Origin of the sequence: Aminobacterium mobile DSM 12262 (assembly GCF_000526395.1) — a bacterium.
Taxonomy (GTDB): Bacteria; Synergistota; Synergistia; order Synergistales; family Aminobacteriaceae; genus Aminobacterium; species Aminobacterium mobile.
Genome location: NZ_JAFZ01000003.1, coordinates 1 through 173,770, shown reverse-complemented (window position 1 = coordinate 173,770; position 173,770 = coordinate 1). Strand labels below are relative to the sequence as shown.

Below are 173,770 nucleotides of genomic sequence, written 5' to 3'. Positions count from 1 at the left end.
AGTTTCAACCGCATCCATGAGTTGAGCCCATGACTTTAACAGCTGACTTAAATATCCGCCTGCGCGCCCTTTACGCCCAGTAATTCCGGACAACGCTCGTCCCCTACGTATTACCGCGGCTGCTGGCACGTAGTTAGCCGGGACTTCCTCGTATGGTACCGTCACGTCCTTCTTCCCATACAACAGAGGTTTACGACCCAAGGGCCTTCTTCCCTCACGCGGCGTCGCTGGGTCAGGCTTGCGCCCATTGCCCAATATTCCCCACTGCTGCCTCCCGTAGGAGTCTGGACCGTATCTCAGTTCCAGTGTGGCCGATCGCCCTCTCAGGCCGGCTACCCGTCTTCGCCTTGGTAAGCCGTTACCTTACCAACTAGCTGATAGGACATGAGCCCCTCCCTCAGCGGATTACTCCTTTTACCTCTCGGCTTATGGGGTATTAGCAACCGTTTCCAGCTGTTGTCCCCCTCTGAAGGGCAGGTTCTCATGCATTACTCACCCGTCCGCTACTAAACATATATCTTCTAAACTCCGAAAAGTTTGTCAAATATATGCCCCGTCCAACTTGCATGTGTTAAGCACGCCGCCAGCGTTCGTCCTGAGCCAGGATCAAACTCTCCATAAATTTCTCTTTACGAATTGACTGGCTTGATTTCTTTGTCTCACCTATTCACTTCTCAAGGTTCTTTCGCTCCGCCTCTCGGGCGGCGCGAAGGGTATAATACCATTTTTCAGGAAGAAGTCAACTCTCAAAAACAAGAAAAAGCAAAAAAACACTAAAAAACATGATCTATTTCTATGCCTCCTTTTGATTTGATAAAAGGAAGCATTCACGAATAATTTTTAAAGAGCAACCCCAACAGAGTGTGCCGTTCAAATGAGGCTTGTCTTCTCTCTTGACCTTTTTTTATAAGAGTATCTACAATAGAATCCACAGTAAAAGACAAGGGGGGTATAGTTTTGGACTTTGAGGAGCTTGTTCAAAAAAGATACAGTGTGAGAAAATACAGTCCACAGCCAGTGTCTGTACCTATTATAGAGAAGTGCTTAGAAGCAGCTCGTTTAGCGCCTTCCGCCTGTAACTCTCAGCCGTGGACCTTTTTGGTAGCTCATACTCCTGATAAAGTAGCTTCTTTAGCTCATGCCGCTTTTGGAGGAGCATATTCAATGAACTCTTTTGCCGCCTCCGCTCCTGTGCTATTGGTTGTTATTACAGAACGTTCTCGATACTCTTCTGCTCTTGGAGGATTATTCCGAGGGGTCCAATTTAGCCTTATGGATGTAGCAATTGCTTGCGAGCACATAGTTCTACAAGCAACAGACTTCGGTTTAGGGACATGTATGCTTGGCTGGTTAAATGAAAGAGCTGTAAAAAAGGAACTCAATCTTCCCCGTTCGACAAAAATTGATATCATGATCTCTATGGGGTACCCCAGCGAAAATAAAAGGACTTTATCAAAACCTCGAAAGACTATGGAAGAGATTCGCCACTTCCTTTGATATTGTTATATTGCTCTTTTCATATACCTGATGAAAGATCCTTTTCAGCGCCGGTATCTTTTTGTTTCTCTCCCAAAATCTGTTTCAATCGTTCCCCTGTCGCTATAAAATACGTTTTTTCTGCCACATTTGAGGCGTGGTCCCCCACGCGCTCTAAGTGGCGTCCGACCCACATGAGGGCTGCAGCACATTGCACTGTAACACAATCTCCTTTTGGCCGAGCAGCTATGATCTGTATCAGTTCTTCAAAAATATTGTAGTAAAGAACATCGAGATCCTGATCCTTTAGAAAAACTTTTTTTGCGAGCTCTGCATCATTAGTTTCAAAAGCCTTCAATGCGTCACGCAACATGTTTGTGGAAATATTCATCATTTTGGGAATATCTATCAATGGTTTCAGCAATGGATACTGATTAAGGAAACAGGCCCTCTCTGCTATATTTACAGCCTCATCTCCAATCCGTTCTAGATCGGTAATAATCTTCGCAACGGCAAATACAAAACGAAGGTTCTCTCTTACTGGTTGTCTCATCGCTATAGAACCAAGACACTCCTGCTCTATATCTACTTCCAAAATATCGATAGAATCATCATTATCTATAACGTGTCGGGCAAGATCGCTGTCACACTCTATAAGGGAACGTACCGCTTCCGATACGGCATTGGTAGCCTCTTCTCCCATTTGATGAACCATTTCGAGAATGCGCTTCTTGTCTCCAGAGTAAAGAATCATCTCCGGCGTTAACTTAGATTTCTCCTGCTTCTTTTTGAAGAACAATACCGTCACTTCCTTCTAAATGAAGTTTCATTCCCCGGAATCGGCTCCCCCAGGCCACTTCGAGAGCAGCACTTACAGCCACCCTCAATACCGTAAGTAACCTCCAATCCAGAGAATCTTTACGATCCACGAAAAGCCGACCCTGAACAATTAAAGTTTGTCGTATCTGTTGATCATAATTTTTAAAAATCTTCTCTACACTTAGAGCCTTATGAACGCTCTCTTCATCGTCAAGAGCAAAAGCTCGCATACTATATCGGACTACACCCATAAACGATTGGACGTACTCTTCCCACATTTTTTCTTCTATATTTCTGGCACTACCTTCTCCAGCCCCGTTTCTCCATAACTTATACAATCTACCCGTAGTAATTTCTACTAGGTCAGCCATTGCTATAAGAGAATACGAAATTGCGGAATACGATGTCTTTTGTTCTGGATCATCAAGAGGAACTGGTATTGCAAACATGTAATCTGAGCACTGTTGCAACAACGCTGGTATTCCTCGCTGAAGTTTAAGAATCTGATCTTTATAATGAGGTGCAAAAAAAAGCATATAAATAAATGTTTCCACATAATTAGCAAGACGAGTCATTTCTTTCGCAAGAAGCGGCACCGCTAACGAAGGGAAATCTGTAAGAGAATCATCCAAATACATGGCCTCCTCTGGATCCCAGGCCTCTTCTTCCGAAAACCACCTTCCACTTACAAGTGCTGACTGCCTTACAAAGGGGGAAAAAATGAGAACGTTAAGAATACTCACTCCTATCTGATATACAGCCAGTTTCATCTCTGGAACTGGAATAAAGAAACTCGTTCCCTGAAGGATCAAAGGCATACAAAGGTATCCCGCCGCAACACCGAGGCAACGATAAACAAAAGAGAGCCAGGCAAGACGCCGGGCATTGGGACGGGTTCCCACGCTAAAAAATAAAACTATAATGCTGGAGCCAAGGCGTGCCCCTAATACGAGGGGGAAGAAGGCCTCCGCCGATGCCACTCCTGCCGATATAAGAGCGATGCCAATAGCCATTACACCAGACGCTCCTTGTGTTATGGCTGAAAGGAAAAAAGCCGTTACGCCCAGCCAAAAAGGTCTTGCAACAAGACGAGCAATAAAGAAGCCGATAGGAGAGCCTTCCAAAGCAATAGAAGAACCCAATTTAAGAAGAAACATCCCTGTAAGGATCAGAGCAATACCTCTCACTACCCACCCTATTTTACGAAAATCCTCTTTCTTCAGATGACAGAGGACAAAACCTCCCATCAAAAAAATAGGAGCCATCACATCTATGTCAATAGCGAGAAGAGGAACCAAAAGGGTAGACCCCACACTTGCCCCCATCATGACGAGGATAGCACCCTCATAAGGCAATGCATGGATATCGACCAATCCAACAGCAAAAGCTGTTGCGGCAGAACCACTCTGAGCTATTGCCGATAGAATAACCCCAAGAGAAAAGGCAGAAGACTTTCTATTGCCTAAACGAGACAATAGCCCTCGTCCACGGCTTCCTAAACTTCTTCGAAAGGCCCAATTACTTTCTTCTAGGCCATACAGAAGAATTGTTATTCCTGCTAATATTAAAGCGTAAGAAATTCCTACGGGAAACATTCTTATCTCTCCTCAGCAATCTTCTTAAAGGCGTTTCCCTTTACTCTATCTACCTATCTACGAAAAATGGCCCCCCTGAAGGATATGTAATGCCACTCCATGCCTCAATCCTCTATGGCTTACCACGAATTTTTCTTCTCGGGCTATATTCAATATTTCCGCTACAATACAAGCTCCGGCAAGAATAATATCAGCGCGCCCTGGGGATAAACCTGGAATGAGACAGCGTTCCTCCAGTGTTTTTGAAGAATAAAGAAAAATTTGCCGTTTAATCTCTCCCAGAGAAAGAGAAATTCCATGTACACTCTCTGGAGTATAAGAGTAAAGACCTAGCTTTACAGCAACCATAGCAGTAACTGTCCCTCCCACTCCAACAAGAGTACCTACTTGCGAAAGAAAATCCCAGCGGTTTGACAGTATCTTTCTGATCTCCAACCTAACTTTATGAACATATTCAGAAGAAACTGGCGTTTTTTGTAAAAATTTTTCAGTCAAAACCACAGAACCTATGGGAAGGCTCCATCGATGTATAATGTTTTCCCCTTTCCCCTGAACAAGCTCTGTGCTCCCTCCTCCAATATCAAAAACAGTCACATTTTGAGAAAGATATTTATCTTCCCATATCCCTGAAAGTGCACCACGAAAAGCAAATTCCGACTCTTCATCGCCTGAAAGGATTTTCATAGAAACTCCAGTTCTATCAAGAAGCGTTTCAACAAAAGAAGAGCTATTAGAGGCTGACCTGAAGGCCATTGTACCTATTACAACAATCTGAGAAACACCTGCCTCTCTGGCTACCCAAACAAATCGTTCCACCCCTTCTATGGTTCGACGCATGGGCTCAGGTAGCAGCAAGCCCTCTTTAGCAAGCCCTTCGCTTAAACGGGTAATCTCTATACGTTCATCTAGAGAGACTAATTCCTCTCCCTGCAAAATAGCTATAAGAAGTTTAATGGAGTTAGACCCTATATCGATAACTGCTAAAGTTCGTCTATCTTCCACATTAACCATCCCCCATAAATAAAAATCAAAGCGGATCCCTTCCTTATGAGGAACCCGCTTCCAATACTGCTTTTTCGTTATATCCAAATAAAAGATCTAATATGCCTTAGCAAAAATAGTCTTTCTAGCATTAGAAGCACCTGTCAAGAAACAGTTCCCCGTCTCAGCATCCCCCAGCGGAATACACCGAGGAGTAGCGCCTGTTTCTTCCTTGATCTTCTTCTCATCCTCCGGGGTTCCGGCAAAAAACGTCTCTATAAAACCTCCTTCTTCCTCCAACCGAATCTTAAACTCATCGAAGGAAGAAGCAAAAGAGGTGTGCTCTTTTCTAAAAGAAAGAGCTTTATTGAAGAGAGAGTGCTGAATATCTTCAAGGATTTCGGGAACTTTTATTACCACATCGTTTAAAGGAATATCTTTTCGATCTCCAGTATCTCTTCGAACCACACGAACAGTACCTGCAGAAAAATCTTTTTCCCCAAGTTCTAAGCGCAAAGGAACTCCTTTCTGAAGATGAGAGAAGAAACGATCCCCAGGACGCATATGGAACTGTTTATCTACAACAACATATCGTCCGCCTAAGGCTGTATTAAGTTTGTCCGCCAACTCCAGAGCTTTAGGCAACAACGTTTTTTCAATAACATCATCATTCGTACTAATAGGAAGGATAGCAACCTTATTAGGAGCTATGCGAGGAGGAATAATAAGCCCATCATCGTCGGAATGAGTCATGATTAAAGCCCCTATTAATCGCGTTGAAACACCCCAGCTTGTAGTCCAAGCATATTCCTGCTCTCCATCCTGATTTTGAAACTGTATATTAAAAGCCTTGGAGAAATTTTGCCCAAGGAAATGGCTTGTACCTGCCTGAAGAGCCTTCGTATCACTCATCATAGCTTCACAGGTAAAGGTATTGAGAGCCCCTGGGAAACGTTCCCCTGCCGTTTTTTCCCCTGGAATAATAGGGAGAGCCAAGACCTCTTTCATTATTTTTTCGTAGACACGCAACATCTTAAGAGTTTCTTCCATGGCTTCCTCTTTCGTTGCATGGGCAGTATGCCCTTCCTGCCAAAGGAATTCTGATGTTCGCAAAAAGAGTCGAGGCCGTTTTTCCCATCGCATAACATTGGCCCACTGGTTGATCAATATGGGAAGATCACGCCATGATTGAATCCATTTACTGTACATATAACCAATCACTGTTTCTGAAGTGGGACGAATAACAAAGGGTTCCTCAAGTGGCTCTCCTCCGGCATGAGTAACAACTGCACACTCTGGAGAAAACCCCTCAACATGTTCTGCCTCTTTCTCTAAAAAAGAATTGGGTATAAGAAGAGGGAAATAGGCATTTACATGGCCTGTTTCTTTAAAAGCTTCATCAAAATAACGCTGTATCGATTCCCAAAGAGCATATCCAGTGGGACGAATAACCATACACCCTCTTACGGGGGCATAATCTGCAAGCTCCGCTGCCTTAATGACATCAAGATACCATTGGGAATAATCTTTCCCCCTAGGGGTTATGTTCCGTGCCATGTTTTTCTTCAACCTCCATCATGAGTTCCGCCGAAAGATCGTCAGCTTTAGTTGTAAAATGTTACCCCTCCACTAGGGCAGGGGATAATGGCTCCATATAGGCTTCCCAATAAAGAAACCTACTTTAAAATCACTCTGGTCATTATACAGGAACATGAGGCGACCATCGAAAAAGTGCCCCGGAGCCGATAGAGAAAGGCCTGTTTCCCAAACACTGTCAAGGCGGGAACCTCCATTATCGTAAGTCCACCCAGCTCCTCCAAAAAGCTCTGCAGTAAGATTTCCCCACCAACTGCGGAGGAAAACTCTTCGAAGGCCAGCATTGACCCATATCATGCGCTCCGCTTCAATAGGCTTATCGGCATAACTATAGAGTTCTTCAGCAGCGCCAAGATAGACAGCATGACCAGCCTCTGTCATATCTCCCTCTGCAAAACCACCTCTTAAGTAGAGACGCCAATTTTCAGAGAAAGATGTTACAAAGAACAAGTTCATTCTATATAACAACTCGTCATAATCAGGCCACCAAAAAGCGACTCTCATCATGCTGCCTTTCGTAGGATCCATCATGTCATCTAGGGTATTATACGTTAGATAAAACGTAGGTCCCCAAGAATCTTCATCTTTACCTTTATAATGGACCCTCTCCCCGCCTAAACCAGCGCCAGCTAAAACATTTCCCATAGTGAAATGGCGTGTAACTCCCAAACCGTATCGATCCCATTCCCGCTCTTCAGAAACATTACGAGGCGTAAGTTCCCAACGCTGAGCAGAAAGATTGACTTCCCAGGCTTTAGAGAGCTCTGAAGAGGAGAGATAGCCCACATCTGCAGCCCACTGCGTTCCAATTTTAAGATTAAGCTTCAATGCGTCTCCATCTTTATAAATATCCCTATGAATACTGTTCACATAAAGCCACCGGTACGGATGAAGATTCGTAGTGTATCCCCCTATTCGAACTTCCGATTGCGGGCGGCGCTGAACAGAAAAAACCACAACAGCTCCGCCATGATCTTCTTCCAAGTGATAATCCACTGCCAGAACATCCATACGCCGGGATATCTCTTTATTAACTCTTAATATCCATTGAGGATCTATCGGTTTTCCTATTTCAGAAAAATACTTCGTTCGAAGCCCTTTGCACTCCCTATCTGGCAGGCCACGAACACAAATATCCATTAAAACCTGTGAAGGTTGTTTCCAACGAGGAGGAATTTCAGGAGCCGTTTGTGCTAAACTCACTATTGCCTTGAGGTGGGTTAATGTCTCCTTCCGACCTGCTGCAATAACAAGATCCGCTTGAGTAGCATCAAAAAGAGGGAGCTTCCCCACTGCTGGTGTTAAAACTAAATCCGCTTCTCGAATTTCTCTCTCTACATTCTGTTGCGTTAAAACGGTAATTGATTGATCCACCACGTCCACAAGAGTACGCAACTCCGAGCGAGACTTTTTTTCACTCGTTACATTTACAGCTATGACAGGACAACCAGGAAAAAGTTCTTTGGCTGTCAACACAGGAAGATTCGATACAAGCCCACCATCGACAAGGAGGCGCCCACCAACAGGCCATGGCTCAAAAAGAGCAGGGATAGCCATAGACGCTCTCATCGCTGAAGCCAAGCTACCACTCTGAAGAACAACTTTCTCTCCTGTCTCTAAGTCCGTAGCAACTGCAGCAAAAGGTATAGGAAGTTCTGAAAAACGAATAACTTGTACGCGAGCAGCCATCTGACTAAATTTTTCTAGAAGCTTGACCCCGGAAAACCCGCCAAGAGCTCCTCCTATCCCCCTGCGGCTACCCAGGGAAAACCAAGGAATCGCACTGTTCTCAGAAGTTCTCTCTCCCAACGGCAGAACCATGGAGGCGTCTTTTTCCGCAAGCAAGCTCCCTAAATCAATATTATCCACAACTTCTTCCAACTCTATGCCCGTGTAACCACTTGCAGCTAATCCTCCAATAATAGCCCCCATACTTGTCCCCACAATTCCAGCGATAGGAATATTGTTTTCTTCTAAAACCTGAAGCACACCTATGTGGGCAAGCCCTTTTGTTCCGCCACCAGATAGAGCGAGGACTATTCCCCCGCGAGAAAAAGCTGAACAGGGGGAATTGTTTCCAAGGAAACAGATTAACAGTATAAAGCCGACACACATACGTTTTATATATGACATTTGCCAGCCTCCTCGTTTATACACCAACACCTGAATAAATTTTAACGTACTCAGAGCTATGAAACAACTCTTTTAAGCATTCAACTCCTTGTGCTGACCCGTAAAAGAATGTACAATTTAGATATTTATCAATAGTCTACTATCAAAACATTACTAAATAGATACTCAATATAAAATAAAATGGAGGTGGGGAAAAGGATGGGGAATGAGAAGAAAGGAATGTTTGATTGGTATTTCAAAAGTAACTTGTTACTCCGGATTCTCATCGGTCTTGTTCTTGGCGCAATTGCAGGGATGGTGGCTGGAGATTCCATCTTATGGGTCAAACCATTAGGGGACATCTTTGTACGGCTTTTGAAAATGATCGTTACGCCCATTATTTTAACAACTCTTGTTGTTGGTTCTGCAAGTATTAGCCCTGCTGAGCTCGGTAAGGTAGGGGTCAAAATCGTCGTCTATTATCTTATTACATCTGCAGTTGCAGTTGCAGTAGGCTTACTTATGGGAAATCTTTTTCATCCCGGCCTGGGATTAGACCTTGGGGCCATAGGAGAAGCAGCTGGACGCGCTCTTGAAAAACCATCTCTTGCAAATACTTTCCTCAATATTATTCCAACTAATCCTTTTGGTGCTCTTTCCAGTGGCGATGTGCTTCCTATAATTTTTTTCGCCATTATGTTTGGTCTCGCCATAAGCTATCTTAAGATCAGTAAAGATACACGAATTCAAGAAACAGGAAATTTGCTGTTTAAGTTTTTTGACGGAGCAGCAGAAGCAATGTACAAAATTGTAGGATGGGTTTTGCAGTACGCACCAATAGGCGTCTTTTCCCTCCTTGCCGTCGTATTCGCACAGCAAGGAGCTAAAGCAATTGGGCCTCTTGGAACTGTAACTTTTGCATGCTTCCTCGGTTATATTATCCATCTTATTGTGGTGTACGGAGGCTTTCTTGCTCTGAACAACCTCAGCTTTTTTACTTTCTTAAAAGGTGCCAAAGAAGCAATGATCACTGCCTTTGTGACAAGAAGCAGTGGCGGGACTCTCCCTATAACAATGCGTAATGCTGATGAAAATTTGGGCATTGCTAAAAACGTTTACTCCTTCACACTCCCTTTGGGTGCTACTATCAACATGGACGGAACTGCTATTTATCAGGGCGTTTGCGCCCTCTTTATCGGTTTTGCAGTAGGACTCCCCCTTAATTTCAGCCAGCAAATGACCGTTATTTTAACAGCCGTTCTTGCCTCAATCGGAACAGCTGGAGTTCCTGGTGCCGGTGCGATAATGCTTCTTCTCGTCCTTGATTCTGTGGGGCTTCCCATCGAACAAGGCTCTCCTGTCGCAGCAGCATACGCTATGATTTTAGGGATAGACGCTATTCTTGATATGGGGCGAACCTGCCTCAATATTACAGGAGACTTAGTTGGATCTGCGGTAGTAGCAAAGAGCGAAAATTTACTCGACTTATCAAAATGGGGTAAATAAAACTATATTGCAGAAAGGACAAGAGGCTGTTTCTTCAAACAGCCTCTTGTCGTTATCTAAAACCTCAGCAACGTTTCCAAAGTTGATAACTTTTAACAAGCAATCTCACTAAAGGAAGCCTTGTTAATGCAGGGTCTGAATCACACTCTCCGACTCGTTGATATTCACTACAAATATCAAAAGCCGGAGATTTCGGACATTTTATAATTTGATCTGGGTAAATACTTCGATAACCAGTGACTATAAAGGCAACAACAGATGCTAACGCTGCGAGACTTGCAACTTTGGATCCAAACAGCTCCGCCGCAAGAATAACTGCTGCAATAGGCGTGTTAGCAGCTCCTGAAAGAACTGCAACAAATCCAATACAACTAAAAAGGACGGGGTCTAACCCAAAGAAAGAAGCAAAAGCTGCCCCTGAAGTAGCACCGATATAGAGCGTTGGAGTAACAACTCCTCCACACCCTCCAGCCCCCATAGTAATGCCCGTAAACAACGACTTCCATAAAAAAGCTACTCGAGGGATGGGATTACCAGCAATAGCCTCTCGTATGAATTCTCCTCCTAAGCCTAAATACTGCGATCCCACAAAAAACGTGAGGATTACAAGCATTCCTCCTCCGACCAGAGCTTGTAACAACGGAGAGGAAGAGAACCTACGAAATATTTTTTGAGTAAAACGAAGAGTTTCTATAAAAAAAAGAGCTACTAACCCAAAAAAAACACCTGAAAAGACTACCCATGTAACCATATGAGGCTCAGCTATGCGTGGAACGTAAAGCAATGGCTGATATAGATAAGCCATGCCAAGACTTAAGGACACTTGATAGCTCACCATACCACTGACGATACACGGCAAAAGCACGTCGTAAAAAAGCTGTCCGACAAAGAGATTTTCCAATCCGAAAATAGCACCAGCAACAGGCGCTCCAAAAACAGAAGCCATACCAGCTGAAACGCCACAAATCACAAGTTTCCGACGATCTACTTTGTTGAGATGAAAACCATTGGCAAAAATATTCGATACTGCAGCTCCAATCTGGGCACTTGGCCCTTCTTTGCCGAGAGAGCCGCCTGTAGAAATAGTAACAATAGATCCTATAACTTTTACTATTACAGAAAGCACACTCACTTGACCATCATAATGGTGTACAGCTTCTACAACACTAAGGGTCCCTCTAGTACGATCCACGGGTTTTAAGAAAAGCACAAGCCACGCACTAACCGCAATACCTAGTGGGAGCAAAAATATCCTCCACGAAGGAAGCGCTCCTACAAATTGGGAACATCTCTCCAAAGCTATCATAAACGTAGAGGTAGCCGCCCCCACAAAAACTCCTATAATCACGGCCAACAGAAGCCATTTACTAATACTATAAAGAAGAGCAAATTCTTCTTTAAGAAGTTTAACCCACGAATCCTTCACTACAGTCACTCCAATAAACCTTAATGGAACACGGTTGGATGCCCTTATACTATTCTCTTAACAATGAAAAGAGAGAACAAGGTAAAGAGTTCCACCCTGAGCCACAGAAAAAGGCAAAGTAAAATTTTTAATGCCAGGAGATTCACTTGGCACAGTTCTGATACCTGCACCTGTAATAAGCTGAGGCGGTGTTACATCCACTCCCCCTAGAGAAGACTGAGTCAAAGCTCTCCCGCTCACCATATTAGAAAGCTCCCCAATGACACTGGTAGCTACTGGGTCTTCTATATCTGGCTTGATCATTCCGCCAGACATTGCTGTTACCACTGCACTGAACCCCGCATTATCCAACATAATAACCAGCGTTCCTTGCAACCCCTGTCCTAGTACTCCAACGAGTGCCGCAACACTGCTTCCTCCCACATGTACCCCCTGGGCTATTTCCGATCTCTGAAGAGCAACCTCTACTCCCATTTCCCGACTTACAGAAATAAGAGATGATCCAAAAGTGTTTACCAAGGTTGCTAGTTTTTCTACGCCCATCAACCAGTATCTCCCTTCTTATTGTGCTATTTCCCTTGCCCTGCAGTAAGAAAACGACGAACAATGACAAAAGCAGCGAGATCATCGATGTCACGGTACGGAGTTCTGAGAGAAACCGGAATCAATCGCCACAACCCTTTTGGCGGGTACATATCCCAGAAAACATTTCTTGCCTCAAGAGTAGATCCTCGCTCTTCCACTATATGTATTTGATGAGATTGTATTCCAACCCCTTCAAGAAAATCGAGAATATCTCGACACATCGTCCCGTTTCCAACGACAACTACCAGCTCCCCACGGTCCTGGGAAATATCTTTACCCTGAACCTGAACCCATGGAGACATTCTACGCCACTCCCAACGCTTTAAAAACTCCCAAAAGAAAGGGAATTCTTCCTTTTTTGTTATTCCGGAAAGGAAAAGATCACCGCATGAATCTGTTAAAACCCAACCGATTTTATCTTTTCCCGGATCGATACCCAGAAGCATCACTTATCCCCTAACGTGGAAGCCCAGCGCGGATAAAGCCACATCCACTGGCCTGGATATTTAGTGATCCATGAACTTATGGAATTATTACATATTGCTACGGCCTTTTCCAGATCAGTACCAAAAAATTCTGAAGAGGGGTCCTCAAAAGGCGGCAAAAAATATAGATCGTGGTGAGTGCCATCTTCTCTTCTAATGATATAGACAGGAATCATGGGGCTCCCATACTTAAGGCTCATTTTTATTGGCCCATAAGGAGTGCTCGCTGGAAGGCCAAGAAAAGGGGCCACAACTCCCTTTTCCTTCGCATCTTGATCGATAAGAATCGCCAATATCTCTCCACGCTTCAAACAGGTCATAGCCGCTTTGAGGCTAAATCCTTTACTGACAGTGGTGACTCCCCAACGTTGGCGTGAATCGATAATGAGATCAGTTATCCTTTCATCACGCTGTTCCGCTCCAATAGCATTCATGGGATACCCTTTCGCTGCTACAGCCGCCGCAGCCATCTCCCAATTTCCAAGATGAGCGGTAATAGCAATAACCCCTTTCCCCAGATCGAAAGCTTTTTTAAGATGTTCTTCTCCATGTATTGTCACCAATTCATTGAGGTTCGATATCATGTCAGGAAGACAAATAAATTCTGTAACAGACCGTCCGAGATTCACATATGAAGCTCGGACAATCTGTCGAGCGGTGCTCACCCCTATACCAAGAGCTTTTACACATCGATATTCCGCACCATCTACTCGTTTTTTGCTCAAGGCCCAAAATACTGAGCCTAAAAAACTTCCCACCTTCATTGCCATTTTGTAGGGAATATTCTTTAGGATACTTTGAACAAACTGAATCAACTTCCACGTCATTTCCCGACCTAACCTCACCGATAGTTCCTCCCTCTCAAATTCGCCGATTATTATACCCCATCCAGATGTATATATATCCAATTTACGATATACTTATTAGATAATTTCGAAGCAATAATAGGAGGTGAGCTTTTCATGTTACGACGAATATTGTTTCCTATAGATATGACCGATTTTTCAAAAGAAGCTTTGCGCTGGCTCTCTCAGAGAGCGCTACTACACCAATCAGACATCTTGGTAGTTCACGTGGTAAGTCCTTCAGCTGGCATCCATACCCCACAGCTTGTACAAGAGATCGAAGCGGCTCTGAACGACTTTTGTCTTCAAAATATTCCTGGAGAACTATTTTACAAGGTAATGGTGGCAGCTGGAGATCCCCTTAAAATTATTCCAGAAATCGCCGTTTCAGAAAAATGCACCTTCGCTGTTCTTCCTGCCCAAAATGTGGCAGAAATAACTCCTCTTGTAAGACGTCTTGCCCTTCCACAACTTATCCTTCGGTCAAAAGACGGTTTTTTTCCTGGAGGAGACATTTATAAAAATATAGCCGTCGCTATAGATCTTTCTCCCGGTCGAACAGATGCGATGCTCAACGAACTTAGAGATATTATCTCCCAGAGCGGAAGCACACCTCATCTAACCTTGGTTCATGGGGTACCTCTTGATGACGCCGAAGATTCTCAGATCCTCATCAATGCTGCGGAAGGAGCTCTCGAAGTGGTGGCTCAAGATGTGTCTCAATGGAACCCGGACACATCTTTTCAAGTGGTAAGTGGGGAACCGGAAGTAGAACTTCCTCTATGGATTAAAAACACCGCTCCAAGTCTCCTCGTAGTAGGACTTTCAACACAACGTGAATTATGGCAGCTTATCGTTGGTTCTACGGCAGAACCCCTTATTGAAGGGACAACATGTCCCGTCTTAATTTTTCCTACAGCTTAAATGGAGAGAAACTCCTCCAAACGATCGATCCGAACAGAAAGAAGATATTGAATAAAGCTGCGTTTCGATAAGGGGTTTTCCTGAAACATAAAAATTGGTTTTCCATTGAAATGTTTTATAGTATCACATATACTACCGAGACCATTTGCAAGAATCGCTTCCAGATCTTGTCCGGTACGTACAGGGATACTCCGAATAGAATCGGCCATACTGAGGAAAGCCTTAAGAGAAGGGATCATATTCGGTCTACGCATATCGTTATAATCTACGTACTCAAGCCTCGGAGAAATGACAATGGCGTACTCTTTCCTCTTGTTAAACTGACAAAGGAGAAGGACATATCCAAAGGGGCTAGCTTCACTTGAAAGGACGTTCCAAAGAATGGGAATTTCTCGAGGTTTCCCGCAAAAAGAGAAATCCTCGTTCCATGGTATTTTAAAAGCCTTTACTTCAAAAGTCCCCTCTCCCTCGTCTATTTGAAACAACGCCTCAGCAAAATCGTAGTCCGTATGAAAATCTGGGATGAAAAACTCTGGGTCACCTGATTGTACTATAAAAATAACGCCTGTCTTCTTCCCTTTTGCCGCCAAGCCCTGAAGGTCTTTGACATGTTTAACGGCACGCAGAGAAGGGGCATCAGGAAACATGGCTATATGTCTGCCAAATAAAGAGCACGACTTTATTTCGAGGATCATCTCTGAAGAACCATCTGAGACAAGAAGATCGAATCGGCTCTTTCCCCAAGGAATCTCCCGTCTTATAACTCTATAATCCTCCATCCCCGGCACAAGACCGTGATCAAAAAGCCATTCTGCCAAATCATTAGTTTTATGGGTATGGAGCATGACTGGACCATGATCAGACTGTATTCCTATCACTGTAAATTTTGTCTTCCGGGCAGAATTGGACGATGCCTCTTTTTGTAGAAACAGTGTAGATCCTGGAAACAACAGCTCCCACAACCTTCCGGGATTTGGGAGGAAAGCCTGAATTTTTTCTCCATCAAGCAAACACTCCACGAGAAAACGATTGGGCCTAGAAAGAAAAGTTGCCACAAATAAAGGACGACGCCCTGATATTCGAAAGACTTCCGACATATAAAAACCTCCTTAACACTACAAAAACTAATGTCCGTGCCCTAAAAACAAAGCTATAAAGGGGATAGAAATAAGGACAACGGTAATGCGAATAACATGGAACAGAAGGGAAATAGGTGCATTCGCACCTGCCTCTACTGCCGCAAGCCCCAAACCTGAAAGTCCACCTGGAGCCGTAGAGTACACTGCTGTCATGAGGTCGATACCACATAGTTTAGAAACTCCCCGTGCAAAAAGAATACTTACTCCCAAAATGGCAAGGCTATATAAAATCGCCACTGGAATAAAACGCGGAATTTCTTTTACCGAAGCTATATCTGCCTGCGCCACAATCACGTAGGCGACTAAAAGTTGAGAAAGAAAAGAGAGAAGACGAAGAGGCTGTGCTCCCGTACCTAAAAAACTTTTAACGACGAGGCCTCCTACCATTCCTCCAACAAGAGCCCCTGAAGGAATTTTTAAAAAATAACCTGCTAATCCTCCCGCCAGAATGCCGGCACATAAAGCCCACATTGCAAAGTATCCTCCATTTTATTTATTTTCTATTAGACAAAAATAGGGGGCACAAGGCCCCCTGAAAATATTCATAAACTACATTGTTACCCGAGCAGAGTCAGCATCACAGCGGCAGCGACAGCGGTTCCAATGACGCCAGCCACGTTGGGGCCCATGGCATGCATGAGGAGGAAGTTTCCCGGGTTCTCCTGCTGACAGATTCGCTGCACCACTCTGGCGGCCATGGGTACTGCCGATACTCCTGCCGCCCCGATCATAGGGTTGACTTTTCCTCCGCTCATGACCTTCATGACCTGGCCGAAAAGCACTCCTCCGGCCGTACTGAAGATGAAGGCGACGAGGCCAAGGATAATGATTTTAATGGTCCCTATGGTGAGAAACTGCTGGGCGCTCATAGTGGCTCCCACTGACAGGCCCAGGAAGATGGTGGTGGCATTGAGAATCTCGTTTTGAGCTGCCTGGCTCAGCCGCTCTGTCACGCCGCACTCACGGATCAGGTTCCCGAACATAAGGGTCCCGATCAGGGGCACGGAGGAAGGCAGTAGGAGTCCTGAAGCCACAGTGCAGACGATGGGGAACAACACTCGTTCCAGCTTCGATACGGGACGAAGCTGATCCATGCGGATCGCCCGGTCCGCCTTGGTGGTGAGGAGACGGATCACCGGCGGCTGGATGAGCGGCACGAGAGACATGTAGCTATAGGCCGCCACTGCCACCGCCCCCAGGATCTGCGGCGCCAATTTCACGGTGAGGTAAATGCTTGTAGGACCGTCCGCTCCGCCGATAATAGCGATGGAGGCCGCTTCTTTCACGTTGAAACCCAACAGCAACGCTCCGAAAAGGGCTATGAAGACGCCCAGCTGAGCTGCCGCTCCCAGCAGGAAGGTGATGGGGTTGGCCAGAAGGGGGGCGAAGTCGGTGAGGGCTCCGATTCCCATAAAGATAATGACAGGGTAGATCTCATGTTCTGTCCCGAAAAAAACATACCTCAAAAAGCCTCCGTCATCCATAATGCCAGACAGGGGAAGGTTCACGAGCAGACAGCCAAAACCGATGGGGACCAGAAGCAGCGGCTCGAAACCTTTCACTATGGCCAGGTAGAGCATGATGAAAGACACGCAGAGCATGACGATATTGCCCCACGTGAGGCCAAAGAACCCCGAGGCATGAATGATTGTTGTTACTGAGTCTAAATAGATTCCCATAATGGGTCCTCTCACCCCGGCTTAGCCGAGGATCACCAAGGTATCTCCCGTATTCACGCTGTCCCCTTCCCGTGCCCGGATCTCCTGAACAGTTCCTGCCGATGATGCAATGATCTCATTTTCCATCTTCATGGCTTCCAGGATGAGGAGCACGTCTCCAGCCTGGACTGACGCTCCTGTCGCTACGTTGACCTTGAGGATCTTCCCAGGCATGGGAGCTGCGACGATAGTCCCTCCCGCCGGTGCTGGTGCCGGGGCTGGAGTTGCCGCTACTGGCGCTGGGGCTGGAGCTACCACTACTGGCGTCGGTGCGGGTGCTGGCAATGGAGCTGGTGTTGGCGTTGCTACCGGCGCTGCTGCCGAAACCGCGGTCTCGCCAAGATCTTCCACTTCCACTACATAACTCGTTCCATCTACTGTTACTCTATAGGTTTTGCTCATTGGTCTTTTTCCCCTCCACATGGTGTAATGTCATGTCTTCCATTCAGGCCTGCCGGATGCTACCGCCCAGACCAGGTCTGATTGTTGAGGCTGTCCAGCCCTTCCATGATGGCGCTGGTCCTCCACAAGCTCGGTGATGGACGCCGTATCCCTCGCTCTGCCCTGATGGATGTAATGCGGCACGCCCCTTCTCCTGACGCTAGCAATGCCCCTGTAATGGCCGCTATGAGGTGGCCGCGAGGATGCTCCGATACTGGCGCCGGAGCTGATGTCGGCGCTGGCGACGCCGCCACCGGCTGTGTCGGCCCTGGCGGCGGCGTGGGTGCTTTCGGCGACTTCTTCGCTCCACCCATATATTTTATGGCGTAGATGATGGCGGTCAAACCGCCAAGAACCAGAAATACCGCCGAAAAGGCGATGAGAGCCAAGGTGATGGGACCTTTGATCCCTGTCTCAAAATATGTATGCAGATCCACGTCTCTCCATCCTCCCGTCTTAGTGAGGCATTACGCCGTGTTTCCGTCTCGGACGAAGTTCTCGCTTGTTCGCCGTCCCCTGAAGAGCCAGGTAGATTTCTCGCCGCGTCTCTTCCGGCAGAATCACTCGGTCTACATAGCCACGCTCCGCCGCTACGTAGGGGTTCGCAAAGGCCTCGCGGTATTCCTCAATCTTACGGTTCCGCTCCGCCATCTGGTCTTCAGACCCTTCTATCTCTTTGCGGAAGACTATGTTCGCTGCCCCTTCTGCTCCCATAACCGCTATCTCAGCCTGAGGCCATGCTAGAACCATGTCGGCTCCCAAGGCTTTCGAGCACATGCCCAGGTAGGCGCCCCCATAGGCCTTCCGGAGAACTACTGTGACCATGGGAACCGTAGCTTCACTGTAGGCATACAGCAGTTTCGCACCGTGGCGAATGATGCCTCCCCATTCCTGTTCCGTTCCGGGAAGGTAGCCGGGGACATCGACAAAGGTGACCATGGGAATGTTGAAGGCGTCGCAGTGGCGAATGAACCGGCTCGCCTTGTCTGACGCGTTTATGTCGAGACAGCCTGCCATGTTGGCTGCCTGGTTCGCTATGATCCCTATCACCTGACCGCCAATTCGACCGTATCCCACGACCATGTTCGGAGCCCAAAGCGGCTGGACTTCAAAAAAATCGCCATCGTCAACAACCTGTCCGATCACGTCGTGGACCCGATACCCTTTGTTCGGGTTCGTGGGAACTACGGTGCGAAGGTCTGGAACCAGGCGAAGAGGATCGTCTCCCGTCTCTTTCCACGGCGCTTCCTCCACGTTGTTGCTCGGAAGGTAGCTCAGCAGCTTCCGAACCTGGGCAAAGCATTCCTCTTCGCTCGACGCCGTGAAGTGGGCATTCCCGCTCTTGGCGTTGTGGGCCAGTGAGCCGCCTAGCTCTTCGCTCGTCACTTCCTCGCCTGTGACAGCCTTGATGACAGCTGGCCCTGTGATGTGCATGATGCCTGTCTTCTCTACCATGAAAATATAGTCGGTCAGAGCGGGGCTGTAAACGGCTCCTCCGGCTGTGGGACCCATGATCACAGAAAGCTGGGGTATGACTCCGCTAGAGATGGTGTTCCGGTAAAAAATCTTCCCGTAGCCGTTCAGGGCATCTACTGCTTCCTGAATTCGAGCGCCGCCGCTGTCGTTGATCCCTATGCATGGAGATCCACTCTTCAATGCCAGGTCCATGACCTTGCAGATCTTTTCAGCATGCATTTCGCCAAGACTGCCACCTAGAACGGTGAAGTCCTGGCTGAACACGTAAACACGGCGCCCCTCTATCTCCCCATACCCTGTCACCACTCCGTCGCCGAGAGTCTGTTTCTCCTCAAGACCAAAACGATGGCAACGGTGTGTCACAAATTCGTCAAGCTCAACAAAGGTGCCCGGATCCAGAAGAGCCGAGAGACGCTCTCGCGCTATACCCTTCCCCTTCTCGCGCTGCTTCCCTATGGCTTTCGGACCGCCTCCTAGTGAGGCCTCCTTGCGCTTCGCTTCAAGTAATGAACACAATTCATCTATGCTGCGATTCGTCATCGCTCACTTCTCCTTTATCGTTCAGAAAGTTCGAGTAAAATGCCACCTGTAGCTTTAGGATGAACAAATGCTATTTTTGCTCCTCCTGCACCACACCTCGGTTTTTCATCAATAAGCCGAACGCCTTTTTCTTTCAATTCAGCCAAAGCTTCTTCTACGTTTTCTACTCTTAGAGCTATATGGTGAATTCCTTCGCCACGTTTTTCTATAAATTTAGCAATAGGGCTTTCATCTTCCGTCGGCTCTAAAAGTTCTATTTCCGTATCTTTAATAGGTAAAAAAGCCGTTTTAACCTTTTGATCTGTCACCTCTTCTATTCCTATACACTTAATTCCCAAGGTACTTTCCCATATCTTAAGCGACTCTTCAATACTTTTCACCGCAATACCAATGTGATCTACAACGGTGACTTTCATTGGACAGACCTCCTTTGTTAAACTTATAATTACTATAGATATTAATAATGTTTCAAATGACTTTATATATACTAATGCAATGTTACTAATCTTAACAAAGAAAACTCAAATTGCCACTTTCCTCTCTCTAAAATCAAGGTTTTAAGGTACAATTCTTATAAGATATTATTATGGGGACTTTTTAATAAAAAGAAAAGGGGGAAATCGTTCCGTGCATCTTATAACATGTAAGCTGTGTGGAAAGGTGTTCACTTCCAATAGCGGAAAAGTCTGCCCCCAGTGCCTTGAAGAGCTTGATGACCTCTATCCTCGCGTCAGGGAATTTTTGAGGGATCATGCCTCTCAAGAGTACAATGCTGAAGAACTTGCTGAAGAAGTTGGGGTAGATATTCGTTATATTCAAGCGCTCATCGATCTGAAATACATTGAACGTAATGTTAGCTCTGAGGAAGAAGAACAGAAAAAAAGAGAGCGACTTTTGAAAGAATTTCAAAAAAACCTAGACGAAGGGAAACGTCGCTCCACATCGACAGAGACAACACGAACATATGGTCAGGAACGATACGGAGAAAAGGGAAGGAAACCTTAGGAAAAGAAGAAGCGGGGGTACCCCCGCTTCTCTAGAAAATTTCAAGGCCAGGACGATAAATAAGCACGGAACAATGAGCATAGCGAGCCACATTGGCAGCCGTGCTTCCTACTACAAGCCTTTCGATGGTGCTTTGCCCTCGGTACCCTATCACAATTAAGTTGTAATCTCCCTGCTTTGCAAAGTCAATAATAACATCAGAAGGGCTCCCTTCTTTCACCACCATATCAAGATCAACATTTGCAAGTTCTGGAAGCTTCTCCTTTGCCTTCTTGAAATAATATTCAAGTTTTTTCTTGGCTATCTCTGAGATTTCCATATCAATTTCAGGAGGCAACCATGGTTCATATCCCTTCCATAAGGTAGGGTGAGGCATGACGTGAATAAATGTCGCATGAACACCAAGACGGAGGGCTAAAGAACAACCATAAGCAAAAACTTCCTCCGAAACCTTGCTTAAATCCACAGCAACAAGTATTTTTTTCATAGCTATCCCCCCTTTAGGGTCGATAATGATAATATTATAAACGATATATAGGCACTATTTCCAATTATTTAAAAAGAACTTATATGTGGAGGCAAAATGAATTTACTATTTATGATTCTTTTTCTTGTGTTCTCTTTTTCTTGTGGCGTTTTTCTTGAACATAAAGCTCAAAACATAACACAAAACGTGCGTCTTGAAGAAACTCTGGGAATTCAACATTTTTTTTCCCGGCCGTTGATTTCTGGAGGAATCTTTTTAATCATGATGACTGGGTTCTATTTAGTTTGGCATTTTTCTCTCTCTCTTTTATTGGCCTTTTTAATAGGATCATGCCTTTTTTTCACCGCTCTCACCGATCTATATAGCGGATATGTATTTGATGTTATTCCTTTCCTCATGGCTCTTTCAGCTTTTGCAATACGTATTCTAGGAGGCAAGACGGCCTTCATCGACGGCATATTGGGAGCAGGTATAGGTGTAGGTATAATGGGAGCAATCCGATTGTTCAGCAAAGGGGGCGTCGGGCAAGGGGATATTAAGCTCATGGGAGGAATTGGCATGGGATTAGGTACAAAGCTCACTCTCTGTTCTCTTTATATTGGATTTTTTTGCGGTGGACTCATTGCTTCGTTTTTACTTTTAGCCCGTAAAGTTCATAAAAAGCAACCGATCCCTTTTGTCCCCTTCCTTGCTCTGGGAGGAATCATTGCGCTTTTAGCCGCACCTACGTTAGAGCACATATTCGAACTTCATTTACCCTGGCCATGGGGAAATTGATATGGAGTTGAAAAGCGTTTGGCAATATGAGACGTCATCATCTGCAACGGTTTAATAGAAGGGATCCCATGAAGCTTTCTAAAAGAATGATCTGCCCCTGGAATAATAATGAACTCTTTATCCCGTACAGCAATAGCCCCGCAAAGGCGACGACATGCTCTCTCGCTGAAAGTCAAGTCTTCATCCCCATAGAAACAAACAGCCCATCCTCGGTCAATATGAGAAGCAGAATAAAGCAGTTTTTGCTGACTTCCTACTGTGTCCAAAATAGGAAGTTTAAATGCTTCTTTCGCTTTGTCGACTCTTATTCCGTCGCCACTTCCGGAAAGGATAAGGCCTGAAGGTTTCTTTTGTAAAAGAGGAGCATGCATATTCGAGCCTTGCAGCATCGATATGTACCCATCCCCTGCTATCATAATGGAATGAAGTCCCCCTAAGGAAAACCCCCAAAGATATATTTCTGCTTCAGGATGTCGCCTTTCCACAAATTGAAAAGCTGAACATGCATCGAAAAGATCCATTGCATATGTTTTTCCCGAAAAAGCTGCAATAGCCCATTGGTCTCTGTTTTCTCCGAAAGTCTCTCTATCGTGACGAATACGACTCGTTTCTGTCAAATAAATAGAAATATCCAATGAAGAGAGCATATTCGCAAGGACAGCATATTTATTTCCTTCTTGAAGAGAAGCACATCCATGAACCCCATGAAAAAGGATCAACACTTGGCGAGATGGGACCTTCGACGGAACATAATTTAGGGAAACTTTTTTATCACCAAAGCTTCCTTCTGCAAATAGAGTTTCTCTAGACATCACACACCTCTTTCGCCTCAATTAAAAGCAAGAGAAACATGCCTCATCACATTTGCTTTTTTACATCCTTTTAAGAAACTGGTATCAAAGCTCTCACCCTGAAAAATCTCTATCGTTTTTTTATTATATATTATATTGTTTTTCTCTTCCTGATTTGACAAAGCCACTTTCTAGGGTCAAAATGAAGATAATAAAGTACTGGGGGAGTCGGCGTAAACCGGCTGAGAGGAGACGAGAGGTCTCGACCCCTAGAACCTGATCCGGGTCATGCCGGCGAAGGGAAGTCTAGAGAAATATTCCGACAAGTTACTCCCTTCCTTCCTCCGGCAGACACACAAGGAGGAAAAGTTCATGCGTACTAAAACTCGAGTATTGGTTGAAGGAGCCTTGGCAGTAGCCATGACTGTAGCTTTTTCTCATTTAAAGCTATGGCGAATGCCTCAAGGGGGATCGGTGACACTGGAAAATATCCCGTTGTTGCTTTTTGCGCTTCGTCACGGCGTTAAATGGGGAGTAGGAGCAGGTTTTGTAGCTGGATTAGTTCAACTTCTGCTTGGTGGATATGTGGTGCATCCAATTCAAGCTCTTCTTGACTATCCATTAGCTTTTGGGGTATTAGGTATTGCCGCACTTATACGTAAACCGCTGTGGGCTGGTTTAACGTTAGGAAGTTGTGGTCGCCTTATCTGTCACGTGCTTTCGGGAGTCGTTTTTTTCGGGAGTTATGCCCCTGAAGGGACAAATGTCTGGCTCTATTCAATCGTTTATAACAGCAGTTATATGGTACCTAATTTGGCGTTGAGCATTCTCGTAACTTATATGGTTTGGAAAAGGCTCTCGCATATTAACCAGTGACAAATGCTTCGCATACAAAACCTGAATAAACGCTTTAACAACCTTTCTGTTATAGAAGGGTTCAATATGGTTTTGCCTCAAAAGAGTTTCTCAGTCCTCATCGGGCCATCAGGGTGCGGGAAAACTACTCTTTTTGACATATTGACAGGGATACTTCCTCGCGACAGTGGCTCTATAGAGTGGGAAGGGGAACAGCTTACTCATCTTGGCACTAAAGCAGCCTATATGCAACAAAAAGACCTACTCCTTCCCTGGCTCTCCCTCTTGGAAAATGCTCTGCTTCCCTCTTTGCTCGCTGGCAAAAAGGGTCCTACTGAACATCAAAGAGCCCATGAGCTTTTCTCGCACTTTGGGTTAGGGGGTTTTGAATTGTATCTTCCTCAATCTGTATCAGGAGGGATGAGACAAAGATGCGCTCTTATTCGAACCCTTATGTTCGAAAGGGAAATAGTTCTTTTAGACGAGCCTCTTTCTGCTCTGGATGCTATCACAAGACGTGGTCTCCAAACTTATTTAGCCATGCTCAAGAATCAATATGGGAAAACAGTATTGATGATATCTCACGATATAGATGAAGCTCTTGCTCTCGCCGATGACATTATTGTTCTCACTGCCAGCCCCATGAGAGTTCAAGATACTATTCACATATGTCGTCCTACTCTCTGTGATTCGATGGCCCCATCTATAGAGACATTGAGATGTCGCATTCTCAATGAGTTGGAAGCAGGAGGAATACAATGAAAGGTCGAATCGCTTCATGTGTATTACTCTTCCTGCTAATAGGAATATGGGAGGTTCTCTGCAGAACTATCCAGATTCCTGCCTTTATACTTCCAGCCCCGTCGCGTATTGTCTCCGTAGCTATTTTTCAGGCTCCACTTTTAGCTCATCACGCACTAATCACGTGTTTCGAAATCCTTTTAGGAGTTGCCCTCTCAGTCATCGTGGCTATTCCCATGTCCATACTCATGTTTGCCTCACCTTTGGTGGAACAAGCTCTCTCCCCCCTCTTGATAGCTTCTCAAGCTATACCTGTCTTCGCTTTAGCGCCTCTACTGATAATTTGGCTAGGATACGGAATCTGGAGCAAAGTCTGTATGGCAGCCCTCATTATCTTCTTTCCTATAACTGTCAACTTGCTGGAAGGGTTTAAGAGTTGCGACTCAGACTACGATAAACTCTTTACCCTTATGGGAGCATCTTTTCCCAAAAGGCTTCGTTATCTCTACTGGCCCTGGGCTTTACCCTACTTTTTTGCCGGCCTTAAAGTAGGAGTTTCCGTTGCCACTATTGGCGCCGTTATTGGGGAATGGGTAGGGGCCCAAAGTGGGCTTGGCTATCTTATGATCCAATGGAATGCTCGCCTTCGGGTCGATATGGTTTTTGCTGCCATACTCTGGCTTACTATTATAGGGATATCCCTCTGGAGCATTGTTAGCTTTTTAAATAAAAAAGTTATTACGTGGAATCGATAAATTTTAAGAAAGAAGGGACACATATGAAAAGGCAGATAACACCTATTTTTATTGTTTGTGCATGTCTTATGACTATAGTTTCTCCGCTATGGGGAGCAGAAAAGCTTTCCCTTATGCTTGATTGGTTCCCTAATATTGATCATCTCCCCCTTTTTGTTGCCCAAGAAAAAGGCATTTTTGATAAATACGGGCTCGATATATCCATCCTTTCTCCTGCAGAAACTGCAGATCCTCTTAAACTAGCTGCCTCTGGTCACGTAGATTTAGCTATAGCTTATGAACCTCAGGCTATCATGGCAGCATCAGAAGGAATACCTATAAAGGTTGTTGGACGACTTATTGGCCACCCTCTGTCTACTCTTCTTTTTATAGATGATAAAGATATAAGGGAACCATCAGATCTTGAAGGGAAGAATATCGGTTATACCGTCCCAGGAATGATGGATTTTCTTACAGATGGATTTGCCCGGAAAAACAACGTAAAAAACTACAAGCTCATCAATGTGGGGTTTTCCATATTGCCTTCTCTCACCACAGGGAAAGTAGATGCCGTTATGGGGCCATATAAGAATTATGAAGTCGTAGAACTGGAACAACATGGATACAAAGCAGGCTACTTCGAACTTGAAAAATACGGTATACCTGACTATGACGAACTCGTTTTCATCTCTGGAGAAAAAAACCTTCAAAATCGAGAAAAAGCTATTGCCACTTTTTGCCAGGCTCTTCAGGAAGCAATAGAGGAAACACGCAGAACTCCCCAAGAATCGTTGGACCTGTATTTAAAGGCTGTACCTGAAGCTGAAGAGAAACTAGAATCCGCTGCTCTAGAGAAAACTCTCCACCTCTTTGCGGAAAACCAATCTTTTGACAAAGAGAAGTGGCAAGAATTTGCTAATTTCGCCTTGTCTATTGGAATGATCGGAAAGGAAGTGAACGTGTATGACATCCTGTGGAACAGGAAATAGTGCCCCCCTTACAACAACAGAAAGGCATATAAAAAAGCTCACTGTAGCAGGTCTTCTTGCTGCAGCAGGAGTACTGCTCTCTGGAGTATATATTCCCTTCGGACCCACTAAATGTTTTCCTTTTCAACATACTATTAACGCTTTTTCTGGCATATTGCTTGGTCCTTGGTGGGCTGCTTCCATTGCTTTTGTAACGAGCTTCATTCGAAATATGATGGGGACAGGAAGCCTTTTTGCCTTTCCCGGAAGCATTCCAGGCGCTCTAATGGTGGGTTTTACCTATCGCCTCTTCAAAAAAGATTGGGCAGCTTTAGCAGAGCCCTTGGGGACAGGACCTATAGGAGCCACTCTTTCGGCACTGGTCATAGGCCCTGCTATAGAAAAAACTCCAGCTCTGGGAGGACTCCAGATGGCCTTTCTCGCTAGCAGTATCCCTGGCGCTTTGTTGGGATATGGGCTTGTGGTTTTAACAAAACGAATGGGGCTATTTAAAAATTTCTATCTATAGGGAGAAACAACAGCAGAAAATGAAGTCTAACAAACAGTTAAGAAAACGTCTCTGTCTGTTAGGGGAAAATGAATTAAAATTGAAAGAGAGAGGGTGTTTTGAAACACCCTCTCTCTTCATTTCTTTTCTATTAAAGACATTATCTTTTGAGCCTCAGCCTGAATATTTGGGGCTCCTATTACTGCTGAAATAAGGGCCACCCCCTGAACTCCAGTCGTCATTATTTCGGGAATTTTATCTATAGTAATGCCTCCAATGGCTACCGCCGGAATGGGAACCTTTCTCATAATCTCTCGAATACGGGAGGGACCCACCACCTTCGCATCCACTTTACTTCCTGTAGGATAGGCCGCGCCTATGCCAATGTAGGAAGCACCCAGGGCCAGAGCCTGTTCCGCCTCTTCCACTGTATGAGCTGAAACTCCCACTATAAAGGAGTCGGGAACAAAGGTTTTTACCGCTTCAAGGGGAAGATCGTCCTGACCGAGGTGAACCCCATCTGCCCCAACTGCTAAAGCCACATCAACACGGTCATTAATAATGAGAGGGGCACCATAACAATGACATATTTTTCTAAGAGACTGCGCCTCTTCAAAAAGACAACGTCCTTCCATTTCTTTATCTCGCAGTTGAATTAAGGTGGCACCTCCACGAAGAGCTGCTTCTGTCTGTTCTTCCAGAGAAAAAGGGGCTCCAATCTTTCTATCTGGAATGACATAAAGCTTCAGCATTTCCATTATGTTTTTCATAAACACCTCTCCTTCCTCTCTTCCCATCGACTCTCTGCGTTGAAGAAATCAGGAGGAGATAGACGGTATATCTCATCTATAAAAGCACAGCCAAAGGAACCGGGGCCTCGTACCCACTCCACTTTTTCTGCACGTTCCGAGGCTATGGAAACAGCTATAAGTCCAGTCAAACTGGCAAGAAGAGGATCTTGCGTTACAGCAGCACACCCAGCAATGATCGTTCCTACAGAACAACCACTGCCCGTTATCTCTGGCAACCAATGGCTCCCGCCCTTAACCGAAAAAGTGTTTTCCCCATAAACGATAACATCTATCTCACCAGTAGCTACGGCAACTACATTATATTGTTCAGATATGCGAGAGAGCGCTTTTTTCACATCCCCTTGAGCTGCCCCATCTATTCCTCGAACAACGCCCTTTTCCCCACCTAAAAGACACATTTCTCCACTATTGCCCTTCACTATAGAGACATGCCCACTCTCTAAAATACGATGGACAAAATCCCTTCGCACGTCAGTAGCCCCATAACCTACTGGATCGAGGATCAAAGCCTTATGCTCGGGAGTTTGAGATAAGGCCACAAGGACTGCTTCTGCCGCCATAAGGCTTTCTGATGTGGGCGTTCCCACGTTCATAAGAATGCTATCAGCTTGAGCTGCAAAGATGCCTGCTTCATCTCTGCATAAAGACATGACTGAAGAAGCTCCGGAAGCCAAACAAACGTTAGCCTGAAGAGATGCTGCTACCATATTGCTCAGCTGGTAGACTAATGGTTTTTTCTTTTTTAGATCCGACCAGACAGACATCAGTTCTGAAATCGAATACCTAGAATCACTCCGTATCATGCGAATCGACAACCCAAGAAGGCCTTACAGCGTGACCTAAAGGTCCCCACCCATGACCTGGTTTAAAACTATGGCTTAAAGCCAGACGTAAATACTGTCGCCCTAAAGAAACAGCTTCGAGAAGGTCTCGTCCCGCAGCCAATTCAGCAGCAATAGCAGCGCTCAAAGTACAGCCTGTACCGTGCGTATTCTGGGTATTGATTCGAGAATCTTCAAAAACTGTAATCTTCCCTTCATTGAAAAGCACATCTACAACTGTCTCTCCTGCCTCATCTTCTTCCATATGACCACCCTTTACAAGCACTGCTTTCGGACCGAGTCCCGCGATAATCCTTGCAGCTCTTCCCATATCCTCTCTAGTATTGACGTCTATGCCGCTTAACTTGGCTGCTTCCGGCATATTGGGGGTTACAAGCAAAGCAAGAGGAAGAAGCTGTTCTTGCATAGCCGCAACTGCCTCTTCGGCAATAAGGGTCACCCCACTTTGAGAAATCATAACGGGATCAACTACAACGTTTGAAATTTGATAGTTTTTTAGAGCTTCACATGTTACACCAATAATCTCTTTTCGACTGAGCATCCCCGTCTTGAGAGCGTTTACAGTAAAGTCAGAAAGGACTGCCTTCAACTGCGCCTCTACATTTTCCTCTGGAAGATTGAAGATATCGGTAACCGTAAGGCTATTTTGCGCCGTTACCGCTGTGATAACAGACATGCCAAAAACATGGAGAGCTGCAAAAGTTTTCAAATCTGCCTGAATTCCAGCTCCACCCCCTGAGTCGCTACCTGCAATAGTAAGTGCGTTACCACGATACAATACCAAAAAGAGCACCTCCCAAAAAATAAAAGAGGAGCCCCGCCCGCAACGGCGAACTCCTCCTTATAAAAGCTCCCTGCGCCAGCATTATCCGGATCAGGTGGTAAGGGTCGAAAGCACGCCGGCTTTCCTCTCAGCTCCATGTGAGCTCCCCTGTAGAAAAAGCATACTTTTACGTCTGTTTTTACCCTTCGCCTATACTCTCTCCTTCAATGGATCTTCCTCCTGTAAAGAGAGCCACTTTCCCCAATCAAAATGAAGCAACCCGCTCACGACATAAATAGAAATAGCCGCCAGAGGGGCTGAGGTATGGAGAGTTACAATAAGAGCCAAAGCAACAAAACCTAAAAAGAAAAACTTTTTCTTATTGCTGTTCCCTTTACGAAGCCCCTTTAAATTCCCGTAAGGAACACTCGAAATCATAAGCACACCAGTAGTTACCGCCAAAGCCGCTGCCACATAAGAAGGAAGAGAAAAACCAGCAATCACAAAAGAAGCGAGAAAAAGTCCTCCCGCTGGAATGGGAAGTCCCTGAAAAGGGCCAGGAACATGAACCACATTAAAACGAGCGAGTCGAAGAGCTCCGCAGAGAGCAAAAAAGCAAACAGCAAGCCCCCCCGTGACGCCTGCAAAGCCCTGAAGAGACGTAACATACATCAGAAACGCAGGTGCTACTCCGAAGCTCACAACATCAGCCAAGCTATCAAATTCCATTCCAAACTGACTTCCGCCCCCAAGACTTCTGGCGACGCGTCCATCCATAAAATCGAAGAACACTGCAAAAAAAACCAACCACGCAGCTGGGACATATTTCCCGTGAAAAGAAAGAATCAGTGACAGCATGCCACAGAGTAAATTTCCACTCGTGACCATATTAGGGGCTATTTCGCGAAAAGAAAGATGCCGTTTTTTAATCATTTTCATTTTTCGCCGTCACTCCCAAAACAGATTTACCAGCCTTTACTTTCTGGCCGATATATACAGACGACTTTACACTCTTGGGCAGGTATACGTCAACTTTAGACCCTAACTTAATCATCCCGAAACGTTCTCCTCGAACTAAGTGCTGCCCTTTTTCAAGACGACAAACAATGCGACGTGCCAAAAAACCGGCGATTTGAACTAAAAGCACTGGCCCCCGGTCTGTATGGAGACCAATATACATGCGCTCATTTTCTTCTGAAGCCTTCGGAGCGAAAGCCATCCACTTTTTACCAGGAACATATTCTAAATAATCTACTGTTCCCTTTTGAGGTACTCTGTTTACATGTACATCTAAAGGGGACATAAAAATACCTATCTTTAAGACCGATCCCGTATAGGGATGAAAAGCCTCTTCTATCTCCACTACTTTGCCATCTGCCGGAGACACCCATCCCTCTTTTTCTTCTGGAAGAGTTCGTTCCGGGTCTCTATAAAACCACACCATCAAAGCCAGAACCCCTCCCATTATTCCAGCCATCCACGGAGATATCATAAAACTGGCTCCTGTTAAGAGAGCGGCAAAAGTTATAGTGGGCCAACCGTCACGAGCGATCATATAGAAGTATCCCCATCTTCCGTAGTAGAAACAACACTCGCATCTGCTACTGTATCTCCTTCGTCAAGTCTCACCATAATGCTTCCTCTCGCGGTTCGACCTAAAACCGGCGTCTCTGCCACAGCAAGACGAATCATCCGACCGCGGCTAGTAATAGCAATAATCTCATCCTCTTCAGCAACGCTCCAACATCCTACAATGAGCCCTGTCTTTTCAGAGAGATTCATAACCTTAACGCCAAGGCCGCCCCGATGTCGAAGCATAAACTCGTCGTAGTGCGTACGTTTTCCAACACCCTTTTCACTCAAAAGCAAGGGCCAGCGATTATCAAAAACCCTATCGCAACCAATGACATAATCGCCTTTCGCAAGTCGGATGCCTCTCACGCCCCGAGCAGCTCTTCCCATCGGGCGAAACTCACTCTCCTCAACTCGAAGTGCCTGACCCTGAGCCGTAACAATCAGCAAATGATCTTCGCCGGAAGTGAGGACTATCTGGGCTATCTCATCTCCCTCATCCAACCCCAACACTCTTCGTCCTGCCCGTGTCAAGTTTTTGAGTTCACTGAGATCCAGACGTTTTGCCGTGCCTTTTTTGGTGATAAAAAAGGCATACTGCGCTCCTTCCACCGCACGTCCATGCATGGCCACTACACGTTCTCCCTCTTCAAGAGCAATAAAGCGGTTTACCATCTTCCCGCGCCCACTCTTCGACTCGGGAATCATATAGCCTCGAAGGGCAAAAACCCTCCCCATGGAGGTAAAGAGATAAATATCTTGATGAGTTTCCGTTACGGCCACTAAGGCTATTTCATCTTCTTCCTGAAGAGTCGCTCCCTTTCTGCCTTTCCCTCCCCGCCCTTGGAGGGAGTATTCTTCAAGATCTTTCCTTTTCAGGTATCCATCCTGAGAAAGAACTACAACGATGTCACTTTCAGGAATTAGATCCTCTAAAGAAAGCTCCTCGAATGCTTCGATAATTTCAGTCTTTCTTTCATCTCCAAAGCGCTTCTTAAGATCAAGAAGCTCTTCTTTTATTACTGCGTCTAGGATTTTAGGGTTCCCTAAAATAGACTGGAATCTCTCTATATCAGAAAGAAGCTGCGCTAACTCCGTTTCAAGTTTCTCTCGCTCTAACCCTGTAAGCCTCTGAAGGCGCATATCAAGAATTGCCTGGGCCTGAAGCTCTGAAAAACCTAGCTTTTCTATAAGTCCCTTCCTCGCCTCATCTGTAGTTTTAGAGCCCCTTATGAGAGCAATAACTTCATCAATAATATCAAGGGCCTTCACTAGGCCTTCCACGATATGTGCCCTGGCCTGAGCCTTTTCGAGACGGAATTGAGTTCTTCTTCTAACGACGTTGCGTCTATGATTAAGGAAAATAGAGAGCATTTCTATAATCGGAAGCTCCCGAGGATGCCCGTCTACTAAGGCTAGATTAATTACTCCGAAAGTACTCTGAAGCTGAGTCCGACGATAGAGCTGCCGCAAGACCAAGTTCGGGTCAGTATCTTTGTTGATCTCCAAAACAATGCGAAGCCCTTCTCTGTCAGATTCATCCCGAATATCTGTTATCCCATCTATATGCTTATCCTGAACGTTTTTGGCGATAGTTTCGATGAGATTGGTCTTATTGACCATATAGGGGATCTCGGTAATTACTACAGATGTTTTTCCTCGTTTCCCCTCCTCCACCTCTGTTTTACCGCGCGTAATCAGCTTGCCGCGCCCAGTTTGATAGGCTTCAATAATGCCTTCTCTCCCCAGAATAACTCCACCCGTAGGGAAGTCAGGGCCTGGCATACGAAGCAAAATTTCTCCAAGATCTACATTTTCCGGATCTGTGTCGATAAGATACTCAAGGGCATCTATAACTTCACTCAGATTATGAGGAGGGATGTTCGTTGCCATACCTACTGCTATTCCCGAGCTACCATTAATAAGCAAGTTGGGGAGCATGGCCGGCAAATAGAGGGGTTCCTGTAGGGATTCATCGAAATTTGGTCCCCAGTCTACCGTGTTTTCATCGATGTCCGCAAGCATAAGCTCTCCGATTTCATAAAGCCGCGCTTCAGTATATCGCATAGCAGCTGCTGGATCTCCATCGATGGAACCAAAGTTACCCTGTCCATCCACAAGGCGATAGCGCATACTGAAATCCTGAGCCATACGCACCATGGTTTCATAAATAGCAGCATCTCCATGAGGATGATACTTACCCATGGTTTCTCCAACCACACGAGCAGATTTCTTATACGATGAGGAATGGCGAAGGCCGAGTTCCATCATTGCATAAAGGATCCTTCTTTGAACAGGTTTAAGCCCGTCCCGGGCGTCAGGAAGAGCCCTCCCCACTATGACACTCATGGCATAATCAAGATAGCTATGTTTAATTTCTTCCACTAAGGGGAGAGGGATTACTTTCCCAAATAGGGGCTCACCTTTTCTCTCATCCATATACTTCTTACCTCCAAATAAAGTTCCTTTTAAAAGAGCTTATAAACATAAATGACAAACTACAACATTTTAACACGTCTCAACAGCATGGCGAAAAATGAAAAAGAAGAAGCTCTGCTCCTCTTTAGGATTTGCATGCCGAAAATTTACTTTTCGCCTCCCCAGCAATCTTTATAAACTGCATTATTATCTATTCCGTAATGAGGTGCTTTTTCTTCTGCTGGATATCCGAGGGCTGCGATTCCGATCACTTTTATATGAGCGGGCACCTTCAAAATAGGACAAACTCGCTCTTCCCGGGGATGTCGTCCCATAATTTTTAACCAGACACCCTCAAGACCTAATGCTCTGGCTGCTAATAATATGTTCTCCAACGCTGCCGCTCCATCTTCTATCCAAGCTGTATCCCCTTCCGGATAGAGAGACGTATCGGCGCAAACTGCAATAGCAAGGGGTGCTTCTGCCAACATTTTCCCTGAATCATGAGCAATCGACAACTGGTCTAATATTTCCCTTCTCTGTATCACTATAAATCGACACGGTCTCCTGTTATGAGCACTTGGAGCCGCAAAAGCACACTCAAGAAGGATATGGACAACGTCAGGCTCTGTAGGAGTCAATGTAAACTTACGAATGCTCCGACGGCCTAAAATATTTTGAATAACGGGATGCTCTCTTCTCTCCATAGTCAACCAACTCCTTTATCGATGATAAAAATGTCTACCACCGTTCCATATGCAAAGCGCCCTGATCTATCCCTTGATGAGGTTCTTTTTTTTCTTTACCATACCCCAAAGCCGCAATACCTAACACGGCTATGTGATTGGGTATTGATAAAATTTTTCGAATAGATTCCTCCTTGCCAGGAGCATGACGAACACCAAGCCATACTCCATCAAGACCAATGGCATGGGCTGCAACGAGAATATTCTGCATGGCAGCGGAGCAATCCTCTTCCCAGTATCGATGAGCAAAATCACTTTTTTCGGGGTCTCCGCATACAACTATAGCCAAAGGAGCTTCAAAGAGCATTTTGCCGTAGGGATGATCCTCTGCCAGTCGATTAAGAAGCTCTCTGTCCGTTACTACCACGAAGTGACGAGCACGGCTATTAGCCGCACTGGGAGCCGCACATCCACATTCAACAAGAAGCTCTATTTTTTCTTTTTCTACCAGCCTCTCCTCAAAACGACGAATGCTTCGACGCCCTAAAATGGCACGAATCGCCTCGCTATCCCTGATTCTCATTCTATTTCACCACCCTCACTTCATCTACGCTTAAAAATCCCCCAATGCACCAAGCAAAAACTTCTCTCCCCACCAGTATACATCATGTTTTCTAAGATTATTTTTCAAAATTGTCATGCGCGATTTTCTCTCGCATAGGCTCATAATCACTGCGTAATGGATGGTATCGGCCACACCTTCTACGTCGTAAGGATTCACCAGAAGAGCTCCTTTTCTCATCTGACAAGCCGCCCCCGCAAATTCACTTAATATAAGGGATCCTCCATTACTGGAATGGCAAGCACAATATTCTTTACACACGAGATTCATGCCGTCTTTCAAAGAAGTAACGAGAGCCGTATCTGTAGCATGATATAAAGCTGCTAACTCCTCTTGGGAAACGGATGTATACTGATACGTAATGGGGGTCCATATATCTGTAGAAAAACGCCTATTAACAACGCGAACCAGTTCTTCTATTTCTTCTCGGAGGCTCCGATATTCGTATATGCCTTCTCGGCTAGGGACCAACACCTGTAAAAGCATAATTTTATCCTGCAACGTACTATATTTCTCAAGAGCCCGGGAAAATGCCCGAAGTTTTTCTGGAACACCTTTTGTGTAATCTAATCTATCGACGCCAAGAAAGAGGTGCCTTCCCCCTGCGGCCTGCCGAACTTTCAGAGCTCTATCTACAACTTTTTTTCTTTTACTTAAGTCGCAAAAAGCCTTATAGTCGATACTTGCTGGTAGATTACCTATTTTCATTTGATGTATACCTGTATTAAGGGAAACAAGCATACCACGACCTTCTATATGACTCGACGGATAGAGAATCTTCATAGAGTTGATAAAGTTCTTACGATCCCGGTGAGTTTGAAAACAAAGGAAAGTATATTGTTGTAATTCTTCCATTATCGCTACTCGCCATGGGAGTTTCATAAATACATCCGGAGGAGGGAACGGAATATGTAAAAAGAAAACACATTGCCGTTTAACCCCTATTTTCTTGAAACTTTCAGCTAAAGGAATAAGCTGATAATCATTGACCCATATAAGATCTTCAGGTCGAGTATTTTCAGCAACAATTTTAGCAAATTTATGATTAACTTGGAGGTACAACTCCCAAAAATGGGGGGAAAAAGAACATTTTGTCTCTAAATCATGGAAAAGGGGCCATAACACCGAATTGGAAAAACCGTGGTAATATCCTTCTATTTCCAATTCTTCAAGCTGTACCCCTATTATCTGAAAACCAGATCGACGAGAGACTGGCTCTAAAATATGCCGCAACTTCTCAGATCCGATCTCTTCTTTACAACCTGTCCAACCTATCCATAGACCCCCTTGGCTTCTCAATACTGGAGAAAGGGCTGTTACAAGCCCTCCAGCGCCAGGATCTACTACCCACTCTTCTCTGTTTTTCCTCAAAACAACGGGCAAACGGTTTGAAACTACAACTACGCGTTTCCCCACCCATTTATCCATAGCTAGCCCCCCTTCTCCTTGCCAGACAAGCACACCATCTGTTAAGGAAGCTCGTTACTTCGCCAGGTGGAGATAGCTGTACAAGGGCTTCGGTTTCCCTCTCCTCTGCTGTTACAAGAACAGAAAGCCCCTTCCCTCTCATTGCGGCAAAAGCTTTTTCATCGGAAACATCGTCTCCAAGATAAGCGGAGACGGAGCTCGGATGCTCCTCTAAAAGAGCTTTCACCACCACTCCTTTGTGGATATCTGGACCAGTAACTTCTATTCCTCCACAAAAAGGAGAAATAACGAGACGAAAGCGTCGGCATATACTTTCCCAACCTAGACAAATATTTTCAATCTGCCTCGCATAAAACCGACAGTCCCTTCCTCGCCAATGAAGAGCTACAGACATTTCTTTCTTTTCGATCCAATGCAAGATACCCTCTTGTTCAACTATTTTAACGGCCGTCTCTAAACCCTCTTTTTGAGAAGGATCAAGGGGTATCTGAAATACTGTACCATCAGGGAATACACGCTCTCTGCCATAATTTCCCCATATTTCAACTTTCCCTACAAGGCCAGAAAGTCTCCCTACGTCCTTCGCATCTCGCCCAGATATCAAAACAACGATGCCACCAGCCTCCACTATGCGAGAAATACATGCTGTCATTCCAGGCCAAGGAAAGGCTTTCTCCCGTTCCATCACAAAAGGAGCTAAAGTACCATCATAGTCACTCATCAAAAGAGGAGGAGATGGACTTCTGCCCATGGAATCCCAAAATTGTTCAAAAATTTTTCCAATAGGTCCTTCCGGATGAGGATCAATGATCATTTTTACCCCATCACTCCTCTGAAGCGAAACGGTATAATAGATGTAAAAATTGTAACATATAGAAAAGAGGAAAGGAGAGAACAAAATTGGCCGGAAAAGGAGTAGTCATACTTGTAGAAGATGGTTTTAACGATCTAGAGTACTGGTACCCTTTTTATCGACTCGTAGAGGAAGGGTACGCTCCTATTGCCGTAGCGCCTGTAGCTCCTCATCGCTATACAGGGAAATATGGAACTACTGTTGATGTTACATACACAGCCCAAACAATTATGGACAATATGCCCAAAGCTCTTGTAATACCTGGCGGATGGGCCCCTGATAAGCTGAGGATGTCAGCAGACATTGTTGCTCTTGTTCATGAAATTTATAAGGCTGGTGGTATTATCGCAAGCATTTGCCATGGAGGGAGCTTGCTCGTTTCCGCAGGAATACTCCAAGGGAAAAAAGTTACATCTTTTCCAAGCATCAAAGATGACATGAAGGCCGCTGGGGCCCAGTGGGTAGACGAACAGGTTGTTATTTCTGATCGAATCATCACAAGTAGAAAACCAGCAGATCTGCCTTTTTTCACAAAAGCCCTTCTTGAAATTTTACATAAAGGATAGCAACCTGGACGGGATTTTCTGATGATTTTTATAGCTTGAAAAATTTTTAATAATAGATATACTTTTATTGTTGATATAGATCCAACTTAACAAGTTGTTTTTGGATTAGCCCTATCTCAGAAAATAAATAAGCTGCTTCGTCTATCGGCCTGACCGAAAAACACGGTCAGCATTGAAGATGAAATCCAGCAGGTGTTTCCCTCTTTGTAGTGGGAGATGCCTGCTTTTTTGTTCTTGAAAAAAGGGGGGGATGAGAATTGATATAAATAATATATAGGGAGTTTTCAATATGGGATAAAAACGTGTTAAAGGAATGCCACGACTCTATGTGGGGCTCGCAAAGAAGAATAATCTATTAAGAGAAAGATCGGAGCGAGATATATGAAAATCACGTCTATTCAAACAGGAATCATGTCTCTCACGCTTAAAAAACCTTTTAAAACCGCTGTTCGTACTGTAGATTCTATTGCTGATGTAGTGATAAAGATAGAAACAGATTCTGACGTAGTAGGTTTTGGAGAAGCACCTCCTACCGGAAAGATTACGGGAGATACTAGCGGTGCTATTTTAGGTGCTATCGAGGATCATATTCGTCCTTCTCTTATAGGAAGAGACGGGGATGATCTTGAAGGGAACTTAAAGGTTTTACAAGAATCTATCGTCGGGAACACGAGCGCAAAAGCAGCGTTGGATATGGCACTTTTCGATATATGGGGAAAAAGCCTCAAAGCTCCACTATACCGACTTCTGGGAGGTCACAGAGAGTATATCGAAACTGATATTACAATAAGCGTAAACGATCCCGATGAAATGGCAAAAGATGCTATTAATGCCGTGGATCTAGGGTATAGAGTTCTTAAAATTAAAGTAGGGAAAGAAACAGGAAAAGATTTCGAGCGCATACGAGCAATACGGGAAGCTGTAGGTTGTGAAGTTAAAGTACGTATTGATGCCAATCAAGGATGGCAGCCTTCAGAAGCAGTCCGCATCCTAAGAAGTATGGAAGATGCCGGTTTTGACATCGAACTTGTGGAACAACCTGTAAAAGCAGAAGATCTGGAGGGGATGGCTCATGTAACAGCGAATACGTGCATTCCTGTCGTAGCTGATGAAAGTATTTGGTCTCCCAAAGACGCTTTAGAAATATTCAGAAGCAAGGCTGCTGATATGGTTAATATTAAGCTGATGAAATGCGGCGGACTCGCCAATGCTATGAAAATTATCGCTATTTCGGAAATATTTGGTGCCGAAGTTATGCTGGGCAGTATGCTAGAAGGCCAGGTTAGCGCAAGTGCCGCAGTTCATCTCGCCCTTTCAAGATCAAATGTAACTCGTATAGATATAGACGGTCCACTTTTATGTTCTTCTTTACTGAATCTTGGCGGAGCACACTTTGTAGGGCCTGTAATTACACCTGGCGAAGGGTTTGGGATAGGAGTCACTACCATTCCTGACATTGCGTGGAATTAATCAGGAACGTATTGTTTTCACTCGTTGGATTAAAAGGAGGTTCTCATAATGGGAAATGGAAGTCTTTTAGGTCTTATTCCTCTTCTTGTATATATCGTATTGTGTTTCAGTCCTTTTGGTCAGATATTTGCCGTTTCGGCTGGTATTATTGTAGCAGCGATAATAGGACATCATGGGATTATGGACATTGCGCAAGGAATTCGAGGCGGACTCGGTTCCTTCCTAGGGTATATTGGACTCATAATTTTACTTGGCGGCGGATTGGGGCATGTTCTAAAAAGAACGGGGGTTGTGAAAGAACTTGTACATATGGTTACGCGAAGGATGAATGTCAACTCCCCCCGAAAAGCCTTTTTAGTCACCATGGTCTGTTCCGTTTTTATTGTCAGCCTTCTTGGAACTCTCGCAGGCGGAAACGCTATTTTAGCCCCTATCCTTATTCCTATCGCAGCTTCTGTTGGAGTTACACCTAGCGCTATGGCTGTTTTGCTTCATGGAGCAGGCGCTTCCGGGCTTTTTCTTGGACCTTTCACTCCACCGATGGTAGCTCTCATGGAGTTTACCGGGCTTTCTTACCCCCAGGTTCTCATAAATGCAGGCTTGCCAATTTCCATTATCATGTGGATTGTTACGTTCTTTTGGGCATCGAAAGTTCAAAAAAAGACCTTCGGGAAGGTTCGATACACAGAGGAAGACATGGAAAAAACTTCCTCTCATGATTTAGGATCAAATTCTCATGTAAAGCAGGCAACTGTCGCCTTCCTCGTTACAATGTTCTGTACAGTAGGATATGGAATTTATATAGAAGGAGGGTCTACTTTTGTAGTGGCTGTCATGATCCTCGCTTCTCTTTTAACAGGCATTGCTGGCCGTCTCAAAATAACAGAAATTATAGAATCTGTATGCGAAGGGGCCAGGGGCCTCATTTGGCTTTTCTTCTTCTTTGTTCTTTTGGACCCCTTTATCACTTTTATTTCAGACACTGGCGCCTTCCAAGCTCTTGCAACCATGTTGGAACCTTTGGTCAATCGAAGCGGCACTGTCGGTTTTATAACGTTGTCAACACTCGTAGGCATATTTGGCGTTCCTGGCGCGGCTGTAGCTCAGGCTGAGGTTATCAACAAAATGTTTGCTCCCTTAGTTCAATCGTTGAATATCCCCATGACATTGTGGGTAGTAGTCCTTCTCGTCGGCTCGCAAATGACATCTTTTGCCGTGCCGGAAGGAGATATGCAGGGACAGATGGGCCTTGCCAGATCCGATGATCTTAAATCCGTGCTTTGCAATGGATGGCTCATCGTTCTTTGTACCGTTATTTATGTCGTTATTCGAGCCATTATCGTGGCGATGTAAAATGACCTGGCAAGAGAAAGTACAGAAAACACTTGCGCCCGAATCCTTCAAGGGAACTGCCGGCGTTGTAATAAAAGACGTGCAGGGCAAAGTTAAAATGTCTGTAAATGGAGGCGAGGTATTCCCTTCAGCGAGTCTCATCAAGTTACCTGTGCTCTGGACCCTTTTTATGGAGGCTCATTCCGGAAAGTTATCTCTTGACGACACACTTGTGCTTAAAAACGAAGATAAAGTCGATGGGGGGATACTCCATAAATATAGAGAAGGAGCTCTGTTGCGACTTGAAGACCTCGCTCTCTTAATGATATCTGTAAGCGACAACACTGCTGCAAATCTTGTGATTGACCGACTGGGAAAAGACAGGATCAACAATGAGATAAAAGACCTCGGTCTGCATAAAACGATCTTAGGCAGAAAAATGCTTGATTTTGAAGCGAAAAAGGAAGGGAAAGACAACTACACAACCCCAGAAGACATGGCTTCTCTCTTGGAAATAATGCTGACATCCCCAAAACTTCCAGCGTCATTGAGGGAAAGAATGCTTGAACTCATGACCCTTCAGAAATTGAACTCCAAGCTTCCTTCATTAATTCCCTTCAACGATGTGGACGACATTGAAGGTTTCCTTGCTCATAAAACAGGAGAGCTTCCTGGATCTGAGCATGATGCAGGAATTTTTTTCCATGGAACAGAAACACCTGTCATCGTAACGATCCTCACTAAAGATCTCTCCAGCCGAATGATGGGGGTAGAGTTATGCTCCAAAATAGGACTTATTATTTTCGAGCATTTCGGGAAAGGGAATGGTACCTTCTCATACGTACAATAAAGCGTAGTTCAGACATTTTTCCACGAAAAATATTGAATATATCAATAGATTCACTAAAGTAACTACACAAAAAATCCAGCGAGAGGACTGTCTCGAAACGCTTCTCGCTGGATTTTTATATTCACAGTAGCTCCCTTGGCTAAGACTCAACCATGTTCTTATCAGAAATCCACCCCCATGGCTCGAATAAGCCATGGGTATGTGTCTTTCATCAAAGAAGGGTTGAAAGCAAAAATAACAAAAAGCCCCATAGCCATAGCAGAGTGAACAATAGATAGGAAGCCTCGATATTCCTCTCTTCTGGCAACCACACCTAAAGCTCCTTCACAAATAAGAAAGGCCAAAAGATAACAGATCCATTTTTTAATATCTGGTGATTGTACAAAGCGAAGAGTTCTCAATACCGAATAAGCAGACCATGTAGAGAGCACATACATTTGGACGAAGGTAAGAACAATCTTGATGGAAAAAACAATAACCTTTGGAAAAAGAGCAGAGTTCCCCCTTCCCTCTTCTAATCTCTCAAGGGAGGCATAGAGACTCGCCACTTGGGGAACAACATAACGAGCATACGTACTGGATAAAACCCAAGCCCAAAGAACAAAAGGTACGGCAAACTTCATATAGAGCACCTACACTCCACCCCCTCTAATAAAAAGCCTACACGTATTCTACATCTATTCAAGGGAATCTCCGATATATAAAAAGGCGGGATTTCCTTGGGAGGTGAATATAGATGGATATAGTCAACGCAGTACAAAGTGCAAAAGCCCAAGAAGTTTGTCAAAACATACTTATGGCTACCCAAACCTACACGCTTAAAAACGTAGCGGAGCTTCAGGAGAAAATGATGGCCCAGCTCTTTGAGAGCATGGGCCTCGGTCAAAACCTGAATGTGAAAGCCTAAAGGAATATTCCTGCCTCTCCGGCTCTTTGGTGTTTCCAAAGAGCCCTATCCCTATTTCTTTTTTTCTATAAGGAGGACTCTTCCGAACTTCTGTCCACAAGAGGGGTGGAATACGCCGTCTCTGCATCCCATGGAAAGAGGATCCATGTATCTTGGCTTACCTGAGTAATATAGGTATCTACATAAGAACACCCTTCCGGTTTCGCATATACCGTAGCAAAGTACGCTTTCGGAAGCATTTTCCGCACAACCTGAGCGGTTTTCCCCGTATCCACAAGATCATCGATAATAAGACAATTTTCTCCATCACCCTCGATCTTCTTCAGGATATGGGCCTCCCCTTGAGTCCGAAGGGTATAGCTTGATATACAAACTGTATCTACAACACGAATATTAAGCTCTCTCGCAATAATAGCTGCAGGAATAAGGCCGCCTCGAGCTATACCTATGATTTTGTCCCATTTTCTTGACAAAAGCCTCCACGCAAGAGCCTTACAATCGCGGTGAAGCTGATCCCACGAAACGGGAAATGTTTTATGATACCGATCTTCACTACCCATAACAGATGCCTCCCCGACACTAAGAAATCATAGATATATTACACGTTTTTATTCCAAAATGGATACCCATTCTTTCGTCTCTTCTTTTTAAACCCTTTCCTTTTATTCTTAAAACAGTATAATTGTAAGGGTCAAAGTCTTTTTAAACTAGTATTTCTATTATAAAAATTATGGAAAGAGAGGGCATCTAAATGAGAAGAAAGTTTGTGGTAGCATTACTGGCGCTCAGCATGGTCCTCTGCGGAACGGCATTTGCTATGGAGGCTATCCCCGCGGAAAAAACAAACCCTGGTTTTGTCTATATTGGTCCTGTAGGTGATGGCGGATGGACGTATATGCATGATCAGGGACGAAAAGAAATGGAAGGAGCCTTTTCTGGAGTAAAATCCAGTTTTGTCGAGTCAGTACCAGAAGGCCCTGATTCTGCCAGAGTTATGGAAACCTTTATAAGAAATGGATCAAAAGTTATCTTTGCCACTTCCTTTGGATATATGGATTTTGTACAAGAAGTAGCGAAAAAACATCCTGATGTTGTCTTTATGCATTGCTCCGGGTATAAAAGAGCTGATAATGTAGGTATTTATTTTGGTAGAATGTATCAAGCTCGATATCTTTCTGGTTTGGTGGCAGGAAAAATGACAAAGAGTAACGTTGTAGGCTTTGTTGCTGCTCATCCTATTCCGGAAGTAATTCGTGCCATTAATGCTTTTACTCTTGGCGTTCGGAAAGTGAATCCTGAAGCTGTGGTAAAAGTAGTTTGGCTGTTCTCTTGGTTTGACCCCGGTAAAGAAAAGGAAGCCACGAAGGCTCTTATCGACTCTGGGGCCGATGTTATTGGGATGCATGCAGATAGCGGAGCCGCTCCTCAAACAGCGGAAGAGGCCGGGGTTTATGTGGTAGGATACAACAATGACATGAGCCAATATGCCCCCACAAAACACCTTACAGCTCCTATTTGGGATTGGGGAATTGTGTATAAGCATGTGATGGAGCAGGTCACTACCGGCACATGGGAATCTGAGGACATTTGGTGGGGATTAAAAGAAGGCATGGTCAAGCTTGCTCCCTATGGGAAAGATGTTCCAGAAGAGGTTAAGGCCGTTGTAGAAGCAGAGAAAGAGAAAATAATTTCTGGCACATGGGATGTTTTTGATGGTCCTATTAAAGATCAGAGCGGTACAATAAAAGTTGAAGCTGGGCAATCGATTTCTGATGCAGACAAGCTCTCCATGAGCTGGTTCGTTGAAGGTGTAAAGGGAGATATTCCTAAATAAACACTTCAAAGATTAGGGGGGCGCTTTTGTGGCGCCCTCTTTTTTTTGAAAGAAAGGAAAGGGAGCTATGAACAAAGAAAAGGCTGTTCCTCCACTCGTAGAAATGCAAGGTATTACCAAAGCCTTTGCAGGGGTAACCGCCAACCGAGAGATTGATTTTGATGTATTGTCAGGGGAAGTCCATGCCCTCCTTGGAGAAAATGGGGCCGGGAAGTCTACATTGATGAATATCCTTTATGGGCTCTATCGGCCTGATGCTGGACATATTTTCATTAAAGGGACCCCTTACACTTTTATGTCTCCCAAAGATGCTATCGCAGCCGGTATTGGGATGGTTCATCAACACTTTATGCTTGTCCCAAGCCAAACTGTTTGGGAGAATATGATTCTCGGTTTGGAGGATCTTCCATATATTCTTCCTCGAAATGAAATCCGTGAAAAAATCCAGAACATCTCGTCTCAATATGGCTTGGAAGTAGATCCTGACGCTAAAATATGGCAACTTTCAATCGGGGAACAGCAACGAGTTGCCATATTACAAATGCTTTTCCGAAAAGCAAAGGTTTTGATTCTTGACGAACCTACAGCTGTATTGACGCCACAAGAATCTCTCAATCTTTTTAAAACTATTCAACAGATGACAGCGGAAGGTCATGGTATCGTTTTTATATCCCACAAACTCGACGAAGTCCTCTCTCTCTCTGACAGAATTACAATTCTCCGTAAAGGAGAAAAAACTGGAACTGTACAAACATCTCATACATCTAAGGAAGAGCTCGCAGAGTTCATGATGGGGCGAAAAATAGCATTTACTATAAATAAAAGAAGTCAGGCTCCTGGGGAATCCGTGCTAAAAGCCGAAAAAATCTCTATTCTAAACGATCGAGGAATTACTGCTGTCCGCAATCTTTCACTTTCTATTCGAGAACGGGAGATTTTAGGCCTTGCTGGCATCGCCGGAAATGGACAACATGAACTTTGCGAAGCACTGGTAGGGCTCCGTCCTGTGGAGTCAGGGCACATTATAATGAATAATAAGGAGCTGGAGAATCAAACTCCAAAATCTTTTATTTCCAGTGGGATGCGCTATATACCTGCCGACCGCAAAGGCACAGGACTCGTCCCCAATATGGATATTAAAGAGAATTCTATTCTCAAAAAATATTGGAAAAAACCTGTCGCACGAGGTCTTTTGATCAATTGGAAAGTGGTTTTTAAGCAAGCAATAGATCTTGTAAAAAAATACAGTGTCAGTACTCCATCTGTAGAGACACCGGTGAAAAATTTATCTGGTGGAAATTTGCAAAAACTCATGTTGGGAAGGGAACTAAGCGATGCGCCCAAAGCGCTGGTTGCCGTTCATCCTACATGGGGTCTCGACGTGGCTGCAACACATTTTGTCAGACAACAGATTTTACACGAACGCGATCGAGGAACTGCTATTCTCCTTGTATCAGAAGATCTTGAAGAACTTCTCTCTCTCAGTGATAGATTAGCAGTAATCTTTAAAGGTGAAATCATGGGCATTTTCGATAATCCAGGAGAGGCGACTCCCGAAAAGATAGGACTCATGATGGCTGGGACCCCTCTTCAATCCCTTTTGAAAGAGGTTTAGTTCCATGAAATATTTTAGAGTAGAAAAGAGACTCTCCACCCCCGGTTGGTTTGCTGTCGCTATTCCTCTGTTAGCAATATCTCTTGCACTTCTCTCTGGGGGTATTTTCCTTTATTTTCTTGGAGTATCTCCACTACAAGCCTATTCCTCCATGTTCAAGGCTTCATTAGGAGATGCATACGGCTTTACGGAAACCATAGTAAAGGCTATCCCCCTTTCCATAGCAGGAGTGGCTGTAACTCTCTCTTTTAAAATGCTTATTTGGAATATTGGGGCGGAAGGCCAGATTTTCATGGGGGCTCTTGCCACAGCAGCAGCAGTACGCTACGCCTTTGTAGATCAGCCTTTTATCATGTTTTGGATTATGTTTGCGGCAGCAGCTTGTGCTGGTGGAATATGGGCTGCATTTGCCGGATATCTCAAGGCTCGTTGGAATGTCAATGAGATCATTACAACTCTTATGCTCAACTACATCGCCATCCATTTGGTAGATTTCTTTGTGTATGGTCCCTGGCGAGATCCAGCCAGCCTCGGTTTTCCCATGACAGCCCCTTTCCCAGATGCTGCTCGTTTGCCCCTTTATGGGAATACTCGAGTACATCTCGGCTTCTTAATAGCGATTGTTTTTGCCATGCTCTTCTGGGCTATTCTGAAATGGACTCGATGGGGATATGAGATTCGCGTTATTGGAGAAAATCCCAGAGCAGCCAGTTTTGCTGGAATCAATTATCTTCAGAACGTATTAATTATTATGTTCATATCTGGTGCCCTGGCCGGGTTGGCAGGCATGTGTGAAATAGCTGGGCTCCAAGGGAGGCTTCAACATGGTTTCTCTGCTGGATTTGGGTATACTGCCATTATCGTAGCGTGGCTATCAAGATTGAATCCCTTGGCGGTTTTACTTGTTTCTTTCCTGATAGGAGCCATGCTTGTAGGGGGAGAAACCCTTCAAATAGTGATGAGACTCCCTCTGTCGAGCATACTCGTTTTACAGGGGTTACTTCTTTTCTTTGTTCTCGGCGGGGAATTTTTCAGAAAATATCGAGTGCGTCTTGTTTCGAGGGGAGACAATTAACATGGAGATTCTTATTCCTATTCTTACCGCAGCCGTGCGAAGTGGTACGCCTATTCTCTATGCCACTCTGGGAGAAATTGTTACAGAAAAGGCAGGAATTCTTAATCTAGGGTTAGAAGGCATTATGCTCGTAGGTGCTTATACGGGCTTTGCTGTCACATACCATTTGGGCAGCCCTTGGCTTGGAGTGGCCATGGCTTTTGTCGTAGGCGCATTGTTATCTCTCATCCATGCCTTCATTTCTATTACAATGAAGGGGAATCAGGTCGTAAGTGGTCTGGCTCTTACTATGTTTGGAACTGGCGCAAGCTCTCTTCTCGGCCGCTCATATATAGGGTTCACCATTGAAGGGCTTAATAAAATTCCCTTGCCCGGCCTATCCCAAATACCTGTTATTGGGCCCGTTCTCTTTAACAACGATGCTCTTATTTATGGTTCTTTCATATTAGTGTTTTTTCTTTATTGGTTTTTTCTTCGTACTCGCAACGGATTAAATCTAAGAGCGGTAGGAGATAACCCCCAGGCAGCTGATGCCATGGGTATTAGCGTAGATAAAACGCGGTATCTCTACACCCTTATTGGTGGCGGTATTGTCGCAGTAGGTGGAGCCTATATGTCTATAGCATACACAAAAATGTGGGCAGAACTCATGACTGCCGGCCGAGGATGGATCGCTGTGGCTCTTGTTATTTTTGCTATCTGGAACCCTATGAGAGCGGCTCTGGGAGCGTATCTCTTCGGGGGAGTGGAGGCCTTCCAGCTTCGTCTTCAAGCTGCTGGAACCAGTATCCCTACTCCATTGCTCATGATGCTTCCTTATATATTGACAATTGTGGTATTATTTTTTATCTCTGTAAGTCAAGGGAAGGGGATTCTGTTTGGAGCACCTTCCTCTCTGGGGCAACCATTCTTTAGAGAAGAAAGGGATTAATTTATTTTGAGCCTATTTTGGGGCAACATACCAGCTGCAGGAAGTATTATTAATAGCGTAGCCGTTATAGCTGGAAGTATTACCGGGCTTTTGCTTCGCTCTCGCCTGCCTAAGCGTTATATTGAAATGGCTTTTCAGGTTCTGGGTCTCTTTACCCTTTCCCTCGGTTTCTTTATGGCCCAGAAGACATCGAACTTTCTGATCCTTATTTTTAGCATGGTCGGAGGCGCCTTGATTGGAGAGGCAATCAATCTGGACAAGGCATTTAGCCGATTTTCAGAGAGGATCAGCGAGAAATTCCGAACAAGTGGCGAGAGTGTCGCTCAAGGTTTTCTCACGGCGAGTCTGCTCTTTTGCATGGGATCCATGGCGATTCTGGGGGCAATAGAAGAAGGGTTAGGACACTACCCCAACTTGCTTATCACTAAATCTCTTATGGATGGCATATCTTCTATCGCTCTTTCTGCATCTTTGGGAAGCGGAGTCCTTATAGCATCTATTCCTGTCCTTCTCTATCAAGGGGGAATAACTCTTCTTGCCGGGCATCTTCAGCCCTATCTATCAGAAGCAATTATTAACGAAGTAACGGCAGCTGGGGGACTCATGCTCATAGCTCTCGGCATTTCCATTCTGGACATTCGTCGTTTCAGAGTGGCCAATATGTTGCCTGCTCTCTTGGTAGCAGGAGTACTTGCCTCTGTATTTTGCAAGTAGTATCTGTATGGGAATGTTAAAGGGAAAATATCGTTAGTATCATTCCGAAATAATTTTCTATATTCATAAGAATATAAAATCCGTCGCATTCCTCTAAAAGGGACACGACGGATTTTTATTTTTCATGACAGTTCGAGAAGACGCGGGATAAGGGTCGTTATAGAAGGGAACGTAATGATGAGCAACAATACAAGCAATGCCACCCCTATAAAGGGCCATATATATTTGAAGACATCTCCCAATTCAACTCCACCAACAGCAGCCACTATATAATTACACGCCCCCATAGGAGGGGTGATAAGGGCAATAGTTACATTCAATGTCATCACCACACCAAAATGGAGAGGATCAATGCCAGCCTTCGCAGCAAGAGGCGCAAAGATAGGGGTGAGAAGCGTCAACGTCGAGACCTCTTCCATAAACATGCCGATAGGGAAAATAATAGCAGAAAGAACCATCATAAGGAGCCAGGGATTATCCATCAGACCCGATTGTATCACCATACCCGCAAAACGTTGGGGAACCTGCTCCCACTTCAATATCCAGCCAATCACCGTCGCCGCCCCCATAATCAAAAAGATGGAGCTCGTCATACGGACCGTTTCATAAATAGATTCCCCTATGTCTCTCCATGTCAATTTTCGAGTGTAAAGGGAACCAGCCACTATGCAATAAGCCACTCCTAAGGCTCCAGACTCTGTGGGTGTTACAATTCCTGTTACAATACCGCCAATAATAATGAGGGGAGCCACCAAACCAATACAGGAACGCCGTAAAATCTCTTTTCCTTGAGAACGAATCTCTCTAAAATCAGAAATAGGCATTCCATGTTTTATGGAATAAAAATAGTTCATAATCATAAAGGCACCACCGAGTACGATCCCCGGGAGAATGCCGGCGGCAAAAAGTCCTCCAATAGATGTATTTGTCATGGTGGCGTAAATAACCATAAAAATACTCGGGGGAATAATAGGACCTATTAAAGAACTACTTGCTGTCAGACCAGCCGAATAAGCAGGGGAAAAACCATCTTTAATCATGGCTGGAATAAGTATGGATCCTAGTGCCGAAGCATCTGCAGCAGCAGAACCATTAACACCTGCGAGAATAATGCCACCCACCACGTTCACGTAGCCAAGTCCTCCCCGTACTGACCCTACCAAAAGTCGACTTAAATCAAGAAGACGGTCAGTGAGACCAGAGCGGTTCATAAGAATCCCTGTCCAAATAAAGAACGGGATGGCCATGAGGGAAAAGACGTCCATACCGCCATAGAATTGCTGAGCAATAACGCGGCAAAGAGACCAATCCCCTAAAACAACGACACCCAGAAAGGCCGCCCCCAACAACGAAAGATAGAGAGGGAACCCGATCACCATCATAATGAAAAAAGCACAGAGCATAAAAAGGACCATTAGTTCTGACCACCATCCCTTATAGATCGGAAGAGAAAAAGCGATGTCTCTGCCAACAGAAGAGTACAACCTACTGGAACAGAGAGGAGAGGGACAGTTTTAGGGATATTAAGAGCCATAGTCCGCATTCCCCATATTTTAATAGCATTAATGCTGCCGAGATAGACCATGGCACCTAGCACTAAAAGAGTGATGATCCCTTGAAAAAACTTTATAATTCGCTGAATTTTTTGAGGCAACCGGGGAGTGACAAAATCAATAACCATATGATCGCCATGACAAAGAGCTCCTGTAGCTCCCACCATCACAAGCCATACCAGGGAAAAGCGGGCAACCTCTTCAGTCCATATAGCAGAGCTTTTCATGATATATCGCATGAAGATACCTAAGAGAACATCTCCCACATTTATAACAAGAAGAGCCCCCGCACTCCAAGCGCTAAAACGCTCTAATCGAAGGATCCATTTTTCAGAGAACGTATGAGTATCAGCAGTCATAACAGCAGCAACCCTATCTCTCTCTAATGCCCTGCAGCTTCAGTATTCGAATTTCTAGCACTTTCAAGAGCCAGATCTAACCATTCTTTAGAGAGCTTTGTTTTAAGCCATTCCAGATATGCCGGGATAGCCTTATCTCTAAAAACTTCCATCTCATCTTCTGTAGGGGTATAGACTTCCATCCCTCGCTCTTGAAGAAACTGAATATCCTTAAAGTCTTGAGCTTCCACTGCTTCTCTATTCATCATATTAGCTTGACGAGAAGCTTTCTGAATAATAGACCGCTGCTCTCCACTAAGCGACTCAAAAAGATCCCCGTTTATAACGAGAAACTGGTCTGAGTATTGAATATTGGCTAAAGTCAGGTATTTTTGTACTTCATATAAACTCCCCATTTTAATATACATGGCCGGGTTCATCTGACCATCTACTACGCCTGTCTTTAATGCCATGTAGAGCTCTGTCCATGGTATCGGGGTACCGCTGGCGCTAAAAGATTTATAGAGAGTAATCTGACCTTCATCCATGCCTCTAAATTTAAGGCCCTCGAAATCTTTCGGAGACTGAAGTGCTTTTTTCGAGTTTGTAAAGGCGAGAAACCCCCCTTCTTCCACTACTTCCAGCAATATAGCTCCTGTACGATTTTGAAACTCTTTGCGAGCCTTGTCCCAAAATAACCCTTTGTCAAAAAAAGAGTGTGCCGCCTGATAACTATTAAACATAAAAGGTACCGCCGTAGCATAAATTTCTGGAAAAAGAGGAGCAACCCCACCAAAAGACGCGATATTCATAATAGGTTGATTCATTCCATCTCGGGTCAGAAGCTCCATGCGCTCTTCCTCGTTCCCAAGCTGACTATCGGGGTATAACTGTATCGACAGAATTCCCTTGCTCTCCTCTTCCACCATAGATTTAAAATGAACTGCAAAAAGATGGACCGCATTGTTTTCTTCATCTGCCGGCCCGTTATAAGATAGTTTTATATTTTGAGCTGCTGCCGTAGCTGTCAGAGAAAAGAGAAACACGCATACAGCCACTCCTCGCAACAGACCTTTCATTCTATGGGACATGCCTGACACTCCTTCCTATATTCTTTATAACGAAACGATCACTCTCTGACCTGCCCGTTCCCATAGATAATGAACTTCGTTGATGTAAGCTGTTCCACTCCCATGGGCCCTCGTGCGTGAAGTTTTTGCGTGCTAATCCCCATCTCTGCTCCGAACCCAAAAACTCCACCATCTGTAAAACGAGTAGAGGCATTAACATATACTGCAGCAGCATCAATTCCGTTAAGAAATGCTTGAGCATTTGTATAGCTCTCTGTAAGGATCGCCTCGCTATGTCCTGTACCATAATTCGCGATATGATTCATAGCTTCTTCTATATTATCTACGATCTTTACCGCGAGAATGAGATCTAAATATTCAGTGCTCCAATCCTTCTCCGTAGCCGGTACGGCTTGAGAATATAAGCGACAAACCGCTTTGTCTCCTCGTATTTCCACCCCTTGCTCTCTAAGAACCGTCAATGCTTGGGGGATAAAAAGAGGGGCAATCTTTTTATGGACCAACATAGTTTCCATAGCATTACAAACTGAAGGACGCTGCACCTTAGCGTTCACCACAATGGGAATTGCCTTCTCTATATTTGCCGTTTCGTCAACAAAAATATGACAATTCCCCATGCCCGTCATAATAAAAGGAACCGTGGCATTTTCCAACACGGCCAGTTTCAGCCCTTTCCCTCCCCGGGGAATGAGGACATCTACATATTCGTTCATCTTCATGAGCATAGTGGTAGCCTGGCGATCAGGACTTTCAATAAGAGAAATCGCCCCTTGGGGAATGCCGGCAGAAAAGGCTGCTTGGGAAAGTATGGAAGCAATAGCAATATTAGAATGCAATGCTTCTTTACCTCCCCTTAGAATGACGGCATTACCCGCTTTCAAACAAAGTCCTGCCGCATCAGCTGTAACGTTAGGGCGAGACTCATAAATAATGCCTATAACCCCTAATGGAACTCGTACCCTCCCCACCCGGAGGCCTTTTTCCGCCGTCCACATTCCTAAAACTTCTCCAACCGGATCACGAAGGGCAGCAATCTCCTCCAATCCCAAGGCCATTGCCTCTACACGTTTCTCGTTCAATGTAAGGCGCTCGATAAGAGCTGACGTAAGTCCTGCTTCTCGCCCCGCCTCTATATCTTTATGATTGGCTAGGAGTATTTCTTTCTTATGATCTCGAAGAGCCTGAGCCATTAAAAATAAAGCCCGATTTTTCTGATCCCCTGTAGCTGTCGCCAGGAAACGAGCTGCACATCGAGCTGCTCGTCCCATTTCTAACAACGTATCTTTTATTTCCATTCGTCTCCCTCCTTAAATAAGGGCTAGATTATTGCGATGAACCACTTCATCATAATCAATGCTTCCAAGAAGTTCGCCTATCTCATCTGTATGATGTCCCGCTATAACAGAGATTTCATCGGCAGAAAAATTCACCATTCCCCTTGCTATTTCCGAACCTTCGGGACTAATAATAGAAACCACATCCCCTCGGGAAAAACCCCCTTCTACCTCCACCACTCCCGAAGGAAGCAAGCTTTTCCCTCTTTTAAGGATAGCCTCTACAGCCCCTTGATCAATGACAATAGAACCATGTGGCGAGCTACCAAAAGCAATCCACTGTTTTCTCCCCTGAACTGGCTCTCTTGAAGGGACAAAAAGAGTTCCAAGAGATTCTCCTGCAACAATACGGCGAAGCACATTTTGTTCTTTATTGTTTGCAATAACCATGGGGATGCCAGACGTCATGGCAATTTTTGCCGCAGTAAGCTTCGTAAACATCCCCCCGCTGGAAAGTTTGCTCCCACGAGATCGGGAATGAGCTATCATGTTATTGGTAATTTCCGATACTACTGGAAGAAGCTGAGCATCAGGGTTCGTTCGAGGATCATCACTATAAAGTCCGTCTATGTCAGATAGAATAATTAAGAGATCTGCGTCGATAAGGCAAGCTACTAAAGCCGAAAGAGTATCGTTATCCCCAAACTTTATTTCATCGACCGCTACCGTATCGTTCTCGTTAATAATAGGGATTACACCAAAATCAAGAAGGGTCAGAAGGGTATGTCTGGCATTAAGATAACGAAGCCGGTTAGCAAAAACATCTCTCGTGAGCAACACCTGAGCTACAGTCTTCCCGTATTCAGAAAAAAACTTCTCATACATATGCATCAATCGACCCTGCCCAATAGCAGCCAAAGCCTGTTTTTCCGGTATTGTTTTAGGACGATCAGGGAAATGTATCTTCCCTACCCCAGCGCCTACAGCCCCTGAACTTATAAGGCTGACATTCCTGTCGTCGCTGTGAAGGTCAGACATCTCCCTCGCCAGATTCTCCAACCTGAGGAGGTTAAGTTTTCCCGAATCATGAGTCACCGTGCTTGTGCCTACTTTTATTACAACTCGATGGCAATCTCGAAGTTTCTCCCGCTGTATCATTTCTCTTCACCCCACACTAAAACTTTTCCTTTAACAATTTAATAGTAACAGTTCTTTTAAAAAGAACGTCTCTCATAATACATCTCTCGATCGGGAATTCCCTAGGCCAAAACCAACACAAATATCAGGAGGGAAAGAAGACTTTGGAGGTAGCATTCTAGATAAAAATAATAATATAAGGGGAGACTCACGAAAATATGACAATATGTATCACAATCCTTCATCATTCTCTAACCCTTATATTTAAAAAATCACCTAACTGTCTATACTCAGAGCTTTCGATTTTTTGTTGTTCCGCTATAGCGACATAAAAATTTTGTACTTTCCATAAGTTTATATCCCACCTTCGACTTCGAACAAATCCAAGCATTTTGGTCATCCGGCGAAGGGATGCTTGCTTCTCGTCGTCTCCCCCTTCTACAAATTGCAACATTTCTCGCTCTAGCCGGTCCCGAATATGGTGCAGGAGACTGTTAAAGTCTAACACGACTCCCCATGTTTGGGCCTGATCAAGATAATCTGCTATACGATCTATATCTGGCTCCTCTTTCTTTATAGATCGTCTGAGTTCTCCATTAAGGACAACTTCTGCTACTCTAAGCAATGCTTCCGGAGGAGACATCCTAATAAGCCCCATAAAATCCAACAACCCCTCGTAATTTCGAACCACAGAGGCAAGATATGTTTCAATATTAGCTACGTCTCTCTCTATAATCTGGTGAATGATTCTTCTCTGTCCATCCCGGAAAAGATGGCGCAAAGAGTAGGTCCTATGCCCAAAGAGCTCTACAAAAACTTTATCTGCCTCCTCAGGGAACCCCCTTTGAATCTCAGCCATCCATTGTCTGTTCATATCTTCGTTTATAAAATTTCTTACCCCGCATAAAACTTTGTGCCCTCCTTTATAGTAGGACGCAAAAAATATGTCTTGCTTTTCGTCCGTTATAACGTATGTTAAGGAGGCTTGCCCCATACAAAGAGATTCCTCCCCCTTTTCAAGAGAAAAGAGTGTGGCCGGAAATATCCTGTAATCGTAGAGCGTTACAGCTAGAGAACGTTTCCGAATGGGCTCAAAGAGCGCTTGCACAGCATAATGGGCTCCAACCCGTAAAAAGTCAACATAAAGGGGGAAAACAAAAATTTCAAAGACCTTACGACCATTTCTAAACTCACGAATATTGCTTAAGGCTCCCTCCAGACGAGAAAGAAAGGGCTCCGAAATTTCTTCTCCCGAAAGTTCCTGATATAAGGAAAGAGCATGATACGCATAGAGAAGTACCTGCAAAGATTCAATACCAGAGATATCATCAAAAAACCAACCGCAACTAGTGTACATAAAAAGAGCGCTTCGCTCCATTTCTAAAAGCTTTACCGCCCTCACTTTTTCTTCCCTCGTAAGTTCCCGCCAAGCAAAGGATTTTAAAAGTTCCTCCCTTTTGGGAGTATTTGCCGATGAGAAAAAATCGCCACAAAGCTCTCGAATCTTCCAGGGATCTTTAAAAAAACGAGCTCCCTCCCTTTCAAAGTAAGCATCGATCTCCTTCCGGAGCCAATCCAAAGATTGCCGTAGAGGTTGTCTCCACTGCTGATGCCAATCCAGATGTGCACCGCTTTTGCATCCACAATCCCTTCTCCATCTCTCAACTCCATGCACGCAACTCCATGAAGTATTCTCTTGAATTTTTACTTCCCATTGAGGAGGGAGTTTTTTCAGATATTCACCATAAACTGTTAAGCGGACTTCATCATTTTTTTCGAAACGGTGAAGACACCAAGCGAGAGCCATATCTCCATATTTATGATGATGCCCAAAAGTCTCGCCGTCTGTGGCTATATGAGCTAACGCTCCTTCCCCTCTACTAGCAATAGAATTAACAAGTTTTTGAGCAAATGCTTCTCCGTTAGACAACAATGTGCCAAAAGCTATTTCATGTGCTAGGCTTCCATTGTAAAAAAATAATGCGATAGACCGTCCAGAAGGAAGCTCGCATTTATAGACGCGAGACGTATCCAGAGTTTTTTCAAGGGGATACTCCCACATAGCTCCTATACGTCTCCAGGCCTGAACCTGATGGGGAGCTAATATGGTAAAAAGAATCCCTTCCCCTGCCATGACTTCAAGAGTTTCTATATCTACCGCCGTTTCAGGAAGCCACATGCCCTCAGGGAAGCGACCAAAACGACGGGTGAAATCTTGAATTCCCCAGAGTACCTGCGTAATTTTGTCTCGCTTCGAAGCTAAAGGCATAATCATGTGATTGTAAACCTGTGCTATAGCTGGACCGTGCCCTGCATAGCGAACCTGTCCTCGTCGATCTGCATCCAAAATGGCTTGATATGTTTCAGGGTCATGGCGCTCCATCCAAGAGAGAAGTGTCGGACCAAAATTAAAACTCATTCGCTCGTAGTTCGACATAATTTTTACTATTTTCCCACCGTCACCTAAAATCCTAGCAGCCCTGTTAGGAGCATAACATTCGGCTGCTACTCGTTCATTCCAATCGTGCCAAGGCAACGCTGACTCCTGAATTTCCACATCTCCTAGCCAAGGATTTTCCCGAGGTGGCTGGTAAAAATGTCCATGAATACAAATGTATTTCATTTCATTCTCCCTCTTTTCTGAAGAAAAGAGCGCCAAAAGGAGGAAGGGTCAGAGAAAGGGAGTAGCGCATAGAATTCCCCGGCCGATCCAAAGCTCTCTGCCCACCTAAATTGCCCACTCCATCTCCTCCATAGACCTCTCCATCACTGTTCAGAAGTTCTAACCAATACCCTCCCTCTGAAACCTCCACATCATATTGAAACCTTGGGACTGGGGTAAAATTGAAAAGGGCTAAAATAGGAGGAATCCCCTTTGCCCTTCGTAAAAAGCCCAGGACACTGGCAGAACTGTCGGAACATCCTATCCACTCAACCCCTCCCCGGATAAAATCCCATCCATGAAGAGACTGTTCCTCTGTATAGAAGCGATTCAAATCTTGCACCCACCGCTGTAAGTTTTTATGAACCTTTTCACCGAGTAACCACCAATCTACAGCCCTTTGATGGTCCCATTCCCTGCATTGCCCAAATTCTCCTCCCATAAAAATTAATTTCTTTCCTGGATGGGCATACATATATCCAAATAAGAGTCGTAATTGAGCAAATTTTTGGTTCAGATCACCTGGCATCTTCCAAAGAAGAGATCGTTTCCCATAAACAACCTCATCGTGAGAAAAGGGGAGCACAAAATTTTCCGAAAATGCATACATAAAGCTGAACGTCAAATCATTCTGGTGGAATTGCCTGTAGAATGGATCAAGAGACATATAGTCTAAGATATCGTGCATCCATCCCATATTCCATTTAAGGCTAAAACCCAACCCCCCATCATAAGGAGGCTTCGTAACAAGAGGCCATGCTGTGGATTCTTCAGCAATAGTCTGAACGGAAGGGAAGCGATAAAAAATAGCCTGATTCAGCTTCTGGAGAAAGGAAACTGCCTGCAAGTTTTCCCTGCCACCATACTTGTTAGGAACCCATTCTCCATCTTTCCTTCCATAATCTAAATAAAGCATCGAAGCCACGCCATCGACACGAAGCCCATCTGCATGATAATAATCAAGCCAAAACAATGCGCTGTTTATTAAGATCTCTGCCACTTCTGTTCTTCCATAATTGAAAAGATAGCTCTTCCATTCTGGATGGATCCGTTGCTTCATATCCAGATGTTCATACAGAGCCGTTCCATCAAAAGAGGCTAAGCCATGACTATCAGAAGGGAAATGAGAAGGAACCCAATCGAGAAAAACAGCAATTCCTGCCTGATGAAGAGCATCGATAAGAAACATAAAATCCTGAGGGATACCGTATCGTCGTGTTGGAGCGAAAAAGCCTGTCACTTGGTATCCCCAAGATCCATAGAAAGGATGCTCCATAACAGGCATAATTTCTACAGCGGAGAACCCCATTTCTTTTACATAAGCAACTAAATGCGAAGCTATCTCTTTATAATTCAACCATCTTTCATCGGAAGACCTCATCCACGATCCAAGATGCACTTCATAAAAAGTAAGAGGATATTGTGCCCAATCTATGTTTTTTCTTTTGTCAAGCCACTCATTATCTCCCCACAAATAATCCAGAGTCGTAATAACTGAAGCTGTTTTAGGAGGCTCTTCCCATAAGAAAGCAAAAGGATCTCCCTTATCAAAAAACTCTCCGAAAAAAGTCTCTACGTGGAACTTGTATCGATCCCCTAGTTGAGTCCTAGGAATAAAGCCCTCCCATATGCCACTTCCATCCGCTCGTTGATTCAAAAAATGAAGGGATGGATTCCACTCGTTAAAATCGCCAATTACGGATACGTGGCGTGCGCTAGGAGCCCAGAGAGCAAAATATGTTCCTTCTACGCCCTCAACGGATAAGGAATGAGCTCCCATTTTCTCATAAAGAGCATAATGAGTTCCTTCCTTAAATAGATAAACGTCAAATTCCGAGAAGAGAGAGAATTTTTCCTGTTTTTCCATTCGCTACGCCCCTCACTTCCGAAACAAAATATAATTTTTTTAAATTATACCAATCTTCCAAGTTGTTGGTGTAAAATGATCGTGCTCCCATGTTACATTTGGAGGTGAGAGCATGAGCCACAGGGGAGCTGGAATTCTATTGCCAATCTTTTCTCTACCATCTCGTTGGGCTATAGGAGATTTTGGGGAAAGTGCCAGAAACTTTGTAGATTGGTTGGCACAAGCTGGACAATCTTATTGGCAAATTTTGCCTTTAACACCTACTGAAGTGGGGCTCGGAAATTCTCCCTATAGCAGTATCTCTACATTCGCTTGTTCTCCGCTCCTCATCTCTCTGGATGATCTTGCTAATGAAAGATTTCTAGAGGGAAAAGACCTATCCCCTCCTATTTCGCATTCTCAGCTTTCTGTGAATTATGAGCAAGCCCAAGAGGGAAAACTACCTCTTCTCAAAAAAGCTTTTTATTCTTTTTTAAGGCAGAAAGGCTCTGATCCTCTTCTCTACTTTCTGGAAGAACAGGAAATGTGGCTCAAAGACTTCGCTCTCTTTGTCACCCTTCGCCGTCTCCATAACAATCTTTCTTGGAATTGCTGGCCTGAACCTTTTCGTTTCCGATCCCCTCAAGCTCTAAAAAAGATTTGGAATGAATATGAAGAGGAAATTTTCCTAACCATCTTCATTCAATTTATCGCCTATTCCCAAATGAATGGGTTAAAAAATTATTGTCAGAAACATAATATCTGTCTCATTGGTGATCTCCCTATTTATGTAAGTTATGACAGCGCCGATGTATGGAGCCACCCTGAATTTTTTCAACTTGATTCTCAACTTAAGCCCGAGTTTATTGCTGGAGTTCCCCCAGACTACTTCAGTTCTACAGGGCAACGATGGGGGAATCCTCTCTATAAGTGGGTTTTATTAAAAGAAGATAACTTTCAATGGTGGATGAAACGCATTTCCTACGCCCTGAATTTTTTCCATATCTTAAGAATCGATCATTTTCGAGGACTTATCGCATATTGGTCTATTCCCTCTCATGAAAAAACCGCTGTACATGGCCATTGGGAACAAGGGGAAGGGGAGAGTTTTTTATCGTGCCTTAAAAAAAACTTTCCCTCTATGCCTTTCGTAGCAGAAAATCTAGGGATTATTACACCTGACGTGACAGCAATGATGAAAAAATACGAGCTCCCGGGGATGCTTGTTCTCCTGTTTGCTTTCGACAGTTCTATGCCACAGAACCCCTATATTCTCCATAATCACCGCCCCAAGAATATCGTATATACGGGAACACATGACAATAATACAGCTCGCGGGTGGTTTGAGGAAGAGGCTCTATTAGAAGAGAAAAAGCGACTTATAACGTATACCGGTCAGGAAGTTACCTCATTTAATGTGGCTTCAGTCTTCATTCGAATGGCTCTCATGTCTGTAGCCTCTGTGGCCATAATTCCAATGCAAGATATTCTTAACCTTGGAAGTTCCAGTCGCATAAACACTCCTTCGCTATCGAAAGGAAATTGGGAATGGAGAGTTCCCAATATAGCCTTTACAGAACAACTTTCTTCTTCTCTATTCCTTCTTTCACAAACATATGGAAGAACCTAACAAAAAGAAGGTGAGTCGTAATGTCTTCCTATTCTCGGGCAACTTTGGGACGGGCTATTCAAGATTTTACGGGACAGGACCCTTCGTTCCGCACAGTAGCCTATTTTTCAATGGAAATAGGAATTAAATCTTCTATCCCTACGTATGCAGGCGGCCTTGGTCTTCTTGCTGGAGATATGTTAAAAAGCGCCGCTGACCTTGGGGTCCCTATGGTAGGCGTTACCCTCCTATATCGCAAGGGATACTTTGAACAGGCGTTCACTAAAGAAAACTGGCAAATAGAAAAACCTTCAACTTGGGATCCAGCTGCAGAACTTACTTTGCTGCCTAATCAGATATCAGTGTCTATACAAAGTCGTGATGTTCGAATTAGAGCTTGGAGTTATGAGATATCCGGTCTTACAGGATATACCGTTCCTATTTATTTTCTCGATACAGACTTTGAATTGAACCAACCTGAAGATCGTCAATTTACATGGTCTCTCTATGGCGGAGATATTCTTTGTCGTCTATGTCAGGAAATTATCTTGGGAGTAGGAGGTCTTAGGATCTTAAGGGATTTAGGTTACAACAACATAGAAACTTTTCATCTTAACGAGGGACATGCAGGCTTTTTAACTCTCGAACTTATGCGGGAAATGGGTTATTACGACCCTCAAAAGGTTCGAGAACAGGTAGTATTTACAACACATACACCTGTTGCAGCAGGACATGATTATTTCAAATATGACCTGATAGAAAAAACTATGTCGGAAGATGCTCTCGCCACCTTAAAACGCATGATGCCTTCAGAAGGAGTTTCGATGACAGAGCTGGGATTCCGATACAGTCATTTCGTAAACGGGGTGTCAAAAAAACACGCAGAAGTAAGTCGCAAGCTTTTTAATGTGCCTAATATCCAAAACGTCACAAATGGGATACACCCCATGACTTGGATCAGCCCTGGGATAAAAAACCTTCTTTCTCGACACATTCCAGGATGGGAGAACGAACCTGGCCGTCTTATTCAAGCTCTAGCCCTACCGTCAGATGAGCTTTGGAAGGTTCACCAGGCCTCTAAGATGCGCCTTTTGACATACGTTCTTGAAGAAACCGGATGGGATTTAAAATCTGACATTCTCACTATAGGTTTCGCACGAAGAGCCGCCACATACAAACGAGCTGACCTTATATTTTCCGATATAAAAAGACTCACGCAAATAGGGCACGGGAAGCTGCAACTGATTTTTTCAGGTAAAGCCCATCCCAAAGACGAGGGCGGGAAAGCCCTTATACAAGAAATTTTAAATATATCAAATAAGGTCAATCCCTTTATCCCCATTATTTACCTCCCCAATTACACTATGGATTTAGGACGACTCATGACGCAAGGTGTAGACCTGTGGCTCAACACACCGCTTCGGCCAAGAGAAGCTTCGGGAACGAGTGGAATGAAGTGTGCATTAAATGGAGTTATGAATTTTTCTGTCTTGGACGGGTGGTGGATTGAGGGATGGATAGAAGACATAACAGGTTGGTCTATCGGACCTGAACCTAGCAGCTCAGATCTTCATGTCTATAACGAGTCACAGGACGCTTTGGACCTTTTCGATAAGCTTGAGAAAAAAATCATCCCCACTTATTACGATGATAGGAACAAGTGGATAAATATGATGAAAAATACAATAGCAATCAACAGCTGCTACTTTCATACACACAGAGTGGTAAAGGAGTATTGTGAAAAAGCATATGGCATAGCCTTTCGAGGTATGTAATGAGAGAGGAAGGTGACGTACGTTGAAAGTTCTTCATGTCGCTACTGAAATGGCCCCTCTTTCGAAAGCAGGAGGATTGGGAGATGTGGTAGGCTCGCTTCCCAAAGCCCTGAAAAAACTGAATATAGACGTACGTGTTATCACTCCCGCCTGGCCTGGAGTTCTTGAAAGAGCCAATAAGAAAGGAGAGAAGCTGACTCGTTTGCCTGCGCAACTTCACGCTGCCCTTAAATGGCAGGTCTATAGCGGGAAAATATGGAAAGCGGTAATTGATGGGGTTCCTGTTTTTATCCTTGAGAATCCTAATTTATTTGAAGGAATTCCCATATATCCCCACGAAATGACGTCAGATAGCGTGCTTCCCTTCGCCTTTCTTTCTTTTGCCGCCCTTGAGCTAGAAAAACGGACCCGTTGGATTCCAGATATTATCCATTGTCATGATTGGCCTTCAGCCTTAGTACCCATAGCGCTCTCGTGGCATAAATATTATCGTAACAAAACACTTCAACCAGCTACACTCTTCACTATCCATAATGTAGCGCATCAAGGAATATTGCCGTTTCATGTTCTAGACGAGTGGGGAATTGGGGATGAAGCTTTTACTATTTACGGGCTAGAATATTTTGGTCACGTTAATCTGTTAAAAGGAGCTATTATAACCTCAGATCTCGTAACAACAGTAAGCCCTCGATATGCAGAAGAGATACAGACACGAGCCATGGGGTATGGATTAGACGGAGTGTTGCGCGAAAATCACTTTAAGCTCCATGGCGTACTTAACGGCATAGACGAGCAGTGGTCTCCTACTTGCGACCACATTATCCCGTCTTTATACTCGTCTGAAAATTTAGAAGGGAAGAAAGAGTGCCGTAGTGCCTTGCTTAACCAGATTGGATGGAGAGAGGAACACAGTCCATTGCTTCTATCTATAAGCCGAATTACACTACAAAAAGGATATGACATTTTACTTCCAGCTCTCCCAGAATTATTGAAACTAGGGTTTCGGTGTATTTTTATCGGTTCCGGTAATCCTGATTTTGAAATGCATCTCCACAAAACAGCAAAAGATTATCCAGACCACGTTGTTTTTTTCAATGGGTTTCATGAAGAGTTTTCTCATACTGCCTATGCTGGTTCTGATATGCTTCTCATGCCTTCTCTCTACGAACCTTGCGGCTTAGCTCAACTGATAGCCTTACGCTATGGAACTGTCCCCATAGTAAGAGAAATAGGCGGGTTGGCAGACACTATAAAAGATGCCGATCATGACAAGGAAGGATATGGATTTACCTTTGAAACCTACACCGCCTCCTCTCTTTTTGAAACAGCTCAAAGAGCATTTAATGCCTTTCGTGACAGAAAACGTTGGGAAGAGATAGTAAAGCGTGGCATGGGACAGGATTTTTCATGGAATGCATCATCACTCCACTACAAAAAAATTTACGAAAGCGCTCTCATGAATAAAAAGAAAGGACGGTAAAGATTCTACCGTCCTCCGTTAACTCCATTCGTTTGAAAAATAGATGTCCAATAATCATAAAAATAACTGGAATACGTTTGCCCATCTGCTAATGGCATAGAGAGTCTTTCCTTGAGATCAGTTTCTATTTTACCTGAAAGGACAAAGCTATTTCCAGCCTCTTCAAGAGCATCGAGATATCTATTAACACTGTCCGCTGCCTCTACGCTCCTTTGATGAAGGAAATCGGACTGTGATCGATATATTTCCAGAGCTACATGTCCTCCTTCTATGTTTTCCGCTAAAACATGCATATAGCTGCTCAAAGAATGGAAAGACTTTTCTTCAGAAAAACTGCCACTTCCCATCACAACAATGGGAAGCGGCTCCTTTCTATCTCGAAAACAAAGCTTCACTCGAGGATTGTCAGGGGATGTCTCTGGACGAAAACATGGGAGAAGCCTGTCAATAAAGGCCTTCATAATAGCAGTAACCCCTAAAAAATGGAGCGGGGTCGCAAGTATCACCACATCAGCCTCTACAAAACATTTCAGCAGCAGACGCATATCGTCTTGAAGAAGGCACCGACCAGGAGTTTTCGTCCAACAATATAAAGAACCAAGACACGGATGGATAACCTTCTCACTGAGAGAAATTGCGTGGGTTTCTGCGCCTCCTCTCCTTGCCCCTTTTAAAAACGTGTTTATCATCATAGCCGTTGCCCCTCGCGAACCGCGGGGGCTCCCGTTAAAAGCCCATAGCCTCACCAATCTCACCTGCTTCGAAATGAAAAATCAGTTCAATTTTAAAATGTTTTTGAGCCCTTCCTGAATAGCCTCTTCCAGAAGTTTCTCTGGTTTCTGCTCTTTTTCGGCAGGCTGCTGTTCAGTAGGCACTTCCTGAGATGGAGATGGAGTTGGAGCTGTCTGCTCTACAGGTGCTTTTTGAGGAACCTGCTGCTGCGCTCCCTGAGGGGCAGGAGCTATTTTAACACTGGAAAAGCTGGGATCAGCAATAGTCCCTCCTACATAAAAAGATACATCTCTGAAATCAGGCTTTTCCAATCCTGTTTTAGCCCCCGATAGGGCCCCTCTCACCACATCTTCCAAAGATTTTCCTGAACCCGCGCCAAGAACACCCGCTACTCCTCCAAAAAGAGCATTTAATACCTGTATATTTGCGTTTCCACTACACTGAAGCCCTAAGGAGGTATCAAATCCAATTGGACCGGAGGCCTTAATGAAGCGATAGATCGGATCTCCCTCCACAGCCGTCGCCTTGGCATTATCGAGAAGAATGCGATGCGTTTCCAACTTAAATGGAGCTACTACTGAAACAAATCGTATAGACGAAAGGCCATAAAGAGCCGCTCCTACCTTTACCGCTTTGAAATCTGTAATAGCCCCTTCTCCCATACGCATTTCGCCTTTCCCATTCAACGAAAACTTTTTGCCGAAGGTTCCAGAAATAGTAGCTGACCCTTTCGCTTTTCCTTGAATATGACCTTTCAGCCCTCCTGTAGCGTCTTGTAAAAGAGGATCCACGTCTACGTTTTCCATGCTTACCGTTTTGCTGAAAAATCCCTTGCTAAAATCTACCTCTCCTTTCCCAGTGGCTGCACCACCATAAAGGCGAGCCCGACCTTCTGGGAAAAAGAGAGTCATCCCCTTGAGGATAAAGGGGTATGAGATATCATCGAATTTTATTCCAGCTATGGAACATGCCGGGGAAGAAAGGGTCCCCTTCCCGCTACTGGTACTCCCTGAAATAGTTCCATCAAATTTTACACTAAAAGATCCTGTCGGTTTATATGCAACAGCCTCTGGGAATCCCGATGAAAGAGAAGCTATGTCGAGTCCTTTGCCATCGAGGACAATCTCAGCAGCAGGAGTTTCTTTTTTAAGGTAGAAAGCACCGGAAGCAGTAAGCGAACCACCGCCAACAGCTGCGTTAAAATTCTTTAAAGTCAGTTTTTCAACATTGCCTACAAGACTCCCCGTCATATTTGTGAAAGACAATCCGGAGAAGGCAATTCGCGGAGAGTTCATATCCACCGAAATAGAAGGATTATCAGATCGACCTTTCAACGTAATGGAGCCATCGAGGGTCCCCGACATGGGATAGGATAATTTTCCTGCACGAGCTAAAACACCGAGATCCCCATTTTTTACTGCGAAAGAAAGATCTACATCAGCTGGCTCTTTAGGCTTTATTTTAACCGTTCCCGCCCCGGAAACTTCACCCGCCCCAAGAGTGGCACGAGCCTGGGTTAGAGATATCCGTTCCTGAGAAACATCAATACGAGCTGATATTTTCTCCGCACCTATACCCGCAAAGCCCATAGCACCAGCAGAAAGGTTAAGTCCCACCTCTTTAGGAACCCCATCTTTGAAAGTAAATGCCGTTCCCATGTCCATATTCGCAACATATCCCTGCCCCATAAATCCAAGACGTGTTGAACGAAGAGACATCTGCACACCAGGAGTAGAAAGAGTGCCAGATACATGTGCCGTTCCTGTTACTGAACCACGAAGTTCATACTCCTTTAAAGCAGGGACAAAAGATTCCAGAACTTGAGGCTCTACATTGGGAACTTCAAAAACAAGATCCAGATAAGGAGACGGCTGGGAAATATGAGCTACGGCTCCCCTCCCCACAAGAGGAATTCCACGCCATCGACCTTTCGCCGTAGAAACTGATAGCGTGTCATTTTGAAAAATAAAAGCTAAAGCTAGATCATCCATAGCTTCTTCCCCTACAGCTATATGATTAGACCATACCGATCCTTCTAATCGAGGCTGAGCCATACGTCCTTTCACAGTTACATCACCACTTACATCTCCTATAGGTTTCACCTTGGGAGGTTTAGGAAAGGAAACTGCGATTTTACCAATATCGAGACTTCGTGCCGCAACATTGATATTAAGAAGGGGATCCTTTTGAATTTGAGCTACCGTGCCTTTCAATGAGAGAGCCCCTTTGTCTAGCATAGACGTTCCATTTACAGTGGCAGTAGAATCCTTAAAAACAACGGTCAACATATTATTTCGAAGATCCTGCCCATAGGCTTCGATTTGTGAAGCTTTTAAATCTATGTTCCCTGAAAGTGCCGTTACAGAACCCTTTAGGGAAACTGAAAAAGAATCCACTGTTCCCTTAACAGAATTCAGGGCAGGAAATTTATCTCGAAGATTGGCAAGAGACGCCTTCTCGCCTCTAAGGGCAAGATCCAGGGATGGCACTTTTCCAGGAGCAAATGCCGCTGTCGCTCGTCCTTGAAGAGGCAATGCAAACACTACGCCCTGCAGGTTATCGAGATCTAAGCGGAAATTCTCATATTTCAGGTCGCTCTCGACCTCCTGTACTGGATACCCTGCTAGAGACGCACCCGCAAAAGAAAGATGACCTTGAAGTTGGGGATTATCCCACGTTCCATTAGCAAAGAAACGAACAGAAAGAGTTCCATCGTAACTATCCATAGGAAGAACTGGCCAAAGGTGTACAATTTGAGATACATTCAATTTATTGAGATCCCCTTTCAACGAAAGGGCGGGCATGACACTTCCATTGACCTTTACTTCCCCATCGCCCACACGTAGATCGAGATCTTTCAGGTCCAGTCCCTTTTCAGTCCGCTTCAAAGCAATATCCCCTTTAACCGGGACACTATTCATGGCTATATCTAGAAATGTTTTTATACTTTCCCGACCAAGAGAAATTGAAGCTTTTGTGATAGAAGTCTCCCCCCACGGAGAGCGAACGACTCCTCCCTTTAGAGCTACCTCTTCTACTGGAGTTTCTCCACCACCAGCTTCCACTTTCATAGAAGCAATCTCTTTAGCTAATAAATCCGCATCTGCCATAATACCTTCGATTGTCACCTGAGAGAGACGAGGATTTTTCGACAGAACTGACATAAGGTTTATTTTTACCCCAATCGACTCCGCCGATAAGAGAACGTTCTCTCCCTTTCTTAAGTGAAGACCATAGAGCTTATATCCCCGCAAAGGATTGCCCATGACACTATCGATAGCAAGATCTGCCCCCATGATGGTAGCTGCGGCCTGACTAGCCTCTCGTTTTACCAAGTCTCCGCCAATATTCAAACTTCCCACAATGAGAAGTAAGCCTACTATCCCTACAGCTACAAAAAGAGCGAGGGTCATTTTTCTACTTCGTTTCATCCATTGCACCTCCTCGGCGTCTTCCCGTCTTCTCCTTTTACCTATAGTTGTTCCTCACAAAGCCGTCCTTCCGCAACTATTACTGTTTTCCCTTTCAAATAAGCATGGCATTGACTCTTCGACTCGTTAAATTGCAGAGATACCCAATTTATTCCTCCAGGATTATGTACCTCCACTGGTGAGGACATATCGAAAACTATAGCCGAGGCAATAGCTGAAGCTACGGAACCTGTCCCGCAGGAAAGAGTCAGATCTTCTACTCCTCTTTCATAAGTGATACTCTGTAACGCAGACTGGCCTGTTTTCTCTACAAAATTAACGTTTGTTCCCTTAGGAAAACGTTGCGTATCATGCCGAATTGTTCGTCCTATAAAAACCAGCTCATCTCTCGAAAAACCATGGAGATCCTCCACAAATAGCACACAATGAGGGACTCCAACTACAAGGTATACGAAGGGGAAAGTCATTCCTTCCACTGTAAGATTCTCCCCCCAAAAACCTTCTGAAAGATGTATCTCTCCCATATCAAGTTCTACATAAGCTCCTTGAACTGTAGCACGAATCGCACCAGCTAATGTCTCAAATACCATTTGCTCCCCTGCCAGCATCTTTTTTTGCGCATACCTGGCAATACATCGAGCTCCATTTCCACACATTTCCGCTTCTGAACCATCGCTATTGAAAAGCCGCATTTTAAAATCATACGTCTTCGATACCTCTACGACCAAAAGCCCGTCACCGCCTAAAGATTGACGGCGCTCACATACCTTTTGAGCGAGATCAGATAGCTCTCTTTCAGACAATTTCTTATCCCGATTATCTATAACCACAAAATCATTGCCATTCCCTTGGATTTTAGCAAATTCCAACAAAGTAAACACCTCGTATTATTCATTAAAAATGGCAGAGGTTTTCCTCTGCCATTATTGTACCGTACCTTTTATAAGAAGGCTTCCGTATTTTCCTCAGGCTTTTTGCTCTATAGGTTTAGAAATAAAATAGAATAAGGCACATGATGCAAGGGTCCCTATCGCCAAACCAACGTAAACAGATATTCCCAGGGCCAGAAGAGCATATCCCACAACAGCCCCAAAAGCCGCTACAAAAGCATAAGGCATTTGAGTATTTACGTGATCCATATGATCTGCTCCACTAAACATGGAACTCATAATAGTAGTATCAGAAATAGGACTGCAATGGTCTCCCCACACCGCCCCTGCAAAAACAGCGCCAATAGAAGGAAGCAGTATATCTACAAGCTCAGCTCCGTGATTTTGGGCTACAGAATAGACAAGGGGAACAACTATAGGCATAAGCACTCCCATTGTGCCATAAGAAGTACCTGTACAATAAGAGATAACCGCTCCCACAAAAAAAGTGAGGAGAGGAATCCATGCAGGAGATAGAGCACTTCCAGCCACTCTTACAATGTACTGGGCTGTCCCTACTTCCTTAATGGCAGAACTAATAGCCCAGGCAAAAATAAGGATAAGGGTGCCGAAAAAGATAGAGCTCATGCCCTGCATAAAACCATAGAAAAGCCGTTCCCATGTAGCGAGCCCCTGTATTTTAAAGAAAATAAGAGTGAGAAAAACTGCCCCCGAAGCTCCCCATACTAAAGCCTTCGAACTGTCCCCTTCTCCCATGGCAACTGGGATAGAGACTTCCGGCCATCCTCCAGTTATAAGAAGCATTAAAAGGATAAGCCCCACCATAAAACCAAGAGGAATAAGAAAATTTATAATGCGCTTCGGGATGCCCTCTTCTGGTTGCAAGTCAGCCTGCTTCGTGTTAATAAGAGGCTTAGCACCTTCTCGCAACACGTGTCCAGTAGTTCGGGCTCGACGCTCTGCCTGAAGCATAGATCCCATATCTCGCTCGGAATAAATAACATATGTTAGAAGAATCAAAGCGATAATGTTATAAAAAACAAAGGGAATGGAGCGAAGATAGGCAATGTAAGGAGAATACGTAATTCCAAGGTTGTTGAACTGATTCCCGATCTGCCCCACCATATATGCCACCCATGAGGATATGCCGGCAATACAAGCAATAGGTGCCGAAGTAGAGTCTACTATATATGAAAGTTTTTCTTTCGAAACTCGATATTCATCTGTAATGGGGCTCATTGTCGTCCCAACAACGAGGGTATTCACATAGTCTTCGAAGAAAATGATGAAACCTGAAAGTTCAGTAATGAACATGGCTCCCCTCGCTGTTTCAATCTTTTTCGTAATCCAGCGAACTATTGCCTCTATGCCTCCCCCAATTTGCATAATCCCCACGAGTCCACCCATTGTAAGGCTTGTAAGAACTATTCGAGCCCCCCAGGGATCTCCCAAATTATCCCACAGGAGCTCTACTGCTTTCCCAAAACCTACAATGGGGTTCCACCCTGCCACCATAGTACCAGCAAACCAAGCTCCAATAAAAAGAGAAGGGATTACCTCTTTAGAAATAATACAGAGACTAATAGCAATGAATGGTGGCAAAAGAGAAAGAATTCCGAAATCAGGTTTGGCCTCCCCCTCTGCTGCAAAAGCTATACTGGCAAAAAACAGCAGCGTTACTATTACTAGACCAAATTCCATTGGAACTTTCCATCGTCTCAATCTCTTCACCATCATCACTCCCTTTTAAAATAAACTCCCCCAATACCTCCTAAACTTACTAATATCCAGTCAACTGCGCCAAAACAAGGAGGCCCATCTGTACAAGGTAGGAAAGTCCAAAAAGAGGAATAAAGAATTTCCACCACTGCTCCAACGTAATATGGGCAATGCCACACATAATTACAATATTAGCCGACGTAGGGAAAAGCAAATTAGAGAAACCATCACCATACTGAAAGGCTAAAATAGCCGTCTGGCGTGTTACTCCTAAAATATCAGCTAAAGGTGCCATAATAGGCATCGTTGTAGCAGCTTGTCCTGACCCCGACGGAATAAAGAAATTGATCAAAGTTTGAGTTACAAGCATCCCCTGGGCAGATATAAAACGAGGGAGCCCGGAAAGAGGAAGAGATAACCCGTAAATAACGGTATCTATTACGTTCCCATCTGCCAAAACAACAAGGACACCCCTAGCCAACCCTACAACAAAAGCGCCACCTACAACATCACTACATGCGCTTGAATACTCTTTAGCGATTCTATTAGGCGACCAACCAGCAGTGAGTCCGCTCAATATACCCATAGATAGGAAAAGTCCACACAGCTCACTGAACCCCCATCCCCTTTTTAATGTCCCGTAGACAAGAAGTACCATAGTCACAGCCACTATGGACAAAACGCCCCTATCTTTCCACGATGTAGAGCTATTTTCTATATCCTCCTGTTTCATAGCGACATGGTCATAGTTTGTGCCGTTCACCAAACTAGTCGAAGGGTCTCTTTTTACTTTCCTGGCATATCGCAAGGTCCACCAAATAGCAATAGCTGTAAAAAGAGCCCAGTGAAAAAAACGGAACCCTAATCCCGAGAAAAGGGGAACCTCTGAAACTTTTTGAGCAATACCAACGGTATACGGGTTTGTCATAGAAGCAGCAAAACCAATACCTGTAGAGAGCCCAACAATAGCCAAACCAACCATCGCATCATAACCAAGCGCAATAGCAAGTCCTACAAAAAGAGGTATAAAACCGTAAAATTCGGAAAACATGCCAAATAACGAGGCGCCTAAACTAAAAACAATGGAAAAGAGAGGAATGAGAAGAACGTCTTTCCCCTTAGTAATATGTAGAAGCCAGCTAACAAAACTATTCATGGCCCCGGTTTTTACTACAATGCAAAAAGAAGCATACGGGAGAAACACTAAAAAGATAATATCTGCCGCAGCGACCATGCCTTTATAAATGGAAATCATGGTTTCAAAAGGTCCGACAGGAGAAGCCTCCACTGTGTGATAACTTCCAGGGACAAGAACCTGCCTCACCTGGTTAGGTCCAATTTCGAGAGCTTGGCGATCAAACTGCCCAGCTGGCAAAATATGGGTAAGAAAAGCAGCAAAACAAATCATTAAAAAGAGCAGCACAAAAACATGGGGCAATTTGAATTTCTTTTTTTCTCCGGGCAATGTTGAGCTCGTCGAAACTTCTTCCTTATAACTCATTATGTCCATCCTTTCTCTGTCCAAAGTGAAATATGTAGAAACTAAGAGCGCAAGTGTTCAGGAATTTCTTCCCCTCGAAGAAGATCGTCGTAGCTTTGACGCTTTACAATAGCATGAGCTTCTCCTTCATGAACAAGGACCACTGCTGGACGAGGCAAACGATTATAGTTACTCGCCATAGAGAAGGTATAAGCACCTGTATTAAAGACTGCCAGAACATCTCCTCTCCTGATAGAGTCAGGTACCATAACGTCTCGCATCAGCACATCGCCGGACTCACAGCATTTACCCACTACGGTTACCTGCTTTACTGCCGGTTCTCCCATTTTATTTGCCAAAACTCCCCAATACTGAGCTCCATACAGTTCTGGTCTTGGATTATCCGTCATACCACCGTCAATTCCTACGTATGTCATAGCTCCCGGGATCTCTTTTATGCTCCCTACGCGATAAAGAGTAATTCCAGCTTCCGATACAACCCATCGCCCGGGCTCAATAAGCACGGAGGGGAGAGAAATACCCTCTTTTTCTGATTCCTCTCGAATTCTGGTCATTATGGAATCTGTAAAATAGGCAAGGGGCTTTCTTCCCTCATCAGGTTGCTGTGGAACGCCAAAACCTCCCCCTATGTTCAACTCCTCTGTAACAAACCCTATATTTCGAGAAAGGGCCCCCATCCAATGGACCAAGACATCTACCGCCAAGAGGTGTGACCGATTGCTTTGAAGTTGTGACCCCACATGAAAATGGAACCCTTTCAGAACCATATGGTCTGAATCCATTACACGCCGAACAAGTTGTTCCAAAGAGGAGTCATTTAAAGAGAAGCCAAATTTAGACGTAGAATGCCCTGTAGCTATATATTGATGGGTTTCAGCATCTACGCCTGGAGCTATTCTAAAAAGAAGAGCTGGTCGTACGTCTATGGTTCTTGCAGTTTTTTCAACAAGCTCAAGTTCTGATTCACTATCCACAACTATTCTACCTACCCCTGTCTGCATGGCTAGTACAAGCTCTTCCTGAGTTTTGTTGTTCCCATGAAATATTGTTTTCTCCATAGGGAACCCTGCTTTATAAGCTGTATATATTTCTCCGCCGGAAACCACATCAAGACCTAACCCTTCACTGGCAATAATTCTGGCCATCGTAAGAGTTAAAAAGGCCTTGCTCGCGTAAACGGCCCTCGTCCCAGGATATTTATCGAGAAAATCTCTTTTAATTTCACAGCATCGCTCTCGAATCGCCGTTTCTGATACGACATAAAGCGGCGTTCCGAAAGTGTCTGCAAGCTCCACCGTATCGCACCCATCAAAAACAAAATGTTTCTCCTCAGCAAACATCTCTGTTCCTCCTCATAAAAAAAGCAGCCCGTCCCCGAAGGGACGAGCTGCTTATGCTCGCGGTACCACCCTGCTTGGATATTCTCAAACAACGAATACCCCTCTCTCGTCTGATAACGGAGACAACCCGGAAGCGTACTCCAAGTTTTTATTTTCGCTTTCTCTTTCCGCTTCAGCTCTGCAGGTTTTAAGCTTCCCGACCGTGATAAGAACATCTCTCAGTCTCTGAATGTTCATCCCTGGTATCACTTTTACGTCGATTCTGCGCCCTGCTTCATCGCCATTGCTTAAAATATTTGGAGGTATTATAACGGACACCCATTACTCCGTCAACATAATAAAAACTAAATTTTCATATAAATTCCTGAATTGCACAAGACAAACGTTTCACTCCATCTATAATTTTCTCCTCTCCCACCTTGGCAAAAGAGAGACGCATCCAGAAACGTCCCTCTTCAGGTTTGGAGAAAAATATTTCCCCAGGAATAACAGCCACTTTATGTTTAGCCGCTGCCAAATATGAAAGATCCACGCCATTCACCCCAGGGAGCTCACCCCAAAAGAAAAAACCACCCTTGGGAACAACACTTTTAAAGCCTAGAGGATTCAAATATTCTTCCACCGCTGAAGCCATAGCATGACGGCGCTGAGCATATACAGCTCTGATTCTGCGCATATGATGTAAAAATTTTTCTTGCGACACAACATATAATACGGTTTTCTGCAAAAGAGCGGACACTCCTAGTTCTAAGGTCAATCGTAAATACACAGCTTTTTCCATAACTTCAGGGGGAAGCACCATCCAGCCACATCGAAGACCAGGAGCAATAATTTTTGAAAAGCTACCTAAATACACAACATGATTCTCTTTTTCAGCCATACTTAAATATGTACACGCAGGTTCCTCATCAAACCATAATTGACGATAGGGGTCATCCTCTACAACAAAAACATTATGTCTCTTCAACACCTCAAGAATTATTTTTTTCCTCGCTGCAGAGGTGCTGCGCCCTGATGGATTTTGGAAAGTAGGAATCGTGTAGAAGAAACGAATTTTTTCTTGAGATAAGAGAGTCTCTAATTCTTCTGGGATCGGTCCTTCTTCATCGAGAGAGACCGGGAAAAATCTGGCACCTTCCTTGGCAAATGTCAACATTGCCTCAGGATATGACGGATTTTCGACTATAACTCCATCCCCTTCTTGCAAAAAAAGTTGGGAAAGGATATTAAGCCCCTGCTGTGAACCAGTTGTAAGGAGAATGTTTTTCCCCCCTTTTTCCCCTGAGGACAGACCCTCTTTCGCCATCCATACTGAAATCCACTCTCGCAAAGAAGTATCCCCTGCTGTATTCGGATAGGCTAGAACAAAAGGTTCCGATAATGAAAACTTCAGCCCTTCAGCAATGGCCTCTGTCGGGTACAAATCTTCAGAAGGTTGTCCTGCCGCAAAAGAAATGACACCTGGACGAGAAGCAAACGCCATCATTTCCTGGATGATAGATGGTTGTAGTCGCAATGCTCGGTGGTTAAAAAGAGACTCCCAATACATGTCATCACCTCATTGTAATAATATCTTACTCTTGACATGAAAAATAATTCTGTTAGCATTTCATTATAAACTTTAAGGCATATCCTATATCATAAATAAACAATTGTTTACCATGGAGGTGCGTATATAATGAAACAAATTTCCGTATTTCTCGCTGTAACTCTTCTGTTTTTGTGTTTTCCTTTTCTTGCCTCTGCTGCAGTATTGGGTAGCAATACAATTATAGTAGGGACCGAGAGTACTTATCCCCCTTACGAGTTTCGCGACGAAAAAAATAACCTGCAAGGTTTCGATATTGAACTTATGGAGACTATCGCCAGAAAGCTCGGGAAAAAGCTTGAATGGGCAGACATGCCTTTTGACAGCCTTATCCCCTCTCTTTTGGCAAAGAAAATTCATATTGTTGCCGCAGGGATGAGCGCTACACCTGAACGGGCTAAGCGAGTCGCTTTCTCTACTCCTTATGAAATCTCCATGAGTGCCTTTATTGTACAGGCTAAGAACAATTCGATGAAAGAACTCAACGACATGAAGGGGAAAACTATTGCGGTACAGCTGGGGACAGTTCAGGAATCTTTCTCCCGATCTATAGAAGGAGCGGCGGTAAAGACCTTTCAGAAGTTTGACGACTGCGTGCGAGAAGTAATACTCGGCAGGGCAGACGCTTCTCTCATGGACATTCCTGTTGCGAAAAAATTTTTGGAGCAAAGGGATTTTGAAGGAGAAATAGCCGTCGCATTCAAGCAAGAAATTACTGGCGCAGGCAAGGCTATGGCTATTCATTTAGAAGAAAAAGATTTTCTCAATGCTGTTAACAAGGCACTACAGGAAATAATAGATTCTGGAGAACTTCAAGACCTACAAAATAAATGGTTTAATAACTAAAAATTCCATCTCTAGAATTAAACAAAATCATTAAAGGGGGAGGACCTATCTATAGTCCGTCCCCCTTTATATTCTTTTTTACAACTACACAATTACCTGCCTCAACACATAAAGCTGGGCCTTTAGGAATATATTTATTAAGCCATGATATGGCCTCGGCTGAATTCAAGAAAGTTTCCCCAGGGAAGGGAAGTCCCGGCTTTTCAGTCATGAGAGCTGCTGGATGGCCTTTCAGATCAAAAACAACCTTTGACGCGATAAAAGCCGGTATAGTAAAATTTTTTGACAGTTCGGACATGGCCAATTCCGGAGCTTCCATAGCAAGGGCAAGAGACTGAGCGAAAGTACCAGGACCAGCCCCATCTTCCAAACCTGCACAAAGAAGAATTCCACCTCCCGGGGCAAGGGCTTGCAATACAGCAGAAATAGATTTTGTCGCCTGATAAAGATCAATATCGTAAGGATATCCTCCACAGGAAACGAGTACTAATGGAACTGATTCCTGAATCCACAACGTTTGAAGCAATGAGGCTATCTCCGTTCCGTAGCGCCAGGCACGAATTGGATGTCCTGCTATGTAACAATAAGGGGAACCAGAACTATCTGGAATAACATTGAGCAGAAAACCTTTCCGCGTCCGAAGAACAAGTTCTTCATATTCAGCCATATCTTCTGCCACAGGGTTACCTTCCAATCGCCCACATTCTACACCCGAAGCAAAAGTCTCCCCTTCCAGACACAGGCTATGGTTATGTTGAATAGAGATGCCGTCAGATACACCTGGCAAGAGAGATTTTCGTCCCCCACTAAAACCTGCGAGATCATGATGTACTATTCCCCCCAGAAGGATAAGACTATCTGCTTGAGCCACAGCCTCATGAAGAATAACCGGCGTACCGCGACTGGTTTTTTCTCCTGTATCGATACCCTTTAAACTATCATGGGGCGAAACCACATCGCCAGCAAGAGGAATATCTTCAAGAAGCATTTCCGTCTCTTCCCTTGTGGGCAAACGATGCTGACCTCCACCTATAACCCATGTCACGGGAAAACGTCCGCCAGATCTAATTTCTCGTCGTATAGCTTGGGCCATAAGGGGGACTTGTTCCCACGATCGAGTAGCGTCGGGAACAACAACCGTTATGTCTTTTACATAACGAAGCATCTCTCGCAAAGAAGGGCTTTCATAAGGAGAGCTCAATGCATTTTCAGGAGAGTTAGGAAGGGGCTTGTTTTTACTTTGTACTCCGCTCAATACTGCTCTATCTAAAGAAATTTTTATTTTCCTTCGACCTAAAGCTAAGGATATGTTGGACTTCATATGTTTTAAAGCCCCCCCTTCCATTCATAAAAAGTTTTAGGGCGCCCTGGACGGCCATCTGGAGAAGCTGTTAATCGTACAACCATTCCTCGATCCGCCAGGAAGTCAAGATATCGATGAGCTGTTACATACGCAAGTCCGCTTGCAGCCGCAACCGCATCACAATCCATAGGCCCCTTATGCCTTTTAACGCAATAGATAATTTCTCGCATCGTATCTATGCTAATACCTTTTTTACGAATATCCCAATTCAGTTGATCCCTGTAATTTACCAACTTTTCGTGGAGCCGAAGGCGCGCACGAAAGTCTGGCATCCTAAGGGGTTTCAAAATAAAATCATCGGCCCCCGCCAAGAGGAGGCGAGAAGCCACGTTTTCCTTATCCATTTCTGAAAGGCCAATAAGAACTACTTTTTCTGACAATCCCCTGGCTTTTCGAATAAGCTGCAAGCCACTGGCCACCGGCAACCAAACATCCATCAACAGAAGATCTACTTCATCATCCTTCACCCAACCTAATGCTTCCTCAGGTTCCACAGTAGAAAAGAAACGCCAATCTTCTTCCTCCGCCATTTTTTCCAGCTGGTAAAGAACATTTCGATCATCATCTATAACGCCTATATGAAGAGTCGTCAATCCTTTACTCCTCCCACACTGTCGTCGCTTATTTGCCACCGTTTATAAACCGCTAGAACACCCATAAATAGGATTATGCCCAATAAAGAAAACTTCCAACCGATGCTTGATGAAAGCTGTTGTGAAGGTTGTACGTTATAAGGAATGCCATATTTCAAGCTGAGATCTTTTAAATTTAAAAGATGAAGGACAGGATACCCCTCTCTCAGAGCTTTCCCTATAAGCCCATCCCCGCCATGATTAGAGGATGTTGGAAGATGAAGCCCTCCAGGTAAAGAAAGAATTTCTTCATCCTCTCCCATATTGGCATGGGATCCCCCAATGCTCACAACAAGTTTAGGAGAAAAATTTCGCACAAGCCTTATCTTTTGATCTATCATTTCCTGCAGATCTTTTCCACGAAGAATGGGAACGCCTTCTTCTGCTGCAGCCCTCTCCATAATGGCTATTCCTTCAGGTGCTATACCACCGCCATTTTCATCATTGCCACCAAGGGTATAATATTGAGCCTTGCTATGCAAAAGGCCTACCCTTCGAAGCTCTGAAGCCATTACAGGCCAAGGAGCTTCCGGCACATTCGCCCCCCATGTAGAGGCTCCCAGCGATACTACGAGAGCGATCTGGAAACCGCCATGTTCTGCAGCCTCTAAAACATTAAGCAACAAGCCTGGAAAAGAGGAGGAAGAAAAGATAGCAATCCTATCTCCTTTCTTGAGACCTAGCCGATGAAATTCCCTGAGAAAAATAGCAGACCAACTTGGTTGGCACGCTGTTCGTTTCGCCTCTAAGCTTCCGAGGGTCGTCGTTAAGGGACTCCATTCCAAGCCAATAAGACCGAGCTGCCACGGATCAGCTCCTCCTGCTCCTATATGAAGATCTTCGCGCCACTGCCATAAATGCAGCTCAGCCTGACGAACGCGCTCCCATACTTTCTTCTCTTCAATGGAAAGCCCCTGTTGCCGAGGGAAAAACCATAGAAACAGTAGGACAATTGCAAGAAAAGAGAGAAGCAGACGATTCTTCCATATAAAACGATGATAGCGCTGCTGATAATCCTTAATGTCGTCGTATTGTGAATATCCCATTTTAAGCACCTAATATCTGGCCTAGAAAGACCACACTCTCAAGAGTCATCGCCGTAACGATAGTGACGATAACGGTACCTATCAACGTATCCCCAATCCCCTGCCTCTGCATATCTGCGGCCATAAGCCCCGGAATAACCCATCCCAACCAGAGAGATGAGGCAGGGAAAAGATAATCTAAAAAAAGTTTGGCTCCTAAAGCCATAATCATGGCAGTAGCTATCCTCTGCCGCCCATATATGCCTGTATATCGTACCACTCCTTCCAAAATCAAGGAAAGGAGAATAGCCGTCCCCACAGCCCAGGCCACCCCATGAGGATCATGAATCTGCAACGCAAGGATTCCGGGGGTAATAATGCCGCCGCAAGAACGGCCTGTTCTATGATAGAAAATCATGCCAAGGACAATTCCAAGGCCAATGGTTATAAGCTGAACATTATGCATGGTCTTCACCTTGTTTCCCTTCAATAAGCAGTTGAAGAGGCACTCCCGCTACATTGCCGCATCCAAATACACGCCCTTCTTCTTTTATAAGACATTTCAAAGCATCAACAGAGAGGACCTCTCTATAAAGAAGGTGTGATTTAAAAGGGCGATCCCCCATAAGAAGCGACCTCTTCCATTGTTTTTTTTGTAACCAAGGGAGAAAGGCTTTAAGCCGTTCTGGGCGGTCTCGTCGATTATTAAAAAGCACTGTGGTTCCCTCCATAGGCCACTGAAGGGTATTGAAAAGCCTGATCGTAGTCTCAATATCGTTAGCAGAGAAAGCAACAGCAAGCTGGCTTCCATCAAACGACAGAACCTTAAAATCTGCTATATCTGGTGGAAGAGACCTCACTGCTTCTTCACCCTTCTTCTCGTTTAAACCTAGGTAAGAGAGAATTGCAAGAACTATAGACAAATTTTCATTTACCCATTCAGGAGAGGAGGAAGAAAAAACCGGAGGTGCTATATGAACATGACACCCCTTCTCTTCTAAAGCTGTAAGCAAAGAGAGAGACCTGGCCGTATTCTCAGGAGTAAAAACAGTAGCTCCTTTGGGGATGCCTCCTGATAAGGCTCGAACGGCCCCTATCTCGCCAGCTCCCCACGCATCTTGATGGTCAGGACGGACATTAGTGAGGACAAGAAGAGCATCCTTCCCCATCCACTGCGCAGCAAGACGCTGTAAGTCTGGGGCCACTGCACTATTTTCCATAACGATGGCTTCTGCTTCAGAAGGAATCGAAGAGAGCCACCACCGCATCTCTTCTACATGCCCCCCAGAACTTCTCAATATGGCTCTTTCTCCAGAAGGAGAGAGCTCCCTTGGAATGACACCGGTAATTCTGGCCCACGTTCTGAGGCCACAAGCAGAAAGAGCAGCGAAGAGAAAACGGACAACGCTGCTTTTCCCCCGACTCCCTGTTACCACTATTTGTACGGCCTCTTCATGTTTTACATCAATACACTTCAAGATTCTCATAGGAAGGATTGTATCACGGAAGAAGAAACATCCTACGCGTCATAAAATCGAAACCAACAAAATTCTTAACCCTATGCCACATAAGACCAACCCGCCTGCTATCTCTACGTACTTTCCCAAAATGCGCCCTGCTTGGAATCCCAAAAAGACCCCAAAAGCCGATAAGCCACCAGTAATTATTCCGGCAGGAACTGCCAATAGAAGAACTGATCCCTTCAGGGCTGCAACACCTATCCCAGCTGCAAGAGCATCAATAGAAGTAGCTAATGCAAGAGATAACAACATGGCTCCATGAGTATGATCTTGTCCATTACAACTTTTTTCTTCCTGAGATTCCCGGATCATATTCACTCCGAGAAAAAACAAGATGACAAAGGCTACCCAGTGGTCGTAAGCTTCAATAAAGCCAAGCAACTGAACTCCTAAACACCACCCTATCAAAGGCATGGCAAACTGAAAACCGCCACAAGCGGCTCCCATTCGAAAAGCAGGGGCGACGGAAGGCGCGGACAGACAAGCTCCTACGCCTATGGAGACTGCAAAAGCATCCATAGAAAGAGCAGCTGCCGTAAGCAATATTTCTAAATTTGACATAATCTACCCTTCTTTTTAAAAACAGTGTAAACATAACACTTATGACCCTCTAATAATTATTTTACCCTAAAGCTACATCTAATATCATCATTACAGTGAAACCAATAAGGACCCCCATAGTGGCCTGATCTCCATGTCCCCCTTGCTGAGATTCTGGAATAACCTCTTCCACAACTACAAAGATCATGGCACCAGCGGCAAATGCCAAGGCATAAGGTAGAATAGGGCGCGCCACAGTTACTGCCAAAGCGCCTATAACACCAAAAAAAGGCTCTACAATTCCAGAAAGCTGACCATACCAGAAGCTCTTACTTGGTGCCATTCCTTCCCGACGCAATGGCATGGAAACAGCCATCCCTTCAGGGAAATTCTGAATGCCGATACCCAACGCTAAAGCAGCAGCTCCTGCTAAGGAAGCAGATGGGATACCAGATGCTACAGCTCCAAAAGCAACGCCTACCGCCATGCCTTCAGGAATATTATGAAGCGTAATGGCCAATACAAGAAGAGTCGTCCTTTTCCACGTTGTAGAAACACCCTCCGCCTCGTTTCGAGGCAGGCCTAAATGAAGGTGAGGCAAAAAACGATCGATAATACGAAGAGAAACTCCGCCAAGCATGAAACCCACCGCTGGAGAAAGCCAAGGCAACTTCCCCATTTCCGTCGCCATATCAATAGCTGGAGCCAATAAAGACCAATAACTCGCCGCAATCATCACTCCTGCAGCAAAACCTAGCATAATATCGAGCAATTTCTGGCTCGGGTTTTTTCGCAGAAACACAACAGCCGCACCAAGAGATGTAAGCCCCCAAGTAAAGAGAGTCCCCATTAAAGCCTGCATCACAGGACTTGCACCAACAAGGAAGTCTATCATTCTCTATTTCACTCCATTTCTATCCGTAATGTTATGTAACTTTAGATCAGCAAAAATGCAGCTCTATTTATACACAAACTTTATTATATTTATATTACTATACATATGAAGAAGGTGAGTCGGGTGAAAAAAATAATCTCTCTCTTTATAATCATACTGGCTTTTTCTACAGCACCTTTGCCTGCATGGTCTGCACCAGAAATTCTTGCTGTCTGCGGTCCTTGCAGTAGGGCCTTTCTGCCTGTAGCAGAGGAGACTATACGAGAGCTTGGACTTGCAGAAAAAGTAACGGTTCAATTAACTACATGCCTCGGTGAATGTGGAGCCTCTCCGGTCATAGAAATTAGGGGGAACATTTACGGATTTATGACTAAAGACAAACTAAAGAACCTGTTAAACAATACGTTCCCTCATTTAGATGAAAATCACAAAAAAGAAGAATTTATTTGATTTCAACCGTAAAAAACTGAGAATCGATTTTTCTTTTCATAAAATAATCTAGAGACTATATCAGCCAAAATGTCGCAATATTTTTATATCTTGTTTTTCACTTATTCAGGAATTTTTTCAGACACCCTGTTATTATATTTATAGTTAGTTATAAAAAGGGAAATATATTATCATTGACAGTCCCCGCAAAGGTGTGGGATCATCAATTGTTTATGAGAAAAATAGATGAAGTATCTTCAGTCAGGAGGAAATGCTATGGAAGAGCCCATTATCGTTCTCGAACTTGAGTACAACCAATGGCTCGATCTCTGCACAGAGAAATTCGGGCTCCAACGGTATAGAACGGATCAGATCTGCCAGTGGATTTATCAGAAAAAGGTTTTTAATATTGCTGACATGACAAATCTGAGCAAAGAATTGAGAGAAGATTTAGTATACAAACTTTTAATTTTGCCCCCCATGCTTGTGCGTCAGGAAATATCGAAAGACGGCACAAGAAAATTTCTTTGGCAATTACGAGATGGGGAAAGAATTGAATCGGTACTTTTATCTCACGGGAACCATATGACCGCCTGTCTATCGAGCCAAGTGGGGTGTCCGCTAGCTTGTTCTTTCTGTGCTACGGGACAGGGAGGATTTGTACGCAACCTTTCCGCTGGTGAAATAGTAGGTCAATTTCTTGCCATGGAAAAGATCGCCGGCATGGACATTAACAATATTGTTTTCATGGGAATGGGGGAACCCTTTTTAAATCAGGAAGCTCTTTTCAAAAGCATCAGGATTTTTAACGACCCTAAGATGCGAGGACTCGGCGCTCGTCATATGACAATATCCACGTCAGGGATAGTTCCTGGAATACAGGCTCTGATAAAACTTCAAATGCCCGTAAAGCTTTCTGTCTCTCTCCATGCAACAAACGATGAGCTTCGAAATAAGTTAATGCCGGTAAACAGGCAGTATCCATTGGGGGCTCTTGTGGATGCCCTTCGGGAATATCAAACTGCCACAGGAGATCGCATAACCATAGAGTACGTTATGATCGATAAAGTAAATGACCTTGTCGAGCAGGCTTACGAACTAGCCACTCTTTTAAATGGCCTTTCTGTCTACGTCAACCTTATCCCCTATAACCCTGTAGAAGGAAGATTCAAGCGTTCCTCCGCTGGCCGCATTAAAGCTTTTAGCGCGGTGCTTTCCGAAATGAACATAGAATTTGAAATTCGACGAGAAAAGGGATCTGATATCAATGCTGCATGTGGCCAGTTGCGAAGACGAGATGGGAAAGACGCAAAAAACTAGTCTAAAAGACCTGGAAAACGGCAGGAAGGCGCGGATAGTGACCCTTCCCTCAGGAGAGAGCAGGCGGCGTTTAGAAGCCTTGGGACTTCGGGAAGGCAAACTGGTAGAAAAAGTTTCTGGAATGCCTTTCCATGGTCCTGTTACTATTATTGTCGACGGGCGACAAATTGCCATAGGCTGGAGAATATCGTCTCGTGTAGAGGTGGAACCCCTTCTGAAAAATGATTTACATTACGATTCTCTAGAGAAGGAAGAACCATGAGCATAGAAAAGAAAACAAGCAAGACATTACTTTTAGTTGGAAATCCAAACGTAGGGAAAAGCGTTATTTTCACCAGATTAACGGGAGTTCGCGCCCTCTCTTCCAACTATCCGGGCACAACTGTGGGATTTATGGAGGGATGTCTGCGCTATAAGTCTGAGGCCTACCGTATTATTGATGTACCAGGAGCATATACCCTTGATCCCACTAATGAGGCAGAGCAAGTCGCCAGACGCATGATAGATGAAGGCGCCGATTTAGCAGTTATAGTTCTTGATGCCACCGCCTTGGAGAGGAATCTCTATCTCGCCTTCCAGACAATGGAACGAGGGCTACCAACTATTATTGCGCTTAATATGGTTGACGAGGCCCGCCATCGAGGCATCACTATAGATGTAGGAAAACTGGAAAGCCTTCTCGGAGTTCCTGTAATTCCTACTGTTGCTTTAAGCGGCGTAGGAATCAGCAAGCTCATAGAGCGAATTCCCGAAGCTAGGACAGGACATGTCGCTCCCCTTTCAAGTGAGGAAAGATGGCAAAAAATAGGGAGCATTATTGGACAGGTTCAAAAAGTTGTTCATCGACACCATACTCTTCGAGATACTCTTGAAGATCTATCTGTTCATCCTCTTTGGGGAGGGCTTATTGGAATTTTAGTTATAGCTGTAAGTTTTTATGTCATTCGTCTTATAGGAGAAGGTCTTATCGACCATGTTCTGGACCCCCTTGTAGCAAAATTCTGGATCCCTTTTTTAATAAAGTTATCGGAAGCATTGAAAGGATGGCCCCTCGCACAGCATCTGCTTGTGGGGAGCCTTATTGATGGTTCAATCAACATGGAACAAAGTTTCGGGCTTCTCTCTACAGGACTTTATGTTCCTATCGTCATGGTATTACCCTACGTTTTTTCTTTTTATCTGGCATTAAGCTTTCTTGAAGATGTAGGATATCTGCCTCGTTTCGCCGTTCTCTTCGATGCGCTTTTTCACAGATTAGGACTCCATGGCTATGCCGTGGTACCCGCTCTGTTAGGGTTGGGGTGTAACGTCCCTGGCATTCTTGCTACACGAGTTTTGGAATCGGAGCGCGAGCGCTTCATAGCAGCTACGCTCATCTCTGTTGCCATCCCATGCGCCGGACTTCAAGCCATGATTGTGGGGGTTATAGGACATCTTGGAATTCGTTACGTCTTTATTACCTACGGAGTCCTTTTTTTAGCTTGGGTTATCATCGGCCGAATTCTCCATATGACCATGCCAGGATATAGTCCTGAACTGATCGTGGAGATTCCGCCGTATAGAATACCCTCTGTGAGAGATCTCTTTTTTAAACTCTGGTTCCGTTTAAAAGGTTTTTTTAAAGAAGCTATTCCTCTAGTCATGGTCGGCGTACTCCTCATTAACGCCCTTTATATGACAGGAGCTATCACTGTTATTACAGGCATACTCAAGCCCATATTTACCAACCTGCTTGGCCTCCCTGCCGAAGCCGCAGCACCTATTATTATGGGACTGCTTCGAAAAGACGTCGCCGTAGGAATGCTGGCCACACTAAATCTCTCCCCTTCTCAGCTTGTAGTGGCTACCGTAACTCTCGCTATGACCTTCCCCTGTATCGCCACATTCATTGTCCTTTGGAAAGAACTCGGCGGGAAAAAGATGACAGGAAGCCTCGCTATTATGATCATATCAGCCTTAACGGCTGGAACTCTTTTACGAATCGCTCTCAGCTTGAGCTTTTAAAGGTTCTTTCTCCTTTTTATATAAAGTTCGAAGGGCCCAAAAAGAAAGGGTACTCGCGCAAAACACGACCACATATGCTACAGAGTACCCTTCTTTAGCATAGTGTCCCAGTGCACTGCCTGGGAAGAAATCGAGAATGGCACCTGTCCCCCATTGGTAAATAATGACCGTCATATAAATAAAAGCGTTGACAATTCCCATAACAGCTCCCCGAAGATGGGGACGGGCCACATCATTAATTTTTGCCGCGTAACAAACTGCCCCTCCGCCAGTACTCGCTCCCAAAAGAAATCCTGCCCCTGCTGCTACATATATAGGAAAACGAAAATAAAGAAACCCTGTAATAAGAGCCAAAGAGAGCGAAAAAAACATTGAGAACACGAAGAGAAGAATCTCTCTGTTCCTTTTCGAGCGCCCCCAAAAACCTGAAAGAAGAGTGCCGACTACCACCCCAACTCCCATAAGCGAAGCCCATCCCCGACAATCAGCAACAGATCGACCGTAAACAGCAGAAAACCAGGAAACAGCCCATAACGCTTGTAAAGAAAGGATAGACGCCATGGAAAGACTCCAAAGAAGCGTCACGGAACGGGCAACAGGCGAACCTGTTACAAAAAGGAAAGCTTCTTTCAAATTATGAAGCAATCCTGAAGATGAGGAACTATTTTTAATATACACAGGATCTTCATGTCTCACCCAAAAAAGGAAAGTAGATAACAAGAGACAAAAAAGGGCAAGAGCCAGAGACACGTTGCTCATGCCCCATCTATCAATAGCCGCACCTAAGGGAGCCACTCCTATCACTGTTCCCATGTTGCCGCACGCCAATGTAATTCCAGAGTAGAACGCGTAAAGTGCAATGGGGAAAGCGGCAGCCTGAAAAACCAAAGCTCCCATAAATAAAGGAGAAAAACCTAACCCCATAAAAAGCCTCCACAAAGAAAGAGTCATAACTGTCGGCTCAAAAATCATCATAAAGCCACCTAAAGCTGTAAAAAACAATCCTATAGAAGCAACTCTCATCGGACCGAACCTGTCGAGCAGTACTCCGCACACAGGCTGCATGGCTCCATAGGCGTAAAAGAACAAGCTCGCTATAAACCCCGTCATCGTCGCGCTAAGGTTTAAACGAGCTGAGTAAAGAGGCATTACCACGGAAGGGGCGATGCGAAAGAAATATGACATGAAATAAGAAAACAACAACACGACGAAAATAAGGTACGCTTTCCTTCTATGCTCCTGCTCTTGCCTCATGATGCATAATCACTCCTTATAAAAAGAGTGCCCTTCATAAAGGGAGGGCACTCAATATATTTAAGGTTCAATATATTCTAAAAACGCATCTATTCCTGATCTGCTTCTGAAACTATCTGCGTTCCAGCTTCTCCTTTCAAGGCTGCAAGAACTTGATCAAGGCGAGCTATAATAGCTCGATCTCCTCCATCTTTAACAAAACGAAGGGCTGCTTGAACTTTAGGTCCCATGGATCCCGCTCGAAAATGTCCCTCTTCCACATACTTTTCCATCTCTTCTATCGTAACTTTTCCTAAAGGCATCTGATGGGGTGTATTGTAATTAAGAATAGCGTTGGGGACATCTGTTAGAATAACAAAAGTATCAGCATGCACGTCTTGGGCCAATCGTTCCCCTGCCAAATCTTTATCGATCACAGCTTCCACACCATAAAGACGGCCCTGCGCATCTCGACAAACAGGAATGCCACCCCCACCAGACGCTACAACTATAAATCCTCTATCGACAAGCTCTCGAATAACCTCTTTTTCTATGACGTTTTTAGGTTCAGGGGAAGGGACGACCTTTCGCCAGCCTCGTCCGGCATCTTCTATCCATCGTTCGCACCTCTGTGCCATGCGAAGCTCAGCTTCTGCTTGGGAATAAAAAGGCCCTACAGGTTTTGTAGGAGTGCTAAAAGCCTTATCGTCAGGATTTACTTCTACCTGAGTCACAACGCAAACCGCATCTTTTTTCAATCCTCGCGCCATACACTCATTATGGAGAACCTGGCACAACATATAGCCAATAAATCCTTGACTCTCTGCTCCACAAAAATCCAACCCCATAGCCGGAACCTGCTCCCTAGACATCTCATTTTGAATAAGAATGGCACCAACCTGAGGACCGTTTCCATGAGTTAGAACCAGTTCATATCCTTTTTCTACAATATCTAATAGCTGTTCTACGGTGTGAGTTATATTAGCCAGCTGTTCTACAGCTGTTCCCTTCTGGCCCGGCTGCAGAATGGCATTCCCTCCTAAGGCCACTAAAACTCTCGAGCTCACGACTTCACTCTCCTGTCATTGAATAAGTTACAAATACAAATAATATAACCCTATCTCGTCGAGAATGAAACGGTCATAGCCATTCTGCTTTGTAAAATGGCCTCCTTGAAAAAATGCTACAAGGAGGCCATGGGTTTGCTTTTATCTCTCTTCTCGCTGTAGAAACGCTTCTATTTGTTCCAACCCCTCTGAACCAGTATCCACAGTCATTGCAGATTGTACAGCTTTTTGGGCAGACGCTACATCTTTAAGCCCATTTCCTGTAACGACCAGCGCTACACGCTCATCAGCTTTCAGGCGTCCCTCTAAAGCCATATGTCGGAAACCTGCGTATGCTGCCACTCCGGCAGGCTCAGCAAAAACGCCTGTCAAGCGAGGCAATTCACATAAGGACTCAAGAATTTCGCTGTCTGAAACAGCAACAGTTGTTCCTCCGCTGCTACGTATAGCATTTAACGCCTTGGCCCAGTTACGAGGAGCACCAACAGAAATGCTGTCAGCAATAGTATTGGCCGCACCAAACTCTACTCTATTAGAACCAGCTTGGATAGCGCGGTGAATCGGACATGCCCCCTCGGCCTGAACACCAACAATAGCAGGAATGGTCTCAATCAGCCCTACTTGTTTAAGATCGTAAAAGCCTTTATACATCGAACTGACGATGCAACCATCCCCCACAGATACAAAAACGATGTCTGGAAGATCCCAATTACACTGCTCCGCAATCTCCATGGCGCAGGTCTTCTTCCCTTCCACTAAATAAGGGTTGATTGCGCAATTACGATCGTACCAACCATGATGTTCAATAGCTTTCATTGCCAGTTCCACTGTTTGAGCATAATCTCCACGCACAAGAAAAACTTTTGCTCCGTAAACTAAAAGCTGAGTTACTTTTGCTATTGGGGCTGTTTCGGGAACAAAAATAACGCTGTTTAATCCCGTTACTGCAGCAAACCCCGACAAAGAACTTGCCGCATTTCCTGTAGACGCGCAAGCCACTGTAGATTGCCCCTGCTCTAGAGCCATTGTTACAGCAATTGCGCTAGCTCGATCTTTCAAAGATGCAGTTGGGTTACGACCATCATCTTTCACTTTCACTGAAGCAACTCCATAGCGCTGAGCCAGCTTCGGTTCGTCGTACAGCGGAGTCCACCCAACCTGGAGGTTAGGGCGAACGGAACCTTCCTCTACTGGCAAAAGTGCATCATAACGCCAAAGGGAGTGCCGAGAATCGGCAGCCAGGGAACGACGAGTGAACGTCTTGGCAACTTCTTCATAATCGTAAAAAACATGCATCGTTCCATCAACGCCGCAATGAGGGCAAGTCTTTACTCCTGCTTCCTGTGCAAACGTACGCCCACAGAGAGCGCACTTCAAAGCAACTACTTTAGACATAGCAAGGCCTACCCGAGTACCGAACGAATAATACCCATATAACCGAGACAGGCCTTTTCAAGCTGGTCAATCTCAATATATTCGTCAACTACGTGAGCTAACGACTCTAAAGACCCTCCAAAACCAATCGTCGGGATTCCCGCTTTCCCAGCATAATAGCTCCCGTTAGTACAGAAGGCGTAATGAGAAAGTTCAGGGTTCAACCCAGCCTGGCGCAACCCACGTAAAGCTGCGGCTACAAACCAGTTATCTTCAGGGAATAGCCAGCCAGGCGCGTAACGTGTTGCCTCTATGGGAGCACCGGTATAACACATTTCGCTTCCTACAGCGAGAGCGACCTTCGCATCGAGTTTAGAATTGCGCTTCTTCTCTTCATCAATAATCTTTTGGATCTGATCTAAAACTTCGGCATCAGTTTCTCCTACAAGAAGTCTTCGGTCATATGTTACGCGGCAACGTTCTGGAACCACACTCGCTCCAGGATAGGGAGAGGAAATAATGTCGGTTAATTCCAAGACTCCCTTACCGAGAACGGGTTGTTCTTTAGGCTGAAACTCGCGCTCTATGGCAGCAAGGAGAGGTACCATTGTTTTAACAGCGTTCAAACCTACATCAGGATTTGATGAGTGAGCTGATTTGCCGTACGTTTCTAAAACAACTTCTGCTCGGCCTCTCTGTCCCCGCTTAAGGTTTAAAGAGGAAGCCTCTCCAATAACGACGCAATCGGGATTCCAGCGTTTCCCTATCGCCTCAGATGCAACTCCTTCAAAACATTCTTCATGAACGGATCCTGCAACAATAATTTCTCCATTAAGGTCGGCTCTTTCTTTTTTTATCAAAGATGCTGCCATAATGGAAGCTGCCAAGTTCCCCTTCATATCTGATGTTGCCCGCCCATATATACGTCCATCAACAATTTCTGCGCCGAAGGGGTCATGGGTCCATTTCGAGGGATCTACTATTTCCACATGGTCCATATGTCCTTCAAAGAGAATACGACGGCCGCCACTACCGAGAACAATCCGCCCAGACACGTTTCCGTAATGGTCACGTTCTACGGAGTCAAAGCCAAGTTCCTGCATGCTGCGTTCTACAAAATCAGCCATCTCTTTCTCCTGCCCTGAGAGGCTGGGGCGGCGGATCATTTCTCTGCACAAGGAGACGAGAGGCTCTCGCCAATCCATACTCATAAAAACATTACCTCCTCACTAAGATAAAACAGCGACGGATATAAAAATAACAGCGATATAAGGCAAAGAACCCTGGCCTCTATTTTTCGAACCGTACGACTTGACCAGCTTTCTCTTTCATAACAGCCCCATCATCAACTACAAGCCGTCCACAGACTATGACGTAAGGAATGCCTTTAGCAAACTGTTTCGGATTTTCGTAGGTAGCAGTATCGATTACCGTCTCAGGGTCGAAAATAGAAATGTCTGCCACGTATCCTTCTTTGAGAAGCCCTCTATTTCTCATCTTGAAGATAGAAGCCGGACGTCCTGTCATTTTATGGATAGCTGTAGGAAGATCTAAGATTTTACGTTCTCTCACATAGTGCCCCAATATGCGAGGGAACGAACCATAGACTCTGGGATGAGGATGAGCCCCAAGAATTCCATCTGTGCAAGGGTTCTGAAGAGGGTGAGCTAAAATTTTCTCAACATGCTCTTCGTATCCGTAAAAATCTACGAGGCCTACCACCATCTCTTCCTCGAGAAGGATATCGAAAGCCGCATCGAGAGGATCTTTCCCTCTCAGCTTGCCTATCTCGATCATGTTTTTCCCCACTACATCAGCATTTTTTGCTGTTTTAACGAATGTAACAGAGATATTCTCCATTCCGGCAAAGTCGATAAAGTTATCCCACCCATGGATACCATCTCGAATATCCCGTTTCATCCGTTCTCGCGCTACAGGATCGGCTAAACGAGCTAAAGCCTTATCAGCTCCGCCGTCATGAACCCATGGAGGAAGAATAACACTGAATGTCGTGCTTCCAGCCGTATAGGGATATTGATCAAAAGAAACTGCAATTTCTTTTGATGCAGATTCCAGCTTTTCCATTACAGCATCAAAGAGATGGGCATTTTTCTTGCCACAAACTTTAAAATGGGAGAAGTGGATGGGGCAACCAGATTTCCGGCTAATACGAACAACCTCGTCCATCGAGTTTAAAATATCATCAGCCTCGCTTCTCTGATGAATCACTAAGGGGAGACCATACTTCGTAAGGACCTTCGTAAGCTCAGCTATCTCGTCTTCTGAAGCGTAATTACAGGGAGGATATATTAAACCAGTAGACAACCCCACAGCTCCATTTAATATAGCTTCTTCCAAAAGGTCTTGCATTTTTTTTACTTCATCTTTTGTGGCAGGACGATTTTCAAGCCCCACAACACACATGCGAATATTTCCATAAGGAGCAAGATACGCTAAGTTTGGACCTAAGGGTTGAGCTTCCAACCGGGCGAGATATTCAGCGGAACTGTGCCAATTCCATTCCACCTCATATTGCCCCTCCAATCCTGCCATAACTTTCTTCCAAACATCAATATACTCAGTTCGAACTGGAGCAAGAGACATGCCGTCTTGCCCTATAATATCCGTCGTCACACCTTGTGTCGTTTTATTCGCAATCTCCGGTTCCACAAGAGCTACAAGATCAGAATGGCTATGAGTATCGATAAAACCCGGCGTTACTGCTAAATTTCTGGCATCGATCACTCGTTTAGCTTCAGCATTCTCTAAATTTCCTATAGCCGCTATAATGCCACCTTCAACAGCGATATCAGAAACAAAACCAGCTTTTCCATCTCCAGCGTAACAGGTTCCATTCTTTATTAAGATATCGAACAAAATGAAATCCCTCCCCTCAATCTTCTACGCTTCAACAAACCCTAATCACCATGGTCCCACAATAGATGAGCCCAGTAAAACTTCCGGAAGCCAGCATGACAATGCTGGTACATAAGTAGTCAGAAGCAACACGGGTAAAGAGACCAGGAGCAAAAATGGCATCATCGTTTTCGTTAATTCAGCGGCTGGTACCTGAGCCAATCGAGAGCCAACGAATATTGACATGGCAAAAGGTGGTGTCATAACACCAATTCCTACATTGACAATCATCATGGCCCCCAGGTGAACCAAATTTACGTCAAGTTCCTGCATAAGAGGAAGCACGAGGGGAACAACGAGGATCAAAATGGGAATACCATCCAAGAACATTCCCAAAAACAGGAGGAAAATATTCAACATAAGAAGGATAAGGTACTTGTTCTCAAATAATGTCAACATGAACGTTGCTACTTCCTGCGCAACTCCTTGGCGCGTAAGGAAGCGAGTCAGTATCGTCCCTCCAGCAAGAAGCAGAGTGGTCATTCCAAAGGTACCAATTGTGCTCGACAAAGCTTTCTTCAACTTTGCATTCGTCAGTTCACGATAGGCAAACCACCCTACAAGAAGACAGTATACTGAGGCAATTCCGCCGGCTTCGTTAGGGGTAAAAATACCACCATAAATGCCGACAAGAATCAATACTGGACATCCCAACGCCGGAATAGCAACCCGGCCAGTGTGAAGTACGTCTCTAAAAGACTCTTTGAAAGTTGTTGGAAGCTCAGGCTTCTCGCTGCTTTCAAATGTATAACGATCTACCATAAAGTAATTTAAAATCCCGTAACCAATTGCAAGCACAAATCCCGGAAAAACTGTGGCGAGAAAGAGAGCCGCCACTGACTGCCCTGAAAGAAGACAATAGATCATCGCCGGCACACTGGGAGGAATCAAATATCCCAAATAACTTGAAGAACAAAGCAGAGCCGTTGTATAAACTCTCTTATAGCCAAATTTCTCCAGACGCGGTACCAGCAAGGGAATCAGAGCAGCGATACAAGGAACAGACGATCCCGTTAAAGCCCCTAAAAAAAGGGTAGCTACTATTCCTACAGCCGTAAGCCCCCCCTTGAGACGCCCTACGAGAGAATGTGAGAAATTGACAATGCGATCGGCCAATCCTGCCTCTGAAATTAAAGCTCCAGAAAAGACAAAAAAAGCTATGGCCATAACCGTTGACGAATCTAATGCGTGGAAAAATGTATTTGCCATAAAGGCTGTAGAGCCACCCATAACCAAAAGACCCAAAGCCGTTGAACCTATAAAGAGCCATCCTATGGGGAAACCCAGAACGATCCCCACAAGAAAACTAATTAGTGTGGTTACTGTTCCGATGTCTAACATCTATTCTGCCTCCCCTTCATTTGCTGAAATCCAACGAAGTTGCTTCAGCTCGTAAATATCGCAAGCCACATGCCATCCATAATGAAGAATAGCAAAAACAACCATAGCTCCCATCGCATATGTGAGCCAGCTCATATTGAACCAGCGAACAAGGGTCGCGTATTCAGGGTATTTAAAAGCCCTTTTTAATACTTTCCATGTAGACCCACTCATAGAAATTATCATGAAAATGGTAACAACACTTTTAACAATATCGAACATTGCTCTCTTTGCCTTGTCATTCCCACACAAACAATCTGGAAGAATATCTACAGCAATATGAGTTTTCTGGGATGCCCCATACGAAATAGCAATATAGATTGTGAAAATAAATATATACAACATAAAATCACTGATCCACATAATCTCAAAATGCAGCCAATACCGATTAACAACCTGGCAGAACGTGAGAATAATTGCTGATAAAAGCCCTACGGAGGCTAGGAAAAATTCCACTTTTTCCAAATACAAGAAAAACTTTTTCATCGTAACACTTCCTTCTCTCTGAAGCGCAATCCCCTCTATCTCAAAATAGGGAATAGGTTAATCTACAGTAAGGGAAGAAATAAGGAGGCAGTCCTTTGACTGCCTCCTTAGATTTCATCTACTTCGCCGCTTTTTCGGATAAAACCAGTTTCCGATTCGCCTCAAGCTCAGCAAGAATCTTTTCGGTCATATTCTGACCAGGATAATGCTTATCGAGCCAAGGCTTGCACAGCTCGTTCCAAATGCTCAAAACATTTGCTTTTTCACGGAATGCGGCTCGCTCTTCGTCGGTAGGATAATAAATCTCGAAATTCTTCTGATCTTTCAAGAACGCCTGGAATTCTTCCGCCATACGCTCCTGAATTGCATACTGATGAGCCTCTGCCTCTAGGGCAGCTTTCTCTATAGCGGCTTTGAGATCATCAGGAAGCTCTTCCCAAAGATCTTTGTTGATGACAACCTGGTTTGCATCCCAGCACCAATCAAGGGAGGTGTAATACTTTATAACCTCGTAATGGCGCTCCTCCACAAGAGAAGGCCACATTGACCAACAACCATCGACAACTCCACGAGACAGAGCATTATAGAGCTCGCCCCAAGGTACGGTTTCCACAGTCATGCCTGTTCCTTCAGCCATATTCTGAAGTCCTCTTACACAGCCAAGAGAAGAAGAAACTCGCATTTTCAGGTTCTTGAAATCTTCAGGGGTCTTAATGGGCCGTGTATTGTTTCCAACACCATAAGATCCTTGAGACACGGTGAAAAGGATGTGCATTCCGACTTCGTTCATAGCCTTTTCCATTGGTGCATACAAGCATCCATCTGGACGCTTAAAAGCCATCTTACACTCTTCCCATGTCTCAACAGTCCAAGGCATCCAGTTAAACATTCCACCTGGGACGAGGTTTACATAAGGTGCCACTCCACATATTTCCACTTCGCCATCCTGAACGGCATGGAAAATTTCATCAAGAGTGCCCAGCTGGTTATCAGGGAAAAACTCGACTTGGATTCGACCATCACTATATTTCGAGATCAACTCACAGAAAAGCTTGTAGGACTCCCCTTGAGATGCTCGAACTGAGGTCTGCCCAAAACGCCACTTATACTCCGGTTCAGCTGCTCCCGCAACAATGGCAAAACCTAAAGACAGAACAACCAATACGACGACTAAACTCTTTCTCCAGAACCCAACTTTAGACATCATGTAACGCCTCCTTTTTCATGCGCAGATCCTTCCGGAAGTGCAGTTCAAGAGCCCTAAAAACGCAACGACTTTCCCCTCGCGAATTAATACTCCCCAAGAACAGGATAACGTTTCTCCGCCGTTCGCCCTCCCCTCGGCCTTACTGACGAAGAAGAGGTTGCGACAACGCAACCTCACATCTTTAGCCCGCTACATCATATTAAACAAGAAGTCCTGTAAGCCTATTAAATTCATCAATTCTTTCGTCAATAGCATCGGCCATTTTATGAATAGAACCCCAATACGCATCGTAGTCGTACCACTGATCATTCAGTTCCTCTGAAGTCTTCCCCTGTTGCTCAACCCATGTATAATATTTGAGATTGTGGATTCGCTTCCGATCGTAATATGAAAGTTCCTGCATATAATCGACTCCGACTCCAAAAATATGCTGGTGAAGATCGATGGCAGCATCCATCTCCGTATAGGGGCCCATTTCCTCTTCCATTTCTTTGACCCTTGAGCCGTACATTTCCATGGAATCAGTCAGAACAGTCATTATGACATCCTGTTCACTCAGCTCGTAGTACTTCGCCATCTTTATGGCCATAAGGATATTAGCCGCTCCCGAAATTCCTATAAGTGGCAGGCTTTCCATGAATGTCTCTGATATGCCACTCTTGCGCAGGAATTCCTGGCCTGCTGGTTCGTTGAAAAGGCGTATCATAGCCATACTGTCAGCATCATCTATGTCAATAATCATGTCGGTGTTCTTCACATTGTGAATCCATGGAACGTGTTTATCTCCTATCCCCTCAAGGCGGTGAGCACCAAAGCCGTTCCACAGAAGTGTGGGACACTGAAGAGCTTCTCCCACTCCAATCTTGCTCCCAGGGTACTTTCCCTTCAGATAATCTCCGCTTGCAAGTGTTCCACCTGATCCGGAAGTCAACACCACTCCAAAATATCGTCCATCCTTACCACATACCTGCTGAAGGACTTCTTCCATAGCGTGACCAGTTACCTCGTAATGCCACAGATGATTTCCAAACTCTTCAAACTGATTGAATACCATTATGTTGTCTCGAGTTTTACGCAGTTCCCAAACCTTATCGTAAATTTCCTTTACGTTGCTTTCCGTTCCAGGTGTACCAATAACTTCCCCTGCTACAGTTTTCAGCCACTCGAAGCGCTCAGAACTCATTCCTTCTGGGAGAATGGCAATAGAATCACATCCCAGCAGCTGAGCGTTATAGGCTCCTCCACGACAATAGTTTCCCGTTGAAGGCCACACTGCTTTTTGTGATGTAGGATCAAACTGGCCCGTGACAAGACGGGGTGCCAAACATCCGAAGCTCGCTCCCACCTTGTGAGCCCCTGTAGGAAACCATTTCCCCACAAGAGCCACTATTTTTGCCTTTACGCCTGTAATCTCTCTAGGAATCTCTACATAATTCACGTTGCCGAACAATCCACCCTGCTTTTTCGGCTCATTTTTCCAGGTTATGCGGAACAAATTGACTGAATCTACATCCCAAAGACCCGTCTTCTTTAGGCGCTCTTTAATTTTTTCCGGGGTATAACGATCCGGATCTTTCATCTGCTTAAAGGTGGGGATAACAATATTTCGTTTTTTTGCCTGCTCCACCGCTTTTTTGAGCCCCTCTTTGTGAATGGTCAAATCGATCATTCTTGCTCACTCCCGTTCTTATATATTCTCACTGTCTGTTCTCTTCTAGCCGATATTTTCGCTCTTAAAACCCTGCGTAAAGAGGATATTTTCCGCACAGCTCCAGAACTTCACCGCGAATCCTCGACAAAACCTTCTCGTTCTCTACGTTATCCACCACGTCGTTGATCCACGCCGCTATCTTCTTCATCTCGTCTGAGCCAAAACCACGAGTGGTTACCGCCGGGGTCCCGATGCGGATACCGCTCGTCACAAAGGGACTTTGGGTCTCGAAGGGAACCGTATTCTTGTTCACCGTAATCCCAGCCTTGTCAAGCGCCGCCTCCACTGCCTTGCCTGTCACGTTACGGTTCGTAAGGTTAATGAGGATCAGATGGTTGTCCGTTCCACCTGATACGAGATGAAGGTCGTGGCTCAACAGCTCATCAGCCAAAACGGCGGCGTTCTCCACTATCTTCTTCTGGTAGCTCTTGAAAGATGGCCGAAGGGCTTCCTCGAAGGCTACTGCCTTCGCCGCGATCACGTGCATCAGAGGACCTCCCTGCATTCCCGGGAAGATGCTCTTGTCCAGGTCTTTCGCATACTGCTCTCGGCACATGATCATGCCGCCCCGGGGACCCCGAAGGGTCTTGTGGGTCGTGGTGGTTACAAAGTCGCAGAAGGGAACTGGATCTTTATGAAGTCCAGCTGCCACAAGTCCTGCTATATGGGCTATGTCAAACATGAGGAGAGCGCCTACTTTGTCCGCTATCTCTCTGAATCTCTCCGCGTCAATCTCGCGGGGATAGGCGCTCGCTCCGCATACAATAAGCTTCGGATGATGTTCCAGTGCCAGCCGCTCTACTTCTGCAAAGTCGATGGTCTCCGTATCTCGGCTGACTCCATAGGGAACAATGTTATAAAGCTTCCCTGAAAAGTTTACTGGGGAACCGTGGGTCAAGTGTCCGCCATGGGACAGGTTCATGGCCAAAACCGTATCCCCTGGCTTAAGGCATGTGAAGTAAACTGCCATGTTGGCCTGAGAGCCTGAATGAGGCTGTACGTTCACATGGTCGCACCCGAAGAGCTTCTTCGCTCTGTCTCGTGCCAGATTTTCGGCCTCGTCAACAATGTGGCAGCCGCCATAATAACGGTGGGCCGGGTATCCCTCCGCATATTTATTGGTCAGGATAGACCCCATAGCACACAACACTGCAGGAGAAACAAAATTTTCGGAAGCGATCAACTCGATACCATGATCCTGACGATCCCTCTCGCGGGCTATGATATCGGCTATAGCATTATCTGTTTTTTCAAGCATATTCCAACCCTGCTCAAACATATGTTCCCCTCCTAAACAACTGCTGATTTTTAGAGTGTTCCGAGTCGCGACGTCGACATACTCAAATATTCTTGCAACAAATTCCCCTCGTATCGCCTCAGGCTAAAACTTCCCTAGCAATACCCTCATATCCTCTAAAGGCACGTAAAAGGTCATTTATTTCTATGTATTCATCAACGCTATGGACTTGCCCTTCTCCTGAAGGGCCAAAAGCAACTGTAGGAATTCCTAATTCCCCCGCATAATAACAACCATTAGTACCAAACCCTGGAGAATCTGATAATCTACTTTCCACATCTAAAGCCATAACAGCATTCAGAACTTTTTTTAGATATTCCGAATCAGGTGATAAAGCCCACGCGCTGGCAAAGTGTTTTCCTCTGATGGGAGCTCCTGTATATGTTCGTTCTTCTGTTTCAGAGACAAAAATTTTAACCTTAATTCCATGTAAGGAATCTTTCACTTGATCTATGAAAATTCCAAATTTTTCAATTACAGATTCTGGAGAATCATCTGGAGAAATACGCAAGTCAAAAATCGCTCGGCAAATCTCTGGAACAAGTCCTGTCCCCAAATCAGGATACGTATGAAGAGTTGTAAGAACGAGAACATTCTCCCCAAAAAAAGGTTGGAAGGAGGGAGTAAAGAACTGATAAATCGAAGAAAGAATTGATATCATGGCATCAGCTGGGTTTGAACCTAGCTCTGGATTAGAAGAGTGCGCCATCCGTCCTTGCGTTTCAATTACTATTTCGGCACGTCCCCGCTGACCACGTTTTACCTTTAGATCCGTAGCTTCCCCTAAAACAACATAATCTGGAGGAAAAGTAGAAGCTACAGACCGAGAAGCAATACCTTCAAAACGCTCTTGAAACACGGTCCCCGCAACCACGAGTTCGCCTTTCAAAGTGTCATAAAACTTATCTTTTAACTCTGCTCCTGCCATCACCATAGCGGCTAGGCATCCCTTTTGATCTGAAGCTCCCCGGCCATAGATACAACCATCTTTTATAAATGCACCATAGGGATAAAAACTCCAATCAGCAAGAGTCCCCGGATCGACATGATCCATTTGAGATTCAAAGAGAAGACGCTTACCTGGAGCATGAAAAGCAATGCGACCCACTACATTCCCAAGAGAGTCAATCGAAACTTCATCGTAACCGATGAACCTCATCACATCTGCAATGTAATGGGCAATGTCTCTCTCTTTACCTGACAAGCTCGGTCGTCGTATTAACTCCTGACACAATTGAATGAGATCTGTTTCTCTTTCTTTTTCCTTCATAAGAGTCTCACCCCGCATCGTGTGATATAAACATACATCACCTATTATTAATTACAATAATCAATTATCAATCAATTACATAATAAAAACATTATAAATAAGGCACATTGTGCTTCTTGGCACATATTAAATTCTTTCTTTTTGCCTCCTCATCCAGTTTCGACAAACTTAAATACTAATTTCTGTTATATTGTGTAAAATAAGGGTGTATCTTTTATGATTAGATATAATAATCATTCAACCATGTATTGCATAATAAAAATTATATATTGGGGGGATAGTTCGTGACTTTAAACCAATTACGGGTTTTTTGCGCCACAGTTGAAGAAGGATCCTTCCGACGAGCTGGAGAAAAACTTTTTCTTTCTCAACCTTCAGTAAGTCAATATATTGCAGCGCTAGAAAAAAATTATGACGTTAAGCTCTTTAACAGAAGAGGGCGGAGTTTCGCAGTAACGCCTGAAGGAAGAATTCTCTATATGCTTGCATGTGATCTCTTAAAACGAGCAGATGCTATTCCAGAAAAATTTCGCGATATGCAATTACTAAAATACGGGCAACTCCATTTAGGAACAACTGCTTCTTATTCGAAGACAATCATCCCTTTCATAATTAAGGAGTTTCGCCATAAATTTCCTCACATAGAGATATGTTTGAAAATAAATTCTGAAAAAACGCTTTTTTCTATGATCGAGCAAGACGAAATAGAGCTTGCCTTTTTAGGATGTAACCCTCTTCTTTCCCCTCCTTCGTCCTGTACACTTAAATCTCTTGGAAGAAGCCCCTTTGTCCTTATTGCCTCTCCTGATCATCCATGGGCAACACGTACGATCATCCATCCTTCTGATCTCTTAAAAGAACCTTTTATTACATATACGAATAAGACTGCTCTTTATTATTATTTAAACGACTTTTTTCTTAACTATCGCCTTAAAATACCTCAATTGATACAGGTAGATAATGAGGAGATTCTTACGGGGCTCGTTTCTCAAGGTATCGGTATTGGAATAGCAACAGAAATAGCGGTAAGGAAAGACGTGCAACATAAAGAAGTGGTGATACTCCCTCTACGAGGATTTCATAGTATAAACCGCGAAATCTTCCTCGTTCACTCCACAGTAAAAGGATTTTCTTATGCAGGCTGGGAAATGGGGAAAATTGCTGAAAAAGTTGCTTCAGAAGTGCTAGGAACAGCCTATAGTGCGAAAGACTAAAAACTATCGCTTTAATCTTGTTTTATACAAAATAGCAAAGAAGAAGGGAACAAAGCGTATATACTAGAAGTAATAAATCATATTATCCCATCTCTAAATAAAGAAAGCCCTTGCGGGTACAACAAGGGCTTTCTTTATTGATAATGTTTTTATTATGAAACTGATTGGCAAATAATTATTGCAATTAATAATATCCGATGTATCTTATATACAAGAAAGAGAAATATATCTCATTCTTTTACTATAAAAAGCTAAAAAGTTGTCTCTCGCGTTTCTGATATGATGAACTTCTTTAAAGTTGAGATAGATCTAAGTTGGGCACTTAAAAACGCAATAAACTACATGTTCTTAGAATTTTATATAGGTATTTTCTTTTTACGTTAGAGTACAGGTTCTATTAAATTTTTTGTCCATAATAGACATATTTAACTGCGAACCATGCGGAGTTTCCAATAAAAAACCTCTTCGTGCATCTCCCGACTCGAAAATAAGGTTGCGTCAAAAAGTTGTCGGGAGATATCCAACTAGTATTTTCACTAAAAATATTTCTGCATAGCCTTAGGGAAGAAGAACTCTTCCCTTTGTTTTGTATTGCACAAAAACTAAAAATAAGGAGGGACTTTAAATGCGCTTCTGTAATTGGTTTGCAGGTGTTTTATGGGGTTGGCCAATGATGATCCTTATTTTCTCATGCGGTCTTATTTTTAGTATTCGAACAGGTTTTTTCCAAATTACTCATTTGGGATATATCCTGAATAACACGCTAGGCAAGGTATTCCGGAAAGAAACTAATCGAGGCGAAGGAGTTATGACGCCATGGCAGGCTGTTTCTACTGCCCTCGCGGGAACTGTCGGAAATGGCAATATCGCCGGAGTAGCAACCGCTATCGCCATGGGAGGACCAGGCGCTATTTTCTGGATGTGGATTGTCGCTTTCTTTGGAATGATGACAAAAATGGTAGAGGTCTCACTTGCCGTAGAATATAGAGAAAAAGATAGTCAGGGAAATTACTATGGCGGCCCTATGTACTATATAGAGAAAGGCCTGGGCCCTAAATGGAAACCTTTAGCGAAATTCTTTGCAGCGATGATGGTTTTAGGAGCTCTTGGTACTGCTGTATGGGTTCAACCCCACACAATGGGCATGGCCATGCGCGAGGCTTTTAATATTCCACCAATATGGACAGCTACTGTTGCAGTGTTACTAACAGCTCTTGTTATTATAGGCGGTTTTAAACGAATAGGTGTTTTTTGTGAAAAACTTATGCCTTTTATGTGCTTATTTTATATAATCGCTTCTCTCGTTATTATAATAGCCAATATTACGGCTCTTCCCAATGCACTCGTTCTCATTTTCAAAGATGCTTTTAGCCCTACTCCGGCAATAGGCGGATTTGCAGGGTCTGCTATCTTACTAACAATGAAAAGAGGAATGTCTCGAGGCATGTTCTCTAACGAGGCTGGCATGGGCTCCGCCCCAATGGTTCATGCTACAGCCATAACAGACCATCCTATACGACAAGGCCTATTCGGAGCCTTTGAGGTTTTTATAGATACAATCGTCATTTGCACTATGACAGCTCTCGTTATTCTTGTTGCAGCTCCGAACATTTGGCACAGTGGTTTAAATGGAGTGGAACTAACGTTTTCGGCCTTCCAGCAATTTTACGGGAAATGGGGAACAGGAATAGTAGCAATAGGAGTCTTACTTGCGGCATTTTCTACAATGGTGGGATACTATATAGAATATGAAACATCTGTAGTTTATCTTTTCGGGCAAAAGGCAGTGCGTTTTTTCCGATGGATATATTTGATTCCTCCTTTCATTGCAGTGAGCTTATCTGTAGAGTTTGTGTGGACAATAGTAGATATTTCCACAGGGATAGAGGGCCTTCCGAATATGCTCGCCCTTCTATTGCTCAGTGGGAAATTTGTACAGTTGTTTAATGACTACAAAAAGGGACATATGTAACTTATTTCCTTCATTACATACTGTAGCTTTCTGACATCGACGATGTGGCAGCTGTTATAGTTATAAGGAAAGATATTAAAAAGAGAGCCCTTAGATACTGTTCAGCACTCCAAAAGTTGGACAGAAAATCTAGCATTTAAAAGTGCCCCTCATAAACAAACAGGGCTCTCTTTACTTCAAATAGAAATAATTAATTGCTTCGCAAAAGGCGTCTACCTATAAAAGAGACTTCATTTCCATAAGGTTCTTTTTAAAGAGAGCTATTGTATCCAGAAGAGGCTGAGAAGTCGTCATGTCTACCCCTGCTTCATTGAGGATATTTAAAGAATAAGCGGAACGCCCCTTCTTCAAAAACTCAATATATTGACGCTGAGCGTCCTTTCCTTCTCTTAAAATCTTTTGAGAAAGGGATGTAGCGGCAGCATAACCTGTTACATACTTATAAACATAAAATGCGCTATAAAAATGAGGAATTCTGGCCCATTCAATATCAATAAGGTGATCCACACTAATATGAGAACCGTAATAAGCCTCATTTAATTCATGCCATATATTTGAAAGACGATCAGCCGTAAGAGGTTCTCCCTTTTCCATCATGCTATGGGTCATTTTTTCAAAATCAGCAAACATCGCCTGCCGATAAACGGTGGTCCTGATCTGTTCAAGGGAATAATTCAAAAGGTAGAGTCGCTCAGCATCTTTCCGGGAGTTTTTAAGAAGGAATTGAAGAAGCAGCGCTTCGTTTGTAGTGGAAGCCACCTCTGCTAAAAAAATAGTGTAATCGGCATAAACATAAGGCTGATGCTTATGAGAATACCATGTATGAATGGCGTGCCCCATTTCATGGGCAATCGTAAACATATCATGAATCGTTCCGTTATAGTTTAAAAGAACGTAGGGATGGGTACCATAACTCCCCCAGGAATAAGCTCCCTTTCTCTTCCCCTCGTTTTCGTATACATCAATCCATCCTGACAAAAATCCTTCCTTTAATATAGAAACATACTCTTCGCCTAAAGGTCGGAGGCCATCTAGAACCACATTACATGCCTCTTCATAAGAAATTTCCTTTTGAGGTTCATCTACCAAAGGAACGTAGAGATCACACATAGCCAGCTCAGGGAGAGCCAGAACCTCTTTTCTCAACTGTACATATTCGTGAAGAGGTTCAAGATTGTCTCGAACTGTATCTACAACCATATCGTACACAGACGGAGAAATATTCTCTGGATGAAGAGCTGCCTCAAGACTACTGTTATATTTTCTGGATCGGGAGTAGAAAATATCCCCCTTTACGCTCGCCCCATACATGGCAGCTAAGCTGTTCTGATATTGGTCATAGGTACGAAATAACCCCTCATACGCCTCATGACGAACGTTACGATTCTGAGAACGGATAAGGCGAATATATCGCTCCTCGCTTAGCTCTATTGCATTCCCATCCTCATCAGTTACGGTAGGAAATTTTATATCGGCGTTCGTAAAAAGAGAGAAGATGTTCTCTGGAGCTCGGGCTATTTCCCCAGATCTCGCTAACAGCTCTTCTTCCACTGAGGAAAGAGTGTGAGGCCGGGAGCGCATGAGATCTTCGAAAAAGAAGCGATATATTTGAAGCTCCTTCTCCTCTTCCATAAATTCTCGAATCTTTATTTCGTCCATCTCCAAGATTTCTGGCGTATAAAAGGAAACAGCGGCAGAAAGTTTTACAAGCAAGAGCTCTGCCCGCTCTGCCAAGGCTTGAGCAGCTTTATTCGCCATATCTTCATGGCTTCTCATCACAGCATAAGCATAGAGCTTACCCATAATAATTTCTGCATCCTCCATAAGGCGGAGACCTCCTAAAAGGGTAGATGCAGAGAGATGTAAAGCACCGCGGAACTCACTAAATCGAGGGAGCATTTCTTCTAGATGATAAAAATCTTTTTCCCAAGACTCTGAAGAAGAGTAAATATCTTCAAGTTTCCATAGATACCGCCTATCTATCTCGTCTCTTCTAGGAAGACTCCCTATAGGTAACACCCCATCATTTGAAGGATCTTTTTTCATAAATGGAACGTTCTTTGTTAACCCCATCACCATTAAAAACTACCTCCTGTTAATAGAAACTATCGTAAATAATAACAAGGTTATTTAAGAAACATAAGCCTGCGGATAGAGGGCCGCAGGCTTGCGTAGCAAGACATATTTCTTTCACTTTACTTAAAAAACTTTTTCCCTAAAACATATGCCTCTCCTAAATCTTTACCTAATGAATAATAATGACGAAACTTGGGTGTAAAAATAATGGGCTTTACCTTTATGGGATCCGGATAATTCTCATCTGTTAAACATCCTTCAGAAACCAAAGTATTGACAATCTCTCCAATAAGCATGACATGAGAACCTAACTCTATAGTCTGTAACAAGCGACACTCCATAGAAACAGGAAACTCTTCCACATAGGGAGCATTTACCTTTTCTCCATGTATAGGGGTTAGGTTTGTGACTTCAAACTTATCCTGCTCCCGGCCAGAAACGATCCCACAATAATCTGATTCACTTACATATTCTTCTGACGGAATATTGACTGTAAAGGCTTTTCGCTCAAGAATATTTTTATAGCTGTATCGGCTCTTTTGTAGAGATACATTGATACATGGGGGAATAGAACAGCAAATCCCTCCCCATGCTGCTGTCATAATATTCGACTTGCCATTTTCATCGTAATTCCCGATAATAAGAACTGGAGCCGGGTAGACAGGCATATGAATGCCTATTGATCTTTTCACTTGTTCATTCCTCCTCTCTTCGCCTCAATGAACCGCAATTGTATTTTTAATTATACACTACCTTTTAGAGATGCAAAAAACCACAAAAAATTAATGTCGCAAGGCATTTTAAAGAATAATCTTTTTCAATTACGATTATTTACTTCACATACACATTGATCTAACCAATGCTGACCTATATAATAAACAGCGAAAGGTCAAAATAAGTTAAATTATTAGGAGGTGCGCTTAAATGAGGCGTTCTTTAATGAAAAGGCCGTTGGAAAGGATGTTTCCCTTAAGCCCCTGGGGTCCCAGGATGGAATCCATGATGCACGATATGATGAAAGATTTTGATGATTTTTTCTCTGCATTTCCATGGATGGAAGAGCGGTACTCCCCAGTAGCTGTCCCTCGAAGCGATATATATCGTAAAGATGGTAAATTCATTGCTGAATTTGAGCTTCCTGGCATTGATCCTTCGAAAGTCGACTTAAAAATTTATCCAGACAGGCTTGTCTTGAATGCTGAAAGAAGCGATGAACGGCAGCTGAAAGAAGAAGACTACTTCAGGGCAGAACGATATTATGGAAATATATCTCGAGTGATACATTTTCCAGAAGAAGTGGATCCAGACAGCGCCCATGCGTCGTATAAAAACGGCATTCTCACTATAGAGATTACCGAGAAAAAACATCCTGAAGAGTGCAAAGTTGTTGAGATAAAGAGTGAGGACGCTCATTAAGGGATCGGCGGGTAGGCTTGTGAAAAGGCTTATCCGCCTTTTTTGTCGAAAGGAGTGGGAAAATGCAGTACACAGAACCTGTAGAGCAATTGGATACTCTGACTCGTCATTGCGCTATGGTGTTAAAAAGCATGCAAGAGGAGCTTGAAGCGATTAACTGGTACAACCAGCGAGTTAACGCTACTACTGATGAGGAACTTAAAACATTACTTGGGCACAACAGAGATGAGGAAATAGAACATGCCGCTATGCTTATAGAATGGCTACGTCGCCATATGCCTGGCTGGGACAAAGAATTGCGTCAATATCTTTTCACAAATAAACCCTTACTCCAAATAGAAAAAACCGGGTCAGAGGAATCTGCTAAAAAGATTGAGGCATCTTCAGGAACCCTCAATATAGGCAGTCTTAAGCGATAGAGAATTATTATTAGAGAGAAGGAGGGATTCCACGTGGATATACTTAGAAGGTCAACCGAAATGGTAAGTGCGGAAGCATGGCATGAAATGGATGAACAAGCTAAACGAATTCTTGAAACTCGCCTTTCTGCCCGGAAGTTCGTAGACATAACAGGGCCTAAAGGATGGGACTATGCAGCCCATTCTTGCGGCAGGCTGGAGATACAAAAGGAACAGCCCCCAAAAGGTGTAATGTACGGAATCCACGAAGTCTTACCTCTTATAGAAGCACGAGCTGTCTTTGACCTTGACCTTTGGGAGCTCGACAACATTACCCGGGGCTTAAAAAATCCCGACCTCACCCCTCTTGAAGAAGCTACGAAACACATTGCTGATTTTGAGGAAAAAACCATTTATACCGGCCTTCCATCTGCAAAAATAGAAGGTCTCTTACAAGCTGGACATGGCCGTTCTCTCGCTATAAAAACGCCTTCCGCAACAGGAATACTTGAAACTGTAAGCCAAGGGCTTTATCGCTTCCAAGAGGATGGCGTATCAGGTCCTTATGCTCTTGTAGCTTCTCCAGTTTTTTGGCAAAAGCTTCACTCTGCTACCGAGTGTTACCCGCTAGCTAAAAACCTGAAGGATCTTCTAGGTGGACCTGTCATTCTCTCTTCTCACGATAAAGGATCTTTTCTCGTCTCCATTCGAGGCGGAGATATGGAGCTTATAGTGGGACAAGATTTTTCCTTGGGCTATATTGGAAATGAAGGGCAAAAAGGGACTTTCTTCCTTACTGAATCCTTTACTTTCAGAGTTATTAACCCAGAGGCGATTATTCTTCTTACTACTTCATAGATTAGAATACGGTTCCCTGGTATAATATACATAGAATTTTAATGAGGGAGGTTACTCATATGAGTTCATCGAAAACAACGCAAAACTTAGCAGCAGCCTTTGCAGGAGAATCCCAAGCAAATAGGAAATATCTAGCCTTTGCCGAGCAGGCAGAAAAAGAGGGATATCCTAAAATTGCGAAGCTGTTTCGAACCATCGCAGAAGCAGAAACTCTTCACGCCTTGAGTCATTTTAAAACTATGGGCGGGGTAGAAAGCACCCAAGAGAACCTTCAGGCAGCTCTTGAAGGAGAGACTTATGAATTCACAGAAATGTACCCTGCTTTTATTAAAGATGCTCAAGCTGACGGACAAAAAGAGGCTCTCCGCTTTTTCAATTTTGCTAACGAAGCAGAAAAAGTTCATGGGAACCTTTATAAGCACGCTTTAGAAAACATGAAAAAAGGAGAGGATGGAGATTTTTATCTCTGTCCAATCTGTGGTTATGTTCAAGAAGGATCTGCTCCAGATACGTGCCCCATTTGTGGCGCTAGCGCAAAAGTTTTCAAAACCATCGAATAAAAAGCGCATGACAAAAAGGGGGGGATACCCCCTTTTTTGTCTCTAGTATTGGGACACTCCTCTCCCCTATTTCTTCGTATGAATGAGAAATCATATATGAGTCATATATGAAGGGAGGATTCTATATGAAAATACTGACCAGAGAAAACTTAAAGAGTCTTGTAGAAAAAGGTCAGGGGCCGTGTTTATCTCTCTATATGGGGAACCCTGCTATTGGTGAGCCTCGGCAGGGGCAAATCCGTTTCAAATCCATGCTTCAAAATGGAGAGCAACGCCTTAAGGAACTTGGCATGAAAGAACAAGATGCTCGAGCCTTCCTCAATCCCGCAAGAGAGCTTCTTGCCAACTCTCTCTTTTGGCAAAATTTGAACGAAGGACTCGCCCTTTTTTTATCTCCAGACATCTTTCTTACTTTTAATCAACCCATAAAATTTCACGATGTTATTGTGACCTCTGACCACTTTCACATAAAACCCCTTTTCCCGCTTCTCGGAAGAGAGGGACGATTTTATGTCCTTGGGATCAGCCAAAAAGGTATCAGACTCATAGAGGGAACCCGCTTTAGTGCTGCTAGAGAAGTAGATGTTGAGAGCTTACCTCAGGATATAATAGAAGCCCTCGGATTCGATACTCCGGAACGTCAGTTCCAATATCATGCTGTTACTCCCGATCAACCTGGTGGGAAAGGATATATTATGCATAGCCAAGGATGGGGAGCGGAAGTAGAGAAAAAATATATACTAAAATTTTTTCAAAAAATAGATAAGGGGATCAGCGATCTCCTTGGAGAAGGACAAGCTCCATTGGTCCTCGCTGGTGTTGATTTCCTCTTACCTCTCTATAAAGAGGCTAATACATATCCTTGCCTCATGGATGAAGGCATTAACGGGAATCCTGACCTTTTGAGCCCTCAAGAATTAGGCGAGAAAGGGTGGGAAATAGTTCATCCTTTCTTTAAAAAAGAGGAACAAAAGTTTGCCGAGTTATATATAGAAATGAAGGGTACTGGGAAAACATCTACAGATGTAGAAGAAACGGCTGCGGCAGCATATATAGGGAAAATAGATACTGTCTTCGTTGCTTTAGGGAATCATATTTGGGGATCTTTTGATGAAAAGGCTGTAAAAGCCACTATTCATGAAGAGAAAAAAGTCGAAGATATTGACCTCCTTGATTTTATAGCAACTCATTCCCTTCTTCGTGGCGGCCGCGTCTATGTTCTTCCTGCAGAGAACATTCCCGACAAGGGAAATGTAGCTGCTCTTTTCCGATTCTGATCTCTCTCAGGCGGGGTCTTGCAAGGCCCCGCCTTTTTTAGATTTGCAGATTGCCCTATTGTATTTACCTACAAAAAGCATATAATCCGCTTAAGAAGAACCCACGATAAAACAGGCGATTAAAAACCGCTTTGAGGAGGGAAAAATGAGCCAATAGGCTTTATAAAAACGCCAAATGTTATCAGCGAGAAACCTCCCTTTGCGGGGAAAAGGGGAAATATTTTATTGTTATCGGGGGTTAAAAAATGGAATACATCTTTGGAGAAGAACGTGAAAATCCTTTACCGAATTTTTCAAACGGTAAAGATGTGGAAAAGATAGGAGTTACTTATAATCTACGCTGTGAAGCGAAAGATCATGAACCTGATGATCTCTACGAGGAATATGACAGCCTGGAAACCATTGAATCCATTGCTAAAGAACTTGGAGAGTATGGTTTTCAGGTTTTTTTGTTTGAACAGAACGACACTCTCATACAAAAACTACTCTCTGTTAAGCCCGATTTTGTTTTGAATCTAACAGAAGGACGGGGTACCTCTCGAGGCAGAGAATCACAGATTCCGTGTATTCTTGAAAGTTTGGAGATTCCTTTCAGCGGATCCGACTCTGTATCGTTAGGTCTCTCCCTAGATAAAGTACTTACGAGTGGACTTCTTGCAAGCGCGGGTTTACCCGTTCCAGAGAATAGGGTATTTAAAAGGCCTGTTGATTTCAATAATTTGGGAGTCCTTTTCAAGCACCACAGGCAATATATTATAAAGCCTCGTTGGGAAGGATCCTCAAAAGGAATATTCCATGATTCTATTGTGGACTCTTCAGAGCAGCTTGTTGACAGGGTTCAGAGGATATGGAACCTATATAAGCAACCCGCTGTCGTCGAAGAGTACCTCCCCGGCATAGAAATCACTGCTGGAGTGGCTGGAAACATAAAGCCAGAGTGTATTGGGATGATGTCTATTACTCCCAAAGAAGAGACTGCAATGTTTCTCTACTCTCTTGAAGAGAAGAGAAACTATATAGAAAGAATTCAATATAACGGTCCCGATACCCTCGGGCCTATGCTAAGGAAGGACATTGCCAAGCTGGCAGTTCGCGCTTTCGAAGCCTTGGAGCTGCGGGATATTGCACGTATTGATTTTCGGCTTGATGAGAAAGATAAACCTCATATTATCGATATCAATCCCCTGCCTGGGTTGTCACCTGCGTATAGTGACCTTCCTATCCTTTATCGCCTCAGCGGAGGAGAATATTCAGATCTTCTTCGAATCATCCTCCGCGAGGCCTTCTCCAGATATGGACTCGACACATCCAGGCTGGAAGAACCCCTCTGTGCCGAAAAGAGGGACTAATCATGCATAGCGTCGAACAGAATATCGAGCCTCCCAGTACCACCCTGCGGCTTCTTATAGCCGCAGCAAAAGAAAAAACAGAGCGCCAAGATCTTCTTGACAGCCTTATATGCCGAGAAGAGGTAGGATGTGCTTTAACGTCGAGGGGCTACTCTGTAGTCGATCTCGATGTTACTCCTCATGGCTTGGATAATCCTTCCTCCCTGTTTTTACGAGTAGCAAACTTTCAAGATGTGTGTATCTTTAATCTTTTTGAAGGTTTTGGCTCCCAGCCTTGTCAAGAAGCAGATTTTTGCGAGCTTCTTGAAAAAAAAGGCATCCCTTTTACCGGAAACCCTTCACATGTCCTTCGCCTTTGTCTCGACAAATGGGCTTTGAAACTGCGTCTACGCCAAGAAGGTATTTCCGTCCCGTGGGGGATATGCATTACCTCTTCCTATTCCTCCATATCTATGGGCAAAAAAAAATGGCCCTTCCCTCTATTTATTAAGCCCTCTAGAGAAGATGGGAGCGTAGGTATCGACGAAACCTCTCTCGTCCAAAACTATGAGGAGTTACAAGAGCAATTTCAAAAGAAATTGCCCCAATTCCCAGATGGCCTGCTTGTAGAAGAGTTTTTAGGTGGATCTGAGTATAGCATCGCTTTTCTAGGAAATGATCCTTATGAAGTAGTAGGTGTTTCCACCCTTGACTACGATCGCTATCCCGCTCTTACGCCATTTCTTACATACAAGGCGAAATGGGATAAGGAGAGTCCTGACTGGAGACTCTGCCCAGAAGATCTGGAGTTGCCTGCTGCTCAAAAAGAATTAATTATCGGAACAGGCGCCAAGGCAGCAGCTATAGCTGGTTGTAAAGGCTACTTTCGGGTTGATTTACGCGAAAAAGATGGACATTTTTATGTTATTGATGTGAACCCCAACCCGGCTTTAACTCGAGATAGTGGTTTCGCCCGTCAGTATACGAAAGGGGGCAGGTCTTACGAAGATTTGATCTGCCATATAGTCAATCTTGCGTTAAAAGACCATATAAAAGAGGCTAAATCATGAACATAGAAACGTATATTGCTATTGCAGAAGCAACAAAAGCTTTTACACAAGAAGAGCTTTCTGTTCTGCGAGAAGTTCTTACAGAATACGAGTCAACCCCTGCAAAAGACTATATCGTGCTGGAGGAATACAGAGAGGGAGTCTTAGCAGGTTTCCTGATCTACGGACCTACGCCCATGACCCGTTTTGCTTGGGATCTCTACTGGATAGTGGTAAATCCCTGCTTCCAGCGCCAAGGGTTAGGGATTTTTCTAAATTCAAAAATGGAGCAGCAGTTATTAAAACACAATTCTAAGGCTGTTATTCGAGTAGAAACATCTGGTAGAAGCGAATATACCGGGCAACGACATTTCTATATTGGAGCCGGTTACATAGAAAGTGGACGAATCCATGATTTTTACGGGGAGGGTGATGACCTTGTCATCTACACCAAGGAAATTAAAGCCTCGAGATAGTGTGGAAAAAACACCGGCGTCCCTTTCTGACGTCCGCCAATGGACCCGGAAAAATGACCAGGGAAAAAAGAAGATGCCCGCTCTCCGAGATTTACGAAGAGAGGTTAGCGGGGAGCAGTGGAACGATTGGCATTGGCAACTCGCTAATCGCATTACAAGTGTGGAGCAACTAGAGGGACTTATCTCCCTTACAAAAAGCGAACTTTCAACTATAAAAAGAAGCCTGAATGTTTTACGCATGGCTATTACACCTTATTTTGCTTCTCTAATGGACCGGAACGATCCCAACTGTCCTATTAGAAAACAATGTGTCCCCACCTTGCAGGAAACATTGATCTCACAAACAGACCAGAGAGACCCCCTCCATGAAGAAATAGATTCGCCTGTCCCAGGGCTCACTCATCGCTACCCCGACCGGTGCCTGCTTCTTGTTACAGACCAGTGTTCCATGTATTGTCGGCACTGCACCCGACGACGTTTTGCCGGGCAAACAGACCATCCTCGAAGCCATGAAGAAATAGAAGCCTGTATCGACTACATTCGAAAAACTCCTGTTATTCGGGATGTTCTTATTTCAGGCGGCGACCCTCTTACTCTTTCTGACCAACAGCTTGAATCTATATTGGAGGAAATCCGCGCCATTCCTCATGTTGAGATTATACGAATCGGCACTCGAGTCCCTGTAGTTATGCCCATGAGGATCACCGATGACCTATGTAACATGCTCAAAAAATATCATCCTTTGTGGATGAATATTCAGTTCAATCATCCTAAGGAAATTACCCCAGAATCATCAGAAGCCTGTCGCAAACTTGCAGATGCAGGCATTCCTCTGGGGAATCAATCAGTACTCCTCAAAGAGATCAATGACTGCCCCTACATTTTCAGAGAACTAAATCAACAACTTTTAAAGCTTCGTGTTCGGCCATACTACATATACCAATGTGATCTCTCACAAGGAATAGAACACTTCAGAACGTCCATAGGGAAAGGCATTGAAATTATGGAATTCTTACGGGGTCACACTTCAGGTATGGCTGTACCCACATTTGTAGTAGACGCTCCTGGCGGCGGAGGGAAAATTCCGGTGATGCCAAACTATGTTGTCTCCTGTTCAGATCGGAAAACCATCCTCAGGAATTTTGAGGGAGTTCTTACAGTCTATACAGAACCAGATGACAACCAAAGTAAATGTGGTGGACACTGCACTGCTATTTGCAATCACCAAAAAGAACTTTCTTCGGGAGGAGTTGCAGCTCTTTTTGAAAAAGAAGGGGCTTCGATGGAACCTGAAAACCTTCCTCGGAAAAAACGAAGTCAAAAGTGGCCCTCTGCTGAGAAAGGCAGATAAGAGAACGTTTAAAGGGGGGCCCCTTCACAAGCAAGCCCCCCTTTTTTATCTATTGGCAACTTTCTTCTCTCGAAAAATTTCCTTAAAAAACATGGGTAAAGCCAAAAGCGGAAGAGCCGCTATAACAAGCATAGTAGATGTAATGCCGAAAATATCTCCGATCTTTCCAAGAGGCCCAGTTAATAAATTGGCCAACCCCCACGAAAGCCCCATAACAATGGAACTTGCCATGCCGCGGGAATTAGGAACCTGCTCTTGAGCTACAGCTGCAGTAATAGGCATACTGGAATTAATAACAGACGTCCCAATAATATAAAGCAATATAGAAGCACCCCCCGATATAAAAGCAGCAGGAATCATGAGCAGAGGCCCAGCTATAAGGACAAAAATAAGAACACGAACCTTACCAAATCGATCAGAGAGCTTCCCGCTTATCAACATCCCCAACGTGCTAAAAAGCATGACTAGAAAGAGAATCGTCCCCACAGCGCTAATATCGCCGCCTTCTGCCGAAATGCGGATGGGTAGAAAGAAACGGATCCCCTGGCTTGTAGCGTCGCGAGCTACAGACACAGCCCAAACAGGGTAAATAATAGAAAAAACGGAAGCCAGAGAACGAAAGAGGCCCTTTTCAACCTTTGGGAAGGCTATTCCTTCCTGACTCAACACTGGCATATATCGATAAATAGCGAAAGCTACAATCAAAACAGGAATTATTGCTACATACGGTATCTTTTCAATTCCGACAAGTTTTGCCAGCGCCACGGCAAAAAGAGGACTTACCGTTACTCCTATATTTCCGGCCACACTAAAAATAGCCAACGAAGCTGTGAGCTTTTCTTGAGGCACTACATGTCCTACGCCACCATGCCCTTGAGGATGAAAAGTGGCGCTCCCTATCCCCCATATCCCTACGAAAAGAAGAGCCATACCATAGGTTGGGGAACTGGGAAGAAATGTAGCTCCCAAACAGGTGAGAATAGGACCAACCATCACAAGATATGAACGAGCTGTTCTATCTGATACATAGCCCAATAGGGGTTGAAGCAATATGTGCATAATTCCTACCACCGAATTCAACAACCCCGCCTGAGCCATAGTAATGCCAAGTCGAGAAATAATGGTAGGAACAAAAGTAGGAAGAAACGCCGCATAGAGATCATTGAAAAAGTGACCTATCGATAAGAGAGACAATTTAAATGTAGATCCATTTTCTACCGTAGTTGCTGTTCTTTCACACATCACGTACGCCCCCTGGGTAATATAACTTCCTTATATCGTAACATGATTAACTCAAAAAGCGAATATCCTATTTCATTTTTCATACTTCCAGAAAAATGCTAGCCATATACATGGTGGGGTTACACTTGTTGAAAGAACCCGATGGCGAACATGGGGAGGGATCATAATCCAATCTCCTCTTTCAAGGACCCTTTTGCTTCCATCCTCCCACTGAAGAACACCCTGTCCTTCAAGGACACACACCCACTCCATCTCTTCCTGATCGTACCAAAATCCTTCTGGGGAAGCCTGCCCCATAGAAAGGATGCGCTCTATTCGCACATTCCCCTGAGAAGAAAGGAGTTCTATCACCTCTTCCTCAAGAGTTGCTGTCTGCTGATTATAAAGATTTACATTTCCTTCCATTTACTCACCTCCTTGAGTCTTATAATACACGAAAGGCGGAACCTATTTCGGTTCCGCCTTTCGCAATGGAGCCATGAAAAACATGGTCATGGCCATAAACCCCCAAAGCCATTTTCTCCATTAGAGCAGTAACGAGGTGATGCTCAAGGCCTTCTTGAACTACAAGAACTAAATGTTATTTCTTTTTGTTGTTATTGTACTTCGTTATAAGATCCCAGTTCAGTTGCCACCAAGTTTTTTCTGTTTTTTCCATACATTCGTTCGTAAATTTTGTTACATATTCTTGAGCCTTGGCTGGGTCTTTCTTGGCGAGTTCCAACGCTTTTTTATCTATTTCCAAAACCTGTTTAGCAAATCCCTGCTCTAAAGGATCTCGCACAGCTTTTAAATCCTCCATGGCTTCCTGGTAACGGCGATTTACAAGATCGTCAGCCAGAATAAACGCCCATTGTGCAGAGTTGAGGCTGAAAGCGTTACGATCGAACGTTCTCCAACTTTCCCTTGTCTCAAGAACGCCCGAATAAATAGGAACGTAGCATGTGGTATGGGGGTTGTCATAACCAAACCAGAGAACCGTTCTTACAGGAGCAGGATAGCCGGGGCGAACCTGTGAGACAAAGCTATATGCGCAATCCCACTTTGATATAGGTCTGCTATAAGGTATGTTGAGAAGGTTCCGAATATCCTTTGTAACAAAGGGCGTAGCGAGAGGGCTCTTCACCATATTGTCGCCTTCACGGACATACCATGCTTTGTCTGCAGCCATATCGAAAGGAGTCCCTTCCATATGGCCACGAAGCATCGTCATTACATCCTGTACAGAAAGCTTTTTCTGAGGTTTGACAGCAAAGGGATAGCTCATGGTTTCAGCGTAGGGATCCCATTCACGAGTGGGGTCAAGCTGACTGTAGAGGGTGTAGAGGCGGTTGCGGATCCACATGGAAGAAAGAGACCAGTCGTCATTTCCTGTAAGAGGAGAGTAGGCTTCCTGCCAAATAAAGGGTTTTCCGCTATTGGGATCGTACCAACCGTTATCGATGGCCAGCTGCATGTAATCCTTTGAAGCCATGAAATTCTTCTTATCATTCACATTAATTTCCCTAATACGGCTCATATTAGGAACAACTAATACGCAGTCATCGGGTACCCTTTGGGCTACCCATACGGCGCCAGGCTTGCCACTATCAGGGGTCCACATAAATCCAGCACTGCGAATCTCGAACAACCAAGCCTCTTCTGAGTCAGTGATCGTAAGGCTCTCTCCTTCTGTTCCGCAAGAGGGAAGGAATCCATATTTCTCGGCCAGTTCTCCAATGACAGTTATAGCCTCACGAGCTGTTTTCCCTCTCTGAAGGGCAAAAATTTCGAGCTGTTCGATGGTTAACAGAGCCCGAGCATCAGGACGGAAGGTTTTGAGCTCCTCCTTCTGCCCTATGGTGCTTTCTCCTATAGCAACACCATGCTCATTCATGAAAGGGTAACCAACATGGAAGTAGGTGTACGTCTTCTCCACCTGCGGAATCTCGCCTATTTTTACTGGCTCAGAGTCTTCATCCATACCAATATTCCAGAAGACATCAACCTTGCTCCCCTTGGGGAAGGTTTTCCCAGGGATTGTTCGGACTCTTGCATCGTAAAAAGCGCCATCCGCCGTATGAGATGTAATAACAGAGCCATCTGCAGAAGCATCTTTGCCTACTACAATATCAGTGCACGCCCAAGCAGACATTGTCATAAGGACTACTAGCAAACAAGAAAAGACTACCAAAATTCCACGGCGTAACTTTTTCATCTTTACCATCTCCTCCTTTTTCAACGTCGTAAACCTATTGTGGTGCAATCTTAAGTCGAGTCCGTTCTGATACAAAAAATAAATTCCACTGGAAACAACTTCTCCCTTTCTTACGCTCTCCCACGCTTTTTTGTGCCCCACCCCCTCCTGTTAATCGTAAAACACCAAATCCTTGGGGGCTTCTTCAGGGTTATGGAAGTATGTCCCCAGCGAATTTTCTATAACTTCCGTATAGCCAGGCACGCCTGTAATCACAACCGACCGATCTGGCGCCGTCATGGAGTAGAATTCAAGCATCTTCAGGAATGTAGACGCATGCCGTCCCACCCTCACGTCAATAGGCCAGCCCTTCTCGTCGATAGGCGCGTAGAGGAGCTTATGCTCTCCAGCCTTCATCACGAACTCATCCCGTCCGGTCATGAGCAGATACTCGTCTGTAATGCCTCGGATCCGGTCCAACATAGGCTCTGCCACTTCCACCAACAGAGACATGGCGTCAGTATGGTCGCCAATCTCTCTGTGAGACAGGCCGTGAAGGGCCTTGGGCGAGAACTCCATGCTCAGCGGCACTTTGAAAAGAGAGGACGTCAGGGTCATGGAGGTCATGGCCGCCACAGATTCCCCCTTCTCGTGGGTCACAATGGTGTTCTCCACAGGGTACTCCAGTTCCGCCTCATGAAGATCCACCGCAATATCCACCTTCTCCTGACGGATCAGCTGGGTCATGGCATAGGTAGTCCGCTCAGTAAGAGCTCCGTTGGGACGTCCCGGCCATGTGCGGTTCAGGTTCCGGATATCCATATAGGCCAGCATCTGACGGCTGGGGTAGTGGATATACACCTCGGGGTCCGGCCAGGAGTCCAGCGGGTTGGTGCATCGGTCTCCCATGCGGAACTGTTTCTCTCCCCACGGCGTCTTCACGTAGTAGTATGTGGGATAGGCCTCACCCATGCGAGTGCATGTAGAGGCGCTCCGGCTCGCCCGTATGACGATAATAAGCCGTCCCTGCTCAACCTTCGCGTTCTCAGCGATGAGTGTGGCTGTCAGGTTCGCTGCCGGCTCCTCCGGGTGGGTCCCGCCGATTAAAAATGCCGTACCGCCAGGGACGCCGCTGTCGAAAATATATACGTTGCTATCGTTCACGGTCCCCTTCAGGCTTGGCTCATAATCCGACAGTTTCTTCACCTCGGCGAGAGACGATGAAGGCACCACCGCCTCCTTGTAATTCCTGTGCCCGTAAAACTCCTTCCCTGCCACTATGGCGAAGAAGGCCGCTACGAGGAGGGTCAGGATCTTTGCGTTTTTCAGTTTTCCGTTCATAGCTGTTCCTCCCTCCTACTTCAAATGCAGGACCCTCAGCACGAAGGGCATGAGGATAATGCCGTAAAGCACGGCATCCTGCACATTCTTTGTCTTCACGAAGTTCCGCACGATCACCGCTCCGAAGAAGAGGGTGATGGCGTAATAGAGATACATGATGATTGTGTTTGCGAGAATCATGGTTACCTAGCCTCCAAGAAATGACAGCCGTGTACTGAAGATGAGGAAGAGCGTTCCTAAAAGAGAGATGAAGAGAATGGGAACGATACAGCTCTTCACAAAATCTCCGAAGTACCGGCCCTTATATCCCAGCTCCATGACTGTGGCCCGTCCCACCACTGCCGTTGGCGGCAGACAGTCTCCCAGCGGCCATATAACCGACATGGCTGCCAAGGCGATGATGGGATCCATCCCCCGCATGTTGAAAAGCATGATGAGGGGAACGCCCAGCAACGGAGCGACCGCATACTGCACCAGCCCTTCCGACAGAGGCAGGATGATGAACAGCGTAGCGTAGAGCACTCCCAGGGGCAGCGTAACCACCGCCAGTGAGATGAGCCCGCGGGCACCACTCAGAGCCATGACCTGGATGAGTACGCCAACCACAACCATAATCCCCACCAGAGGCAGCAACGCCTCTACCGTCTGGCTGGCTATCTTCCAGACAGGCAGCGGACGGGGACTCAAAACTACAACTGCCAATGAAGCAAGGACAAAGAGCAGAGGCAACCCGATAACGGGCATGGAGAAGAACCAGATTCGCCCGGCCAGAACCAACGCAAGCAGGAGCAGGAAGGGAGAGAGAACCCTAACCCAGTTCTGTCCTTCCGGTGCCTGAGGCAGCGTTGCCAAAACCTCGTCCACATCAATAGGTTCCCGCCCACCTCGGCCGGCCAACCAGAACATGGAGAAGAGGGCTCCTGCTACAGAGAGAACAAAGAGAGGCTTCCCAAATCCCACGTATGGCATATTGGCTCCTGCTGCCGCCATCATAGCCCACAGGTTGATGGGAGGGGCGGCGGCGCTCATGGCTGAGCAGAGAAAGATAATGGCCGCTCGTTTCGTCTCATCCACTCCCATAGCTGCCAGAACGGATCCCACCAGCGCTCCCACTGTGAGGACCGTAGTGGCTCCCGAGCCGGTGAGGGCGCCGGGAAGAAGAAGCACCAGGGTGAGGAGAAGGAGGCAGACGGTGCGTCTGGCGTGGAAGGTGGCTACGATCTTGCGAACGATGAAGGCGACCCCTCCGCTCTCGCGAAGGAGAGCCATGAAGAAGGTGGCGGTAAGGAAAATAAGACATACATCGAAATAGGTAAAGGCTCCTTCCACTATGTGACGGATGGGAAGGATGGAAACAGGGTTGTGAGGACTCCCCGTCACCTTGAGGAGGATGGCGTGAGCCGCAGCCCCTGCCAACGCCGCAACGAACATGGAGAGCTCGGTGCTCAGCTTCAGAAACTTCGGGATGGCGAAAGCTAACGCTATCACAATAAGAATTAACACTGAGTGTGTAAACATGACATCAAGTCTCCTACGTAAAATGATATAGAGATATAGAACGGATCCAGCTCTACAAAAGCTTTCTACTATTCTATGGGGCAGGAGCTTGATGAGACAAGATTTAGTATTTTTCGTTCGCGAGTGTAATGTTTTGTATAAAAACTATAGGAAGGAAAAGACTCGAAAGGTTGATAATCCAAGGCTTTCCAAAACTGAACAAAAAGAACAAAATAAAAAGAGGGGAAGCTTCCAGCCTCCCCTAAAAATGTTAAATAAGTCAGTATTTATTAATGGGGCGTCCTACTTCCTGATATTCTCTTTTCATCGTAGCTTTTCCTGAAGCTACAAGATATTCTAGATACCGTCTCGCCGTAATTCGAGAGACACAAAGAGCCTCAGCTGCCTCCACAGCAGAAAGAGAACAGTTGCTTTGTCGCAATAGTCTCTCTACCTTTTTAAGCATTTCTGGATTCAATCCCTTAGGAAGAGACGACTGATAATTTTTACGGCTTTTTACTTGAAAAAGACTGTCTATATCCGCTTGGTCTACATCACGAGGTCCCCTTCGGAGCTTCGTTTCCATTTGTCTGAAAGATTCTAGAGATGCTTTCAAACGTTCATATACAAATGGTTTTACTATATAATCAAAAGCTCCTGCTTGAATAGCTTCGTTAACAGTATTTACATCTCGTGACGCCGAAACAATAATTACATCTACATTCTTTTGTTGTTCTCGTATTTTGCGTAGTGTATTTAAGCCATCAAGACCTGGGAGAAAAATATCAAGAATTAAAAGACGAACTGGCAGAGTCTCAAGCAATTCGAGGGCCTTTGCACCATCCCCAGCCACAGCAACGACACGAAAGCCTTCCAGGGTATTAATAAAATTTTGGTGTATCTCTGCCACCATAGGATCATCCTCTACAACAAGGACATCGATTCTACTCAAAGTGATCCCCCCCTTCTCTGTTTGGCAGCGTGACAATAAACTCGGTAAATTCACCTGGACTGAAGTCTAACGAAATATCTCCTCCTAAGGCATCTACCATTCTTCTAATGTTATAAAGCCCATATCCAGATGTACGAGGACGAGCTTTTGTAGAAAAGCCTTTCTCAAAAATTTTAGTTGCCAACTCCTCTGAAAGTCTCCCCCCATTATCCCAAACACATAATAATATCTGGTTCGACTCATCAAAAATAGAGAAAGATATTTTCCCTTTTCGATCATAAAGATCAACCACAGCCTCTATAGCGTTTTCCATAAGATTCCCGATAATAATAACAAGTGCCTGATCACTGATATGTACAAGTTCTCCGCAATAGCTATCGGGCGTAATTTCGCACTCGATAGCCAGTTCTTTGCATCGCCCCATTTTCCCTAAAAGAATACCTCCCACTGCTGGGTTTTTAATTCGTTCCGCAATCAAAGAAGCTGTAATTTGCCCTGGGGCTTGTTCCTGAGCTATAAAGCTTAAGGCCCGTTCATATTTGCCCAACTGAATGAGACCAGCTATAGCCTGGAGTTTATTCACAAATTCGTGATTCTGAACACGCAAGGAATCTACATACATACGAACACCTGTCATCTCTTCAGCCATGGCACGAATTTCTGACATATCGCGGAAACTGGCAATGGCCCCAGCTATTTGGTTGTTTAATACGACAGGAACTTTATTCACAATCAAGGGGGTCCCTCCCACGTTCTGCTCAAGGTCATATGTTATTTCGCCAGATGTTAAAAATCCCTTAAGGTTAATTTCAGGAACCAGACTGTCCACATCTTCTCCCTCTACATCGAAGGAAATATTCAAAAGCTTACGAGCAGAGCGATTAATTAGGGTCACGCGGCCAAGATTATCTATAGCCAAAATGCCATCACGAATAAAGTCAATTAACTTCTCTCTTTCTCTTACTATCCTGGTCACTTGCCTTTTAAGTGACAGATTCCATAAAAGAGTGAGAAATATGGCAATGGCAAAGGCGCCAATAACTTTTGTTATTAACTCTTTATCGATTTTCCCTTCTTGCCTATATTCATCGAACCATTTGCGATAAAGCTTATCGTAAGAGCCGTCACGACGAGAAGCCGCTAACCCTTCTCGCAGTATTTCCGCTAAAAATATATCTCCGTGAGCAATTGTGTATCCCCAATCACCACTAAAAAGAACCTGGGGCATGGCAACTACATTTGTAATGTGGAGTTTTTTATAGGCTGCTAAGCCTTGGTAAAGATTCATGAGGGCAAAATCATACTGCCCAGAAGAGAGGAGGTGGAGAATCTCCACGGGATGATCTGCCAATACAATATTTGACGTTAGACCACTCGAGCGAAGATACTCCTCTTCAGCACTACCTCTCTCCACAACAACAGCTTTCCCTGATACATCGCTCAAGCGGGTACTGCCAAATCCTTTTCGGGTAAAAATGGAATAAGGGACCTTCATCACGGGGAGAGAAAAATAATACTCTCCTATCTCTTTTCCAGATACGTCGGGCAAAAAATCTCCTCGCCTTTCTGTTTGCGAAGGAGGATACACGGTCACTACTGGTGCTAAATGAGGCAATATAGCATCTTCGCTTCGGGCATCTACAACTCCCAACAATAAATCTACACGAGAAGAATAAAGAAGCTCTGAGACTTCTTGCCAACGAACCATTCTGAAATTTAGAGCAAGTTCCTTCTCTTTGGCAATAGATTGCAAAAGTTCAACAAGGAACCCCGTTGGTTTTTGTTTTTCTCCAATAAACTCAAAGGGATCTAACGTTCGATCTCCCACCACGTAAATAACTCTCCCGCCTACACCTGCCCCCCAGCTCGGCAAATAAAAAACAAAGAGGCTAAAAAAATAAGTGAAAAGAAGAGTCACTATCCAACTTTTTTTTCTCATCCTCACCTCACCAAAACCTATCCCACATATACTTAGAGATGAGAAAAGTACACAGATCCCACCATTTTTGCAAGGCCTCTTTCATCCCATTCTCTGTAACTTCGTTCAAAAAAGCAGCAGCTGATTCTGGTGACGAATTCCACAATTCTACAGCTTTTTTCTCGATCTCCACTTGCTTTCCAAACCACTCATTCTCAAAGGACGTGCGGACCTGCTCCATATCACGAACTGCCAATTGATAGCGTCGATTTACCAGATCGGCGGCGAGAAGGAACACCCATCGAGCAGAGGATGGGTCAAAACGCCCCATCTTGAAATTTCGCCATCCTTCAGGAATGAAAGTGGCACCAGCATAGACAGGTACATAAACGCCCATGTGAGGATGCCCCATTGAGAACCAGATAATACCGCCAACTGGATCGGGGAGCCAGTTTCTAGACTGTGAAACAAATGTATAAGACGTTTTTGCTGATATTGGTCGATGATAAGGTATGTTTAAAAGAGCCCGCATAGGCCTGTCTGGGAAAGGAGTGGCCAACTCGCTTTTCATCAGTTTCCCATTCACATCTGGAACAAGCCAAGCCGGATTATCTTCCATATTAAAAGGTGTCCCTTCAAGGGTCGATCGTTGAATTGCCATCACATCTTGAACTGAAATTTTTTTGTCAGGTTTAATAGAAAAGGGATAGGAGGACACATCAGCGTTGGGATCCCATTCTTTGGAGGGGGCCAGCGTTTTAAAAAGATAATAAAGCCGTTCCCGAACCCAAGGACTGTACATGGACCAATATCCTGAACGAGGAGTATATGCGTCTCTCCAGTTAAAGGGGTGTCCGGATTTGGGAGTATACCAACCATGCTGTATAGCTACATCCAAATAATTCTGTGAAGCCATAAAGTAGTCAGGTTGATTTAAATCAATGTTCGAAATAATACTGCCATTGGCTATTACGGCCACCTCATCATCTGGAACACGCCGTGCCACCCAAATAGCCCCTGGGACTCCACTCTCTGGTCTCCAGCCAAAGCCAACGCTTCGAATTTCAAAAATCCAGGCCTCATTAGGATCGGCAACAGTGAGGGCCTCTCCTTGACCCACGCAAGAAGGGAGGAAACCATAGGTTTCAGCCAGTCCCCCCATAAGCTTAATAGCCTCTCGAGCAGTTTTTGTCCTCTGAAGAGCTATTATCTCAAGCTGTTCTATGGTTAGAATTCCTTTCGCATCAGGAAGGAAGGCACTTAACTCATCTTTTTGCCCAACAGTGCTTTCCCCAATGGAGAGTTGATGCTCATTAAAACAAGAATACCCTACGTGGAAATACGTGTAGGTTTCCTCAGCTTGAGGAATATGACCAATCACTCGAGGCGGATTCGCATCTTCTCCTAAAAGGTTGATGTAAACGTTCATTATCGTTCCTGGAGCATATTTTTGACCTTTCACCACTCTTAAATTTGCATCATACCAGTTATCAGCCGTATGAGAATTGATCACAGAACCGTCCACACTCGCATTTTTCCCTACAAGAACAGCGGTACACGCCCAAGAAGGGAAAGAAACGGACACCAACAGGCAGGAAAAAAGCATCCATACAACCCATCTCTTCCTACGATTCACCTTGTCAACTCCTTTTAAAAGCGATAAAAGCAAATCTTTTATTATAGAGAGTCTATTATACGATACAAAAGGGGGATCGGGAAAATCCCGATCCCCCTTCATCTATAGGAATCAGCCTCTATGAAGGCTGTTACATTTGTGTTTCTGAATCAGGATAGAGGGACGTCATTTGAAAAGCAAGCTCCCCGCCCTTCACGGTAACATACACCTTGCTCCCTTCTCGCACCTCTCCAGATATAAGAGCTCGAGCCATTTTAGTTTCCAGCTGTCTCATTATGAAACGCTTCAAGGGACGAGCTCCAAAAACCGGATCGTAGCCGGCTTCAACAATATAATCTGCCGCTTCATCTGAAAGCTCGAGATCAATTCTCTGATCTTTTAATCTGTTTTGAAGCTCTCGAACCAAAAGCTTAACGATCTGGCGTATCTCATGCTTTTGAAGAGGCTTGAAAAGAACAATATCATCGACTCTGTTCAAGAATTCTGGACGAAAAGACTGACGCAACTCTGCCATTACAGCTTCTCTTGCCTGATCCTCTATCTGTCCGTCACTCGTAATTCCCTCAAGAAGGAAATGGGCTCCTATATTGCTGGTCATAATAATTACTGTATTTTTGAAATCGACTACATGTCCACGACTATCAGTCACCCGACCATCATCAAGAATTTGAAGCAATACATTAAATACATCCTGATGAGCTTTCTCTATCTCGTCGAACAAAATGACAGAATAGGGACGGCGACGCACAGCTTCAGTCAGCTGGCCTCCTTCTTCGTATCCTACATATCCAGGCGGAGCTCCAATGAGTCTGGAAACAGAGAACTTCTCCATATACTCCGACATGTCGATACGAATCATGTTCTCCTCGCTATCAAACAGGGCCTCGGCCAACGTTTTGGCCAACTCAGTTTTACCTACACCAGTCGGTCCCAAGAAGATGAAAGAACCTACCGGACGGCGAGGATCTTTAATGCCGGCTCTAGCCCGCATTACTGCATCTGCCACGAGCTGAACAGCCTCATCTTGTCCCACAACCCGTTGGTGAAGGATCTCATCGAGCTTCAACAGCTTCTCTCGCTCCCCCTCCATAAGGCGGGTAACAGGAACGCCTGTCCAACGACTTACTATTTCGGCAACTTCGTCTTCTGTTACCTCTTCTCGAAGTAACGAGGTATTTTCATGGCTTGTTGCCAATCTTTCTTCCTCTTGTTTTAATCGACGTTGCAGCTCAGGAAGACGACCATGTTTCAGTTCTGCCGCTTTGTTCAGATCATATTCCCGCTCCGCTTTCTCTATATCTCTTTTAACTGTATCTATCTCTTCCCGAAGAGAACGAACGGCCCCTATTTTTTCTTTCTCTTTCTCATACTGTGCACGAAGAGAGTCCGCTTCTTCTCGAGCTTCTTGCAGCTCTTTCTGAAGGTTCTTGAGCCTTTCAAGACTCGCTTCATCTTTTTCTTTTCGCAATGCAGCCTCCTCTATTTCAAGCTGCATAACCTTCCTCGACGCCGCATCTAGTTCCGCAGGCAGAGAATCGATCTCTGTACGGATCATAGCGCAAGCCTCATCTACCAAATCAATAGCCTTGTCTGGTAAAAATCGGTCTGTAATATAACGATTCGACAGTACAGCCGCAGCAACAAGGGCATTATCTCTAATCTTGACCCCGTGATGCACTTCATACCGTTCTTTCAACCCTCGCAAAATAGAAATCGTGTCTTCCACATTTGGCTGCTCTACAAGAACAGGCTGGAAACGCCGTGCCAAGGCCGCATCTTTCTCAATATGCTTTCGATATTCATCGATAGTAGTGGCACCAATACAATGAAGCTCTCCTCTTGCAAGCATAGGCTTCAACATATTTCCTGCATCAATGGCTCCTTCAGCCGCTCCGGCTCCCACAATGGTATGAAGCTCATCAATGAAGAGAATAATTTCGCCATTGCTTTCCTTTATTTCGTTCAAAACAGCCTTTAATCGCTCCTCAAACTCTCCTCTAAACTTGGCTCCTGCTACCAACGCCCCCATATCGAGAGCAAAAATAGTACGATCCTTAAGCCCTTCTGGCACATCACCTCGCACTATTCGTTGGGCCAATCCTTCTACAATAGCAGTTTTACCCACTCCAGGATCTCCAATAAGTACTGGGTTATTTTTCGTTTTTCGGCTTAAAATTCGTATAACCCGTCGAACCTCTTCGTCTCGGCCAATGACCGGGTCTAGCTTTCCAGACCTTGCCATTTTCACAAGATCTCGCCCATAGCGCTCCAAGGCCTCATATGTAGCTTCAGGATTATCGCTACTTACTCTCTGAGCACCACGAACAGAAGTGAGCGTCTCCAGGAAATTTCCCTGGGAAATATGATATTGTGACAAAATCCTTCCGGCAGCAGTTGCATTTCCTTCTTCAAGGAAGCATGAGAAAATGTGCTCTACAGAAACATACTCGTCTTTTAAACGCTCGGCTCTTTCCTGAGCCTGAACTAAAAGTTGGGATAACCGCCGCGAAATATAGATTTTCCCCGGCTCAATCCCGGGACCGGAAATCTTCGGCCTCTTCTCGAGTTCTTTCTTAATATCTCTCGTTACACTCTCTACAGGGATTCCCATTTTTTGAAGAAGCCTCGGAATCAGTCCTTCAGGTTGTCCCAAAAGAGCTAGGAGTAAATGCTCACCATCTACCTCTTGATGTCCCCAGCTCACAGCCATATCTTGAGCTGAAGAAAGTGCTTCTTGTGATTTTCTTGTAAATTTGGAAATATCCATCTATAAAACCCCTCTCTTGCAATTACCTGTCAACGTATGGGACAATCTATTTGACCTTTACTAACCAATAAACATTATATAGGTCAGGATTGGTCATTCAAGGAGCCGTCATCGTAAATAATCCAATTTATTTACGATTTTACTTTGTAACCTCTATTTATTTCTTTTTTTCTTTTCATTATAAAAATTCCTCAACCTCTTCCATATTTTGGGCAGAGTAGGGTTGGGAATAAATGAGATGGTATGGAAGGCACGGTCAATAGGGAGCAAGATGTGGGGAGTCATGCAAGCTACGTAAACCGTTCGAGGAGGCAAATAGGAAGCACGGTGGGAGATAGGAGGGGTAGGACGTACGGTTAGAAAACACGTTCAGATATCAGGTAGGAAGAGAGATTGTAGAATAATAGACCAAAAGGCTGAGGAAGAAACAAGCCTTCTACCGATATAATAATAGTTGGTAAAGAATGAATTCGATTTTTATGGAGGGAAAGAGATGAAGAAAAAATTCGCTCAACTCCTCGTAGCAATTGGCCTCCTTTTATTAATGGCGCCAGATTGTTGCTGGGGAGCTTCCGATTTTACAGTCAAAGATTTTAAGCCGGAAGGGACAGTAACGGGAACGCCTCTTTTTACCGCCGTTTTTTCCACTCCCGTAGTGGAAGATTCTTTAAAGGGGCAAAAGGTTGCAGCAGAAGAATTCCCATTTTCTATCTACCCATCCGTTCCTGGAGAAGGGCGATGGGATGACGAAAAAACCTTTATATTCAAGCCGTTAGCCCCCCTCCTCCCAGCCACTGCTTATCGCGTTGAGTTCAAAGAAGGGGCTCGAGATCGGGGAGGACGTCTCCTTGCTGGGCGCCACTCCTTTGTCTTCCAAACTCAACCTCTTTCTTTCGTAGATGCTCGGCAAATTGACTTTTCAGAAGATGGAATTGCCACAGTTGAACTCTCTTTTTCCCTACCTGTCTCCCCTATACGAATCAGGGGGTTTGTTACATTACAGGACCAGTACGGGCGAAATATTCCTTACTCAGTCGCCGGCGAACATCCTTCCACATCCATAACTCTCACCACCGACTATATTTCCGGTGAAAAACTGAAGCTTTCTATTGCCGCCGGGTTAACGAGTGAACGTGGTCCTTTAGGCCTTGAAAAAGCCATAGTGCACGAAATTCCTCTCTCTGCTGCGTTATCCATCCGAAGTTCATGGGCATATCAACAGAGTCCTCAGCAGGGTGTCATTATGTTCCAAACAACAACTCCCGTTCATATGGGAACGATAAAAAATTTCATCTCTCTGGAACCCCATATTCCTTTCAGCATCAACCCTGAATATAGCGGGTTTTCTGTCGCTGGCCCATTTCTTCCCAGACAACGGTACAGTGTGACCATAAAAAAGGGACTTCCCGCCCGAAGTTCTTCTGGGGGGAAGCTCACTGAAGACTTCACAAAGGCTTTTATTTTTCCAGATCTCGAACCTTCTGTTTCCTTCCCTACCGCAGGAATGTTTCTATCCCCGGCGGGGGATCTTCGAATACCTGTAGAAGCTGTGAATATGGAAGAAATAGAGATTGCCCTATGGCGTCTCTATGAAAATAACATCTCTTATTCCGTAATCTCTGGAACTGACTCTATTCCTCGGGAACTATCCCGATTAATCATTCAGAAAAAGGCTGAAATAAAAGGAAGGCCAAATGCCACAGAACGACGAGCATTAGATCTTCGTTCTTTAGCTGAAGGGCAAAAAGGCGTATTTCTTCTTACAGCTAAGAGTACGGATCCCAATGCCTGGCAAGAAGCTCAACAGATTGTAACTGTTACTGACATAGGTATCGTAACTCGCCTCTACAACGAAGGGATTATGGTTTGGGCCAACTCTATTCGTGATCTGAAGCCTATTTCAAGGGGCACTGTGAAAATATACTCTCGAAGCAATCAACTTATAGCCGAAGGGAAAACTGGCCGAGACGGAATTTTTATGCTCCATCGTACAGACTCTTGGAATGACAGTCTTCGTCCCTTTTTGGTTACTGTAGAAAAAGATAGCGATCTCTCTTTCCTCCGCATAGATCGAAATGTTTTGGCAGATAACGGATTTGATATTGGAGGGCGCCCATACCTTCGTAAAGGATATGAGGCCTTTTGTTTCGCCCCTCGAAACCTTTTCAGGCCAGGAGAAGAAGCGACCTTTAAAGCTATTCTTCGTAATGGCGACCGTGAAGCTCCGAAACCATTTCCTGTCCTTGTAGCCATACGTTCAGCAGAAGGGAAAGAAGTGGCAAAATCTACAGTAGAGCTTTCAGAAAACGGGACGTTGCTCTTCTCATGTCGTCTCCCGGAAGCTACGCCTACAGGAACATATCAGTTCTCCGTATTCCTCCCTGGCGATGAAAAAAAGCCTCTGGGACAAATGTTTTTTTATATACAAGAGTTTGCTCCACCTCGCCTTGAAGTCTCTGTAGAAGGAGATGCGAAAAAAATTGTTCCTGGCGATACGACAAAAATATCCCTTACATCAAAATACCTCTTCGGCGCCCCAGCCTCCGATCTCCCGTGGGAGGCTGAAGTACGAACTATTGCAGTCCCCTTCTCCCATCCTCAGTGGGGAGCTTATGTCTTCGGTGATGGAGAAAAAACCGCTGACGAGTTTACTGATTTTCTTGGTCAAGGAGCCCTCGACAGCAATGGGAAAGGGGAGATCTCTTACTCTTTGAGAGAAGGACTTCAAGCCCCGTCTCTTTTAAACTTTCTCTTCACTGCTAAAGTCAGAGAAGAGGGTGGAAGATGGGTTCCTCATACTCTTACAATCCCTTGTTATCCTACCCCCTATATGATAGGCGTCGAAAAAGCAAAGGGGATGCCGGAACCGGGGAAACCCTTCGAGCTTCGGGTAGCTGCCGTTACGCCGGAAGGAGAAGCCGCTCCTATAGAGACAATAACAGCCTCCGTTTCAAAAATTATGAAACATTACACCCTTAAACGGTATGGCGATCAGACACGGATGGAAGAACAGGAAGAGCTTGGAACTCCTGAAGAAAAAATTCTCCCATTGGTGAAAGGCGTGGGCACTTTTACATTTACGCCACAGGATTCTGGAGAATATCTCGTGCGATTTGAGGAGAAAGAGAGCGGAAGCTCAGCCTCTACACGTATCGAAGCATGGTATCCCTTTGGAGAAGGAAAAGGTTCACCTCTTATAGATAGGATTCTGCTCTCTACCGACAAGGATAAGTACGTTCCTGGCGAAACCGCCACAATCCAGATCCGTTCTCCCTTCAAGGGAACATTGCTTTTTACCGTAGAAACAGACAAACAGCTTTCCCGGAAAATCGTGGAGCTTGAGTCGGGAGAAATCACTATTCCCGTGAAAGTTACGGAAGAAATGGTCCCCAACGCCTATTGCACTGCCTGGATTCTGCGCCCTGTGGCTGAAACAGGTGATGAGACATGGGGATCCCACCGGGCTCTGGGTTCTGTTCCCCTTATTGTAGACGGGCCAGAAAACCATTTATCCATTACCGTAGAGGGACCCGAAGAATCAGAACCTGGCTCAGAGGTCTCTTTTACCCTCAGCCTTACCGACTATCGTGGGAAACCCATACAGGGAGACATAGCCGTCGCCCTTGTAGACGAAGGGATTTTAGGCCTTTCTGGGTATAAAACTCCGGCACCTGAAGAATTTTTCCTCGGGAAAAGGGAGCTATCTATCTTTACAAATGACATGTACGACCTGCTCATGCCTTTGGAGTCACGGGAAACGCCGCTTCTCCACCCAGCAGGTGGCGGAAGCGCTGAGGCCATGTATGCCGCTATGGGAGGTCTCTTATCTCCCCTCCTCACTGGACGTTCTCTTGAGATTCTCTCTCTCTTTGAGGGGAAAATCAGTACTGACGGGAACGGCAAGGCTGTTGTGACCTTCAAATTGCCTGAATTTAGCGGGAAGGGACGTCTCATGGCTGTAGCCACGGGAGGAGCAGCTTTTGGCTCCATCTCCCGCCCTCTTACGATCCAGAGAGACGTGGTTTTAGAACCCTCTCTGCCGAAAGCTGTAGCACCTGGCGATATATTCGAATCGATTTTCTCTGTCTTTTCAAGAAAAGATAAGGAAGAAAAGGTGATCGTTACCATTAAAGATATGAAAGGTGTCACTCTGGAAAGGGCGGAAAAATCTTTTGAGCTTACTATTCCTGCCCAAGGGCGCCTCTCTCGTTCTTTCTCTTTCAAAGCTCTCCCCCAGGCAAGCATAGGAGGGATAACATTTGAAACAAAATGGGGGGATAGGTCATTTATCACCCATCGGGAAATTACCATCAGACCTCCCTATCCCCGTATCAGCATTACGAAAAATGGGATGATAGCTACAGAAGGAAACCATCCTCTGGCTCTTGATCAAACGTGGTTCCCTGGAACGCAAAAAGGGGGGTTGACCCTTTCAGGCCTTCCTACAGCCAATCTTTCCGGAGCCCTTAACTTCCTTCGCTCTTACCCGTGGGGCTGTCTGGAACAAACTGTATCTTCCGCATGGCCTCTTCTTGTTTTGCCAGATCTTGTAAAAAGCACAGATCCAACTCTCGCATCTGACGCCGAGATAAAACAACAGATTGTCGACACCCTTCGCCAACTTTCAGCTCTCCAGCTTTTTGATGGCAGCTTCACCACATGGCGAGGAAACAACGTTCCTGACAGATGGGGAAGTGTCTATGCTGCTCATTTCCTTGTAGAAGCAACAAGGCAAGGTCTTCTCGTTCCTGAGAATATGGTAGGGGGAGCCCTCTCATATTTGCGGCAGATCCTTGCTTTAAGCGACGAGGAAGGAGCAGAAGGCTTCTCTACGCGAGCATACGCTGCCTTTGTTCTTTCTCTCTACGGGGAACCACCCTTAGGGTGGATGGATCATCTCCAGAGCTTTCGAGATAAAATGACATTATCTGGACGGATCCTTCTTGCTGGAGCATACGCCCTCTACCAGAAAAATACGGATCCTCTCAAGAGCCTTGGGGGTATCCTTCCAACTATGGAAAAAGAAGGAACTATGGGAGCTACACTAGAAAGCCCCTGGCGAAATAAGGCGTTCCTGCTCCTCATATGGAACCTTGTCGATCCCCTTGCTCCTGAAACAACAACGCTAGCCGCCGAATTCATGGCTCAGGTTGAAAAAAATGGATGGGACACCACCCAAGAGAATGGCTTGGCTCTGTTAGCATTGGGGCGGTATCTGGAAGGGACTCAAACAATTCAAAAAGGCCCCTTTACAGCTAGCGTTATTCTTCCAAATGGGAACGTAGGAGCTACGATCAATCAAGAGACTCGAGCCTCCCTCAATCTCGATACCGTAGAAGGGAAAGAACTCACCCTTCGCCTCGAAGGGACGGGGCAAGTCTACTACGGCATGGTTCTTTCAGGAGTACCCGAAAAAGCCGTGGAGAGCTACGACCATGGCATTCAAGTGAGACGAACCTACACGAACAGGCAAGGAGTCAAGCTTGAAAAGAATGTGGCAGTCCAACATGGAGACAAGATAACCGTCACCCTACAGATTATTCCTGCTGGTCCAGTTTCCATGCTGGTCCTAAGCGATATTTTGCCTGGCGGGCTGGAAATTGAATCAACTGGAGATGGAGCGAAAGAGGCCCTCGATACTGTTAATATCCGGAAAGAACAACGGGATGACCGGCTTATACTCTTTGTTTCCGGCCTTAAAGAACCCCTGGAATATACATACACCGTCCGAGCCGTTTCTCGCGGATCTTTCGTCATTCCCCCTGTCACTGTGGAAGACATGTATAATCCAGGAATAAAGAGCCTTTACGGCGGAGGATCGTTACAGGTTCAATAAAGAATGGAGCAGAAAAAGAAGCTACGATCCTATATTTTAAAAGATAAAAGAATAAAAGGATTGGCCCTTGGAGCCCTCTTTATTTTTCTCCTATGGGCCTTTCCCTTCTTTGTTCCCCTCGACATGAAGGCAATTCGCCAGTGGCCAATATCCCGGGTGGCACTCGACAGATACCATCAGCCTTTTTTTGTAGAACTCTCCTCAAACTCGGAATGGTGCATTCCTGTGTCTCTTCAAGAGATGGGGCCATGGGTTCCTAAAATTGCTGTTGCTATTGAAGATCGCAAATTCTGGTCTCATCATGGAGTCAACCTTTTCGCCATAGGCCGTGCTGCTATTCAGAACATGAGAACAGGCAAAATTGTCTCTGGGGCCTCCACTATCTCAAGTCAAGTCATTCGTCTCACATATCCACGCCCCAGAAAGGTATCCGTTAAAATTGCAGAGTTTCTCCAAGCCATGAAGTTAGAACGTCTTACATCGAAAGAAAACATCCTCGAGATCTATCTCAACAAGGCTCCTTTCGGAAGCAATATTCGCGGCATAGAGGCTGCCAGCCGCATTTGGTATGGGAAACCAGCATCTACCCTATCTTCTGGAGAAGCGGCTCTTCTTATAGGCATGCTGCGAGGTCCCTCTCTCTATCGTCCAGACAGAAACCCAGAGAAAGCTCGCGGCCTTCGGAACCATATTCTCTCTTCACTGAGAGACCAGGGAATTCTCTCGCCAGAAGAAGCAAAAATCGCTATGGAGGCTCCCGTCCCTTCTCTCACCAAGGAAATGCCGACCATGGCCTTCCACTTCGCCAACCAGGCGTTGAATCTCTCAGAGAAGCCAGTAGTATCTACCACTTTAGATAGAGCCTTTCAATATCGAGTGGAACAAATTCTACATCGCACCCTTAACGGACAGCCCTCATCCATTACAGGATCTGCTCTTGTGATTCACAACTCCACAGGAGAGATCCGAGCATACGTAGGGAATGGGCGCTTAGGATCGGGAACCGCCGGAAGCTGGGTCGATTGTTGCCAGACCCTTCGCTCTCCAGGATCGGCGCTGAAACCCTTTGCCTATATTGAGGCCTTTAGTCGCGGACTCCTTACCCCTGCTTCCCTTCTCGCCGACACTCCCTTTTCCTTCGGAGGTCATTCTCCTCGAAACTTTGATCTCAAATACAGAGGCCCTGTAAGCGCCAGACAAGCCCTCGCCAATTCTTTAAATGCACCGGCAGTACGAGTTCTCCGCATGGTAGGAGGGGAACCCCTTTTACAATCTCTTCGGTCGGCAGGGTTCTCATCTCTAAAGAAAGATGCCTCATATTACGGAGACTCCTTAATTCTCGGTGGATGTGAAGTGTCTGTTATGGAAATGGCCTTGGCCTACGAAACTCTCGCTAATTTAGGAAGACAGCATCCCCTTCGTCTCCTTAGTGACAGCCCATTCTATGAAAAAAAGATATACGATGAGCCCAGTTCATTTCTCATAGCAGACATTTTAAAAGACAGCCAAAGGCTCCTCCCCATGCGCCGTGAAGCGTTACTTCATCTCAAAAAGCAGGTGGCTTTCAAAACAGGGACATCTTACGGCTTTCGTGACGCATGGACAGCCGCCTATACACCAGAATATACTGTCGTAGTCTGGTTTGGGGATCCGGAAGGATTTCCAAATGCCAACCTGGTAGGTTTGAACCTTGCGACTCCCGTCGCTCTCGAAATACTTTTTTCCACACCTGAAACTGAATCTTCGTGGTATCCAGTTCCCGGAGGACTGGCATTACGATCCGTGTGCGCCCTCTCAGGGCTGCCTCCTTCCGAAAGCTGCCCCGTGGTTAAAAAAGACTGGCACATTCCCGGCGTTTCCCGAAGCAATCGATGCCCTATTCATCAAATGCGGCAAGGGCAGCCTGTCCTTATATGGCCCCCAGAGCTGGCCATGATGAATCCGTCTCTTCCGATAGCCCCTGAAGAGGAGACTATCGTCATTACCTCCCCTCTAGCGGAAACCCGTTTCCTCCTTACTCCAGAAGGAGGGAAGCAGAAAATAGCCTTACGTCATGAAGGAACAAAGGGGAGGGTCTTTTGGTATGTTGATGGAGAATACTACGGGGAAACAAAAGCCCCGGAGCTCCTCTTTTGGGAGTTATCTCCAGGGCATCATTCCTTCGCCGTTATGAACGAAAAGGGTCAAAATGATCGCGTAGACATAGAGGTGCTTACCGTAACTCCGTCTCGCCAAGCTCTTCCTTCTTTGGAAACCTTAGAGCTTTATTGACGCACCTTGACGCCCTAACATCTGATTCTTTAGTGTGCTCTCTTCGGCATTGTTGACAAACCTAGACAAACCTAAGCGTTCAGGCGCTTGGATGACGGGGTCTCTGCCTCCTAACGTTTCGGCGTTATTGACAGGCCTCAGCCCCTTGGGTTAAAGAAAGATTCATCGGCAAGAGCCTGAAAAAGCTCTCTCTCCCGAGGAGTTAACTTTTTAGGAACAACAATTTCAATAACCACATAGAGATCGCCAGGAGCCGTTCCTTTTCTACGGGGTAGCCCTTTCCCTCTTAAACGCAGTCGCTGCCCACTCTGCGTTCCAGCAGGGAGCTTCATGCTCACCACGCCATCCAGTGTCGCCACCGGTATAGTAGCACCAAGGGCCGCCTCCCATGGAGAGACTCGCACCACCGTGGTCAAGTCATATTGATTCACGTCAAACCGAGGGTTTTTCCGGATGCGGACGGTAATGAAAAGGTCCCCTGCCGGAGATCCCCCTACACCGGGACTTCCCTTCCCTGCAATCCGAATGCGGCTTCCATCAGTAATTCCTTTCGGGAAATTCACTGTCAGCCTCTGCCAGCGAGGAATCCTCCTCCCATCCCGGGAAACATCGTACCCCTCTAGAGAAATAGTTTTAGATTCGCCACGCAAAATTTCTTCCAAGGAGAGCTCAAGCTGTACCTCCACATCTTCTCCCTTACGGCGACGAGGTGTTCTGGAAAAGAAAAAATCCTCCGCTCCCATAGAACCATTCTCGCCGAAACCACCAAAAATAGTTCGGAAAAAGTCGCTAAAATCTCCTAGATTCTCGCCAAAATCCATGCGGAAGGTCCCACTATTCCCCCACTCTGGCGGCGGTGTAAAACTTTGCCCTTCCTGCCACTGGCTTCCAAGAGCATCATATCTCTGGCGCTTGTCGGGATCTTTAAGAACCTCATAAGCCTCATTAATTTCTTTATAACGTTCTTCGCTCCCAGGAGCTTTATTTACATCTGGATGATATTTCTTAGCGAGATTGCGATACGCTTTCCGTATTTCATCCTGAGATGCATTTCGTGCCACTCCAAGAATGGCATAATAATCTTTATATGCTATAGCCATAGCATCGCCACCTCTCTTTGACCTTTCCTAACCAATTATTATACAATTCTTTTGGAACTCTTCAACTCTCCCTTTTGTGGAGTATATAATTCAAAGAGGAACAAATGCAATAAAAAGGGGGCGGCTGATAGTGAAAATGCAGATGGTACGCATCCATCTCTCAAACGGTACGGTGGAACCTTTTACAGTGGACGAAGGGCTGGCACGGAAATATATTGGCGGTTCCGGTCTTGGTACCTATTTCCTCTTCAAATATTCCCAAGCTGGAGCTGATCCACTCGGCGCTGACAATCCCCTTATCTTCATGAACGGCCCTTTCCAAGGCACTGGTATTCCCACATCAGGGCGACATGAGATTCTCTCAAAATCACCTCTTACCGAAGCCTTTGGTGAGTCAGACGCTGGAGGCAGTTTTGGTTTCCATCTCCTCAAAAGCGGTTACTACGGCATTATTATTCTCGGGAAATCAGAACATCCTGTTTATATTGCAATCCGAAACGGGGAGGTGTCTATAAAGGACGGACAACACCTGTGGGGAAAAGACACCTTTGAAACGCAGGCTCTTCTGGAAAAGGAGATGGGGGGACCTTGCGGCGTAGCCTGCATTGGGCAGGCAGGGGAACGCGGCGCTCTTATAGCCAACATTATGCACGATGGCTCACATGCAAGGGCTGCAGGCCGATGTGGCCTCGGTGCTGTAATGGGGAGTAAGAACCTAAAGGCCATTGTAGCCACAGGAAGATACCGCCCTTCTCTCTTCGACGAGGAAACCGTTCACAAGCTATCGAAAGAAAAATATAAACTTTTCGCAGAAAAACTGGCAGGAATGACGCGATTTGGTACGCCTGGAGGCGTTGCACTTGCCGAAGAATATGGCGATCTCCCTCTCAAAAACTGGCAGGAAGGTTCGTGGAAACCTGAAGTTTCTTCACTCACAGGAGAAACCATGGCAGAAACAATTCTCTCGGGAAACTATGGCTGTATGGCATGTCCTATTCGGTGCGGCAGAGAAGTAACCTTCGACAATATTGATGGAGCCGGGCCTGAATACGAAACAATCGGCATGTTAGGCAGCAACTGCCTCATTAATAACTTAAAAGATGTTGCCAGAGCAGCAGATATATGCAATCGCTACGGCCTCGATACGATCTCTACAGGAGCAGCTATAGCCTTTGCAATGGAACTCTATGAACGGGAAATCATTACTGAACAGGAAATTGGCTTCCCCTTGGTATGGGGTGATGGGAAGGCCATGATACGAATGGTAGAAGCTATTGGCAAACGAGAAGGATTTGGAGCTCTCCTCGGCCTTGGGACTCGCAAAGCTGCGGAAAAAATAGGTCGTGGCGCAGGAACCTATGCTATTCACGTAAAAGGACTTGATCTTCCGGCTCACGACCCTCGATGCTATAAGAGCCTTGCCACAGGCTATGCCACATCTCCTCGCGGAGCTTGCCATCTTTCGGGGTATTCCTACGCATGTGAACGAAACGCCATCTATCCCGATTTTGGCATAACAGAGGTTCTCGACCGAAGCATTGATGAAGGGAAAGGGGCTCTGAATATCGTATTCCAAAACTATATGTGCATTCTCGATTCCCTGAAAATATGCAAATTCCCCTTTTTAGCAGCCCTCTCAGTGCAGGATATTCTTACATGGATCCGAGGAGTTACTGGATGGGATATGTCTCGACAGGAGCTTGAGGAATGTGGAGAGCGCATCTTCACCCTTAAGAGGCTTTTCAACGGAGGATGTGGATTAACCAAAGACAACGACACTCTTCCTTCACGTATTCTAAAGGAACCCCGTGGCAGCGGCGGTGCAGCCTTCACTCTCCCAAACCTGAAGCATCAATTAGATGAATATTACGAACGTAGAGGATGGTCCGCAAATGGACTTCCAACTGAAGAACAACTCAAGAAACTGGGTTTGGAAGAGTTTTCGTCGTGGCTTCACGCTATGCCTTGAAAAGCATCTTAACGATTTTTTCCAGATGGGTGAGATCTGAGAAAAATTTCACTCATCTGGAACAAATATATTGAGTTAACCGTAGCGAGGTTGCGTCAACCTGCAATATGTTTTCTTGACACCCCCCTCTTCTACGGGCTTCATTTCTCTCTATCTACGAAACTGCACAGAAACAATCTTTAACGTGGTCGTCAATAATACCTACAGCTTGCAAATAAGAATAACAAATAACAGGCCCGACAAAAGTAAATCCTCGCTTCTTCAAAGCCCGGCTGACCTTCTCGGAAAGGGTGCTCTGAGCGGGAACCATTTCCATTCTCTCCCATCGGTTCACTACAGGCGATCCGTGAACAAAATCCCAGAGGAAAGAAGCGAAGGAACCATACTCCTTCTCAACATCCAAAAAACAACGGGCATTATTCACAGCAGAAGCAATCTTTAATCGGTTACGGATAATGGAAGGGTTCTTACATAAATCAACTATCTTCTCTTCGCCGAATCGAGCCACTTTTTCAGGATCAAAACCCTCAAAAGCTTCTCTATACCCTTCTCGTTTCTTCAAAATAGTAAGCCAGTTCAAGCCAGCTTGGGCCCCCTCTAAAACGAGAAACTCGAAAAGAGTGACGTCACAAAAAACCGGTTTTCCCCACTCATTGTCATGATAGTCTATAAGAAGGGGATCCCCCTCAGCCCACTGACAACGATGTTTTTGAATCTTCATAGCTCCAATGTCTCCATACTTAAATTTGTAAGATCCACGCATGTAAGAGTTCCCCAGGCCACAGGGCCACAGCCAGAAAGGTAGATAAGTGCTTCTGACGCCTCCATAGCACCTATGACAAAAGGAGTACAGCTCGGAGTTCCAGCCACAACCTCCATCCCCTGATCCGGAAGTTTCCCCTCGAAAAGATCAAAATGGGTACGCTCCCACGGAAGGAATCGTCCTACTTGCCCAACCATCCCTCCAATAGCCCCATGAATAACGGGAATCCGCCCTGCCTCACATCCGCTATACAGAATTTTCCTCGCCCAATTACTGTCTAAAGCATCAAGAGCTATATTTTGTCCGTCCAGAAGTTCTTCGCAATTCTGTTCTGTAAGCATAGAAGTCACTACACGGACGTCAACGCTCCCATTCACTTCCAATGCTCGCAGTTGAGCCGCCTGGGCTTTGTTCGCGCCAAGATTTTTTTCCATTGCAAGAAGTTGCCGATTTAAATTACTTGGAACAAAAGAATCACCGTCTACTACTGTTAACCTTCCCACGCCAGCTCGAGCGAGCACCTCTATAATAACTCCGCCTAACCCTCCACAGCCTGCCACGAGGGCGCGGGAGCGAGCCAAACGAAGCTGGCCCTCTACTCCCCATGTCCCTATATTTCTCTCATATCGTTCAGGGATCAGGTTCTGCTCCAACAAAGAAATCTCCACTTCTCGGCGGGAAATTCCTTCTCGTCGACTTCGACTCTCAATCTCGGCCAGGGAAACAACTTCCATTACTTTCTTCCTTAATGATGGTGAGAATGTTCTTCCACCAACTCGTCGTGACTCTTCTCTTCCCATGGCTCCAGTCCCTGACGATGGCGATAATCATTAATAGCAGCGTGGATTGCCTCCTCGGCCAGTACTGAACAGTGCATTTTTATTGGAGGAAGCCCATCAAGAGCTTCGGCTACAGCACTATTGGTAAGATCCCACGCTTCTTTTACGCTCTTCCCTTTCACCAGTTCAGTCGCCATACTTGACGAGGCTATGGCTGAGGCACATCCAAAGGTTTTAAATTTAATATCCGTTATATGGTCATCCTCAACTCTTATATATATTTTCATAATGTCACCACATTTAGGATTCCCAGCCTCGCCAACACCATCTGCGTCTACAATCTCTCCCACATTCCGAGGGTTCTGGAAGTGATCCATCACTTTATCGCTATATAGCATGGCACTAGCTCCTTTCCTGAGCTTTTATAAAATCTTCCCATAATGGAGACATATTCCTTCGTCTTTCCACAATACCTGAAAGTTTCTCCACTACATAATGGACGTCTTCATCTGTTGTGGATTCTCCAAGAGTTAACCGAAGAGACCCATGGGCCATCTCGTGAGAAAGCCCTATAGCCATAAGCACATGGGAAGGGTCCAGAGAACCTGAAGAACAAGCACTTCCTGTGGAGGCAGATATGCCGAACATATCGAGATCCATGAGCATAGTCTCCCCCTCAATGCCAATAAGGCTCACATTCACGTTATTTGGAAGCCGCGTATCTCCAAGAGCTCCATTGACTCTTGCATAGGGAATGCGCTTCATAATTTCATCTATGAGCTTATTTCGCAACGCTGAAAGTCTCTTCTGTTCTTCGACCATTTTCTTCCCGGCTCGTTCGATAGCTACACCCAAACCAACAATTCCTGCAACATTCTCTGTCGTTGCCCGTCGGCCTTTCTCTTGGCCGCCTCCATGGATAAAGTTATCGAGCTTCACGCCTTTCCTTAAAAACATTACACCGGTTCCCTTCGGCCCATAAAACTTGTGTGCTGAAAGAGAGAGCATATCAATATTCATGGCCTTCACATCGATAGGGACATGGGCCACAGCCTGTACGGCATCGGTGTGGAACAAAACGCCGCGCTCTCTACACAGTTTTCCTATCTTTTCTATAGGCTGGATCGTTCCTATCTCGTTGTTAGCGAACATAACTGAAACGAGAATTGTTCCATCAGTTATAGCTTTCGCCACATCCTCAACGGAGACACGCCCTTCCTCGTCTACGTCCAGATATGTAATATCGTAGCCTAAACGTGCGAGGTACTCTGCCGAATGGAGAATGGCATGATGTTCAATTTTCGTAGTGATAATATGATTTCCCTTGTTTCTATATGTAAAAGCCGCTCCCTTCAACGCCCAGTTATCAGATTCTGTTCCGCCGCTTGTAAAGAAAATCTCTGCCGGGGAAGCATTGAGAACACGAGCTACTTTCTCTCTTGCCTCTTCAATGGCCTTTTTGTTTTGCTGGCCTAACGTATAAAGAGAAGAAGGGTTCCCAAAAGATTCTGTAAAGTAAGGGGCCATGGCATGGAATACATCTGGAGCAACTGGTGTTGTTGCGGCGTGATCCATATATACCTGTCGACTCATCTTCTGATCCTGCCTTTCTCACTCTATTTCCGCGGGTGTATCTTCCGCAATTAAATCTCGTAATGTCGTTGATTCTAATACCTCATCAATACTGTTGCGCAACCGTACCCACAGGTTTCGCGCCGGGCAGCTATCCTCATTAAGGCACTCACTTCCTTCAAGGCAATCTGCCAAGTAGATGGGGCCCTCCAGCACTTCTACAACTGCAGCCACTGTTATCTTCTCTGGAGATTGGCTCAGGAGATAGCCTCCCTGCGGGCCTCGGATACTCTCCACCAGCCCCTGTCTTCGCAGCTTCAGAAAAAGCTGCTCCAGATATCGCTCGGAAATATGTTCTTTTGCAGCTATCTCCGTAATACTTACCGGCTCCTGTTTATTATATTGCCGAGCAAGCTCTAACATGGCCCGAAGACCATACCTTGTTTTTGTAGACAGTTTCACGGGGCTGTTCACCTTCTTTCTTCGAGAACTTTACTGCGCAACTATTCATACTATACCCTACCATATTTGTCAAGAATATATTGATGGGATTTGCAAACTCTATCTCGAAAATAGATAATACGTATAGGGAAAGGAGGGGAGCAACAAATGATACTTCGAGTACATGCTTTTCTTATGTACGCTACTGGTCAAAAAGAATTTAACATCCCGGCGCCTCCCACTGTAAAAGATCTTCTGAAAGATCTCTCGGAAAAATACGGAGAGAAATTTGACAAGTGGATTTGGTCTGGCAACGACATGCCAAAAAAGCTTTTAATGGGCACCATCATTATGGTGAATGGGAAACACATCGTCCATTTACAAGGGCTGGACACCCCTCTGAACGACAGTGACACTGTTAATATTTTCCCACCTGTCGGGGGAGGGTAAAAGGAAGCTTATGCATTAGCTGGCTAGTGACACGAGGCCACTCTACTTTGCCGATGATTTGTGCTAGCAAACTGTTAAGCCAGACAGGGGAAATAATATATATTTGCTCAATAAAAAAGCAGGGGCTTTTTACAATGGGAAGCCCCTGCTTTTACGCAACCTACATCTAATATATCTTCTTACGTATACGGACTTCTCTTCTCCTTTACAGAAGACCTTTTTTCCGTCCAGTGCCGAGATAGGCACCCCGAATATCCGGGTTATTCAAAAGCTCGGAAGAAGTTCCTGCCAAAATAAGCCCTCCTGTCTGAAGCACGTAGCCTCGATCAGATAAAAGAAGGGCCTGTCGGGCATTCTGCTCCACAAGAAGAATTGTTACTCCTTCAGAGTTAATTCTTTTCAGCTCCTTAAAAATGTCTTTTATGATAATAGGCGCCAACCCCAGCGACGGCTCATCGAGGAGAAGAAGCCTCGGACGAGACATGAGAGCCCGGCCAATAGACAGCATTTGCTGTTCGCCTCCGGAAAGAGTACCCGCATATTGGCTCTTTCGCTCTTCCAGCCTAGGGAAGAGCGAGAAAACCCACTCTAAATCCTCCCGAATCTGTCCCCTGTCCCGCCTTGGGAAAGCTCCCATCATCAGGTTCTCATAGACTGTAAGAGAAACAAACACTCGCCGCCCTTCAGGAACAAGGGACACTCCCTGTTTCACTACATCATAACTTCGACGAGCCAAAGGACCTCCATCAAAAAGGATTTCGCCTCCCTCTCTCGGAACCTCCGCCATGAGAGCATTCATCAAAGTGGACTTCCCTGCACCATTAGCTCCAATAACACATACAATTTCCCCTTCATTTACATAAAGAGACACTCCCCGTAATGCCCGAATCGCCCCATAGCTTACCTGCAAATTATGGACATTGAGGAGAGGACACTGCTGAGGCTCAGTCATGATGATTTTCCTCCTCCCCAAGATACGCTTTAAGCACTTCCGGATCGTTCTGAATATCTTCAGGGGACCCTTCCGCAATTTTAGCCCCGAAATTCATACAAATAATATGAGGACACACTTCCATAACCAGATCCATATGATGCTCTATAACGAGAATAGCCAGAGGAAAATCTTTATGAATCTCTCGAATCAGCTCATTAAGAGCCAGCACTTCTTCGGGATTCATTCCCGCGGCTGGTTCATCTAAAAGTAACAGTCGCGGATTCAAAGCCAGGGCTCTGGCTATCTCAAGTCGCCGTTGATAACCATAGGGAAGAGTACCTGCAGGTTGTAATGCCCGATCGGCAAGCCCCACCCTCTGCAGAAGCTCCATGCTCATATCACGGATACTCCGTTCTTTTTCCCTCCATCGTCCCATATGGGTTACCGCCTCAGCGAAAGAATAGGGTTCTTGGCACTGAGCTGCGGTCATCACATTCTCAAGAGCAGAGGAACGAGGGAAAAGACGCAGATTCTGGAAGGTCCTCGCTATGTCTCTTTGAATAATCTCGTACGTTTTAAGGGATGTAATATCTTCCCCCTCAAAAAGAATGCGACCAGAATCAGGGGCATATACACCGGTAATGATGTTGAAGATTGTGGTTTTTCCTGCTCCGTTAGGACCGATCAACCCCACTACGTCACGTTCACCCATCATAAAGCTCATATTCTGAACAGCCTGAACGCCGCCAAAAGATTTGTTGATTCTATCTAACTCAAGGAGTGCCGCCATGGTCTTTCCTCCTGAAAAACTTTCTCGTAAGATCTTCGCCATTAAGCCCTCCCATAATCCCCTCCGGACGAAGCACCATAATAACAACTAACACTGCACCATAAATAAGCATGCGATATTGGGAGATGGGACGAAAGAGTTCCGTAACCAATGTAATGACCACTGTCCCAACAAGGGTGCCAGTCATAGACCCCAAACCACCAAAAACCACGACAGCCGTAAGTTCTGTAGATTTAAGCATATCGAACATAATAGGTTGGATAAAAGAAAGGAATCCAGCCAGCAGGGCACCAGCAACGCCGCAATAAAACGCCGATATAATGAGACTGAGGATTCGTATCTTTGCTGTAGGAAGTCCGAGGAGAGATGCGGCAACGTAATCATCACGACAGGCCTTGAAAGATCGGCCGTATCTACTTTTAATAAAATTAAACATGCATATGGCCATAATGACAAAAAAGGTAAGCGCCACAGGAAGAGTTGTGTAGGGCTCAATGCCAGGATATCCCCGGGCCCCTCGCGTAAGAGACTGCCAATTCTCGAGGATCAAACGAATAGCCTCACCCAAGCCAATGGATGCAATGGCGTAATAATCTCCCATAAGACGCAACGTAGGAACTCCTATGCCGTAAGCCACCAGAACCGCCACCCCTCCACCTAACAGAATAGCCGGGAACCAGTGCAATCCATAATGCACCGTAAGAATGGCAGATGTGTAAGCCCCCAAAGCCATATAGGCAGCGTGCCCTAACGTGAATACGCCAGTAAAACCCGTTAAAAGAGAAACCCCCATAGCCGCAATGCCGTTGATGCAAAGAAGAATAATAATACCTTCAGTATATCCAGACATAGCCCCACCTACACCTTTTCGCCAACCTGTTTACCAAACAACCCCGTAGGACGAATAAGAAGGGTTATAACCAGAAGTGAGAAAACCACCAAATCTCTCATCTGGCTCGATATAAAGCCTGCTGTCAGCATTTCTGCCAACCCGAGGATCAAACTCCCCACCACAGCTCCAGGCAAAGATCCCAGCCCGCCAATGACAGCCGCCACAAAGGCCTTGATTGTAATGGCTCCCAACTGAGGGTAGAGAGTATAACGAACGGAGAGGAATATTCCCCCTATAGCTGCTAAAGCCCCTGCCACAAAAAAGACAATTGACACGAGAAGATTCACATTCACTCCCATGAGCCCGGCAGTACGCAGATCACAAGCTGCTGCCCGTATAGCCAATCCCCATTTGGTTTTTGTAAGGAAAATTTGCAAGCAGCCCAGGGCCACCAATGCCACGACAAAAGAAAGCAGATCGAAAGCACTAGTTGTAGCAATATTGAAAAGATGGACCGGCTGGGTTGGAATAACGGGAGGCAAGGCCCGAAAGCGCCCTCCCGCCACAATGACAAAAATATTTTCAATCACAATGCTCATGCCCATAGAAGCAATTAAAAGATAGAGAGTAACCCGTGTTCGTTCACGAATAGGCTTATAGGCAATACGCTCAGTCACAACTGCCGCAACCCCGGCGCCCAGCAAGGAAATAAAGCCCGCCACCCATATACTGAGCCCTAATGTTTTCAGAGCTCCATAACAAAGATAGCCGCCAATAACAAGGAATCCTCCATGAGCGAAATTTGAGAAAAGGAGAATGGAGTAGACAAGAGAATACCCCACGGCAATGAGAGCATAGACAGAACCAAGGGAAAGACCGTTAATCACTTGCTGCAACAAAGTAGCCATTGATCGTCTCACTCCTTCCTTAAGAAAACGGGGCGGCTCTATAAAGACCGCCCCGTATAGTAGGTAATCTCTTCGTTTTTCTAAGGTTTGATCTTCTTAAAGAACTGCCCTCGTCCGTCTTTCGCAATGAGGACTACGCCATCTTTGTCTTTGGGAGTATTCGTTTCGGGATCGATCGTAATGGTAGCATGATGAAGTACAAGACCAGATGTAGCGGCCAAGGCATCACGAATAGCTTTAGGATCATCCTTCCCCGCCCTGGCAATAGCGTCGGCAAGCCAATAGATAGAATCATAGCCCAAAACACCATTCACAAACTCTTTACATTCATCTTTCCATTTTTCTTTATAGGCCTTGAAGAAGGGCTGCATGGCAGGATCTTCAGGGGCTACATGGTTAATCCAATAGGAGTTTTCCATTGCGGGCCCAGCTATTTCCCACATGAACTCGCCATATCCATCCCCACCAACAAAAATAATGTCTTTTAATCCAAGCTCCCTAGCCTGTTTCATAATAAGAGCCATTTCTTTTCCCATGTTGGGAAGTACCAGCACATCAGCTTTCTTGTCTCGTATCTCCGTGAGTTGGGCTCTAAAATCTACATCCTGTCCTCCACGGAAACCGAGATCAGCTACAACTTTCCCACCATATTCCCCATAGCTTTTCATAAAAAATTCCCGAAGGCCTTGAGAGTAATCATTCCCTACATCATAAAGAATTGCTGCATTCATTCGCTTTAATTCATTGGCTGCAAAATAGGCAATAAGTTTCCCCTGATAGGGGTCAGTAAAACAAATTCGGAAAGAGTAAGGACGGACCTTCCCTTTCTCGTCTACCGTCACCAGCGGATTCGTAGAGACAGTACCAATCTGCGGAACTTCATATCTGTTCACAAGAGGAGCCGTTGCAATATTAATACCACTGCCATTTGCTCCTACAATGGCGACAACTTTGTCTTCCTCTATCATGCGCCGCACGGCATTCACGGCATCTTCAGCCCTGGTTCTGAAATCGTACACTACAAGTTCAAGTTTTCTCCCCAAAACGCCTCCTTGAGCGTTGATTTCATCCACTGCCATACGAGCCGTCTTTTCTTCAGTCTGCCCATACGCCGCCCAATCCCCGGTAAGAGCTGCCAAGTAACCAATCTTAATTGGTTTCTCTTCTGCAGCAGCTGGGGCAAGGAGAACCATCCCCAACAGAAGCCCAAGCACAACAAGCCCTACCACTCTCTTCAAACAGATACTGCTTCCTTTCACCACGTACCACCTCCTATAGAAAGTTTGCTGTGAGGTATAATCATTGTACAGAGAAAACAAGTCGTAATGCAATTGAAATTTTCCTAATAGTCTATAAATTATAACATCCAGGAGGGAAAAGGTATGTCTTTTCAATTACCCATTTATATTGAACCAGACTTCCAAAAAGAGCCCTTCTTCTCCGCTCGGGAAGCAACAGTAAAAACAGTAGAGAAAGAAGGCGTAGCTCCTTCCAATTACCACGCTCTTTCTATTTTCCCCGAGTACTTCAAGGTTGGAGGGCAATGGATTCTTGTTTCTGAAAGCAGAATGGACTGCGTCCCCGTTCTTCGTGAGGGCCTTGTTGTGGAGGCTGTAGAGTTTCGCCATCTTCATATTGGAGATATGGTTTTCGTCGGAAGAAATGAAGATGGAAGCGAAGGAATATACGTCCATTCCCACGGTTTCAAGACAACGAACGTGAAGGAAAACCAAGATATTTTCTCCTTTCGTACTGGCCGATCCAGGGAGACTGCCTACTCACGAGATTACGACATGCTTTACGAACTTTTAAGATATGAAAAAGACCATGGTTACATTGTATGGGTTCTAGGTCCAGCTGTAGTTTTCGATCACGACTCGAGAAGCGCCCTGTCGGAACTGATAGAACATGGCTATGCTCATGCCCTCCTGGCTGGCAACGCCCTCGCCACCCACGACCTAGAAGGTGGCATGATGAGAACAGCTCTTGGTCAAAACATTTATACCCAGGCCCAACAGCCTCTCGGTCATTACAATCACCTGGATCTTCTCAACACTGCGCGAAATTACGGCTCTTTAGAGAAGCTTATAAGAGAAGAAGATATTCGAGATGGCGTTATTTATTCTGCTCTTAAAAAGGGCGTTCCCATTGTACTTGCCGGATCTATACGGGACGATGGCCCGCTGCCGCCTGTTATCGGGGATGTATACGAGGCTCAAGATGCCATGAGAACACATACCCGCAAAGCTACAACCATGATCGCTCTCGCTACCCAGCTCCATACTATTGCTGCCGGGAACATGACTCCTGCATTCACATGCAAAGAGGGGAAGATCCGCCCTGTATATATCTATTCCGTTGACGTATCAGAATTCGCAGTAAATAAGCTTCGGGATCGGGGAACTCTCTCGGTCACTCCCATCGTGACCAACGTGCAGGACTTTTTGGTTCATCTTCGCAATAATCTTGTTCCCTAGCGCATAAAACGGGAAGAGAGATACATGAGGTTTGAGGGAAATTATTAATTTTAGTTCTCCACTACAAGGGAGACCCATTGCGTTTTATTCAACGTTTGTTTCTTTACAAAGGTCCGGAATTCGCTCCAACGCCTCAACAAAAAGAAGGGGAAGACCGTGAAGAGCGTAGGGAAGGTAGAGCCGCTCTGTAGATTGATGTGCGTCTTTCCCTATAGGTCCCATATTCAGAATTGGGATATGAAGGCATAAAATGTCTTCCGAAGGGAAATAATAGTCTATATTCCAAAGAGGGGTATTTTGAGCCACCCCTTCAAGATCATTTAAATTTCCCTGAAACCCTAAATAACTAAGATCCATAATTCCCTCAAAAATTTCTCGCACTTCCAGGGAGAATCCAATATTCTTTCCCTTTTGGACAAGCTCTTCGCATAAAAGGCGCATCCCCTTCTCCCCGGCAATCTCTTCATTATTGCACCGAGAGGGATAATAAGGAGGCAAAAAACCTATAACAATAAAAGGACCCTTTCTTCCCCATTGACGGGCAAGGGTTTGCATTACCTCTATACCTCGTTGATGAATGTTTTTTCCATCATGAATAGAGAGCGCTATTTCCTTCATAAGAGCTTTAGGGGAAAGGCCTCGTTTTCTGGCAACCTCACAGAGTAGTTCTTCCACCGTTATAACGGCCCCTCGCTCCGGCTCTCCATCAAAAAGAGATGGGGCCAGTTTTTTTCCCGACGATTCACGAAGGGCAAGAGCCTGTTGTAACGCTTCTTGCGCTCGTTGTTTCATATAAGCCAACAGTTGCCGAGGAGACTTCGTAACGAGAAGGCTATTGAAAAAAGTGACCGCCATTTCTGGAAGAGTAACAGAATAACCATCTTGTAAATCTGCAAGCTTCAACCCAGCCATTGGGGGGAAAGAAAAACCACGCCATGTATCAGCGCTCTCTTCATCTCCCTCTATAAGTACGGTAAGGCATGACGCCATAAGAGTTGCACTAACCCCCTTAAAATACTCTCCCACATGAGCCTCTCGCCCTACACAAAGAAAAACAGGCATAAGTTTGCCAATCGTTCCCAAATAGAGAGCTCCCTTTTCTTTTGGCTCTCCCACAGAAGGCTCTGTATTCAAACAGGCTATATATTGAAGACCCTTCTCTTCTCTAAAACGACGAAGCCACGGTACAACACTTCGCATGCCGGAAGACATGTTTTCTTCGTCACATACGGCAAGAAACAACAGGTTTGCACCAAGCTCCTCTCTGGCCTGAGCGTACATCTTCATACATGCCATTTCCAATGCCAAGCCATACTTCATATCGGCAATACCACGACCAAAAAGATACTCACCACTCTCTAGATCTCGTCTAACATCGGAAGGCAACATTTCCTTTTGAATTCGAGCCATATACTCTTGGGGCTCAAAAGCCCAAGAAGCAAGTGAGCCAAACCCTTCTGTTCCTACCACATCAAAGTGACCTGTAAGAATAATGGTTTGGCTACACGAAGGGAACGCTTCAAGAAAAGCTCCCACACAAAAGCGCTGCAAAGGGTCATTTTCTACTGGAATCATGACTATATGTTCAGGATGAGATTGGAAGTAGGGTAAAGAAGCTACCCACTCATATATATAATGCCCTACATTGTTTTCTTCTCCCGGCAATGTGGTAACGCTCGGAAAAGAAACTAGCTTTAGGCACAAGGACAGAAGTTCAGGTGGGGACGGAACTAATTGTCCCATGAGTTTTATTCCCTCCTATTATCCCTTTCCCCATGCGTTACTGTCACAGGAAGAGGAGCCGCTGCATCGAGATGAATGTCCATTTGAGGGAAGGCAATGGAAACTTTTTGCGTTTCAAAAAGATCAAGTATTTTATAACGCAGATCGCTTTGCACCTTAAAACGAGCCGTTTGGCGCATGTCCAGCCAAAAATAGAGATCGAACTCAAGAGCACTGGTACCGAAATTTCGGAACACTACATAGGGTTCTGGCATAGAAAGCACATTAGGATGAGACGTTGCTGCCTGAAGAAGAAGCCTCTCTACGTCCTTTACTGGAGAGCCATAAGCCACGCCAACGCTTACAACCCCTCGAAGCAACTGATCGGAAAGATTCCAGTTTATAATTCGATTCTCCAAAAAATATCGATTCGGAACAAGCACGTCTACATTATCAAAAGTACGAATTCTGGTAGAACGTGCCCCTATCTCTTCAACTGTACCGAGAACATCATCAACCTGCACCACATCTCGTAGTCTGAAGGGCTTGCTCATAAAGAGAATCAAACCGCTGATAAGGTTGCTGAAAAAATTTTGAGCGCCAATGCCAAGGCCAAGAACAAGAGCACCACCTAGAAAGGCAAAAGCCGTTAAAGGAATATTTACCATATCTAAAGCCATGAGGACAAAAAGAAAGGTGAGGAAAAAGAAAAGCCCTTTCTGTATCGCCATAGCTGCGGTAGGGTCCATCTCAAATCGTTCAAGAAGACGCTTCGTAAACCACTTGGTCACTTTACGGCTTATAAGCAACCCCAAAAGTACAATAATAACTGCCAGGATCAATTTTTTAATTGTAATGGTATAGCCGTTCCCAGACCATAACTGGAAATTAAGAAACGCCAAAACCCTCTCACGACCTGCTGAAGAAACCTTTTCCGTGAGCGTTACCGACCCTAGTCGGCTGTCTACCTCTTCAAGCAAGCGATTATTGAGCATAGATACCCCTAGTAACCGAGACATATATTGGGTATTAAGTTCTGCCTGTTTTTTTAATCCATCGCTCTCTCTTTTCAGGAACTTCAACACTTGAGAACTTTCATTTTGAGAAGCATAAAGATTATTTACCGATAAAAGCCTCGATTGCAAGGAAATTTGTTTTTTCTGCAATCCAAGCAACAAGCTGTCGAGGTTTTTCTTTCGGACGTTCACATCTACTTGAAGTTTCACGAGCTCTTCCGTAGGAAGTTTTTTCTGCAGTAACCTATATCGAGCTTCCCAAATTTCTCTCGTCTCTTCCTCCCAGAGCCTCGCCTGATCTGTTTGGTCAAGGGCCGTCTGATAGTATGTCTGCCATACTTCTTTTTCCTTTAAGGCAGCCTTATATATATCTTTCTTTTCTCCTTCCGGCGCCGTCTCGAAGTGGGTTTGTGCGTTCACCAGTTCCTCTGTAGCTGTATTAAGGTCTTTCCTCAGCTCATCTGCCTGACGCTGAAGATCTGCTTCTCTCTCTTTTATCTGATCGATCTGCCTGTTCAGATCTGCCTCATCATATTGAAGATTTTGCCCAATCCATTTCAACCCATCAAGCAAATTTTTCTTGTCCATCTCTAAAAGATTAAGGCGGAGGCGGCTTTCTTCCAAGGACTTTTCTCCTGAGGCAAATAGCAAACGATCCCTTTCAAGCTGTAATTCTGCCTGTTGTTTCTCCCACTCGGAAGTCCCCCCATTTTGCAATGCCTCTTCCAAGGCTACGAGACGTTGTTCATCAACCCTTGCCCTATCGCGAAGAGAAGGGAGACTGCCTTCAACAAAACGTTGTCCATAACTTATAGTATCGATTTCCTGGGAAATAGGATCGAGGTGTTCTCTATAGCCCTCATAAAAACTAAGAGAGTAGGGAGGCTTTTTTTCTACGAAAGCAGCCACATCTCTCTTCATATCGCTCTGCCTACGGTCAAAATCAGCCTGCAATTGAGCAATACGATCTGAAAGAGACTGGAAACGCCGATATAGGGTCAACAGCGATTCAAAAAGGCCTAAACGCTCCTGAAATTGGAATGACGAAAGCCCACCTTGTTCCGATGTCAACTGTTTTTCTGAAGCTCGTAAACTATCAATATTCTTTTGTATCTCTTCTACTCGTGCCTGTACCTTCTCTACTGTATACGGAGATTCTTGAGATGTAGACTCTTCTGTGGCGAGCTGTGAAGGGAGCGAAGGGACTTGAGCCATAGCCGCAGACGCTAAGAATAGAAGGGATAGTACACTCAAAAGCATGAAGACATTTGCTGAAAAAAAGGTTTTTCTAAACACTGTACACCACTCCCGAAAGAAAAGGCGAACTCTACTCTAGGAAGAGTTCGCCTAAGGGAGAATTACTCATTCCCCTCGTTTGATCCAAAAAGTTCTTCAATAATATCTGCTACATGTTCCATCTTGGTAATTTTCGTCACATTGGAGCCACAGAAAAATAATCCTTCTTCCCAATTACCGAAGTAGGCATCCATAAGGGCTTGCGCAATGCAGAATGTCTTTTTCTCCGTACGATAACGGCAATGGGTTAGACAGTTAGCAATACACGGTTTTCTCCCTACTTCGCCGTTTAAGTACTTCTCTATGAAGGGAGACCGAATGGCTCGGCCCGGAAGACCTGCTGGACTCTGAATAATCACAACATCATCTTCTGTAGCGTCAATATATGCCTGCTTAAAACGATCTGATGCATCCCCTTCAAAAGTACAGGCGAAACGGGTTCCCATTTGCACGCCACTGGCACCAAGATCAAAAGCATGTTCCACATCTTCCCTTGTCCAGATTCCTCCTGCAGCAATAATAGGAATCGGAGCTTTCAGCTCTTTCTCTAAATACTCTACTAACTCTGGTATTACTACATCCAGGGAAAATTCTGGATTCTCTACTTGCTCCATTTTTGTTACCCCAAGGTGTCCTCCTGCGTAAAGAGGCGTTTCCACTACAAAGCCATCAGGAAGACGATGGTACAAACGTTCCCACCGACGGGCCAGAAGACTCGCAGCCTTCGTAGAGCTGACAATAGGAACGAGCGCTACATCGGGGAAATCCTTGGTATAGTCAGGAAGCTTGATGGGCAACCCAGCTCCTGAAATAATAATATTGACTCCGCCCTCGCACGCAGCTCGCACGTGGAGTTCATAGTCAGTAAGGGCCACCATGCAGTTGACAGCGAGAACGCCCGACTCTCCTGTAATCTCTCGAGCTCGTATGAGCCCCTCTTTGACCGCTCTCTGATTAGCCTCAAAATAGTTATGACCGTTGTAATAAGGTTCAGTACAGGCTAACCCTACACTGGCAATCGTGCCGACCCCTCCATAACGCGCCACATGTCCCGCCAAATTCGGGCCGGATATAGCGACGCCCATCCCCCCCTGAACCAGGGGGTAACGCGGCTGATACTTTCCCACTTTTAAAACAGGAATGGAACGGCTCAACAACATCTCTCCTCTTTTAGCATAGATCTTGCCTTTGCTATTTTTAGACAAGCTTGCCTATTCTATCCTAAAAGGGAGACTCGCTTCAACAAAAGAATTCAAAAATAAAGTATCCATAGGCATTTACTTCGTAAGAATCACTTTATATCCACCTTCAAATTCGTCGATGGCAACGTTCCATTTCTGGCTTCGCCCAAAACGAGCCACATTTTCCCGAGATGTTACAGTGTCTACTAATATTTCCACCCGGCCACCAGTCAAATCTTTAAGAACTTTCCGCGTCTCAAGAACTGGCTGGGGACAAGAAAGGCCTCGAGCATCAACAATACGAGATTCGCTCATCTTATTTCCTCCTAATCCAATCTCTCTCGCATCATAAATCCAACGGCGAGACAGAAAATGAAGCCGACTATAACCGAAGATGGACCAAAGGCGCCTGTCCCTGCAGGAGAGCTAGCCAAATTGAAGTTGTGGCTAAATGCCGCACCAACAAGCATTCCAAGCACAAAAACAGCAGCATCGCCATCACCTTCGCCACTCATAATAAACTGACGGCCAGGGCATCCGCCTGCCAACGTAAAGGCCAGGCCAGACACAACCATCCCCATAAAGTTCCAAAGAGCATTGGAATGAGCCACAGGCTGTCCCTCAAAGCCAGGATGAAACTGTCCTAATGCCATATTCGCCACAAAAGCTACGACGATAAAAGCCAAAACTCCGTTAAATAGATGAGCATCTCGCAACATAATAAGATCACGAATAGCTCCTACTGTACAGAAACGGCTCCTCTGCGCCATCCATCCAACAATAAGGCCTACAGCAAGAGCCACCATAAGAGGAGCATGAGCTGCCCCCGGGCCCTTCTCCGAAAAAAAGATAGGGCCAGAACCTTCAGGACCAAAAGTTGGCGCCATAATAAGCAAAACAAGAAGAGCCACAGCTGCTATGGGCATAAACAGGCCTGATGGTTTCGCTGACTCATAAGAACGCCCCAGACTAAAGCCCTTCCACAAGAAAACAATACCAATACCTATGCCCGCAACAAGACCGGCAATGCCAGCAATGGCATTCCAATCTCCTCCGGCTAACCGGAGATACGCTCTCCATGGGCAACCAAGAAAAACTAAAGCCCCTATCATCGCAAACATGCCCAAAAAGAAACGGATCACTGGAGAAGACCCGCTGCGAGGAACATATTCGCGATACGCAAGAGCTGAAATGAAAGAGCCGAGAATAAAGCCGGCTATTTCCGGACGAATATACTGAACCACAGCTGCCCGATGAAGCCCTAGAGCACCAGCTATATCTCTGGTAAAACATGCGACACAGATTCCCATGTTGCCCGGATTTCCCCAATGCACCAGAAGAGCGGCAAGAAGCCCAACAACCCCGCCTGTGATGATAGGTCCAATGCGAGACATGAGAAGGGAATTAAGACTTTTCATACAAAGCACCTCTCTCATTAAGAAAATTAAAACTGCTATTAATATAGCTAACCGGTATTTATTTTATTACTTTTACTAATATTTATTATTACCACTATCAAAGATTTTATGCAACTCGACACGATTATTTTCCGATTCTTTGCTATTATTAATATAGGTTGAAGTTCTGATCCTCACAAAGGAAGGTGAAGACAAGGATATGGCTGAACAACAATTAGTAGTGTTTGCTCTTGGCAGCGAAGAATTTGGCATCGACATCTCACAAGTACGAGAGATCGTCAGGACTCAGGAAATTACGAAAATTCCTCAAGCCTCGAATTTTATTGAAGGGATTGTAAACCTCCGCGGGCAGATTGTTCCTATCGTAGATTTATGCAAGCGTTTTGGAATTGGAAACACAACTGTGGAAGATGACGGACAGCGACGAATTATTGTTGTCAATATGGAATCTCAGATGGTAGGAATTCTCGTAGACGGGGTCAGTGAAATTCTGCGGATCCCAGACGGCGCAGTAGAGACACCTCCCCAAATGATCGCCATGGGAATGAATCAGGAATTTATTACCGGTGTTGCTAAAGTTGAGAAACGCCTGATCATCATTCTTGATCTTAACAAGGTTTTTTCTTTTGAAGAGCAAGCGGAGCTTAGCGAAGTAGAAACCACCGCATAAAAAAAGAGGGGGGCTTGAAATGCACCTCCAAATGCTGGCTTCTTTGTCCAACTTTTGGAGTGCTGAACAGCTCCTCCTCTTTTCCTTTTCCTTTTCTATTTCTATAAAAGGGCAAGTTGTGCCTCTACATGCTTCATGGCTTCCTCGATAAAAGGAAGCAACTCCTTCTCTTTTTGAAGCTGATCTACAATCCAGGAGAGACTTCCCGCTTCTTCAAGCATCTGAAATGTTTGAGGGTAATTGATATCGAATACCCAACTCAATTGTAATGCAAGGAAATCTGTTAATGAGTGGACTTTCTTATAAGAGGCTTTCCCAGTAGACACTAAATCCTCCAACAGATCTGGAGAGACTGGTACATCCTCTTTCAGTCCTGGGGAAAGTTCCTGTACTTTCCCCTCTTTTATACATTGTCGAATTAAGGCTAGGATATCGATCTTATCCGCATCCCTTACAAGTTGGCATAGAGTCCGTTCCTCAGGAGACAACGTGTCTGCAATATCCATTTTGTTATGGTAACGGATTCCTTCAAGAAGAATTTTTTTAGTTGAGGGGGAGATTCCAGACCAAGGGAAAGAACGTTCAAGGATGGTTACTCCTGCATCCCCGTGATCTATAGAACTTCCATCAGAAAAGGTGCCATAGTCTCGATATTGAGGGAATCGCCCTATATCATGGAGCAACCCAAGAACGTCTGCTATGCGAACTGCGTCTCCTTCCCATTCAAGGGCTGCGGCGAGAGAACCACTATTCGCCTCCACTCGATAACTATGTTCCTTTTTCAAAAGAAGCAGATGGGGAAGATCGCCTTCTGGAGTGGCAAAATCCGCAACAAAATCTTCAAACCATTTTCGGGCAAGGATAAGATGCTCTACCTTCATAGGAATATCAACCTTCTTCACGCAGCGAGTATATAGATGGCTATTATACCGTACATATAGAGTAATTAGGCCTGCATTAACAGTCTAATATAATGTAGAATATAGTGTAGATTATAGTATACGTTACATAAATATAGACTCGAAAGGGGAGCTGAACGAATGAAAAAAAGTTACCTCCTTTTTTTGTTAGTTACTCTTTCTATCTTTACTTACAATTATGTTGCCTTGGCTTCGGAAGTTCAACCTCTTTGGCAATTTGAGGCCAGTACTCCTCTTACTGGAACGCCTGCCGCTGCAAACAACACCGTCTACATAGGTGATGAAGGTGGATCTGTCTACGCTCTAGATGGAGAGACAGGAGCTTTGATATGGCAATATCTAGCAGGGACATCTATCAACGGTTCTCCAGCTATGAACGATACCACTCTTTTTGTCGGGGGAACTGACGGAAGAATCTTTGCTCTCAATCGGGAAACAGGAAACTTGCTATGGCAAACTCTGGTCGGGACCGACTTGGGACCTGGCGCTATATGGGGATCTCCTATATACGGTTCTGATCTTCTCTTTGCAGGCAGTGCTGATGGGCGAATATATGCCTTTGACCCTACTACCGGTGCTGTTCTATGGACCTTCGATACCGGCAGGGAGCTCCGTTCCACACCTCTCTACCATGAAGGACTTCTCTACGTGGGAGATCATACAGGGAAATTTCATGCTCTTGACCCCAAAACAGGAAAAAGGCAGTGGGGCGGCGGATCTGGTGGCCCCATTGACACGGCCTCCACAACATGGAAGGGATTTATCTACTTTGGAAGCTGGGACGGTCGTCTTTCCTCAGTAAAAATAAAGGGGATCATCCCCCAGTGGAAGTACAATGCTGGCGCGGCTATTACTACATCAGCCATTCCTGCAGATGGACGGCTCTTTTTCGGAACTCAAAACGGAGTATTTCATGCTATAGACGCCATCACGGGGCAAAGGCTCTGGACCTTCACCCTTGATGGAGCTGTTCATGCAAATCCTGTAGTAGATAATGGGATTGTTTACATTGGAACAGATACGGGGAAAATTATTGCTCTCTCCGCAGCAAATGGGCAAGAAGAATGGGCCTATCAGACAGGACGGGAAATTCTTGCTTCTCCTGTTGTTTATAACGGAATTCTCTATGTTGGCAGCATGGATAGCAAGGTATACGCCTTCAGGATACGTTAATATTTGAACTGAAAAGAATAACAAAAAAGTGCACCTCAAAAGTTGGACATAAAACCCCGCATGAGGTGCACTTCGTTTTTTGAATACGCTCTCTCTTTTTTCTTTAAAGATTTCGAGCGTCTCGAGCCAAAGCTCCAGCTCGATCGGTTTTTTCCCAGGCAGGCAGGGGATCGAGATCAATACGCCCCATATGGCCATAGGCGGCAAGTCGACGATATTGCGGGCGACGCAAATCCAAGTCTCGAATCATTGCGGCAGGCCTGAAATCAAAATGCCGCTCTACAAGATCTGTCAACACCTCGTCAGAGAGCTTCCCTGTCCCGTACGTATCTACCATAATTGAAACTGGCTCAGCTACTCCAATAGCATAGGCAACCTGAATCAGACATTTTTCAGCCAACCCGGCTGCAACTACGTTCTTCGCTGCATAGCGAGTCATATAAGCGCCAGAGCGGTCGACTTTCGTCGGGTCTTTGCCTGAAAAAGCCCCTCCCCCATGAGGAACCCAACCACCGTAGGTATCTACAATAATCTTGCGCCCAGTAAGGCCGGAATCAGCCATAGGGCCACCCTTCACAAAACGACCGGTAGGGTTAATAAGAATGCGCGTCTCCGGTTTCATCAGGTGCTCTGGAATAATAGGGGTAATAACATGCTCTATAATGTCTCCCCGGATTTGAGCTTCTGTTGCTCCTGGATGGTGTTGAACTGACACTATAATTGTATCTGCCATAATGGCATGACCATCAACATACTCAAGAGTAACCTGAGTTTTTCCGTCTGGACGGAGGTATGGGATGGTTCCGTCTTTTCGAACCTGCGCCACGCGCCGAGCCAAACGATGGGCAAAGGCAATGGGCATGGGCAAGTATTCTTCAGTTTCATTACATGCATAGCCCACCATCATCCCCTGATCCCCAGCTCCTGTTCTAGAGAGCTCTACCTCTCTCGCCTCTTCCTGGCTTCGAGCCTCAAGAGCCGTATTAACGCCCTGAGCGATGTCGGGAGATTGCTCGTCAATGGCAGTAATAACAGCACACGTATCGCCATCAAAACCATATTTAGCTCGAGTGTAACCGATTTCTTTCACTATATCTCTAGTAAGTTTAGGAATATCCACATACGTAGTAGTGCTAATCTCTCCAGCCACTAACACCAATCCTGTCGTTACGAGAGTTTCGCAAGCTACCCGCCCCATAGGATCATCAGCCAGAATTGCATCGAGCACGCCATCAGAAATTTGATCTGCAATCTTGTCTGGATGCCCCTCTGTGACTGATTCCGACGTAATTAAAAATCTTCTGTCTGCCATTTAGCGACCTCCAATTATAAAGATATCAAAAAAGGACCCATTCCAAGAGGAAGGGCCCTTTTTAAACACAAAAAGTAACGCTCATTCCTCTCTTATCATCCAGCCTTTCGGCTGCTGGTATTGGCACCGTACCTTGTTATTTCAGGCAGGTTGCCGGGCTTCATCGGGCCAGTCCCTCCACCTCTCGGGATAAGAGATTCATTTATAAAGTTTCACAAAACTAACTTTAGTATTATAAAGGATTTTCCCAAGGTGTCAATAAGTGTTGTTGAGGCTCATGTAGATGGGCCAGAGTTTCGTTCTGTTTACTTAGACCCCATGTGCATGCCATCGTCCTTGTAATGGAAGAAAACTTCATGGCCTCTTACACAGGTTCACTAAGGTATACTTATATGTAGAAAAAATCAACAACTTGGAGAAAAAACATGAGAATATTCAGGAGAAAGAAAAATATAGGACTAGCCTTTGGGGGAGGCGCCGTTCTTGGCGCTGCTCATATCGGGGTGTTAAAAGCAATCGAAGAGTTCAACATCCCCATCAGCTATATCGCTGGAACAAGCATTGGAGCAATCATCTCTGCCTTTTACGCCTTTGGCAAAAACTGGGAAGAAATGGCAATTCTTCTGAAAGGTCTGAACTGGCTGGACATTTCAAGAATCTCTCTTTCTCAATTCGGGCGGCTCTCAAATAAAAAACTTGGCAAACTCATAACAGACAATCTCGGAGATGTTACCTTTGACGAAGCCTGTATTCCCCTTGCGATGATAGCAACGGATATTACAAGCGGTGAAAAAGTGGTGCTTAAAAGTGGAAATGTGGCGGCTGCCGTAATGGCAAGCTCGTGTATCCCAGGTATTTTTATCCCTGTGGAAATAGACAATCGGCTCCTCGTTGACGGCGAACTTGTTGAAAATGTCCCGGTAACACCCCTTAAGGATATGGGAGCGAACTTCATCATCAGCGTTGATCTCTTTGGCAAATTAAAGCAAAAAAAACCGGAGAATATTATAGAAGTGCTATTCAAATCCTTCCACATCGCACTAGAAACCGCTACAAAACTGCAGACAGAGGAAAGCGATATTCTTATCAGGCCAGACCTTTCCCCTTTCAATACGTTCTCCGTTGAGCAAACCGATGCCTTAATTGAAATAGGTTACAAAGAAGCCAAAAAGATCTTTACAGAAAAAAATATCTTCAGTAGGGCTTTTCTATAGCTTCCAATCAATAGATTGTTGCTGAATTGTCCACAACTTATTATAGAGATCATCTCTTTCAATTAATTCATTATGGGTTCCCTGTTCAACCGCGCTGCCGTTGTTTAGCACTATAATTTTATCTGCATTTTTTACAGTTTTTAAGCGATGAGCAATAACAATAACCGTTCTTCCAGTAATTAATTCTCCTATAGCTTTTTGAACTTCCACTTCGTTCTCTGGATCAAGAGATGCTGTCGCCTCATCAAGCAAAGCCACGGGAGCATTCTTGAGAATCGCACGGGCAATAGATACACGTTGCTTTTCTCCTCCTGACAAAGTGCAACCACCCTCACCTACCATAGTATCGTACCCCTTCGGTAACGCCATAATGAAATCATGGCAACATGCCTTTTTTGACGCTTCAATAACCTCTTCGTCAGTGGCATTACTTTTACCAAAACGGATATTATTGCCTACCGTATCTTGAAATAAATAGACATCCTGAAACACCATTGATACTTTTTTCATGAGTTTCTCAGGAAGAAGAGTAGAGACATCAAGCCCCCCAAAAGTCACCTTTCCACTTGTCGGGTCGTAAAAACGAGCACAAAGCTTCATCACCGTGCTTTTTCCACTACCTGAAGGACCAACGAGTGCCGTCATTGTTCCCTGTTTCATAGAAATAGAGACATTATGCAAAACTTCTTTGTCTCCATAAGCAAAACAAACATTATCAAACTCTATATCTGTATTGTCATTTGGTTCTTGCGTTCCCTTCATTTCAGGTTCATTCATAAGATTCAAAATACGCTCACCTGCACGTTCTGAATAGCGCAATTCGGCAAATTTAAACAAAGCAGATGTAAGTGGATCATAGACACGAGAACCAATAACAAGAAACATTACAAAAGTCAGAAGATCTAAGGAACCGCCTATGAGCAGATACACCCCTGTTAAGATCATTAACGTCAATCCCGCTCGTATTAAAGTAATAGAAAGGATTACAACTGGCCCGAGCAAAGCTTCTTGTCTAATACTATCTTTCATAAACTTTCTAAAGGAATTTTCTAGACGGCTAAACTTTTCTCCAACAAGATTATAGGCTTTGATAATACGGATTCCCAACAGATATTCTTGCAAACGGTTTCCAGCATCTATTTTAGAAGCCATTTGCCTGTCTGCCAAAGTATGTTGGAACTTTTCTGTTGCAGCCAAAAGCAAGATAGTAAAGGGAAGGGCAATAAACATGGCAACCGACATACGCCAGTCAATCCACAGAAGCGAGATAAAGGCTAACAGTGGCATTGCTAAAGCGCCCATCAACTGAGGCAAAAGGTGAGACACACTCGTTTCTATAAGTGCAAAGTCTCCCATAAGCATATTAGCTAAATCACCGGGATCTCTACTTGAAATATATCCAAGAGGAAGTTTGCGAAGATGCTCAGCAAGATTGGCTCTACCTATTGCACTCACTTCATACGCACTACGAAAACTATAACGATAGGCCGGCTTTTCAGCCATAAACATAATAACCATATAGACAACAAGCACAGCACAGATAAGCCAAAGACGAGCCGTATCGAGACCCGTTGACGAACCATCAAAAGAACGGAAAATTATTCTTACAGCCTCTATAGACAACATAAAGGGAACAATATTCACTATATTAGCAAGCAATGTGAAACAAATTGGTCGTACAAGCCTTTCCGTATGCCCAACTGTAATATTACGAAACATATTCTTCATGCACACTCACGCCCTTCAATATTCAACGTCCAGTCAAAAGCTTTTGTATAGGCATTCCACATTCGTTTGTACAAACCTCTTTTAGACGTCAATTCATCATGAGTGCCAATCTGTTCTATTTTCCCGTTATTCAATACGATAATTTTATTGGCATTTTTGATAGACGATAATCTGTGAGCGATAACAATAACAGTCTTATCTTTAATAAGCTCCTTAAGAGCCAATTGCATTTTGAACTCATTTTCAGGATCGGCAAATGCAGTTGCTTCGTCGAGAACAAGAATGGGAGAGTTTTTTAAAATTGCCCTCGCAACTGAGACACGTTGTTCTTCTCCTCCAGATAAAAATACGCCTCGTTCTCCAATAAATGTATCGTAACCATTGGGCAAACTTTCAATGAAATCATGACATTGTGCCGCTTTTGCCACTGCATAGACTTCTTCTCGAGTAGCATCAGGTTTTCCGATGCGGATATTTTCATATAATGAATCGTAGAATAAAAAAGTATCCTGAAAAACAAAAGAGACAGTATTCATCAAACGTTCTGTAGGAATATCCTTTATATTCACTTCTCCAATTTTTATTTCTCCTTGAGAAACATCCCAAAAGCGCGGGATTAAATTGGCTACCGTAGACTTACCTGAACCAGAAGGACCAACCAGTGCCGTAATTTCTCTTGCTTTCGCCGTAAAACTAACATCTGTGAGTGCTTTAATTCTTGTTGCCTCTTCTTTATTCTCATAGGCAAACGATACGTTTTTAAAGGTCACGTCGTAGCTTTCAGGCATTTTGGGATTCGCAGCCTCACACACTGGTGGCTCATTAAATATCTTATCCATCCTCTCTACCCCCTCAATGATTTCTCGCGTTCCTGAAGCAAGAAACGTGAGTTTAAAAAGAGGGGACGAAGCACCAGGAGCCATAACAATGAAGAAAAGATATACAAGGGCAAAAGCCATATTCTGCGGTTCCTTGCTTAAAAACAACAGACCGACAGGCAAAATAAACGTTAAAAAAGAATTGAGAACAACTACGAAAAAAACCATTCCGTTCTCGAACTTATCGCAACAAGCAACTACAAAATCTCTGTAATCTTTAAGATCTTTATAAAATCTTTTAAAAGAATGGACGGTCTGCCCAAAAATTTTAACCACAGGCATTCCTCTTACATACTGAACAGCCGAACCATTAATTTTTTCAAGAGAATCGTAATATAATTTCATATTTTGTTGAGCCTTTTCCCCGAACATCATAGAAATTTGTGTCGCAACACTGAGGGCAAAGGCAAAAAGACATGTAAGGGCCATCCAACCATTGAGGCTGAAGAAGATAGCAAACATGACAACTACAGTAGCTGCAACGTTTACTATATCAGGAATGGTATGTGCTACAAAAAGCTCTATACGTTCAACATTTTGTTCTAACGTTTTTTTAACTGCACCAATCGAAGTTCCATTCAAATAGCCCAAAGATAGTTTGCCAATGTGCCTTGCAAGTTTCATGCGCAGACCGTACAAAATACGAAAAGCCGCTATATGAGAAAACATAAGGGAGCAATACATTAACATTAAACCTCCCAGAAGGCCTACAAAGGCTATCCACCCCCATTGCACCATAAGATTTTTATTAACAGCTGAAATACTATCTGCGTTTCTAAGCAGTTCTCCCAGCACCTTATAGACAGAAACAAAGGGAACAAGCATAAAAATGGCACTTATAGCAGACAAAATGGCCGATATAAAAAGCATTTTTTTCTTTTCGCCGGCAATTTCAAGCAAACGAGAGAGTCCACGTTTTTTCTTCACTGTATTTTTCATAAAATTTTCACCTTACTTGTAATAGACCCCTTCTAACCCCTTTCAGTTGCAGGTCAGAAGGGGGATTCTACTGTCTATAACACTTGATCAGGAGAACTAGTCATTAATATTAAAAGTTAACGTAGAAATCAAAACAACCTCATCACATACATTTTTGTCTTCATAACCATACTTATGTTCAACTTCCGCATACCAATACCCTGCTTTCAAAGGAATAATGTCGATATATCCCTCTAGGTCGGTCCTTCCAGAAAAGGCCTTATATCCTCTATCTGAAAAACCACCAAAGGTAGCTGAAACTTTGGCTGTTCGAAGGGGTTTGCCATCAAACAAAATCTGAACGGGGAATTTTTCTCCCGTTTTCACTTTTGCAGGGTTTACCAAAGGCACTATTTCGAGTTCTTGCCCAATAGGTTTCGTTACAAATTCGTCACTTGTGCTCCCTGAAACATTCAAAACAGCCTTGGCAAACATTGTTACTTTTTCACAATATGTAGCGTCAGGACGCTGTGCGCGGCTCTTTTGAGCCCAACCATCAGAACCTTTTGACCAAAATGTAGGAAGATAGGTTCCCGTAACAATGTAACTTCCTTTTTTCAACGCCTCTTTTTCTTGATAAGCATAGTTTTCTCCTACCTGCTTCAGTTTCAAAACCCCGTCAGGTTTAATTAATTGAAGCGAGTCAAAAAGATGCACACGACCTTCCGCAATAGGTTCAGGGTTTGGGAAATCATGTCCATATCCAATTTCCGCCTTTACAAGGTCTTTTTCAGGGGCAGACGCATTTACCCAGAAATCATGGGCATAAACACTGGAACTTCCCAGTAAAAAAGAAAAAACAACAGATGCAACTGCAAAACTAAGCAGTCTTTTTTTAGCGAAACGAAACATAATTCTGTTCCTCCTCTAGTTTTTCTCGTTTTGTGGCCACAGAAACATTTAATGTTTGACGAGTCTAACTTATTTTTTAATAAACGTCAAGATTAAATAATGTGGTTTCGCGATAGGCTCAACCCACTCGTAGCATTTCTTATTACTTTTATTGGAATAGATATTCTCTGGAGGGAAGCCGGCGCGCTATTACCCAGGATAAAACTGGTAGCAAGAAACAAAACAATAGGAAAAGATCTGGAGTATGTCAAAAGCTCGTTTATGACCCAGGCCTTGGCTGCAGGAGTTGACGCAGATGTGGCTAAGGGCAACGCTTCTCTTTTCGAGGCACAAGCGAAGGCTATCCTTGGCCGGTATGGGACCAATCCCAGAGAGTGGTACGACAGGATAGGGCCTTCAGATCGCTGAGGGGTCGCTTGGCGTTGATGCCGACGGCGTTTCGTACAACCAGGACGGGGCCATAAATCTCAACGATAATTTTTATAAGTGGTTCGGCGACTCGAAGGTGGTTGATGAAGAGGGCAAGCCACTCATTGTATATCATACGGGGACGATGGATGATTCTTACGACATTGCTAAATCCAGAAGCTACAATGGTTCTCCTGATTGCGAAATCCCTGGAATATATTTAACAGCCGACAAACAGGAAAGTCAAGACTATGGTTCTTCGGGCCAGACAAAAGATCTTTATGTTTCGATTAAAAACCCATATAACGGAGATACAACAGCCTTACATGACAGGTTAGGTACATGGCGTAAGGTTATGGATTATTTAATTGAACAAGGGTATGACGGAGTTATTGATGATGAATCCGGTGAGATTATTGCTTTTTCTCCTAACCAGATTAAATCTATCAACAATCGTGACACGTGGAATCCTAATAATACCAATATCTACATGCAAAATCAGGCTGAGGCCCAACTACAACAGGACACAAAGGTATGGGGAGAGACTGTGGACCGCGCGTTGGCGGGCGAGATTAACCCTCGTGACCAGGTTCCGGTGATGACAACGCCACTGGTTTTTTACTTAGTGGGGGCAAGAGTCTTTCCGGTTAAGATGGATGCTGGCAAAATAAAGAAGATCCGCAAAGAGCACAACGTCACTCCTGAGTTATTGAAACAAATCCCCATGGCTCTTGCCGAACCTATTGCTATTTTTGAGTCTCAGGCAAGTGGTAAGTATCGAGGGCTTGTCGCAATGCTTGAACTGCAGGACGAGAACGGCGCTACTGTCGTGGCTGCGATGCATCTAGATCGCAAGGGAAGAGTGAGTAAGATCGACATCAACAAGCTAGCGAGCATTTATGGAAAGGAGAAGAAGAGGGTTCCCTCAGGCGATTGGTTTGCGAGGCAGATCAAGACGGGGAACCTGCTTTATCTAGATAAAGAAAAGAGCTCTGCTTGGGAATACAGGACTGGCATCTTGTTGCCGCCAGCGATGACCCACAACCAGGACTCTTCTAATAAAATTATAAAGACAGAGGCCGACCTTGTCAAACTAAAACAACAATTCCCATGTAGATGGGCCAACGTTTCGTTCCATCTTTTACTCTTACTGGTTTGTGTATTTGACTTCCCTAAAAACTATTATTAAGCTAAACTTGTTTTATGAAATTTTTAATATATAAGGACATGGTATGAAATGTCTCCATAATTCTTAAAATAGAACGTAATTTTCTTTAAAAAAGAAATTTATCCCACTAAAAACATCAAGCAAAATTTTCTATTTCTTATGATGAGAATTGAGATGTCGAAAGTAAAAGACGCATTCTCAGCGCAACATTTTTTATTTTTCTATAAGGTATGTTTTTCCGCTTGACTTATATTTAAATATGGATTATAATTTTTTTAATTTCTAAGAGAGATGGAAATAATATAAGTCAAGCGGAAAAGATAAGTGCTTTTTTTACTTCCTACAAGGGATAGTTTATTTTCTCTTTTTGCAGAGTTCAAAAAATAGTAATCCTTCGTTAAACGAAATCTACTTCTAATCAGGCGAAAGTTGATCAAAAAACACACATGAAGTTCTGAGTTTGTTGTCATTAGATAGTCCTAAATACTCAGATTACAACAAAAAGCACGCTTTAATATTAATGTGTCGGTGAAAACAAAAAGCTTGGAGGTTTTGCTAATGAAAATATGCCTTCTTTTTGACATTGCCGAAGGAAACGTCTTACGACTTAAACAACAACATCAGTATCAAATTCAAGCTATGGTATACAACCTTCTCGATAAAGAGTATGCTCATTTTTTACACAATGAAGGGTTTATTTATGAAGGGAAACGTCATTTTAAATTATTTTGTTTCTCAAAGCTTTTTGGGAACGGCCCTATAAAACGAGAAAAAGACTTTTTATATATTCCTTCCCCCGTGAAACTTTCAATAACCTCTCCTGTTAACGCCATTCTTGAACAACTTGCTAATAATGCTCTTTCCCTGGGAGAAATAAGACTAGGAAATAATTTCCTTCAATGTAAAGAAGTAACTGTTGAAAACCCTCAAGCAAAATCAGAAGAGATACTAGTACAAACCCTCTCTCCAATAGTCTGCTACTCTACCCTTAAAAAATATGACGGAAGCGATTTTACTCACTATCACTCTCCTTACGACCAAGAATTCGGAGAACAAATACATGCAAATCTCATAAAAAAATTCACTCTAATAACATCAGAAAAAAGTGAACTAAATCAAACAATAAAAATAGAAAATTTGGGACGGATATGGGAATCGATAAGATTTTTTAGCCCTGAAGACAACAGACCAATCAAGGGGTGGAACGGCAACTTTCGACTTACAGGTTCTCAAGAACTCTTACAAACAGCTTTAGACGCTGGTCTCGGTGCAAAAAATAGCTCTGGATTCGGATGTGTTGAACTCATAAGATAAGGAGGTGAGATTGTGGATAAACAATCCACAGAAATATTAGAGATCGTGTTTCACAAAATCGGGCACTTTTGGCAAGACTCAGGGCTTATTGGTTTTAAAAACATTCTTTCAAAAATAAACGAAGAAAACGACCATAAAATATCAATAAAACTTGACGAAGATCATTTTGTAGTTTCAGGAACTCAAAAAGACATTCAAGAGTCCCTTAATAAATCTTACGATGCGCTTATTAACGAATATTACAATATTTCAACGGAACTACAGAAACAAGACAAAGAAAAGTACAATTTCTATTACGATAACCGAAAAGATGATTTTTATATGTTCCCCAAAAGAAAAGCTCGAGGTATTGCGTGGCTTATCTTTGATCAACCTCCTAAAGCATCTGCTCAACAAGTTAAGTGGAAAAATAAAACAAAACACATACTTCCCGAAGAATATTCGCATCTTCAAAAAAGATTAGATTCTTTTATTGAACAAAACAACCTTACAAATATAACGAGTTCTGCCATGCTTATTGATGGCCCCAACGAAGTCAAACCTACACTAGATCTTGATATTTCTAAACCCCAAAATAAAAAACGATATGAATGTTGCATATGCGGGGCCCCCGCAGCAAACTGCTATGAAGTGGGTTCTACTATTCTTCCATTGCTCACAGGAGCTTCAGGAGGCCTTTCATTTAACTCAAATGGAGGAAGTCCTGAAAAAGCATGTTGGAAATGCGCGCTACTTGGAAAGTTTGTTCCTGTTAATGGCTTTTACTACCGATCTAAAAATAGTCTTTTCACGTTTTTCCCTTATAGTAGTTCTCTCAAAAAAATGGATGAAATATACCCTGCGATGAATGCCACAAAATCCACAGATCCTAACTACAACCAAAATTTTGACACGAGCTTAGGAACTTATTTCCAAAAAAGTTTTGAAGTCGCTTTCGCTTTCTTTTACACATTGTATTCAAAGCTTGTAAAAGAAGGAAACAACAACACTTCAATCCGCGAGGACCTGGACAACCTTTATGGCATAGATATATTAGATACAAACGTAAACTTTTATATTCTTACGGCCACCCACACAGGAAGCACTTTTGCAATTAAATCTCTTTGGCTTTTCCAAGACACTCTCTACATTTTCAAGCTTTTCAACGCTTTAGAACAACAGGTCTCTATCGATATGAAAGAATTCATGCGGTTACTCATTGATTACGACGCTCAAAATGATGGGATGACACTCTATCGCAATCGCATATGCGAGCGAATATTAAAAAAGAAGTCTGTCTTAGATTTGTTAGAACAGTATGTTTATCACAGTAATCGGAATAAGAAAACAGGCTACATTAAGCCACTTTTTGATTTTCTAATGTTTTATGAAGCAAATATTGGGGGGAAAGAAAAAATGACTTCTGAAGAGCAAAGTGCTGCTGTAACGCTTGGGAAACGAATTGGCTACGCTATAGGGAAAGAAGAAGACGGAAGAAAATCCGATCTTTACACCCTAAGAAGAACAAAAAGTCGAGTAGCTTTCTTAGAACAATTAAACAGACTCCAATTTAGAATGGGTGGAACTTTAACGATACCACCAGAAATTTATGAAGGTAGTCTATCGAATAAGAATTTCAAAGAGTTCAAACAGTTTTGTATGATTGCTGCATTAAACAGCTTCTTTGCCGCTAAAAGTAATATAAAGAAAGGTACAGAATAGTCTATTATTTACTGGGGGGATAATTTTATGATAAAAAATGCTAAGGCTCTTACAGTAACATATCTGGTTAAAACAACTCTTGGAAGTCTTAATGGCAGTGATAAAGAAGCAGATAACCTTTCTAGCATAAAAAAGTTTACATACGAAAATGAAGACTTTCCTTATGGTTCCTCTCAATGGGTAAGAAGAGCATTACGTGACCAACTTTCTAATTTAGGATGGGAATTATCGGAGGGGAAAGCTTCTACTATCAACAAAGGTGCTGCTACTACTATGCAAGATCCTGTTAAGTATATAGATGACGATTTATTTGGATTTATGGGAACTGTTAAAGGCCAGGCTGCAACCAAAAGGACTTCTCCCTTGAGAGTTTCGCCGTTAGTTAGTCTTACCCCTTATACTGGAGATTTAGATTTTGGGACAAATTACATGTCAGTAAATGCCGGTGGCAATCCGAATATATTTGAAACAGAAATATGTGCTGGATTCTACAGGGGAACAATTTTAATAGAATTAGATAGAGTGGGAACTGGCGACGGTTTTAACGAAGATCTCACTCCAACACAAAAAGCAAAAAGGGTTAACGCTATTTTAGACTCACTTCAAAATCTTTGGTCATCAGGAAGACAGTCGCGATTTCTAACAGATATTTCTCCTAAATTTATAGCCAGCGCTATTTTATCTACTAAAAATCCCATTTTTCTAGAGACGCTCATGCTAGAAGAAAAAACCATACAACTTTCTCCTTTAATAGCAACTCTAGAAGATTTTAAAAAAATTATTCTAGATAACACTTTTGGCGTTCGCGAAGGTTTTTTCGACAAAACACCTGAAGACACGTTACCCATGGGGAAAGCTTTTGACAAAATGAGGGAATGGGTAAGATCCGTCTATACAGAAGAATAAACTAAAAGGAGGTGGGATATTTGCAAATTCAACTCTACTGTTTACCTTTAAAACTCTATTCCCAAAGTGCATCTTTTCGCCTTCCCGAAGAACATACATTCCAATCGACACTTCCTCTACCTTCTGTAACAGCAATAACAGGACTTATTGGAGCCGCCCTTGGCATAAAGTTTGAAGAAGCGATGGAATTTAAGAAAGAAAACAAACTTCATTTTGGAATATATGGAACGCACAAAAGCCGTGTTTATGATTTATGGAAACATTACAAAATAAAATCTAAGGAGACCATTTCTTCTGTTTTAATAAGAGAGGTCCTTTTTAGTGTATCAATAGAATTGCTCATAGCAAGTGATAATATTGATATACTTCAGAACGTTCATGATGCTTTCATCAATCCTTGCTATGCCCTTTCTTTGGGAACAAGTGACGATATCGCTAAATTAACACATATAACTGAACCTCTACCAATACAAATTTCTTTAATATCAAACATTGAAAACACCTGTCTAAGAGGGGATATTTCTGGGAAATATACATCTTCAATAAATTTAAGCGACATTCCCATTAACCAATCTATCTTCCCGCCTCGTGTCTACCTATTGCCTACAGAATATTCCTTTAAAGACGGCTCTCGAAAACTATCTGCTAAAGAGCCTTTTACGTTTATCTCGCAACCTATAACGCTTGATACTCCAATTGAAGGGATAGAGTACAACAAAAGGAGGTTCCCATTAATTTGAAATACGCGAAACCAGATCAAAGCTATGAAGATCATTTAGTTGCCGTATTTCAAGCATGGCGACAAGCGATAGAAATGAAAAGGCACCTCATAGATAAGATGCACACCTTATATGGAATTTCAACCGATGAAATTTTGAAAGCTTCTCTATTATCTATAGCATTACACGACATAGGGAAGATGAATGAACCTTTCCAAAAAATCATGGCCTCTTTAAATGGAGGTGCTCCTTTTGATCGGAAGAAAAATTTTCGACATGAGTTATCGTCGTTCCCTTTTGTAGCAATGATGGGAGCAGAATTACGAAAAGCTGCTCCCGAAACACTTTTTCCCCAAACACCGATAGAAGCCATAGCTGTTTTAGGGCACCATCTTGCCGTTGACGGTGACCTTTCTTCTTTTGAAAGGGAACGAATTCAAAAAGATGCATGTTTTATTGAAGAAGGGATAGAAGAAGCGTTAAACATTGCAGAGAGTTTCTTTAAGAGAATGAATTGGAATCAAAAATTTGTACTTCCTCAAAATAAAAGTACTCCTTACGACTTAGCTTTATCTACATGTAAAAAAGCATTACCTTGTTTAACAAAAAGAGACGGAATACAAAAATGCCGCGATTTTTATGTTCTAATTAAAGGGTTGCTTTATTATGCAGATTGGCATGGCTCTGGAAATATTAAAATAAATTATAGCGTTGAGAAAAAGCCACGCACTCTTGTTAAAGATCTTCAAAATCGTTGCCAAAAGAAGAACATCCAATTTAAAGGATTACGCCCCTTTCAAGAAGAGATGGGAAATCACCTTGGGAATCTTATTGCTATAGCTCCTACTGGTAGTGGAAAAACTGAAGGAGCCCTACTTTGGGCGTTAAAAAATCTTTCGGATATGAATAACGCTAAAATAATTTATCTTTTACCAACGATGAATACAGCAACTCAAACATGGCAAAGATTTGTTGATATCTTTGGTGAAGAGAATGTGGGATTATGCCATTCAACCGCTGAACTTGTCACAAAATCAGAAACAGACAAAAATATCAACTATGAAAGCTGGGAATATCGGCAAAAGATCCTCTTTGATAAATCTTTTCTTCGCCCTATAACAGTAGCAACTGTAGACCAACTATTGTCTTCAGGATTTAATACTGGAAGATGGGCCTTAAAAGAAATTAACGCTGCAAACGCTGTGATAATATTCGATGAAATACATTCGTATGATGGATGGACATTGGGGTTAATTATTTCTTCCTTAAAGCATTTTTCACGATTAGGAAGCCGCTATCTTCTTATGAGCGCAACTCTTCCCAATAACCTCAGAAACCTTTTTTCAGAAGAACTTGGAGAAACACAAATCGTCGAAGATCGATCGTTCCAAAATAGCATAAGAAGCAACTATACCATGCACAGCTACCCTATAAACTCAAAAGACGGTATTCAAGATATTCAACAAGCGGTTCAAGAGAAACGTAAAGTTCTTGTTGTTGTAAATTCAATTAACTTATGTCAAGAACTCTGCGCGACACTTAAATCTCTTAACCCTATTTGCTATCACTCTAGATTTATTTTTAAAGATCGCAAAGATATAGAAAATCATATAGAACAAAGCTGTTTTGTTATTTCAACACAAGTAATAGAAGTTTCTCTCGATATTGATTTTGATTGGCTCTTCACTGAAGTTGCTCCACCTGACGCCCTCGTTCAAAGAGCAGGAAGGATAAATAGGTATAGAGATAAACAAAGGGATAGCCAAGTACATCTTTACAAGTATTCTGATGTTTCTAAACGAATTTATAACCCTATTTTTGATCCTCGTTTACTTGAACGTTCTGAATCTATATTTAAAAGTTGCCAAGGCAATTTATCTGAAAAAAAACTTTCTAACATCGTTAATGACGTTTACTCTGACCTAGATATAAGAGAAACAACAGAATACATTGAGGCACGATCAATGTATAAGAATACACAAAATCGACTTTTAGGTATCCTCGATAATATTATAACTGATGAAAAAGCACAGACTCGCCTTTCCAAATATCACACTGTAACCGTCATTCCTTCAATGTTTTACGGAGATGTCATTACCTTACCTCCTAGAGAACGTGCCATGTATGAGTTAAAAGTCCCCTTATGGTACTTTTTAAAAAACGGGAAAATATATAGCGGACTTCCATTTTGCGACATGGAATATGATTCTTACCTCGGAGGAAAACTAAAAATTGATAACCGAATAGAAAATCAATTTGTCTGAAATATGATGAGGGGTATATGACATGCTAATATCTGAAAATATTCACATTGGAGGAACATTAATACAATCGTATAAGATCTGTTCACGCCAAGTTTGGTTTGAAGTTCACAAAATTGATCAAGATCAAGAAAACGATTTTATTATGATGGGGCGACTTATTGACCGAAATTCTTATCAAAGAGATAAAAAAAGTATTGATTTCGAGGGCAGTAAATTTGATATTTTACGCAAAGAAAAAGGAACATTAGTAGTAGGAGAAATTAAAAAAAGTAGTCATTCCATCGATGCCGCACGATTACAACTAGCACACTACCTTTATGAACTCCAAAAAAATGGAATCGAAGCTAGAGGGGAATTATTATTCCCAAAAGAGAAAAAACGCGAAGAGGTGCTACTCTCAGAAGAACTAAAAACGCATCTTGACCAAGTTTATCAAGAGATTATTGCAATATCGTCCCTTGAAGCCCCTCCTCATGCGAAAAAATGTAAGTACTGTAGAAACTGCGCTTACAATGAATTGTGTTGGAGCTGATAAAAATGGGAAAAACACTCTATGTACTTTCGTCAGGAGAACTTAAACGAAAAGAAAATACCATTATTATAGAAGGTTCAGAGGTTAGAAAATTTATTCCTGTAGAAACAACAGACGAAATGCTTATTTTCGGAGAAGTAGATTTAAACAAGCGTTTTTTAGAATTTTGTACTGCCAATAAAGTAATGCTGCACTTCTTTAATCACTATGGGTATTATCAAGGAACATTTTACCCCCGTGAACACATGAATTCAGGAGCTGTAATCCTTGCCCAAGCCAAACATTGTCTTGATAACTGTAGAAGGCTTCTTATAGCTAAAAAGTTTGTAACAGGTTCTATAGAAAACATGAAGAAAGCATTACAATATTATTCTCGACGTGGAAATATTGAGCTCGACTCCATAATTGAAAAACTTACTGTTTTTAGTAATTATGCAAAAGAACAAATTGGGATATCAGAACTTATGGGGATAGAAGGCAATGCACGAGATTGTTATTACACAGCGTTTGATCTAATAACGGGTGGAGGTTCCTTCTCTATGAAAAAAAGAAGTAGAAGACCCCCTCAAAATCGTATAAATGCTCTTATAAGTTTCTTAAATTCTATGTGCTATGTCACGACTTTAGCACAAATTTACAAAACACATATTGACCCCCGCATAGGTTTTCTTCACGAAACTAACTTCCGCCGTTTCAGCTTAAACTTAGATATAGCAGAAATATTTAAACCAATAATTGTAGACAGACTCATTTTTTCTCTTTTAAACAAGAAAGAAATTCAAGCGAAGCACTTCGGAGCTCAGTCTGGGGGAGGAATATACCTCTCAGAAAAAGGGCGGCCTATAGTTTTAAAAGCATGGGAAGAACGTTTAAATTCTACTATTGAACATCCTCGTCTTAAAAGAAATGTAAGTTATCGAAGCCTTATTAGAATGGAAGCATACAAAATTGAAAAGCATATACTCCACGATGAGGAGTATCAACCTTTTGCCATGAGGTGGTAAGCCATTTTTGTCTTAATGATTTATGATGTAGGTGTAAAACGAGTCAATAAAGTTTTAAAAATAGGTCGAAAATATCTAAGCTGGGTACAAAACTCTGTCTTAGAGGGAGAGCTTACTCCGGCAACTTTTACTGCTCTTAAAATTGAAGTAAACAAAATCATTAAAGACGATTACGATAGCGTAATCTTTTATGTATGGAGAACAGAACGATATACTTCAAGAGAAATTATGGGCAAAGAAAAAGGTGGCGCGAGTATCTTTGTATGATTGTGTCGACCCCCAATAGCGCTAAAATCACGGGAGATCGACACAATCTTTTTTCTAGCAACAAATCCAGTACTCATCAATATAAAGACTATATACACGCACCTTGAAAACATAATATTGACTTCTTCGACAAAATACGCAAATATAGTAGAATGAAGGGGTTGAACGGATTTCGATACTTCCTATAAGGGATGGAAACGCA

Annotated in this window: 153 protein-coding genes, 1 rRNA gene and 3 riboswitches; of the genes, 57 read left to right on the top strand and 97 right to left on the bottom strand. The window is 44.3% G+C overall.

Going from position 1 to position 173,770, the window contains the following annotated elements:
- A 16S ribosomal RNA gene (locus K360_RS0109630) occupies positions 1-622 on the bottom strand; the annotation flags it as partial.
- Between the two features lie 335 nt (positions 623-957).
- Here K360_RS0109630 and K360_RS0109620 point away from each other — a divergent pair.
- A complete protein-coding gene (locus K360_RS0109620) occupies positions 958-1,497 on the top strand; it encodes a nitroreductase family protein (RefSeq protein ID WP_024822946.1) in 540 nt (179 codons plus the stop codon).
- Positions 1,498-1,516: 19 nt separating this feature from the next.
- Here the strand turns inward: K360_RS0109620 and phoU are convergent, their stop codons facing one another.
- The 5 genes from phoU to K360_RS0109595 all read right to left on the bottom strand — a co-directional run bounded on the left by phoU (position 1,517) and on the right by K360_RS0109595 (position 8,600).
- The gene (phoU, locus tag K360_RS0109615) at positions 1,517-2,275 is read right to left on the bottom strand and encodes a phosphate signaling complex protein PhoU (protein ID WP_245587113.1); all 759 of its coding nucleotides are present in this window, start codon (positions 2,273-2,275) and stop codon (positions 1,517-1,519) included.
- A complete protein-coding gene (locus K360_RS0109610; protein WP_024822944.1) occupies positions 2,244-3,890 on the bottom strand; it encodes a Na/Pi cotransporter family protein in 1,647 nt (548 codons plus the stop codon). Before K360_RS0109610 ends, phoU begins: the two co-directional genes overlap by 32 nt.
- Before the next feature lie 57 nt (positions 3,891-3,947).
- Positions 3,948-4,892: a Ppx/GppA phosphatase family protein gene (locus K360_RS0109605; RefSeq protein WP_024822943.1), complete on the bottom strand. Its 945-nt coding sequence runs from the start codon at positions 4,890-4,892 to the stop codon at positions 3,948-3,950.
- Between the two features lie 96 nt (positions 4,893-4,988).
- Entirely contained in the window at positions 4,989-6,428 is a 1,440-nt protein-coding gene (proS, locus tag K360_RS0109600; protein ID WP_024822942.1) for a proline--tRNA ligase, read from the bottom strand.
- Positions 6,429-6,500: 72 nt separating this feature from the next.
- Positions 6,501-8,600, bottom strand: coding sequence for a patatin-like phospholipase family protein (locus K360_RS0109595; RefSeq protein WP_024822941.1), 2,100 nt, complete (start codon positions 8,598-8,600; stop codon positions 6,501-6,503).
- Between the two features lie 198 nt (positions 8,601-8,798).
- Between K360_RS0109595 and K360_RS0109590 the strand changes: the two genes are divergently transcribed.
- Entirely contained in the window at positions 8,799-10,085 is a 1,287-nt protein-coding gene (locus K360_RS0109590; RefSeq protein WP_024822940.1) for a dicarboxylate/amino acid:cation symporter, read from the top strand.
- Between the two features lie 64 nt (positions 10,086-10,149).
- Here the strand turns inward: K360_RS0109590 and K360_RS0109585 are convergent, their stop codons facing one another.
- From K360_RS0109585 to K360_RS0109570, 4 genes are read right to left on the bottom strand one after another with little or no spacing between them, the layout of a single operon-like run.
- Positions 10,150-11,511, bottom strand: coding sequence for a chloride channel protein (locus K360_RS0109585; RefSeq protein WP_024822939.1), 1,362 nt, complete (start codon positions 11,509-11,511; stop codon positions 10,150-10,152).
- Between the two features lie 57 nt (positions 11,512-11,568).
- Entirely contained in the window at positions 11,569-12,054 is a 486-nt protein-coding gene (locus K360_RS0109580) for a chemotaxis protein CheX (RefSeq protein WP_024822938.1), read from the bottom strand.
- Positions 12,055-12,080: 26 nt separating this feature from the next.
- The gene (locus K360_RS11120) at positions 12,081-12,542 is read right to left on the bottom strand and encodes a RuvC family protein (protein WP_024822937.1); all 462 of its coding nucleotides are present in this window, start codon (positions 12,540-12,542) and stop codon (positions 12,081-12,083) included.
- The gene (locus K360_RS0109570; RefSeq protein ID WP_024822936.1) at positions 12,542-13,426 is read right to left on the bottom strand and encodes a lysophospholipid acyltransferase family protein; all 885 of its coding nucleotides are present in this window, start codon (positions 13,424-13,426) and stop codon (positions 12,542-12,544) included. Before K360_RS0109570 ends, K360_RS11120 begins: the two co-directional genes overlap by 1 nt.
- Before the next feature lie 117 nt (positions 13,427-13,543).
- Here K360_RS0109570 and K360_RS0109565 point away from each other — a divergent pair, with 117 nt between their 5' ends.
- Positions 13,544-14,350, top strand: a complete 807-nt coding sequence (locus K360_RS0109565) for a universal stress protein (RefSeq protein ID WP_024822935.1) — start codon at positions 13,544-13,546, stop codon at positions 14,348-14,350.
- Here K360_RS0109565 and sfsA read toward each other — a convergent pair.
- The 7 genes from sfsA to mce all read right to left on the bottom strand — a co-directional run bounded on the left by sfsA (position 14,347) and on the right by mce (position 20,080).
- The gene (gene sfsA, locus K360_RS11115; RefSeq protein ID WP_024822934.1) at positions 14,347-15,447 is read right to left on the bottom strand and encodes a DNA/RNA nuclease SfsA; all 1,101 of its coding nucleotides are present in this window, start codon (positions 15,445-15,447) and stop codon (positions 14,347-14,349) included. The genes K360_RS0109565 and sfsA overlap by 4 nt on opposite strands.
- A 27-nt stretch (positions 15,448-15,474) precedes the next feature.
- Positions 15,475-15,960 (bottom strand): AbrB family transcriptional regulator, encoded by a 486-nt coding sequence (locus K360_RS0109555; RefSeq protein WP_024822933.1) that lies wholly within the window; start codon positions 15,958-15,960, stop codon positions 15,475-15,477.
- Between the two features lie 86 nt (positions 15,961-16,046).
- Positions 16,047-17,168, bottom strand: coding sequence for a sodium ion-translocating decarboxylase subunit beta (locus tag K360_RS0109550; RefSeq protein ID WP_024822292.1), 1,122 nt, complete (start codon positions 17,166-17,168; stop codon positions 16,047-16,049).
- A 21-nt stretch (positions 17,169-17,189) separates the two neighbouring features.
- The gene (locus tag K360_RS0109545; RefSeq protein ID WP_024822291.1) at positions 17,190-17,609 is read right to left on the bottom strand and encodes a biotin/lipoyl-containing protein; all 420 of its coding nucleotides are present in this window, start codon (positions 17,607-17,609) and stop codon (positions 17,190-17,192) included.
- 59 nt (positions 17,610-17,668) lie between these two features.
- Positions 17,669-18,085 (bottom strand): OadG family protein, encoded by a 417-nt coding sequence (locus K360_RS11110; protein ID WP_024822290.1) that lies wholly within the window; start codon positions 18,083-18,085, stop codon positions 17,669-17,671.
- Positions 18,086-18,104: 19 nt separating this feature from the next.
- Positions 18,105-19,664: an acyl-CoA carboxylase subunit beta gene (locus tag K360_RS0109535; RefSeq protein ID WP_024822289.1), complete on the bottom strand. Its 1,560-nt coding sequence runs from the start codon at positions 19,662-19,664 to the stop codon at positions 18,105-18,107.
- Positions 19,665-19,678: 14 nt separating this feature from the next.
- On the bottom strand, positions 19,679-20,080 hold the full coding sequence (mce, locus tag K360_RS0109530; protein ID WP_024822932.1) for a methylmalonyl-CoA epimerase: 402 nt from the start codon (positions 20,078-20,080) through the stop codon (positions 19,679-19,681).
- A gap of 211 nt (positions 20,081-20,291) precedes the next feature.
- Between mce and K360_RS0109525 the strand changes: the two genes are divergently transcribed.
- A complete protein-coding gene (locus tag K360_RS0109525; RefSeq protein WP_024822931.1) occupies positions 20,292-20,669 on the top strand; it encodes a hypothetical protein in 378 nt (125 codons plus the stop codon).
- Between the two features lie 31 nt (positions 20,670-20,700).
- Here the strand turns inward: K360_RS0109525 and K360_RS0109520 are convergent, their stop codons facing one another.
- Entirely contained in the window at positions 20,701-21,156 is a 456-nt protein-coding gene (locus K360_RS0109520) for a universal stress protein (RefSeq protein ID WP_051461164.1), read from the bottom strand.
- A 96-nt stretch (positions 21,157-21,252) separates the two neighbouring features.
- Between K360_RS0109520 and K360_RS11105 the strand changes: the two genes are divergently transcribed.
- Positions 21,253-21,933 carry a prepilin peptidase gene (locus K360_RS11105; RefSeq protein WP_084043950.1) on the top strand — a complete coding sequence of 227 codons (681 nt, stop codon included), beginning with the start codon at positions 21,253-21,255 and terminating at the stop codon, positions 21,931-21,933.
- Here K360_RS11105 and K360_RS0109510 read toward each other — a convergent pair.
- The gene (locus K360_RS0109510; protein WP_024822928.1) at positions 21,906-22,745 is read right to left on the bottom strand and encodes an alpha/beta hydrolase; all 840 of its coding nucleotides are present in this window, start codon (positions 22,743-22,745) and stop codon (positions 21,906-21,908) included. The genes K360_RS11105 and K360_RS0109510 overlap by 28 nt on opposite strands.
- Before the next feature lie 190 nt (positions 22,746-22,935).
- Positions 22,936-23,044: riboswitch (TPP riboswitch) on the top strand.
- Positions 23,045-23,096: 52 nt separating this feature from the next.
- Between K360_RS0109510 and thiT the strand changes: the two genes are divergently transcribed.
- The 5 genes from thiT (at position 23,097) to thiW (ending at position 26,551) form a co-directional block, all read left to right on the top strand.
- Positions 23,097-23,600 carry an energy-coupled thiamine transporter ThiT gene (gene thiT, locus K360_RS0109500; protein ID WP_024822927.1) on the top strand — a complete coding sequence of 168 codons (504 nt, stop codon included), beginning with the start codon at positions 23,097-23,099 and terminating at the stop codon, positions 23,598-23,600.
- A 66-nt stretch (positions 23,601-23,666) separates the two neighbouring features.
- Positions 23,667-24,341, top strand: a complete 675-nt coding sequence (locus K360_RS0109495) for an ATP-binding cassette domain-containing protein (protein WP_245587112.1) — start codon at positions 23,667-23,669, stop codon at positions 24,339-24,341.
- The gene (locus tag K360_RS0109490) at positions 24,338-25,075 is read left to right on the top strand and encodes an ABC transporter permease (RefSeq protein WP_024822925.1); all 738 of its coding nucleotides are present in this window, start codon (positions 24,338-24,340) and stop codon (positions 25,073-25,075) included. Before K360_RS0109495 ends, K360_RS0109490 begins: the two co-directional genes overlap by 4 nt.
- A gap of 23 nt (positions 25,076-25,098) precedes the next feature.
- The gene (locus tag K360_RS0109485; protein ID WP_024822924.1) at positions 25,099-26,043 is read left to right on the top strand and encodes an ABC transporter substrate-binding protein; all 945 of its coding nucleotides are present in this window, start codon (positions 25,099-25,101) and stop codon (positions 26,041-26,043) included.
- Positions 26,018-26,551 (top strand): energy coupling factor transporter S component ThiW, encoded by a 534-nt coding sequence (gene thiW, locus K360_RS0109480; RefSeq protein ID WP_024822923.1) that lies wholly within the window; start codon positions 26,018-26,020, stop codon positions 26,549-26,551. Before K360_RS0109485 ends, thiW begins: the two co-directional genes overlap by 26 nt.
- Positions 26,552-26,667: 116 nt before the next feature.
- Here the strand turns inward: thiW and thiE are convergent, their stop codons facing one another.
- From thiE to otsB, 10 genes are all read right to left on the bottom strand, one after another.
- The gene (gene thiE, locus K360_RS0109475; RefSeq protein ID WP_024822922.1) at positions 26,668-27,300 is read right to left on the bottom strand and encodes a thiamine phosphate synthase; all 633 of its coding nucleotides are present in this window, start codon (positions 27,298-27,300) and stop codon (positions 26,668-26,670) included.
- Positions 27,297-28,145 (bottom strand): hydroxyethylthiazole kinase, encoded by an 849-nt coding sequence (gene thiM, locus K360_RS0109470; RefSeq protein WP_084043949.1) that lies wholly within the window; start codon positions 28,143-28,145, stop codon positions 27,297-27,299. Before thiM ends, thiE begins: the two co-directional genes overlap by 4 nt.
- Positions 28,132-28,968: a bifunctional hydroxymethylpyrimidine kinase/phosphomethylpyrimidine kinase gene (gene thiD, locus K360_RS0109465; RefSeq protein WP_024822920.1), complete on the bottom strand. Its 837-nt coding sequence runs from the start codon at positions 28,966-28,968 to the stop codon at positions 28,132-28,134. The genes thiM and thiD overlap by 14 nt, the downstream gene beginning before the upstream one ends.
- 50 nt (positions 28,969-29,018) lie before the next feature.
- Positions 29,019-29,127: riboswitch (TPP riboswitch) on the bottom strand.
- A gap of 30 nt (positions 29,128-29,157) precedes the next feature.
- Positions 29,158-29,886, bottom strand: coding sequence for a CDP-diacylglycerol--serine O-phosphatidyltransferase (gene pssA / locus K360_RS0109460; protein WP_024822919.1), 729 nt, complete (start codon positions 29,884-29,886; stop codon positions 29,158-29,160).
- Positions 29,873-30,502, bottom strand: a complete 630-nt coding sequence (locus tag K360_RS0109455; protein ID WP_024822918.1) for a phosphatidylserine decarboxylase family protein — start codon at positions 30,500-30,502, stop codon at positions 29,873-29,875. Before K360_RS0109455 ends, pssA begins: the two co-directional genes overlap by 14 nt.
- Positions 30,499-32,958, bottom strand: a complete 2,460-nt coding sequence (gene gyrA, locus K360_RS0109450; protein WP_024822917.1) for a DNA gyrase subunit A — start codon at positions 32,956-32,958, stop codon at positions 30,499-30,501. Before gyrA ends, K360_RS0109455 begins: the two co-directional genes overlap by 4 nt.
- A 146-nt stretch (positions 32,959-33,104) precedes the next feature.
- Positions 33,105-33,644, bottom strand: coding sequence for a nitroreductase family protein (locus K360_RS0109445; protein WP_024822916.1), 540 nt, complete (start codon positions 33,642-33,644; stop codon positions 33,105-33,107).
- A gap of 34 nt (positions 33,645-33,678) precedes the next feature.
- Positions 33,679-34,206 (bottom strand): nitroreductase family protein, encoded by a 528-nt coding sequence (locus tag K360_RS0109440; RefSeq protein ID WP_024822915.1) that lies wholly within the window; start codon positions 34,204-34,206, stop codon positions 33,679-33,681.
- A 30-nt stretch (positions 34,207-34,236) separates the two neighbouring features.
- Complete coding sequence (locus K360_RS0109435; protein ID WP_024822914.1) at positions 34,237-35,673, bottom strand: alpha,alpha-trehalose-phosphate synthase (UDP-forming); 1,437 nt, start codon at positions 35,671-35,673, stop codon at positions 34,237-34,239.
- On the bottom strand, positions 35,666-36,487 hold the full coding sequence (gene otsB / locus K360_RS0109430; protein WP_024822913.1) for a trehalose-phosphatase: 822 nt from the start codon (positions 36,485-36,487) through the stop codon (positions 35,666-35,668). Before otsB ends, K360_RS0109435 begins: the two co-directional genes overlap by 8 nt.
- 86 nt (positions 36,488-36,573) lie before the next feature.
- Between otsB and K360_RS0109425 the strand changes: the two genes are divergently transcribed.
- The 4 genes from K360_RS0109425 (at position 36,574) to K360_RS0109410 (ending at position 40,744) form a co-directional block, all read left to right on the top strand.
- Entirely contained in the window at positions 36,574-37,092 is a 519-nt protein-coding gene (locus tag K360_RS0109425; RefSeq protein ID WP_024822912.1) for a type 1 glutamine amidotransferase domain-containing protein, read from the top strand.
- A gap of 381 nt (positions 37,093-37,473) precedes the next feature.
- The gene (locus K360_RS0109420; RefSeq protein WP_024822911.1) at positions 37,474-38,562 is read left to right on the top strand and encodes a dipeptide epimerase; all 1,089 of its coding nucleotides are present in this window, start codon (positions 37,474-37,476) and stop codon (positions 38,560-38,562) included.
- A 48-nt stretch (positions 38,563-38,610) separates the two neighbouring features.
- Positions 38,611-39,915, top strand: coding sequence for a GntT/GntP/DsdX family permease (locus tag K360_RS0109415; protein WP_024822910.1), 1,305 nt, complete (start codon positions 38,611-38,613; stop codon positions 39,913-39,915).
- Position 39,916: 1 nt separating this feature from the next.
- Positions 39,917-40,744: a serine hydrolase gene (locus K360_RS0109410; RefSeq protein WP_024822909.1), complete on the top strand. Its 828-nt coding sequence runs from the start codon at positions 39,917-39,919 to the stop codon at positions 40,742-40,744.
- 161 nt (positions 40,745-40,905) lie between these two features.
- Here the strand turns inward: K360_RS0109410 and K360_RS0109405 are convergent, their stop codons facing one another.
- A complete protein-coding gene (locus K360_RS0109405) occupies positions 40,906-41,376 on the bottom strand; it encodes a hypothetical protein (RefSeq protein ID WP_024822908.1) in 471 nt (156 codons plus the stop codon).
- Between the two features lie 104 nt (positions 41,377-41,480).
- On the opposite strand from K360_RS0109405, the gene K360_RS11365 reads away from it, so the two are divergent.
- Complete coding sequence (locus K360_RS11365; RefSeq protein WP_156923398.1) at positions 41,481-41,651, top strand: hypothetical protein; 171 nt, start codon at positions 41,481-41,483, stop codon at positions 41,649-41,651.
- Between the two features lie 65 nt (positions 41,652-41,716).
- Here the strand turns inward: K360_RS11365 and gpt are convergent, their stop codons facing one another.
- Positions 41,717-42,211: a xanthine phosphoribosyltransferase gene (gene gpt / locus K360_RS0109395; protein WP_024822907.1), complete on the bottom strand. Its 495-nt coding sequence runs from the start codon at positions 42,209-42,211 to the stop codon at positions 41,717-41,719.
- A gap of 191 nt (positions 42,212-42,402) precedes the next feature.
- Between gpt and K360_RS0109390 the strand changes: the two genes are divergently transcribed.
- From K360_RS0109390 to K360_RS0109370, 5 genes are all read left to right on the top strand, one after another.
- A complete protein-coding gene (locus K360_RS0109390; protein WP_024822906.1) occupies positions 42,403-43,485 on the top strand; it encodes a BMP family ABC transporter substrate-binding protein in 1,083 nt (360 codons plus the stop codon).
- A 67-nt stretch (positions 43,486-43,552) separates the two neighbouring features.
- Entirely contained in the window at positions 43,553-45,100 is a 1,548-nt protein-coding gene (locus K360_RS0109385; RefSeq protein ID WP_024822905.1) for an ABC transporter ATP-binding protein, read from the top strand.
- A gap of 4 nt (positions 45,101-45,104) precedes the next feature.
- A complete protein-coding gene (locus K360_RS0109380) occupies positions 45,105-46,175 on the top strand; it encodes an ABC transporter permease (protein ID WP_024822904.1) in 1,071 nt (356 codons plus the stop codon).
- Position 46,176: 1 nt separating this feature from the next.
- Positions 46,177-47,106: an ABC transporter permease gene (locus K360_RS0109375; protein WP_024822903.1), complete on the top strand. Its 930-nt coding sequence runs from the start codon at positions 46,177-46,179 to the stop codon at positions 47,104-47,106.
- Between the two features lie 6 nt (positions 47,107-47,112).
- Entirely contained in the window at positions 47,113-47,820 is a 708-nt protein-coding gene (locus K360_RS0109370) for a DUF554 domain-containing protein (protein ID WP_024822902.1), read from the top strand.
- Between the two features lie 122 nt (positions 47,821-47,942).
- Here the strand turns inward: K360_RS0109370 and K360_RS0109365 are convergent, their stop codons facing one another.
- From K360_RS0109365 to glgB, 7 genes are all read right to left on the bottom strand, one after another.
- Positions 47,943-49,235 carry a TRAP transporter large permease gene (locus K360_RS0109365; RefSeq protein ID WP_024822901.1) on the bottom strand — a complete coding sequence of 431 codons (1,293 nt, stop codon included), beginning with the start codon at positions 49,233-49,235 and terminating at the stop codon, positions 47,943-47,945.
- On the bottom strand, positions 49,235-49,732 hold the full coding sequence (locus tag K360_RS0109360) for a TRAP transporter small permease (protein ID WP_024822900.1): 498 nt from the start codon (positions 49,730-49,732) through the stop codon (positions 49,235-49,237). Before K360_RS0109360 ends, K360_RS0109365 begins: the two co-directional genes overlap by 1 nt.
- A 23-nt stretch (positions 49,733-49,755) precedes the next feature.
- Entirely contained in the window at positions 49,756-50,802 is a 1,047-nt protein-coding gene (locus K360_RS0109355; protein WP_245587111.1) for a TRAP transporter substrate-binding protein, read from the bottom strand.
- Between the two features lie 38 nt (positions 50,803-50,840).
- Positions 50,841-52,097: a glutamate-5-semialdehyde dehydrogenase gene (locus tag K360_RS0109350; protein ID WP_024822898.1), complete on the bottom strand. Its 1,257-nt coding sequence runs from the start codon at positions 52,095-52,097 to the stop codon at positions 50,841-50,843.
- A gap of 12 nt (positions 52,098-52,109) precedes the next feature.
- Positions 52,110-53,234 (bottom strand): glutamate 5-kinase, encoded by a 1,125-nt coding sequence (gene proB / locus K360_RS0109345; RefSeq protein WP_245587110.1) that lies wholly within the window; start codon positions 53,232-53,234, stop codon positions 52,110-52,112.
- Positions 53,235-53,457: 223 nt separating this feature from the next.
- Complete coding sequence (locus K360_RS0109340) at positions 53,458-55,836, bottom strand: DUF3536 domain-containing protein (protein ID WP_024822896.1); 2,379 nt, start codon at positions 55,834-55,836, stop codon at positions 53,458-53,460.
- Position 55,837: 1 nt separating this feature from the next.
- Positions 55,838-57,742, bottom strand: coding sequence for a 1,4-alpha-glucan branching protein GlgB (gene glgB, locus K360_RS0109335; protein WP_024822895.1), 1,905 nt, complete (start codon positions 57,740-57,742; stop codon positions 55,838-55,840).
- 112 nt (positions 57,743-57,854) lie between these two features.
- Between glgB and malQ the strand changes: the two genes are divergently transcribed.
- From malQ to K360_RS0109320, 3 genes are read left to right on the top strand one after another with little or no spacing between them, the layout of a single operon-like run.
- The gene (gene malQ / locus K360_RS0109330) at positions 57,855-59,351 is read left to right on the top strand and encodes a 4-alpha-glucanotransferase (RefSeq protein ID WP_024822894.1); all 1,497 of its coding nucleotides are present in this window, start codon (positions 57,855-57,857) and stop codon (positions 59,349-59,351) included.
- Between the two features lie 20 nt (positions 59,352-59,371).
- Positions 59,372-61,105 (top strand): alpha-glucan family phosphorylase, encoded by a 1,734-nt coding sequence (glgP, locus tag K360_RS0109325; RefSeq protein ID WP_024822893.1) that lies wholly within the window; start codon positions 59,372-59,374, stop codon positions 61,103-61,105.
- Positions 61,106-61,127: 22 nt separating this feature from the next.
- The gene (locus K360_RS0109320; RefSeq protein WP_024822892.1) at positions 61,128-62,585 is read left to right on the top strand and encodes a glycogen synthase; all 1,458 of its coding nucleotides are present in this window, start codon (positions 61,128-61,130) and stop codon (positions 62,583-62,585) included.
- A 5-nt stretch (positions 62,586-62,590) separates the two neighbouring features.
- Here the strand turns inward: K360_RS0109320 and K360_RS11100 are convergent, their stop codons facing one another.
- The 8 genes from K360_RS11100 to K360_RS0109280 form a co-directional block, all read right to left on the bottom strand.
- Positions 62,591-63,331, bottom strand: a complete 741-nt coding sequence (locus tag K360_RS11100) for a flavodoxin family protein (RefSeq protein ID WP_024822891.1) — start codon at positions 63,329-63,331, stop codon at positions 62,591-62,593.
- Between the two features lie 27 nt (positions 63,332-63,358).
- Entirely contained in the window at positions 63,359-66,748 is a 3,390-nt protein-coding gene (locus K360_RS0109310) for a hypothetical protein (RefSeq protein WP_024822890.1), read from the bottom strand.
- Positions 66,749-66,789: 41 nt separating this feature from the next.
- Positions 66,790-67,620 (bottom strand): diaminopimelate epimerase, encoded by an 831-nt coding sequence (gene dapF, locus K360_RS0109305; protein WP_051461162.1) that lies wholly within the window; start codon positions 67,618-67,620, stop codon positions 66,790-66,792.
- A 93-nt stretch (positions 67,621-67,713) separates the two neighbouring features.
- Positions 67,714-69,375: a Na+/H+ antiporter NhaC family protein gene (locus K360_RS0109300; protein WP_024822888.1), complete on the bottom strand. Its 1,662-nt coding sequence runs from the start codon at positions 69,373-69,375 to the stop codon at positions 67,714-67,716.
- A 43-nt stretch (positions 69,376-69,418) separates the two neighbouring features.
- Positions 69,419-70,858 (bottom strand): YfcC family protein, encoded by a 1,440-nt coding sequence (locus K360_RS0109295; RefSeq protein WP_024822887.1) that lies wholly within the window; start codon positions 70,856-70,858, stop codon positions 69,419-69,421.
- Positions 70,859-70,899: 41 nt separating this feature from the next.
- Positions 70,900-72,198 carry a diaminopimelate decarboxylase gene (gene lysA / locus K360_RS0109290; RefSeq protein ID WP_024822886.1) on the bottom strand — a complete coding sequence of 433 codons (1,299 nt, stop codon included), beginning with the start codon at positions 72,196-72,198 and terminating at the stop codon, positions 70,900-70,902.
- A gap of 84 nt (positions 72,199-72,282) precedes the next feature.
- Positions 72,283-72,516 (bottom strand): hypothetical protein, encoded by a 234-nt coding sequence (locus K360_RS0109285; RefSeq protein WP_024822885.1) that lies wholly within the window; start codon positions 72,514-72,516, stop codon positions 72,283-72,285.
- Positions 72,517-72,550: 34 nt separating this feature from the next.
- A complete protein-coding gene (locus tag K360_RS0109280; protein WP_024822884.1) occupies positions 72,551-73,747 on the bottom strand; it encodes an aminotransferase-like domain-containing protein in 1,197 nt (398 codons plus the stop codon).
- Positions 73,748-73,876: 129 nt separating this feature from the next.
- Between K360_RS0109280 and K360_RS0109275 the strand changes: the two genes are divergently transcribed.
- Positions 73,877-74,632, top strand: a complete 756-nt coding sequence (locus tag K360_RS0109275) for a transporter substrate-binding domain-containing protein (RefSeq protein WP_024822883.1) — start codon at positions 73,877-73,879, stop codon at positions 74,630-74,632.
- 49 nt (positions 74,633-74,681) lie between these two features.
- Here K360_RS0109275 and K360_RS0109270 read toward each other — a convergent pair whose 3' ends face one another.
- The 7 genes from K360_RS0109270 to K360_RS0109240 form a co-directional block, all read right to left on the bottom strand.
- Positions 74,682-75,953, bottom strand: a complete 1,272-nt coding sequence (locus tag K360_RS0109270) for a lactate racemase domain-containing protein (RefSeq protein ID WP_024822882.1) — start codon at positions 75,951-75,953, stop codon at positions 74,682-74,684.
- Positions 75,954-75,958: 5 nt separating this feature from the next.
- Positions 75,959-76,588: a response regulator gene (locus K360_RS0109265; protein ID WP_024822881.1), complete on the bottom strand. Its 630-nt coding sequence runs from the start codon at positions 76,586-76,588 to the stop codon at positions 75,959-75,961.
- The gene (gene pgsW / locus K360_RS0109260; protein ID WP_034327071.1) at positions 76,585-77,673 is read right to left on the bottom strand and encodes a poly-gamma-glutamate system protein; all 1,089 of its coding nucleotides are present in this window, start codon (positions 77,671-77,673) and stop codon (positions 76,585-76,587) included. The genes K360_RS0109265 and pgsW overlap by 4 nt, the downstream gene beginning before the upstream one ends.
- Before the next feature lies 1 nt (position 77,674).
- Positions 77,675-78,118 (bottom strand): poly-gamma-glutamate biosynthesis protein PgsC/CapC, encoded by a 444-nt coding sequence (locus K360_RS10830; protein ID WP_245587114.1) that lies wholly within the window; start codon positions 78,116-78,118, stop codon positions 77,675-77,677.
- A complete protein-coding gene (locus K360_RS0109250) occupies positions 78,111-79,139 on the bottom strand; it encodes a Mur ligase family protein (RefSeq protein ID WP_156923397.1) in 1,029 nt (342 codons plus the stop codon). The genes K360_RS10830 and K360_RS0109250 overlap by 8 nt, the downstream gene beginning before the upstream one ends.
- Positions 79,140-79,178: 39 nt before the next feature.
- Positions 79,179-79,733 (bottom strand): manganese efflux pump MntP, encoded by a 555-nt coding sequence (locus tag K360_RS0109245; RefSeq protein ID WP_024822877.1) that lies wholly within the window; start codon positions 79,731-79,733, stop codon positions 79,179-79,181.
- Between the two features lie 61 nt (positions 79,734-79,794).
- Positions 79,795-80,607, bottom strand: a complete 813-nt coding sequence (locus K360_RS0109240) for a ZIP family metal transporter (RefSeq protein ID WP_084043945.1) — start codon at positions 80,605-80,607, stop codon at positions 79,795-79,797.
- A gap of 123 nt (positions 80,608-80,730) precedes the next feature.
- Here K360_RS0109240 and K360_RS0109235 point away from each other — a divergent pair, with 123 nt between their 5' ends.
- The 4 genes from K360_RS0109235 (at position 80,731) to K360_RS0109220 (ending at position 84,360) form a co-directional block, all read left to right on the top strand.
- Positions 80,731-81,057, top strand: a complete 327-nt coding sequence (locus tag K360_RS0109235) for a (2Fe-2S) ferredoxin domain-containing protein (RefSeq protein WP_024822875.1) — start codon at positions 80,731-80,733, stop codon at positions 81,055-81,057.
- A gap of 225 nt (positions 81,058-81,282) precedes the next feature.
- A complete protein-coding gene (gene rlmN / locus K360_RS0109230) occupies positions 81,283-82,356 on the top strand; it encodes a dual-specificity RNA methyltransferase RlmN (RefSeq protein ID WP_338025003.1) in 1,074 nt (357 codons plus the stop codon).
- The gene (locus K360_RS0109225) at positions 82,304-82,618 is read left to right on the top strand and encodes a FeoA family protein (RefSeq protein WP_334104058.1); all 315 of its coding nucleotides are present in this window, start codon (positions 82,304-82,306) and stop codon (positions 82,616-82,618) included. Before rlmN ends, K360_RS0109225 begins: the two co-directional genes overlap by 53 nt.
- The gene (locus K360_RS0109220; protein ID WP_024822872.1) at positions 82,615-84,360 is read left to right on the top strand and encodes a ferrous iron transporter B; all 1,746 of its coding nucleotides are present in this window, start codon (positions 82,615-82,617) and stop codon (positions 84,358-84,360) included. Before K360_RS0109225 ends, K360_RS0109220 begins: the two co-directional genes overlap by 4 nt.
- On the opposite strand, the gene K360_RS0109215 is transcribed toward K360_RS0109220, so the two are convergent.
- From K360_RS0109215 to K360_RS0109165, 11 genes are all read right to left on the bottom strand, one after another.
- The gene (locus tag K360_RS0109215; protein ID WP_024822871.1) at positions 84,331-85,614 is read right to left on the bottom strand and encodes an MFS transporter; all 1,284 of its coding nucleotides are present in this window, start codon (positions 85,612-85,614) and stop codon (positions 84,331-84,333) included. The two genes, K360_RS0109220 and K360_RS0109215, sit on opposite strands and share 30 nt — an antisense overlap.
- 89 nt (positions 85,615-85,703) lie before the next feature.
- Positions 85,704-86,660 carry a carbamate kinase gene (gene arcC, locus K360_RS0109210; protein WP_024822870.1) on the bottom strand — a complete coding sequence of 319 codons (957 nt, stop codon included), beginning with the start codon at positions 86,658-86,660 and terminating at the stop codon, positions 85,704-85,706.
- A 141-nt stretch (positions 86,661-86,801) separates the two neighbouring features.
- Positions 86,802-88,055: a threonine synthase gene (locus K360_RS0109205; protein WP_024822869.1), complete on the bottom strand. Its 1,254-nt coding sequence runs from the start codon at positions 88,053-88,055 to the stop codon at positions 86,802-86,804.
- Positions 88,056-88,063: 8 nt separating this feature from the next.
- Positions 88,064-89,245, bottom strand: a complete 1,182-nt coding sequence (locus K360_RS0109200) for a YgeY family selenium metabolism-linked hydrolase (RefSeq protein WP_024822868.1) — start codon at positions 89,243-89,245, stop codon at positions 88,064-88,066.
- A gap of 79 nt (positions 89,246-89,324) precedes the next feature.
- On the bottom strand, positions 89,325-90,911 hold the full coding sequence (locus K360_RS0109195) for an N-acyl-D-amino-acid deacylase family protein (RefSeq protein WP_024822867.1): 1,587 nt from the start codon (positions 90,909-90,911) through the stop codon (positions 89,325-89,327).
- A 45-nt stretch (positions 90,912-90,956) separates the two neighbouring features.
- A complete protein-coding gene (locus tag K360_RS0109190) occupies positions 90,957-92,291 on the bottom strand; it encodes a TRAP transporter large permease (RefSeq protein WP_024822866.1) in 1,335 nt (444 codons plus the stop codon).
- Positions 92,292-92,816 (bottom strand): TRAP transporter small permease, encoded by a 525-nt coding sequence (locus K360_RS0109185; protein ID WP_024822865.1) that lies wholly within the window; start codon positions 92,814-92,816, stop codon positions 92,292-92,294. It abuts the gene before it with no gap.
- A 118-nt stretch (positions 92,817-92,934) separates the two neighbouring features.
- Entirely contained in the window at positions 92,935-94,023 is a 1,089-nt protein-coding gene (locus K360_RS0109180) for a TRAP transporter substrate-binding protein (RefSeq protein ID WP_034327069.1), read from the bottom strand.
- A 199-nt stretch (positions 94,024-94,222) separates the two neighbouring features.
- On the bottom strand, positions 94,223-95,692 hold the full coding sequence (locus tag K360_RS0109175) for a pyridoxal-phosphate dependent enzyme (protein ID WP_024822863.1): 1,470 nt from the start codon (positions 95,690-95,692) through the stop codon (positions 94,223-94,225).
- A gap of 64 nt (positions 95,693-95,756) precedes the next feature.
- On the bottom strand, positions 95,757-97,013 hold the full coding sequence (locus K360_RS0109170) for a serine hydroxymethyltransferase (RefSeq protein ID WP_024822862.1): 1,257 nt from the start codon (positions 97,011-97,013) through the stop codon (positions 95,757-95,759).
- Positions 97,014-97,110: 97 nt separating this feature from the next.
- Positions 97,111-98,301: a YgeY family selenium metabolism-linked hydrolase gene (locus tag K360_RS0109165; protein WP_024822861.1), complete on the bottom strand. Its 1,191-nt coding sequence runs from the start codon at positions 98,299-98,301 to the stop codon at positions 97,111-97,113.
- Between the two features lie 284 nt (positions 98,302-98,585).
- Here K360_RS0109165 and K360_RS0109160 point away from each other — a divergent pair, with 284 nt between their 5' ends.
- Both K360_RS0109160 and K360_RS0109155 read left to right on the top strand, forming a co-directional pair.
- Complete coding sequence (locus K360_RS0109160) at positions 98,586-99,515, top strand: LysR family transcriptional regulator (protein WP_024822860.1); 930 nt, start codon at positions 98,586-98,588, stop codon at positions 99,513-99,515.
- A gap of 625 nt (positions 99,516-100,140) precedes the next feature.
- Positions 100,141-101,487 carry an alanine/glycine:cation symporter family protein gene (locus K360_RS0109155; protein WP_024822859.1) on the top strand — a complete coding sequence of 449 codons (1,347 nt, stop codon included), beginning with the start codon at positions 100,141-100,143 and terminating at the stop codon, positions 101,485-101,487.
- A gap of 216 nt (positions 101,488-101,703) precedes the next feature.
- Here the strand turns inward: K360_RS0109155 and pepF are convergent, their stop codons facing one another.
- Together pepF and K360_RS0109145 are read right to left on the bottom strand one after the other, a co-directional pair.
- Positions 101,704-103,566, bottom strand: a complete 1,863-nt coding sequence (gene pepF / locus K360_RS0109150) for an oligoendopeptidase F (RefSeq protein WP_245587109.1) — start codon at positions 103,564-103,566, stop codon at positions 101,704-101,706.
- A 116-nt stretch (positions 103,567-103,682) separates the two neighbouring features.
- Complete coding sequence (locus K360_RS0109145) at positions 103,683-104,255, bottom strand: flavin reductase family protein (RefSeq protein WP_024822857.1); 573 nt, start codon at positions 104,253-104,255, stop codon at positions 103,683-103,685.
- Positions 104,256-104,487: 232 nt separating this feature from the next.
- On the opposite strand from K360_RS0109145, the gene K360_RS0109140 reads away from it, so the two are divergent.
- From K360_RS0109140 to kamA, 9 genes are all read left to right on the top strand, one after another.
- Positions 104,488-104,979, top strand: a complete 492-nt coding sequence (locus K360_RS0109140; protein ID WP_024822856.1) for an Hsp20/alpha crystallin family protein — start codon at positions 104,488-104,490, stop codon at positions 104,977-104,979.
- 62 nt (positions 104,980-105,041) lie between these two features.
- Complete coding sequence (locus K360_RS0109135; protein ID WP_024822855.1) at positions 105,042-105,398, top strand: encapsulin-associated ferritin-like protein; 357 nt, start codon at positions 105,042-105,044, stop codon at positions 105,396-105,398.
- A gap of 33 nt (positions 105,399-105,431) precedes the next feature.
- Positions 105,432-106,235, top strand: coding sequence for a family 1 encapsulin nanocompartment shell protein (locus K360_RS0109130; protein ID WP_024822854.1), 804 nt, complete (start codon positions 105,432-105,434; stop codon positions 106,233-106,235).
- A 59-nt stretch (positions 106,236-106,294) separates the two neighbouring features.
- The gene (locus K360_RS0109125) at positions 106,295-106,795 is read left to right on the top strand and encodes a rubrerythrin family protein (protein ID WP_024822853.1); all 501 of its coding nucleotides are present in this window, start codon (positions 106,295-106,297) and stop codon (positions 106,793-106,795) included.
- 125 nt (positions 106,796-106,920) lie between these two features.
- Positions 106,921-108,072 (top strand): baeRF7 domain-containing protein, encoded by a 1,152-nt coding sequence (locus K360_RS0109120; RefSeq protein ID WP_024822852.1) that lies wholly within the window; start codon positions 106,921-106,923, stop codon positions 108,070-108,072.
- Between the two features lie 245 nt (positions 108,073-108,317).
- Positions 108,318-109,421, top strand: coding sequence for a D-alanine--D-alanine ligase family protein (locus tag K360_RS0109115; protein WP_024822851.1), 1,104 nt, complete (start codon positions 108,318-108,320; stop codon positions 109,419-109,421).
- A gap of 2 nt (positions 109,422-109,423) precedes the next feature.
- Positions 109,424-110,470, top strand: coding sequence for a D-alanine--D-alanine ligase family protein (locus tag K360_RS0109110; RefSeq protein ID WP_024822850.1), 1,047 nt, complete (start codon positions 109,424-109,426; stop codon positions 110,468-110,470).
- Positions 110,467-110,925 (top strand): GNAT family N-acetyltransferase, encoded by a 459-nt coding sequence (locus tag K360_RS0109105; protein WP_024822849.1) that lies wholly within the window; start codon positions 110,467-110,469, stop codon positions 110,923-110,925. The genes K360_RS0109110 and K360_RS0109105 overlap by 4 nt, the downstream gene beginning before the upstream one ends.
- Positions 110,888-112,276, top strand: coding sequence for a lysine 2,3-aminomutase (gene kamA, locus K360_RS0109100; protein WP_024822848.1), 1,389 nt, complete (start codon positions 110,888-110,890; stop codon positions 112,274-112,276). Before K360_RS0109105 ends, kamA begins: the two co-directional genes overlap by 38 nt.
- Positions 112,277-112,321: 45 nt before the next feature.
- On the opposite strand, the gene K360_RS0109095 is transcribed toward kamA, so the two are convergent.
- The 10 genes from K360_RS0109095 to clpB all read right to left on the bottom strand — a co-directional run bounded on the left by K360_RS0109095 (position 112,322) and on the right by clpB (position 125,805).
- Positions 112,322-113,518 carry an MFS transporter gene (locus K360_RS0109095; RefSeq protein WP_024822847.1) on the bottom strand — a complete coding sequence of 399 codons (1,197 nt, stop codon included), beginning with the start codon at positions 113,516-113,518 and terminating at the stop codon, positions 112,322-112,324.
- A gap of 72 nt (positions 113,519-113,590) precedes the next feature.
- Positions 113,591-113,923, bottom strand: coding sequence for a cupin domain-containing protein (locus K360_RS0109090; protein WP_024822846.1), 333 nt, complete (start codon positions 113,921-113,923; stop codon positions 113,591-113,593).
- Positions 113,924-114,098: 175 nt separating this feature from the next.
- Positions 114,099-115,715, bottom strand: coding sequence for a dipeptidase (locus K360_RS0109080; protein ID WP_024822845.1), 1,617 nt, complete (start codon positions 115,713-115,715; stop codon positions 114,099-114,101).
- Positions 115,716-115,865: 150 nt separating this feature from the next.
- Positions 115,866-117,035: a succinylglutamate desuccinylase gene (locus tag K360_RS0109075; RefSeq protein ID WP_024821573.1), complete on the bottom strand. Its 1,170-nt coding sequence runs from the start codon at positions 117,033-117,035 to the stop codon at positions 115,866-115,868.
- Between the two features lie 15 nt (positions 117,036-117,050).
- The gene (locus K360_RS11410; RefSeq protein ID WP_024821574.1) at positions 117,051-117,215 is read right to left on the bottom strand and encodes a hypothetical protein; all 165 of its coding nucleotides are present in this window, start codon (positions 117,213-117,215) and stop codon (positions 117,051-117,053) included.
- A 6-nt stretch (positions 117,216-117,221) separates the two neighbouring features.
- A complete protein-coding gene (locus K360_RS0109065; protein ID WP_024821575.1) occupies positions 117,222-118,553 on the bottom strand; it encodes a hypothetical protein in 1,332 nt (443 codons plus the stop codon).
- Between the two features lie 259 nt (positions 118,554-118,812).
- Positions 118,813-119,484, bottom strand: coding sequence for a response regulator (locus K360_RS10825; RefSeq protein WP_034327066.1), 672 nt, complete (start codon positions 119,482-119,484; stop codon positions 118,813-118,815).
- Complete coding sequence (locus K360_RS0109055) at positions 119,477-121,423, bottom strand: transporter substrate-binding domain-containing protein (protein WP_024822844.1); 1,947 nt, start codon at positions 121,421-121,423, stop codon at positions 119,477-119,479. The genes K360_RS10825 and K360_RS0109055 overlap by 8 nt, the downstream gene beginning before the upstream one ends.
- 7 nt (positions 121,424-121,430) lie before the next feature.
- On the bottom strand, positions 121,431-123,038 hold the full coding sequence (locus K360_RS0109050) for a dipeptidase (protein ID WP_245587108.1): 1,608 nt from the start codon (positions 123,036-123,038) through the stop codon (positions 121,431-121,433).
- A 130-nt stretch (positions 123,039-123,168) separates the two neighbouring features.
- Positions 123,169-125,805 (bottom strand): ATP-dependent chaperone ClpB, encoded by a 2,637-nt coding sequence (gene clpB, locus K360_RS0109045; RefSeq protein ID WP_024822842.1) that lies wholly within the window; start codon positions 125,803-125,805, stop codon positions 123,169-123,171.
- Positions 125,806-126,298: 493 nt separating this feature from the next.
- Between clpB and K360_RS0109040 the strand changes: the two genes are divergently transcribed.
- A complete protein-coding gene (locus K360_RS0109040; protein ID WP_024822841.1) occupies positions 126,299-131,641 on the top strand; it encodes an Ig-like domain-containing alpha-2-macroglobulin family protein in 5,343 nt (1,780 codons plus the stop codon).
- A 3-nt stretch (positions 131,642-131,644) separates the two neighbouring features.
- Complete coding sequence (gene pbpC, locus K360_RS0109035; protein ID WP_024822840.1) at positions 131,645-133,912, top strand: penicillin-binding protein 1C; 2,268 nt, start codon at positions 131,645-131,647, stop codon at positions 133,910-133,912.
- A gap of 137 nt (positions 133,913-134,049) precedes the next feature.
- Here pbpC and K360_RS0109030 read toward each other — a convergent pair whose 3' ends face one another.
- Positions 134,050-135,012, bottom strand: a complete 963-nt coding sequence (locus tag K360_RS0109030; RefSeq protein ID WP_051461161.1) for a DnaJ C-terminal domain-containing protein — start codon at positions 135,010-135,012, stop codon at positions 134,050-134,052.
- 136 nt (positions 135,013-135,148) lie between these two features.
- Here K360_RS0109030 and K360_RS0109025 point away from each other — a divergent pair, with 136 nt between their 5' ends.
- On the top strand, positions 135,149-136,981 hold the full coding sequence (locus tag K360_RS0109025; protein ID WP_034327083.1) for an aldehyde ferredoxin oxidoreductase family protein: 1,833 nt from the start codon (positions 135,149-135,151) through the stop codon (positions 136,979-136,981).
- Positions 136,982-137,135: 154 nt separating this feature from the next.
- Here the strand turns inward: K360_RS0109025 and K360_RS0109020 are convergent, their stop codons facing one another.
- From K360_RS0109020 to K360_RS0109000, 5 genes are read right to left on the bottom strand one after another with little or no spacing between them, the layout of a single operon-like run.
- Positions 137,136-137,702 (bottom strand): DNA-3-methyladenine glycosylase I, encoded by a 567-nt coding sequence (locus tag K360_RS0109020; protein WP_034327064.1) that lies wholly within the window; start codon positions 137,700-137,702, stop codon positions 137,136-137,138.
- Positions 137,699-138,478, bottom strand: a complete 780-nt coding sequence (locus K360_RS0109015; protein ID WP_024822836.1) for a HesA/MoeB/ThiF family protein — start codon at positions 138,476-138,478, stop codon at positions 137,699-137,701. The genes K360_RS0109020 and K360_RS0109015 overlap by 4 nt, the downstream gene beginning before the upstream one ends.
- Positions 138,479-138,489: 11 nt before the next feature.
- Positions 138,490-138,921: a Fe-S cluster assembly scaffold protein NifU gene (gene nifU / locus K360_RS0109010; protein WP_024822835.1), complete on the bottom strand. Its 432-nt coding sequence runs from the start codon at positions 138,919-138,921 to the stop codon at positions 138,490-138,492.
- Between the two features lie 4 nt (positions 138,922-138,925).
- Positions 138,926-140,116 (bottom strand): cysteine desulfurase NifS, encoded by a 1,191-nt coding sequence (nifS, locus tag K360_RS0109005; protein WP_024822834.1) that lies wholly within the window; start codon positions 140,114-140,116, stop codon positions 138,926-138,928.
- A gap of 18 nt (positions 140,117-140,134) precedes the next feature.
- Positions 140,135-140,557 carry an RrF2 family transcriptional regulator gene (locus tag K360_RS0109000; RefSeq protein ID WP_024822833.1) on the bottom strand — a complete coding sequence of 141 codons (423 nt, stop codon included), beginning with the start codon at positions 140,555-140,557 and terminating at the stop codon, positions 140,135-140,137.
- 147 nt (positions 140,558-140,704) lie between these two features.
- Between K360_RS0109000 and K360_RS0108995 the strand changes: the two genes are divergently transcribed.
- Entirely contained in the window at positions 140,705-140,986 is a 282-nt protein-coding gene (locus K360_RS0108995; RefSeq protein ID WP_024822832.1) for a MoaD/ThiS family protein, read from the top strand.
- A 205-nt stretch (positions 140,987-141,191) separates the two neighbouring features.
- Here K360_RS0108995 and K360_RS0108990 read toward each other — a convergent pair whose 3' ends face one another.
- The 5 genes from K360_RS0108990 to K360_RS0108970 form a co-directional block, all read right to left on the bottom strand.
- Positions 141,192-141,938 (bottom strand): ABC transporter ATP-binding protein, encoded by a 747-nt coding sequence (locus tag K360_RS0108990; protein WP_024822831.1) that lies wholly within the window; start codon positions 141,936-141,938, stop codon positions 141,192-141,194.
- On the bottom strand, positions 141,931-142,710 hold the full coding sequence (locus K360_RS0108985) for an ABC transporter ATP-binding protein (RefSeq protein ID WP_024822830.1): 780 nt from the start codon (positions 142,708-142,710) through the stop codon (positions 141,931-141,933). The genes K360_RS0108990 and K360_RS0108985 overlap by 8 nt, the downstream gene beginning before the upstream one ends.
- Positions 142,694-143,560 carry a branched-chain amino acid ABC transporter permease gene (locus K360_RS0108980; protein WP_024822829.1) on the bottom strand — a complete coding sequence of 289 codons (867 nt, stop codon included), beginning with the start codon at positions 143,558-143,560 and terminating at the stop codon, positions 142,694-142,696. Before K360_RS0108980 ends, K360_RS0108985 begins: the two co-directional genes overlap by 17 nt.
- Before the next feature lie 8 nt (positions 143,561-143,568).
- Positions 143,569-144,450, bottom strand: coding sequence for a branched-chain amino acid ABC transporter permease (locus K360_RS0108975; RefSeq protein ID WP_024822828.1), 882 nt, complete (start codon positions 144,448-144,450; stop codon positions 143,569-143,571).
- Positions 144,451-144,530: 80 nt separating this feature from the next.
- Complete coding sequence (locus K360_RS0108970; RefSeq protein WP_051461166.1) at positions 144,531-145,643, bottom strand: ABC transporter substrate-binding protein; 1,113 nt, start codon at positions 145,641-145,643, stop codon at positions 144,531-144,533.
- A 189-nt stretch (positions 145,644-145,832) separates the two neighbouring features.
- Here K360_RS0108970 and K360_RS0108965 point away from each other — a divergent pair, with 189 nt between their 5' ends.
- The gene (locus K360_RS0108965; protein WP_024822826.1) at positions 145,833-146,927 is read left to right on the top strand and encodes a putative NPN-dependent ornithine cyclodeaminase; all 1,095 of its coding nucleotides are present in this window, start codon (positions 145,833-145,835) and stop codon (positions 146,925-146,927) included.
- An 84-nt stretch (positions 146,928-147,011) separates the two neighbouring features.
- On the opposite strand, the gene K360_RS0108960 is transcribed toward K360_RS0108965, so the two are convergent.
- The 5 genes from K360_RS0108960 to yedE form a co-directional block, all read right to left on the bottom strand.
- Positions 147,012-148,670 (bottom strand): M20/M25/M40 family metallo-hydrolase, encoded by a 1,659-nt coding sequence (locus K360_RS0108960; RefSeq protein WP_024822825.1) that lies wholly within the window; start codon positions 148,668-148,670, stop codon positions 147,012-147,014.
- Positions 148,671-148,675: 5 nt separating this feature from the next.
- Entirely contained in the window at positions 148,676-150,961 is a 2,286-nt protein-coding gene (locus K360_RS11095) for a mechanosensitive ion channel domain-containing protein (protein ID WP_024822824.1), read from the bottom strand.
- A 62-nt stretch (positions 150,962-151,023) separates the two neighbouring features.
- The gene (locus K360_RS0108950; protein ID WP_034327061.1) at positions 151,024-152,121 is read right to left on the bottom strand and encodes an NAD(P)H-dependent flavin oxidoreductase; all 1,098 of its coding nucleotides are present in this window, start codon (positions 152,119-152,121) and stop codon (positions 151,024-151,026) included.
- A 117-nt stretch (positions 152,122-152,238) separates the two neighbouring features.
- Positions 152,239-152,457 carry a sulfurtransferase TusA family protein gene (locus K360_RS0108945; protein WP_024822822.1) on the bottom strand — a complete coding sequence of 73 codons (219 nt, stop codon included), beginning with the start codon at positions 152,455-152,457 and terminating at the stop codon, positions 152,239-152,241.
- Positions 152,458-152,468: 11 nt separating this feature from the next.
- Positions 152,469-153,560 carry a YedE family putative selenium transporter gene (gene yedE / locus K360_RS0108940; RefSeq protein ID WP_024822821.1) on the bottom strand — a complete coding sequence of 364 codons (1,092 nt, stop codon included), beginning with the start codon at positions 153,558-153,560 and terminating at the stop codon, positions 152,469-152,471.
- Between the two features lie 199 nt (positions 153,561-153,759).
- Here yedE and K360_RS0108935 point away from each other — a divergent pair, with 199 nt between their 5' ends.
- Positions 153,760-154,230: a chemotaxis protein CheW gene (locus tag K360_RS0108935; RefSeq protein ID WP_024822820.1), complete on the top strand. Its 471-nt coding sequence runs from the start codon at positions 153,760-153,762 to the stop codon at positions 154,228-154,230.
- Positions 154,231-154,331: 101 nt separating this feature from the next.
- Here K360_RS0108935 and K360_RS0108930 read toward each other — a convergent pair whose 3' ends face one another.
- Positions 154,332-155,111 carry an HD domain-containing protein gene (locus K360_RS0108930; RefSeq protein WP_024822819.1) on the bottom strand — a complete coding sequence of 260 codons (780 nt, stop codon included), beginning with the start codon at positions 155,109-155,111 and terminating at the stop codon, positions 154,332-154,334.
- Between the two features lie 159 nt (positions 155,112-155,270).
- On the opposite strand from K360_RS0108930, the gene K360_RS0108925 reads away from it, so the two are divergent.
- The gene (locus tag K360_RS0108925) at positions 155,271-156,323 is read left to right on the top strand and encodes an outer membrane protein assembly factor BamB family protein (protein WP_024822818.1); all 1,053 of its coding nucleotides are present in this window, start codon (positions 155,271-155,273) and stop codon (positions 156,321-156,323) included.
- Positions 156,324-156,426: 103 nt separating this feature from the next.
- On the opposite strand, the gene metK is transcribed toward K360_RS0108925, so the two are convergent.
- Positions 156,427-157,635, bottom strand: a complete 1,209-nt coding sequence (metK, locus tag K360_RS0108920; protein WP_024822817.1) for a methionine adenosyltransferase — start codon at positions 157,633-157,635, stop codon at positions 156,427-156,429.
- A gap of 89 nt (positions 157,636-157,724) precedes the next feature.
- A riboswitch (SAM riboswitch) is annotated at positions 157,725-157,831 on the bottom strand.
- 229 nt (positions 157,832-158,060) lie between these two features.
- Between metK and K360_RS0108915 the strand changes: the two genes are divergently transcribed.
- Positions 158,061-158,849, top strand: a complete 789-nt coding sequence (locus K360_RS0108915) for a patatin-like phospholipase family protein (RefSeq protein WP_024822816.1) — start codon at positions 158,061-158,063, stop codon at positions 158,847-158,849.
- On the opposite strand, the gene K360_RS0108910 is transcribed toward K360_RS0108915, so the two are convergent.
- The 3 genes from K360_RS0108910 to K360_RS0108900 all read right to left on the bottom strand — a co-directional run bounded on the left by K360_RS0108910 (position 158,844) and on the right by K360_RS0108900 (position 163,285).
- On the bottom strand, positions 158,844-160,577 hold the full coding sequence (locus K360_RS0108910) for an ABC transporter ATP-binding protein (RefSeq protein WP_024822815.1): 1,734 nt from the start codon (positions 160,575-160,577) through the stop codon (positions 158,844-158,846). The genes K360_RS0108915 and K360_RS0108910 overlap by 6 nt on opposite strands.
- On the bottom strand, positions 160,574-162,394 hold the full coding sequence (locus tag K360_RS0108905) for an ABC transporter ATP-binding protein (RefSeq protein ID WP_024822814.1): 1,821 nt from the start codon (positions 162,392-162,394) through the stop codon (positions 160,574-160,576). Before K360_RS0108905 ends, K360_RS0108910 begins: the two co-directional genes overlap by 4 nt.
- 96 nt (positions 162,395-162,490) lie before the next feature.
- The gene (locus K360_RS0108900; RefSeq protein ID WP_051461160.1) at positions 162,491-163,285 is read right to left on the bottom strand and encodes a DUF4198 domain-containing protein; all 795 of its coding nucleotides are present in this window, start codon (positions 163,283-163,285) and stop codon (positions 162,491-162,493) included.
- Positions 163,286-163,384: 99 nt separating this feature from the next.
- Here K360_RS0108900 and K360_RS0108895 point away from each other — a divergent pair, with 99 nt between their 5' ends.
- The 10 genes from K360_RS0108895 (at position 163,385) to cas2 (ending at position 173,568) form a co-directional block, all read left to right on the top strand.
- Entirely contained in the window at positions 163,385-163,693 is a 309-nt protein-coding gene (locus tag K360_RS0108895; RefSeq protein WP_024822812.1) for a hypothetical protein, read from the top strand.
- Positions 163,694-163,790: 97 nt separating this feature from the next.
- A complete protein-coding gene (locus K360_RS0108890; RefSeq protein ID WP_156923396.1) occupies positions 163,791-164,882 on the top strand; it encodes a MuF-C-terminal domain-containing protein in 1,092 nt (363 codons plus the stop codon).
- Positions 164,883-165,389: 507 nt separating this feature from the next.
- Entirely contained in the window at positions 165,390-166,175 is a 786-nt protein-coding gene (gene cas6, locus K360_RS0108885) for a CRISPR-associated endoribonuclease Cas6 (RefSeq protein ID WP_156923395.1), read from the top strand.
- A 12-nt stretch (positions 166,176-166,187) separates the two neighbouring features.
- Positions 166,188-167,876, top strand: a complete 1,689-nt coding sequence (locus tag K360_RS0108880; RefSeq protein WP_024822809.1) for a hypothetical protein — start codon at positions 166,188-166,190, stop codon at positions 167,874-167,876.
- Between the two features lie 27 nt (positions 167,877-167,903).
- Positions 167,904-168,782 carry a type I-B CRISPR-associated protein Cas7/Cst2/DevR gene (cas7i, locus tag K360_RS0108875; RefSeq protein ID WP_211235540.1) on the top strand — a complete coding sequence of 293 codons (879 nt, stop codon included), beginning with the start codon at positions 167,904-167,906 and terminating at the stop codon, positions 168,780-168,782.
- 20 nt (positions 168,783-168,802) lie between these two features.
- Positions 168,803-169,522 (top strand): CRISPR-associated protein Cas5, encoded by a 720-nt coding sequence (gene cas5, locus K360_RS0108870; RefSeq protein WP_024822807.1) that lies wholly within the window; start codon positions 168,803-168,805, stop codon positions 169,520-169,522.
- The gene (locus tag K360_RS0108865; protein ID WP_024822806.1) at positions 169,519-171,765 is read left to right on the top strand and encodes a CRISPR-associated helicase/endonuclease Cas3; all 2,247 of its coding nucleotides are present in this window, start codon (positions 169,519-169,521) and stop codon (positions 171,763-171,765) included. The genes cas5 and K360_RS0108865 overlap by 4 nt, the downstream gene beginning before the upstream one ends.
- Before the next feature lie 22 nt (positions 171,766-171,787).
- Entirely contained in the window at positions 171,788-172,297 is a 510-nt protein-coding gene (cas4, locus tag K360_RS0108860) for a CRISPR-associated protein Cas4 (protein WP_024822805.1), read from the top strand.
- Positions 172,298-172,302: 5 nt separating this feature from the next.
- Positions 172,303-173,301: a type I-B CRISPR-associated endonuclease Cas1b gene (cas1b, locus tag K360_RS0108855; RefSeq protein ID WP_024822804.1), complete on the top strand. Its 999-nt coding sequence runs from the start codon at positions 172,303-172,305 to the stop codon at positions 173,299-173,301.
- 15 nt (positions 173,302-173,316) lie between these two features.
- A complete protein-coding gene (gene cas2, locus K360_RS0108850) occupies positions 173,317-173,568 on the top strand; it encodes a CRISPR-associated endonuclease Cas2 (protein WP_211235539.1) in 252 nt (83 codons plus the stop codon).
- The last annotated feature ends 202 nt before the right edge of the window (positions 173,569-173,770 follow it).

Excerpts from the sequence above, each read along its gene's own strand:
- K360_RS0109125 (WP_024822853.1), top strand. The coding sequence starts at position 106,295 with ATGAGTTCATCGAAAACAACGCAAAACTTAGCAGCAGCCTTTGCAGGA.
- thiT (WP_024822927.1), top strand. The coding sequence starts at position 23,097 with ATGCGTACTAAAACTCGAGTATTGGTTGAAGGAGCCTTGGCAGTAGCC.
- K360_RS0108980 (WP_024822829.1), bottom strand. The coding sequence starts at position 143,560 with ATGTCTGGATATACTGAAGGTATTATTATTCTTCTTTGCATCAACGGC.
- K360_RS0109340 (WP_024822896.1), bottom strand. The coding sequence starts at position 55,836 with ATGAAATACATTTGTATTCATGGACATTTTTACCAGCCACCTCGGGAA.
- K360_RS0109280 (WP_024822884.1), bottom strand. The coding sequence starts at position 73,747 with ATGTATTGGGAGTCTCTTTTTAACCACCGAGCATTGCGACTACAACCA.
- K360_RS0109110 (WP_024822850.1), top strand. The coding sequence starts at position 109,424 with ATGCATAGCGTCGAACAGAATATCGAGCCTCCCAGTACCACCCTGCGG.
- K360_RS0109380 (WP_024822904.1), top strand. The coding sequence starts at position 45,105 with ATGAAATATTTTAGAGTAGAAAAGAGACTCTCCACCCCCGGTTGGTTT.
- cas2 (WP_211235539.1), top strand. The coding sequence starts at position 173,317 with ATGATTTATGATGTAGGTGTAAAACGAGTCAATAAAGTTTTAAAAATA.
- glgB (WP_024822895.1), bottom strand. The coding sequence starts at position 57,742 with ATGGAAAAACAGGAAAAATTCTCTCTCTTCTCGGAATTTGACGTTTAT.
- K360_RS0109295 (WP_024822887.1), bottom strand. The coding sequence starts at position 70,858 with ATGAGTTATAAGGAAGAAGTTTCGACGAGCTCAACATTGCCCGGAGAA.
- K360_RS0108975 (WP_024822828.1), bottom strand. The coding sequence starts at position 144,450 with ATGGCTACTTTGTTGCAGCAAGTGATTAACGGTCTTTCCCTTGGTTCT.
- K360_RS0109310 (WP_024822890.1), bottom strand. The coding sequence starts at position 66,748 with ATGAAACGAAGTAGAAAAATGACCCTCGCTCTTTTTGTAGCTGTAGGG.
- K360_RS0108945 (WP_024822822.1), bottom strand. The coding sequence starts at position 152,457 with ATGAGCGAATCTCGTATTGTTGATGCTCGAGGCCTTTCTTGTCCCCAG.
- K360_RS0109490 (WP_024822925.1), top strand. The coding sequence starts at position 24,338 with ATGAAAGGTCGAATCGCTTCATGTGTATTACTCTTCCTGCTAATAGGA.
- K360_RS0109420 (WP_024822911.1), top strand. The coding sequence starts at position 37,474 with ATGAAAATCACGTCTATTCAAACAGGAATCATGTCTCTCACGCTTAAA.
- K360_RS0109300 (WP_024822888.1), bottom strand. The coding sequence starts at position 69,375 with ATGATGGTGAAGAGATTGAGACGATGGAAAGTTCCAATGGAATTTGGT.
- K360_RS0109170 (WP_024822862.1), bottom strand. The coding sequence starts at position 97,013 with ATGTTTGAGCAGGGTTGGAATATGCTTGAAAAAACAGATAATGCTATA.
- K360_RS0109590 (WP_024822940.1), top strand. The coding sequence starts at position 8,799 with ATGGGGAATGAGAAGAAAGGAATGTTTGATTGGTATTTCAAAAGTAAC.
- K360_RS11365 (WP_156923398.1), top strand. The coding sequence starts at position 41,481 with ATGGATATAGTCAACGCAGTACAAAGTGCAAAAGCCCAAGAAGTTTGT.
- mce (WP_024822932.1), bottom strand. The coding sequence starts at position 20,080 with ATGAAAGTCACCGTTGTAGATCACATTGGTATTGCGGTGAAAAGTATT.
- metK (WP_024822817.1), bottom strand. The coding sequence starts at position 157,635 with ATGGCAGACAGAAGATTTTTAATTACGTCGGAATCAGTCACAGAGGGG.
- K360_RS0109190 (WP_024822866.1), bottom strand. The coding sequence starts at position 92,291 with ATGTTAGACATCGGAACAGTAACCACACTAATTAGTTTTCTTGTGGGG.
- K360_RS0108935 (WP_024822820.1), top strand. The coding sequence starts at position 153,760 with ATGGCTGAACAACAATTAGTAGTGTTTGCTCTTGGCAGCGAAGAATTT.
- K360_RS0109095 (WP_024822847.1), bottom strand. The coding sequence starts at position 113,518 with ATGTGTGAAAGAACAGCAACTACGGTAGAAAATGGATCTACATTTAAA.
- K360_RS0108985 (WP_024822830.1), bottom strand. The coding sequence starts at position 142,710 with ATGGCGGCACTCCTTGAGTTAGATAGAATCAACAAATCTTTTGGCGGC.
- K360_RS0109415 (WP_024822910.1), top strand. The coding sequence starts at position 38,611 with ATGGGAAATGGAAGTCTTTTAGGTCTTATTCCTCTTCTTGTATATATC.
- K360_RS0109550 (WP_024822292.1), bottom strand. The coding sequence starts at position 17,168 with ATGGGAATCTATTTAGACTCAGTAACAACAATCATTCATGCCTCGGGG.
- K360_RS0108915 (WP_024822816.1), top strand. The coding sequence starts at position 158,061 with ATGAGAATATTCAGGAGAAAGAAAAATATAGGACTAGCCTTTGGGGGA.
- gpt (WP_024822907.1), bottom strand. The coding sequence starts at position 42,211 with ATGGGTAGTGAAGATCGGTATCATAAAACATTTCCCGTTTCGTGGGAT.
- K360_RS0108950 (WP_034327061.1), bottom strand. The coding sequence starts at position 152,121 with ATGTTGTTGAGCCGTTCCATTCCTGTTTTAAAAGTGGGAAAGTATCAG.
- K360_RS0109580 (WP_024822938.1), bottom strand. The coding sequence starts at position 12,054 with ATGGGCGTAGAAAAACTAGCAACCTTGGTAAACACTTTTGGATCATCT.
- proB (WP_245587110.1), bottom strand. The coding sequence starts at position 53,234 with ATGATACAGCGGGAGAAACTTCGAGATTGCCATCGAGTTGTAATAAAA.
- K360_RS0109520 (WP_051461164.1), bottom strand. The coding sequence starts at position 21,156 with ATGAAAAAAATACTTGTTGCTGTGGATTTAAGCAAGGTTTCGGAGGAA.
- K360_RS0109545 (WP_024822291.1), bottom strand. The coding sequence starts at position 17,609 with ATGAGCAAAACCTATAGAGTAACAGTAGATGGAACGAGTTATGTAGTG.
- K360_RS0109445 (WP_024822916.1), bottom strand. The coding sequence starts at position 33,644 with ATGGAGAGAAGAGAGCATCCCGTTATTCAAAATATTTTAGGCCGTCGG.
- rlmN (WP_338025003.1), top strand. The coding sequence starts at position 81,283 with ATGAAGTATCTTCAGTCAGGAGGAAATGCTATGGAAGAGCCCATTATC.
- K360_RS0109185 (WP_024822865.1), bottom strand. The coding sequence starts at position 92,816 with ATGAAAAAGTTTTTCTTGTATTTGGAAAAAGTGGAATTTTTCCTAGCC.
- otsB (WP_024822913.1), bottom strand. The coding sequence starts at position 36,487 with ATGATCATTGATCCTCATCCGGAAGGACCTATTGGAAAAATTTTTGAA.
- cas1b (WP_024822804.1), top strand. The coding sequence starts at position 172,303 with ATGGGAAAAACACTCTATGTACTTTCGTCAGGAGAACTTAAACGAAAA.
- pepF (WP_245587109.1), bottom strand. The coding sequence starts at position 103,566 with ATGGTGATGGGGTTAACAAAGAACGTTCCATTTATGAAAAAAGATCCT.
- proS (WP_024822942.1), bottom strand. The coding sequence starts at position 6,428 with ATGGCACGGAACATAACCCCTAGGGGGAAAGATTATTCCCAATGGTAT.
- thiM (WP_084043949.1), bottom strand. The coding sequence starts at position 28,145 with ATGATACGGAGTGATTCTAGGTATTCGATTTCAGAACTGATGTCTGTC.
- K360_RS0109180 (WP_034327069.1), bottom strand. The coding sequence starts at position 94,023 with ATGATGTCTAAAGTTGGGTTCTGGAGAAAGAGTTTAGTCGTCGTATTG.
- K360_RS0109535 (WP_024822289.1), bottom strand. The coding sequence starts at position 19,664 with ATGACGAATCGCAGCATAGATGAATTGTGTTCATTACTTGAAGCGAAG.
- K360_RS0109215 (WP_024822871.1), bottom strand. The coding sequence starts at position 85,614 with ATGAGGCAAGAGCAGGAGCATAGAAGGAAAGCGTACCTTATTTTCGTC.
- K360_RS0109250 (WP_156923397.1), bottom strand. The coding sequence starts at position 79,139 with ATGAGAATCTTGAAGTGTATTGATGTAAAACATGAAGAGGCCGTACAA.
- cas7i (WP_211235540.1), top strand. The coding sequence starts at position 167,904 with ATGATAAAAAATGCTAAGGCTCTTACAGTAACATATCTGGTTAAAACA.
- K360_RS0109485 (WP_024822924.1), top strand. The coding sequence starts at position 25,099 with ATGAAAAGGCAGATAACACCTATTTTTATTGTTTGTGCATGTCTTATG.
- pssA (WP_024822919.1), bottom strand. The coding sequence starts at position 29,886 with ATGAAAATGATTAAAAAACGGCATCTTTCTTTTCGCGAAATAGCCCCT.
- K360_RS0109015 (WP_024822836.1), bottom strand. The coding sequence starts at position 138,478 with ATGGAAGTTGTTTCCCTGGCCGAGATTGAGAGTCGAAGTCGACGAGAA.
- K360_RS0109155 (WP_024822859.1), top strand. The coding sequence starts at position 100,141 with ATGCGCTTCTGTAATTGGTTTGCAGGTGTTTTATGGGGTTGGCCAATG.
- K360_RS0109040 (WP_024822841.1), top strand. The coding sequence starts at position 126,299 with ATGAAGAAAAAATTCGCTCAACTCCTCGTAGCAATTGGCCTCCTTTTA.
- lysA (WP_024822886.1), bottom strand. The coding sequence starts at position 72,198 with ATGTTTGCTGAGGAGAAACATTTTGTTTTTGATGGGTGCGATACGGTG.
- K360_RS0108930 (WP_024822819.1), bottom strand. The coding sequence starts at position 155,111 with ATGAAGGTAGAGCATCTTATCCTTGCCCGAAAATGGTTTGAAGATTTT.
- K360_RS11105 (WP_084043950.1), top strand. The coding sequence starts at position 21,253 with ATGAATTTACTATTTATGATTCTTTTTCTTGTGTTCTCTTTTTCTTGT.
- yedE (WP_024822821.1), bottom strand. The coding sequence starts at position 153,560 with ATGAAAAGTCTTAATTCCCTTCTCATGTCTCGCATTGGACCTATCATC.
- K360_RS0109610 (WP_024822944.1), bottom strand. The coding sequence starts at position 3,890 with ATGTTTCCCGTAGGAATTTCTTACGCTTTAATATTAGCAGGAATAACA.
- thiE (WP_024822922.1), bottom strand. The coding sequence starts at position 27,300 with ATGAAAAACATAATGGAAATGCTGAAGCTTTATGTCATTCCAGATAGA.
- K360_RS0108965 (WP_024822826.1), top strand. The coding sequence starts at position 145,833 with ATGTCTTTTCAATTACCCATTTATATTGAACCAGACTTCCAAAAAGAG.
- K360_RS0108925 (WP_024822818.1), top strand. The coding sequence starts at position 155,271 with ATGAAAAAAAGTTACCTCCTTTTTTTGTTAGTTACTCTTTCTATCTTT.
- K360_RS0109020 (WP_034327064.1), bottom strand. The coding sequence starts at position 137,702 with ATGAAGATTCAAAAACATCGTTGTCAGTGGGCTGAGGGGGATCCCCTT.
- K360_RS0108970 (WP_051461166.1), bottom strand. The coding sequence starts at position 145,643 with ATGGTTCTCCTTGCCCCAGCTGCTGCAGAAGAGAAACCAATTAAGATT.
- K360_RS0109350 (WP_024822898.1), bottom strand. The coding sequence starts at position 52,097 with ATGGAAATAAAAGATACGTTGTTAGAAATGGGACGAGCAGCTCGATGT.
- K360_RS0109565 (WP_024822935.1), top strand. The coding sequence starts at position 13,544 with ATGTTACGACGAATATTGTTTCCTATAGATATGACCGATTTTTCAAAA.
- K360_RS0109225 (WP_334104058.1), top strand. The coding sequence starts at position 82,304 with ATGCTGCATGTGGCCAGTTGCGAAGACGAGATGGGAAAGACGCAAAAA.
- K360_RS0109435 (WP_024822914.1), bottom strand. The coding sequence starts at position 35,673 with ATGGATAAATGGGTGGGGAAACGCGTAGTTGTAGTTTCAAACCGTTTG.
- K360_RS11410 (WP_024821574.1), bottom strand. The coding sequence starts at position 117,215 with ATGATTCTCGCAAACACAATCATCATGTATCTCTATTACGCCATCACC.
- K360_RS0109200 (WP_024822868.1), bottom strand. The coding sequence starts at position 89,245 with ATGAGTATGGATTGGCGAGAGCCTCTCGTCTCCTTGTGCAGAGAAATG.
- K360_RS0108990 (WP_024822831.1), bottom strand. The coding sequence starts at position 141,938 with ATGACTGAGCCTCAGCAGTGTCCTCTCCTCAATGTCCATAATTTGCAG.
- pbpC (WP_024822840.1), top strand. The coding sequence starts at position 131,645 with ATGGAGCAGAAAAAGAAGCTACGATCCTATATTTTAAAAGATAAAAGA.
- nifU (WP_024822835.1), bottom strand. The coding sequence starts at position 138,921 with ATGCTATATAGCGATAAAGTGATGGATCACTTCCAGAACCCTCGGAAT.
- K360_RS0109030 (WP_051461161.1), bottom strand. The coding sequence starts at position 135,012 with ATGGCTATAGCATATAAAGATTATTATGCCATTCTTGGAGTGGCACGA.
- K360_RS10830 (WP_245587114.1), bottom strand. The coding sequence starts at position 78,118 with ATGCATAATGTTCAGCTTATAACCATTGGCCTTGGAATTGTCCTTGGC.
- K360_RS0108910 (WP_024822815.1), bottom strand. The coding sequence starts at position 160,577 with ATGAAGAATATGTTTCGTAATATTACAGTTGGGCATACGGAAAGGCTT.
- K360_RS0109385 (WP_024822905.1), top strand. The coding sequence starts at position 43,553 with ATGAACAAAGAAAAGGCTGTTCCTCCACTCGTAGAAATGCAAGGTATT.
- K360_RS0109595 (WP_024822941.1), bottom strand. The coding sequence starts at position 8,600 with ATGTCATATATAAAACGTATGTGTGTCGGCTTTATACTGTTAATCTGT.
- glgP (WP_024822893.1), top strand. The coding sequence starts at position 59,372 with ATGTCTTCCTATTCTCGGGCAACTTTGGGACGGGCTATTCAAGATTTT.
- K360_RS0109175 (WP_024822863.1), bottom strand. The coding sequence starts at position 95,692 with ATGATCGATTTGACCATTCACAAAGAGGGGCTCAAAAAAGCGGTGGAG.
- K360_RS0109055 (WP_024822844.1), bottom strand. The coding sequence starts at position 121,423 with ATGAGAAAAAAAAGTTGGATAGTGACTCTTCTTTTCACTTATTTTTTT.
- K360_RS0109390 (WP_024822906.1), top strand. The coding sequence starts at position 42,403 with ATGAGAAGAAAGTTTGTGGTAGCATTACTGGCGCTCAGCATGGTCCTC.
- K360_RS0109375 (WP_024822903.1), top strand. The coding sequence starts at position 46,177 with ATGGAGATTCTTATTCCTATTCTTACCGCAGCCGTGCGAAGTGGTACG.
- K360_RS0109205 (WP_024822869.1), bottom strand. The coding sequence starts at position 88,055 with ATGTCTAAAGTAGTTGCTTTGAAGTGCGCTCTCTGTGGGCGTACGTTT.
- K360_RS0109220 (WP_024822872.1), top strand. The coding sequence starts at position 82,615 with ATGAGCATAGAAAAGAAAACAAGCAAGACATTACTTTTAGTTGGAAAT.
- K360_RS0109140 (WP_024822856.1), top strand. The coding sequence starts at position 104,488 with ATGAGGCGTTCTTTAATGAAAAGGCCGTTGGAAAGGATGTTTCCCTTA.
- K360_RS0108900 (WP_051461160.1), bottom strand. The coding sequence starts at position 163,285 with ATGTTTCGTTTCGCTAAAAAAAGACTGCTTAGTTTTGCAGTTGCATCT.
- malQ (WP_024822894.1), top strand. The coding sequence starts at position 57,855 with ATGAGCCACAGGGGAGCTGGAATTCTATTGCCAATCTTTTCTCTACCA.
- K360_RS0108905 (WP_024822814.1), bottom strand. The coding sequence starts at position 162,394 with ATGAAAAATACAGTGAAGAAAAAACGTGGACTCTCTCGTTTGCTTGAA.
- K360_RS0109120 (WP_024822852.1), top strand. The coding sequence starts at position 106,921 with ATGAAAATACTGACCAGAGAAAACTTAAAGAGTCTTGTAGAAAAAGGT.
- K360_RS0108960 (WP_024822825.1), bottom strand. The coding sequence starts at position 148,670 with ATGGGACAATTAGTTCCGTCCCCACCTGAACTTCTGTCCTTGTGCCTA.
- thiW (WP_024822923.1), top strand. The coding sequence starts at position 26,018 with ATGACATCCTGTGGAACAGGAAATAGTGCCCCCCTTACAACAACAGAA.
- K360_RS0109165 (WP_024822861.1), bottom strand. The coding sequence starts at position 98,301 with ATGAAGGAAAAAGAAAGAGAAACAGATCTCATTCAATTGTGTCAGGAG.
- K360_RS0109365 (WP_024822901.1), bottom strand. The coding sequence starts at position 49,235 with ATGGTCCTTTTTATGCTCTGTGCTTTTTTCATTATGATGGTGATCGGG.
- K360_RS0109440 (WP_024822915.1), bottom strand. The coding sequence starts at position 34,206 with ATGAGAATCAGGGATAGCGAGGCGATTCGTGCCATTTTAGGGCGTCGA.
- pgsW (WP_034327071.1), bottom strand. The coding sequence starts at position 77,673 with ATGGGATATTCACAATACGACGACATTAAGGATTATCAGCAGCGCTAT.
- K360_RS0109495 (WP_245587112.1), top strand. The coding sequence starts at position 23,667 with ATGGTTTTGCCTCAAAAGAGTTTCTCAGTCCTCATCGGGCCATCAGGG.
- K360_RS0109360 (WP_024822900.1), bottom strand. The coding sequence starts at position 49,732 with ATGACTGCTGATACTCATACGTTCTCTGAAAAATGGATCCTTCGATTA.
- K360_RS0109410 (WP_024822909.1), top strand. The coding sequence starts at position 39,917 with ATGACCTGGCAAGAGAAAGTACAGAAAACACTTGCGCCCGAATCCTTC.
- K360_RS0109555 (WP_024822933.1), bottom strand. The coding sequence starts at position 15,960 with ATGTGGGCTTTATGTGCCGGCATTCTGGCGGGAGGATTAGCAGGTTAT.
- sfsA (WP_024822934.1), bottom strand. The coding sequence starts at position 15,447 with ATGTCGGAAGTCTTTCGAATATCAGGGCGTCGTCCTTTATTTGTGGCA.
- K360_RS0109275 (WP_024822883.1), top strand. The coding sequence starts at position 73,877 with ATGAAACAAATTTCCGTATTTCTCGCTGTAACTCTTCTGTTTTTGTGT.
- K360_RS0108995 (WP_024822832.1), top strand. The coding sequence starts at position 140,705 with ATGATACTTCGAGTACATGCTTTTCTTATGTACGCTACTGGTCAAAAA.
- K360_RS0109245 (WP_024822877.1), bottom strand. The coding sequence starts at position 79,733 with ATGTCAAATTTAGAAATATTGCTTACGGCAGCTGCTCTTTCTATGGAT.
- K360_RS0109355 (WP_245587111.1), bottom strand. The coding sequence starts at position 50,802 with ATGTCCCATAGAATGAAAGGTCTGTTGCGAGGAGTGGCTGTATGCGTG.
- K360_RS0109090 (WP_024822846.1), bottom strand. The coding sequence starts at position 113,923 with ATGGAAGGAAATGTAAATCTTTATAATCAGCAGACAGCAACTCTTGAG.
- K360_RS0109135 (WP_024822855.1), top strand. The coding sequence starts at position 105,042 with ATGCAGTACACAGAACCTGTAGAGCAATTGGATACTCTGACTCGTCAT.
- nifS (WP_024822834.1), bottom strand. The coding sequence starts at position 140,116 with ATGAGTCGACAGGTATATATGGATCACGCCGCAACAACACCAGTTGCT.
- K360_RS0109105 (WP_024822849.1), top strand. The coding sequence starts at position 110,467 with ATGAACATAGAAACGTATATTGCTATTGCAGAAGCAACAAAAGCTTTT.
- K360_RS0109510 (WP_024822928.1), bottom strand. The coding sequence starts at position 22,745 with ATGTCTAGAGAAACTCTATTTGCAGAAGGAAGCTTTGGTGATAAAAAA.
- K360_RS0109115 (WP_024822851.1), top strand. The coding sequence starts at position 108,318 with ATGGAATACATCTTTGGAGAAGAACGTGAAAATCCTTTACCGAATTTT.
- gyrA (WP_024822917.1), bottom strand. The coding sequence starts at position 32,958 with ATGGATGAGAGAAAAGGTGAGCCCCTATTTGGGAAAGTAATCCCTCTC.
- K360_RS0109270 (WP_024822882.1), bottom strand. The coding sequence starts at position 75,953 with ATGAAGTCCAACATATCCTTAGCTTTAGGTCGAAGGAAAATAAAAATT.
- K360_RS0109075 (WP_024821573.1), bottom strand. The coding sequence starts at position 117,035 with ATGAACGGAAAACTGAAAAACGCAAAGATCCTGACCCTCCTCGTAGCG.
- K360_RS0109065 (WP_024821575.1), bottom strand. The coding sequence starts at position 118,553 with ATGTTTACACACTCAGTGTTAATTCTTATTGTGATAGCGTTAGCTTTC.
- K360_RS11120 (WP_024822937.1), bottom strand. The coding sequence starts at position 12,542 with ATGCTTCTGGGTATCGATCCGGGAAAAGATAAAATCGGTTGGGTTTTA.
- cas4 (WP_024822805.1), top strand. The coding sequence starts at position 171,788 with ATGCTAATATCTGAAAATATTCACATTGGAGGAACATTAATACAATCG.
- K360_RS0108895 (WP_024822812.1), top strand. The coding sequence starts at position 163,385 with ATGTGGTTTCGCGATAGGCTCAACCCACTCGTAGCATTTCTTATTACT.
- K360_RS0109080 (WP_024822845.1), bottom strand. The coding sequence starts at position 115,715 with ATGAAAAAGTTACGCCGTGGAATTTTGGTAGTCTTTTCTTGTTTGCTA.
- K360_RS0109455 (WP_024822918.1), bottom strand. The coding sequence starts at position 30,502 with ATGATCGCTCGTGACGGTTGGCCCACTATAACTTTTGCCGCTCTCTTA.
- K360_RS0109240 (WP_084043945.1), bottom strand. The coding sequence starts at position 80,607 with ATGATAGACTTCCTTGTTGGTGCAAGTCCTGTGATGCAGGCTTTAATG.
- clpB (WP_024822842.1), bottom strand. The coding sequence starts at position 125,805 with ATGGATATTTCCAAATTTACAAGAAAATCACAAGAAGCACTTTCTTCA.
- K360_RS0109025 (WP_034327083.1), top strand. The coding sequence starts at position 135,149 with ATGCAGATGGTACGCATCCATCTCTCAAACGGTACGGTGGAACCTTTT.